Source organism: Amycolatopsis sp. FU40 (assembly GCF_021903635.1).
GTDB classification, from domain to species: Bacteria; Actinomycetota; Actinomycetes; order Mycobacteriales; family Pseudonocardiaceae; genus Amycolatopsis; species Amycolatopsis dendrobii.
The window spans coordinates 9,660,150-9,880,781 of the sequence record NZ_CP091381.1; the positions used below are offsets into that span (position 1 = coordinate 9,660,150).

A 220,632-nucleotide genomic window follows, 5' to 3' on the forward strand; every position below is an offset into this window, starting at 1 on the left:
CTGGACCGCACCGGCTTGTGGTCCCGGCTGTTTCCGGAATGGGGTGCCGTACGCGATCTGCCGCCGCGGTCGCCAGTGCACCAATGGACCGTCGACCGGCATCTCGTCCAGGCGTGCGTCGAGGCAGCGAAACTGACCACTACCGTGTCGCGGCCGGACCTGCTGCTGATCGGCGCGCTGCTGCACGACATCGGCAAGGGCCGCGAGGCCGACCACTCCGAGCTGGGCGCGAAGATCTCCGCCTCGGTAGCGCAACGCCTGGGCCTGCCGCCCGCGGACATCGCGACGGTCTCCGCGATGGTCCGCCACCACCTGCTGCTCCCGCACACCGCGACCAGACGCGACATCGGCGACCCCGCGACCATCTCGCGTGTGGTGAAAACCCTGGACAGCGACGTCGTCCTGCTGGAACTCCTGCACGCCCTCACCCGCGCCGACTCGCTGGCCACCGGCCCCGGCGTCTGGACCGACTGGAAGGACCGGCTGCTCGCCGAACTGGTCAGCGGCTGCGAGGAAGCCGTGCACGGCAAGGGTTTCACCCCGCCGGAACCCTTGGACGACGACCAGCGCGAGCTAGTCGTCGAAGCCGCCCGCACCGGCGTCGGCCAAATCCGGATCTCCGCGCACGGCAAGGTCGTCACCGTGGTGCTGGCCGTGCCCGCGGACCGTGAACTGCTCGGTCCCGCGGCCGGGGTGCTGGCGCTGAACTCGCTGGAGGTCCACTCGGCGGTTCTGCGCGAGCACGGCGGCCGGGCGGGCGTGTTCACCGCGTCGCCGAAGTTCGGGTCGCTGCCGGATCCCGCGCTGCTGCGGGAACAGTTCGCCCGCGCGGTCGCCGGGACGATGCCGCTCACCCAGCGCCTGGCGGCCAAGGAACGCGACTACGCGACGTCGTCGCCGGTCGTGGTCAAGCCGGTGGTGCGCTGGTTCGACGACGAAACGAGCGGTCCCGACGCCGTGGTGCTGGAACTGCGCGCCGCCGACCGGATCGGCCTGCTCTTCCGCGTGGCGAGCGCCCTGCGCCGCGCCGAGGCCGACGTCCACTGGGCGAAAGCCGCGACGCTGGGCGGCGCCGTCGTCGACTCGTTCGCCCTCTCGCCGCGCTCCGGCCACGTCACCCCGGCGTGGCGCACCGCGATCACCGACGCCGTCCTGGCCGCCGTCGCCTGACGCTCCGTGAAGGACTCCTTGAGGGAATCAGATTCCCTCAAGGAGTCCTTCACGGACGAACGGCCAGGCAGACCCGGCCGGATTGCGCCATCCGGGCTCACCCATCCGGGGTGTCGGAGGCGACAACCCCGATTCCGGTGGCAGGATGGCAGGTCCGAGCAAGGGGGCGAGGTGAACGCGGTGCGAGGGCACGAGAACCTGCCGGAGCTTTCGCTGCCCCCGACAGTCGTGGCCGGGCACCTCCGCACCTGCGCCGAAGAACTCTCCGCCCTGCTCCGCGGCGACGGATCCGCCGCCACCCTCAGCGAACTCTCCGAAGTGGTCACTCAGCTGGTCGCCGGGCAGCACGCGCTCTCCCACGCCCTGGCCGGACTGGCCGGCCGCATGGACGTCCGCAACCCCGCCCTCGCCACGGTCTCGCCGTCCGAGGTCGAGGTCCTCACCGAAGTCCTCCAAGCCGCCGCCTGCGCGGTCAGCTGCTCCGCCGAGGAACTGGCCGACGCCGAACCGCTCTTCGAGTTCACGAGCGACTCCGCGGGACCCGACACCCGCGTTTGAGTAGTCCTACTCAGTCCCGATTGAGGGACTTCACGCTGCCGCGCGCCCGGTCCCGGACGGCAGACTTCTCCCCAACGCCGGGTGGTCGAGGGGGAACCGCTCCGCGTGCCCGCGGCGGAAGGCCTCCTGGGGAGGTGAGCTCTTCCGCCACGGTTCCGGGGACGGCCGTGGGGAGCGGCCGCCCCGGAACTCCCCGGCCTCAGGAATCCGCGATCCGCGTCAGCAGTCCAGCCGCGAGCCGCAGCAGTTCCTGTTCGGTGGGGCTCAGCGTCCGTTCGACGGCCGCGGCCAGCCAGTTCTCCCGCGCGATCGAGTAGCCGCGCAGTTCCCGCAGCCCGGCCGGGGTGATCTCGATCAGCGACCGCCGCCCGTCCGCCGGATCCGGGGTGCGCGTGATCCACTCGCGTTCGGCCAGCGAGGCCAGGATCCGCGTCAGCGACTGCGGATGGATCCGCTCGGCCTCGGCCAGCTCGCCCGGCGTGTGCGTGCCGCCCCGGTACAGCCGCGACAGCACCGCCAGCACCGCCGGTCCCGGGGCGGGCGAGCCCGCCTCGGAGCGCATCCGCCAGTTCAGCCGCCCGACGCCCTCGCGCACCGCACGGGCCAGCGTCGCCAGCTCATCGGCGGATTCGGTCTGCATAAGGCCAGATTAGGCGGTTTCTCCCCGCACCAGCGCGGCGTACCTGCCGCCGGAGGCGAGCAGTTCCGCGTGCGTCCCCCGCTCGACGATCCGTCCCGCGTCCAGCACCGCGATCTGGTCCGCGTGCTCCACTGTGGACAGCCGGTGCGCGATCGCGATCGTCGTGCGGCCCGCGGCGAGCCGGTCCAGTTCCGCCTGCACCGCGCGTTCCGTGCGGTTGTCCAGCGAACTCGTCGCCTCGTCCAGGATCAGCACCGGCGGATTGCGCAGCAGGATCCGCGCGATCGCCATCCGCTGCTTCTCGCCGCCGGAAAACCGGTAGCCGCGTTCCCCGACGACGGTGTCATACCCCTCCGGCAGCGCGGCCAGCGTGTCGTGGATGTGCGCGGCCTTCGCGGCGTTCTCCAGCTCCTCGTCGGTGGCGTCCGGTTTCGCGAACCGCAGGTTCTCGCGCACCGAAGCGTGGAACAGATACGTCTCCTGCGACACCAGACCGACCCCGGCGGCGAGCGACGCGAGCGTGACATCCCGGACGTCCGTCCCGTCCACGCACACCTTTCCCTCAGTCACCTCATACAACCGCGCCACCAGGTAAGCGAGCGTCGTCTTGCCCGAACCCGTCGACCCGACCAACGCCGTCGTCGTCCCCGCGGGCACGTCGAGATCGATGTCGCGCAACGTCCACGGCCCCTCGTCGGCGTAGCGGAACGACACTCCGCGCATCGAAACCGCTCCGCCGCTCGGACGCAGCGTTCGCGCGCCCGGCCGGTCGCCGATCTCCACCGGCAGATCGAGCACCTCGAAGATCCGCCCGAACAGCGCCTTCGCCGACGAGACGTTCTGGCCAACCGTCTGCATCGCGGTCGCAGGAGCGAGCAGCCGGTTCAACATGCTGGTGAACGCGACGACAGTGCCCAGCGAGATCGGCGCCGCGCCGCCGGCGAGTTCCAGTCCGGCTGCCCAGTAGACCAGCGCGGGGATGATCGTCAGGCTCATCGACCGCGCCGCGCGCTGCCACCGCCCGGCCAGCGCGGCACTGCGCTCCAGCGCCGCGACCTCGCGTGATTCCTCGGCGAACCGGTCGCGCATCAGCTTCGCGTTGCCCATCGTCTTCGCCAGCAGCACGCCGGTGACCGACAGCGATTCCTCGACGATCGTGGTCAGCCGCGCCATCCGCCGGGTCCGGCCGCGGGCGAGCTTCCGCTGCTTGCCGCCGAGGCGCAGCGTGAACAGCAGGAACAACGGCACGACGACCAGCGACAACAGCGCCAGCTGCCAGTCCATGACCAGGATCGCCACCGCGATCGCCAGCGCCGTGGTGCCGTTCTGCACGATCGACGCGGCGGTCCCGGTCACGACGTTGTCCACGCCGCCGATGTCGTTGAACACCCGCGACAGCACCTCGCCGGTCTTGGTCCGGGTGTAGAAGCCGAGCGACATCCGCTGCAGATGGCTGTACACCGCGACCCGCAGCTCGTTCATCACGCGCTGGCCGATGGTGTTGGACAGCCCGGTGGTCCGCACGCTCAGCGCGCCGGACCCCGAGCGCGGCGGCGATCATCCCGGCCGCCAGCAGGCTGACCAGCAGGGCGTCGCGGTGCGGCAGCGCGTCGTCCAGCATCTCGCGCAGCAGGAACGGCGAGGTGACGCCCAGCCCGGCCTGCACGACCAGCAGGGCGCACAGCCCGGCCAGCGCCCGCCGGTGCGGCCGGAACAGGCCGGCGATGCGGCGGAACGGGACCTGTTCGTCCTCGTCGCCTGCCGGTTCGGCGAGCGTCGGACGCCGGGCAGTAGCTGATGTCATACGCCTATGTTTACTTAATTTCCGAGCCAGTGCGAGAGGTTTTCGCCTGGTTGACCTGTTGCCGCGCGGTCAATTAATACGCACACGCGTAGTACTCTTCCCGTACCCGTGAAGGCCGGGCGGCCGGGGCGGCTACCCTCGGAAGATGCCGGGGGTGCCGAGCACCGCCCGGCACGCGAACTTTCGACCCAGCTGGAGCGTGCACCCCCGTGTTCGACACCCTCTCCGATCGGCTCACCTCGGCCCTGCAGTCGCTCTCGCGCAAGGGCCGGCTGTCCGACGCCGACATCGACGCCACCGCGCGCGAGATCCGCATCGCGCTGCTGGAAGCGGACGTCGCGCTCCCGGTGGTCAAGGCGTTCATCGCGAAGATCAAGGACCGGGCGAAGGGCGCCGAGGTCTCCCAGGCGCTGAACCCCGCGCAGCAGGTCGTGAAGATCGTCAACGAGGAGCTCGTCGGCATCCTCGGCGGCGAGACGCGGCGGCTGAACCTGGCGAAGAACCCGCCGTCGGTGATCATGCTCGCCGGTCTCCAGGGCGCGGGCAAGACGACGCTGGCAGGCAAGCTGGCGATGTGGCTGAAGAAGCAGGGCCACGCGCCGATGCTGGTCGCCTGCGACCTCCAGCGGCCGAACGCGGTCAACCAGCTGCAGATCGTCGGCGAGCGCGCGGGCGTCACCACGTTCGCGCCCGAGCCGGGCAACGGCGTCGGCGACCCGGTCGACGTCGCCCGCCGCGCGATCGAAGAGGCCAAGCACGCGCAGCACGACATCGTCGTGGTCGACACCGCGGGCCGGCTGGGTGTCGACGAAGAGCTGATGAAGCAGGCCGCGGACATCCGCGAGGCCGTGCAGCCGGACGAAGTCCTGTTCGTGGTCGACGCCATGATCGGTCAGGACGCGGTCACCACGGCCGAGGCGTTCCGCGACGGCGTCGGCTTCACCGGCGTGGTGCTCACGAAGCTCGACGGCGACGCCCGCGGTGGTGCGGCGCTGTCCGTCCGCGAGGTCACCGGCCAGCCGATCCTCTTCGCGTCCAACGGCGAAAAGCTCGAAGACTTCGACACGTTCCACCCGGACCGGATGGCCTCGCGCATCCTGGGCATGGGCGACGTGCTGACCCTGATCGAGCAGGCCGAACAGCACTTCGACCAGGAGCAGGCCGAACAGGCCGCGCAGAAGCTCACCAGCGGGCAGCTCACGCTGGAGGACTTCCTCGAGCAGATGCTCGCCGTGCGCAAGATGGGCCCGATCGGCAACCTGCTCGGCATGCTGCCCGGCGCGGGCCAGATGAAAGACCAGCTCGCCGCGGTCGACGACAAGCAGCTCGACCGGCTCCAGGCGATCATCCGCGGCATGACGCCCGCCGAGCGCGCCGACCCGAAGATCATCAACGGCTCGCGCAGGCTGCGCATCGCGAACGGCTCCGGCGTGACCGTCCGCGAGGTCAACGACCTGGTCAACCGCTTCTTCGAGGCGCGCAAGATGATGGCGCAGATGGCGGGCCGGTTCGGCTTCGGCGGCGGAGGCGGCGGGAGCAAGAACCGCAAGGGCAAGAAGGGGAAGAAGGGCAAGAAGGGCCCCACGCAGCCGAAGATGCGCGGCGGGATGCCCGGCGGCATGCCGATGCTGCCCCCCGGCGGCGGGATGCCCGGCGGGATGCCGGACCTGTCCCAGCTCGGCGGCATGAACGACGTGCCCGGCTTCGACCCGTCCAAGTTCAAGCTGCCGAAGGACCCGAAGAACAATTGAGCCCGCTGCACCTTTCCGGCACCGTCCTGCCCGACGGCGAACCGCGTGACCTCTGGATCCAGGACGGAAAGCTGTCGTTCGAGCCGGTTCCCGGCGCGGAAACGCTGTCCGCCGGCGGATTCGTGGTCCCCGGGCTGGTCGACGCGCATTGCCACCCGGGCCTCGGCCCGCGCGGCGGACTGTCGGTGGAGGAGGCGGCGGACCAGGCCGCGACCGACCGCGACGCGGGCACCCTGCTGATCCGCGACTGCGGCCTGCCGCTCGACGTCCGGCCGCTGCAATCCCGTGCCGACCTGCCCACGATCATCCGCTGCGGACGCCACCTGGCGCTGCCGAAGCGGTACATCCCCGGCTTCGCGATCGAGCTGGACGACCCGGCCCTGCTGCCCGAAGCCGTCGCCGAACAGGCCCGTGACGGCGACGGCTGGGTCAAGCTCGTAGGCGACTGGATCGACCGCGGCCAAGGCGACCTCGCACCGCTGTGGCCGGACGACGTGCTGGCCGAAGCCATCCGCATCGCCCACGACCTCGGCGCACGCGTCACAGCGCACGTGTTCGGCGAAGCGGCGTTGCCGGGCTTGATCGGCGCGGGCATCGACTGTCTCGAGCACGGCACCGCACTGTCGCCAGACCAACTCGCCGAACTCGCGCGCCGCGACGTCGCGCTCGTGCCCACGCTCATCAACATCGAGAACTTCCCGGGCATCGCGGACAAGGCAGGCAAGTACCCGACGTACGCGGCCCACATGCGCGCACTGCACGCCGGGGTGGGCGAGATGGTGTCCTCAGCGGTCGAAGCGGGCGTACGCGTCTTCGCGGGTACGGACGCGGGCGGCATGGTCGCGCACGGCCGTATCGCCGACGAGGTCGAAGCACTCCACCGCGCGGGCATGTCGCGTACGCAGGCTCTCGCGAGTGCTTCCTGGGAAGCGCGCGAATGGCTGGGCCACCCCGGCATCGAGCACGGTGCCCCAGCCGACCTGATCGTTTACGCCGACGACCCGCGCGCCGACCTGGCCGCGCTGCACCACCCGACGCACATCGTCTTGGGCGGCACCGTCTTCCACTGACGACCTCGGACCGCGTTCGGTGCGGGAGACGTCCCCAATGCGGCGTTGGTTGCGCTGAACGCACCCAATGTGGCGTTCGGTGCGTCAGACGCACCCAATGCCACATTGGGGCGCATTCCCGGCAGCGATCGCGAGACGACCCCGCCTCGATGCGCCACAACACAGGCACATAGCGTGAACCCGTGGCCGAAGACGGTGGGGGAAAGCGAATTCTGGGCGCCCATTGGGCATTCGCCGCGTTCTTTTTCGGCGTAGCCGGCTACTACCTCGTCACCCTCCTCACCGCGGCCGCCTTCAACCGGCACGTCGGCGACGACGACCCGGTCGAGGCGTACGCGGGACCGTTGCTGCTGCTGGCGTTCCTGCCGAACCTGATCCTCGGCCTCGGCCCGGCGATCGCCTCGCTGCGGTACGGCTCTGGCCTCGAACGCGACTTCGGACTTCGCACCCGCGGCCGCGATCTCCGCATCGGCCTCGCCTGCGGCCTGCTCGCGCTCGTCGTCGGCTTCGTGCTGAACGCCGCCGAAATAGCGGTCTTCGGCGGCGACGAGGTGTCCGACAGCCCGCTCACCGACCTGCCCGACGTGTCCGGCGGCAGCCCGGTCTGGCTGATCGCGACCGCGCTGGTGCTGGTGATCGCCGTCCCGCTCACCGAGGAACTCCTTTTGCGCGGTGCGCTGTGGAACGCCCTGCTGCACTACAAGATCCCGCCGTGGGTGGTGCTCGTGCTCACCTCGCTGGTGTTCGCGCTGCTGCACGGCGAGACCACGCGCACGATCGCGCTGTTCGGACAGGGTCTTGTCCTCGGGCTGGCGCGGCAGTTTTCCGGCCGGACCTCGGCGAGCGTGCTCGCGCACGCGGCCAACAACCTGCCGCCCGCCGTCCTTCTCTTCACCGGACATTGACGGAAACCGGTGACCGCTCGAGTACTGTGCGAAACCATTTCGGCCGCTAGGCTCGACCGGTGAGCAGAGCGAGCACGGGGAGGCGGGCGTGACCACATCACAGCCCCGTGAACCACTCTCTCGTGCGCTCTCCCCGGAGGACTTCGTGGCCGAACCGACCGCGTTCCCGGCTCATCGCTGGGGATTCGGGGCGTTCCTGCTGGTCGAGGCGGTGCTGCTGGCGTCGGCCGCGTTCATCGGCGCGCTCGCCGGCCCGACGGCTCCGGGCCGGCCCCTGCCGATCGGCACGGTGCTGCTCGGCACGATGCTGCCCACCATGATCGCCGCGGGCGTCGCGGTGCTGATCACCGTCGTGCGCGGCAACGGCCCGAAACTCGACCTGCGGCTCGAATGGCGCTGGGCGGACGTCTGGACCGGGCTCAAATTCGGCATGCTCGGCCTCGTGCTCACCTCGCTGAGCGCCTACGTGTGGACCCAGCTGGTCGGCTCGGCGGACGCGACGTCGGCGATCAGCGCGCTGGTCGACGACCGCAAGATGTCCGTGCCCGCCGCCGCGGTGATGTTCGGCTACCTGTGGCTGCTCGGGCCGATCTGCGAGGAGATCATCTACCGCGGCCTGCTCTGGGGTGCGGTCGAGCGGCTGCAGTGGCGCAGCGAGCGCTGGGGCCGGGTCGCCGCGTTCCTGCTGTCCACCGCGGTCTTCGCGGCCAGCCACCTGGAACCGCTGCGCACCACGCTGCTGCTGGTGATCTCCATCCCGATCGGGCTGGCCCGGCTGTCCACCGGACGGCTGGCGGGCAGCATCGTCGCGCACGCGGTCAACAACTTCCTGCCCGCGGTCGCGATCCTGCTCGGCGCGCTCGGCCTCGCGTCCTTCTGACGCTGGTCACGCACGTCTAACCGGGGCCTTGTGCGGGCACGGCGACGGGCATCTGGCAGAATGTTTGCTTGCCCGCTTCCGCCGGACCCTCTCGCCGTGTGGAAGCTCCTGACCTCCGGGCGCCGCAAGCCTGTCCCCACGGGTTCGGCGCGCGCCCTGCACCACACAGCACTGAGGAGTACCCACACCCGTGGCCGTCAAGATCAAGCTGCAGCGCCTCGGCAAGATCCGTGCGCCGTACTACCGCATCATCATCGCCGACGCGCGGACCCGCCGGGACGGCAAGGCCATCGAGACGATCGGCAAGTACCACCCGAAGGAAGAGCCGAGCTTCATCGAGGTCGACACCGAGCGGGCGCAGTACTGGCTGGGCGTCGGCGCGCAGCCGACCGAGCCGGTCCAGCGCATCCTCGAGATCACCGGCGACTGGCAGAAGTTCAAGGGCCTGCCGGGCGCCGAGGGCACCCTGAAGGTGGCCGAGCCGAAGCCGTCCAAGCAGGACCTGTTCAACGCGGCGCTGGCCGCGGCCGGCGAGGAGCCCTCCACCGAGGCCACCACGCCGAAGAAGAAGTCGGCCCCGAAGAAGGCCGAGGCCGAGAAGGCGGAAGCCGCTGAGGGCGAGAAGTCCGAGTGAGCTTCCTCGCCGACTCCCTCGAGCACCTGGTGCGCGGGATCGTCGACAACCCGGACGAGGTCCGGGTCGAGCTGCTGACCACGCGTCGTGGCCGCACGCTTGAGGTGCACGTCCACCCCGACGATCTCGGCAAGGTGATCGGCCGGGGCGGGCGCACCGCGACCGCTCTGCGCACCGTGATGGGCGGCATCGGCGGCCGAGGCGTCCGCGTGGACGTCGTCGACACCGATCGCTGACCCGAGATTCTCGGAAACGGTCAGGTATGGACGTCGTAGTCGGCCGTATCGCGAAGGCGCACGGCATCCGCGGCGAGCTCGCGGTCGACGTGCGCACGGATTCGCCGCAGCAGCGGTTCGCGATCGGTGCGGTCGTCACGACGAAGCTGCGCGACGGCAGCACGAGAGAACTCACCATCGCAGCCGCCCGCGAACACAGCGGGCGGCTGCTGGTGCGTTTCGAGGAAGTGCTCACGCGCGACGTCGCGGAAACCCTCCGCGGCGCCCTGCTGCTGGCGGACACCGACTCGCTGCCGCCCACCGGCGACCCGGACGAGTTCTACGACCACGAACTGGCCGGGCTTCGTGCCGAACTGGCCGACGGGACGGTCGTGGGCAAGGTCGTCGAAGTGGTCCACTCGCCCGCCGGGGAATTGCTCGAACTCGATCATGACGGACGCTCGGTCTTGGTACCTTTCGTCCGCGCCATCGTTCCGGTGGTGGATGTCGCGGGGGGCCGGGTCGTGCTCGATCCGCCCGAAGGCCTCCTCGACGCTGACTGAGGGGGAGTTCGTGAAGTTCTGGACGAAGGCTGTTTTCGCAGCCGTTCTGGCCACCGCTTTCGCCGCGCCGCCCGCGCAGGCCGCTTCGCCGGTGTACGGCGACTTTTCGCTGATGTTCCAGCGCAGCGCCGGCCAGTACGCGCCGCCGGGGGAGAAGGCGTTCCAGTGGGCCTGGTCGCCGCAGTCGGCCACCGAATCGCAGATCACCTGGGGCGACCCGGTCACCTGGCCGCCCGCGACCGCCGAGCACTTCGTCCGCTCGGGCGACTGGGTGCTGATCGACGGCTGGGACGGCAACGGCACGTACTACACGGAGCGGGTCACCGAAGAATCCGTGTGCACCGGCTCCACCTGCACGCCGATCCCGTCCGACGGCGGCCGCCAGCACTACGTGCGCTGGACCGTGCCGTCCACCGACTACCGGCTCGTCGCGCGCGGGACGATCACCGAGAAGAGCTCGGGCAAGGTCGTCCACTTCGAGCACCTGCAGACGTGGGGCGCGCCGGCTCCGTGCTCGAACGCCCGTTTCGGAGCGCGCACCTGCGTCACGCAGACCGAGACCTGGTCGGACGACAACGGGCTGCCCGCCGGGTCGCCGATCCGCAAGACCCTGCACCGCAGCATCAAGATCGCGAAGGGGCTCGGCATGGCCTTCGCGATCGACCAGGACGTCCCGAGCCCGTGGCACGCCGAGGCCACCGAGTACTGGAACTGGTAACCGCTTGCGCATCGACGTCGTCACCATTTTCCCCGAGTACCTCGACCCGCTGCGCGCCGCGCTGCTGGGCCGGGCGATCGACCGCGGCCTCATCGAGGTCGGCGTGCACGACCTGCGCGACTGGACCCATGACGTGCACCGCGCGGTCGACGACGCGCCGTACGGCGGCGGCCCCGGCATGGTCATGAAGCCGCAGATCTGGGGCCCGGCGCTGGACGACGTGTGCGGCGACGGGACCCGGCTCGTGGTCCCGACCCCGGCGGGCAAGCCATTCACCCAGGAGCTGGCGCACTCCTACGCCGCGGAAAAGCATCTGGTGTTCGCCTGCGGCCGCTACGAGGGCATCGACCAGCGGGTCGTCGACGACGCGGCCCGCCGGATGCCGGTCGACGAGGTCTCGATCGGCGACTATGTGCTGGTCGGCGGCGAGGCCGCGGTGCTGGTGATCGTCGAGGCCGTGGTCCGGCTGCTGCCCGGCGTGCTCGGCAACGCACGGTCGGCTGCCGAGGACTCGTTCTCCGACGGCCTGCTCGAAGGCCCCAGCTACACCCGCCCGGAGGTGTGGCGCGACCTGGCGGTTCCGGACGTGCTGCGCTCGGGCAACCACGCGCTCATCGACCGCTGGCGGCGCGACCAGGCGCTGGAACGCACCGCGCGGCGGCGGCCGGATCTGCTGGCCCAGCTGCCCGAGGGGAGCCTGGACAAACGGGACCGCGAGGTGCTCGACGGGCTGGACGACCAGCCCGGATAGGCCCCGTGCGAGGTCTCCGGGGGCCTCTGCCATAATGAATCAGTTGGTGTGGCGTGCAGTGTTACTTGATATGCGAACGCTTCGATACTCAAGTAAGCCGCGACGCCAACCGTGAATGCCATCAGCCCCGGGCTAGTCGCAGTGAACTCCACTGCGCGCTCAAGCTGTACGTAAGCCACACGAATACGAGGACGGACCACCGATGAACACCCTGGACGCGCTGGACGCGCAGTCACTGCGTTCCGACATCCCGGACTTCCGCCCCGGCGACACGCTCAAGGTGCACGTCCGCGTCATCGAGGGCAACCGCGAGCGCAACCAGGTCTTCCAGGGCGTCGTGATCCGCCGTCAGGGCGGCGGCATCCGGGAGACCTTCACCGTGCGCAAGGTTTCGTTCGGCGTCGGCGTCGAGCGCACCTTCCCGGTGCACTCGCCGAACCTGGCCGAGGTCGAGGTCTTCAAGCGCGGCGACGTCCGCCGGGCGAAGCTGTACTACCTGCGCGAGCTGCGCGGCAAGAAGGCCAAGATCAAGGAGCGCCGCGAGAACCGCGAGACCACCTCCGCCTCCTGAGTGACGAGCCGGTTACCGGTAGCCTGGCGACGTGGTCGAACCTGTGTCGCGGAACGCCGATGAGGACGGCCCCGAACGCCCGGACGAGGACCAGGAACGGTCCGGCGGGCGTCGGGGGTCGCACCGGCGGGGCAAGTCCTCGAAAAAGCGGTCGTTCTGGAAGGAACTGCCGATCCTGATCGTGATCGCCCTGGTGCTCACGATCCTGATCCAGGCGTTCCTCGCCAAGGTCTACATGATCCCGTCGGGGTCCATGGAGTCCACGCTGCACGGCTGCCCGAGCTGCACCGGCGACCGGATCCTGGTCGATCGCGTCACCTACGACTTCACCGACCCCTCCCCGGGGGACGTGATCGTGTTCAAGGGCCCGCCCGCGTGGACCGAGAACGAGATCGCGCCGCAGGAGTCGAGCAACATCGTCGTGCGCGCGCTGCGCGGCCTCGGCTCGCTGGTCGGCTTCGCGCCGCCGGACGAGCGGGACTTCGTCAAGCGCGTCATCGCCACCGGCGGCCAGACCGTCCAGTGCTGCGACGACCGCAACCGGGTGATCGTCGACGGCAAGGCCCTCGACGAGCCCTACATCCACTGGGAAGACGACCACCATCGCGTGCAGGAGCCGTTCGCCCCGGTGAAGGTCCCGCAGGGCGCGCTCTGGGTGATGGGCGACAACCGCAACAACTCCGCCGACTCGCGCTATCAGGGCGGCGGCGGACCGAACGGCGCGGTGCCGGTCGACGACGTCATCGGCAAGGCCCGCGTGATCGTGCTGCCGCCGAGCCGCTGGGGCGGGATCTCGGACCACAATCCGCAGGAGAACGCCCAGCCGGTCGCGCTCGGCGCACCCGCGTGGCAGCAGGGGCTGCCGCTCGGCATCGGTTTCGCCACCGCGGTGCCGACGCTCTTCGTCGGACGCCGGTTGAAGGCAGGCCTCCGCAAGGCGGCCGGCCGGAGACGGTAAGCGGTGCGCTCCGTCGTCCGCGACTCCCGGGTGGTGTTTCGGTGACTCTCCCTCCTCCCCGCACTCCGGCAGAACCGCTGCGCCCGCCGCGTGCTGTGGTGCGCGGCGAGCTGTTCTGGGGTCTGCAAGGCGCACTCGAACGACGCGGCCTCGGCCCGGTCGCCGGCGTGGACGAAGCCGGTGCCGGAGCCTGCGCGGGCCCGCTTGTGGTGGCGTCCTGCGTGCTCCGTCCCGGCGACGGTGCGCGCCTGCCCGAGCTGACCGATTCGAAAATGCTCACCGCGAAGGCCCGGGACCGGGTTTACGACCGGGTTCTGCAACGCGCCCTCGACTACTCGGTGATCGTCATTCCTTCCGAGCAGGTGGACCTGCTCGGCATCCGGGTGATGAACCTGGAAGGCATGCGCCGCGCCGTCGCCGGACTGCGCACCCATCCCGGCTACGTCCTCACCGACGGTTTCCCCGTTCCCGGCATTCCCGCGCCGAATGTCGCGGTGATCAAGGGAGACCGCAGCGTCGCGAGCATCGCGGCGGCGTCGGTCCTGGCGAAGGTGACGAGGGACCGGATCATGGCCGGCCTGCACGAAGAGTTGCCGGCATACGGCTTCGACGTGCACAAGGGCTACAGCACCTCGGACCATCTGGCTGCGCTGAGTGAGCACGGCCCGAGCCCGGTGCACCGCTGGTCCTACACGAATGTCGCCACTGTCGCCCTCGCGCACGGACTCACTGCCCCGCATCCGGTCGTGCTCACCTACGCTGCACTGGAGAATGCCCTGGAAAAAGCGGGCGGGCCGGTCCGTGCCCCGGGCCGCTCGGTGGGTAAGAATGAACGCTCCGCCGCCGGAGCAGGACGAACGCGAGGAGGGGCGCGGATTTCATGAGCGCAGAGGATCTCGAGAAGTACGAGACCGAGATGGAGCTCTCGCTGTACCGCGAGTACCGCGACATAGTGGGCCAGTTCTCGTACGTGGTGGAGACCGAGCGGCGGTTCTACCTGGCCAACGCGGTGGACGTGCAGGTCCGCGACGGCGGCGGCGAGGTGTACTTCGAGGTGCGCATGTCGGACGCCTGGGTGTGGGACATGTACCGCCCCGCCCGGTTCGTGAAGCACGTCCGGGTCATCACCTTCAAGGACGTCAACGTCGAAGAACTCGACAAACCCGACCTGCGGCTCCCCGAGGACGGCCCGTTCTCGGGCTGACCCCACTGCTTGCTTTCGCCACGAGGCCACCCGGCACTTCGCCCGGGTGGCCTTCGTCGTTCTCCGCCCCCCGCACACCACACTGACAATCCACCTGGCTCTCACCTCCTCAGACCAGTTCTGATCCACAACCCCCGGGTTATCCACAGCTGCTCCGGATCCCCCTGGCGCTGGGTTTGATCACGCTGCGATCGTGACAACACACGCACCGTGATCGACGGTGCTCGCGCTGTCCGAGGGGGACACCATGAACGACGGCCCGCACCCTGGCGCGGCCTGGCGCCGGACGTTCGGCCGCTGGGGCGAGGACCTCGCCGCCCGGCATCTCCAGGCCGCCGGCATGGTCCTGCTCAGCCGGAACTGGCACTGCCGCGAGGGCGAACTGGACCTGGTCCTTTCCGAAGGCGACCGGGTGGTGGTAATTTCGCATAGGTGGCGACCGACCTTCCGAGACCCGATGGGGTAACAGACCTCTACCTGCGGATCTCCGATGACAAGACCGGGGAAGAGCTGGGCGTAGAACGCCAGCGGGAGCGGGGGCACCAGCTGAGGGAGGCCCGCGGCTGGCCGATGGGGATGGAGCACGTCGACAACGACAAGAGCGCGGCAGATGCCAGCAAGCCCCGGCCGGGTTTCGAGGCGATGCTGGTTCGGGTCGAGGCCGGGCTGGTGAAGCGGATCATCGCTCACCGTATGGATCGGTTGTTGCGCAATCGCCAGGAACAGGTGCGGCTGTTCGAGGCTGCGGAGAAGCACAAGATTGTTCTCAGCTTCATCGACGGCAGCGACCTCGACATGGGCACAACGATGGGGCAGATGATCGCGGACTTCCTCGCGGGCCAGGCCCGCGCGGAGATCAAGATCAAAGGGCAGCGGCAGAGCGACGCCTACCAGCAGGCTGCCGAGATGGGCAAACCAGCTCCCGGACCTGTCCCGTTCGGCTTCATGCCGGATCGGATCACGCACCATCCGGAACAGGCCGCGGCGATCCGGCTGGGGTACGACATTCTTCTCGCGGGCGGGACTCTGGCTGCGGTCGCTCGGTTGTGGAACTCGTCCGGGCTCCTGTCCGGCCGGATCCGGACGGGTAAGAAGCGCACCGGGGAGCCTTCTGAGTGGAGTGAGCCGTCTGTGCGGGCGCTCCTGCTGAAAGCGCGGAATGCCGGATTGCGACCCGCCGGCGGCAAGCTTGTGGATGCCGTATGGGATGAGATCGTTCCGGAGGAGAAGTGGCGTGCACTTGTGGCGTTGTTGGGCGACCCGGCGCGGAAGCATTCCAAGCCGACGCCCCGTCACATGTTGTCGGGCATTGCCCGGTGCGGGAAGTGTGGTGACCCGGTCTACGCGGGCCCGAGTTACAACGGCGTCCACAGGTACCGCTGTGGCGCGAACGGTATCGGTCATGTTGCGCGGCGCGGAGACCATGCTGACGCATGGATCGGTGCTCTCGTCGTAGCCCGGCTGCAGCGGGATGACGCGGTTGACCTCCTGCAGATGCCGCCTTCGGGCCCCAGCGTCGCGGAGCTGCGCGCCGAGCGTGAACGGGTGGTGAGCCGACGGACGCAGCTGACGCGGATGTTCATGGCTGCCGAGGACGGCGGCGCAGCGGAGGACGCCGAGGTCGAGCTTCGCGAGGGCAGGCGTTGGGCGAAGGAGCGCCTCCAAGAGATCGATGCTCTGCTCGCCGAGGTCGGTCGGGCGGACCTTCTGGCCCCTCTGGTGCTAGCCGATGATGTTGAAGCGGCATGGGAAGAGATGATCACCGAATGTCGTCGACCGATTGTCGACATGCTGATGTCGATCAAGCTGCATTCGCCGGGCAAAGGTGCTCGCCGTTTTGATTCGAATACAGTTGAGGTGAGCCCCAAGGTTTAGCCGGGGTGAGGGGAAAAGAGGCTGAAGAAGCCCCCCCCCCCCCGCAGTTTTACGAGGATAGCGGCGGTTGGCCGGGGGAAGCGGCCCGTAGCTACTCCGCCGCTCTTGGTCACCGATCGTCTTCTTCGAGATATCGAGCGATCTGCTCGAATCGGCGGTCCTCATGCACCGTGGCGACCGCGGCGATCTGGATGTCGCTGCGCCAGCCGAACCCGACGAGCAGAAGCACGAGCACCAGGTGCAGGTTGAACGCCTGAATCGGCCAATCGCCGACGATTCCCAACACGAGGTGCGGGATCAAAGTTGTTCCGACGACGATTGCGGCGGTGTAGAGCCGGTCGGCGGTCAGCACCTGTGGCCGCCTGGTTGACCTCATTGTCACGAAGCCCCTCCATTCGGTAGCCCTTGTTGGGCTATTCGCGCGGCCCGTGTTGGGCCGGTCAGGAGGGATATCCTTCTTGCGTGACATCGCGTTTCACAACGTCACTCGAATAGTCGAACATTAGTTCGGGGAAGATCGTTCCGGGACCTCGATGCCGGCGGCCTCCAGCTTTAGCTGAGCTGCCTCGCGAAGCCAGGTCCAGGCGGCGTCTTCACCGCTGCCGCCGTAGATCTGCTCAGCGAGGTCGAGCGCGTCCTCGAAGCTCATCGCGAGAATCTTCGCGCGTTGCCGCGCGGACCACTCATGGCGCGGCCGTCGCGGTCGATCGGCTGCGGTTCGTTCGGTCGGCAGCCGTGTGGGCTCGCCGCCCTCGGCGACTGTGTCCACGCTGCCGCTCTCCCACAGCAGAGCGCGTTCGATGCCTTTCTTTGAGGTGGACCGCATCCTTTGAGCCGCGCCGGGGTCGCTTGCGATTCGGTAGAGGTTGCCGACAGAGATGCGCGCCGCTGCGGCCACCTCGTCCCATGTCATGTCCAGTTCGCCGCGTCGGTCGTCCATCCACCAACCGAGGGTTCCCGTCGCGTAACCATCCCTGCTCACGCGGTCATGATGACGTGAGTAAACGTGAGTTGTCTAGTTGCGATGAGACGTCGTTCTTGCAGGTGAGAGTGTTACATACTCGCTTTTAGTCGCTCAAAGTCCCGTGAGGTGCGGAATCTGCTGTAGACATGTGAGCATGTGCGAGTTAATGTGAGTCCCGTGAGATCCTCAACTCTTCTCGTAGACGGGGCCAAGCTGAAGGCCGCACGCGAGATGGCTGGGCTGACTCAGGAGCACCTTGCTCGCAAGGTCCACGTGGATCGATCCGCGGTCGCTCACTGGGAAGCCGGTCGTTTCCAGCCGGACGCGCCGAACTTCAAAGCCCTATGCCGGGTCCTCAAGGTAAAGCCGTCCGATCTCCTGGTGGTACCTGATGACCAGGCGGCGTGAGTGCTCCACCTCGCAGGCCCCGGCAAGCCCGGCCCAAAGCCGCCCCGTCGCTACACCTGCGGAATGTGCACCGGCCGCGGAACCGTGCTCATCGATCCACGGGACCCGCGCAAAGGGGAGAAGCCGTGTTCGCAATGCAACGGATTCGGTGAGCTCGGCCGCTGACCAGCTGCGGGCAGAGATGCGGACACGCGCCGGCGCGGTCGTCGCGACGTGGCCCCCGCTCACCGAACACCAGCGCGACCGGCTTGCCGCGCTGCTGACTCCCATGCGCTCCGGGATCGCAAGACAAGCCGCCGCTCGCAGCATCGCCGCCTAACCAGAGGGAGACCACCGTGTCCGAGTTGGACCTGTTCACCGCGGCCGGTGACGGCCTGGCGGTCGAGCACTTCGGGCTCGCCGAGGACGGCACCCCGTTCGTTCAAGCGCCTGCGTTCGCCCGCGCCCTCAAGTACTCCCGGACCAGCGATGCACTCAAGATGCTCGACGACGAAGAGAAGGGTACGGCGATCTGCCGCACCCCTGGTGGCCCGCAGCGAATGACCGTCATCTATGAGGACGGGATCTGGGAGCTGATCTTCCGGTCGACCCTCCCGTCGGCGAAGACGCTGAAGTCCCGGGTGAAGCAGATCCTCCGGGAGCTCAGGGAAACCGGCGTCGTGGACACCCGCGAGAAGCCGATGAGCGAGCTGGAGATGGCGGAGCGGTATGTCGCGGCGTTGAAGCGGAACGCGGAGCTGGAACCGGCCGCGCGGTCGTGGAACGAGCTTGCGTCGGCGGACGGTGATTACTCGGTGCGTGAGGCGGCGCAGATCTTGAACCGGGACCCGTCGATCTCTACCGGCCAGCGGCGGTTGTTCGCGACGTTGCGGCAGATCGGGTGGATTGATCTGACGTCGGGGCTGCCGTATCAGCGGCAGCTCGACCTGGGCCGGTTGTCGGTGCGGGCGGGGAGCTACGTGGACGCCGAGGGCGACCGGGTCCCGACGCGGCAGGCGCGGGTGACGGTGAAGGGCTTGCACGAACTGCACAAGCGGTTGGGCGGCAGCGGCGACCTGCTGCTCGTCGGCTGAGTTTCCCCATCGAAATAAGTCGGCCCGGTGCGGTGAACACCGGGCCCAGATCAAGAGGAGTTGGCCTCATGACCAGGAAGCATTCTGCCAGACGGGGGCGGCATTGCCGGTCGCGTGTGGGTTTGGTGGACGTGTACCGGATTTACCGGCGTGAGCGTGGCTGGTTGTCGACGGTGGCGGTGTTCGGTGTGGTGCGCGCGGTGTGGGGGCTCGTGCGATGAGCATCGGCGCGGTTGTTCACATCGTCGAGGCCAAGGGCGAGGGCGCACAGGTGGCGTTCTGCACTCCAGACGCCGCCCGCGAGTACATCAACGCGTGCGATCACGACTTCCCGGTGGCGGATCTGTCGGTCACGTCGATCGTCGTCGAGGGCGAGCTGTCGGAGCCCGACGAGGTGTTTGTGCTCAGCGGCGAGAAAACGGCCCAGTGGGGCCAGTCGCCGCTGGTGCCGGTCGGAGGGCAGGTCGATCCGGTCCCCACCGTCTACAGCACTCCCACCGCGGTGTGGGTTCAGGAGCTGCGGTTGTCGTTGGAGGAGGCCGAAAAGCTGGCCGATCGGTTGCAGGCTGCGGTCGCTTACGAGCGAGGCAAGGGGTCGACGCGATGAGCACTCAGGCGGAGATGGCTGCCCAGTTGATGGCGGTCGGCGGGCAGGTACCGGTTGCGCAGGCGGAGCAGGTGAAGGGGCAGGCGGCGCAGCTTCACGCCGCGCTGGACGAGGCTGTTGCCGGGGTTGTCGCGGTGCTGGGGGAGTCGTCTCAGCTCAACGAGCGCTTGCGTCAGAACGCGGAGGACGTGCAGGGCGCGATCCGTGCGGCGGTGGAGCAGCTCGGTAACGCGGTGGCGATGCTGGAGGGCTATCGGACGTCGTTGCAGGACGCGGCCGCTGAGGTGATCAACCGGTGAGCGGCGAGGTGACGCAGTTGCTGACCGTTCGGGGTGTGCTCGCGGAGCAGGACTTGCTGGGCGCGATGCTGCGCGCGTGGCGGGATGACGTTGCGACGACGCCGTTCCCGGTGGTGCGCGAGCCGGTGTCGGTGGAGTACATGCCGACGCAGCCGGCGTTCCGGGTTGTGGAGCCGCGGTTTCCGCGTGCTGCTGCGGTGGTGCGGTGGGTGTCGACGGTGGGCGCGGCTGGTGTGGTGGTGGGTTGTTTCGCTGCGGCGGGCGTGCTTGGTGTCGCGGCTGGCGTGGGGGTGTGGCCGTGAACGACTTCGACACCATCCGGGCGGTTCTCGACCATGCGCAGTCGGTCGCGCACAAGCGTGTGGGTGCGATTTCGGTTGCGGGCGCGCCTTCTGTTCGGCTGCGCGACGACGACGTGTCTGGGTTTCAGGCGTGGGTCGCGAGTTTGTCGTCGCGTTCCCCGGTGCACGGGGAGCTTGGCGCGAATCGCGCGGTCCTGTCCGTTGTGGGACTGATCCGATGTGGACGTCGGGTATCGGTCACGGTCGATGTGCGTGCGGACTTGTTGCGGCGCAACGACTTGGTCGGGTTCCTCTCCGCGCACGAGTTGGCGCGTCTGGCTCCGGTGGGGATGGGTGCGTGATGGGCAAGCTGGGTCGGATCTTGCGCCAGGAGTTGGGCGAAGACCGTACGGAGCAGCAGAAGAGGACGTCCGAGTATCAGCGTGCCGAGGGGATGACGACGCCGGGTTCGTCGATCACGCGCCGTGCGGAGCAGCGCAAGGCTGGAAATGGGGAGGACAAGCCGAAATGACTGAGGCGACGATCAAAACGGCCACGCTCACGCTCGCGGATGAGCTGGAGGTGTTGGCGGCTCACTTGCGTGCCTTCCCGCACCTTCCGCGAGTCAACGTAGACAAGGGGCTACCGAACGGACTAGATCTCCAGATCACCGGTAGCGATGGAGCTGGCGGCGTTCTCGTCTGGGCAAAGACCTTGACCGACAAGAAGATCACCATCCAGACGGTGACGGACTGGACCGGCGTGTACGTGTTCGCGCGGATCGCCGACGTCAAAGTTCGCGTCTGGGACAGCGACCACGGCGACATCAGTCGGTGGGTTTCCGGCGATAGCCACTGCGAGATCACGCTCGCGCAGCTGACCGACTACGTGGCGGCTGGCACGGTCGAAGGGCTTGGTGCGCGATGAGCGAGGCTGCCGTGGAGTACAAGGAGAACGGCGTCGTCGTGTTGTCGGCGCATCCGGCGTTCCCGGAACCGCACAACCGGTTGGACCACGGGGTGTGCGGGTGTGGGAAGGAGGTCGGCGACATTGCGGGGTGGGAGGAACACCGCAGGGAGATCGGTCGGGAGAAGCTGCGGTCGAGGCTTCGGCCCACGGACGAGCCGACGCGGGAGCAGAAGCTCGCGCGCGAACTTCGCGAGCGGAACCGTTTGTACGGCAAGGCTTCCGCGACGATCGGAGAGTTGCGCGCGGTCGTGGCGCGGTTGACGTTGGAGCGTGCGCAGGAACGGCAGGCGGTGCCGGGGTTCGTTGACGGGGATCTCCTCGCCGATGTGCTCACGGACAACGCGCCTGCCGAGTGGGCGCGGCCGACGGCGCGGGCGCACGCGGAGAAGACGCTCGCGGCGATCGCGGCGGCTGGGTTCCGGGTGTTGCGTGGGCCGGGCCGGGAACCGTGGCCGCCGGAGCCTGAGCCGGAGTTCGAGCGTTTTCACGCGGACAAGCCGGTGCAGTCGCCGCCTCGTCGGTGGTGGAGTCACACGCCCTGCAGGGGAATGAAGGTTCGTCGTCTGGCAGATCGCGTGATCCGGACGGTCACGTCCGCACGGCCGGACCCGACAGCGCAGTACGGCGTGGCCGTGTTCGTGGACGAGGGACGGGTCACCGCGACCGGGCCGATCAGCCTGGACGAGTGGGAGCCGTGGTCGCCGGGGCCGAAGCCGGGCGGTGCGGTATGAGCGACGCCAGCAAGATCGAGTGGACGGACGCGACGTGGAACCCGGTGACCGGGTGCACGAAGGTCAGCCCGGGTTGCGATCACTGTTACGCGGAGACGCTGCACGAGCGTTTCCACGGCAAGGGGTCGTTCGCGACGGTGACGTTGCATCCGGATCGGTTGGATGTGCCGTTGCGGTGGCGGAAGCCGCGCCGTGTGTTCGTGAACTCGATGTCCGACCTGTTCCACGACGACGTGCCGGACAGTTTCATCGCGCGGATCTTCGGCGTGATGGCGGCGGCGCAGCAGCACACGTTCCAGGTGCTGACGAAGCGGCACGGTCGGATGCGGGCCCTGCTCAACGACGAGCGATTCCGCGAGCAGGTGTTCCTCGCGAACAACATGGACCAGGGCGACGTGCTCGGTGACGGCTGGCCGCTGCGGAACGTGTGGCTGGGTGTGTCCACGGAGGACCAGAAGTGGGCGGACATCCGTATCCCGGCACTGCTCGAAACCCCGGCCGCCGTCCGGTGGATCTCTGCTGAACCGCTGCTCGGACCGATCAACCTGACCAGGATCGCCTACACCGCAGGCGGCGGGACGCACCTCGACGTCGTGCGCGGCCAACACGGTGAGCCCGGTCTCTGGGCGACACCGGCAAAGCGGCTCGACTGGGTGGTCGTCGGCGGCGAGTCCGGCCCGGGTGCACGGCCGATGGATCCCGAGTGGGCGCGTTCCCTCCGAGACCAGTGCGCGACGGTTCGCGTGCCGTTCCTATTCAAACAATGGGGAATGTGGGCACCTCGCGGACACGGCATCGGCCGGTTCCTCCCGCCGGAACAGCTCATCGGCGCGCCGCTCGATGACATGGGACACCGCCAGATCATGCGTCGTGTCGGCAAAGCACGCGCTGGCCGCGAACTCGACGGTCGCACCTGGGACCAGTACCCGGCGGGGGTGGCGTGATGCTGTGGCAGATCGAGCCCATGCCCCGCTGGCCCTACCCGGAAACCGTTTCGCGGCGGTGGAACCCGTTCCGTGCGAAGTTCGACGCCACGCTCGAACTGCTCGCCGACGAACTCGACCACCTGAAGGTCACCGGGGCGGTCGCGGTCCGAGTCGTCGCATCCGAGGCCGACGTCCGACGCGACGGGATGCTCCGCGCCCGCGCCGAAGTCCGACACCCCGGCGTCGCGATCTCCTTCACCTCCGCGAAACTCGGCGCGCTCACATACCCGTGCGACGCGTTCAAAGGCCGGGGCTACGTCGACCCCGACTGGCAAGTCAACTTGCGCGCCATCGCCCTCGGCTTGCAGCACCTGCGGGCGTTGGACCGTTACGGCGTCGCAGCCCGCGGCGAGCAGTACGCCGGCTGGCGCGCGATCGAATCGTCGACCCCGGCAGGGTTCGCGTCGGCGGATGACGCCATCCGGTGGCTCGCCGAGTTCACCGAGCGCAGCAGGCACACCGCGGTCCCGGATCTGCTTCGCCGTGCCGCCCGGCTCGCGCACCCGGATGTCGGCGGCGATCCGGAGACGTGGGCGCGGGTCGACGCGGCACGCCAGCTGTTGAAGCGGGCGGGGGTGATCGCATGACGACCTCCGATCTGATCGACAAGAACGACCCGATCATCCAGGAACGCGCTCGGCGGCTTCTTCGCAACGCCGCGAAGGCCGTGGACGAGTTCGAGGATGCCGTGCGTGAACTGGTCGCGATGCGCGCCTGGATCGCGCTGGGATACAAGGACTTCCGTGAGATGTGGCAGGCGGAGAACGGATTTGAGTGTCCCGACCGCGCCGTTGTCCTGGCCTCTGCTGTCGTCATCGGTGAGGGAATGGATCAGCGCACCGGCGGCGAAGCACGATGGGGTAAACCGAAAACCGGCCACACCACGGCCGACGTGGCGCGCATGGTCGGCCTTCGCATCGAAGGGCGCGGGCATTCGAATCCCGCCAAAACGAAGGGCTCGCGCACGCCAAGCAGCCCGCAGGTGACGCAGATTCGCAAGCAGTTGGACGCGGGCGTTCCGGCGGACAAAGTCTCGATCGGTGCCAGCAACGGAACAGTCAAGAAGGTCATCGAGCGGTTCGGCTCCAGGGCGCGTTCGAAGCCGCAACGCATCGGGAAGTCACCGGACGAGAACGTTCGAGAAGGCTTTGAGATCACGAGACGCTACGCCGATGCCGCGAATGAGCACGCCCGGGAGATGGGCGTCCCAAAGGCTGAGGTCTATCGGAGGGCCGTGATCGAGTACCTGGATCGGCACGGTATCAACGCTTTCTACGGCCAGGCACCCAACGGTGCTGTCTCGGAGGTGCCGTGATGACCGCGCTGCAGCAGGCAATCGGCGGCGTCGGGCTCGTGCTCGTCCTGCTCGCCATCGCCTTGGCGGTCGACAAGCGCCGCCCGCTCCGACACCTCGACGACCAACCCGACCCGCCGCACACCGGCGGCCCATGGCTCGACGGCGACCTCGATCGGCTGACCGACGACCGCATCGCCGCCGAATCCCGGCTCTACAGGAAGGCACGCTGATGAGCGCCCCCACCATCCACGCCGTCACCGTGTCGGCCGACGATTGGCCGAGCTTCGCCGCGCACCTGACGCGGGGCGGGTTCCTGCTCGATACCGTTCCCACCGGTCCGAGCCAGGCCCCGCACCACCGGGTCAGCAAACCTGAACCCGCCAACGGTGGGCTCTCGGAACGTGAACTCCAGGTCCTGCAAGGGATGGCGGGCGGCAAGTCGAACGCAGACATCGCGGCCGGTCTGTTCCTGTCGCCGGACACCGTGAAAACCCACGCGCGCCGCCTGTTCAAGAAGCTGGGTGTCGGGGACCGGGCGGAAGCGGTCGCGATCGGCTACCAGCAAGGAATCCTCGGCGGTGCCGAGTGACCCTCATCGAATACCCGGACGTGATCCAGGGCTCAGACGAATGGCACGACCAGCGCCGTGGGCTCGTCACGGCGTCCGTCGTCGGGCAGCTCATCACCCCGAAGACGCTGAAGCCGGCGGCGAACGACAAGAGCCGCGGCATCACGGTGCAACTGGTCGCCGAGCGGATCACCGGCTACACCGACCCCACCTACATCGGGGACGACATGCTCCGCGGCATCGACGACGAGCCGCGGGCGCGCGAGCTGTACGCCGAGGTGTACAAGCGTCCGGTCCGCGAGGTCGGTTTCCTTCTCCGCAAGGAAGAAACCTGGCAGCTCGGCTACTCGCCGGACGGTCTCGTCGGTGACGACGGCCTTATCGAGGTGAAAGCGCCGCGCGCCAAGGGGCACCTGCGCACGGTCCTCGACGGCGAGGTGCCTGCCGAGTACGTGGCTCAGTGCCAGGCCGGGCTGCTCGTGTCCGGGCGGGAGTGGCTGGACTTCATCTCGTTCTCGGGCGGGATGCCGATGTGGCACAAGCGGGTGTTCCCCGATCCGGCGTGGCAGGAAGCGATCGTCGCTGCGGTGGAGCGGTTCGAGACGACGGCTGCGGAGATGGTCGCGGAGTACGCGGCGAAGACCGAGGGACTGCCCGCCACCGAGCGGATCACCCTGATGGAGATGAGGATCTGATGGACTTGTCGGACACCATCGCCCCGACCAGTGACCAGCTCGACGCGGTCGACCTGCTGGGCGGGCCGCGCACCTTCACGATCGAGAAGGTCAGCAAGGGCAACGCCGAGCAGCCGGTGAACATCAAGCTCGCCGAGTTCCCGCGCGTGTGGCGGCCGGGCAAGAGCATGCGGCGCGTGCTCGTCGCGTGCTGGGGACCGGACGCGGCGACGTACGTCGGGCGCCGCGTCACCCTGTACTGCGACACGTCGGTTCGGTTCGGCGGACAGGAGGTCGGCGGGACGCGGATCTCCCACCTGAGCCACCTGGAGAAGCGGAAGCAGGTTCCTCTGCTGGTGTCGCGCGGGAAGAGTGCGATGTTCGTCGTGCAGCCGCTCGTCGAGACGCCGGAATCCCGTGTCGCGGATCTGCGGAACGAGTGGAAGACGGCGGACCCCGAACGCCGGAAGGTGATCGAGCGCGAGGTCGCTGCCTTGACGGACCAGGCCAAGGCCGAGGCCGGCGAACTCGACGACCCGACGTTGCCGGACGACCCGGACCTGACTGCGGGCGGTGAGGCGTGAACGCGCAGGAGCACGTCGAGGCTGCGGAGGCGTGGCTGGAGACTGGCGAGGAGTTGTGGCGCCGGTTCACCTACGACAAGAAGCCAAAGGATCCGGGCGAGTTGCGCCGCGCGGAGGTCGCGATCGGCTTGTCGCAGGCGCATTCCGCGCTGGCGGCTGCACTTCCTCTTGAGGACTTCCGTGTCGACGTCGACCAGAGCCCAGTGCCGTCCGCTGCGGAAGCGCACACCGGCGTTCGGCACTGACCGTGGCCGGGCGGGGCGGGCTCACCCCTTCCCGCCGAGAAGCCCCGCCCGGCCACCACCCACGACACGCGCCACCGCCGATTCGGTGTCCGCAAAAGATGACAGCCACCCTGCACGACAACTGAAAGGAGGCGAGATGACGCGCCGACCCCCACGCTCGCTGACCGGCGACCGCTACCTTGAGACCCTCGTCCCCTCCGCCGAGAAACTCGTTGCCGCCGTGCGCCGCGACGACATGATGTTCGTCGAGGCGATGCTCGCCGACGCCGAGATGGTGTACGACGACCCGCTGACCGGCGCGCACGCCCTGGTTGTGCTGCTCGCCGCGATGGTCCCCGACGACCAGGCCGCCGCCGACCTGTTGCGGTGGCGCGCAAACCCGCACGAGTACCAGCGGCTCCGCGCCGCAGGCGTTTCCGCGGCTGAGGCGGCGCGGCTGGCCACGCAGGTCTCCCCGATCCGGAAGGAGACCGCAGCTTAATGGCCCGCTCGCACGCCCGTCTGCTGTTCACTGTCTGGCAGGGACTGTCGGATGTGGACAGCGATGCCGCGAAGCTCGTGTACTTCGCGGTGATGACGGAACCGCACACCACCCAGTGCGGCAGCGGACCGGTGAGGTTCGGCCGGTGGCTGAAGAACCTCGGCTGGTCCGAGGAATCAGCGTTGCGGGACGCGCTCGACGAACTCGGCAAGACACGCAAAGTGTTGATCGACTGGGAAACGGATGAGTTCCTGCTCCGATCCTTCATCCGCTCCGATGAGGTGTGGCGGCAACCGCAGGTGCTGCGCGGCGGGTTGAAAGCTGCACGGCAGATCGAGTCGCCGCTGCTGCGGCACGAGCTGGCGGCCGAGTTGCGGCGCATCCACGACGAGCACGTCGGCGAGGTCGACGGGCTCACGTGGGAAGTGCTCGCGAACGAAGTCCCGGCAACAGCGGACGTGCTCGACGGTGGCCGGCTGGACCTGGACGAGGACGTCGCCGGGCGTGCCGCGGTCGCGGAGCCGCGCACGACGGCGGGTCGGCCGCCGGCGCGGTGCCCGAAGCACCTGGAGAAGCCGACGACGCGGGCGTGCCGTGCGTGTGGTGCGGCGCGGGACAAGGCCCGGGAGTGGGACGCCGCGCAGGACCGCGCCAAGGACAAGGCGCGCACTGAGGAGGCGCACGCGAAGGCCGCTGCCCGGCGTGCCGCGATCGACGAGTGCGACCGCTGCGACGCGGACGGCTACGTCGGGACGGCGTTGTGCGACCACAAGCCGCGGACGCTGAGACCTAGGAGGGCGTCGTGACTCTGGATCGGACTGGGGACGAGGTCGTCGAGGACGAGCACGAGTGCGATGACGGTTTCGAGGACCGCGATGCGGATCCGCCGTTGCGTCCGTGCCTGATCTGTCGCCCGAAGCTGGCACCGCACCTGTTGCGGCAGAAGACGTTCGGCTTGTACGAGGACAGCGCTCGCGGAGAACACGAGCGCCACCAACGAAACGAGGAAGCATGAGTAACTTGGTAGAGCACGCCCGTCGTGAGCTGAAACTGCTCGGCGAAGACCCTGTGTACAGCGCATCGCTCGTGGCGGCAGTCGCCGCGTTCGCGTCCTTCGGTCACAGCGGAGCGTCTGCCGAGATGGCCCGCGAGCAGTTGCACACTCTCCTCGGGTTCGGAAACCTGACCCCGCTAACCGATGATCCTGAGGACTGGCACGACCACAGCGAAATGTCCGGCGCGCCGCTGTGGCAGAACCGCCGCAACTCGGCGTGCTTCTCCGGCGACGGCGGCAAGACGTACTGGAACGTCACTGACCAGAAGGAAGACAACGCCGAGTTGCCGCGGCACAAGTCCGCGCCGAAGCCCGAAGGCGCGAGACCGTGACCGCCGCCGGACTGCGCCGGTCGCTGGCGCACGCTGTCGCCGTCGTTCGAGGAGACGCCTGGCGCACCTGCGCCACGTGCGGGACCGGGTTCAGCGGGCGCGCCGAGCCAACGACCACGCACCTCGAAACCATCCCCGGCGGCGAGGACGACCCGCGACTCCTCTGCCCCGGCTGCATCGACGCCGGTGTCGGTTGCCGTGCGCACGCCGCTGCCGGGCAGGGCTGGATGCACAAGGGCTGCGAGGTCGCGCCGCCGACCGAACTGTGGCCGACCGACGACACCGACGCCGCACCCGGCCGATCCGGGCCGTACTACCTCGACCCGCCCACCATCCCGAACATCCCCGCAGTGCCGAAAGTCCCCTTCTCGCCTGGTGGATTCGTGGCTGGCCCGCGTCTACCAGTGGGGCCCGAAGTCGTCGTGCTCCTCGAAACGCCGCGACCGGCCGAGAGGCGTACCCGCGCCGAGGAACGCGAGGCACGGGAAGCCGTCGAACGGCAACTCGTCCTCGACCGGCACGCCGACCTCCTCGCGACCATCCCGGACATCCCGCAGAACAGCGTGCTCCGCGCGTTGATCCGCGACCACGCACCGAAGCTCAACGGCGCGAACCGGCTCGAATGCCGCGGCTGCGCACGGGTCGAGGGCTGGGTCGGCGAAGGCGAGTACGAGCCGTACTGGCCGGACGCGCCCTGCCCGACCTGGTCCACCATCGAACGACTCCACGGGAGCACCACGTGAGCGAGCCCGAAGAAACCGAATACGGGCTGGTGATGCCGTTCGTCACCGTCACCAGCAAAGGCGGCCCGCACGACGACCAGTCGTACGTCGCAGGCTGGGCGATGGGCGCGCTCGACGCCCGCCTCGAAGCCACCTACCCAGACGCGTGGAACGACATGATCCGCGCCGACTGCGCACCTCAAGCCGACCGGATCGCGATGAAACACGGGTACATCGCGGACTTCGGGCCGGAGCAAGACGGCTGGGTCCACATGCAACTGAAGCGCAGCCTCGACGAGGTGATCTCTTGACCGACCAGTTCGACGAGCGGGCCGAGAAGCAGTGGCGCAGCACCAACCAGCGCCGCGACGCCGTCACCGGCCGCATCGTCCCGCTCACCGCATCCGACCGCGTCGAGATCTCTCTGCTCGCCGCCCAGATGCGCGCCGCCGAACCCTCGCCCGAAGTCGAACGCTGCCGCCTCACCGAACTGCCGGTCGACCAGTGCTCGCACTGCCGACCCGGCGGCAACCGACGACCCGCCACCATCGACGGCCGATCCACCATATTCACCGCGTCCTACCCCGGCCACTGCGCGACCTGCGGCGAGAAGTACCACCCCGGCGACACCGTCGAACGCGTCGGCGACAAACAGTACGCCGGACCGTGCTGCGTCGAGACCGTGCCATGACCGTCCGGACGAGACCGCTCATCGGCCCCGGCCCCGCGCCCACCCCGATGCTCCCGTGCCCCGACTGCGGGCACCGCGGCCTCACCGTCCTCCCCGGCCAACCACCCCAATGCCGCTACTGCACGCCCCGCCCCGAACACGAAACGAGCAGCAGCATGACCCGAAACCGTGCCTCAGCCAAGAAAGCTGGCACCCGCTTCGAGACAAGCATCGTCGGCTACCTCGCCGACCAGGTCGACGACCGCATCGAACGGCGCGCCCGCAACGGCGGCAAAGACCGCGGCGACATAGGCGGCGTTCGCGCACCCGGCGGCGGTCGGATCGTCCTCGAGGCCAAGAACGTCACCCGTCTCAACCTCGCCGGTTGGGCGGCCGAGGCGGAAGTCGAGCGAGGAAACGACGACGCGCTAGCGGGCCTGATCGTCCACAAGCGACACGGCAACGCCAACCCGGCCGACCAGTGGGTGACGTGCACGCTCCGCGAACTCGTCGCGCTGCTCACTGGCGAGAGACCGGCGGGGGAAGCATGAGGTCCGGGTCGCTGTTCACCGGCACGGGCGCGCTGGACATGGCGGCAGCCGAGGTGTTCGGCGCGGAGCCAGCGTGGCTCGCCGATCTCGACCCGGCCGCGGCGGCGCTGCTCGCGCACCGGTATCCCGGCGTGCCGAACCTCGGCGATATCACCGCGGTCGATTGGGATCTTGTCGCGTTGCTCGCGCCGGTCGAGCTTGTCTTCGCAGGCTGGCCGTGCCAGCCGTTCTCTCTTGCAGGCAAACAGAAAGGTGCTGATGACGACCGCGCGCTCTGGCCGGAGGTCGATCGATGCCTTCGCGCACTTCGACCCCAATACGTCCTCCTGGAGAACGTCCCAGCAGTCGTTGCCGCTGGGGAACTCGAGCGAGTCGCGACCAGCCTGGCCTCGCTCGGGTATCGCTTCGCGTGGTGTTGCCTCACCGCTGCCGCAGTGGGTGCCCCGCACAAGCGGGATCGGTTCTTCCTCGTCGCTGTTGCTGAAGACGCCGACGGCGCAGCTCGCGGTCAACGGGGGATCGCAGCATCCGACCAAGCGGAAAGCCGGCGGACACGGGCCGACGCTGGCCGACGAGGTCGAGCATCTGCTGCCGACGCCGACAGCGACGCCGTACGGGAACAACCAATCGCCAAGCCCCGGGGCCTCCGTACGGCCGTCGCTGAACAGCCTCGCATCAACGCTGCTCCCCACGCCGAAGGTCGCGGACTCGCGGGGGACACGGAACGCGACAGCGAAACGCAACTCCATCAAGCCGACGACGAACCTCGGCTGGACGCTGACGGACGTGTTCTGGACTGGGCCGGGTACGAGCCAGCCATCCGTCGATGGGAAGCCGTCCTCGGACGACCCGCACCCGTTCCTACCGTTCCCGGAGCCCGCGGCGGACGAGTCCTGAACCCCGAGCTTCCAGAGTGGATGATGGGCCTCCCCGCTGGCTGGATCACCGGTGTTCCCGGGCTCTCCCGCGCACAGCAGCTGAAGCTCGCCGGCAACGGCGTTGTCTGGCAGCAGGCGGTCGAGGCGTACCTCTATCTGCTCGGCGTGCTCGATGCGGACGCGAGGAGTGCGGCATGACGGCCTGGTGCCGCCGGGCGCAGTGCGGCCGGCCTCTCCGGTCGGAGAAGTCGAAGCGGCGCGGCTACGGCCCGGTGTGCTGGCGGCGCATGATCGGGGACCGTCTAAAGGAACGCCGCCTGATGTTCCGCGAGGGCGGCCCGCGGCCCGAGGACCCTGACCAGATCCCGTTGCCGCTGGACGTTTCCACTGTGGACGATGCGAGGAGGAGCCGATGAACACGTGCGCTACCGGCTGTGGCCGTCCGACCGACACGGCGCTGTGCCGCACCTGCATCGACACCCTCACCAAGGCATTGCGGGACGTCGAATGGCTGTACCCCGAGCTGGACGTCACGATCACCCGGCAGGCGAAGACCACGCGAGGTGGTGTGGGGTTCGTGACTGGCGGCAGCGAATCCTCGACACCGGCGAACCTGGGTGCATCTAGGGTCGCGGACGATCTTCGGGATGTTCTTGCTAGCTGGGTGCAGAACCTGTGGACGGACTATTCGGTAGACCACGCCCTTTTGGACATCGTGATCCACCCGTGGCCGTTAGCGAAGTGGCTGCTGCGACACCAATCGTGGATGGCTGGCTGCTCGTATGCCGACGACCTGTTCACGGAGGTGACGGCACGGGTGAGTCGGGCGAGGAGCGCGGTCTTTGGTCCGCGTGATCGCGTGTACCTCGGGATCTGCTCGGCCGACCTCATGGCCGGCGACGACGAGAACGGCGAACCGCTGGAGCGCTGCGACCGGGACCTGTATGGACTGCCGGACCGCGCGTTTGCGGTGTGCTGGGCGTGCCGTGCCGAGTGGGACATGAGTGAACGTCGCGCCTGGATGCTGGAGTCGATGCGGGACCAGCTGTTGACCGCGACGGAACTGTCGCGTGCGTTGCCGACGTATCTGGACAGGCCGGACGACAAACCGGTGACGGCGTCGATGATCCGTGGCTACGCGGCGCGGGGGCGGCTGCTGGCTCATTCGGATGCGGCGTCGGAGGACGCACTGCTCGGCGAGACGTCGCGTGGCCGCCGTGCACCGCGGTACCGGGTGGGTGACGTGCTGGATCTGCTTGCCGCGCAACTGCTTCCGGAAGCTTCGTGACTTACCGGCTCCGTCAGGAGCCCCGAAACCCCGAAGGGACACCAGATGCCTGAAGCACCGTCCGAAGAATGGATGCAGGTGTTCGCGAACCTGCTGCCCGCTCACTACCTGGCCGAGTCGCTCGCCGCGCTGATCGAGCACGACACGAACTACCCCACCCGGTACCCGCTGGTGTTTGCCGCCGCTGACGCCGCACTCCAGTGCGGCTATGCAGCCGGTATCCGGATCGACCCGGCCGAGCCGGACTGGCCGGTCATCTACATCGAACTCCCGACCGGCCAGGTGTCGTGGCACATGCCCGCGCACTCGGTCGTGTTCGACGGCCACACCACACCCGAGAAGCACGACCGGATTCGCGCGTTCCTCGCCGCGAACGCGAAGGAGGGCCCCGTTGCCTGACCAGACCGAGAACGCCAGCGAGCGGCCGAACCAGCCGGGCGAAACGCCCACTCCGCATGAGATGCGGCGCGCGCTGGTGGACGGATTCAACGCCGCCTGCGCTCAGGTAGCGAAAGACCTGCATCGCCAAGGGCAGGAACTCGTTCGCGCCTGGGGAATCGAGCCTGCCAGCGAGCAGCCGAATGCGGGCCAGGAAACGGCGCTGTCGAAGCTCGACCAGATCCAGGATCACGCCGCCGGGTTCCACGCGTTCATGCTCGGCCCGGGCCGCTGCAACCCGGACGAGGTGCGCACCCGCGCGACCGCCGCGTTGGACGGCATCCGGCGCGTGTTCGAGGGTGCCGCGGGGCGCGAGCCCACGAAGGTCGACAAGGTGCAGTGGCAGCGGGACGAGGCCCGGGAGAAACTCGACCAGGTGCGCGGGTTCCACGCTCGACTCGAAACGGTCGACTCGGAGCATGGGACGCCACTCAAGGTGTGCGAGGAATGCGGACAGGACTACCCGTGCAGGACGGTCCGCGCCCTCGCCGTGCCCGTCACGGACCGCGAGGAACCGGCGCAGCCTCGGCAATCCCGCGAACTGCTTGGCCGCTGGGTGCGGCAGATCTGGACGCAGTGGGCCAACGAACAGACCGCCCCGAAACCCTCGTGGTTGGTCCCGTGGGAGCGCCTGGACGACGGGCAGCGCGAGGTCGACATGCGCATCGGCGAAGCCCTGTACGAGATTGGGCAGTGCGCTGCTGATCCGCGTCGGCTGTTCGCCAGCGAGGAACCGGCGCGGGTCAAGGCCACTTCGGTCGAGTTCGATCATGAAGCTGGAGCCGCCTACGTCCAGGTGCTCGATGAGGTGGTGCACCACACCACCGAGGAGACGGTGAACGTCGATCGTTCCGAGGATGGCACCGTGATCGGGATCGAACTGCTCGGGGAGGACCGCAAGGAACCGGCTTACCCGTCGTGCGCGGTTGGCAGCGACGTCGAGCTTCCGCCCATGGCGGAACGTCGAATCCCGAAAGGCCCGGCGAAAGTGACGCGGTATGACCGCAGTGGATCGGCGAGCACCTGGGACGTCGAAGCGGACACGCACCGCATCAGCGAAGACCACGAGGAACCGGCGCCCGTCAACCGTGGCATTGGATGCTGGCCGCCCGTGGCCAGCGAGGAACCGGCCGGCGAGACGAAGCCGCGCACGCTGCTCGGCTGGACCGTGCCGCCGCACATCGAGGTCGATCCGCGTCCCAACGACGGGGTCGGTCTCGACTGCCGACACGGCGGGTGCGTAGCCGGAATGACCGCACCGCTGGAGAACCGGGGCCACATCGAGCAGTTCCTCCACGACCACGCTCACGGCCAGCCTGTCGAGCGCCAGGCGGACAGCGAGGCGCAGTCGGGCAACGAGGAGGCCGGTCGTGGCTGAACAAGGGTGGCTGAGGCCCGCCTACAAGCGTGAGCAGTACGACCGTTTGCGCGCCGTCGTAAACAGCGTCCTGGACGACCTCAAGGGCGCCTGCAGCTTCTGGGCATGTCCCGGCCCGGAGGCGCCCTTCACCCCGATGGCTACGTGCCGAGTCTGCGCCGCGCAGATGGATCTCCGCGCCGCTCTCGATGGCAAGCCACTACCCAGCGAGGCACAGCGATGAGCGCCCCGGAGTTCACGCCTGACCAGATCGAGCACGGCATCGCATGCGCGGTGAAGGAACGCAACTTCGAAGTGATCCCCGGCTTGGTGAAGCTGCTCGCCGTCCAGGACCCGGAGCGGGCGCGGAGGGTGCTCGACGAACTCGAAGGCAAGGCAACGATCTCTATCGATCTCGGAGGTTCGCGATGACCGACGCCGACACCCCGCGCGTGCCAGATTTTCGTTGGATCGCAACGCATGGCCTGTTCATGCCGAGCGACGACGAGTGGATTCAGATCACCGACAGCACTGGCTGGCCGTTGCCGCTGTGGCTCGACTGGCACCGGCTGCCCTCCGACGCCGTGAAGCTCGGGGATGTCGAGAAACTGCGAGCAGATCTCGCCGCTGCGGAACGGTTCATGAACCTGGACCGTGCTCAAGCAGCGCGGGCGACTGCTGATCGCGACAAGCTGCGCGAGCAGCTGCGGGAAGCCGTGGCGCACCACGGGGTAGAGCTGGGCAAGGCATGGCGACGGACCGAGCAGTTGCGCGCGGACATCCGCGCCGTGCTGGTCGACTTCGGACAGCTCGGCGAGCCCGGGAAACCGAACCAGACGACCGCGTTAGAGGCATTGGAACGCATCGAAGCCTGCCTCGACCGCGAGCCGGGCCGCGAGGAGCCGCACCGCGTGATCCTCAACAACGACTGCACCATCACCGAACACCTGCCCGACTGCCCCGCCTGCATCGGGAAAACCCCACCCAAGCCCGCTCCCGCCCCGCGCGAGGAGCCGCACTGCATCTGCTTCGTGACCCCCGAGTCGCAATGGACGACCCACTACGGCGCGACAGAACCGGGAAGTCAGATGGAGCCGAACCCGGACTGCCCCGCTCACGGCCACGTGGTGGAGCACCAGCCGGACACCGAGGAGGCCGACCGGTGAGCCTCGAAGCGCTGATGCCGGAAATGCCCGCGGACTGCGTCAAATGCGGCGGCTGGTTCGAGCTGAACGACATGGACTCGTGTCTTCGGTGCAGCCCGCGCGTGATGTGCCGGGACTGCTACCGACGCCACATGGATGCTCACGAAGCCATCGACAGCGAGAGGGACAACTGTGGCTAGGCAACCCTTGTGCAGCAACACCTCCGACGGTCCCTGCCCGTGCTTCGCGCTCAACGGCACGTCGAACTGCCTGCAGCACACCGAAGAAACCGGGCTCTACGACCCCGTGGACATCGGCTACCGGCCCGGCGGGATCGGCACACCCGGCCCGCCGCCGCCCGTCGACCAGGATGCGCTCACCGCAGCGGTGCGGGAGTACTTCGCGCAGCAGCCGACCATCTCCTCGACGTCGGACTGGGCCGGTCCGCCACCGCCCGTGCGCCGCCGCGGCTGGTTCGCCGGACTCGCCGCGGTGTTCCGGTGAAGCGCGTCGCGCTCGGCCGGGCCGTTGGCGCACGCCTGCGGGACCTCCGCGAGCAGCGCGGCGTGAGCCTCAGCGAGGTCGGCCGCCGGATGAACGTCGATCCGTCGCGGGTCTACACGATCGAACGCAGCGGCAAGGACCCGCAGATCTCGACCGTTGTCCGCTACTGCGACGCCATCGGTGCCCGCGTCTACATCGGATTCCCCACGAAGGAGGCACCGTGACGACCGAACCTGTCGCGCTTGGCAAGTGCCGGGTGTGCCGCCGCGCCGACACGAGCAGTGTCGCCTACTCGTGCAACGACTGCGTGAACAAGCTGATCGAGCTGGTGCGCGGCATCGTCCACTACGCCACCGTCGTCCTCCCGGACTCGGTGGAGCCGGTCCGCGGTCAGACCGGGCGCATGTCGCCCGGGTACGGCTCGACCCCGCCGCTGCGCCTGGACGTGGTGGCCGCGCTCGACCCGCGTTCCCTGCCGGGCGACGTTGACGAGCACGGCGACGCCATCACCCGCCGACCGGACGACTCGGCCAGCTGGGTCCGGTCGATCCCGCGGAGCCTGTCCAGCCTCGCCGACTCGATCGCGGGCGAGCGTGACGAATCCCGCCCCGGCGGGACTATCGCGGCGGACGCGGGCTACATCCGCCGGAACCTGTGGTGGGTGGGGGCGCAGCCGTGGGTGGACGATGTCGCCGCGGATCTCGCCGAGCTGCACCACATGGCCCGCAGCCTCGCCAACGACGCACCGCAGAAGGCGCTCGGCGCGTGCCTGAACGTCACCTGCGACGGCCGCGTGTTCTGGGGCGGAGTCGGACGACCCGCCCAATGCGAGAGATGCCGACGTACGTACGACGGCGGGGACTTGGTGAGGTTGGCCATCGCGAACGATCTGGAGACAGCGTGACAAGGAGCCACAGCGTGACCGACTACAAGATCGACTTTCCCGACCGCAGCATCGCCACCGACGTCTTCATGGTCACCACCGTCACCCCGGTGCCGCGCGAGACCCTGCTGGCCTTCGTCAAGGCGCACGGCATCGACCCGAACGACGTCCCCGTACCGTCCACAGTCACCGTGGCGGACGATCAGATCACGTTCGAGAGGTTCGTCTTCGACGACAACCGCAAGATCCTCTTCGAGGGCGACGAAGGGGTCCGGGAGCACAAGACTGTGCCGCTGCAAGCACCGTGGCCCCCGCAGGCCGCCGAAGTGCGGGAGGATGGCCACCGTGGATGACCTGGTCGAGGCTCGCGGCGTTGTTCTGCGCGCGTCCGGGCTGCTGTCGAAGTGGGGCTTCCGCGACGGCGTCGAGCGAATCGCCGCGGTCGCGGCCCGGCCGCACATGCTGGACCTGTCAGTCGCTGGCCCGACGGTCTGCACCGTCTGCGGGAAGCCGCCGTTCCGAAGCTGCCCAGGCGCGCCACCCAGCGGCGACGACGGTCGTTGACGACCGCTGTCACACTACCTACAGTCGAACACGTGAGCGACTGGCAGCGTGAAGACAACTCGGAATGGCTGTGGCGGATCAGCCCCCGCGACGACCTCCTCGTCGAACGCCTCAGCCCCCGCAGCGAGACATCCGACTTCGCCGCCACCGAGGCCGAGCGTGACTGGTGGCTCAACCAGCTCGCCGGCTACGGCGCACAGCCCGGTGACTACGTCGTCGAACGCGTCCCCGGCCCGCTCCGCCGCGCCATCGCCGACGACCGCGCGCGCCGCAACCGGCTCGTCGACGCCCACTGGGCCCGATGCAAAGCCGAACGCGACGCCCGCCTCGCCGACGAACAGAGCAAGCGGTGACCGGCCGGGCCCGCGCCACCACCTTCCGACAGCGGGCGCGCCGCGGCCACATCACCCGAGGTGACGGCGGCTACAGCCTCGTCGAGGTACTAGCCAGCAAGTGCGGCCGGAAGCCCGCCGGTCCGGGCGGCATCCTCTGCGCCGACTGCTTCAGCAAGATCGACGCGCTCATCGTCAAATAGGGGCGCCGGCCCGCCCATCACAATCCGGACACCCCCGGTAACAAGCCCCGTCACGCGCGCGACTCCACCCCCAGACTCACGCCGAGGGGGAGCACCGCCATGACTGAGACCACCGGCAGACCCGCGGTCACCAAGCCCGTCATCGCGGCGATCGCCGTCGCCGTCCTCGCTGCCGTCGCCGGCGTCATCTGGCTCGTCCGCGCCAACAGTGACCCGGCGTCGGCCGACTACCAGGTCACCGTCCGCGGCAACATCTCCGCCAACTGGAACGACAGCGGAACCGGCGCGGGCAGCATAGACGTCAGCACCGGTGCGGCGACGCAGACCATCCACGCAGGTAGCTTCACGCTCACCGTCGAGTCGACCCTGCCGAACGGCGCATCCTGCGTGGTCAAGGACGCGACCGGCAAGGTCGTCGCCGAAGACGGCGGACTCCCCGCGGACGGGACGACCGGGCTCTCGGCCAGCAGCACGGCGACCTGCACGGTTCGCTAGCCTTCGCCCCGCTCTCGGATCAGCGGAGTTCGCCATAGGCCGCGGCCTGCGTGAGGCTCGGCTCGCGAACACCGGTCTCGAAGTCCCACACGTCCTTCTTCGACGTCACATGCCCCGCGGAAGACAGCGCGGCCGCCACGTCCTCGCGTGACATTCCTGCGTCGTCCCGTGCTTGCCGCCACCGGTTCGGCACTGCGCCGTCGGGCCCGAGCGTCGCGTCCATCTCCTGCTGCATCGCGTCGTACCGCGCTCGCTGCGTCACGTTCGGGTACACCTTCGGCTGCTCCCACGCCGCGACCGTGTCCGCGGGCACACCCATCACGATCCCCATCTGCTGCACTGTCATCCCGGCCCGCTCGCGCAGCATCCGCCACCGTTGCGGCTCGTCGACCTCGTCGCTGCCGTCGCTGATGCTGATCCGGTTCACGGCTTCCCGGAAGCGTTGCAGGGACGGCTGGCTCGGCCGGGACTTGCCGGTCTCCCAGTTCTTGAGCGACTGCTCGCTCACGCCGATGCGGCCGGCCATGGCGGATCTGGTGAGGCGCGCGGTGAGGCGGGCCTGCCGGATCTCGTCGGCGGTGGGGGTGTCGTCGGGGCTCACTGCATACCTCCAGGGCTGTGGACAGGTTGTGGGCAACCGGCCTTCTCTATCCCCTTGAGAGACTACAGAGGAGGGTTAGAGAAGGGTTATAGCTCAAGGTAGTGAAGTGCCCTGATAGGTAAGTATTCGCCTAGGCTCCGGCGAACCCTGAGTGGTAGTGGTAGTGGAAGTGGTTCTGTTACGTCTCGTAGATGGTTGAGTTTGTTGGTTGCGCACGCGCGCGAGGCAGCGAACCCGCCACCCGCCGCGCTCGGCGCTCCACTCCGCCGCTGCCAACCCGGAGCAGAAGATCATCCCCCCGGGTGATTGCGCCGCGACCAGCGCGAACGCAAGGATGGGTCATCATGCGGATTCGTGGGTCGGTTGAGCAGTAGCTCCCACCACCACCGCACCCCCAGCGCACACACCCTGACAGCGGACCGTCCCGGATCCCTGTGCAGCCGGTCGCCCTGCCCGCAAGCGCGGGCTGACGCATGGCGAGCCGGATGGGATCCGGGGCACCGCACCCGCCAGATCGGAGCGCCCCATGCCCCAGTCGATCACCGCCGCCGACGTCGACCGAGTCGCCGACAGCCTCGGCGTCCAGCTCACGCCCTGGCAACGCGACACCCTCGTCAACGCCTACGCCGCCCGCCACCGCACCGGCCGGTTCCCCGTCGTGCTCTGCCCTCGCCGACCCGGCCGCGCCACGATCGCCCGCGTCGCACAGCAGCTGGCCGCCACCGCCTGACCCCTGGCCGATTCCAGGAACCCCCACCCCCTTCCGGACAGGCCCACCACATGCCCACCTGGACCTGCACCCGACCAGGCTGCCCCCAACCATCCGCCACACCCGGACACCGCGGCCCCTGCCAACGCCACACCCGACAAGACCAACGCCACCGCGCACGCACCATCCCGACCAAGCGCACCCGCGACTGGACCGAGATCAACCGCAGGCGCGCAGCTGTCCGAGCCTGGCGCGACGAGCACGGCGACTGGTGCCCCGGCTACGGCGTGCCAGCCCACGCAGCCACCGACCTCACCGCCGACCACGTCACCCCAGTCGCACGAGGCGGACCACCCGACGGCGAGCTCGCCGTCCTCTGCCGATCCTGCAACGGACGCAAAGCAGCACGCTGACCGAGGAGACGACGATGCGCTACACCGTCACCACCCGCATCAACGACCGGCCCGTCAGCTTCCGCACACCCATCGCCGACCCGTTCGTCCATACCACCATCCGCATCAGCAGACGCGACCGCATCCGGTCCCTGCTCCGCCCCTGGATGGACGTCCACGTCATCGTCGACGGCGACAGCGAAGCCATCCGCCACGTCATGGGCCAAGGCAGGGCACAGGCAGGCACCGCCGAGCGCCTTGTCGATCATGAGAAGTCGATCAAGTGAAGATCAACAAGTGATCCACATCGACATGATCCACACCCCGGGGGCAGCCCCCACCCCCCACGCCACACGACTTTCGCCCCGGGCAAGGCCAGATCGCGCGCGGACGAAACTCCGGGGCCGCCGTAACCGGATCATGATCGGGTGCCGGACAGAGCCCGGTACAGCCCTCGGCCCAGGCCCGTCCACGGGCAGGACGCGGAGGGCACCCATGGCAGTCCGGACTGGATGGCTCGTCGCGCCGACCGACACCGGTTCCGAAGTAACACCGATCGACGACGTCGTCGGCCACAACCCGGGCGATGACTGCGCCTGCCTGCCGTACGTCGAATTCGTGCAGGGCGACGACTCGTCGGGCTGGATGGTGGTCCACCACGCCTGGGACGGCCGCGAGTAGCTCGGAGGTGACCGCTGTGGGCACCACTGGCCGGCCGAAGAAGCCGACGAACCTCGCTGTCCTGCACGGCGACCGCAAGGACCGCATCAACACCGCGGAGCCGAAGCCATCCGAGTTGGCCGTTGAGCCGCCGTCGTGGCTCGGCGAGCAGGCCGTCGAGGTCTGGCAGCACCTCGCCCCCGACCTGAAAGCCAAGGGCGTGCTCACCGCCTGGGACTGCGAGGCGTTCGCCGCCTGGTGCGACGCCGTCGTCCGCCGCCGCCATGCCTCGAAGCAGGTGCAGACCCAAGGCGAGGTCATCAAGCTGCCGGTGTTCAACAAGAACGGCGAGCAGACCGGATACCGGCTCGGGAAGAACCCGTGGCAGCAGATCCTCGACGCCGCGGACGCCCAGATGCAGAAGTACGCCGCCCGCTTCGGGCTCACCCCGAGCGACAGGGCCGGCCTGTCCATCGGGGAGGCCAGGCGTGACCCGAACGACGACCTCCTCAGCGGCACCGGATAGCAGCGTCGACCCGTTCGACGTCGAAGCCCGCTGGCGGCCCGACGACCCAACCGGCCCGGAATGCGGCTACACGTTCCGCGGCAAGCAATGCCCGAAGTCCGGCGCGCACTACTGCGAGCCCCGCGCGGACAAGGTCGTCACGTTCTTCGCCGGCCTGCTCGTCCACGTGAAGGGCCCGCTCGTCAGGACCCCGTTCCGGCTCCTGGACTGGCAAGAGTTCGAGATCATCCGGCCGCTTTTCGGGGAAGTGCAGTGGTCGAGCGAGTGGGGCACGTACGCGCGCCGCTACCGCATCGCGTACATCATCGTCGCCCGCAAGAACGGCAAGAGCGAGATCGCGGCGGCGATCCAGTTGTACATGCTCGTCGGCGACGACGAGGAATCCGCCGAGGTGTACTGCGCTGCGTCGGACACCAAGCAGGCCGGGAAAGTGTTCGAGCCCGCGCTGCGGATGGTGCAGCTGTCGCCGGTGTTGTCGAAGCGCGTCAAGCACATCAAGAACGCGCGCCGGCTGGTGTACGAAGCCACGGGCTCGCATTACGAGATCCTCACCGCCGACGCGGAAGGCGAGTTGGGCCACAACCCGCATGCTTTCAACCTCGACGAGGTGCTGTCACAGCCCGACGGGTCGATGTGGGAAGCCATGACCACGGCGGCCGGCGCGCGGCTGCAGGAACTGATGTACGCCACGACGACCGAAACCGACGACGACTCCTCGTTCGGCGCGGACCTGATCGACGAGGCGGAGAAGACCCAGGACGACCCGAGCCGGGCGCCGCACGTATTCAGCTTCGTGCGGAAGCTGCCGCACTCGCAGGACGAACTCGAGCGGCTGTGGGCGCGGTTCCCCGGACACCCGCACCTGCCGGTCAGCACCGACCCGTTCGACGAACGGAACTGGAAGTGGCCGAACCCGGCCCTCGACCAGTTCAAGTCCCGGGATGCGTTGCGGCGGCAAGCGCTCGACGCGAAGAACGACCCGGCGAAGGAAAACGGGTTCAAACAGTTCCAGGTCAACCAACGGGTGCAGCAGAAGTTCCGGTGGATGCCGATGCACCTGTACCGGGCCAGCGGCGGCGACGCCAACGATGTCTGGCTGCGCCCGGACTACCATCGCGACCGGCTCCTCGGTCGGCAGGCGTGGGCCGGAATGGACCTCGCTTCGCACTCCGACCTGACCGCCTGGTGCACGCTGATCCCGGAAGACCAGTGGGTGCACGCGTTGTGGCGGTTCTGGATCCCGGAGCCCGCGCTGAAGGACCTGGACAAGAAGAACGACGGCAAGTTCTCCCGATGGGTCAAGGAGGGCTGGATCGTCGCGACCGAAGGCCCGATCGTCGACTACGAGCGGCTCTACAGCGACGTCGCCGAGGAACTGGCCGACTTCGACTTCGCCGCGGCGGACGCGGACAAATGGTCCGCGCCGCCGGTGATCCAGCGCATCGAGAACGAAACCGGGTTCTGGAACATCGAGTCCTACTCGAACAACTTCCAGTCGATGACGCTCGGCATGAACGAGCTGATGGGGCTCGTGAAGAAGGGCCGTCTGCTGCACCACGGGAACCCGGTCGCTGAGTTCTGCTTCGACAACGTCGAGGTGCGGAAAGCCCCGTACGACCCGGACCTGATCCGACCGGACAAGCCCGCCCGTGACCGGACCGGGCGCCGGATCGATGCGGTGCCGGCGGCGACGATGGCGTGCAACGCGATGCTCCGCGCGCCGGCCGAGGACGAAGAACCGCAGAAAGCCCAGATTGTCGTGTCGAGCCGAGGGAGGTCTGCGTGAAGCTTTCCGACCTCTCCCCGAAGCAGTGGTACGACCGGCTCGCCGCCAAGGCTGGCCGCCAGCGCGAGAAGGCGCTCGGCTGGTGGCAGTACATGGATCTGGAGCAGCCGCTCATCTACGTGGCGCGGATCCTCGCCGAGCAGGATGACCGGTTCCCGCCGCTGCTGCTGCCATGGCCGGAACTGGTTGTCGAGACCGTGGTCGAGCGGATGAAGCTCGAAGACTTCCTCCTCACCAATGAGGAATCGGTCGACGATCTCGGGAAGTGGTGGGCAGCGAACGACATGCCCACGCAGTCGCCGGAGGCGTGGGAGGCGGCCAGTACTGGCGGCGAGCACTTTTTCATGGTCGGTCCGGACGGTCCCGGCGACATGCCGATGCTGACGACCGAGTACGCCGACCAAGTCGCCTGCGAACTCGATCCGCGGACTCGGCAACCAATCGCCGGGCTGAAGCTGTGGCATGAGGAGCTGAGCGACAGTTCGCAAGAGTTGAATGGCGCGCTGTACCTGCCGAAGTGGCCAGGGGTCACCGATCGTCGGTTCGGCCGCGGCATGGTGCACGAGTTCGTGAACGGCGAACTGGTCGCTTCGAGCGACCTCGGCGAGTGGTCGGCGACGATCGCGAACGACAAGAGCTTGCCGTCGGTGCCCTTCGTGCCGATCCTCACGAAACCCCGCCGCGGCGAAGGCCGCTCGGACCTCTTCGCGTTGAAACCGCTCGTGGACGGCGCGAACCAGTTCGCGACCAACATGATGGCAGCCGGCGAGCACCACGCGGTCAGCCGGAAGTATGCAGTCGGCGTGTCGCAAAAGGACTTCGTCGACGAGAACGGGAACCAGATCCCCCTGTGGAAGGTCGCCATGGGCGACGTCTGGGCGGTTCCTCATCCGAAGCGCGACAACCGGAACGACAACCCGCTGCCGGTGCAGATCGGCCAGTTCTCCGCCTCGGACCTGCGCAACTTCCACGAGAGCCTCAAGGTTCTCGCGCAGTTCACGGCCTCGAAGTACGGGATGCCTCCGGCGATGATGGGCTACAGCTCGGACAACCCGCCGAGCGCTGAGTCGATCATGTACTCGCTGGAGCGGCTGATCTTGCGCACAGAGGCGCACCACACCTGGTACGGCGGTTCCGCGCGGCGGGCCGCGCAAATCTCGTGGGCGATCATGGACAACGATCCTCAGGCGATCGCCGGGATGACTCCGAAGTGGAAGTCCGCGGCGATGCCGACGATCGCGTCCGCGATGGACGCGGCCGTGAAGGGCGTGCAGGGCGGCATCTTCGACGCCGAAGAAGCGTGGGACATCCTCAGTTTCTCGCCCCAGCGGCAAAAGCGTCTCCGCGAACGGATGGCCGGTCGGCAGGCCACCTTCCAGCGGACCGCGCTGAACCTGCGGAACATCGACGTCGGCTCCGCCGCCGGTGTCGACCAGGGTGCGGCGAACGGCGTGGGAGTCGGCAATGGCGCTGCCGCCGTCGGCGCGTGACATCGTCCAGCCCTACGCCGACAACCAGACCGCGCTGACGCAGGAAGCGCTCGCCCAACTGCAGAAGGCCAGTGCCGCGGGCGCGACCGACCCGGAACGGTGGCGCAACGCGATCGCCGACGTCGCTGAGACGCTGCTCGCTCTGCAAGTGGCGATGGTCGAGGGTGCTGACGACTATGTGACCGCGCTTCTCGAGGAACAGGGCGCGCGGATCCTGCCCGGCCCGGGTGTGGACGCCGAAGGCTTCGCCGACATGACCGACGGCGGCGGGTCGTGGCTGAAGAACCTGGTCTACGCGCCGATCTCGGTGGCGAAGGCTGCGCCGAACATCGGCGTTGACGAAGCTCGGCGGCACGCGGACCTGGTCGCTCTGTCGATCGTGGCGTCCGGCATGCAAGACGCCGGACGCGCCGCGGTCACCGCCGCCGGCGTCAGTTTCGGTGCCAACCGGTACGTGCGGATGCTCAACGGCAAGACGTGCGCTCGCTGCGCGGTGCTCGCCGGCCGCGTGTACAAGGTGAGCGCGTTCAAGCGGCACGACCGGTGCGACTGCAAGAACGTCCCGACCGTCGAGGACATCGCCGACGACTGGCGCACCGACCCCAAGGCGTATTTCCGGTCGCTGTCCACAGAGGACCAGGACCGGATTTTCGGCGAGGCTGGCGCGCAGGCGATCCGGGACGGCGCGGACATCAGCCAGATCGTCAACGCGTATGAGGGCGTGACCACGGTGACCGCGTACGGCCGCGAAGTCCAGGCAACCACGGTCGGGACGACGAAAAGGGCGCTGTTCGGCGGTTACGAGATCCGTGCGGACGGCTCGCTGCGGAAACGCACGGACGCCGAACTGGAGAAGCGGCCGGGCAAACGGTACCGGTACGCGAAAGCCCCGCGGTTGCTGCCCGACGAGATCTACGCCCTCGCCGAGGAATTCGGTTGGGGACGCGAGGAGATCCTCGGCCAGCTGCGCCGGTTCGCCTACCTGCTGCCCTGGTGAAACTTCCCCGTGCCGCGACGGCGCGGGAGAGCACGACCCCGACCGGCGCGCGATGCGCCGAGCGGGCTTTCCCACCCGGTCCGTCCGCGCGACGCGGCGCGACCAGCCCACCCCGATGGAGGACCGCGCGATGCGGAACACCACCCTGCCCACCCACCCGAGCATCGTCGACCCGCGGACGGGCGATCCGCTGCGTGCTGTCGGCATCGTCGGGGGCCGCCCCGTGTGGCCGATCATGGGAGCGTCCGGCCCGATTACCGGCGGAGGCCAACCCGCCACCCCGCCAGCAGCGTCACCCGCGACGGGGACGCCTGTGCCGCCCGCACCCAACCCGCCTGCTGCTGGAGCTCCGGCCCCGTCGGCGGCTCCTCCCGTCCCCGCTCCGCCGGCCGCTGGTGCGACGCCTCAGCCGAACGACCAGGGAGACCAGCCCCTCGGGCCTGCTGGGATGCGGGCTCTCGAGGCCGAACGCCAGCGCGCCGAGGAGCTCACGCGGCAGCTCGCCGCGGCGAACCAGAAGGTCACCGAGTTCGAGCAGGCCGGGATGAACGACCTGCAGAAGGCTCAGGCCGAACGCGACACCGCAGTCACTGATCGGGACACCGCCCAAAGGGACCTGGCCCGCTACAAAGCGGCCGTCGAGCACGGCGTGCCGAAGGACTACCTGCACATGCTCACTGCGACCGACGACGCCACGCTCAAGCAGCAGGCGGCAACGGTGCAGGAGCTTCTCGCGCAGGTCAACGGAGGGCAGACACCTCCGCCTCCGGCACCGCTGCCCGGGCAGGGCACGCCGCAGACGCCCACCGCACCGACACTCACAGCCGGTGCGGCGCTCTACAAGTCGCCCTACCAGAACAACCAGAACACCTGATCCCGGAAGGGGAATCATGGACCTCAGCATCAAGACTGAGGCGTTCCAGCAGGACGACCAGTCCTGGCTGGGGTCGGCGCACGGCACTCAGTCCGCGCGCACGGTCACCCTCGACGCCTCGGCCTTCACCGCCGGAACCCACTACCCGAACGGATTCATTCCGTCGGGCACCGTGCTCGCGTACATCGCGGGCAGCACCACGAAGCTCGGCCCGTACGACCCGTCGAACTCCACGACCGAGCCGGGCGTCGCCGTCGGGTTCCTCTTCACCGCGGTGAAAGTCCCGGCCGACACCAGCAAGCCCGTCGGCGCGGCGCTGCTGACCCACTGCCGGGTCCGCACCGCCAAGCTTCCGTTCCAGTCCGGCAAGGGATCGCTCGACGCCAACGGCAAGGCCGATCTCAAGCTCGCCGAGTTCGTCTGAGAGGGGTGACGTAAATGCTGATCAACACCGACTACATCACCCCGGTCGAGCTGACGGGGTACGTCCGCGCCGCGTTCGCGGACCTGCAGGTCAACCAGTTCACGCTGAGCCAGTACCTGCCGAACCAGCTGGTCGACGACCTCGACTTCCGGCTCTCCCGCGGCGGTGCCGGGCTCGTCGAGGCCGGCGAGTTCCGGACCTACGACGCCGAGTCGCCGATCGGTTCCCGGCCGGGCATCGCGCGGATCTCCGGCGAACTGCCGCCGCTGTCGCGGAAGATCCGGCAGGGCGAGTACGACCGGCTCCGGCAGCGGAAGCTCAACGACGCGATCCGTCAGGCCATCCTGAACGACGCGCTTTCCATGACGCGTGCGCTGTCGGCCCGGATGGAACTCGCCCGCGGCGACGCGCTCGTCAACGGCTCCGTCACGATCAACGAGAACGGCCTGAACGGGTTCGTCGTCGACTTCGGACGCAAGGCGAGCCACTCCGTCACCGCCGCGACGCTGTGGAGCAACACGGCTTCGGCTACCCCGGTCACGGACATGATGTCCTGGCGCGACACCTACGTCGCGACCAACGGCACGGAGCCGGGCATCGCGGTCACGTCGCGGCGGGTCATCGCGTACCTGATGCAGAACGCCCAATTCCGGAACCTCGTGTTCCCGGGCGCGAACCAGCCGTCGCTGGTGACGCAGCAGATGCTGCAGGACGCGCTCGCCGCGTTCGGTCTCCCGCCGATCCGGGTCTACGACGCGCAGGTGTCGGTGAACAAGACCGCGCAGCGGGTCATCCCGGACGACCGGTTCCTGTTCCTGCCACCGGACTCCGGTGACACCCAGCTCGGCCGCACCATGTGGGGCACGACCGCGGAGTCGCTCGAGGCGGAGTTCGGGCTGTCGGGGAACGAGCCGGGCATGGTCGCCGGCGTGTACACCGAGAAGGACCCGGTGGCGCTGTGGACGAAGGCAGCCGCGATCGGCCTGCCGGTCCTGGCGAACCCGGACCTGTCGTTCGTCGCGGACGTGGCGTAGGAGGCGGCTGGCATGGCTGAGCTGCAGAGCTACGTGCACGTGGCGGACGAGGAGGGACGGCACGGCGTGTTCGGGCCGGGCGACGAGGTTCCGGACTGGGCGGCCGCGCGCGTCACCAACCCGAAGGCGTGGGTCGACGGCGTGCTGCCCGTGGTCGCCGAGCCGGAGCCGTCCGACCCCGGCGAGTCGGACCAGTCCGATGCGGACGGTCTCGTCGAGCCGCCTCGGTCCGGCAAGGGTTCCGGCCTCGACGCGTGGCGCGCCTACGCGGAGAAGCTGGAGTGGTTCGACGAGATCCCCGCGGACGCGACCCGCGAGGACATCATCGCGAGCATCGACGCCGAACGCGCCGAGCGCGAGAAGAAGACCGGGGAGTGATGTCTGGTGGCCACGTCGTCGTACGCCACGGCCGTTGACGTGGCCACCAGTCTCGCCGTCACGTTCACGGCGGCAGAGACCGCTCAGGCGGACAGCCTGCTCCGCTACGTCTCCGCGATCATGCGGAAACGCGTGCCGGGCCTGGAGACGGCGATCTCGTCGGGCGAGATCGAGTCCGACCTCGCCGAGGGTGTGTGCGTCAGCGTCGTGAAGCAGGCGATCACCGTGAAGCCCGGCGTGAAGTCCGAGGCGCATCCCGAGTACACGATCGTTTTCCAGGACGCCGCCGACGCTGCCCTCGACCTGACAGCCGGCCAGATCGAGCTGCTGACTCCGACTGCGGACGACGCGGCGCATCAGCGCGGCAAAGCGTTCTCCGTCCACCCCGGATAGAAGGACCACGCGAATGTCCGACGACACTCTGATCGAGCCGACCACGGTCGAGCTGTACGGCACCGACGGCCGCATCTACCACACGGCGGCCGGGAGCGAGTTCGCCGAGAACGGCCTGAAGGACGGCACGCTCACCGCGGAGCCGCCCGCGCAGGCCGACACCACTGAACCGGCACAGGGCGAGGAGGCGACCCCGAATGCCCCCGAAGTACCCCCAGCTGGTGACGCTGCGAAATCCGGGAAGCGGTCCGGGAACCGTGGACCCGGTGACGGGGGCAACCCGCCCGCCTGACCCGGTCGACACCGTGTCGCCCGCGCGGCTGTCGCAGAAGTCGGTGATGGATCTGGGTTCGCAGACGGAGATCGCCGGGCAGCAGACGACGGTGGTGTCCGCGTGGACGGTCTTGGTGCCGCCGGACAAACCGCTCACCTCGGCGACGATCGTCATCGACGAATCCGGCGCGCAGTACGCGATCGAGGGCGACGTCGCGCGGCGCCCGAACCATCGCCCGCAATTCCTCGCCGCGTCCGCGCGGTTCGTATCCGACATGCAGCAGTAGGAGGGGTGTGGCGATGGCCGCAACCGCGAAAACCGTGTCCTCGGTGGGGTATCAGTCCGTGCTCACGGACCCGACGCCGACCGCGATGGACAACGTCAACGGCAACAGTTTCGTCAACGGCGGGAAGCTGTGGCTCCGCATCACCGCGCCCGCGGGCGGCGGCACGGTGCAGGTCGCGTTCAAGGACAAGGTGGACGGGCAGGTCGTCACGCCGAAGACGTACACGTTCAGCGCGAACCAGGTCGGCGTGATCGGCGGCTGGCCGATCAACCTCTACGGCTCGACCCTGATCGCGACCCCGTCCGCGACCGGGTTCACCGTCGCCGCGTTCAGCCTGTAGGCGATCGTGGCCGCGTCGATCCGCGTCACGGTCTACCCGGACCAGGCGGTCGCCGAGGCGCGCCGCCTGTCCACTCCGGACCGGGTCGAGATCGCGCACCAGATCGCCGGGGACGCGCAGGCCGCGGCACCAGTGCTGACCGGTGCGTACCGGGACGGGATCGGCGTCGAGGTGTCCGGCGACCAAGTGTCCGTTGTGGACAATGACCCGGACAGCTTCTACAAGGAGTACGGCACGTCGGACACCCCGGCACACGCCGTGCTCACCAACGCCGCGAAGGCGTACGGGAAGTACACCGGCTATCAGCCGCGGAGGTGACCGTGACCGCTCCCGTGCTCCCGCACCTCGCCGGACTGGCCCGCGCGCTACTGCTCGCCGACCCCGCGTTCGTCGCGCTCGCTCCGGGCGGGCTGGCGTCGGCCGCGCCCGCCGATGTGACGCGGCCGTTCGCGGTCATGCTGACGTCGGTCACGCCGATCAACGCTGCCGCAGGCGCATACCGCGCGGATCTCGCGATCAACGGGTGCGCGTCGGCTGCGTTCGACGGAAAGCAGCCGCTCACCGCGGCGTGGGACATCGCGGCACGGGCCGCCGCGCTGTTCGCGACCGTCCGGAACGGACAGTACGAGCAGGTGCGGTACTCGGCTCGTGTCACGGACGGTCCGATGGAGATGCCGATCGACAAATCCCGCGGCACCGCCACCCCGGTGTTCGGCGTGCAGGTTCGCGCGGAGCTGACGCTTCACGCCCACTGACCCCCGGCCCGCCGTTGGGGTGGGGCGCCCTGCGCGGCGGGCCGGGCCCTTTTCCGCGAACTGCCCCGGAACCTCTTGCAGGGTGCCCCTTTCCGTAACCAGACCCCGCAGCGTGCGGGACTACAGCAGGAGGACGAATGTCCGACTACGCGAGCCCGTCCAAGACGCGGCTCTGGCTCGACGGCGACGCGTTCCGCGCTCCCGCCGGTACGGCGCTCCCGGCCGACATTTTCGCGAGCGCACTCGCCGGCTGGGACGCGTTCGGTGGCATCAAGGCGGGTTTCTCCCGGGAGACGTCGCAGGACAACACCAACCTCACGATCTGGAACAAGAAGGGCACCTACCGGCAGAAGAAGGGCGAGAAGACCGAGACGATCAAGCTCCGTCCGGTCGACGTCTCGAAGGCCACTGCCCTGACTCTGCTGCAGGGCGGGTCCATCGCCGAAACCTCGACCGGATCCGGGATCTGGGAATGGATCGAGGGCACCGACGAAAACTTCGCGTTCATCTGCCGGGTGCAGGACGGCAGCGAGTGGAAGGCCTTCTACCTCAAGAAGTCCACACTCGCGAACAAGCCGCCGGAAACCATGGACGGCGAAGACCTCGAAGGCTGGGACATCGAAATCATCGACCTCGTCCCCGACGACGGCAGCCTGTCCATCCGCAAGTTCACCTCGAGCAACCCGCTCGCCTGACCCGCACCGAGGAGTAGAGCATGACGCAGGGCGCCCCCCGTACCACTCGCAAGACCGCTTCGAAGGCGGACCAGTCGTTCGACCTCAACAACTGGCTCTCCGCCCGCGGACTCGTCGGCACTCGCACCCTCACTGTCGACGGAGTCGAATTCGAGATCGACCGTGCTGCGACTCCGGAACAGGTCACGGCGCACAGCGAAGCGCGTGCGAAGGGCGACGTCCTCGGCGCGATCGCGGCCCTGCTCGCCGACGAAGGGCGCGAGGACGACTTCCGCGAAGCCTTCAACCGGCAGCGTCAGCCGCTGACCGGTGACGACGAGAGTGCTTACCTCACCGCGATTCTCGACTTCGTTCTGACGGGCGACCCGGAGTACACGCCGAAGTTGCGCGCGAAGCAGGCCGAGGAAGGTGCGGACGCCGAGGATGCTGCGGGGGAATCCTCGGCGTCCTGACCGCGGTCGCCGGACCGTGGTGGGACGCCGTGCTCACCGACTTCCACCAGTACTTCCAGCAAGATCTCCGCACTGCATGGCGAACGATGCCCGCAGCCGATTTGGCCGCGCATGTGCGCCGCCTCGTCCGGATCCCGCAGTCCGCGCTCGCTGACTTCCTCAGCGACGGCGAGGCTGCTTGGGGACCGCACGAGGAGAACACGGCGCGACTCCTCGAAGCCCAGGAGTACGCGCTGCAGCTGAAGTGGAACGACCGCACCATCGACCCGGATGATCCGGAACTGCGCAAGGAACGCGCGATCGCGAAACGGGAGGGGCGCAAGCCGCCGCCGTTCCCGATGATCCCGCCGAGCGCGCTCCGGCCGCCGAAGCTCGCGCAGGCCCGCGTCGACGCGTATCTCGCCGAAGTGCAGCGCTACCAGAACCCGCCGAAACCCGAACCGCAAATGATCACACTCGACGAGTTCGAGCGTGCCAGGGGAATCGTCACCGAACACCAGTAGCCACGGGGGTGATCACGTGGCCGGTGGGAAGATCGACATCCTTGTCGAGCCGGACACGCGTGGCTTCCCCGAGAAGCTCGGCGGGAAGCTCCGGTCGGCGGCGGGCCCGCTCGGGACTGTCGCGAAAGGACTGGGGCTCGCGGTCGCCGCGGGCACCGCCGTTGCAGCTGTCGGGCTGAAGAAGGCCATCGACATTGGCATCGAGTACCAGTCGAGCCTGAACGAACTGCAGGCCGTCAGCCACGCGACCGGCGAGCAGATGGCGCTCGTCGGGGACACCGCGAAGCGTCTCGGCGCCGACATGGACCTCCCGGCCACGTCGGCGGCGGACGCCGCGGCGGCGATGACCGAGCTGGCCAAGGGTGGGCTCAGCGTTGACCAGGCGATGACCGCGGCCAAAGGCACGCTGCAGTTGGCGGCCGCGGCTCAGGTCGATGCGGCCAGCGCCGCCGAGATCCAGAGCCAGGCGCTCAATGCGTTCGGGCTCAGCGCGGACCAGGCCGGGCATGTCGCCGACGTGCTCGCCAACTCGGCGAACGCCGCGTCCGGCGAGATCACCGACTTCGCGCAGGCGATGCAGCAAGTCGGCGCGGTGGCGCATCAGTTCGGGCTGTCGATCGACGAAACCTCGACCGCGCTCAGCCTGTTCGCGAACGCGGGCATCAAGGGCTCCGACGCTGGCACGCTGCTGAAGAGCGCACTACTCGCACTGGCGAACCCGTCGAAGCCCGCGCAGAAAGCCATCGAGCAGCTCGGCCTCAAGGTCTACGACGCGCAAGGCAAGTTCGTCGGCCTGAAGTCGCTGTTCGAGCAGCTGCACACGGCATCCGAGAAGATGACGGACGCCCAGTACCAGCAGGCCACCGCGACCGTGTTCGGGTCGGACGCCGTCCGGCTCGCCGGCGTCGCCGCGGGCGTGACCGCGGACCAGTGGGACCAGATGGCCTCCGCGGTCAGCAAATCCGGTGGTGCCGCGGACGTTGCTGCCGCGAAGACCAAGGGCCTCGGCGGCGCCATCGAGGGTTTCAAGAGCCAGCTCGAAACGACGGCGATCGACATTTTCGAGTCGATCGGGCCGCCGCTCGAGTCCGCGGTGCGCATGGGCGCGGACGCGGTCTCGAAGTACGGGCCGGTCGTGTCCGACGGTCTCGCTAGCTTGGTGAAGCAGGCGTCCGACGCGGGCAAGGAATTCGGGCCCGGGATCGCGAAGGGCGTCCAGTCCGGCGCGGGCGAGGTTGCGTCGGCAGCGGACCGGCTGCTGAAGCCGTTCGTCGACCCGGCGAAGGCGCTCGGCGCGCGCGGTCTCGAGGTCGGCAAGACGATCGTCGGCGGGTTCGTCGATGTGGCGCGGCAGGCTGTCGACGTCGCGGAGCCTCTCGCGCGGGGTGCGGCGAAGATCGGTCAGGGTTTCGCGACTGCGGGCGGTCCGATCGGCGCGGCGCGGGAAGCGCTCGAACTCGGCTATGACGCGGCGAAGCTCGTGCTCAAGATCGTGCAGCCGCTGGCTGAGGGTGTCGGCGAACTGGCGCAGTTCTTCGGCGGCCTGCCGGGCCCGATCCAGACTGCCGCGGTCGCGCTGCTCGCGCTGAAGGTCGGTCCGTCGATCATCGGATCGCTCAAGGATCGGTTCTCCAGCCTCGGCGGCGAAGCCGATGGTGCGTCGCGGAAAGTAGGTCTTGTCGGATCCGCGATCGGCACGATCACCGCGCCGGTTCGGGCGGTCGCGTCCGGGCTCGGGTCTGCGGTGTCGACGATCCGGCAGTTCGGTGATGAAGCTGCTGCGCAACGAGCGATCGCGCAGTCCACCAGCGGGTACCTGAGCTTGCAGGCCAAGGGGTTCCGGTCCGTCGCGAGCGAAGCCGCCGCGTCGGGCCAATCGGTCGGGCGACTCGGTTCGTACATGGCGGCGTTCAACAGTTCGACGATCCCGGCCGTCGCAGCGACACGCGGGTTTGTGGAGCAGACCCGCGCTATCCGTGACGGCGCGGCCGCGGCGGGTACACCGATCAGCACGATGGGTGCCGCGATGGGCACGATCGTCGAGCGGTCGTCGGCGCTGTCGGCTGCGCGTGCCGCGTTCGACAATGCCTCGGGTGGCGCGGAGCGGTTCGGAAAGGTCGCTGGCGTCGCGGCGGCGGGCGGGAGCCTTCTCAAGTCCGCGGCGTCCGGGATCATGGGAGTTCTCGGCGGACCGTGGGGCTTGGCGCTTGCGGGCGCGAGTGTGGTGTTGTCGCTGTTCTCGAAGAAGCAGGAGGAGGCGGCGCAGAAGGCTGCGGCGTACAAGCAGAAGGTCGACGAGCTGACCAACGCGTACAAGCAGTCGGGCGGCGCGATTGACCAGTCGGTCATCAGCACGAACAACAAAGCGTTGGCGGACAAGAATGTCGCCGAGAACGCGAAGATCGCCGGGAGCAGTTTCGCGCTGTATGCGGCGGCTGCGAACGGAAACAAGACAGCGCTCGACGAGGTCGCGAAGGCGTCGGACGGTGTGATCGACCGGATCTCGCGGCAGGCTGGCCTGAACGACAAGCAAATCCAGGGCCTGCAAGGCATCAACCATGAACTGCTGAACAACGGTGGTGCGTACGCCGATGTAGAGTCGAAGGTCAAGGCGCTCTCGTCGAGCACCGTCGCGGCAGGCAAGGCCGGTTCGGTCGCGTCGAGCAAGTTTTCCGACGAGCAGCAGGCGCTGATCACGCACATTCTGGACGGCACGGGCGCGCTCGGCGAGCAGATCAAAGCGAACCGGGACGCGCAGGCGACGTTCGAGTTGCTGGCGTCGGCTGAGGCTGGCGTGTCGACGGAGACGGTGAAGCTGTACGAGGCGCAGCAGCGTCAGGCGCAGGCTTCACTGTCGGCGGCCGATGCAAACCTGGCGTACAAGGATGCCCTGGCGCAGTTGAAGTCCGCCCAGCAGGATGCGTCGAACGCGCTCAAGGAACACGGCGCGAACAGCGAGGAGTACTCGGCGGCTGCCCGTGCCGAGGAGCATGCGATCTTGAACGTGATCGCGGCGAAACGACAGGAGGCGACGGCCAACAGCAAGGCCAGCAGCGACATCCTGAAGCAGCAGGACGGGCTCGCCGCGGCGAACGCTGAGGCGGTTCGGCTGGCCGGGACGTATAAGGACCGGATACCGGACGCGCTCCGCACCTACATCGCGGGCTTGGACGCGACGAGCGCGGCAGCGGCGGGGTTGCACGTCAGCTTCAACGATCTCGGTGAGGCGGTGTACAAGCTCCCGGACGGCAAGGAAATCAAGGTCGATGCGAATGTCGTTGCGGCGCAGTCGGCGATCGACAAGCTGCCGGAGTACGCCGCGGGCGTGAAGGGCGTCATGCCGGTCGACGCGAACGTCGATCCGGCGACCGGCAAGGTGAACGCGACGGTTCAGTACGCGGACGGCTCGCTCGGCGTGATGACGGTCGACGCGAACAAGGACCCGGCCACCGGACAGATCATGGTTGCCGTCCAGTACGCCAACGGCGTGCGCGGGTACATGACGGTGGACGCGTTCAACCAAGCCGCGAAGGACAAAACGATCCAGGTCGTCAGGTTCGCGGACGGCAGCGTCGGCGTCATTCAGGTCGACGCGAAAACCGGCGCGGCCGAGGCAGCGATCAACTATGCGGCACGTCCCCGCGAGTCGATCATCCGAGTGAAGACAGTCGGCGGCGGCGTCCAGAACATGCCGGTCGGATACCGGCCCGCGGGCGGCATGGCGATGGAAGCCGCTGGCGGGATTCTGAAGACGTACGCCGCTGGCGGGTTCGAGCGGCTGCGGCCGATGCGCGCTGGTCTCGCGGACATCGTTCCGCCGAACACGTGGCGGGTCATCGGCGACCGGGTGCGGGACGACGAGGCGTACATCCCTATCAACCGATCCAGTCGTTCGCTCGCGCTGCTCGAGGAGACCGCGAGGCGCATGGGATTCGCGTTGCTGCGCCGGTACGCCACGGGCGGGATCGCGGCACAAACCATGGGCAGCAGTGCGTCCACGGCAGGGTTTTCCGGGCCGTTGCAGATTTCCGGATCGCTGAACATCGGCGGCGTGCTGGTGCCGCTTATCGACGCGCGGATCGAGGCGGCGGACCACGCGTCCGGCGCGGAGTTCGCCCGCGGCCGCAGAACTTAGGAGGACAGGTGGCTTTCGAGCAGCGTGCCACGAAGGACTATTTCTCGACTTCGCTCTTGTCCGCGGCGACGGTGTCGAGTTCGACGTTGCAGTCGGTGGATTTCGTCGGTCTGGACACCGACTACGGCACCAACGGCAAGTATTTGCCGCTGGTGCTGCACGACGACACGCTCGGCGCGTACGAGGTCGTGTGGGTGACTGCCCACACTTCGGCGTCGAACACGGTGACGGTGACGCGCGGCATGGAGGGCACGACCGCGCAGGCGTGGGGTGCCGGTACTCGGGTCGAAGCGGCGCCGACGTCGTATGACGCGGTGCTGGCGCGGCTGGCGTCGTCGATGCCCTCGGATTCGCCGATCGGCGGCCGGGTGATGCGCGGCGACAAGAAAGACGTCGCCGAGCGTGCCAACGGCCTGTGGGCGCCGAGCGTCGGGGTCGCGTTCGCGGCGGACGCGGGTCCGCGGCGCAGCGGGACGATCCCGGACGGGTCGGCGGTCCTGCTGCGCGGCGGCCACAAGGTCGGCACGACGACCACGAACGGCCTGATCACCGTCGCGCACCAGACCCCGTTCCCGAACGCGACGATCGCCACGGCTCTCGGCGTGGTGAGCACGGGGGTTCCGGCGGTGGCGGTGGTGTCGTCGGAGACCGCGACCGGGGTGACGATCGGGTTCTACGCGATCTCGGGCGGCGCCAACGTCGGCAGCGGTGTGGCGGTGGCATTCCAGTACATCTCGATGGGGTTCTGACCCATGGCGTGGGCTCGCGGCGCGCGGGCGCGCGAGGCGTGGGCCGCCCGCGGGAGCGGCTCGTCGGTGCCGCCGGGCCAGCAGAGCGCGCCGCCGCCGATCCCGGGCGGAACGCCGACCTGGATCTACACCCCGAACCGCACGCTTGCCCGCGGTATGCGCGGGTGGGCCGGTCGCCTGTCGCCGATCTCGTACCCGGGCGGCGGCATCAGCATCCGGCCGGTACCGGACCGGGGCGTCATGGAGGTCACCGCGTGGTGGCCGGACGCCGATTTCCTGAGCTTGGTGCGGCTGCGCATGGACGGCACGCTCGAACCGGTCCGCGGTGGCAGCCCGATCACCGTCGCCGGTGTGACGCGGAGGAACTACTGCCAAAACCCGTCGTTCGAGGCGGGCCTCAACGGCGTGCTGGCGGATCTCGGCACGCCGACGCTGGCGCAGGTGACCGACGGCACCGCGACCCAAGGGAAGTCGTACCTGCGCGCCACAATCGCATCGGCCGGATCGTGCGGCGTGGTGGTCCCGAACGCCCTTCCGCCCGGGATCGACCTCACGATCGCGTTCGACGTGCGGCTGTCCGCGGTCGCATCCGGGTTCACGGTCCAGGCACAGTGGGTCGACTCCGGCGGGCTGCCGCTCACGACCTCGACAGCGTCGCTCAGCAGCAACGACATCAACCGCAGCGTCGGGCAGTTCGCGCGTCAGGTCGTGCGGTTGACGACACCGGCCGCGGGCGTCTCGGCGACGATCAAACTGGTCGCCGCGGGGCTCCCGGCCAGTGGATCGGTGAGCCTCGACGGCATCACCATCGAACGCCGGGTCACCGACGGCTCCTACTTCGACGGCGCTACCTACGGTGCGACGTGGCTCGGCGTGCCGGACCTGTCGTCGGCAGCGCTCGCTCCGCTGTGCGTCATCCAGGACGGCGAATGCCCGGTCGACGAACCGGTCCGGTACGTGCTAGTGAACCCGTCCCGCAAGGGCGGGTCGATGACGTCGGGCGGCGCGACGCTGGAGTCGCTGGGCCGGGTGTGGCTCACACACCCGAAGACCCCGTCCGCGCCAATGGAAATCTTCTGCTCGAAGCGCCCGCTGCGCGGCAAGAAGGCCGGGCGGACGGTGTTCCAGGCGATCGACGATCCGCTCGCGATCACCGTGTCGCAGCGGCGGCGCTCCGGATGGGTGTCCACTGAGGACATTCAGATGTGGACGTTCGACGAGCAGTCGACCGCCGCCTTGTGGGCCTTCCTCGACGACAACTGGCCGCTCTTCCTTCGGGCGCCGGCCGACCACAACTGGGGGCCGGGTGTCTGGTTGTCCCTGGACGACGCCAACGAGGATCCGGATGGCGCGGCGGACTGGCAAAAGTACCTGAAGATCAGTGCGTCGTGGGTGCAGGTCGCGGCCCCGGCGGTGTGAAAGGCGGTCGCGGTGTGGGATCTGAGTGACCGGGCGAGGGACATCCTCGGCACGAGCCACACTGTGGACGTTAAAGCCGTCGTGCAGTCCCCGTATTTCGGGACGCGCACGGTTCCGGTGCTCGACGGCGAAGTGAACGTCGACTCGGGCAGCCAAGTCCGGCGCACAGCGACGCTCGTCACCGACCCGGGACTGTGGCCGGTCTCCCCGAGGGAACTGCTCACGCCGTTCGGATCGACCTGCGCGCTCTGGCGCGGCATCGTCATCCCGGAACAGCCCGAACCGGAATGGATCCCGCTGGGCGTCTTCTACCTCAACAAGACGAAACGCGCCCGGTCGTCCGACAGCCGCAGCGCGGCGACCATCGACCTGGTCGACCCTTCGCAGTGGGTCGCGGACGACCGGTTCGCCGCACCGACGCAAACTGCTGCGGGCGCGACATACATTGCCGGGATCAAACAGCTGATCTGGGGAACGCTCGGCCAGGACTACCCGGTCATCGACTACACCGGCAACACCGACATTGCGCCGGTGATGGACATCGAGAAGGAACGCTGGGGCGACGGGATCGAGAAGCTCGCCGACGCCATCGGCGCGGAGGTGTTCTTCGACCAGATCGGGCAGGTCATCGTCCGTCCGCTGCCGACACTCGGCGACGCCCCGGTCTGGTACGCGCGCACTGGGTCCGGCGGGAACGTTCTCACCACCGACGAGGAATGGGACCGCGACAACGTCTGGAACCGGTGGGTGATCAACGGCGAGCGATCCGACGGATCCTTGCCCGTCCGCGAAATCGTCTCCGATGACGACGAGAACAGCCCGACCTATGTCGGCGGGCCGTTCGGGGCCAGAACCCGGTTCTACAGTTCACCGGCGATCACCTCGACCGGGCAGGCGATCGCCGCGGGCCGGGCGTTCCTCGCCAGAACCACTGGTCTTGCCTGCAAAGTCGACTTCAGCATCGTGGTGAACCCGGCGCTCACGGCGGGCGACGTCATCGAACTCGACGACGCGGAACTCGGGCGCGCGAACCACATCATCGACAAGCTCACGATCCCGCTCACCGCCTCGGGAGCGTTGACCTGCTCGACGCGGTCCGACCTCCTGCTGCCCGCCGAATCCTAGGAGGCCCCGTGCGGATGATAGACGTCCTGTGGCAACGGCTGGAGGAACTCGTTGCCTCCCAGAGGAAACAAGGCATAGTCGCAGGGATCTCCGGCACGAAAGTCATCGTCGCCGTCGATGACGCGATCATGACGCTCCCGCGGTACAAGCACTACACCCCGACGGTCAACGACGTCGTCGACATTGACGCCAGCCGCCGAGGGGCATGGATAGTGATCGGCACGCCTGCGTGACACGGCAGCCAGATCGAGGTGATGCCGAGTACGAGGGGGTCACGTGCTGTTCGCTGCCGACGAGGTCGACCCGAGCGCCGGGCCGCCGTGGCTCGCAATCCTGCTCGGCGTTCTCACCCTGATCGGTGTTCTGGTCACCGCCTATTCGCCGGTTCTGGTCGAACGGATCAAGCAGCGACGCGCCAAAGAACCGGCAACACCCGATTCAGCGGCCACGCTTCCGGCTGCGCCGGCGGCAGTGCGCCGGACCGACCAGGCGCTCGATCTCGTCAGCGACGCGATGGCGGATGCGCGGCGCGAGCGCGACGAGGCGCAGGACGACAACCGCCGCCTGCTGAAGGCGAACGCGAAGCTCGTGCAGGAGAACGCAGCCCTGAAGGGGCTGGTCTACCGGCTCGATCCGATGTGGAACGGGGAGATCCGTGGACGATCACCGCACTGACGATGCGCTCGGCCAGGTCCGGGAGGGCGTGCACCAGCTCGCCGAGACGGCGCCGACCGTCGCGCGCGCCGAGGCTCGTGCCGAGGTGCGGCGATGGTTCCCGCGGATCGTGATCGCCGCGGCGGTCGTCGCCGCGCTGGTCGTCGCCGGTGTCGGGTACGCGATCACCGACCTGTATTTCCGCAGCGCAGCGACGGACGCGGCGGTAACCACGCTTCGCCAGCAGGCTGACGCGGCGAAGAAAGCCGGGGACAAGGCGAACGGGGAGCTGCAGGCGCGCGGGCAGGAGCCGGTGCCGATCCCGACGCCCGGCACGGTGCCGGACACGAACGTGATCGCGCAGTCCGCGACGGCGCAGGTGCTGGCGTCGCTGGCCGGCCAGTACGTGCCGTACACCGCGCTGGGTCCAGCGATCGCCCGGTACTTCGCGGCGAACCCGGTCACCGCGGCGGGCCCGACACCAGAGGAAATGTTCACCTCGCTTGCCGCGTATCTGGCAGCGAATCCGCTGCCGTCCGGTCCGGAGGGGAAGGCGGGCGCAGACGGGGCGAACGGCAAGGACGGCGCGGCGGGCAAGGACGGCGCGCCGGGGAAAGACGGTCACACGCCGACAGCCGACGAGATCCAAGCGATCTTCTCCGACTACTTGCACCAGCATCCGGAAGCGTTGTGCCCCAACGGCGGGAGCTTCGCGCAGATCCGGGTTCAGCTGGCGGACGGCGGCGCGGCCGACACCTGGCAGTGCGTTGTCGCGACCTACCCCGCGCCCAGCAAGACACCGACCACAACGCCCACCCCGCCCGGAGGATGACCATGTACCTGACTTCGCTCGCCACGATCGCCCGCTCCGCCGGGCTCAAGGTCGTCGAGCAGCCCGGCTGGCAAACCCGCGGCCACGGCCAGATGGCGGGCGTGCAGTGCATCGTCTGCCACCACACCGCCACCCCAGCCACAGCACCCGGGAACTACCCGAGCCTCGGCATCGTGACCAACGGGCGCAGCGACCTTCCCGGGCCGTTGTGCAACTACGGTCTCGGCCGCGACGGCACCGTGTACGTAGTCGCCGCGGGCGTCGCCTGGCACGCCGGCGCGGTGCTGCAGTCGTGGCAGCAGAACCAGAACTCGATCGGCATCGAGGCCGAGAGCGACGGCGGGAGCGCGTGGCCGGAGGTTCAGCTCGACGCCTACGCCCGCCTGTGTCGCGCTCTGTGCGCCGCGTTCGGGCTGCCGGTCTCGAGGGTGCTCGGCCACAAAGAGGTCTGCTCCCCGCACGGCCGCAAGAACGACCCGAACTTCGACATGAGCCAGTTCCGCGCCCGTGTCGCCGTCAGCAACGACAACACCACCACGACCGGAGGTTTCCTCATGGCACTGTCCGAAGCGGACCAGAAGTTCATCCTGGACAAGGTCCATGACATCGACGCGACCCTCGGCGCGGTCTACGTGGCCACGGGCGGGAAGCAGACATTCGGCCCGGCATTCGTCGAGCTGAAGCAGCGCGTCGACTGGCTGTACTCGGTGCTGGCGAACACGCCGGACCTCAACAAGGACGGCAAGCAGGGCGACGTGTCGCTGGTGAACTGGCGGCAGTGGCAGGCCGACCAGGAAGCCAAGCAGACGGCCGCGCTCGACGAGATCCGCGCGCAGCTCGCGGATCTGACCAAGAAGCTCGGCGCATGATCGGCCAGCACGCCGACGCGGGCGGCAGCACCGAACCGGTCGCGATCGCCGAGGCTGTGCGGGCGCTGCTCGTCGCGGTCGTCGCCACCGGCTGGGTCGTCATCCCCGACAGCACGGTCAACATCGTCGTGTCTGTGATCGGGTTCGCGGGCTCGATCGTCTCGACGATCCTGGCCCGCCGCAAGGTCGTGCCGGTCTCGAAACTCGACCCGATCTACGCCGAGGACGTGCCCCGCACGCCGCCCGCGGCCGACGCCCCGAAGGAGGGCTGACCATGGTCGACCGCACCTGCCCGGGTTGCGCCATCAACGACGACCACCCGCGCCACCAGGCTGTCACCGAAGCCGGTGACATCGCTGCGTGGCACACCGATTGCCACGCGGCCAAGGGCTGCCCCGAGTGCACCATCGCTCGCCAGGGCGCGGAGAACCTGACCGGCGACGAGTACCGCGAACACCTCGTCGCCAACGGTGCCGCGATCAACGCAGCCATCCAGGAACTGCCGGAGAACGTTCGCAACGAAGTGTTCGGGAAGGTGAGCTGAGATGCCCAGCGGACTCAAAACGGCCGAGGCCGCACGCCTGATCAACGCCTCGATTCGTGGCACCGCCTACGTCGCGCCGACCGGTGCGTCCAAAGTGGAGCTGACTACGACCGCGCCGAGCGCCACCGCGAACGGAACGCCCGTCTCCGGCGGCTCGTACGCCGACCAGACGTACCCGACGTCCGGCGACACCGCGACCGGCTCGATCTCGAACAACTCTGCGATCAGCTTCGGTCCGATGCCGGCCGCGACGGTCGTCGGCGCGAACCTGAAGGACTCCGGCGGCACGCCGCGGTACAGCTGGTGGGGGACGCTCGGCACCAGCATCACCACGCTCGCCGGCGATCTGGTGACGTTCGCGCCCGGCGCGCTCACCTTCTCGCTGAACAACACGCCGTAGGCCATGGCGGCGCGTTCGGACGCGGCAACCGACCGCGTCAGCCTCAGCTCCGCGCCGTCGCCGACCGCATGGACCATCGGCGGCTGGGCACAGATCGTCAGCGCGGCGGCGTCGAGCTTCAACCCCAGCATCCGGCTCCACAGCGGATCAGGCGGCAACACCGCCTGGATCCTCGGATTCAAAGGCAGCAACGGCCGCAACGTCGCTGTCTACAGCGCCAGCAACCCGTCCGGTCTCATCGGCGCCGAGATCGCCCTCAACACCTGGGTGTACATCGCCGCGACCCTCGGAGCAGCGGGGGCGTGCAGCTTCTACTACGGCACGACACCCGGGTCGCTGACGAAGATCACCGGCACCGTAGCGTCCGGCGTGACACCGGACGGGCTCACGTTCTTCGGCCGGTCGCCGTCCGACGGCTCCGAGTGGCTGAACGGGGCGCTGGCCTACTGGCGGATCTGGACGGCGGTGCTCACCGACGCCGAGATCGCGGCGGAAAGCCAGAGCGCCACCCCCGTCCGGACCGGTGCGTGGGCGTCCTGGGACTTCGCGGCGGCCGCGCTCACCGACGGATCCGGCAACAGCAGGACGCTGGCCGCGGGCACCACTCCGCTGGCCGCCGATACCGACCCGCCGCTCGGCGGCACCCAGAACGCCACCCTCACGGCCACGGCGACCGCACAGGCATCCGTCGGAGCGTTCACCACACGCCCCGCGGCGCTGACTGCGGCCGCCGTCGCGCAAACCAGCCTAACCCCGGCCAGCCAACGGCAAGCCAGCATGACCGTCGCCGCCACCTCGCGCGCCGACCTCAGCCCATTCGCCAACCGGGCACCCGCGCTCGACGTCGCCGCGATGGCGCAAGTCGGCGCGTCCGCGTACCGGACCACCGCCAGCACCCTCAACGCGGTCGCCCTCGCCGAGGTCGACGCGATCGCCGCCGCCGATCGGACAACCCTGCTCGACGTCGCCGCCGCCGCGGCGGCGGACCTGGCACCACACACCGACCGGGCCGCGGCGCTCGACGCCGCGGCCACCGCCGGGTTCACTGCCGCACCCGAACACGACGTGCAGGCGCTGCTCGCCGCGGCCGCCACAGCCGCGATGACCGCGCAGACACAATCCGGCCGCGACCGCGACATCACCGTCGCCGCCGCGCTCGTCGGCAGCCGCATCACCGTCGAACTGCTCACCACGAGCTGGATCACCGTCACCGAACCGCCGCCGGCGTGGCACGTCCAGGAGGTCGGATGAAAAGGCAGGACCGGCTCAGCCGCGAGTACGTCCGCGCGAAAGTCGCCGCCACGCTGGAGGACGGCACGCCCGTCGACCCCGCGACATTGCAGATCGAACTCGCGGTCGTCCTCGAGGGGACGCGGCCCGCGGCGGGGGATTGGCGGTCCGCTGTCTCGCTCGGCAGCGGGGTCTTCGGTGTGCTCGTCGGCCCCGGCGCCGTCGAGCTCGCGCCGGCGGATTACGAGACCTGGCATCGCATCACTGACACCACCGAACAGCCCGTCGCGCCGTTCGGGAAGCTGCGCATCACCTGACCTGGGAGGAACCGTGACCGCTCTCGGCGACCACGCCGCCTACGAACTCGACTACCAGGGCATCGTCGACCCCGACCGGGCCCGCATCATCGCGATCGTCGGAAACTTCGCGGACTACACCGATCCGGCCGCGCGCGCCGCGGCGCTTCAGCAGGTGCAGACGCTGCTGCAGTTCAAGCCGCTGAGCCCGCTCACCAGCGAACCGGCTCAGTGGATTGACCAGTCCTCGCTTTCGGGCGAGCGCCAGCTGTGGCAGTCCAAGCGTGACCCGGATGCCTGGTCGCACGACGGCGGCGCGACGTACTACATGCAGTCGCAGAGCAACGCGATCTACCAGTCGGAAACCGTCCCATAACCCCGCCTGCCCGGTCCTCCGGCCGGGCGACGAGAAAGCCCCCGCGCTCCCGCCTCACGGCGGTCGAGCGCGGGGGCTTTTCGCGTGCCGTCACTTCCGCGAACAGACGTTGCGCTCCATCGAGTCGACGATCCGGTCTGCCTTGTTGCGATCCCCGACATTCACCATGGTGTAGCTGACAACCTCGTCGCGCGTCATGTGCTTGAGGTTGTCGCACGCGGCGTCGGTAGCACGCTTCGAGGAAGGCAGCAGTTGCTGGATGTCTTCCTTGGACGCAGTCGACCCGGGGAAGATGATCGATGCTGTGTCCCGCGCGACGGCCTCGTAATCGGGGGCGGCTTTCGCTGCCGGCTGGCTGGGCTCTTTGCTGGACGTCAGCAGGAGAGCAACGAGCGTCCCGACGAGGGCTAGCACCCCGAGCGTGATGCCGATGATCCAGATGGTTCCGGTGGAGGTGCTGACCGTGCTGGTTGCCATCGGGGTGTCTCCTGTGGGCCGCGCCGCTATCCGTGTCCGGTTTGTACTCGCAACGATCACCTCTGGTGTTACAAGGCGACGGGTCACCGATAAACGCAGGTGTCTCGACCGAGGTGCTCGCCGCCCGGCCCGCAGTCCGGCCAGGGTTCGCGGAAGACGGTCAGCGCCAAGACCAGGATCCCCGCAATGATCAGTAGGACGGGGACGCCCCATCGCAAGGCCCACCGCCGCATGCAGGCTGGGTCTTCGCACTGAGGGCTCGCGCCCTCCCATTCGGTCGACCCGTGCGGACACGTCGGCCTGAACCAGCCCGTGTGACGGGTCTCTCCGAGGTACAGCGACGGCGGCATGTCCGCCTCGCGTCGATGGGTGGTCACAGGCCGCAATGGCAGGGTGCGCCGCAGGTGCGGCAGACCGTACGGCGGCCGTTCTTCTCGATGCAGGTGCACGGGTGATCAAAGCTGGGCGCAGCACCGAGCAACCTCTTAAGCATGCGGGTCATCGTAGCTGTTCCTCTCTGTGCGATTGGATCAGATAACTCCGGCGGCAGTCTTGGCGCTACCGCCAGTAGCGCGACCTTTGGTACCTGGTCGCCTCGCAACGTCGGGGGAAGCGAGGCGACCAGGTGCTAGGTGGGCCGGTGACCGAGGAGTGCGGTCACCGGCCCTTCCCCGCGGATCCATTCGCGGGGCTCACCAGTCGGCGTCGCGCCGCCCTTTGCCCTAAGCGGCACCGCGACTGGGAGATGGATGGACGGCGGCCCTCCCGGAAAGAAGGGAAAAGAGGAGGGCCGCCGCCCGCGCGCCCCGTCCCGTGGGGCGCACCCGGATACCGCAGCGGTGTCGGGGGAGCCGTCGCAGCTACCGGGGTGATCCGGGTGGCCGGTGGCCGCTCCGCGCTTGAGCAGCCACCGGCCTGCGCGCTCTCGGGAAAGAGCGCACCCCAGCACGACGACGGCCCAGGAACAGACCAAGGTGGGAGGCCGGTGTCGTGCTGGGAGTTCATCGACGGCCCATGTGCGAGCCGGGAGCAGTGACCCCGTGGCGCGGATACTTTTGGTTGATGTAGTGGACCCACGCGTCCACGCTCGCGTCCGGACCCGGTTCGACGGGTTCGGGTTTCTGCTCCGTCGTCTCGGGAGCGACGGTCTCGGGTGTTTCGTCCATCGCGATCACCAGGCCCGCTTCCGCGGTGCCGGGGGTCCGTCGGAGAAGCAGGGCCGGCAGTCGTTGGTCCGGTCGCGGTCGTCGCCGAGTTCAGGTGACAGTTCGTCGAGGAAGCACGTGCGCTGCGGTATCGCGACACCCCTCGTGCACTTCGGCCAGGCCGCAGCCTGCCCCGACGTGAACTGGCCGCGCTCGAACCGGTGGTTCCGGCCGTCCTTCTCCCACCGGTGCACGGCATCGGTCACTGCGGCAACGTCCTCGGCGGGCAGCTCGCCGCACATCATGCCCATCACGACGGCCTCCGGCCTGTTTTCCTGGCCTGGTCGTCGAACGACGCGTGCAAGTTGTTGATCAAACGCATTCTGTCCGCAACAGGGATAATCGCGCTGGGCCCGGCGGCAACCTGGCTGTCGATCGCGATCGCCACAACGAGATCGCCTTGGACGGTCGTGGTGAGTCCGGTGGTGATCCTGACGGTCCTGCCCGTCGAGTCAACCGTCTTGACGCTGCGCTCCTTGTTCCATCCCCGCATGCCGGGAGACGCTAGAAGCCGCTGGTCAAGGCTTGTGCACTAGAAGTGCACAAGGCCCGTTCGTCACCCGACCGGTGCAATGCCCATGCGCCAGGCAAGCCCGCGTAGCTCCCGGCCACCCGCGTCTCGCCGCGCGCGCCGTAGCTGGTTGGACACGGCTTCGCGCACGAACACGTCGTTGCGGATCCGCTGCGGAGCGAGCTTCTCCGCGTTGAGCAGCGCGGTCATACCCTTGTCCCGGGTGCCTGGGTCGTCCAACAGGGACCTGCCGAGATCGGCCCAGAACTCTGCCTTGCGGCTCGGCGAGGGAATCAACTCCGGGTGTACGCCGCGCGCCAGTTCGGCCACCTTCGGGCCGTCGCCGAACTCTGTCGCCAGGGAGACTCGCCAGATCCCGACGTTGGCACGGCCGAACCAGAGCCGCGCGAAGCTTCCCACCTCGTCGTCGAGCCGTTGCGCGACCGCATTCGCCTCGTCCAGGTGGGTGGCGGCGGTGTCGCGGTCGGACTGCGCGGCCGACGCGAGCGCGGCGGACAGCTGCAACATGCCGTACGCCTGGATCACGTCGGGTTCATCGAGGTGCGGCACAAGCGAGTCTGCGGTCCGGACGCTGCGGTTGTACTGCTGCTTGCGACTCAGCTGGCCTGTGGCGTCGCCGCGCAGCCACGCTGCGAACCCGGTCCAGGCTGGCTCGCCGAGTTCATCGGCCGCCTCCTGGGCGAGTCTCGCGGCGATGGCAGGCAGCCCGCGCCCCCCGAGCCGCTTCGTCGTCCAGGTCGCCGACGCGTACGCCCGCACCAGCGCGCGCAAAATGTGCACCCGGTTGCTGGGGTCACGCACGTACGCGGCGTGCAGCTCCGGCAGCAGCAACGGCAGCAGGTTGCCTTGCCCGGCGTAGTCGGAGTGGACGTGCATCAGGTCGATCAGTTGGGTGACGTCCGAGGCGATCTCCGGCCAAGGGCGCATCTCGACACCGGGGTCGTGGCCGAGTTCGTACGCTTCCAGGGCTGTCTCAACCTCGTGCAGCGAGGCATGCGCGTCGCTGCTGACCGGATCGACCGGCGCCCAAGGCTGCCCGGTCAGCTCTGTGGGCGAGACCCGCAACGCCATCGCCAGAGCCTCGAGGACACGGCGGTTGTTGACCGGCTTGTCGCCGCGCTCCAGTTGCCCCAGGTAGCTGAACGAAATCCCGGCCAAGTCGGCGGCGGTGCGCAAGTCCATCTGCCGCCACGAGCGGATCTCCCGGATCCGACGGCCGAGGTCACTGGAATCGGACATGGTGAACCTCGCTTCGCGGAGTAGCCCCTTCGCGTGGCCCCGGGAGCTACCCGGGGCCGTCCCTCCGCGAAGAGGTGCAGTCGTCAGCGTACCGTCTACTTTCCCCTCGGGCGGCGGCCGAGACCCAGTTGCGCAACATATGCAGTTCGCCAACCGAACGGGACCGGGTGATCTTCTGCGAAGTCAAAACCCGCTCCAGCACCGAGTACGGCACCCCGGCCGAATCCGTCACGCCAGACAAGATCGACCGCGTCCACCGAGCCGCCATGCGCTGGCTCAAGGAACACCGGGTCGGCTGGTGCCGCATCCGCTATGACGTCGTGACTGTCTACGCTCCCGACGGCGAAGAGCCCGTCGTCCGGCACCTGATAGGTGCTTTCTGATGCCGCACGCCAAAACCTGGTCCGTCGCATTGCTCGGCATCGAAGGCCGGGTAGTGGAAATCGAAGCCGACCTAGGCGGCGGCCTGAGCCGAGTAACCCTGGTCGGCCTGCCCGACGCCGGCCTCCGCGAGGCGAAAGACCGAGTCCGCTCCGCAGTCCGCAACTCCGGCCAATCCTGGCCGGACGGCAAGATCACGCTGGCCCTCTCCCCAGCCAACCTGCCCAAAATGGGCTCGGGCTACGACCTGGGCATCGCCGCCGCCGTCCTGGCGGCCATCGGCGCCGTTCCAGCCAGGAAACTCCTGCACACGATCCTCCTTGGCGAACTGGCCTTGGACGGCCGAATCCGCCCGGTACGCGGCGTCCTTCCCGGCCTGCTGGCCGCCAAAGCCGCAGGCCACGAACGCGCCGTAGTGCCCACTGAGTCGTTGGTCGAAGCCGCTCTGGTGGACGGCCTGGAAGTCTCCGGAGTAACCCGTCTGGCCGAACTGATCGCCTGGCTCAAAGACGAAGCCGACCTGGAACTCCCCACCGCTCCGATGGGTGCCGCCCCCGCGGAAGTCCCCGACCTGGCCGACGTAGTAGGCCAGCCAGAAGCCAGATGGGCCCTGGAAGTCGCCGCAGCAGGCGGCCACCACCTCCTGCTCGCCGGCCCGCCCGGCGTCGGCAAAAGCATGCTGGCCAGACGCCTCCCCGGCCTGCTGCCGGATCTCTCTCCAGCCGAGTCCCTGGAAGTAACCGCCATCCACTCGGTAGACGGCTCCCTGTCCAAGTCGTCGCCCCTGGTGACAGTCCCGCCTTTCGTCGCCCCACACCACTCGATCAGCCCCCCGGCCCTCATCGGCGGCGGCACCGGCCTGGCCGCTCCCGGCGCCATCAGCCGGGCCCACCGAGGTGTGCTTTTCCTGGACGAGGCCTGCGAATTCGGCAACCAACGCCTCGACTCGCTCCGCACCGTCATGGAGGAAGGCGAAGTCCGCATCGCCCGCGCGAAGGGCGTCGTCCGCTATCCCGCCCAGTTCCAACTGGTCCTGGCCACCAACCCCTGTCCCTGCGCGCCACCCCGGGAAACCGACTGCACCTGCTCAGTAACCACTCGCCGCCGCTACCTGTCGCGCCTCTCCGGCCCTCTCCTGGACCGAGTAGACCTCCGCGTCCGCCTACGCCCCCTGACCGCGATCTCCGCCCACCAATCCACCACCCCCGAACCGTCCTCGACCGTCCGAGCCCGAGTACTAGCCGCCCGCGACCGAGCCAAACACCGCTGGCACGAACACGGCTGGCAATCCAACACCGAAGTCCCTGGCCCCGTCCTGCGCCGAGACTTCGCCCTGCCGCCACCCGCCACCGCAGTCCTGGACCGAGCCCTCGACCGGGGTTTGCTGACCGCCCGGGGAGCCGACAGATGCCTGCGCATCGCCTGGACTTTGGCCGATCTGGCAGCCCTGCCCCAACCCGACGCCGACCACGTCACCGCAGCCCTGGACTTCCGGGAACGCAAAACCGGCTGACCGACCCCGCGCGCCGAATCCACGGCAACTCCAGCCCCGGACGGACGGACGGTCCGTCCCGACCGGATCAGCTCGAAGCCGTTCGCGATGCCCTCGCCGCCGGAGGCTCACGCCGACGCGGGCGAGCGCATCCTGCCCGGTGCCGTCAGGCCGATGCCCACGTGGCGGACGTCATCGGAACCGCGCCGCTGAGCGTCGCCTCGGCGGACGGCCCGACCGCGGCGGTTCTGATGCCTGCTCAGCCGTGCACCGAGACCGTCAGACCGACGGCCACGCGCGCTGTGCCTGCAGCGAGCCCGAAACCTGCCCGCCCCAGCCCGCTGGAGCCCGACCAGATGTCCCAACCCGGCCAGGCAAACCCGCCCGTCCGGAACCTCCGACGAAAGGAAAGCACCATGTCCGACCGAGCCGTCCCGTCCTCGTCCCAGCGCACCCGGCACCGCAGGCCGAAGACGCCGCAGCACAAGATCGTCCGGCATCTGCATCCGGTCCGGCGCCGGGAAATCCGCCCCGAACACGATCCGGTCCGGGTCCGAGAACGGTTGGCGCTGCACCGCCACCTCGCCGTCGTCCGCTCCGAAAACCCTGGTGGCCGAAGAGGTGCGGCGTGAGCGTGGCCGTCGAGGACACCACAGCGGCGACCGACTCCGAACGGCTCGCCCGCGCGTATCTGCTCGGCGTCGCTGAACCACCGGCGCCGCACCTGCTGGAGTTCGTCGGCGAACACGGCCCGGTCAAGGCCGCGGAACGGGTCCGGGCGGGGGACTGTCCTGAGAAGGTTTTCCGCGAAACGGCCGCACGGCGGGAATCCACGGTCGCGGAACGAGATCTTGAGGAGGCCGCCAAAGCCGGTGCCCGGCTCGTGGTTCCCGAAGACCACGAATGGCCCGCGTGGCCGCTGCTGTCGCTGGCGGTAGCAGCCGGAAACGGCGTGAAGCACGTGGCGGCGCCGCTCGGACTCTGGGTGCGCGGCGACGCGAGCCTGGCCGAAGTCGCGGACCGTGCGGTGGCGGTCGTCGGCGCGCGGATGGCCACGGACTACGGCCTGCACAACGCCCTCGAGATCGGCCACGCCTTGGCGATCCGCCAAGTACCGGTCTTCTCCGGTGCCGCGCTGGGCATCGACGCCGCCGCCCATCGAGGTGCGCTCAGTGGCGGCGGAGTCACTGTCGCGCTGCTCGGTTGCGCAGTTGACTATTCCTATCCCGTGGGGAACAGCGGCTTGTTGGACCGCATCGTCGGCGAGGGCGGCGCGATCGTCAGCGAGTACGCGCCGAAGACGCCGCCCGCGCGCCATCGATTTCTGGTGCGCAACCGCCTTATCGCAGGCCTTACCGACGGCACAGTCGTTGTGGAGGCCGGGATCCGCAGCGGTGCGCGCAACACCGCCACGATCGCGGGCGCGCTCGGCAAGGTCGTGATGGCGTTGCCGGGATCAGTGCATTCGGGCAGTTCAGCCGGTTGCCACGCGCTGATCCGGGACTGCAAGGCCACATTGGTCACGTCAGTTGACGAGGTGCTCGAGACCGTGGGCCGGTTCGGCGCCGCGGCTCCGGCCGTTGAGCCACATCGGCGGCCCACGGACAATCTCGGTCCGGAGGCGTCACGGGTCTACGACGCGCTGCTTCCCCGGGCCGGCCGGGCTCCGGAGGAGGTCGCGGAAAGCGCTGGAGTGCCCGTTTCCCGAGTTCGTGCCTTGTTGCCCGCACTGGAAATCGACGGCTTCGCGGTGCGCGGCGAGACCGGCTGGCGGCAGATCGTCCGAACGGCCAACCGATGATGGGCGTGGCGATGCTTGACCAATGGCGATGGTTCGCGCAGCGTAATCGCCATGCCGTCAGCGAGTGCACGCAAGGACGCGGTCACGCGTCCCGGTGGACACCGGAAACGCCCGCCACGACCCGATCTTCGTGCACTTCGCGCCGAATTGCCGGAGTCCGCCGAGTCGGTGGTCGCCGGTTACGAACGGCATCTGTCGTTGGAGCGTGGGCTGTCGCCGCACACCGTGCGCGCGTACGTCGGCGACGTCGTCTCGCTGTTGGCGTTCGTGACCGCGGGGGAGGGCGACCGTCCCGCGCGGCGCTTTGAGGACTTGGACGTCACGCAGCTGCGGGCGTGGCTCGCGGGGCAGCGCTCGGATGGCGCCGGGCGCACCACCCTCGCGCGCCGCGCCGCGGCCGCGCGCACCTTCACGGCTTGGGCGCACCGCACCGGTTTGCTGAAGTCGGACCCGGGCGGTCGGCTGGCCGCGCCGCGCACGCACCGGACCTTGCCCGGAGTGCTCCGTGCCGAACAGGCCGACGCGCTCATGGACGCCTCCGCGAAAGGGGCAGCCGAACGGGATCCGGTCGCTCTGCGTGACCGCGCGTTGGTCGAATTGCTGTACGCAACCGGCATTCGGGTGTCGGAGTTGTGCGGACTGGACGTCGGCAGTGTGGACTTTTCCCGCCGCGTGGTTTCGGTGGTGGGCAAGGGAGACAAGGAGCGGACAGTTCCGTTCGGCGTCCCGGCGGCCGAGGCGCTGACCGCGTGGCTGGAGGACGGACGGCCCGCGCTGGCTGGGGAAACGCCGTTGACGGCGCTTTTCCTGGGCGTTCGCGGCAAGCGCCTCGACCCGCGCGCGGCGCGCCGCGTGGTGCACGAGGCGGTGGCCGCGGTGCCGGGCGCAACGGACATGGGGCCGCACGGGCTAAGGCATTCCGCCGCGACGCATCTGCTCGAAGGAGGTGCCGATCTCAGGAGCGTTCAGGAACTGCTTGGTCACGCTACGCTGGCCACGACCCAGCTCTACACTCATGTGACCGTCGATCGGCTGAAGGCGATCCATGACCGAGCACACCCGCGGGCCTGAAGAGGCCGGCGGCGGCTCGGCCGGGGACGGCAGGGCCGAACCGCCGGCGCACGCGCATCCGCACGAGCACGGAGACCACACTGAGCAGCACGCCGAGAACGACCGTGCAATGACTTCCACGTCGCAGGTCACGGAAGCCGGGGCGGAACGCCCCGGCGTGCAGGACGCCGTCAACGGGGACGGTCGTCCTGTTCAGGACGTCGACGCGGGGATTCAGGCGCTGTGGCAGCAGTTCGCCGACAAACCGGACCAGACGTCGCGCGACCGGCTGGTGCTGCACTACGCACCGCTGGTGAAGTACGTCGCGGGCCGGGTCGGCACCGGTCTGCCGACACACGTAGACGTCGGCGACCTTGTGCAGTCAGGCATTTTCGGGCTGGTCGACGCGATCGAGAAGTTCGATCCGGAACGCGGCCTGCGCTTCGAGACGTACGCGATGCAACGCATCCGGGGCGCCATCCTGGACGACCTCCGCTCCCAGGACTGGGTACCGCGCGCGGTGCGCAGCAAGGCGAAGGAAACGGCCCGCGCGCTGGAGCGCCTCGGCGCCCGCCTGCACCGAACCCCGACCGACGCCGAACTCGCCGGCGAAATGGGCATCAGCCTCGACGATCTGCGCGACTTTTACGGCCAGCTCCGCCTCACCAGCGTGGTGGCGCTGGAAGACCTGGTCGCCGCGGGCAAAGACGCCGGCTCGCTGGTCGACACCCTCCCCGACGACGGCGCGGTCGACCCGGTGGCCGTCCTCGTGGACCAGGACAACCGCCGTCAGCTCGCCGAAGCCATCGCGCAGCTGACCGACCGGGACAAGATCGTCGTCAGCCTCTACTACTTCGAAAGCCTGACCCTGGCGGAAATCGGCAAGGTCCTCGGCGTCACGGAATCCCGCGTGAGCCAGTTGCACACCCGCGCGGTGATGCGGCTGCGCGCCAAGCTGATGGAGCAACCCAGCGGCTGAACCCCGGATCCGCACCCGGCGCAATGGCGACTGCCTTTGCCGCAACGCTGTCCGGTGCTCGCGTGCGTTCGGCGCGGGCCACGGTCGACGTGGCGGTGGTTTGAGCCTGGTGACCTCCTTCGGATCGATCGGCCGGCGAGAGGCGGGGCCTCCTTGGTGTCACGGGCCTTCTGCCCACGGCTTGAGGCGTACCCGGCTAGGGGTGCCGACCAAGGCGAGCGGGTCGATGTATTCCGTGCCGCGGCGGGCTCCCCAGTGCAGGCAGACGGCGGTCGGGCAGCCGGGATGGCCTGGGGCCGCGGTTCCCAGCGGCTGTCCGCGGTAGACCTGGTCTCCGGCGGCGACTGCCGGGGCGATCGGGAGGTAGGTCGTGTGGAGGCCGCCGTCGTGGTCTACGGCGACAACTCCCTGGCCTGCGACCTGACCGGCGAAGACCACCACTCCCCTGTCCGCGGCCAGTACTTGCTGTCCGGCGGCGGCTTCCAGGTCTACGCCTCGATGGCCTGGGCCGAACGGGGTCGCGGGCGGTTCGAAGTTGCGGGTGACGTGCGGGCGGGGCGTCAGAGGCCAGGCGAGGCGGCCGGGTTCTTCCGGAACGGGCTGGAGGGGCGCGGCGTCGGCTCGGGAGTGGAAGAGGGCGGCTGAGCCCGCCGACAGGGTCAAGACCGTCGCCAGGATCAGCCACGTTCGGGTGGTGCTTTTGCGGCTGAACGGCGGGAGATCGCCGCCTGCCCCGGCCAAGCGCAGGGGTGGATGCCCCCAGCTGAAATCGCAGGGCAGGGAGATCCGGATGCTCGGCAAGAGGGCCGCGGGTCTGGGGCGGGCAGGACGGAGGAGCCGACGGGAGACGAAGAGGGCGTAACGGTTGGCGGTGCCGGCGGCGGACGTCGCGCGGGCCCAGACGCGGCGGAGCGCGGTGCGGATTCTGGGCGGTCTGGCGGGTGGTCTGCGGTGACGGCCGCTTCGAGGGAGAGAACCCGTCCAGGTACCGGGCGGGACCGCGTCGTCCGGGCTCAGCAGGGCTGCGGCCGCAGGTGGGTGCTGGGTGAGCAGGGCGGCGGTCGCCAGGACTACTGGGTGAGCCGAATCCGGGGGAGACGGGACCGGCGAGGGACCGGCGTGGCTGCTCGCTTCTCTGTCCGGGCGAGGAACAGGGGAGGGCGTTGAACTGGCCCGGCTCGGTGTCGAGGGCGTGCGCAGCGGGGATGCGGTGCGGGAGCCGGTGGGGCCGGCCGCAGCGGCGACGATGGGCGAAGTGCCCGGTGTCGAGGGCGAATGCAGCGGGCGAGCCGCACGGGAATCGGCGGGGGAACCGGCAGCGGGCGAAGAACTCGGCGCCGAAGGCGCGCGCAACAAGGATGTCGCAGGAGAATCGGCAGTCCGGGAAGCAGCAGCGGCAACGGGAAAAGATCGCGTAGTGGTCATGTCCCCATCCTCGGCCACCGCCCGACCGGAACCCGCTGTTCAGCGGCAGTTGTCCACAGGCGGACGGGGTTGTGGACAACCCCGGGCCGGGCGAAGGCCGCCCGCAGGGGCGGGCCTGGTGGCAGGGGGTAGAATCAATTCCGCAGTCCACTCGCTGGGCTGACTTCGCGTGCACGTGCGCGCGTCCCCGGACGGGCCGCTTCGGCGGGAACCCGGACGGAGGGGCGCACGGTGTCCGGCGGTCCCTGGGGTTTCGCTCTGCCGAACCTGCGGGTCCGGGCATCGGCTGCTGCACCAGGGCCCACGACCTCCCGGTCGGGGGCGACTAACCGGAACAGCGCCTCCGCGGGCGGGTCGAACACCGACAGCGGGAGCGCGCGACTACAGAGAAGGTGTGATTCCGGCAATGGCCGTCGTCACCATGAAGCAGCTGCTCGACAGCGGCGTGCACTTCGGGCACCAGACCCGTCGGTGGAACCCGAAGATGAAGCGCTACATCTTCACCGAGCGCAACGGCATCTACATCATCGACCTGCAGCAGACGCTGACGTACATCGACCGTGCGTACGAGTTCATCAAGGAAACCGTCGCGCACGGCGGCACGATCATGTTCGTCGGCACGAAGAAGCAGGCTCAGGAAGCGATCGCCAACGAGGCCGCGCGCGTGGGCATGCCCTACGTGAACCAGCGCTGGCTCGGCGGCATGCTGACCAACTTCCAGACCGTCCACAAGCGCCTTCTGCGCCTGAAGGAGCTCGAGGCCCAGGAGCAGACCGGCGGCTTCACCGGGCTGACCAAGCGCGAGATCCTCACGCTGACCCGCGAGAAGGACAAGCTCGAGAAGACCCTGGGCGGCATCCGGGACATGGCCAAGGTGCCGTCCGCGGTGTGGATCGTCGACACCAAGAAGGAGCACATCGCCGTCGGCGAGGCTCGCAAGCTCAACATCCCGGTCGTCGCGATCCTCGACACCAACTGCGACCCGGACGAGGTCGACTACCCGATCCCGGGCAACGACGACGCGATCCGTTCCGCCGCGCTGCTGACGAAGGTCGTCGCCGAGGCCGCCGCGGCCGGGCTGATGGCCCGTTCCGGCCGCAACGGCGCCTCGGCCGACGCGAAGCCGGAGACCGGTGCTTCGGACGAGCCGCTGGCCGAGTGGGAGAAGGAGCTCCTCGCGGGCTCGGAGACCGCCGCCGCCGACGCGACCGAGGCCGCCGCCGCGACCGAGACCGCCGCGACCGAAACCGCGGAAGCGACCGGCGAGCAGGCTCCGGCCAACTCCTGATCCACCCCGTCCGGGCGGTCCGCGCAGGGCCGCCCGGACGGCGCTCACCGCACACGTACCTGAAACGGACGGATTCAACACGATGGCGAACTACACCGCCGCTGACGTGAAGCGCCTGCGCGAGATGACCGGCGCGGGCATGATGGACTGCAAGAAGGCCCTCGAGGAGAACGACGGCGACTTCGAGAAGGCTGTCGAGTTCCTGCGCATCAAGGGCGCCAAGGACGTCGGCAAGCGCGCCGAGCGCGCCACCGCCGAGGGCCTGGTCGCCGGCGACGGCGGCGTCATGATCGAGCTCGACTCGGAGACCGACTTCGTCGCCAAGAACGACGACTTCCAGCAGCTCGCGGCGAAGATCGTCGAGACCGCGAAGGCCCTGAAGTCCAGCGACGTCGAGGCGCTGAAGGCCGCCGACCTCGACGGCAAGCCGGTCAACGAGGTCGTGCAGGAGCTGTCGGCCCGCATCGGCGAGAAGCTCGAGCTGCGCCGCGTGGTGTCGTTCGAGGGCAAGACCGCGACCTACCTGCACCGCCGCGGCTCCGACCTCCCGCCCGCCGTCGGCGTGCTGGTCGAGTTCACCGGCGACGACACCGACGCCGCCCGCGGCGCCGCGATGCAGGTCGCCGCGCTGCGCGCGAAGTACCTGACCCGCGAGGAGGTGCCGGCCGAGATCATCGAGAACGAGCGCCGCATCGCCGAGCAGACCGCCCGCGAGGAAGGCAAGCCGGAGCAGGCGCTGCCGAAGATCATCGAGGGCAAGGTCAACGCGTACTACAAGGACAACGTGCTGCTCGAGCAGCCGTCGGTCAAGGACAACAAGAAGACCGTCAAGGCCCTGCTCGACGAGGCCGGCGTGACCCTGACCCGGTTCGCCCGGTTCGAGGTCGGCCAGGCCTGAGCGAGGCACTGGGACTAGGTTCTGGCACTGTGCCCCGTCTCCGCGCATCGGGGACGGGGCACAGTCGGGTCTACCGAGGGGCAGGAGGCGACAGACATGGGTGAGGACCGGGTCGAGGGCGGGTACCGCCGGGTGCTGCTGAAACTGGGCGGCGAGATGTTCGGCGGCGGCGCGGTGGGCGTCGACCCCGACGTCGTGCACTCCGTCGCCCAGCAGATCGCCGACGTCGCGCGCACCGGGGTGCAGATCGCGGTGGTGATCGGCGGCGGCAACTATTTCCGCGGCGCGGAGCTCTCCCAGCGCGGCATGGACCGCGACCGCGCCGACTACATGGCGATGCTCGGCACCGTGATGAACTGCCTCGCGCTGCAGGACTTCCTCGAAAAGGAAGGCCTTCCGACCCGCGTGCAGACCGCGATCACGATGGGCCAGGTCGCCGAGCCCTACATCCCGCGCCGTGCGGAACGGCACCTGGAGAAGGGCCGCGTCGTCATCTTCGGCGCCGGCGTCGGCATGCCGTACTTCTCCACCGACACCGCCGCCGCGCAGCGCGCGCTCGAACTCGGCTGCGAAGCCGTGCTGATGGCGAAGGCCGTGGACGGCGTCTACACCGCGGACCCGAAGACCGATCCGGACGCGAAGATGTTCACCGAGATCAGCCACCGCGAGGTGCTCGAGCGCGGCCTCAAGGTCGCCGACGCCACCGCGTTCAGCCTCTGCATGGACAACAAGATGCCGATCATCGTGTTCAACCTGCTCACCGAGGGCAACATCGCCCGCGCGGTGGGCGGTGAGAGGATCGGCACGCTGGTCTCGACCCCCGCCGACGAGGCGTCCGCCTAGACCTGCTGGGATCAAGCTCAGGTCCGACAACACAACACCGGGAGTAGCCGTGATCGACGAGACCCTCCTCGACGCCGAGGAGAAGATGGAAAAAGCGGTGTCCGTCGCGAAGGAAGACCTCACGTCGGTGCGCACCGGGCGGGCCCACCCGTCGATGTTCTCCCGCATCGTCGTCGAGTACTACGGTGCGCCGACCCCGTTGAACCAGCTGGCCAGCGTCAACGTGCCGGAGGCCCGGATGGCGTTGATCAAGCCTTACGACCAGACGCAGCTGAACGCCATCGAGAAGGCGATCCGCGAGTCCGACCTCGGCGTCAACCCGAGCAACGACGGCAACGTCATCCGCATCGTCATCCCGCAGCTCACCGAGGAGCGGCGCAAGGAGATGGTGAAGGTCGCGAAGGGCAAGGGCGAGGACGCCCGCGTCTCGATCCGCAGTGTCCGCCGCAAGGCCAAGGAAGAACTCGACCGCATCGCCAAGGACGGCGAAGCGGGCGAGGACGAGGTCGCGCGCGCCGAGAAGGAGCTGCAGAACCTCACCGACACCTACGTGCACCAGGTCGACGAGCTGGTGAAACACAAGGAAGCCGAGCTGCTCGAGGTCTGATGAGCCAGGTGAGCGAGGAACGCGACGAGCGGGTGAGCGACACCCCGCCACCGGGCCCGGCCGCCGAGCCGGACCCGGTTTCGCGGCTGGAACCGGCTCCGGAAAACCCTGCTGGGCAGCGGAACTCGGATTCCGTGACGAACGCGCGCGCGGAATCCGGTGCTGCGGCAGGGAATCACGCGGAATCCGAGGGCGAGTCGGCGAAGGGCGTTCCCGCGTACGGGCCGGGCCAGGGCGGGAAAGCCGCGGGCGAGCCGGGCAAGGGCGCACAAGCCGAAGACGGCTCCGTGAAAGGCGTTCCGGCCGGCGGGCCGGCCAAGGGCGAACCCGGGGACGGCGCGAAAGCCGAACCGGAGAAGAAGGCGTCCCGGGCCGGGCGCAACCTTCCCGCGGCGATCGGCGTCGGGCTGCTGCTCGGGGCCGCGATCATCGTTTCCCTGCTCACCGTCCGGTTCCTCTTCATCGGGGTCATCGCCGCCGCGATCGCGGTCGGCACGTTCGAGTTCTCCGGCGTCCTGCGCCGGGTCGCGGACACCAAGGTCGCGCTGATCCCGGTGCTCGTCGGCGGGCAGGCGATGATCTGGCTTGCCTGGCCGTTCGGCCGGGAAGGCGCGCTCACCGCGTTCGTGCTCACCGTGCTCGCCTGCCTGCTGTGGCGGTTGCCCGGCGGCGCGAAGGGCTACGTGCGCGACGTCAGCGCTTCCGTTTTCGCCGCCGCGTACCTGCCGTTGTTCGGCGCGTTCGCGGCCATGCTCGTGCCGCCGCACGACGGCGTCGGGCGCGTGCTCACCTTCCTGATCGCCGTGGTCGCCTCCGACACCGGCGGCTACATCGCCGGCGTGCTCGGCGGCAAGCACCCGATGGCTCCCACGATCAGCCCGAAGAAGTCCTGGGAAGGCTTCGCTGGTTCGATGATCGCGGGCATCGTCGCGGGCGTGCTCACGATCAGCCTGATGCTGGACGGCCACGCCTGGCAGGGCGTCATCTTCGGCGCGGCGATCGTGCTCACCGCGACGCTCGGCGACCTCGTCGAATCGCTCATCAAACGCGACCTCGGCATCAAGGACATGGGCACGCTGCTGCCCGGCCACGGCGGCATCATGGACCGCCTCGACTCGCTGCTGCCTTCGGCCGTCGTGTCGTGGCTGCTGCTGTCGGCCTTCGTCCCGGCCTGAGTCCTCAGTCGTCGTACGGGTCGTCGACCTCGGCGCGGCCCACGTCTTCCAGCACCCGCGAGTGGTCGATCACCGCGAACACCGCGCCGTCCGGATCGGCGAGGATCGCGGTGCGGCCGAACGGGGTGTCATACGGTTCGATCACCACCGAACCGCCCAGCATCAGCGCCTCGCCCGCCGCCGCGTCCGTGCCGCGCGCGGGGTCGATCTCGAAGTACACGAGCCAGTGCGGGGGAGTGTCCCGGCGGTATTCGGGCCCCATCACGTAGCGGTACAGCACCGCCGTGTGCTCAATGGAATATTCGGCATAGTCAACGCTTTCGCCGTCGCCGACCTGACGGCTCGAGTAGTTGAACAGCTTGGTGTAGAAGTGATCCGCGGCCACGCCGTCGTGCGTGTTGAGGTCCGCGCCGCTGAACGTGTTGGGCACGCCGCCCGCGAACTGCCAGTCCGGCGGGGCTTCCCAGAACACCACCGGCGCGCCGCACGCGTCGATCGCGTGCAGGATGCTGCCGCGCTCGGGGATCGCGATCGGCCCGAGCGTCACCTGCCCGCCGAGGTGTTCCACCCATTCGGCGGCGCTCGCCGTGTGCGGCACCGCGAGCTGCAGCGTCCAGCCGGGCGCGCTGCGGGCCCCGGCTTGGTACAGACCGCCGGCGGCCACTCCGTCGCACGAGGCGATGGAGTACCGGCCGGTCGGCGCCGCGGGATCGCGCCGGGTTTCGTATTCCCAGCCGAAAAGGCGGGAGTAGAAGTCCTGGGTCCGGGCTTCGTCGTGGCACGCCACCTCGACCCAGCAGGGCAGGCCTGCCGGGAGCGTGCGGGCGAGTTGCCAGTCGGTCGACATGCGTTCTCCTCCCCGAGAGGGTGAAGTCTATTCGGCGGAGCGGCGTTCTACGCTCTGAGCGGGAAAGCTGCCGCGCCGGTCGGAGCCCCGGGACCGGAAAGGAGTGCCGTGCGCTGGTTGTTCCGCGGTCCGGCGGCGTCCGAGGAAGTCGTTCCCAGCCCGAACATCTGGTACTACCAGCACGTTTACGACGTGGAGAACCGGGCGCAGGACGCGGACGGCGAGATCTGGCGCGTACTGCGCGAAGAGCGCGACTGGACCGGTCTCGACGTGCTCGATCTCGGCTGCGGTGACGGATACCACCTGCCGCTCTTCGCCGAGGACGCGCGTTCGGTGCTCGGAATCGAACCGCACCCGCCGCTCGCGCGGGACGCGGAGCGACGGGTGCGGGATCTGGAGAACGTGCGGGTCCGCTTGGGACGGGCGCAGCGGCTGCCCGCGGACGACGCCAGTGTGGACATCGTGCACGCGCGCACCGCGTATTTCTTCGGCCCTGGATGCGAACCGGGGTTGCGCGAAGCGGAACGGGTGCTGCGGCCCGGAGGATCGATCATGATCGTCGACCTCGACGTGACCAGCGAGCCGTACGGCGGGTGGATGCGCGCGGACTTGCCGCACTACGACCCGCCTGCGGTGGAACGGTTCTTCGCCGCGCACGGCTTCAACTGCCGGCGCGTACGCACGCGTTGGCGCTTCGCGGACTTCGCCGCGGCGGAATCAGTGTTGAAGATCGAGTTCAGCGCGAAGGTCGCGAAGCGGGCAATCGCTGACACGCGCCGCTTGAACCCGGGATCGGGCGAGGTGACGCTGCCGGTGGGTTATCGCGTGCATTGCCGCGTCAAACCCACCGGCCTCGTCCTGCCCGGTCACTCGGCTGCCTCTCCGGACTCGGCCGAATCTTCGGACTCCTCGACCTCGCCAAGGATCGAGTAGATCGACCGGCGTGCCTCGTTGAGCACGTCCACCGCACGGGCCTGCTGGTTCTCGCTGCCGGCACGCATCACCTGCACGACTGCCGCGGCGAGCGTCGCGCCCGCCTTGCGCAGGTCGTGCTCGACCGGTTCGACGTCGTCGGTGAAGTGCTCCCACGGCGGGGTGCCGGTCTGCTGTTCGGCGGTGCTGCGGCCCTCGTCGGTGAGCTCGAAGAGCTTCTTGCCGCTCTCGTCTCGGCTCACGACCAGGCCTTCGTCGGCCAGCATCTGCAGGGTCGGGTAGATCGAGCCGGGGCTGGGCTTCCAGAGCCCGCCGCTGCGCTCGCCGATCTCGCGGATGATCTCGTACCCGTGCCGCGGCTGTTCCGCGAGCAGGGTGAGGATCGCCGCCCGCACGTCGCCGCGCCTGCCGCGCCGGGAGCCGCGGCGTCCGCCCGGACCGTGGCCGCGGCGTCCGCGACCGCCAGGCCCGAAGGCGAACTCGCCGAATTCCCGGCCCCACGGGCCGAACGAGGAGCGTCCGCGCTCGTCGTGTTCTCCGTGTTCGTGATGTCCGCCGGGGAACGAGCGTCCGCCGGGGAAGGGGTGTCGTCGTCGGTTCATGGTCTTGGTTTCCTTTCTCGAACTGTTGCGACACGTTCACGATATATCGGAAACGGTCGGTTGGCAACCGTGCCGACAACCACAGCGGCGACCCGGGGACCTGACCGACCGGGGAAGACGGCGGTCGGCGATACTCGAAGCACTAGCGAAAACACCCGAACGACCTGGGAGACCCGACCTCCGATGCTGGACCGTGCGGTCATCGACGCCCTGTTCCCCGCGGATCTGCCCGAGCCTGAGCACTGGGAACAGCGCTATCCGGCCCGGCAGCTGCCCGACGGCGCGAAGGTGACCCGGTTCGGCCCGTCGCCGACCGGCTTCGTGCACATCGGCGGCATCTACGTCGCGACGATCGACCAGGACGTCGCGCGTCGTTCCGAGGGGCGCTACCTGGTACGCGTCGAAGACACCGACCAGTCGCGCGAGGTCGAGGGCGCGCTGGAGCAGTTCGAACGCGGCTTCGCGTACTTCGGGCTGCAGGCCGACGAGGACGCGGTGCGCGGCGGCGAGTACGGGCCGTACCGGCAGTCCGAGCGCGAGCAGATCTACCTCACCTACGTACGGCACCTTCTGCGCGAAGGCCGCGCGTACATCGACTTCGCGACGAAGGACGAACTGGCGTCCATCACTGCGCGACAGCAGGCGACGAAGCTTCCGACGGGCTACTACGGCTCGTGGGCGATCTGGCGCGACGCCGACCCGGCCGACGTGCAGGCGAAGCTCGACGCGGGCGAGCCGTGGGTGGTCCGCTTCCGCGCGCCCGACGACACCGGTCAGCGCGTGCGCTTCACCGACGCCATCCGCGGCACCATCGAGGCCGAGGCCAACCGCAACGACGTGGTGATCCTCAAGAGCTCCGACCAGAGCCCGCGGCTGCCGACCTACCACTTCGCGCACGCGGTCGACGACCACCTGATGCGGGTGAACCTCGTGATCCGCGGCGACGAGTGGATCTCCTCGGTGCCGACGCACCAGCAGCTCTTCGAGGCGCTCGGCTTCGAGCCGATCCAGTACGCGCACATCGCGCCGCTGATGAAGCAGGAGGGCGGCAGCAAGCGGAAGCTGTCCAAGCGCAAGGACCCGGAAGCCTCCGTCGACTTCTACCTCGAAGCCGGCTACCCGGTCCCGGCGGTGCTGTACTACCTGCGCGGCCTGGCGAACGGACGGCTCGCCGAGATGCCGCTGCCCGAAGCGCTCGACGCGCCGATCAACCTCGACGAGTGCGGCGTCGCCGGCCCGCTCGTGGACCTGGTGAAGCTGGACGACCTCGCCGCCGACTATGTCGCGACGCTGTCCGGCGAGGAGATCCTCGCGTCGGTGCTGGAGTGGGCCGAGCGGTTCGACCCGGAGCTGAAGGCGGTCCTCGAGTCCTCGCGCGAGCTGGCGCTGCGCGCGCTGGCGGTGGAGCGCGAGGGCGTCGAGAACCCGCGCAAGGACCTGAAGAAGTGGAGCGAGTTCCGCGCCGTCTACGGGTTCTTCTTCCCGCAGCTGCACCAGGCGGCGACCGGTCCCGACGACGAGCGGATCGCGGCGCTGGGCGTTCCGGCGGACGTCGTGCGCGCGGTGGCGTCGGACTTCGTGTCGGCGTACCAGCAGCTCGACGACGGCCAGGAGTGGTTCCAGCAGATCCGCGAGGTCGCGGCGAAGCACGGATTCGCCAAGAACGCCAAGGAATACAAGAAGGACCCGGACGCCTACCCGGGTTCGATCCGCGAGGCGTCGCAGATCATCCGGATCGCGATCACCGGGTCGACCCGCAGCCCGGACCTGCACTCGATTACCCAGGCACTGGGCGCGGAAGAGACGCTGCGGCGCTTCGGCGATCTGGTCAACTGACCCCGTCGTGAGTGCTGATCGCGGTTCTCACCGTGATCAGCACTCACGAGTTGAGGTACGTCAGCACCGCCAGGACGCGCCGGTTTCCGGTGTCGTCGTCGGTGATGCCGAGTTTGCCGAACAGCGACGTCGTGTACTTGCTGATCGCGCTTTCGCTCAGGAACAGCCGCCGGGCGATCTCCGCGTTCGACAGGCCTTCCGCCATCAGCTCCAGCACCGAACGTTCGCGCTCGGTCAGCGAGCCGAGGCGCTGGTCCGGCGCCCCGCTGGTGAGCAGCTTCGAGATCACCGCCGGGTCCATCGCCGTGCCGCCCGCCGCGACGCGTTCGAGCGCGTCGATGAACTGCTCGGCCTCGAAAACGCTGTCCTTCAACAGATATCCGACGCCGCTGGCCCCGTCGACCAGCAGTTCGCGGGCGTAGAGCTGCTCGACGTGCTGCGACAGGATCAGCACCGGCAGCCCGGGCGTCTCGCGGCGCGCGGCGAGAACCGCACGCAGGCCCTCGTCGGTTTGCGTCGGCGGCATGCGGACGTCGACCACGGCGACGTCCGGCCGGTGCTCCCGCAGGACGGCGACGGTTTCCGGGCCGGTCGTCGCGGTCGCCATCACCTCGTGGCCGTAGGCCTGGAGGAGCCGGACCAATCCGTCTCGCAGCAGGTAGAGGTCTTCGGCTACGACGATGCGCATGGCACCATCATCCACGCTCGCGTCGGACCGCCTTCCGGGCTGGTGACCTCCAGCGTGCCGTCGAAGACCGCGAGACGGCGGCGCAATCCGCCGAGTCCGCCGTCCGGGTGGATTTCGGCCCCGCCGAGGCCGTCGTCCTCGACCGCGGCGCACAGCCGATTCCCCTCCTGTAAAAGGGAAACCTGCACGTGCGACGCATGCGCGTGCTTCACCGTGTTGGCGAGCAACTCCGCGATTCCGAAGTACAGCGCGGATTCGATCGGCGGATCGAGCGGCTGCGGCAAATCTGCTTCGACCGTCACGTCGAGCGGCAGATCCATCGCCATCGCGCGGACCGCGTCGGCAAGACCGCGTTCGTTCAGCACCGGCGGGCTGATGCCGCGGACCAGCTCGCGCAATTCGGTGAGCGACGTGGCCGCACCGGCGCGGGCGTCGCGCAGCAATTCCTTGGCCTGCTCGGGATTCGTCTCCATCAGCTTCTCCGCCGTCGCCAGCGCGAGGCCGAGCGCGACGAGCCGGGCTTGTGCCCCGTCGTGCAGATCCCGTTCGATGCGGCGGATTTCCGCGGCTTGCGCGATGGTGGTGTCCGCGCGCAACGCGGTCAGCGTGTCGACCCGGTCGGCCAGTTCCATCGTGGCGGACGCGCCCAGGAACCGCGTGGCCACCGGGATGACGCTCCGCCAGGCGTACGGCGCGGTCGCGATCGTGACCAGCAGGCCGGCGAGGTATCCGCCCGGAAGGTTCACCATGGTCAGCACCGCCGCGACGACACCGAGCAGCGGCACGAGCGCGACCAGGCCGAACGAGACCGGCGCGATCAGGGCGAACCGCAGGTCCCGCCAGGTCGCCGGGTCGTAGCGCCAGTTCTTCAAGCGCTGCTCGCGCCGGGCCTCTTCCCTGGTGCGCGAGTAGGAGTGGCCGTTCCACCAGTATCCGGTCGAGAGCTGGGTGATCGGCGGCAGCTTGCGGTATCCGGGCGGCAGGGCGATGCCGGTCCAGTTCGCGACCATGGTCCGCGTCATCCGGCAGACCGGCTTCGCCAGCGCCAGCGTCCCGATCCCCGCCCAGATGAACGGCGCGATCCATGACCACGGGCTGCCGCCCCACAGCTGCCACAAGCCGACCGCGGCCGCCCACACGGCCGGGATCAGCAGGGCCACGCCCGCTGCTTGGGCGGCGCGGACGAATCCCACCCCGCAGTCGCGCACCCAGGATCGTAGCTGTCGCATCGTTTCTTCCCCCCTGTCCATCCGGCTTCGCGGTCCACTGTGCACCACGAAACGCCGGATTCCCGCCGCCGCGGGACAGGAGTGGGTCCAGCCCCACCCCCTTGTGCGGCCAGACCCATACCGGGTCCGGCCGCGGCTTCCTAGCGTTGCTGGCACAACGGGAAACCACAAGGGAGAACAGCGATGCAGACCATCGAACGCACCACCGGAACCGCCGCCCAGCGTCCGTTCGGCCTCGTGAAGGGGTTCGTCGTGGCCTACGGGGCGATGGGCGCGGCCGTCTTCGGCACGATCGTCGCGCTGGCTGCCGCCGACGGCCCGGCGTCCGGCTTCATGTGGACGCGGTCCGCACTGGTGCCGGTCAGCGCAGCGATCATGTACTGGCTGGTCACGCTCGCGGCGCGGGGCTCGCGCCGCGCTTACGAGCGGGCCCGGCTCATCTCGGTGGTCGCGCCGATCGCGCTCGTCGGCGTCGATCTGATCCCGGGCGCGTGCCCGCTCTGGTTCCTGCTGCTGCAGTCCGCCTGCGCCGTGCTGCTGGCTTGCGCGGCGTTCCCGCTCGTCCGGATGCGGGCTACGTTCCCGAAGTGAACCTCGGGACCAGCCGGATCCGGGTGTCGAGGTTGCGTTCGACGGCCGAGCGGCTCGACAGCAGGGGGAACGAGCCGCCGGACGCCCACAGGTCGTTCAGGTCGCGGTAGTGCGGGCTGCGCGGATCGCCGGACTGGCCGGGTGCGTTGATCGCCCGCGACGCGTCCCAGTCGCCGACGTCGAGCGCCATCTTGAAGGTCGCACCGATGATCTGCTGGTAGGTGAGCGGGTGGAAGAACGACGGGTGGACGGTCTGGTAGTCGCCGCCGACCGGGGTCGGGCCGACGTTCGGGCCCCCAGCCGGGTGCACGAACTCCTGGTACTGCAGCGAGCCCCAGCGCCACTTCCCCGGGTCGCCGCCGAGTTTTCCGGCGACGTCGCGGAAAGCGAGCGGGAGGGTGTCGAGGATCAGCTTGTCGCGCTTGGCCGCGCCGCCGGGGCCGAACCACGCGTCCGGGTCGGCGAAGGAGGCGAGCACGAGGCTGAAATCCGGATTGATGGTGCGGGACAGGACATCCGCGGCGGCTTGCGGGAGCATCGCGTGCGCCCAGCCGCCGTGGAGGTACTTCAGCAGCCACGTTTCGTACAGCGCGGCGGGTGCGGAATCGACTGAGGCGACGCCGTCGAAACCGCGCAGCAGATCGAGTGCCTTCGCGGTGTCCGGATCGGTGGCGGAGAGGTTTCGCAGGAACGGGACGAGCCGGGTGGCCAGCAGAGACTTCTCGTCGCGCTGGATGGCGAGCGAATCGGCGACGCGGGCGCGCGGCGCGGACTTGATCAGCTCGTCGATCCGCTCCTTGCGGTACGGCAGCTGCCATTCGTAGTTCGACACCACGGGGAAGCCCGGCGGGAGGTTGTAGTCGTTGGCGGAGGCGAAGAATCCGGCGGGCGGATTGTGCTGCCAGGGGAGTTCGGAGTTGGCGTAGAAGCCGCTCCACTCGTAGCGCCCGTCACCGGGGACGGGCAGCAGGCCGTCGTATCCGGCCCCGGTGCGGCGCGGGGTCAGCGCGCCGGGGACGTAGCCGATGTCGCCGTGGACGTCGGCGTAGACGAGGTTCGATCCGGGCGCGCCCCACTTGCGCATCCCGGCGGTGAACTCGGTGAAGTTGCGGGCCCGCTGGTAGTTCAGGCTGCCGAGGTAGGCCGCGCTGCCCGGTTCGGTCCACGCGGTGCGCACGGCGAACGCCCGGTTGGCTGCTTCGTCGACCTTCACGATCGGGCCGTGCCGGGTGAAGGACAGTTCGCGGGTCGCCACGTGACTTAGCGAGCACCGGGATCGTTTCGGTGACCTTGGTGATCGGCTCCCAGCCGCCGCGGTAGCGGTACCGGCTGTGGTCGGCGGGGTCGAGATCGTAGACGTAGAGGTCGGTCTGGTCGACCGGCAGGTTCGTCAGCCCGAACGCGACGGAATCGTTGTGCCCGATGGCGATGCCCGGGTTCCACGGCTCGCCCGCGCCGGTGAGGTTCAGGCCGGGCGCGGAAAGCTGGGCGACATAGCGGCCGGACGGCAACGCGTCGGCGCCGCGGTGCGGGTCGTTGGCGAGGATCGGCCGTCCGGTGGCGGTGCGGCCCGGGCCGATCGCCCACGAGTTGCTGCCGCTCGTGGCGTCGGCGATGTCCTTCGGCCCGGCGACGCCCTTCGGGAACGTGACGGCCGCGGTTGCCTTGTTGTACACGGAAAGCACGTCGCCGGGGACGGAACAGGGGTCGAGGCCTTCGGGTGCCGCGGCCTCGTGGTCGGGGTGCAGGCTGCGGAGGTATCTGCTCGCGTCCGGCCCGGCCTGGCACACCATTTGCGCGCGGGCGACCTCCCACATGAGGTTCTCGCCGATCGCGTGCGTGCGGATGCGGACCACGTCCTCGGGCTGCCACCGCGACGGCTGGTAGCCGAGCTTGCCGAACTCCGGCGGGGCGGCTTCGGGGTGTTTGGCGAGCCAGTCGATGTAGGAGTTGATCCCCTCGGCGAAGCGGGTGGCGGCGAGTTTGGCTTCGGGACCGTAGGAAGCCCATTCTTTCTGCATGTCGCCGCGGTAGAGGAAAAGCCGGGCGGCGCGGTCTTGGTCCACATAGGACTCGCCGAGGACTTCGCTGAGCAACCCGAGTCCCCGGCGGCGCCAGGTGTCGAGCTGGAAGAGCCGGTCGCGGGCGACGGTGAATCCCTGTGCGTAGAACAGGTCCGCGGTGTTGGCTGCGTAGATGTGCGGGACGCCCCACTTGTCGACGAGCAGGTCGACCGGGCGGGAAAGGCCGTCCAGCGCGACGGTCCTGGCCCCCGCTGCGGCCGGTGTGGTGCCGAGCAGCGTCAGAACGAGTATCAGGACGGTCGCTTTGGATCGCATTTCCCCACCCCCGGCAGCAGCGTTGACCCCGCGCACGCTAATCGCGGCGATCGGCGGGACCCACCCCTGAACCGGGACGAGTAGGGGGAACCGGACTCCGGGTGCCGTACTGTCCCTGCTCAGACCGAACTCCTGGGGGAATCGATGCGCCGGACGGCAAGACCGGCGCCCCGCTCGCGAACACCGACCCGGGGGCCAGGACCTGCGCAGTCGTCCTCGCGGTGACCACCCACGAGCTGGTGACCGTGGCCGTGGACACCTGCGACATCGCCAAGAAGGCGGCGACCGCCATCGCGGGCCGCATTCCGCGCTGAGCTACGAGACGTCCCCGATCGCCTCGTCCAGAATGGACAGTCCGAGGTCGATCTCGCTGCCGGAGGCGGTCAGCGGCGGCGCGATCCGGAACACCCCGCCCATGCCGGGCAGTTGCACGATGTTCATGTGCAGCCCGAGTTCGAGGCACCGCTGCGTCACGCGCGCGCCGAGTTTGTCCGTGTCCGGGCCGCCGCCGCTCAGTTCCAGTCCGGCGAGCAGTCCCCGGCCGCGGATCTCGCCGACCGCCTCGTGCCGCGTCGCGATTTCGTCCAGTCCGGTGCGCAGCCGGGCGCCGAGGTCGCGGGCGCGTTCGTCGAGGCGGTCGCGGATCAGCACGTCCAGCACGGTGTTCCCGACCGCGGCGGGAAGCGGGTCCGAGACGTGCGTGGTGAAGAACAGGTACCCGCGTTCGTGGGCTTCCTGCTCGATTTCCGCGCTCGTCAGCACGGCGGCGAGCGGCAGTCCGGCACCGAGCGTTTTGGACACCGTGAGGATGTCCGGTACCACGCCGTCGTGCTCGAAGGCGTACCAGGTTCCGGTGCGGCACAACCCGGTCTGTGCTTCGTCGAGGATCAGCAGCATGCCGCGTTCCCGGCATTTCCGTTGCAGGGCCTGGAAATAGCCCGGCGGGGGCACGAGGATTCCGCCGGAGCTGAGGATCGGCTCCACCAGGCACGCGGCGAGGCTGCCGACCGACTGCGCGTCGATCAGGTCGAATGCGAGATCCAGCTGGTGTTCCCAGTCCGCGCCGGGCACCGGGATGGCGAAGTTGCCGGGTGCGCCGGGGCCGTAGCCCTTGCGGCCCGCGCTGTAGGTGGCGCTCGCCGCGGCCTGCGTCATCCCGTGCCAGGACCGGGCGAACGAGACGATCTCGTGCTTGCCCGTCACCAGCTTGGCCATCCGCAGCGCGGCCTCGTTGGACTCGGCGCCGGTGGTGAGCAGCAGCGCTTTTTCCAGCGGGTCCGGCAGCGTTTCGGCGAGCCGCCGCGCGAGGTCGACCACGGGACGGCTCAGCATCCCGCTGAACAGATGGTCGAGCTTCGCGGCCTGTTTCCGGACGGTCTCGACGATTTCCGGATGCGCGTGCCCGAGGATCGCGCTCATCTGCCCGGACGTGAAGTCGAGGATCCGCCGCCCGTCCTCGGTGAAGACGAAACTGCCCTCGGCGCGGTCGATGATCTCGCCGGTGAACGAGCCGGGGCCGGCGTAGCGGACGAGGTGCCGGTCGACGTCGGACCAGAAGGTGTCGGTGGCCATGGCTTCGACGGTAAGGCCGGGCCGAGCGCCGCGTCCATCTCACAGTTTCCGCTTGCCTGTGCGATGGCATCGAACAACGATGGGGGCATGCTGAACCCCTGGCGGCTGCGGCTGCTGAGCCGGCTCGCGGTGCTGGGCACGGTGCGCGCGGTGGCGCAGGACGTGAATCTCAGCGCTTCCACGGTGTCGCATCAGCTCGCGTTGCTGGAGACCGAAACCCGCACCCGGCTGCTGGAACGCACCGGTCGCCGCGTCCGGCTGACTCCGGCCGGGGAGAAACTGGCCCGGCAGGCACGCGCGATCCTCGATCATCTCGACGCGGTCGAGGCCGAACTGCGCGGCGGCGAACCGGCCGGGCTCGTGCGGATCGGCGCGTTCCAGAGCGCGATCCACACCTTCGCCGTACCCGCCGCGACCCGTCTCGCGCAGACCTATCCGCGGCTGGAAACCGAACTGGCGGAACGGGAACCGCACGAGAGCGTCCCGGCGCTGCGGGCGGGCGACAGCGACGTCGTCATCACCACGACCGACTTCGCCGACCTGCCGCTCGGCCCCGACCTCGAGATCATCCGGCTGGCGACCGACCCGATCGTGCTGGTCACCGCGCTCGACCGGCCGGAGCCGCCCGGGCCCGCGGTGCTCGCGGACTACGCGGGCGAACCGTGGGCGCTCGACATTCCCCCGTCCTACATGGCGAATCTGACGCTGCGGCTTTGCCGCGAATCGGGATTCGAACCGCGCGTGGTGTGCCGGTTCAGCAACTACCTGATGACGTTGCAGCACGTCGAAGCCGGGCTGTCGATCGCGTTGCTGCCCGGGCTGGCGGTGGACCCGCGGTACCGGGTCGCGACGAAAGCGCTGGCAACGCCGGTGACGCGCACGATCGTCGCGGTCACCCGGTGCGGATCGCCGCGGCGCGCGGCGGTGAACGCGGTGCTCGACGCGCTGCGGCAGCCGGTCGAGCTTCCGGCGGACGTGGAGCAGGCTCAGCCGACGAGGTCCGCGACGATTTCGGCTGCTGGAGCGATGTTTCGGAGCAACCCCGCGGATTGACCGGCGTAGTGCGCCAAAGCTTCGAGGTCTCCGGTCATCCCCGGCACCGGGATCATGTCGTCGTAGCGATGCCACGGATTCCCGGCCGCGTCCGTTGCCACGACGTCGCCTTCGCCAGGGCGTTCCGCGCGTGGTTCGCCCGCTGCTTCCCATCGCGTCAGTGTCGAATTGCGCAGGGCGCGGTGCGGCGCATCGGGCCAACCGCCGTCGAAACAGCGGGTGTGGACGGCGTCCTCGAGGTCCGCGGCGAGGACGGCTTCGCGGTAGGAATCGTGGGTCGCTGCTTCGGTCGCGGTCAGGAAACGGGTGCCCAGCCAGCCGCCTTGCGCGCCGAGAGCGAGCACCGCGGCGAGCCCGCGGCGGTCGGCGATTCCGCCTGCGGCGAGCACGGGAATCGGAGCGACCGCATCCACGACGGCGGGCACCAGCACGAGCGTCGACGCCTGGCCGCGGACGTGTCCGCCCGCTTCCCAGCCTTGCGCGACCACGACGTCGACGCCTGCCTCCGCCGCTTGTCGCGCTTCGGCGACCGAGCCCGCGGTGTGGATCAGCTGCGCGTCCTTGACGCGTGCGGCGACCTTGGCGGGGTCGCCCCAGAACGTCGAGACGATCGGGACTTCCTCGGCGAGGCAGGCGTCGAGCACGTCGTCGATCGGGAAGTCGAGCACGAGGTTGACCGCGAACGGACGGTCGGTGCGGCGGCGCACCTCGCGGATCCGGCGGACTGCCTCGTCCGGGTCGGTCCAGGTGAGCGCGAGCGTCCCCAGACCGCCCGCGTTCGAGACCGCGGCGGCGAGCGCCGGGGTCGCCGCGGAGCCGATCGGGGCCTGCGCGACGGGCACGTCGATGCCGAGCGCGGTGCAGACCTGCTTCGGAAATCGAATCATGGCGGCCGATGTTAGTGTTTCGAAAATCGAAGCACAAGGAGGCGCGGATGGCGACGCCGAAGCCGGGACAGCCGGTCCGGGGCTCCACGACCGGCCGTCCGCTGATGGCCGCGCTCGACCTCTTCGGGCGGCGGTGGTGCCTGCGGATCGTGTGGGAACTACAGGTCGGCACCCTCGGGTTTCGTGCATTGCAGCAACGGTGCGACGGGATGTCTTCGAGTGTCCTGCGGCAACGCTTGGTCGAACTCGGCGAGGCCGGCCTGGTGCACCAGACCGGCGAATCGCACTACGCGTTGACGACGCTGGGCCGCGAGGCGTTCGACGCGCTGCGGCCGCTCGTGTCGTGGGCGGATCGATGGGCCGCGTCTCTCGACCGCGGCCAGTGATCGGCGGCAGGGGCGGACCCCTGCCGCCGAGGGATCACTTGCTGTGCTGGGAGCGGCGGCGCAGGAGGAACGCGCCGCCCGCGGCAGCCGCGGCCGCCCCGCCGATGGCGAGTGCGGTGGCCGGGCTTCCGTCCCCGTCGGTGTTCGGGACCGCGACTGCGTAGCCGCCGCCCGCGCCGGTCTTGTCGTAGGTCGAGCCGGGCAGCTTGTCGCCGTAGCGTTTCTGCAGTTCGGCCCGGTAGGCCGCCAAGGTGACGCGGGTGCCCGCCGGCACGCCGGAGACCGCGCCGTCCAGGACGGTCACGGTGTCGCCGTTGACCGAGTACCACGCGTTGACCTGCGGTTCGTGCAGCAGGTAGCCGCCGTGCGCGGCCGCCGCGTGGGCCTGTTCGTCGTTGCCGGACGCGACGTTGATGACCTGCCACCCGGCCTTGCTCGGCTGTGCCCACACGGTCGCGACGCGGCCGTCGGCGAGGTGGGCCGGGGACGCGACGTAGGCCAGGGCGGCCGGCACGTCGGATTCGCCGTTGATGAAGGCCGCGGTCGGTTCGTAGACCGGGATCTGCGTGCTGGCGTCAGCCGCGGCGCGGGTGGCGTGCGCGGCCGCGGGCGCCGCACCGGGGAACTTCGTGTGCGCGAGGCGGGAGGCGGTGTCCGGGCTGGCGAGCAGGCCGGAGATCGCGGCGGTGTCCGAGGCGGACGGCCCGGTCGGCGACTGCGCGGCCGACGCCGGGTTCGCGGCGAACACGGCAGCGGCGATGGCTCCCGATGCGACGGTGGTGCGGAGGATGGTTCGCAGCATGAGTCAGCCCACCATTCCGTAGACGGTGTGGGTCCAGGCGAATTGGTTGTTGGAGACGTAGGTGCTGTAGTTCATCGAGTTGTAGCGGTTGTTCGAGGGCCACGGGTCGCCGTATTCGACGATGCTGCGGCCGTTGGAGTCGTCGTAGCCGTAGAGGACGTGCATGTGGCCGCCGCCGGACGTCCAGCCGATCCGGGTGCCGATGGGCTGCCCGGCGTCGATCTGGTTCTTGATGCCGGAGAAGGAGAGCCGGTAGCCGTTGGAATTGTAGGTGCCGACGCTGCGGAACCCGAGGTAGCGGAAAACTCTTTGCTGATCGCTGAGATAGCCCTGGTTGTTCGCGCAGTCGCTGCCGGACTCGTTGTGCGCGATCTGGCAGAACCGGGTCTGGGTCAGGGAATAGCCCCAGAACGCGGCGATGGTGTTGCCGCTGGCGTCCCAGCACCACTGGTCTTTCTGCTGGGCCTGCATGGAGATGTTCGTTTCGCCCGCGTCCGCGGCGGCGGGAACGGCGAGCGCGGCGGCCGCGGCGGTCGCGACCGCCGCTATTGCGCGCAGAATCGAAGAACGCACTTTCACGGGATCCTCCAACGGGGAAGCCCGGCCGGCCCGGGGAATTCCCGGGCCGGTGGGGAAGGGGGAGATGCGCCGGGAACGCTACGCGCGCGAAGTTTGCGGCGACTACCGACTAACGGCGGTATTCCGCCGCCGAAGTGCCGCGGCGGATGTTTCTACGCCGGTCGATTATTTGTGCGCCCGGCGTCGACTATAAGGGAATTCACTCCGGAAAGCAGCAGGCAATCCGACTTTCGTAGGGTGTTTTTCCGTTGAAACGCGCCCGTCCTTCGTCGCCCGCCGTTCCGGCGACCCGCCCGCCGGATCGCGCCGATGCCTGCCGCTGACCCGGTTCGCCCGCCCGCTCCCGAGGGGGAGGAGCGGCGGGTTCGCGCGTATGAGACACTTGATCGGTCATGACTGCCCTCCCTCTTGTTTTCGACGCGCCCAAGCGCGGCCTGCCGCCGCGCCATCTCGCCGACCTCACGGTGGCCGAGCGAGCCGAGGCCGTCGTCGAACTGGGGGAGAAGGCGTTCCGCGCCAAGCAGCTGTCGAACCACTACTTTTCGCGGCTCACCGTCGACCCGGCGGAAATGACCGACATCCCGGCCGCCTCGCGCGAGAAGCTCGTCGCCGACCTGATGCCGCCGCTGCTCACCGAGGTGCGCGCACTGGCCGCGGACGGCGGCGCGACCCGCAAGACCCTGTGGCGCGCGCACGACGGGACGCTGCTGGAAAGCGTCCTCATGCGCTACCCGGACCGCGCGACGCTGTGCATCTCCAGCCAGGCCGGCTGCGGCATGGCGTGCCCGTTCTGCGCGACCGGCCAGGGCGGTCTCGACCGCAACCTCTCGACCGCGGAGATCGTGGACCAGGTCCGCGACGCCGCCGCGGTCATGCGCGACGGCTCCATGCCCGGCGGCCCGGGCCGGCTGTCGAACATCGTCTTCATGGGCATGGGCGAACCTCTTGCGAATTTTCGTCGCGTTATATCGGCGATACATCGTATTGTGGATCCGTCTCCTGCTGGGCTTGGTATCGGTCAGCGTTCGGTGACGGTGTCGACGGTGGGCCTTGCTCCGGCGATCCGGAAGCTGGCGGACGAGAAGATGCAGGTCCGGCTAGCGGTGTCGCTGCATACGCCGGATGATGAGCTGCGGGACACGCTGGTGCCGGTGAACAATCGTTGGTCGATCGACGAAGTGCTTTCCGCTGCGCGGTATTACGCCGACACCTCGGGTCGGCGGGTGTCGATCGAGTATGCGTTGATCCGCGATATCAACGACCAGCCGTGGCGGGCGGAGTTGCTGGCGAAGCGGCTGCGGAAGCACCTTGGTCAGTTGGTGCATGTGAACGTGATTCCGTTGAATCCGACGCCGGGCAGCAAGTGGGATGCGTCGCCGAAGCCGGTGGAGCGTGAGTTCGTGCGGCTGGTGAATGCCGGTGGGGTTGCGTGCACGGTGCGGGACACGCGTGGTCAGGATATTGCGGCGGCGTGTGGGCAGTTGGCTGCTGAAGGCTGAGTTTGTTCATTCGATGATGGAGTGTTTGTCGTGATGTATGCCCCCAGCCTGTTGGAGCCGGCTGCGGAGGAGCTGCGGCTCGCCGATGTGGTGGGCCGTGGCGCTACTGAGGTGGCGCGTGAGGCGCGGACTCTGTTGGGCGAGCGGTTCAGTTCGGTGACGTTCATGTACGTGCTGATGCGGGCGTTCGAGGTGGACTACACGGCGGCGCGGGACGCTTCGCGGTGGCATGAGTTTCATGGCGGTCCGCGGGCGTTGTCGGATGCTGATCTGGAGAAGCTGCTCGCTCCGTGGCTCGCCCGCTGACCACTCCGCATGCGTGCGGCTGACCGACGAAGGCTGGACGTACGAGACGCGTGACTGCGCCGCTCGGGCCGTCCCGCAGCGCGCGAGTGTCTTCGTCGCGTACGCCCGCAATCTCAGCGGCCGGGGTGCCGCAATGTGCTGCTGACTGGCCAGCAGTTGTCGGCACGAGAAGTGCTTTTCACCGCGTCTGGCGAAATGCCGCCGGTGTAGACCTCGCGGACGACCTGAGTATGCGGTTCCACGGCACGTTCATCGGAGTCGATTGTTTGGGGCTCGAACCCAGGGCTGCGGATTAAAGTTGAGTTTCGGTCAATTCGAAATTGTTTCTAACTGTATCAATTATGCAGGTCGAGCGCGGTTTTGGGGATGCGCGAATGACCATTGATGACGTTCTGTACCGGGCTCTGCGTCGGCTCCGGAGCATATTCCGGGCACATCGCCGGGTCGGGGGTTCTGTGTAGCTGGGGCAGCCGGAGATGTTGCGGAATGTCGCTGGCAGCCCCTTGTACCGGGGTTCAAAGCTGGTCGGCTGTGTCGGTGCGATGGCGGACCGTCTGCCCGAGCCGCGGCTTGTTCCTGGGGCTGACCGTGTGGCCGGTGCTCATACGACGCCGAGGTTTCGGCGGCCCTGGCTGCTTCTGCTCCCGGCCGCAGTGACTATCAGAGCGCGCCGAATCGATCACGCGGATGGCCGGTGCCCGTTCTGCCCGGCGGTGTCTGGTTGCCCGACGGCCCTGGTGAACAGTGCACCACCGCCGAGCCGCAGCCGGTGGGTGTTGCCGTAGTGCCGGGGTGACCCCGGTCACGACAGTGAACGGCGACAGAAGGTCTGGGTGCAGAGCGAGGAATTCATGGAACGCGAGAACGCTACGGTCGACGTCATCGTGGTCGGGGCCGGTCTGTCCGGGCTCGTCGCGGCGCGTCGTCTCAGCCAGGCGGGCGTCACGTCCCTTCGAGTGCTCGAAGCTCGTGACCGGGTCGGCGGGCGCACCAAGGTCCACCAGCTCGGGAACGGGCGGTTCGCCGAGGAAGGCGGACAGCTGGTCGGGCCTGAGTACACGAGGCTCATCGCGCTGGGAGAAGAACTCGGCGTGCCGACTTGGCCGCACAACGAGCGCGGCAAAGCGGTGTTCGAGCGCCGCGGTCGCGTGCTCAAGTTCGACGGATCGATGCCGTGGATCGCCGACCCGCTTGGATCAGCGGACTTCGCGCAGTCCCTGGTCCGGCTGGGCCGGCTGTGCAAACGCGCTCCCCGCGCCGACGCGCTGGCGACGCCAGAGGCAGAGAAGCTGGACGCGCTCACTTTCGAGTCCTGGGTCCGGCGCAGCACCAAGACGGCGACAGCGCGCACGCTCTGGGCGATCATCGGCGCGTTGACGTTGGGATCGCGTCCGGGCGACCTGTCCTTGCTGTTCGTCGTCCGTCACTTGAACCTGATCGGCGGGGTGGAGACGCTTCTCGCGTCGTTGTCCGGCGGTGCCGAGCGTTCGTTCGCCGGCGGGTCGGCCGAGCTGAGCCACCGGATGGCCGCGGACCTCGGCGACCGGGTCGCCTTGGGTTCCCCGATCCTGGCGATCCGCCAGTACGACGACGGGGTGGAGGTCGACACGCCGGCCGGCACCCATCGCGCACGCCGCGTAGTCCTCGCGATGAGCCCTCCGGACCGGGCCGGCATCCAGATCGATCCGCAGTTGCCGCTTCCCCAGCGGACCATCGGCGAGCGGATGTCGATGGCGCACGCCTACAAGGTCCATGTGACCTATCCGGAACCGTTCTGGCGTCGTCAGGGACTGAGCGGCGCGAGCATGAGCGACGCCGGACCGTTGATGCTGACCTGGGACGACACTCCGCCGGAGGAACGGCAGGGCGCACTCGTCGGCTTCGCGCGCGCCGACGGCGGGATCAGCGCGGATCTGCCCGATCCCATGCCCGGCGACCCCGAGCAGCGTCGCGAGGCAGTTCTAGCCGGCCTGGCCCGTGCTTTCGGCGACCAGGCGCTGCGCCCCGACGAGTACCACGAGATGAACTGGACCGAGGAGCGCTGGACGTCCGGCTGCATCCCGATCTGGTCGCCCGGGCTGCTCACCGCCTGCGGGCCGGGCTACGCCGCACCGGCCGGGCGGTTGCACTTCGCCGGTTCGGAGGCGTCTCCGGCGTGGCCCGGCTCGATGGAGGGCGCGGTCGTCGCCGGGGAAAGGGCGGCGGCTGACATCGCTGCCCTGATCGACGCGGAGGGAGCCGATCGGCAGGCCTCCGGGAAGCAGCCAGGCGGTGCGCAGCCTCGCCAACCACGCGAGAACGCGGCCCGCTCGCACCGCCGAGCGCAGGAAGTGCGTGCGGCTCGGTCCGACAACTGACTACGGGAGAAACGGATGACAGACCTCAACGATGCGGTCGGAACGCCGGCGAGAATCGGCACCGGAAGGGAGCCGGCCCGCTGGTTGCTCATTGCCGTGGCGGGATTCCTCGGGACCGTGACAAATGCGATCGCGTTCATGCTGCCGCCCTTGCTGCCGGACATGCAGGCGCAGTATCACCTCAGCGTCGCCTCTGGGGCCTGGGTTTTCACCGCGATGACGCTGGCCTCCGGCGCGGGTTTCGTGCTGATCCCGCGCCTGTCGGATTTGCGCGGGGACCGCACGACGGCGCTGGCTTCGGGTGTCGTGATGACTGTCGGCGCGCTGGTCGCCGCGGTCGGCCATGCCTACCCGGCGTTGGTCGCCGGGGCAGCGCTGATGGGCTTGGGCAGCGGTTCGATGCTGCTCCCGCTTGTTTTCCTGCGGCGGCTGCTGCCGGGGAGCGCGATCGGCGTCGCGGTGCGCGTGTCCATCATCGCGAGCGGAATCGGCGTGGTCCTGGGTTTGACCGGCGGCGGAGTGCTGGTCAAGTACTTCTCCGTCGACACGTTCTTCTACGCGATGGCGGCGGTGCTGGCGCTGACGACTGTTGCGCTCGTGGCTGTCCTCCCGGCGGAACGGGCGACGTCCCGCGGCCGCATGGGGGTGCTCGGAACTGCGTGGATGATCGGGTGGCTCGGCCTGGTTCTCCTCGCCCTCTCACAGGGCACGGTCTGGACCGGGAGCCTGCCCTACATTCTGCTGGCGGCGGGCGTCGTCGCCGGCGTGGTCTGGGCAGTGGCGGAACGCCGGTCCTCGACGTCGGTCTTCGACGTCAGCCTGCTGAAGAAGCCTTACGTTTCCGCCTCGTGCCTGGCGGTCGGGCTTTTCGGCGCGACGGACGGCGCGTTGCTGCTGCTGGTGACCTACTACACGCAAACCCCGGCCGCGGCGGGATACGGGCTCGGATACGACGCGTTGAAATCGAGCCTGTTGATGCTGCCGTTCGCGTTGTCGATGTTCGCCAGCGGGGCCGCTGCCGAGAAGTTCGTCGCGAAGGGACGGCCCGGAGTGGTTCTCGTGTTCGGCGGTCTCGTCTCGGCGGCGGGTTTCCTGTGGCTCGCTGTGGCGCACGGCCAGCCGTGGCACTACCTCGTCGGTTCCGCGATCATCGGGCTCGGCAGCCGGGCCGGATACAGCGGCGGTTTCGCGGTCCCGCAGTACGCCGTCCCGGAGGACAAGGCGGGAATGGCCTCGGGCATGGGAGGCACCGCGATGGCCATCGGGTTCGCATTCGGCTCGGCGGTGATCTCCGCCGTGCTCGGTTCCGGCACCGACGCCGCGACCGGTTTGCCGAAGGAATCCCTCTACACCACCGGCTATGTGGCAGCCGTCGGGATGTCGCTGGTGGTTCTTCTTGCCACGGGCGTGTCGCGGCTGCGCCATCCGCGCGGGATCGAGATGCGCCCCGCGGCGGCCTGAACGCCGTGACAGTGTTCGAAGGAGGTGCACCTCGGCCCGGCCGAGGTGCACCTCCTTGCTTACCTGGCGGCGATTTCCTCGACGACGACCTCGACGACGTCGGCAGGGCGTTCGTCTCCGGGTGCCTGGCGCGCGTGCTGAGCCAGGTCTGCGAAGAACGTGCGCGCGTCGAGGACCTCCGGCCCGTGGACGCCCGGTCGGCCGCACTGGCCTCGCGCTGTCATGAGCGTCGCCACGGCCAGCGGGATGCCGGTCATCGTGCCCATGCTGTCGTCGGGGACGACGAGGGGGCGGGCGCCGACGCGGATTCGCTTGCCGTCCTTCGTCCCCTCCGCGACGGCGAAGAGCACCGGCAGCGACGGCGCGGGACCCGCGGCGGAGCCCATCGTGCCCGGCTCGAGAACCAGGGCTCGGCTCGCCGCCGCCACGTCGAGTTCGCCGGAGCGGACCCGGTTCGCCGTGCGGATCACCGCCTCCATCAACCGCGGCCTGGACGTCATGAGATTCAGGGATTCCCTTACACCGCTTCGGGAGCGGGGGAGGGTCAGTGGTTCGGGATGGCCGCACACCCAGACCGTCGCTTCGCCCCGTCCCGGATAGCTGAGCGTGCGCTCCTCGAGCGGTTGGGTGTCGGCGAGACCGCCGTCGCGCCACGCTTTGATCGTCGCGGTGCAGTTGTGCAACCAGTGTTCGACCGCCGCGGACGACCGCACGCTGTCGTCGACCTCGGCGCGCTGGAAACCCGATGCACGCCAAGAGGTGTAGACGGTTTCCACCGCGTCGCACTCGCTCATCGCCAGCACGCCGAGCAGGTTGCTGATGCCGGGACTCGCGCCGACCCCGATCACCGCGGTGATGCCGGCTTCCCGCGCGGCGGCATCGAGACCGAGCATCTCGAGCGTCGGCTCGAAGTCGTCGCAGATGTCGAGGTAGTGCGTTCCGGCGGCGATCGCGGCGCGCAGGACGAGCGGGCCGAACCGGTAGAACGGCCCCGTCGTGTTGAGCACGATGTCGATGCCGGACAGCGCGCCGGCGAGCGCGGCCGCGTCGGAGATGTCCAGCGCGAGCGGCTTCGCCCGCGGGCCGAGTACATCCGCGAGTGCGGTGGCAGCCGCCTCGTTCCGGTCGGCGACAAGTACTTCGGCGATCTCCTCGGCACCGGCCAGGACACGACAGGCGTGCGCGCCCATCTCGCCCGCGCCGCCCGTGACGAGGACACGTTTTCCAGTGCGGCGTTCAGCAGTCATAGTGATGTTCAACCTCCTGTTTGGACAGCGGGAATCCGGTGCTCACGCGGTGATGTCCGCGCTGAGGGCGTCGCGTTCGCCCGCGGTGAGCGGCCTCGGGCGGCGCGTCTCGAGGTCCCAGGCCACGAGCGTCGCATCGGAGCGGTTGCACACGGCGCCTTCGGCATCGCACAGCAGTCCCGCGAGATCGAAGCTCGAGCGGCCCACCCGTACCGGCCGGAGCGCGACCTTGAGCGGGCCGTCCGCCTCGAGGACCTCCTTGAGGTACTGCATCCGTTGCGCGGCAACCACATAGGCCGGTGCGCGGGTCCGCCACCGGTCGCGCAGGTAGTCCACCCGCGCCTGCTCGAACGCCTTCGGGTAGACGGCCGCGGTCAGGTGTCCGAGGTAGTCGAAGTCGGACGACCACGGGTGCACTGTCGTCGTCCAGGTCATGGCGGGCTCCCAGTCATCGCGACCTCCACGGGGGTTGACAGCGGATGGACGAGAACTGTTCTATATCAAACGTCTGAAATAAGAAACCCCGAGGACCGAAGGGATCTCTTCGTGAACGACGTCAGCAGGTCCAGGTCCCGCCCGCGGTCGGCCGGTCGCGTGAGCCCCGTGGACGACCTGCTGCGCGCGGTCGCCCGGGACGCGGGCCGCCCGCTGCTCCGCACGCGCGGCCAGGTTCTCTCCACCGGGGAGCTGGCGGAGCGGGCGCGTCGCGTGGCGGCGGCGCTGCGCGGCCGCGGGGTGTCCGCAGGGGACCGCGTCGCGCTGGTGAGCGGAAATTCGATCGACCGGGTCGTGTGGATGTTCGGCATCTGGTGGCTCGGCGCGGTCGAGGTGTCGGTCAACGTCGAACTCCGCGGCCCGATGCTGGCGCACGTCCTGGCCGACTCGGATCCGTGCCTGATCGCCTGCCAGGACGAATGCCTGGGGCCGGTGCGCGAGGCGGCGTCCGGCGATGTCCTGCCGATGAGCGAGCTGACCGCGGATCCGGTCGACGACACGGCGCGGGACGGACTCGATGCGGCGCAGCGGGGATTCGGTCCCGGCGACCTCGCGACCATCCTCTACACGTCAGGAACGACGGGGCCGGCCAAAGGCGTGATGCTCCCGCGTGCGTACTTCTCGAATCTCGCCGAGATCTGGGCCGACCGGCTCCGTCTCGACGCCGACGACGTCGGGTACTTCCCGTTGCCGTTCTTCCACGTCGACGGGCACGTCAAGCTCGCCGCGTGCGTGCAGTCGGGCGGCTCGATGGCCTTCCGCGAACGGTTTTCCGCCAGTGAGTACTTCGCCGATGTCCGCGAGTTCGGGGCGACGTGGGCCGCGGGGGTGGGAGCGATGCTGTCGATTCTGGCGCAGGGCGAGCTGCCCGAACCGGGGTCGCACCGGCTGAGCAGGATGATCGGGGCGCCGATTCCGCGGATCGCTTACGAGACGTTCGAGGACCGGCTCGGCATCCCCGTCCTGACCCTGTTCGGCCAGACCGAATGCGACGGCATCGCGATGGACAGTGTCGAGCAGCGCCGCCGCGGCGCGGCGGGACATCCGCACGACGCGATCGAGGTGCGGGTGGTGGACGAGAACGACCGCCCGCTGCCCGCGGGCGAAACAGGCGAGATCGTCTACCGCCCGCGCCGTCCGCATCTCACGGCCCTCGGCTACTGGCGCCGACCCGAGGCGACCGTCGAGGCCTGGCGCAATCTGTGGTTCCACACCGGTGATTCCGGCCATCTCGACGGAGACGGCTTCCTTCACTTCGACGGCCGGCGGACGGACAGCTTCCGCCGGCGCGGCGAGAACATCTCGGTCTGGGAGCTGGAGCACAGCCTGAACACGGCTGACGGAGTCCGGGAGTGCGTCGCCATCGCGGTGGGCGACGAGCACGGCGGCGAGGACGAGATCAAAGTCTTCGTGGTCCCGGACGGCGACGACCTGGTGCCCGACGAGTTCGTGGCGCACTGCCGCAAGGTGCTTCCCCGGTTCGCGATGCCGAGATACCTCACGGTCACCGACGGCTCCGAGTTCGTGCGCAGCGCCGGGACCGGCGTGGTCCAGAAACATCTGCTCTCCCGCGACATCACGTCGCCCGACGTCATGGAGGTGCCGCGATGAGCACATCCGGCGGATTCAGCTGGGCGGACGCCCTGGACGCATTCGAGGTCCGCCGCGCGCAGGCCCGCAAGCTCGGCGGCGAACGGCGAGTGGCCCGGCAGAAGGACCAGGGCCGGTACACGATCCGCGAACGCATCGCCGCGATCTCCGAGAGCTTCAGCGAGATCGGCGAATTCGCGGTCTTCGAGGAGCGCGACGCACTCGGCAACCGGCTCGGCACGCTGCCGTCGAGCTACGTGTGCGGACTGGCCAAAGTGGACGGTCGCCCGGTCGCGCTCGGCGGGGAGGACTTCACCGTGCGCGCGGGCGCCCCGCAGAGTTACCTCGACCGGATGAAGGGCGGGATGGGCGGCTTCGTCGAGGATCTCGCCCACGAGTACAAGATCCCGCTCCTGATGTTCGTGGAGGGCATCGGCGGGGACGTCGCGGCCCAGGAGGACAAAGGGCACACCTATCTCACCAGTTCCGTGAGCTGGACGCGTTCCTTCGAGCTTCTCGACGAGGTCCCGGTCCTCACGATGGTGAGCGGCGCCGCGGTCGGCGGCAGCGCGGCGCGGGCGGTGGCCAGCCACTTTTCGGTGATGACCAAGGATTCCGTGCTCTTCGCCGGCGGCCCGCCGCTCGTGCGGCGCGCGCTGGGCATCGACATCGACAAGCACGAGCTGGGCGGCGGTCCCGTCGCGACCGCGAGCGGCGCGGTCGACAACCTGGCGCGGGACGAGGACGACGCGATCGCCCAGCTGCGGGCGGTGCTGAGCTATCTGCCGCAGAATGTCTGGCAGCTCCCGGAACGCACGTCCTGCGACGATCCGGTCGACCGCCGCGCACCGGAACTGCTCGAGATCATCCCGGAGAACCGGCGGCAGGCCTATCGCGCGGCCAAGGTGATCAAGGCCGTCGTCGACCGGGAGTCGTTCTTCGAGATCGGTTCCCGGTGGGGCAAGAGCCTGGTCACCGGTCTCGCCCGGATCGACGGGATGCCGATCGGCGTCCTCGCGAGCAATCCGCAGCATCTCGGCGGAGCGATGGACGCCGCCGCGGCGGAGAAACAGGTGCGGCTGATGAATCTCTGCACCACTTTTCACCTCCCGGTCCTCTACTTCGTCGACGTCCCCGGATTCATGGTCGGCCCGCAGGCGGAGCGGGCGAACGTCATGCGCTGGGGAGTGCGCGCGATCCAGTCGGTGGTCGAGGCGACGGTCCCCATCGTCACCGTGCAAGTGCGCAAGGCCTACGGCCTCGCCGTCTCCGCGACCTCGAACCCGGACCGGCTCGGGCTGCGCCTGGCGTGGCCGAGCGGCGAATGGGGCGACCTTCCGATCGAAGGCGGAGTGGAAGCCGCGTACCGGCGCGAAATCGAGGCGTCGGACGACCCCGTCGCGATGCGGGCACAGATCGAGGACCGCATGCGCTCGCTCGTCGATCCGTGGCGGACCGTCGAAGCGTTCGGCGTGGAGCACATGATCGATCCGCGCGAGACCCGCGAGGTCGTGGCCTCGTTCCTCGAAGCCAGCCAAGGTGCGCTCGCCGTGCAGACAAGGAAGAAACCATGAACGAAATCGTCGCCGACTGTGCGGCTGCAGTGTGGAAAATCGTTGTGACGACCGGAGACCAGGTCAGCGAGGGGGACGTGCTGCTCGTCCTCGAGTCGATGAAGATGGAGATCCCGGTCGAGGCCGAGGACGACGGCGTCGTGGCCAAGATCCACGTCGCCGAGGGAGCCGTCGTCTCCGACGGCGACGTGCTCGTGACCCTGGAGGACTGACTCGTGTTCGGCAAAGTCCTCGTCGCGAACAGGGGCGAGATCGCGGTACGCGTCATGAAAACGTTGCGGCGAATGGGAATCGCCAGCGTCGCCGTCCATTCCGACGTCGACGCGGGCAGCCTGCACGTCCGGACGGCCGACGAAAGCGTGCCGATCGGCGCGGACCCGGTGGCCGAAAGCTATCTGAGGATCGATCGCATCGTCGAGGCCGCGCTGTCCACCGGGGCCCAGGCGATCCATCCGGGCTACGGCCTGCTGTCGGAGAATCCGGAGTTCGCCCGTGCGTGCGCGGCGGCCGGGCTGGTCTTCATCGGCCCGAGCCCGGATTCGATGGAGATGATGTCGTCGAAAATCCGGGCGCGGGAGACAGTTTCGGCAGCCGGCGTCCCGGTCGTTCCCGGGTGCACCGAACCGGTTCACCCCGGGCCGAAAGCGTTCGCGACGGCGGCGGCGATCGGTTACCCCGTCGCCGCCAAGGCGGCGAGCGGTGGTGGCGGGAAGGGGTTTCGCGTGGCCGGCGGTCCCGACGAACTCGCCGCCGCGGTCGAAGGCGCAGCGGGGGAGGGCGAGCGCTTCTTCGGCGACGCCACGGTCTACCTGGAGCGCTATCTCGAAGACCCGCGCCATGTCGAGGTGCAGATCATCGGCGACACGCACGGCAACATGGTCCACCTGTTCGAACGGGACTGTTCGGTCCAGCGGCGGCACCAGAAACTCGTCGAGGAAGCACCCTGCCCGCTGCTGACCGACGCTCAGCGCACCCGGCTGGGCGAGATCGCGATGCGAGCGGCGCGAGCGGCGGACTACTTCTCGCTCGGCACCGTCGAAGGACTGCTCGCCGGCGACGACTTCTACTTCCTCGAAATGAACACCCGCGTCCAGGTCGAGCACCCGGTCACCGAACTCGTCACAGGCCTCGATCTGGTCGAGGAGCAGATCCGCGTCGCCGCGGGCGAACCGCTCGGCTTCGCCCAGCCCGGCGTGCGGATCACCGGCCACGCGATCGAATGCCGGATCAACGCCGAATCCGCCGCCAAAGGGTTCCGGCCGGGCCCTGGCCGGATCGAGCGGTTCGCCGCGCCGTCGGGAGACCGGGTACGGGTCGACACCGGCGTGGCCGAGGGGGACGCCGTGCCGCCCTACTACGACCCGCTGATCGCCAAGGTGATCACCTGGGGCGAGGACCGCGCCGCCGCCGCCGCGGCGATGCGCAAGGCCCTCGACGAGACCGTCGTCGAGGGCATTCCGACGCTGCTCCCGTTCCATCGCGCGTTGCTGGCGAGCGAGGAGTGGGAGCGGGCGGGTACGTGCCGCGATCTGGTCGCGGACCGGGCGTGGCTGAAGTCCACCGACGACTGGGCGGACCGGCGCGAATGAAGGGTGCAATGTGCACCCCCGTGCGTTCGCGGACACCCCAGATGTGTGTGGCGCGCGCCGACGGCCATGTCGAACCATGGGCACCGCGCCGGGTGAGCGGCCCGGCGGACGGAGTTCGGGAGTGCACCCATGACAGGCAACGGAGCCTTCAGCGCCGCCGGACCGCGGCGGCCGGGCGGTCCGGGTTCAGCGCCGCGCCGAGCCCGCGGCGCTCATCGCGAGCGCCGACTCGACCCAGTCCCGGACCGGGGGAGCGACGGTGCGATCGCCGCCGTTCCACAGGTTCGAGCCGAGCACCTCGTAACTGGCGTAGCCGTCGATGACCGCCACGAGGTGGTCGCCGATCTCCCGCGCCCGGGACGTCGGCAGGCCACGCGAATCCAGCGCCGCGCGCACGTGGTCCTCGACCGTCGAACGCCACGAGGTGAGGTAGTTGAGCATGTCTTCGCCGAGCTTGTCCGGGGAGCTGGCCGCTTCGGCGTAGAAGAACAGCGTGATCCGGGCGAAAGCCACCGACGGCCCGTCGAGCGGCAGGTGCGCGGTGAGGATGCGGACCAGTCGCTCGGCCGGCTCCAGTCCGGTCTCCTCGGCGATGGCCGCCAGCCGCTGTCCGGAGAGCCAGAACGTGTGCCGGAAGGCCAGCCGCAGAAGGTCGTCCCGGCCGCCGACGTAGTGGTTCAGCACGCCGGTTGACCAGCCGCTGCGGTCCGCGACATCGCGCAGGGTGACGGCGCCAACGCCGTCCTCGGCGACGATCGCCAGCACGGCGTCGGCGATCTCGGCACGCCGCTGGCGGTGGTCGACGATCTTCGGCATGCCCGTATTTAAACACAACCGTCTGACTTAAATACCGAGCAAGAGGGAGCGCCCATGACCGTGCCTGGCCCGTCTTCGAGAGACGGCGACGTCGACGCGCTGATCATCGGCGCGGGGCCGTCCGGAGCCACCGCCGCGCGGCTGCTGGCCGAGAGCGGGTTCCGCGTGACTGTCCTGGAACAGGGCGACTGGCCTGCCGCCGCCGACTATCCCAGCGACAAGCCCGAACGCGATCTGCTGGTCGCCGGTCCGTGGAATCCGAACCCCAACCACCGCGGCCGGCCGAGCGACTATCCGGTCAACGACTCCGATTCGGACGTGCATCCGCTCATGTTCAACGGGGTCGGCGGCAGCAGCGTCCTGTTCTGGGCGGAGTGGCCGCGGATGATCCCGTCCGACTTCCGGGTGCGCACCCTCGACGGCGTCGCCGACGACTGGCCGCTCACGTACGAGGAACTGGAGCCGTATTACGACGCTGTCGACGAGATGATCGGCGTCTCCGGGCTGGGCGGCAACATCGCCTATCCGCCCGGCTACGTGCCTCCCCAGCCGCCGCTGCCCATCGGCCGCATCGGCCGGATCGCGGCCGAGGGCATGAACAAGCTGGGTATCGGCTGGTGGCCGGGCACGTCGGCGATCCTGTCGAAGGGCGTCGGTTCCCGCGGGCCGTGCGCCCGCTGGGGGACTTGTGGCAGCGGCTGTCCCGAGGGGGCGAAGGCGTCCTTCGACGTCGCGATGTGGCCCGGCGCGCTGGCGGCAGGAGTCAACCTGGTGACCGGGGCGCGGGTCCGCGAGATCACCGTCTCCGGTCAGGGCCTCGCGACCGGTGCGACGTGGATCGACCGCGCGGGAATCGAACAGCACACGGCCGCGCCGGTGGTGATCTTGTGCGCCAACGGGGTCGGCACTCCTCGGCTGCTGCAGCTGTCCGCGTCGTCGCGGTTCCCGGACGGGCTCGCGAATTCCTCCGGCTACGTCGGGCGCAACCTGATGATGCACCCGGTGGCGACCGTGCTGGGCGAGTATGAAAAGGACGTCGAGCCCTGGCTCGGTCCGGAGAGCCATCCGATCTGGTCGATGCACTTCGCGGAGACCGATGCCAGCCGGGGCTTCCGCCGCGGGGCCAAGTGGACGGCTGTCGTGCTCCAAGGCCCGGTGGGGCTGCTCCAGCGGTTCGCGGAGCTGCCGCTCGCCGAGCGCAGCGGCACGGCCGGGCATGAACTCGTCGAGCGGCTCTACGGCCGGGCGTTCGAGATTTCGGCGTCCATTGAGGATCTGCCCGCCTTCGACAACCGGGTCGTCCTCGACGCGGATCTCGTCGACAGCGACGGCATTCCGGCGCCGAAGATCCGCTACACGATGTCAGACGAGAGCAAACGCGCGCTCGACTGGCATCTGGACCGGATCACCGAGGTCCACGAAGCGGCCGGGGCCGTCTCCACCAAACGTGTGGACTTCGGGGGCGAGACCGGCTGGCACCTGCTCGGCACCGCCCGGTGCGGCACCGATCCGGCGACCTCGGTGGTCGACGGATACGGGCGGTCGCACGACGTCCCCAACCTTTACGTCTTCGACGGCAGCGTTTTCGTCACGTCGTCCTCGGTCAATCCGACGCCGACGATCACCGCCTTCGCGCTGCGCGCTGCCGAGCACCTCGTCGAAACCGCCGCCGGCCAAAGGATTCCGCTGTGATCGATTTCCCCGACGACCAAGCCCGCGCCGGCGCCGCGCGCCTCGCCGACCTGTGGTTTCCCGGCACCGGACGGTCGCCCAGGCTGACCGCGCTGCCCGGCTACGCCGCTCTCGTACACCGCGCGCTCCAGGCCAATCCCGACCTCGCAGCAGCCTTCATCCAAGCCGCCGAGCTGGCCGCCGCGGCCGGCGAACTCTCGGCCGAGGCAGTCGCGGACTGGCCGGCCGAACTCGCCGAAGCGGCCTTCTACTTCCTGGCCAGCACCTACTACATGGCGCCCGAGGCACGCCGCGCGGTCGGCTATCCCGGCCAGGTCCGCAGGCCCTCGGCTGAGGCCACGCCCGACCAGTTGCTCGACGACGACCTGCTCGCCCCCGTGCTCGCGCTCGGCCCGACCTACCTCCCCACCCCGACCGAAGGATCCTGAGATGACCCCCGAGAAGATCCTGGCCGACGCGCAGCGGCGCATCGACGATCTGGCTCCGGCCCTGTACATCGGCGGCGGCTTCGCCCCGAGCACGAGCGCCGAAACGATCGAGGTGACCAATCCCGGCACCGGCACGCGGCTGGGGGTCGCCGCGAACGGCACCGCGGCCGACGTCGACGCCGCGGTGTCGGCAGCGCGCACCGCACTGCCTGCGTGGGCGCGGACGACGCCCGGAGCCCGCGCCGAGGCGCTGTTCCGCTTCGCGGACGTCGTCGACGAACACGCCGAACTGCTTGCCGCGCTCGAAGCGCTCAACGTCGGCAAGTCCTATGCGTACGCCACCTACGAGATTCCCCTGATCTCCGACTGCTTCCGCTTCATGGCCGGAGCCGCGCGAACCGCTCAGGCCCCGGCGCCCGGCCAGTACGTCGAGGGCCAACTGTCCTATATCCGGCGCGAACCCGTCGGCGTGATCGGCGCGATCACGCCGTGGAACTTCCCGTTGCTCATGGCGGCCTGGAAGATAGCGCCGGCGCTGGCAGCGGGGAACACGATGGTGCTCAAGCCGTCCGTGCTCACCCCGCTCAGCACCCTCGTCCTGGCCGGCCTCGCCACCGGGGTCCTGCCGGACGGCGTGCTCAATGTCGTGACCGGCGCCGGCGCGACTGTCGGCCGTGCGATGAGCCACCACGACGGCATCGACATGATGGCGCTGACCGGCGGCGTCGGTTCGGGCCGGCAGGTCGCGGCGGGCGCCGCGACCACGGTCAAGCGGGTCCATCTCGAACTCGGCGGCAAAGCGCCCGTGGTGGTGTTCCCGGACGCCGACCTCGACCTCCTCGTGCAGACGCTGATCGCCGTCGGCTACGGCAACGCCGGCCAGGACTGCGGCGCCGCGACGAGGGTGATCTGCCACGAGGACGTTCGGGACCGGCTCCTGGAAGCGCTCACCGCGGCCGCCCGGCAGCTGCGCAGCGGAAACGCCGCGGCGGGCGAGGAGTTCGAACTCGGACCGTTGATCAGCGAGGCCCATCGCTCCCGCGTCGCGGCGATGGTGGACCAGGCGCGTCAGGACGGTGCCAGGGTCGTCCTCGGCGGCGAAATGCCCGGAGGCCCCGGCTTCTTCTACCCGGCGACGATCCTCGCCGACGTCGCTCCCGGGACGGAGATGGCGCGCGAGGAGGTGTTCGGCCCGGTGATCTCGGTGGAGACGTTCGCCGCCGAAGCGGAGGCGCTGAGCAAGGCGAACGACGTCGAATACGGTCTCGCGGCATCGGTGTGGACCCGCGACCAGGCCCGCGCGCTCCGGTTCACCGAGGAACTGGCGTTCGGCTCGGTCTGGGTCAACTCGCACCTCAGCTTCGCCAGCGAAATGCCGTGGAACGGCTTCGGGAAATCGGGCTACGGCCGCGACAACTCCGCCTACGCCCTCGACGACTACACGCGCACCAAGCACGTGATGCTCCCGATCGGAACGCCGGGCGGCTCCTGACCGCCGGGCCCGGTGCACTCTGCACCAGGCCTCTCCCCACGACGCCACTGATGTGCGTGGCATCGGCCATATCCCTTGGCGCAGCATGACTTCCTGGCCGGACGACCGGCCTGAGCAGATCGAGACGAGGAGTCACCATGGCCGGCAACGACGCCCGCCCCGAGGCCGCCGACATCGTCATCATCGGAGCAGGGGTCTCCGGCGTGGGATCGGCGTGTTACCTCAGGGACGCCTTTCCCGGCAAGAAGATCGTCGTGCTCGAAGGGCGCGGCCGGATCGGCGGCACGTGGGACCTCTTCCGGTATCCCGGCGTCCGCTCCGACTCCGAGCTGCACACTTACGGCTACCAGTTCAAACCGTGGAGCCACGAGCACGCGATCGCGGACGGGCACCTGATCCGCGAGTACCTCGAAGAAACCGCCGCCGAGCACGGTGTCGACGAGCTGATCCGCTACCACCACCAGGTCGTGTCGGCGGACTGGTCCAGCGCCGAGGGCGTCTGGACGTTGCAGGTCCGGGTCGCGGTTCCCGGCCAGAAGCCGAAAACTGTGCCGCTGAAGACCAAATGGGTCTACGGCGCCACCGGCTACTACCGGTACGACGAAGGTTTCACGCCCGGCTTCGAAGGCCGCGAAGACTTCGAAGGCGACATCCTGCACCCGCAGTTCTGGCCCGAAGACTACGACTACGCGGGCAAGAAGGTCGTCGTGATCGGCAGCGGCGCGACCGCCATCACCATGGTTCCGGCGATGACGACCGGCCCCGGCGCGGCCGACCACGTCACGATGCTGCAGCGCACCCCGACCTACGTCATGACGCTGCCGCGCATCGACAAGACTTCCCAGGCCCTGTACCGAATTCTCGGGCTGCGGCGCGGATACGCGGCCACCCGGTTCAAGAATGTGTGGCGGGACTTCTTCTTCGTCGGGTACCTGCTCAAATTCCCGAACTCCGGGCGGAAACTGATGCGCAACCTGACCAAGAAGGCATTGCCGAAGGGCTACGCCGTCGACACGCACTTCAACCCGCCGTACAAACCCTGGGAACAGCGCCTGTGCATGACTCCCGACGGAGACTTCTTCAAGGCGATCTCCGCGGGCAAGGCGTCCATCGCGACGGACACGATCGAACGCTTCACCAAATCCGGCGTCCTGCTCGCCTCGGGAGAGGAGATCCCCGCGGACGTGATCGTCACTGCCACCGGGCTCAACATGCGCATGTTCGGCGGGATCCCGCAGACGGTCGACGGGCGGAAACTGGACGTCGGTTCCTGCGTGACCTATCGCGGGATGCTGTTGTCCGGCCTGCCGAACTGGTCTTTCGCCTTCGGGTACACGAAATACTCGTCGTGGACGCTCAAGGTCGGCCTGACCGCGCAGTACGTCATCCGGCTGATCCGGTACCTGGACGCGCACGGCTACACCAAAGCCATGCCGGTGGCCGAGCCCGGAATGGCCACCGAACCGCTGCTCGACCTGAACGCGGGCTACGTGACCCGCAACGCGGACAGCATGCCCAAGCAGGGCACCAGGCTGCCGTGGCGGATGCTCACGTCGTACCAGGCCGACAAACGACTGCTCAACGGCCCGCTCTACGACGAGCACCTGCAGTTCAGCTCCGCCGGCGACCAGCAGGCGGCCCGCGCCGCCTCCTCGAGCAAGGAGCAGGTGCGATGAACACCGCGACCACCACCCGGATCTCGGCCGGGGACTGGGTACAGCGACAGCTCGGGATCGGTATGGGCAAACTCCCCCCGTCGCTGGTGAAGCGACTGGTCAAGGTGCCCGTGAACGCGGACGGCGAGCAGATGGCCCCCGAGATCGCGATGCTCATGTCCGTCGTCGCGAAAGGCCCCGATTTCAGCGACCTCAGCCCCGTCGAGGCGCGCGCCGCCGAACTGAAGGACGCGGCGATCTACGGCGAGCGCCCGCTCCCGATGAACGTCGTGGAGGAACTGCGGCTGCGCGGCGGCCTCGCAGCGACCCGGTACCGCGCACGTGCCTCCTCCGCCGGGCTCATCGTGTTCTTCCACGGCGGCGGGTTCGTGCTGGGCAGCCGGGCGGTTTACGACGGCCCGGTGCGCTTGATCGCCCATCACACGGGTATGGACATCCTGTCCGTCGAATACCGCCTCGCGCCGGAAAACCCTTATCCCGCACCGCACAACGACGCGATGGCAGCCTGGGAGTTCGCCGTCGCGCACGCCGCCGAGTGGGGCGTCCCGGACGGTCGCATCGTCGTCGCGGGCGACAGCGCGGGAGGGAACCTCGCGGCGGTTCTTGCTCAGAAGCTGCGCGATTCCCGGGTGAAGCCGGCACTGCAGGCGCTGATCTATCCCGTTACCGACCTGGCCGGTTCCCGGCCCTCGAACCGCGAGTTCGCCGATTCGCCCGCGCTGACCGCCAAGCAGATCGCGTGGTTCACCGATCACTACCTGCCGCCGTCGGTCGAACGCGCCGACCCTCGTGTGTCGCCGCTGTTCGCCGAAGACTTGACCGGACTGCCGCCCGCTCTGGTGACTGTCGCCGGTTTCGATCCGCTGCGCGACGACGGCCTCGCGTTCGCCGCCAAGCTGACCGAAAGCGGCGTCCCGACGCAGCTGGTCAGGGAACCGGGCCTGGTGCACGGCTACCTCTCCTACACCGCGCTCAGCGCGACCAGCCGGGACGCGGTCAGGCGCGTCGCGTCCGCCATCACGTCGGCCATGGCCTGAACGCACCCCGATGAACCCCGGGCCGGGCGCCGGGACCGCACCCGCCGCCCGGCCCGGACACCACGCCGCCGACTGGAGCCGCCATGCTGAACCTTTCCGTCCTCCTGGAGGACTCCGCCCGCAACCATCCCGACAGAACCGCGCTGGTGCTGGACGAGAAGCGCATGACCTACCGCGAGGTCGACGCCGCGGCGAGCCAAGTGGCGAACCTCTTGGCCGAGCGCGGCGTCGCATCGGGGGACAAAGTCGCTCTCAGCTGCCCGAACCAGCCGGAGTTCGCGATCGTCTACTACGGAATCCTCAAGGCGGGCGCGATCGTCGTGCCGCTGAACGTCCTGCTCAAGCGGCGCGAGATCGCCTACCACCTCGCGGACGCCGGTGCCGTCGCGTACTTCTGCTTCGAGGGCAGCGCGGAACTCCCCATCGGTCAAGAGGGGCGTCAAGCATTCGACGACGTCGCCGCCGTCGAGCATTTCTTCCTGATCGCCGCCGTCCCGGAGACGAGCACAGCCGCGGAAACGTTGCACGAGGCTCTCGCCGGGCAACCGGAAACGTTCGAATCCGCCGTCACCGAAGCGACCGACACCGCGGTCATCCTCTACACCTCCGGCACGACGGGCCAGCCGAAAGGCGCCGAGCTGTCGCACGGAAACACGATGCTCAACGTGCTCACCCTGAACCGGATCCTCCGGAACCGGCCGGCCGGCGACAGCCATGTGGTGTGCTTGCCGCTTTTCCACACCTTCGGCGCCACCGCCCAACTGCACGCCGGCTTCTCGACCGCGGCGACGCTCCACCTGGTGCCCCGTTTCGACGCCGGCCGCGTCGTCCGCCTGATGTCCGAAGAGGACATCACCTTCTTCGCCGGCGTCCCCACGATGTGGTGGGGGCTGCTGCGGGAGCTGGGCCCTGACGTCGACGCCGCCCGCATCGTCAAGAACCTGCGCATCGGAATGTCCGGCGGCGCACCCCTGCCGGTCGAGCTGATCAAGGAGATCGACGCCCGGCTCGGCGTGCGGGTCATCGAGGCCTACGGGCTGTCCGAGACCTCGCCGCTCGCGACGATCGGCGATCCCGGCGCCCCGCCCCGCCCCGGCTCCATCGGCAAGCCGGTCTGGGGCGTTCAGCTGAAACTGATCAAGCCCGACTGGACCGAGGTGACCGGTCCGGGCGAGGTCGGCGAGATCGCGGTCCGCGGGCACAACGTGATGAAGGGCTATCACGGCAGGCCCGAAGCGACCGCCGACGCGATCCGCGACGGCTGGTTTCGCACCGGCGATCTCGCCCGCCGCGACGACGACGGCTGGTACTACATCGTCGACCGCGCCAAAGACATGATCATCCGGGGCGGGTACAACGTGTACCCGCGGGAGATCGAGGAAGTGCTGCTGACCCATCCGGCGGTGTCCCTCGTGGCTGTCGTGGGCGTCCCGCACGACAGCCACGGCGAAGAGGTCAAGGCGTTCGTGATCCCGCGCGACGGCGCCGAGGTGACGCCGCGCGAGCTAGTGGAATGGAGCAAAGAACAGATGGCCGGCTACAAATACCCGCGGCTCGTCGAGATCGTCGACTCCCTGCCGACGACCGCCACGGGCAAGATCCTCAAACGGCGGCTGCGATGACTCGCCCGCCCCGGCACGATGTGGCCGTGCTCGGCTGCGGATTGATGGGATCGGCACTGGCGCGGAGGTTCGCGTCCGGCGGCCTCGCGGTGACGGCGTGGAACCGCACGTCGCGCCGGGCCGAGGCGCTCGCCGCCGACGGCGTCCGGCCGGCCGCGTCCGTCGAAGACGCGGTGGGGAGCACCGGACTGGCTGTCGTCTGCATGTCGGATGTCGACGCGTCCCGGGCCGTGCTCGCTGCGGCTTCCAGCCTCGCCGGGCGCACAGTGGTCAATCTCAGCGACGGAACCAACGACGACGTCGAAACGCTGGCGCGCTGGGTAGGAGAGCAAGGGGCTTCATTCCTGGACGGGTCGACCTTGTGCTACCCCGACCAGATCGGCGAACCGGGCGCGATGGTGGCATTCTCCGGCCCCTCCCCGGTATGGGCGCGGCACGAGCCTGTCCTGATGCTGCTCGGCGGGCGTTCGCGGCACGTGTCGGACGAGATCGCCGGCGCGAAGGAGCTGTACCTGGGCTGCGGCGCCTTCTTCGTGACCGCGATGAGCGGGTTCGTCGAATCGGCGGCGTGCCTGCTGCGGCGGGGCCGAACGCTCGAGGAAGTCCGGTACGCCACGCAGCACGGCATCGAGGTGCTGCGCCATGCCGCCGAGGAGGCGGCCGCCGCGATCGAGTCCGGGCGACACGACACGGACCAGGCGACGATCCATGTCTTCGCCGAGGGCGCCCGGAGGGCGCTGGGAGAGCTGGAGAGCGCGGGCGTCGACTTGTCGGTGACGACCGCGGTGTCGAAGAAGCTCGACGCCGCGGAGCGCGCCGGGATGGGGCGCCTCGGGTTCTCCGCGCAGGCGTTGCTCTAGGCCCGCTGCTCGCCGCTCTGCAGCTCCACCAGGGCCAGTGCGGTGTCGACAGCGGCCGGGTTCCGCGCGAGCGGGCGCGGGAGCAGTTCGTCCACCCGGACCAGACGGCGGTCGATCGTGTTGCGGTGCGCGAACAACCGGTCGGCCGCCTTCGAGATGTTGAACTGTTCGGCGATGAAGACCCTGACCGTGTCGCGCAGCACCCGGTCGGCGGTCGCCAGCTCGCCGAGAGTGTCCGCGACGAACTGACGCGCCTCGGCGAGATCGTTGGTCAGCAAGGAGACGAGCTGCACGTCCTCGAAATGGACGGCACGGCATCCGGACCGAAGGCGCGTCAGCAGCGACTGCGCCGCGTCGGCGTCGAGGTGGCTGCGCCGGAAGCCGTGCACGTCCGGCGCCGGCCGTCCCAGGGCGATCCGCACGTGGGGGACATCCGCCACGATCTGGTCGAGGTCTGTTCGGGAGGGCGCGGAACTCCCCGGAATCCACATCCACAGCGTCGTCGTCCCCGCGACGAGCGTCAGGCGGCGCGCGGCGCCCGCGGCGCGCATGACCCGCTCGGCCGCGTCCTCGAGGAAGGCGAGCTGATCGGGGGAGTCGCCCCAGAGGATCGCCGCCACATGATGTCCGGTGAGCGCGTAGCCGAGCTGGGCTTCCGCCCGGGGCCGGGTGATCGGGGCGCCGCGGAGCAGTAGTTGCACAGTCGCCAATCGCTCGCTTTCCGGCCCCTCGGCAAGCTCCGCCCGCGCCTCGTCGATGTACGCCGCGACCGCGGCCATCGAGTCGTCCACGTACGTCACCAGGGAATCGCCGGATATCTCGACCAGCTCGCGAAGCTCGTCCTTGTCGTCGGTCGTGTCGAAGCAGAACCGCAGCCATGCGGACCAGTTGACTCGCTGCGACGCCCGCCATGCCTCGACGTCGTTCGTGTCCATTCCGCGGAGCGCGAGGTCGCGCGCGTAGTGCCGGGTGTCGGGGATCATCGCCGTCTCGACCCGGCAGCCGGGATCGTCAATGTTCGCGATCAGCCAATGGGCCAAAGTGGACGCACAGTAAACACGGTCCATTTCGGACAGAATCGGGTCTTGTGCGAGGGCGCGCTCGCGCAGGCTCCGCTGGCCCGCGGCCCACATCTCGTGCGCGATCTCGGCCTGGTGCACCTGCATCTTGGCCGCGGCGGCGCGAAAAAGCTCGCGCGTCCGCTGGCTCCGTTCGTCCTCCGCGTCCACGGTTGCCTCCAAACCCGAGCCGGACGAACAGCCTAGGCGCAGAGGCGGCGGCCGTCACGAGTGCAGAGTGCACCGAACCGTCGGCCAGTGCGGTGTTCCTTGGTGTAGGTCGCTGCCCTTGACGCGAGCAAGGTGGTGTGGCCAGCCGGCCGCTTCCCGAGGAGGAGAACCCGTGTCCAGTGCCAAGCTCGCCCGCTACGTCCAGAGGATGAACGAGATCTGCGCCGCCGTCTCTGCCCACGACCTCGACAAGGTGCTCGAGTACTTCGACGACGAGTGCGTCGTCGTCAACGGCGCAGGCGGGACAGTCGGCGACAAATCGGCCTTGGCTCCGGGATTCGAGGAAATGTTCGCGACCTTCCCTGACTGGACCCCGCGAGTGGCGGCGTCCTTCCTGGAGGGCGACACCATCGGTGTTCTTTTCGAAGTGACGGGAACAGCCGGTGGCACCGGCCCGAAAGTGACCTGGATCGGCACCGGCTACTCCACCTTCGACCCGGAAACCCTGAAGATCGTCCGCGACGTCTACTTCATGGACGAGGCGGCGCTGGAGCAGAAGATCAACGACGCCGCACTGACCGGCTGACCGCGGGCAGGCCCAGCAACCCCGCCAGCTCTATCGCACACCGCTGCGGACCAGCAGCTGGGATACCTGACGAACCGCCGCAGCACGGCAGGTCCGCAACGTGTGATCGTCGACCGCGAACGCGATTTCGAAGCTGAGGCACCATGGATTCCTGCCCCGCGGTCTCACCGCCGGGCGGGAGGATCGGAGGGGCACGGGCGGCCAGTTCGCCTGTGCGTAGGCGGTGGTCTCCATGAGTGCGGAAACGGGCGTTTTCAAACGCTGCGGTTGCCGAGGCGCCGACGGCCGGATCCTGGGCAGCTGATGTCGTCGATTGCGGGCGCGGGGTCACGGGAGCTGGTATTTCCGGGTGGGGAAGCCGCCGCGTCCGGACGGGCGGAGGCGGAATGTTCGCCGGGGCGGGTTCTCGTCGCAGTGCGCGGCGCGGCAAGCACGGGCCTGCTTGTGCGATGCCGGCGGGAGAGCGTTGTCGGCCGCGACTAGCACGGGCGGACAGGGGCAGCAGTTGTGGCTGGACGCGCGGGTCGGGCCGGGCGCGCCGACGTTGCGCAGCTACCGCCGGCACGTCCGTAGGTACCCCTTTCCGTATGCGGGGCGACCAGCTGCTCGGGGGAGTTGGGCAGCTGTGACTCGCTGCACATCGACGAGAATTTTGTGTGCTTTGAGCTGGGTGAACGCTGGCTGTTTCGATGTTGTAAACGGGTGGGGATGGGCGAACCTCTAGCAAACTATCGGAGGGTAGTCAACGCGGTACGGAGGATCACCGAGCCTGCGCCGTCGGGTTTGGGGATTGGTCAGCGTTCGGTGACGGTGTCGACGGTGGGTTTGGCTCCGGCGATTCGGAAGCTGGCGGACGAGCGGATGCAGGTTCGTCTCGCGGTTTCCTTGCATACGCCGGACGATGAGCTGCGGGACACGCTGGTGCCGGTGAACAACCGCTGGTCGATCGACGAAGTGCTTTCCGCTGCGCGGTATTACGCCGACACCTCGGGTCGGCGGGTGTCGATCGAGTATGCGTTGATCCGGGACATCAACGATCAGCCGTGGCGCGCCGAGTTGCTCGCGAAGCGGCTGCGGAAGCACTTGGGCCAGCTGGTGCACGTCAATGTCATTCCGCTGAACCCGACGCCGGGCAGCAAGTGGGACGCGAGCCCGAAGCCGGTGGAGCGCGAATTCGTGCGGCTGGTGAACGCGGGTGGTGTTGCGTGCACGGTGCGGGACACGCGTGGTCAGGACATTGCGGCGGCGTGTGGACAGCTCGCTGCCGAAGGTTGAGTTGTTGGTTTCGATGTTGGAGTGTCTGTCGTGATGTATGCCCCCAGCCTGTTGGAGCCGGCTGCGGAGGAGTTGCGGCTCGCGGATGTGTGCGGCCGTGGTGCCACGGAGGTGGCGCGTGAGGCGCGGTCGTTGTTGGGTGAGCGGTTCAGTTCGGTGACGTTCATGTATGTGCTGATGCGGGCGTTCGAGGTCGAGTACACCGCAGCGCGGGACGCGGCGCTGTGGCATGAGTTCCACAGTGGGACGCGAGCCCTGTCGGATGATGACCTGGAGAAGCTGCTCGCTCCCTGGCTCAGCCGCTGATCTTGGCGGTGCTCGCTGTAGCTCGTCTTCGGCGACGCTTGCCAAGTTAGCTTGCCCGGCATGTATGAACAGCACGGGCCGGTCGGTCTGCCTCGAGAACGTGGATGCTATTCGGTCACCTGAGTCGGTTCCAGAGCGTGTGTTTGGCGAGCGCGGAGAGTATCTCCTTCTCAAGCGTTCGTGCTGTCGGGCCATCGGCGGAGACGGCCCACGAGACGTGCAGATTGGCTCGTTCGAAGGCGAGCACGCCCCATTGCAATGCGCGACGGGCGTGGCCGCCGTCGACTTCGCGGATGCGGTCGTGCAGCCATTGCGAGTCTGCGAGTGCGCGGTCGAGGACGACTTAGCCGAGGCCGCTTGCGAGGGCTTTGCCACGTGCGTAGACCGTTAGGCGCCCGCGAATGCCTTTACCATGGCGTTCGCCGGCCATGCCGACGTAGACCAGCTCGCCGTCGGCCCCTTCACGTGCTAGGTAGACGCCAGGCACAAGCGGTGCCAACTCGTGAGCTGCGGAGAAGGGTGCCCAGTCCGACCAGTCAGCGAGCCGGTGGACGATCTCGAGCGCGGTCGACTTCACTTCCGCAGTATGACGGTTGCGCACGGCTCCAACGGGTCAGCAAAAGTCGACGTGTCTTACGTGCCAGATGACCAACCTGCGGCCACCCTGGGGCGATGGTTGCTGCGACCTTCGAGGAGAAGACCTACGAAACCGCGTATAACGCGGATCTCATCGCGGGTGCGGGCGGCAACTGGCGGGTCTTCTCGCCTGGACAAGTCCTGGAGAAAGTGACTGGCTTCGACGTCGCCGCGGATCCTGGTCCCGAGCATCTGATTTGGCGAGTACTTCGGGTGCCTCGTCCTCGAGGTCTGTCGCTCATGCCGTCGCATTGGGCATCATCGCGATCCGGCGTGCCGAAGGCGCGGGAACTGCCAAGTATGCCCCTGAGCCTGATTCTCCAGTTCAAACGGCCGGAATACCTCTATGGTTCGCGAGCTGCCCAGCGACGGCTGTGGCACGGTCCTTACTACCGGTTTTCTCGCAGCACAGAGCAGCACTCTGTCTTGAAGAGGCTGGAGTCGAAGCTCGCTGACGACGCCATCGTGCGATACGCATCGCCAGCTTTTCATACGTTGGGGGAGTTAGAGGAGGCGCAAATGAAACGAAAAGTAATTGCGCTATCCGGACACGTGGCTCCCAGTGTTTTTGGGCGACATCGGGTGTGGACGTATAACGCGGCCGGCACGTATGGGCGCGGAAACCCGGCAGGCAGGGCGCGGCCTGTTGAAGCATTCGACGATCTGTTCGCGTCGTTGATCGGCGTTTCAAGCGGGCGTGGATAGATGGTCAAGTATGACGACATAATCGAGCATGTCGCGGTACTTGCGGATGCATGTCGACATCGAAATCGGCAGTTGCGTGGCGTGGTGGCCGAATGGGCTGCAAGCTTACGCAGGGTGGACATCCCGTTGAGTTTGATACCCCAGTTGTCGGACTATGCAACTGTGCAGACATTGACAACGTGGTATGGTGCCGGATGGTGGATCTTTGATCGGCGTGACGTCAGTGTTGGGGCGGGTTGAATAGTCGACGCGCTTGAGTGAGTTCTTCGGGTGTGAGGCAAGGGTCGCCAATGACTGATAGAAGAGATGTATCCCAATCGCGCAGGCCGTCGCGGCGTGGGGTAAGTAATACTCCGACGGATAAAAGGTTCGCAGGTCTATCTAGGCCCTCCCAGAGTTCGTGATGCCGGAGCAGCATCCAATACTTGAAGTTGTTTGACGTAGCCTCGTCGTATTTCGAACACACGGCGAAGCCGAGTTGTGGGCCGTCTGCTGCGCGGAAGATGCGTGATCGCCACGCGACGGTGCCCTCGTCGGCGTCAGCCACTGCCGACAAGCCGCCGAGTAGATGCCTGCCGAGGTCGGTTCGGTGGCCGACGGGAAGGCTGTCGATGGCGGCGAGGACGGTGACTCTGTCCTTCTCAGGTCTGTTGTTCAGGGGGCTGTGAGCGATGTCTTCGCAGATGATGCGGACGAGGCCGTGGGCTTCGTTGTCGTCGCTGCCGGCGGGTGCGGTAGGCAGGAGTGGGGCTGACACTTGGGAGCCGGTTGGGCCTAATTGCGGAACAGGAGGACCGGGTGTCGCGGCGGCATCTTCCACGGCAAGTTCGTAGTACCGTGCGGGCTCGTCGCCAAGACGTGCCGTGGAGGTCTCTACCCGATCCAGGTACCCGAGGACGGCGGCGGTGGAGCGCAGTTGCTGGAACAAGAACTCCCAGTCGCGTCGAAGCAGTACGACGACCGGAATCCGCTCCGCTGGTGGGGTGATCGGGCAGTCGTCGGGTGGTGCAGGGTGGTCGATGATGACGACGCCGGTCCAAGTGATACGCGGCCCGTCGATGTCGATGGCGCGTCCGCGTCCGTTGGTCATGATCGTGGTGATCGCGGACAGCTGGCGGGCTGTTCCTCCGACTTGCCGTGCAGCTTCAGCGATCTTCTTGCCGAGCCAAGATCGTTCTTTATCGGGCGTGCCGGGTTCGGCATCGCGACTCTTGACCTGCGTTATGAGACCGCGGTCGCCAACGACGATAAGGCCATCGCTGATCTCACGCACGCCGCCGCGGCCCTTGCGCATGCTCATGGGTGATAAGACGAAGTCCGGAAGGCCCCAGGTCGCGGCCGCGTTCCGGGTGGCGCGTTCGGCGGCGTAGCCGCGCGGTGCATACGGACTGAGCGTCGTGGCTTCGGGGATCGATCGCTCGAAGACGCCTTGCTGGGTTTTGACGAGGAATGTTGACGTCCGGTCGTCGGTGACGATGCCGATCCCGGAGTCCGACTGGGCGAGGTCCCGGAGTTCCTCCTCGGTCCATGCGCGTGCCGATCGGACGGCTTCGATCCAGGGGGAGGGGCTGTCGCTATCCGGCGTGATGGCCTGGGCGACTGGGAGATCGCCGGTCACCTCTTCGAACGCGGCGATGAACATCGTCACCGTCCGGACGACTTCGTTGAGTCCCTCGTCCAACGCGCTCGGGCTTTGGTCGGCGCCCGATGGAGTGTCGGCGAACGAGATGTCTATGAAGCTGTTGGGCATGACGGAGATTTCTGCGTCTTGGGAATAGCCTGCCAGCGTGTAGCGCGCGAGTACCTTGTCGGGGGCAGCGGGACCAGGTGCGCAGGTCTCGACGTGTTCGATTGTGACAGGTGCGTCCACGAAGAACTCCGGCTCACCCGGGGTCACCCAGGCGCCGACTTGGTTACCGTCGTAAAGGAGGTCCGTCCACAGCATCAGCTTCGTGAGGCCGGCACGCAAGGTGAGGACGAAGGGAGAGTCTTCGTCTTCCCAGAATGGCTGAGACCGAACCACGAGGCTCGCCAAGTCGTTCGGTATACCGTCGAGGCAGCTCTCGTGTAGTAGGAGGTTGAGACCCTCGGCTGACGCGGCGATAGGGAAGAATCGGGGATTCTCTGGCCTGCGGATGCGTCGGATGGCCGAGTATATCTCCAGCGCTCGAGATATGAGCGAGTCGAGTGCGGCCCAGAGTTCGTCGACGCAGAGTTGAAGCTTGGCGGTCAGGGCTGCCTGTGCACCATCCGGCCACTCGGCTGTGACGCTGACGACGCCTGTGCCATTGTCGTTGGTTGACACAGACAGATCGAAGAGGTCATCGTCGAGGAGTTGTGCCCACGAGTCGGTCATGGACTTGCGCGCGTTCTTCGCGCTTTCCACATGGTCGCGCGCTTCGGGGTAGTGTTCGCCAATCATCGCTTCAGTCTCAGTCGGGGCGTTTTCTAGGAGTTAGCTAAGATTGTCAATTTGCGTGGGCGGTAACTCTTTTGATCGGCTTGTAAAAGTAAAATGCCACGTCGGGGTGTACGCCGAAGGGGAGCCAGTTCTTTCCCAGGAGGTCGGGGAGAGGCTGCCTGTCTTCAAGCACGGTGAAACCGTGTGTCCTGTAGAACTTCCGGAGCGCTTCGGTGTTCAGGTCGGTCGTCACATTGCCGAACCACACGCGGGTGCCGCGTTCGCGAAGTACTGTCTCCATGTGGGCCAGCATGGTGCCGCCGATGCCTTGACCGCGCATCTCGGGTTCGACGGCCATCAAGTCAAGCTCGCTATGCTTGTCCAGCACACTGCGATAGTCGCGGTCTTCGGGCAGTGGGAACTTCGAGGAAGCCTCAGGTCGGAGCATGCTTACGCCGGCTGCCAGCTGGGTCCTGCAGCTTGACGCGGCACCGAGGAGCTTGCCGGATTCCGGGGAGCGGTACTGCACGACGAGCGGGGCGTACATCCCGTCGGCATCGGTCATTGGAACCGCCGTCGGAGCGATGTCGTCGAACACGCGGTGGAACAGGGCCAGCACGTCCGCGCGTTCTTCGTCGGTGTCGGCGTGCGTAATCATGAATGAGTCGTCGCCGCGGCTGTCGGCGTCGTTACGGGGAGCGAGAGCCGTTACCTGGTCGTGTCGTGATCGTGGCGGTTGGACGGCAGCGGTCTTCGGGCGCAGGCAATGAGGCTAGCCTGTTGAGCAAGCCTTACGGAGCCGTACCTGTATTTCTTGGTGCGTCGTGGCCAGGCTTGGAATGGCCACGACGCACCTGTTCGCATTTTTGGCGCGATGACGTGCTATCTGCCGATGAGGTGGGCAATCGCGTCATAGCCCGCAGCGGCGACCAGCCCAGCAGTTCCTGAGGCCAGCCAACGGAATCGCTCGAGGGATCGTAAGCGGGCCTCATGGTCAGCTCGCTCAGCAGCGAGGAAGTCAGACGTAGCTTCCATCTTGGCGAGGCGGCGCAGGTTCTTTCGGCCGAGTGTCACGTGAGTGGTGTTTGCGGCGCACGATGGGCACCCTTGTGTGGGCTTGGGCATGAGGAATCTACCCTTTCGGGTTATTCCTGGTACCCATCTCCAGGCGACCGCGTGCGTGGGACGTGCCCAACTCACACCGATGCGGTGCGGGTGCTTGCGTCCGACTTTAGCACTGCGGGCCTGCGCGGGGGATCCATCGGTCATGTGGCGGGAGGTAGATTTTCGCGCGCCACGCGAGGCGGTACTCGTCGGGGACGGTCTCGCTCTCCGGAGCCAAGCTCTCCGCAGGCCCTGCGGGCACTCGTTCTGGCGACATATCGAGAAATTCCGACGACGGCAGAGCCGGAGGAACCGCAAGATCCACGAGATCGGCCGAGTCGAGTCTGGTATGGCCGTGTTTGCATCCGACCTGCCACCATCGGGTGAGCCCGTCAAAGCTGTCGGCAAAAGCCCAGTTACACACGCCATGTTTAGGCTTGCCGCTCGATGTTCTGCCGACGAAGTATATCCGGCTGCCGCCACCGTGAAGTGCGAAGCAGTACACCCGGGCGAGTAGGCAGCCCTTCTCGCGGCAACGCACGGCCACCTGGGGAACGGACGTGCGTCGACGTGGGCTCATGGCCTGTAGCTGTGACGCGTACCAGTCGTTCACCTTCTGCCATAGCGCGAGTTCGGCTGGCCATCTCACCGACTTCGTCCATTGCTTGAATTCCTCGAAGGCAGCTGGGTCTTTCGAGCGAAACCATCGTTCGTTGAGCTCCTGGCGTCGTTCGTAGCCTGCCGTTGCTTCCAGTTCGGCCTGCCACACCTCACGTGGTTCGTGGATCATCGGTCCAGCTCCCGGGTCAAGCCATCGCAGTCGTGCTCAGGCGAGTGCCAGGTCGGAAGGTACGCCGAGGGCGTAGCGGCAGGCAACGAGGTGTCTGTGTGAGCGGCTGCGGTCGCCGGCACCTGGCGAGGGCGATCTTCGAGGTCCGGAGCCGCACTGGTCGCTATGTCGAGCCTGTTAGAGGATGCCAGACAGGCCCGGTACTCGATTCCGCGCAGCTAGTGCGCAGACGTCAGAGTTCACCTTGCTCAGGCCCCCAGTGACGTCGAGATTTACGAGCGCCTGACGTCGAAGAGCACCGACACGGCCACGCAGGCTCACGGTTGCATCGAACGCAGCTACCGTGCAGGTCTGATTGCGGTCGACGAGGGTGAGCGCGTGAACTCTTTTAGTCAAACTTGCTGGTCAGAGTGTTGTAAGAGGGTAGGCATGGGCGAACCGCTGGCGAACTACAAGCGTGTGGTGGCCGCGGTGCGTCGGATCACTGATCCGGCTCCGGGCGGACTCGGCATCGGTCAGCGTTCGGTGACGGTGTCGACGGTGGGTTTGGCTCCGGCGATCCGGAAGCTGGCGGACGAGAAGATGCAGGTCCGGCTGGCGGTGTCATTGCATACGCCGGACGATGAGCTGCGGGACACTCTGGTGCCGGTGAACAACCGGTGGTCGGTGGACGAGGTGCTGTCCGCAGCCCGGTATTACGCGGACACTTCTGGTCGTAGGGTGTCGATCGAGTACGCGTTGATCCGGGACATCAATGACCAGCCGTGGCGAGCGGAGTTGCTGGCGAAGCGGCTGCGGAAGCATTTGGGCCAGTTGGTGCATGTGAACGTGATCCCGCTGAACCCGACGCCGGGTTCGAAGTGGGATGCGTCGCCGAAGCCGGTGGAGCGCGAGTTCGTGCGACTGGTGAATGCCGGTGGTGTCGCGTGCACCGTGCGGGACACGCGCGGTCAGGACATCGCGGCGGCTTGCGGGCAGCTCGCCGCCGAAGGTTGAGCGAATAGTTCAGAGTGGAGTAGCTGTCTTGTTGTGTGCGCCGAGCCTGCTCGATCCGGCGGCTGAGGAACTGAAGCTGGCTGACGTCAACGGTCCCCAGACTGCGGTGGACGTGGCTCGCACTGCCCGCGCCCTGCTGGGCGAGCGGTTCGACTCGGGAAGCTTCATGTACGTCCTGATGCGCGCCTTCGAGGTCGACTACCACGCGGCCCGAGAGGCCTCCCGGTGGCACGAATTCCACGGCGGCTCGGCAGCGCTGTCGGACGACGCGCTGGAGAAGCTGCTTGCTCCCTGGCTCACGGCTCGCTGAATTCGCGTTAGTTTGCGTTGACAGGTACGAAGCATTTCTCTTCTCCTTCGTGCTTTGTGCCGCTCGGGGGCGGGATGAGGTCGCGTACCGTCAACGCTCTGGACAGCCGCAGGCGACGTTCAGGTTGCGTCGCAGCCCCGGACGACTTCCAAGTGGTGACTTCGCTCATGCGGTGCTCAGCCTGTCTGGCAGTTCCAAGCGTCCGCTCGAGGTGCACGCGGGCGTCGCCGTAATCAGCAAGAGCAAGGTGGCCCACGAAGCAGATGTACCGGTGCTTCCCGAAGGCATCGCATCGAGGTGCCGCATGCTCGGCATCGATCCCCGCAGCCACCAAGCAGTCCTTGTGGCAGAGGGAAAGTACTACAGCTCACCACTGACGCTTGGAATGGGAAGGCAATTCCGCGGGCTGGATGCCGATCTCTCGGCGGACTAAACAATCATGGCTGCGACCGTGGTCCGTCAGTCGGTCTCGCATCTCTTGCAGGGGCGAAAACAGTACTACGAGTTTGGAGTGCTGCCGGGTCGCAAGGCGGAACTTGACCGCAAGGAGCGTTTCGCTACCGCTCTTCGCGGCTATCGCAATCGTCGGTGACGCACTGCGCACGGTGACTTGACTAGCCGACCTCGTGGTCGCGGGGATCCGGGAGCGATCGGCGAAGGTGTCCGAAGAACAGCGAGAAGACGAGAGATCTCCGCGAGGGCCGGAAGCCGAACGTCTTGCTCGGTTTGTCTGCCCTGTGCGGTGCTGCCCGGGATCGGTCCGTGCTGGGGTGCCGAATGGTGCGCATCGACCAGTGCGGGGCGTCTGAGTGCGTGTGCAGATGTGTGCAGATGTGTTACATTTTGCTATGACCATCGGGCTGTGGTGGGAGGAAGCTGGTGGTGAGTACATCCGCACACGATCGGCTCGATATCCCGGTGCCAGTGACATCGAGCCGGCTTGGACCTTGGAGGCGGCAGCCGATCCTCGTCGGATCACCCGTGATCCCGACCCGAAGAGCCATTGGGGAGACATCCGCGTGATCGGCTACTCGCCCGCGGCGGGATTCGTGATCACGGTGATCGTCGATCACGTGGATCATTCGGGCATCAATGCCTGGAAGACCAGCGGAGCCGACCTGCGTGCGTACCGAGCGGCACTGGGAAGAGAGGATGATGCGTCATGACTGAGCCCATGAGTCGCGAACAGGTGCTGGCCGGGATTCAAGGAGAGATCGCCGAGCAGGAAGCCGCGGCGCGACAGGAAGCCGATCCGGCCAAGCGGGAGCGCATGCTGCGGCACGCACGGGCCCGGCACGACTACGTCGAAGAGGAAGCGGACGCGGTCGCCGCTGACATCGCCGAGAACGAGCAGTCCGCGCTGTCCTTACGAGTGCCGGCATCGCTCGCGGCCGCACTGAAGGCTCGAGCTGCGGCCGAGCACATTCCCACCTCCGCCTTGGTGCGGCGGATCCTCACTCAAGCGGTGCAGCGATCGGACGCGCCGGTGCTCACCGTCGAACAGGTCGAGCAGATCGCCCGGCGGGTCTATCGCGAATCGCTCTGATTTCGGCGGAGCGCCGTGCGCCGAGCAGTGTCTGACGACTGGCTCTGGCTGGCATGAGTGCTCGCTAGACCGCGACGGACGGGTTCCGGCCCATCAAGCGCAGCAACCGATCCTGCCGAGACGCCGACCCGCGGGCCGCCCCCGGCGCGGCGAAGAACCGGTGCGTCGTCTCAGTTGCGACAGGGGATTCCGCCAACCCGGCGTAAATCTCCCCGAGCCCATCGCTGATCCACGCGACCAGGGCGGGGTCGAGCCGGTCGTCCACTCCCAGCGCCCGGGCCAGATCCCAGGCGTGAACGGCGGAATCCGCCGCACGCACGGCCAGCGCCTGCCGTCCGGTCACCTGGCCCAACGGGTAGTCCAGCACCTGATCCAGTGCGCCGGGACGGGCGAAAGCGTCGGCGACCAATTGCACCGACGCGGTGTAGGCGGCAAGCGGGTCGTTGCCCAAGGCGTCCACATCGCGCATCCGCAGGAAGTTCTCCCGGGTGCCGCCGGCCAGGAGGTCGGTGTAGTTGAGATTGCCTCGGACCATGTGGTTGACGAGCTGGCGCACGTTCCATTCCGCGCAGGGCGTCGGGGCCGTCCACTGTTCCGGACGGATCGCGGAAAGCCGCTGGTCGAATTCGGCGCTGGCGGCGAGGAAACGGCCGAGGATCATGGTCGCCAGTGTTTCGCCGCGAAGACGCTCTCGCTGGCGCAAATCCGACGTGGCATTACCCCGCGATGAACGTGGTCAAGGCCGCCACGACCGCGTCGGGTTGTTCGTCGGGGATGAAGTGGCCGGCGTCAGGGATGACGACGCCGGTCACGTTGTTCGCCCAGGGGCTCAGGGAAGCGGCCATGTCGGGGATCGAGCCGTGGGAGCTGGAGATTCCCAGGACGGGGACGGTCAGGGGCCGTCGGGCGACAGAGTCGCGGTTCTTGCGGGCTGATTCCTCGGCATCGCGGTAGTAGGCGAGCGACGCGCGGAGACCTCCCTCGGCGGCGAGCGAGGCGGCGTAATGGTCGGTCTCCGCGTTGTCGAACGGGGACAGGGATTTGGCCTTCAGGAACCAGTCGACGTACTCGCGTTCGCGGCCGGCCAGCAGGGTTTCGGGGAGGTCGGGCACTTGGTGGAACGCGAAGTGCCAGGTCTTCCAGGCTCGGTGATCCGTGGGGATGGAGCCGGGGAGGGTGATTCCGGGGATGCCAGCATCCAGCAAAGCGACCCCGTGCAGGCGTTCTTCGTGCTGAAGGGCCAGCGAGAAGGCGACCCAGGCTCCGATGTCGTGGGCGGCGAGCCAGTACTTCGGCACGTCGAGCGCGGTCACTGCGGCGTGGACGCGCGAGGCGACGGTGTGCGTGTCGTAGCTGTCGTGCGGACGGTCGGAGTGGCCTTGTCCGGGCAGGTCGATCGCGAGGACGCGGAATCGGCCGGCGAGGGCGGGCATCGCTTTGCGCCAGGCCCACCAGGTCTGCGGGAATCCGGCGAGCAGGACGACAGCGGGTCCGGTCGGCTGGCCGCCTTCCACGGCATGGATTCCGTCGACCCAGCGGTGGGTGAAACCGGTCAGGTCGGGCAGCGGCAACGTGGGGAGCGGGTTCATGGCTCGAGCCTAACTCATCTTGAACCGAACAGTTCAAGATGAGTTAGGATGGCATGCGTGATGGCAGGCAAGAAGCAGTTCGAGATGGACGTCGTGCTCGACGCGGCGATGGTCCAGTTCTGGCGGGCCGGGTACGCGGACACTTCTCTGGACGACCTCTCCAAGGCGACCGGGTTGAACCGCAGTTCGATCTACTCTTCGCTCGGGGACAAGGACGCGCTGTATTTGCGCTGCTTGGACCGTTATGCCGCGCGTTATGGGGACCAGTATGACCAGGCGCTCGCAGGCGCGGCTGAGGATCCGCTGCGGGCTATCCAAGCTTTCTTCGAAGTCACCCTGCAGCGCATTGCTGACCCTGAGTTGCCGGACGGATGTCTCGTCGCGCAGACCGCGATGGCGATCCCGGTGTTGAGCCCGGAGGTCGCGGCGCGGGCGACCGAAGTGCTGAGCCGTCAGCATGCGCGGTTGCGGACGGCTTTGCGTGCCGCGAAATTGGCCGACGCGGACGACTTCGCCATTCACCTCGCGGCGGTCAACCAGTCGTTGGCGGTGATGAGCCGGGCCGGGGCGAGTCCGGAGCAGCTTCGCGCGATCGTCGACATCAGTCTGGAGGCGCTTTCGCGATCTCGCAAAGGGAAGCGCGCAACGGCGAACTGCCGCTGATCGGGTCGCTCGGGCCCTGGCTCAGCACGAGATTGAGGTTCGCGCTGCCGTCGCCGAAGGGCGGATAGCCGGGCTGGCCGAGTTCGCCCGCGGGCTGCCACCAGCCATGCTGTCCGCACACGACGTTCGGGCGCAGGTTGACGTTGAACTTCGCCTTCGCGCGCACACTCCCCAGCGGCGTCTCCAGCCGAACCCAGTCCCCGGCCGAGATTCCGCGGGCCGCGGCGGTTTCAGGATGGATTTCTACGGCGGGCTCAGGGGCGGATTTGCGCAGGCTGGTGATTTCCCGATGCTGGGTTTCGCAGAAGAACAACGACTTCGCACAGGTGAGAATCAACGGATACCGCGTCGCCAGATCTGGTCGGGACAGCGGGCTGATCGACGGTTCGGTGAAGGTCGGCAGTGGCGGGTATCCGTGTTCCAGCAACGGCTCCGAGTACAGTTCGATCAAACCGGACGGGGTCCGGAAGCCGCGTTGTTCGTACTTGCGGTGCACCGTTTCCAGCGGCAGCTGGATTCCTTCTGGGGCGGCGCGCAACTGGTCGAGGGTGAGACCGCTGGGTGCGAGTTGATATTTCCAGGCCGACTCGATATCTCCCTGGAAGAACTGGTGGCCCAGCCCGAGTGCGAGGGCGAGGTCGAAGATGATTCGCAGATCCGGCCGAACCTCGCCGCGTGCGGCGACCAGTGGCTGTCGCAATTGGACAGTCGACTGCGCGGCCTGGCTGGTCTCGAAACCGATCCGCAGCGCTTCGGCCTCCCACGCGCTCGCCGCGGGCAGCACGAGGTCCGCTTGCTCCGCGGTCGGATTGAGGAACAAATCCGTGTGGACAAAGAAATCCAGTGCGCGCAGAGCGTCCCGGCCGCGTGCGCTGTCGCCGTGGGCCATCACCAGGTTGCCGCCGAAGTTGACCAGCGCCCGGGCTCGGTAGGGCACGCCGTCGAGCGCCGCGCGGTAGAAGTCCTCGCCGGTGACGAACTCGAACCGGGCGGGTCCGAGCGGACGTGTCCGCACGCCGATGGTTTTGGCGCGTTGCTCGGGTGCCAGCAGTTCCCGGCCGTCGATCGGATTGGTCGGCACGGGAGTGAACAGCACGTTCCCGCCGGGCGCGTCGATGCATCCGGTGAGCGCGTAGAGCTGGCCGATGGCGCGTACGGTCTGGGTCGCGTTGCTGTGCTGCTCCAGTCCGCTCCAGGTGTAGAACGCGACCGGGCGTTGCTCCCACAGCAGCCGGGCGGTGGCGACGATCTGCTCCGCGGGCACGCCGGTGATCTTTTCAGCGACCTCGGGCGGGTACTTCGCGCACTCCTCGACGATCAGGTCCCACACCCGGCCCGACGCATTGACCGGCTTCGGCGCGTTGGTCCACCGTTCGACGAATTCCTTGTCGTACCAACCGTTGTCGATCATCACGTGCGTGAGCGACAACGCCAGCGCAGCGTCCGTTCCGGGGCGGACGCGCAGCCACTGGTCGGCCTTGCCGGCCAGCCCGGCGCGCCGGGGATCGACCACGACGAGCTTGGCTCCTCGCCGCAGCGCGGCGGTGGTCGCGGTGGCGTGCGCGAGCCGCGAGACCGACGGGTTGTAGCCCCAGTAGAGGACGCACTGGGCGTTCTCGAGATCGGGCAGGTAAGCGCCGGGGACCGGCTCGCCCCAGGTGCAGAGCGTGCCGAGGTGCCGGCCCCAGCCGCAGAGTTCCATGTAGACGGCGAAGTTGGGGCTGCCGAAGGCGCGCCGGAGCCGGGTCAGCCATTCGATGGTGTCCGACATCGCCGACGTCGACGGCGAGGCGCTGCCGAACACCACCGCTTCCGGGCCCGATTCCTCGGCGATCGCGGTCAGCCGGGACGCGATCGTGGCCAGTGCTTCGTCCCAGCTGATCCGCTCCCAGCCCGGGTCGGCGGCGCTTTTCGGAGCGGTGCGGCGGAGGGGATGCAGCAGCCGGTCCGGATGCGCGACGATCTCCGGCGCGGCCTTGCCCTTGACGCAGATCGCGGCTCCGGTCGGATGGCCGGGCAGCGGGCGGAGCGCGAGCAGCCGCCCGTCCTCGACCGTCGCGGTGGCTCCGCACTTCGACACGCACAGCGGGCAGAACGTCGGCACTTCGGTCGCCATCGCGCACCTCCGGACTTTGCCTGGAAGTCGGGGCTGCGCCGTCCGATGTAACAGCCGGTCACGTTCTCGTGAGTGTTCATGCCGGTTCTAACCGGCATGAACACTCACGAGACCGCGGCCTCATCCGGCGAGAACCGAGGTCTCCCAGGCGAATCCGTCCGGGTCCGTGATCCGCCCGGCGTCCCCGCCGATCGTCAGCAGATGCGAACCCGAACCCTCCTCCGGCACCCCGGCGTCCTTCGCCAACGCCTTCCGCCCGTAGAGCGCCAGCTTGATCGGGCTGGTCTCGAATTCCACGTACTTGCGCCCGTAGCTCTTGCCGACCGCGAGCCCGTGCGAGACGTAAAACTGCTTGGTCGCAGCCACATCCGACGCGCCCAGCAGCAACACCATCTGGTCGTATTCGCGGACTCCCGCGCCGGAGTCCTTCTTCGTGGAGGTCGCGACCTTCCAGATCGCACCGTCCGGAGCCTGCACCACGCCGCCGAAACCCCACAGCGACTTGGCCGCCGGCTTCAGCGAAGCAGCGCCCGCGGCGAGAGCGGCGTCCAGGTAAGCGACGGCGTTGGCGGGCTGGGAAACGGTGAGCGACAAGGTAAATCCGCGGAAACCGGTGCTCGGCGCGGCGGCCTGCCGGAAGCGCAGACGGTCGCCCAGATCGAACGCGGCGGTGTAGAAGCGTTCGGCGGCGGCGACATCGGGAACGTCCAGGGTGACAAAGTCGAAGGAAGTCATGCCGTAAACGCTAAGTCCGGCACCGACCCGGATGCTTCTTGATTCCTGATCGCTTACCGGGCCCGCGTTCCGGACAGCCACGCTTCGCGCCGGCGCGGTGACGCACGGGAGAGCCAGGCGTCCTCGACGACCTCGGCCAGTTCCTGCCGCGTCAACGAGCCCAGATGAGCGGCGCGGATCAGCACCGACAGGTGGCCGTCGAAGTGCGGAGTGGTGAAAAACGGGCTGTCCGGATCCTGGACCAGCGCCTGCTTGTCCGATTCGGACGGCACCCAGAACACGATCACGTCCGGATACCGCTGCCCTGTCTCCGGGTCGAAGGCGTCCGGCCGAGGCGTCCGGAAGAACACGAACGACTTGCCGCCGACCTGGTAGACGGGGTTTTCGCGGGAGCCGCGCACCACCGTGACGTGGGGCATCCCCAGCGCCAGTTCGTGCACGTCTTCGACCCGCGCCCGCATGATGTGCACGATACGACTCCCACGGCGCCGCGTCAGGTATGAACGGGGCATGGTCACGCTGGATCGGCTCGTCAACGTCCTCGGTGGGTACGGCGCGCGGTTGTGCTGCTGTCCCGTCGCGCGCGAAGTGGCCTTGCGGGACGTGGTGATGGAAGACCCCGCCGACCCGCGCGGGTTGCGCGGCGACGTCTACCTCGCGGTCGGTGCCGATTCGGTGCTGGAAGCCGTCGAACGGGCCGCGGAAGCACGGGCGTCGGTCGTGCTGGTGCGCGGATCGACGCCGCCGGGGCCGGACGCGGCGGCCAAAGCGGAGGAGGGCCGGGTCGCGGTGCTGCTCGTGGACCCGGAAGTGTCGTGGGGCCAGCTCGCGGGCGTCGTCTACGGCTTGGTGCTCGAAGGCCGCGAGACGGAGTCCGGCCGCGGTCCGACCGACCTGTTCGCGCTGGCCGACAGCCTCGCCGACGCACTCGGCAGCGCGGTCACCATCGAGGACCAGCTGTCGCGCGTGCTCGCTTACTCCAGCCGTCAGCAGGGCGCGGACCGCGTGCGGCTGGAGACGATCCTCGGACGGCGAGTGCCGGATCAGGTGCGCGAGCTGTTCGAGCGCCGCGGCGTGTTCGCGCATCTCGCCGTTTCGGACGAGCCGTTGTTCGTCGAAGCCGATCCCGAGCACGGGCTCACCGGACGCATGGTGGTCGCGGTCCGGGCCGGGCGCGAAACGCTCGGGTCGATCTGGGTGGAGTGCGAGAGGCCGCTGTCCGACGTACGGCGCACTGTCTTGCACGACAGTTCCCGCACGGTCGGGCTGCATTTGCTGCGGTCGCGAGCGAGCGCCGACCTCGAACGGCAGGTCGAATCGGACCTGGTGATCCGCCTGCTGGAAGGCACCCCGGACGCGGCTGCGGTGCTGAGCAGGCTCGGCCTGCCGCCCGGCCGGTTCCGCGTGGTCGCGCTCCAAGCGCACATCGCCGACGAACGGCATGCCGCGCTGCTGCTCGCGTTCGAGCGCGCGACCACCGGGTTCGGCTGGTCGCGACCGGGCCGGAGCACGCTGTTCAGCAATACCGTCTACACCGTTCTGCCCGGCGAGGACGTCGAAACCGCTCGCGCGTGGATCGACGGGATCCGCGACGCGCTGCCCGCGCAGGTCACGGTCGCGGCGGGGATCGGCGCGCCTGCCTCCACCGCGGATCTGCCCGCGAGCAGGCGGGAATCCGACGAGTGCCTCGCACTGCACGACGTCCGCCCGGAGCCCGGCGCGACCGTCGCGTACGACGAGTCCTGGGACGACATCCTGATCCTCCGCCTGCGTGCCGCGGCGGCAGCGGGACGAGCCCCGGCACGCGGCCCGATCGCCGATCTGGCCCGGCACGACGCGGCCAACTCGACCAGCTACGTCGCGACTCTGCGCGCGTGGCTCGAGACCCAGGGCGACCTCACCGAGGCCGCCGAACGGCTCGGCGTGCACCCCAACACCATCCGCTACCGGCTGCGCAAGATGGCCGACGTGACGCCGCTGCGGCTCGATCTGCCCGCGAAACGGCTGGCGATGATCATCGAACTCGCCGTCGCCGATCCGCAGGATTGACCGATCCGGACAAACCGGCTTGATCCGTTTGGCCGAACTCGACAAAGCCTGTCCGCCGGATCCGGGTCATCCTGGCCGCACCAGCACAACCAGCGGCACAGTTCGGCGGAGGAACACATGGGCGATCTCGACCGGAAGGACGGCGGGCCGCGTTCGGCGATCGTGGTCGGCGCGGGCATCGTCGGGTTGTCCACCGCCTGGTTCTTGCAGGAACGCGGCGTACGGGTGACCGTCGTCGACCGCGAGGGCATCGCGGCGGGCTCGTCCTGGGGCAACGCGGGCTGGCTCTCGCCGGGGCTGTCGATCCCGCTCAACGAACCCGCGGTCCTCCGCTACGGCCTGCGCACCCTGCTCGATCGGCAGGCTCCGCTGCACGTCCCGGCCACCCCGGACCCGCGGCTGTGGCAGTTCCTCGCCCGCTTCGCGGCGAACTGCACCCACCGGTCCTGGAACCGGGCCGTGCGCGCGAACCTGCCGTTCAACGAACAATGCCTCGAAGCGTTCGACATCCTGACCTCGAACGGCGTGGACGCGCCGACCATCGACGCGCCCATCACCGCGCTGTTCGAGACGTCCGCGAAGGCGCAGACGCTGGTCAAGGAACTGGACCGGCTCGGCGACGCCGGGCAGAAGGTGTCCTGGACCCAGCTCGCCGGACCGGAGCTGCGCGAGCACTTCCCGCAGGTCGCCGACCGGATCGGGGCCGGCATCCGGATCGACGGCCAGCGGTACGTCGATCCCGGCCGGTTCGTCGAATCGCTCGCCCGCGCCGTGGTCAGCCGCGGCGGCACGATCCGGCACCGGTTCGAGGTCGCCGCGATCCGCAGGCACGAGTACGCGTACACCGTGCTGTCGGCGAACGGGCAGACCGTCAACGCCAACGCCGTGGTGCTCGCGACCGGCGCTTGGCTGGGCGAACTGGCGCACAAGTGGGGCGTGCGCGTCCCGGTGCGCGCCGGCCGCGGGTACTCCTTCACCGTGCCGACCGACGACCCGGTGCCGAGCCCGATGTACCTGCCCGACATCCGGGTCGCGTGCACGCCGTACCAAGGCGGGCTGCGGGTGGCCGGGACGATGGAGTTCCGCAAGCCGGACGACCCGTTGTACCCGGCGCGCGTCGACGCGATCATCGCTTCGGCCCGGCCGCTGCTCAAGGGCCTGCGCTGGGACCAGCGCACCGACGTCTGGGTCGGCTCGCGCCCGGTCAGCGCCGACGGGCGGCCGGTGATCGGCCAGACCGGCGCGCCCGGGATGTACGTCGCGGGCGGGCACGGCATGTGGGGCCTGTCCCATGGCGCGGTCACCGGGAAGCTGCTCGCCGAGCAGATGGTCACCGGCAGGCAGCCCGAAGCGCTGCGGCCCTTCGACCCGCTGCGGTGACCCGCGCGTGTCCGCCGAACCCGTCCCGCTGACCGGGGACGAGCACGCCGAACTGCTCTTCCTCCGCGCGGAGAACGCCTTGCTGCGCACCGAAAGAGACATCCTGGTGAAGGCCGCGGGCTGGTTCGCCGCCGACGCCGGCGTGCTCGACCGCCGCACCGAGCCCGAGCCCCGCTGACCGCCGCGGGACTCCTCGAAAGTCCGTGGGGGCTGGACGCCTCCTGCTAGCCCGGCCCCCACGGACGACATCCGAAAGGCACCTCTCATGTCGACCGCTTCTTCGCGTCCCTGGCTGACCGCCGACGCGCACGCCCGCCTCGCCGCGGAACTCGCCGCCCTGCAGCGCGAACCCGACCTCGACGAGGGCGCGGGCGAGCACGACCGGCTCGACCGCAGGCAGCACCGCCAGGCACGGATCCGGCAGCTCCAGGACCTGCTGCAGAACGCCGTCGTCGGCGAGGACCCGCCGGACGACGGGATCGCCGAGCCCGGGATGGTCCTGACCGTCCGCTACGACGACGGCGGGGCCGAAACCTTCCTGCTGGCCGCGCGCGACGAGGTCGGCGGCGGGCTCGAGGTCTACTCGCCGGACTCGCCGCTCGGACGGGCGCTGCACGGGGCCAAACCGGGGGAGCAGCGCGAGTACGAGGTGCCCAGCGGCGCCCTCGTGCGCGTCACCCTGGTCGAGGCTTATCCCTACGGCCGCTATCGGAACGACGGCTGAACCCCGTTTTGTGATTACCCTGACAGATGTGACCGACGAAGAGCTCATCATCGAGTTCGCCCTCGCCCGGCTCGACAACCCGAGCCTCGACCTCGAGGAGGTCGCGGCGCTGCTCGTCCGCCGCGCCGGACCGGACCGCATGCTCGACTTCGCCGCGCGCAACCTCGAGACGCGCGGCGAACTGCGCGCCGCGATGTTCGAGTCGGCGGTCGAACACGTCTTACGCGTCGTCCTGACACTGCGCGGCCCGGCTGACTGAGCCGTGGACAATTCGCTGACCTGCGTGGACAACCCCGGTCATTGACCGTGGACGGCGAGCGGTTGAGGACAAAACGGGCGGCGCGCTGGGATGAGTGCACCGGGATTTCCCGGCTGTACTCCATTCCGATTCGTCCGAGGGGACACCCATGAAGATCGGCAAGACGCTGATGGCCGCCTCCGCGCTGGGGATCGCACTCGCCGGGATCGCCGCGCCCGCCGCGTCGGCGGACACCGCGGCTCCGGCGAGCGCGCAGAGCAAGCACACCGCGAGCATCAAGTGCACGAAGCCGTCCGGGAAGAAGGCCAACTACTCCTGGGGCGACGGGTTGACGAACGTCACCGTCTACTTCAACAACCACTGTTCGCACAAGGTGTCCGCGGGCATCGTGCTGAAGGACATGGACGGCGCGCTGAGCGTCCAGTGCATGACCACCAACGGCGGCACCAGCGGCAAGAAGAAGTTCCACATCGGCGCGGACCACACGGTCGCGCGCATCCAGAAGGGCTGCAAGCTCTGAGCGCCGGTCGCTGAACCGGCGGGCGGGCCCGGGGCTGCGCCGCCCCGGGCCGCCTGGCAACCTCCAAGGGTCGATGTCGATCATTGGAGGTGTCATGAGCGAGCCCACGGCCGGGCAGCCCGGGGCCCGCCGGGGTCGCAAGCACATCGTGCCCGACGCCGGCGCGGGCCCGGTGGCCCGTTTCGCTTGCGCCCTGCTGGACCTGAAGCGGGAAGCGGGCGACCCGTCCTACGACCGCATGCGCACGGAACTCGGCGCTGCGGCGTCGAAGTCCGCTCTTTCGGCGGCCACCCGCGGCCGCGGCGCACCGTCCTGGCCGACGACCTGGGAGTTCGTCCGCAGCCTCGCCGTGACCGGCCTCGGCCGCGACGAGGAGACGGTGCGCCGCGAGTGGCTGGCGCGCTGGGAAGAGGCGGCAGGCGAGGCGACGGATTCGATCGATCGGCCCGGCGCGGGGGAGCGGACGTCGTCGGCGGACGGACCTTCTCCCGCTCCGGAACCGCTTGCTGCTGACCCGGCGATCTCCGCGCCGGAAGCGCCGCCTGCTGCACATCCGACGTCGCCCGTGCCGGAACCGGTGCCTGCTGCCGATCCGGCGATCTCCGCTCCGGCCTTCGCCGCCGAACCGGCCGCGGGCAAGACCCGCCGCTGGGGTTCGATCGCGGTCGCCGCGACGGTGCTGGTCGTCCTCGGACTCGTGGCCGCCGTCGTGGTCCTCGCCACTCCGTCCTCGCGCGACAAGGAAGCCGCCGCCCCGCACTACCCGCTGCCCGGCGACTCGTCCGGCTTCGGCGGCGACGGCCTTCCCGGCGACGTCACCTTCCCGGACGGCGCGAAAGCCCGCTACGGCCAGACGTTCACGAAGATCTGGCGGCTGAAGAACACCGGCTCGGTGCCGTGGCGCAGCCGCTACTTGCAGGTCGCCGGCGGCACCACCGTGCTGTGCCCGTCGCCGCCGCGCGTCCCGGTCCCGGACGCCGAGCCGGGGCAGCTGGTCGAGGTGAGCGTCCCGGTGACGCCGACCGGAACCGGCGTCTGCCACGTCCTGTGGAAGATGGTCGACGAACGGGGCGCGCTCGTGTTTCCGGACCGGACCGGGATTTTCTATCAGGTCACCGTCTCCGTCGAGTAGCCGAGAGCGCGGAATATTCCCCAACCGGGTTTCGGCTCGCTGTCGGGCAAGCCGCCTGACTAGGGGGTTTCCCGTTTCCCGTCGAGCAGGCGCTGGGAAACCCCTGCTTCACGCTCGTGCCGCGCTGTCGTGATCTGCAAAATCGTCGCTGTGGACGATGTCATTCAACGCACGCGAGCCGAGGATGTTTCGTGCGCTCTGAGTCGCGAAATGCGGAAAACCGCCGGAAAGCACGAGGACGACGGGACAGCTGACTGTTCCACGCCGGTGAGCGCGAGTTCGTGCGGTTTCGCGCTGACCGGCTGCCAATTCATGACTCCATCCGTTGTAAATCGCCGAGTTCGTCTGCCCATGCGGGGCTTCGCTGTGCTGGACTGTGCGAAGTGCCGCGGTGCCAGCACCGCGCGGAGGCATTTGACCAGTCCTCCGCCACGGGCATCAGGCAACGGGGAGGGACCGGTGGCGGACAGCCGCGCACAGTTCGGAGCCGAACTTCGGCGGTGGCGGACCGGAGCTGGAGTATCGCTCGCAGACCTTGCGGTCGTGGTGCACTACAGCAAGGGCTATCTGAGCAAAATCGAGAACGGGCTGAAACAAGCGCATCCCGATCTCGCGCGCCGGTGCGATGCCGAATTGGGGGCAGGAGGCCGGCTTGCTTCCTTGGCCAAAACCGGGGAGCACCGAACCGAACGGGCCGACGAGGCCGACGACGGAGAGGCCTGGATAGTGAATCTCGACGGCAGGGACGGCAGCTGGTTCCGTCCGATGGGAAGACGCGAGGCGATCGCGCTGGGCGCTGGGCTGGGGTTCAGCGTCGGGGCGCCGGCTTTGGCGCGTTCGGCAGGGGGAACGGCGCTGTCCGTGTTCCGCCTCCAGTTCGACCAGATGCGGGCTCTGGGGCAGGCCGCGAGTCCCGGCGCGGTCATCCCCACGGTCATCGCGCAGACGCACACTCTTCGCGAGCTGGCCAGGCAGGCGGTCGGCCGCGACCACTCGGAGCTTTTCCTGCTCGCTTCCCGGTTCGCGGAGTACGCGGGCTGGATGGCGCAGGAAAACGGAGACGAGCGGGCATCGCTTTGGTGGACCGATCAGGCAGTCCGCATGGCAGAATCCGGCGGAGACCGTCATCTGGCCCGCTACGCTCTCGTGCGGAAGGCAGTCGTCGCCTTGTACCAGGAGGATGCCGGGAAGACGATCGCCCTGAGCCGCGAGGCACAGGCGGGGCCGACGCCGGCGCGAATCCAAGGCCTGGCCGCGCAGTTGGAGGCGCAAGGGCATGCGCTGGCCGGCGACTACGAATCGTGCATGCGAGTACTCGACCGCGCGCGTTCGCTGCTGGTGATGCCGGACGACCGAGGCGATTCCGCTCTGCCGGTGCTGGGCGCCATGCACATCGAGGACCCGGTGGCCATGGCGGCAGGGTGGTGCTTGCTCGATCTTGGCCGCCCTCGGGAAGCCGCCGCGGTGCTCGACCGGCAACTCCCAACGGTGCCGGAGCATGCGCTGCGGACCAGAGCCCGCTACGGCGTCCGCAGAGCACTCGCATATGCGATGCAGAACGAGGTCGAACGCGCCTGTGAAATCACCGCCGAGTTGCAGGGCCCGTTGCAAGCGATCGGCTCGGCGACCGTGGCGCAGGATCTTCGCCGGTTGCGGCGGACGCTTGCCCGCTTTCACGGAAATAAATCGGTCCGAAACATCTATCCGCTGCTGACCGGGCAACTGGACTAGCCGCACCGAGTCTGTCCTTTTTGATTTCTTTGTGTATGGAGGTTTATTAGTCATGCCTGAAGTATTTGTGAACTACCGCACCGGGGACGGTGAGCAATTGGCGACGATCATCGACCAGGATTTGCGCCGTCGCTTCGGAGACGCAGCCGTTTTCAAGGATCATCGGTCGATTCAGGCAGGCGTGGTGTTCCAGAAAGCGCTGGAGAACGGCGTCTGGGGCAGCAAAGTCTTGTTGTGCGTCATCGGGCCTGCCTGGCTGACCGCCGCCGACGGGACCGGACGGCGCAAGATCGACAATCCTGAAGACTGGATCCACCGCGAGTTGGTGATGGCCTTCGATCACGGGGCGCGGGTGATCCCCGTGATCGACGAACGGGCGCAGCCGCCGCTGCCGGCCAAAGAGTTGCCCCAGCGGCTCAAGCGGCTGGCGGATCTGCAGTACCAGGTTTACCACCACCGGGATCCTGACACTGTGCTGGACCGGATCGCTCAGGATGTGCTCGATTCCGTACCTGGGCTCAAAGATCTTACTCAGCCTGTGAAGCAGGCAGGCGAATCTGCCGCACAGAACGAAGTCCATGGCGGAGGTGTAGGCGGGGTTTGGCGCGACCCGTCGATCGGGACGATCATCAGCGGCCCGGGCAACCAGTACAACGGCGACGTTTTCGGCGGTTCTCAGTTCAATGGCCCGACCCATGCCGGAACGGGCACGTTCAACAACGCACGTACCATCAACGTCGGGAAAGACGACGGCTCGGCGGAGGGCGAGGGGCGGCCTTGACCGCGAGCGAGCGCGAGTCGCCCGGCCCGTTTCCCTGGCCAGGCGCAGGCGCACCGGTCACTCAATACACCCAGATCAACAACATTGGCGCTTCCGGCCCGCACCACCGGCGCCGGCCGTTCGGCCTGCTCCACGAGTCGGATCTCGGCTGGCTCTATCGAAGGTTCGAGCCGCCGGAAGGTTTTCCGCACGCTCAGCACAAGCTGGAGAAGTGCGGGCTGGTCCTCGTCTCCGGGCCGTCCGGGGCTGGGACGCGTACCGCGGCGAAGATGCTCCTGCGCACTTACGCTGATTCCAGTCATCTGTTTCGGGTTTTGCCGACAGAGGTCGAGGAAGACGCGTTCGACCCGGAAAGCGTTGCCGACGGAGACCTGCTTCTCCTTGATCTTTCCTCGGTCGAGAGCGAGCACTATGCGAAGCTGAAGGAGAAGGCGCTTTACCTCCGGGCGCACACGAAAGCCCGATCGACCAGATTGGTGATCATCGTCGATCGAGCGGTGGAGGAGCAGTTCGAATTCGACGAGAGCCGCCAGTTCCTGGTTCCGCTGGGGCGGCCGGACCCGGCGGTGGTGCTGCGGCGGCATCTCGCCGCGGACGGGCTGTCCGGCGACCTCGATCCGGCGGAGTACCGGGCCTTCTGCGCTTCGCTGGTTTCGTCGAGCATGAACGACCTGGCACGTCTTGCCGAGAGAGCGCGGCTGCTGGCGCGAGGCGGCGAACGGCTGCTGGATCTGCTCAGGGAAGCGCAGCAGGCGGTTGCCGACCGGACTGAAGAAGCGCGGACACTCCTCGACGGCAAGAAGGACGGCGTGGTCCGCGCGCTCGCGTTGGCCGTGGCGATGCTGGAGGGCGAGCATCGCAGGGTGGTCTTCGCGGCTGCCGCCAAGCTGCTGACGCAGGTGGGGCATCCGGAGAGCGAGGTTCCGTTGCTGGAACGCAACTCGTTGTCCGGAGACCTGGGCGAGGTTGCCGCGGTGCCCGCGGACGAGCATGGCGGGATCCGGTTTCGGGAAGCCGGATACGGCGCTGCGGTCGCCGCCTACTTCTGGCGGGAATACCCGCGGTTGCACAATGTTTTCCGCGACTGGAGCGCCAGCCTCGTAGGCATGGAGGAATTGAGCAGGCGGTCCCGGCTTCGGCTGGCTGACCGGGTTGCGATCCAACTGCTCGACGCGGATCTGCACGACGACCTGGCGAAACTGGTCAGGAACTGGCCGCGGGCGCGGGATTGGCCGGACCAGGTGCAGACCGTCCTGTCGAGAAGCCTGGCACATCCGCGGCACGGCCGATTCTTCCGGCAGCAGTTCTACACGTGGGCGCGGGCGCGCGACCTGCCGGACCAGTTTGCCGCGGTGCTGGCCGATCTGTGTGCGGCGGAGATGGCGGCGGAGTACCCGGAAGAGGCGCTCACCAGGCTCAACCACTTGGTCAAGCGAAATCGGGACAGGACCGACAGCTATGCGCTGGAGCGGTTGCTCGAACTGGTCGCGAGCGATCTCCGGCTCTACCGCCGTCTCGCCTGGCGGTTGCGGCAGCATCCTCCCCGGCCGGCACGCGGGCGATCCGAGACCGAGCTGGCGCTGCGAGTGCTCAGTCCGAAGCTGGTGCTGAGCACTGACGTCCGAGGCCGCCGCTTCGGGGCCGATCCCACTGTGCGCAGGTGCGTCGAGGCGGTCTGGCGCGCGCTCATGACCAGCCTGCCCGAACGGGAATGGCAGGAGCATCTGCGTGCTTGGCTGACCGAATGCGTTGATGCGGAAGCTCCGGACTCGGCCATGCTCGTTCGCGAGGTGCTCGCCGGAGCAGGCGGCGACCCCCGGACCCTCGCCGCCGTCTATGTGACTGCCAGAGATTGGGCGCGGAGCGGTGATCGCGTTTCACACGCCCGCCTCGCGCTCCTTGTCATCCAGCTGATCAACGAAGCGCAGGGTGTGGTCGATCCGGATGCCACGCTCCGCGAGAAGAAAGGCCGATCATGACTTCATCGGACAAGGCCACGCTCTCCATCGCACTGCTTGTCTGCGCCGGTGTTCCGATCGGTATCACGGTCGCACTGGACTCTTTTCTCTGGCTTCTGCTCGTGCTTCCGCTGGCGATCATCCCGGTAGCTTTCTACAAGCGGATCAGGGCCCGGATCGCCTACGAGTCCGAGGTCGACCGGCGCATGACGGCGCATCTGGCCGCTGTGCAACCGCCCGCGCCGGAGCCGGTGCCGGAGCCGGCTCCGATTCCGTTCGAGCGGGCTGAAGTGACCGCGACAGCGTTGCCGAGCCGGTCCGAGGACTACCGGTTCCTGTTCTCGGCGACGGTGTGGTGGCGGTTGTGCCCAGAGGTGCGCGGGCCGGTGCACGCGAGTCCAGGCGCGGTAGCGATCAACGAAGTCGTGGAACGAGCGAAGGCGATCACCTCGGGTGAACTGCCTCTTGACCACGAACAGGTCCGCCATCGGCTGAACAGCGTGTTGGGCAAGGTCCAGCCGGACAGCTCCGGATTCGTCGAGGTTTCGGCTGCCGACGTGCGCCTCGATCTTGAGACTGCCGACCGGGAGCGGCTTGAGCTGTTCGCGAAGACGCGCAAGGACGCGCTGGTGTGGGAGTACGAGCGCAAGCATGAGGAAGACCGGCGGCGTTATCTCGGAGAAGATGTGCTCAGCGACACTGGCAGTGCGGTCGTCTGGTGGCTGGTGAAGCAGAACAACGACGTGGCGAATGTAGTGAAGGACATCGACACTCTCGCCGAGCTGACGGCGGCCGCCAACAACGTGCGGGCGGTGGCGGGCCGGGAGCTGGGCCACGGGCAGATGGCGTTTCCGGAGGACCTGAACGTACCCGAACGCACGCCCTCGGTCCCTGAGCCATCCCCACGGGACAGTGTGGTCGATCTCGTCGAAGCTCTGATGAACGGGATTGGCCTTGACGCAGAAGCACCCGAACGGGAGCTGCTGGCTGAACGGCTGGCCAGTTCTTTTGCCGCGGCGGGCAAACCGGACCCGGCCGACCAGGTTCGCGCGGCCTTCGGCGCGTTGGACCCGGACCCGTCGCCGTCCGGACCGGTTCAGGAGGAGCTGGCACAGGACGGCTCGGCCCAAGGAAGCTCGGCTTCCCCGGCTTACGACGATCACGCTCAGCAGGCTCAAGAAGGTGGGGCTGCGCGGGCATGGTTTGACGGGGACGAAGAAGGTGCCGACGCTGATTCTAGGTCGCCGGACGACGTCGCGGCTGTCCGAGTTCCGGACGGCAAGGCGGAGTTCGGTCGGGGCGATACGCCTGATCCGGTTTCGGACAGCGGGGGCGACGGCGCACAGCCAGGGGTTCCGGATGCGGGGCACGACAACTCGGACGGGCGGCCGGGCTCCGGCTCGCCGCACGACGGCGCGGAACCGGCTTTGCTCTGGCCGGATCCTGGTGCGCCGGGAGAGCGGACCGACCGCGTCGCCCACCCCGGGAGCTCGAGCTCGGATCAGGAGTGAGCCGCAGAGAAGAGAAGAAGGCTGGGACTGGCCGGGCCGTGTTCGCCGCGGCAGGACTGCTGGGCGAACTGGTACGGCCGGTGCGGAGCGTCGCCGCTGGTCACCGCCCCGGGCAAGAACACCGTACCCTTTTTCCCGTTCGCTCGTTCCGTTCCGCCCGATTCCATTGTGGACAATTTCCGCCCGGCCGGACCCCGGTCGCGGGACGAATTGGCGAACCGCGAATGGCGACTCGGGGAACGGTAGCGGTCACATCACGGCGAGTGTCCAATCAGTACCCTCCGCAGGATCACCCCTCCGGGTGGAGTACGGGGCAATCCGCCATCGGGGCCCCGGTTCCGGTAGCTCAGCGTGAGAAAACCCCGTCGGCGGAGCCGCGTTACATCACTCTTTAGTGGTGAAATTGCGATAATTGTGGTCACGGGAACCGGCGGGCGGGCGCGGTGCGCGACGGATCTTGCTTTGCGTTTCCAGGGCGTCTTGATAATGTCGCGCCCTGCCAGGGACCGACAGTTGTGCTCGGTCACGCGTGGATTCGGGGATCCGTGCGACGGCTCCATTCTTGATGTTCGGAAGGACAATTCATGCGTTCTGCCCTGCTGCGCGGACGGACCGTCGCGGTCGCCGTTCCCGCGCTGGCTTTGCTCGCCGCCGCCGTCGCCCCGCCGGCGCTCGCCGCCGAGGCGCCCGCCGGTTCGGCCTACGGCGCGTCCGCCTCGGTCTCGCTGCTGCCCGGCGTGCTCGGCGACAAGGGGATCACGGTCGACACCGGCAAGATCGCGCCCTCCTCGACCGAGGGCCCGGAGTCCGCGCAGGTGGTGAACGTGCCGTTGAAGGGCCTGGTCACGGCCAAGGTGATCAGCAGCTCGGCGAAGCAGGACGGCAGCAACGGCCCGGTCGACGCCAAGGCCTCGATCGTCGACGCCGCGCTCCCGGTGCTCGCCCCGCTCGCCGGTTCCACCCCCAAGGCCCGGGTGATCAGCTCCGAGTGCAAGTCCACCCCGGACGGCATCACCGCCTCGTCCGAGCTGGCCGGCCTCGACCTCGGCAAGATCGGCAAGATCCCGGTGTCGACCAAGCCGAACCAGAAGCTCGGCATCGACGGTGTGCTGCAGGTGATCGTCAACGAGCAGATCAAGCACTCCGACGGCAGCCTCACCGTGAACGCGCTGCACATCAAGCTCCTCGGCGGCGACGTCACCGGCGCGCTCGGCAAGGGCGACATCGTCCTCGCCTCGGCCACCTGCGCCAAGGTCGCGGGCAACCCGAGCACCCCGCCCACCACGCCGCCGACCACCCAGCCGAGCAAGCCGGGCACCCCGCCCGCCGAAGGCCCCGGCCAGGTCAAGGTCGTGCCGGTCGGCGCGCCGGAGACCGGCGACGGCACGCTGGCCGCGGTGACCGCCCGGTGACGCGTTCCCGGTTCGGGCTTTTCGCGCTCCTGCTGGCTTTCGTCGCGAACTTCGCCCTGCTGGGCTGCGGTTCGGCGGATACTCCGCCCGCGGCAGGCCCGGCGAGTTCCGCGGCGGCCGCGCAGCAGGTCGCGGACCCGGTCTCGCTCGACGTTCCCAGCATCTCCGCGCATTCGTCGCTGGTGCCGCTCGGCCTCAACGACGACAAGACCGTCCAGGTGCCGCCGGTGGACCAGCCGCTGCAGGCGGGCTGGTACCACTTCGGACCCAAGCCGGGCCAGGTCGGACCGGCGGTCGTCCTCGGGCACATCGACGGCAACCACCAGAAGGGCATTTTCTGGCGGCTGCACGAGATGAAGAAGGGCGACAAGGTCATCATCGGGCGCAAGGACGGATCGACGGCCTCGTTCACCGTGACCAAGGTGGACCAGATCGCGAAGAAGACGTTCCCCACCGAAGCCGTGTACGGCAACACGTCTGACTCGCAGATCCGCCTGATCACGTGCGGCGGCGCGTTCGACGCCGAGAAGAAGAGCTATCTCGACAACATCATCGTGTACGGCACGCTCGACAGCTGAGCAGTGCCGACGGATACCGGGGCCTCGTCGTTTCGCGCTCGGGCGAAGCGGCGGGGCCCTGCCGTCATTCCCCGGAAAGTTCGTGGGTCGCGGCCCGGCCCGCTTCGGCGGTGCGGCGCAGGAATCCGGCGATCAGCATGAGTTCTTCTTCGGTGTACCCGGCGCACAGGTCGTCCATCGCCGAGTTCATCCCGCCGTACACGCGAAACAGTTCCTGCGTGCGTCCCGGCACCGCCCGCACGGTGACCGCGCGCCGGTCGGCGGCGTCGGGATCCCGTTCGCGCACCACCCAGCCGCCGCGCTGCAGGCGGTCGAGGATGCCGGTCACGGTCGCCGGGTGCAGGCCGGCGCGGCGGGCGAGCGCGCTCGGGCTCAGCGGTCCGGCGGAGGAGATCAGTTCGAGGCAGTCGAGGTCGACGTCCTTGAGCTTCAGCCGTCCGCCGACCTGGTGGTTCAGCAGCGACAGCTGATTGCGCAGTTCCCGCAGCGACTCCTTGAGGGCCACTGTGGTGCGCCGCCTGCGCCGCGCCGTCTCCGTTCCGGATGCTCCGGACGCCATCTGCTCCGCCCTCCCGTTTCTCGCTGGTCAGCGTAGCCGGGTCAAGCGGCGGCGAGCAGCGCTTCCCCGGCCGGCGTCAGCACGGCGGGCACCGGCTGCCCGAACAGCCCGGGTTCCTTCGCGCGCAGCAGACCGGCGTGCGCCAGCGCGTGCGCGGTGAACTGGTCGCTGCACGGCAGGCCGTCCACGAACAGGTCCGGTTCGCAGCTGCAGGTCAGCCGTCCGCGCCCGGCGGCGACGGCACGCAGCATCGAGATCCCGCGGCGAGTGACGGTGGTGTTCATGGCTGCCTCCTCGAAGCTCGCTCTCACCGATACGTCGAACGAGCCGCGCGGATTTCGACCTAACCTGACGGGGAAAGCCGACCGGAAGAACGCGGGAGCCCCCATGCTGATCGACGACCTGCACACCGTCCTGCCGGACGACCGGATCGTGCGGGACCCCGATGTGCTGCGCAGCTTCGCGCACGACGAGGCGGAGTGGGCCCCGTACGGCGAACCGGCGGTCCTGGTCCGCCCGCGCACCGCGGACGAGGTGCAGGCGATCGTGCGGCAGTGCATCAACCACGGCACACCGGTGGTGCCGCGCGGCGCGGGAACCGGGCTGTCCGGCGGGGCGAACGCGCTCGCCGGATGCGTGGTGCTGGCGACCGACCGGATGACCGCGATCAAGGAGATCGATCCGGTGGAGCGGCTCGCCGTCGTCGAACCCGGGGTGGTCAACGACGATCTGCGGGCGGCTTGTGCGGAACACGGGCTGTGGTATCCGCCGGACCCGGCCAGTTCGCCGTGGTCGACGATCGGCGGCAACGTCGCGACCAACGCGGGCGGCGTGTGCTGCGTGAAGTACGGCGTGACCCGCGACTACGTGCTCGGGTTGCAGGTCGTCACCGGCACCGGCGAGCTCGTGCGGCTCGGCCGCCGGACTGCGAAGGGCGTGGCTGGGTACGACCTCGCCGGGCTGATGGTCGGTTCGGAGGGAACGCTTGGCGTCATCACCGAAATCACCGTGCGGCTGCGGGCGAAACGCGCGCCGGAGGCGACCGTCGCGGGCTACTTCGACTCGACGGTCGCGGCGGGGGAGGCGGCAGCGGCGATCCGCGCGGCGGGGATCGTCCCGTCGGCGCTGGAGCTGGTGGACCGGCATTGCCTGGCCGCGGTCGACGCGTGGAAGAACATGGGCTTGTCCGCCGACGCGAACGTGGTGCTGCTCGGCCGCAGCGACGTGCCGGGCGGGCACGAGGCCGCGGTGATGGTGGAGTGCTTCGAGAAGGCGGGCGCGACCTGGGCCGCGCAGTCGACCGACGAGGCCGAAGCGGACGCGTTGTTCGCGGCCCGGCGGCTGGCGTACCCGGCGCTCGAACGGCTCGGCCCGGTGCTCACCGAGGACGTCTGCGTGCCGACGCATCTGGTGCCGGAAATGCTCGCCCGGATCGATTCGGCGGCGCAGCGGCACAATACGCAAATCGCCAATATCGCGCATATCGGCGACGGGAATCTGCATCCGCTGCTGATTACGCCGACCGGGGACGACGCCGCGCAGCGCCGCGCGCAGGCCGCGTTCGACGACATCGTCGCCGACGCGCTCGAACTCGGCGGGACGGTGACCGGCGAGCACGGGGTCGGCCTGCTGAAGCGCCCCGGCCTGGAAAAAGAGCTGGGACCAGCGGTTCTCGACCTGCACCACGCCGTCAAGAACGCCCTCGACCCGCACGGGATCCTCAATCCCGGAAAGGTTGTCGGAGGTCCTGCTCAGCGGTAACTCGACCGAGTGAAAGTAAATAGTCCACAAAGGATAGTCATCCGTTTGTGACCCTTGTCTCCCAGTCGTTTTCTTTTGTTGGTTGCCTGCCGCAACCAACTTGCTTAGCCTAGCTAAGGGAACGGCTGGGAGAGGGGTTTTCGACTGTGGCGGAGCGCAGGACGTATTCGATCGCGGAACTCGGTCCGCGGTACAAGTGGATCGCGCTGTCCAACACGACGCTCGGGATGCTGATCGCGACGATCAACTCGTCGATCGTGCTGATCGCGCTGCCCGACATCTTCAAGGGCATCGGCATCAACCCGCTGGAGCCGTCGAACACGAGCTACCTGCTGTGGATGATCATGGGATTCCTCGTGGTCACCGCGGTGCTGGTGGTGGCGTTCGGCAGGCTCGGCGACATGTACGGCCGGGCCAGGATGTACAACCTCGGCTTCGCCGTCTTCACCGTTTCCTCGATCATGCTGGCGATCACCTGGTTCGACGGCGACGCGGCCGCGTTGTGGCTGATCGGCTGGCGGATCGTGCAGGGCGTCGGCGGCGCGTTCCTGATGGCGAACTCGTCGGCCATCCTCACCGACGCCTTCCCGGCCAACCAGCGCGGGCTCGCGCTCGGCATGAACGGCGTCGCGGCCATCGCGGGCTCGTTCCTCGGCCTCGTCGTCGGCGGCGTGCTCGCGCCGGTGAACTGGAACCTGATTTTCCTGGTGTCGGTGCCCTTCGGCGTGATCGGCACGGTGTGGGCCTACGTCAAACTGCACGACACCGGTGTCCGCCAGCACGCGAAAATGGACTGGTGGGGCAACATCACCTTCGCGGTCGGCCTCATCGCGGTCCTGGTCGGGATCACTTACGGAATCCAGCCGTACGGCACGTCGCAGACCGGCTGGGGCAGCCCGATGGTGCTGTCCTGCCTGATCGGCGGGGTCGCGGTGCTGATCGCGTTCGTGGTGATCGAGACGAAGGTGCCCAACCCGCTGTTCCGGCTGTCGCTGTTCCGGATCCGCTCGTTCAGCTGGGGCAACCTGGCGAACCTGACCGCGTCCCTCGGCCGCGGCGGGCTGCAGTTCGTGCTGATCATCTGGCTGCAGGGAATCTGGTTGCCGCAGCACGGTTTCACCTTCGAGCAGACGCCGCTGTGGGCCGGGATCTACATGCTGCCGCTGACCATCGGCTTCCTGGTGGCCGCTCCGACGTCCGGCATCCTGTCCGACCGCATCGGCAGCCGCGCGCTCGCCTCCGGCGGCCTGGTCATCACCGCGCTCACGTTCCTGTTGCTGACGCTGCTGCCGGTGAACTTCGACTACTGGGCGTTCGCCGGGATCCTGCTGCTCAACGGCATCGGCATGGGAATGTTCTCCTCGCCGAACCGGGCCGAGGTGATGAACAGCCTTCCCGCCGACGCGCGAGGTTCCGGCGCGGGCATGATGACGACCTTCCAGAACGCGGCGATGGTGCTGTCGATCGGCTTCTTCTTCAGCCTGATCATCGCGGGTCTCTCGGACCACCTGCCGATCGCGATGTCGCAGGGCCTGACCGAACACGGCGTTCCCGCGGCGGCCGCACAGCAGGTCGCCCACCTGCCCGCGGTCGCGGTGCTGTTCGCGGCGTTCCTCGGGTACAACCCGATCCAGCAGCTGCTGGGCGGCCAACTGGGAAGTCTGCCCGCGGACCAGGCGAGCTTCCTGACCGGACGCAGTTTCTTCCCGAACCTGATCTCGGGCCCGTTCCAGGACGGCCTCGCGGTGGCGTTCGGCTTCGCGATCGTGGTGTGCCTGATCGGCGCGGTGGCGTCGCTGCTGACGAAGGACACGAAGAAGTCGCCGGAGTCGGTCGGCGAGGAACTGGCCGCGGTGGCCGGGGAATCCGGGGGCGGGCCTAGCGAGCTGGTTTCTCCCCGGAGCGACCGCTAGCGACTTCCGGCTTCCGGCCACAGCACGGCTTGGGCGACGATCACGTTCTCGCCGTTGAAGGTCAACGCGGGGCCCTCGTGCAGGCGATAGCCGAGCGCGAGGGCCTCGCTGACCCGGCGGCAGAAGGCGGCGTCGTCGGGACCGGTGAGGACTCGGTAGACGGGAAGACCGTCTGGAGGTTGGCTCATGCGGTCATGATGTCGTGAGTGGCGGCGCCGGTTCTAACCGGCGCCGCCACTCACGAGGCCCTCCGCACCGACAACGCCGTCGCCAACGACCCCACCGCCCCCACGCTGATCGCCGCGAACCCCATCCGGAACGCCGTGTCGAGGTCTGGCAACCGTCCGGCGATCAGCACCGCGAACACCGCACCCCCGAGCGATCCGCCCACTCGCAGCAGGATCGTCACCTGCGCAGCAGCATCCGGAAGCCGCGACGGTTCCACAGTCTTATACGCCGCGATCCCCATCGGCATGCTCACCAACGCTACCGAGGCCCCATACCCCGCAAGCAAAACCTGCACCACCACGCCAGGCGCATCCACCGGCAGAAACGCGAACGGCACCGTGCTCACCACCGCCAGCACCGCGCCCGCCAACGCGACTGGCGCGGCACCGTAACGATCCACCGCCCTCCCCGTCACCGGAGCGATCGCCGCCGTGGCACCGGCGAAGCCGAGCAAACTCAGCCCAGTGTCAACGAAATCCAGATGCCGACCCAGCTGAAAGTACAGCGTCACGACAATCCCGCTGCCGAAGATCAGTGCACCGTTGAACGCGGCGGCCAGGCTTGCCGCCCGGTAAAGCCGGTTGCGGTAGAGGGAAAAGTCCAGCAGCGGGCGCGGATGCCGACGGCACCGCAGCACGAACCAAACCAGCAAAACGAGACCAGGCGCCAAAATCGGCCATTCGAGCCGTCCAGTGTCGCCCCACGTCGTGACGGTGTACAGGACCAGCGGCAGTCCGGCGGCGATCAGGGCCAGGCCGGCGAAATCGATCCCGCCGGTGGTCTCCCGGGAGCCGCGGGGCACGTAGCGGAGACCGAGAAACAGGCCGGCCGCCCCGATCGGCAGGTTGATCAGGAACAGCCACGGCCACGAAAGCCCGTGCAGGATCAGGCCTCCGGCGAGCGGGCCGAGCGCGGGTGCGACGCTCACCGCGATCCCGAGCGTCGCCATGACCCGACCGAGCCGCGCGGCGCCGACCTGTTGTCCCAGAACGGTTTGCCCGGCCGGGATCAGAACGCCCCCGGCCAAGCCTTGCAGGAACCGGAACGCGATGAGCGCCACGACATCCGGGGCGACAGCGCACAGTCCGGACGCGACGGTGAACGCGGCGAGGGAGAAAAGCCAAACCCGGCCGGCGCCGAAGCGCCGGGCGAGCCAGCCGGTCAACGGAAGCGACAGGGCGAGCGCGAGCAGGTAACCGCTCGCGACCCATTGCGTCACTGAGAGATCCGCGCCGAGGTCGCTGCTGATCGAGTCGAGGCCGATCGTCACCACGGACGCGTCGAGTCCGCTGGCGAACGCGCCGAACACGATGATCCAGCAGATCCGCCAGGTCGCGCGGTCAATCGGGGCGGCGACGGTGGTGGTCACTGCGATACCCGCAGGGTGCGCAGTGCGGTCGACCAGTCGACAAGTTCCCCCAGCATCCGCGTCAGGATGCCTTCGTGGTGGTCGGCGGGCGCGAAGGTGCCGGGCTCGGCCATGTCGGGGATGACGAAATCGGTGAACAGCCCCAGCGCGACCTGCGAGCGCACGCAGGCGACCTTCACCTCGGCGAGCGTCAGCCGCAGGTGTTCCACCGCGCGCGTGCCGCCGTTGGTTCCGTAGCTGACGAAACCGGCGGCTTTGTCGGCCCACTCGGAAAACAGGAAGTCGATGGCGTTCTTGAGCGCCGCGGGCATGGAGTGGTTGTACTCGGGGGTCACGAAAACGAAGCCGTCGAAGCTGCCGACGAGCCGCGCCCAGCGCTGGGTGTGGTCGTTGCGGTAGCCGCCGATCGCGGCGGGCATCGGTTCGTCCAGGAACGGCAGGTCGATTTCGGCGAGGTCGAGCACCCGCACCTCGGCCCGGTCGCCGAGGAAGGCGGCGGCGCGGGCGCGGGTCCATTCCGCGACCTGCGTGGCCCGGCGGCCCGGGCGGGTGCTTCCGGAGACGACGGCGATGCGCAGCGGAGAAGTCATGCCCCGAAGGTACAACGCTCGTTGTAGTTTTTGCAACGACCGTTGTACTTCGGCATACTGAGCCGGTGCGGACGGACAAACAACGTGCTCTGCTCGACGGCGCCCTGCGGGTGTTCGCGCGGGACGGCTACTCGCGCGCCAGCATCGACGTGCTCGCGGCCGAGGCGGGCGTGTCGTCACGGACGATTTACAACCACTACGGCGACAAGGCCGGGCTCTTCCGAGCGGTGATCCTGGACAGTTCGGACCGGGTCGCGGAGCGGCAGATCGGGGTCGCGGACAAACTGCTCGGCCGGATCGCCGACCTGGAGGCCGACCTCGTCGAGTTCGGCCTCCAGTGGGCGAAACGCGATCCGGAAACCGAACCGCACTGGGCGCTGGTGCGCCAGATCCAGGCCGACCTGGACCACATCGACCCGGAGACGGTCGCGGCGTGGAAGGAGCGCGGCCCGACCCGCGTGCGGCGGGCGCTGGCCGGGCATCTCCGCGGGCTCGCCGCGGAAGGCCACCTCGAATTGGAAGACCCGTCGCTGGCCGCGGTGCACCTCGTGCAGCTCACCGCGGGCAGCGCCGCCGCGGCCGAACCGGGGGAGGACTGGGAAACGGTGATCCGGTCCGGCGTCGGCGTTTTCCTGCGCGCTTACGCGCCGGGCGGGACCAGCCGAAGCCGGCCGAGCGGCCGCCGGTCGTGAGCGGCGATGCCGGCATCGCCACGCACGAGACGGTCACCCGCCGAAGCCGACGGAGCGGATCTTCACCGGATGCTTGGGCGCGCCGTCGAGCGGACCGTTCGGGTCGGTCGGGATGATGCCGTCGGCGACCATCCGGTCGAGGACCTCCATGCCGCGCACCACCTTGCCGAGCACCGAGTAGTTCGCCGGGATGTGCGCGAACGAGTGCACGATGAAGAACTCCGACCCGTTGGTCCCCGGACCCTGGTTCCCCATCGCGAGGGTGCCGCGCTCGTAGGTCTCCGCTCCGGTGACCTCGTCCGGGAATTTGTAGCCCGGGCCGCCCTTTTCGACCTCGTAGATGTCGCCGCACTGCAGGACGCCGAGGCGTGCGGAGTTCGTCAGCCGCCAGCACTGCGAGCGGTCGTAGAAGTGCTGCAGCACCAGGCTGGTCATGTTCGCGACGGCGCACGGGGCCGCCCCGGCGCGGTCGAGGCGCACGGTGACCGGGCCGTAGTTGTAGCGGAAGGTGACGTCGACCGTTCCGCGGGTGAACGCGAACGGCAGCGGGCGCAGCACGGGACGCGCCGCCGGGTTGTCCGGCGTCGGCGTGAAGGTGCAGCTCACCACTGGCGGCTTCACCGAGGGGGCAGCGCTGGCCGGGGCCGCGGTGCACAGGGAAAGACCGGCGATGACGGCGGCCGCGAGCGCGGCCCAGCGTGGCTTCATGGGCCCGGAAACTAGCGAATCCCGGGCCGTCGGCGCCAGCGCTTACTTGCGCCAGGCGGTGCGGCTCTTGCGCAGGTCGAGCAGCAGGAGCAGGACGATGAACGCGGCCAGGCCGACGAGCCACACGTTCTCGGTGTTGTTCTCGTGGTTGCCCTTGATCATCACCAGCAGGATGGCCGCGGACACCCAGCCCGCGATGCGGGTGGCCTTCGGGAACGAGCCGTGCCAGCCCCATTCCGCCGACGGCTCGTCGCGCGGGTCGACCTCGGGGCGCTTCTCGACCGCCTTGCCTGCCACGACCACTCCTTCAAACCGCCTGACGTTGTGCCTTCGCATGATCCCACACCGCTGGCCGCCGCGCGGACACGACCCGGGCCATAATGCTTGCTGATGACTACTTCGCGAAGCGTCCTCGTGCTGGGCTCCACCGGGTCCATCGGGACCCAGGCGCTCGACGTCGCCGCACGTAATCCGCATTTGTTCACGATCGCCGGCCTCGCCGCCGGCGGTTCCGACCCGGCGGCGCTCGCCGAGCAGGCGATCGCGCACGAAGTAGCGGCCATCGCCGTGACGAAGCCCACGGCGGTCGAAGACGTGCAGCTCGCGCTGTACGCCGAGGCCCAGCGCCGGGGGTATGCGAAAGGCGAATTCCGCCTCCCGCGCATTCTCGCCGGCGCCGACGCGGTGGCGGAGCTGATCGACTCGGTGCCAGTGGACGTCGTGCTCAACGGGCTGCCCGGTTCCCAAGGCCTCGACCCGACGCTGCGCGCGCTCGCCACCGGCGCGACGCTCGCGCTGGCCAACAAGGAATCCCTCATCGCGGGCGGTCCGCTGGTGCTCGCCGCGGCGAAGCCGGGACAGCTGGTGCCGGTCGACTCCGAGCATTCGGCGATGGCGCAGGCGCTGCGGTCCGGCGAGGACAACGAGGTCGCGCGCCTCGTGCTCACCGCGTCCGGCGGCCCGTTCCGCGGAAAGAAGCGCGCGGACCTCGGCGAGGTCACCGTCGAACAGGCGATGGCGCACCCGACGTGGTCGATGGGACCGCTGATCACCATCAACTCCGCCACCCTGGTGAACAAGGGCCTGGAGCTGATCGAGGCGTCGCTGCTGTTCGGCATCGAACCCGCGCGGATCGACGTGACCGTGCACCCGCAGTCGATCGTGCACTCGATGGCCACCTTCGCCGACGGCTCCACAATCGCCCAGGCCAGCCCGCCGGACATGCGGCTGCCGATCGCGCTGGCGCTGAACTGGCCGCATCGCGTGCCCGGCGCGGCCGCCGCGTGCGCTTGGGACACCGCAGCGAGCTGGACCTTCGAACCGGTCGACAACGAGGCGTTCCCGGCCGTCGAGCTGGCTCGCGCGGCGGGTACCGCGGGCGGCTGCCTCCCCGCGGTGTACAACGCGGCGAACGAGGAATCGGTGGCCGCGTTCCTGGCGGGCAAGGCCAAGTTCCTGTCGATTGTGGACACGGTGTCGCAGGTGGTGTCCGACGCGGACGAATGGCGGCGCGAACCCCGCGACGTCGCGGACGTGCTGGCTGCGGAGCAGTGGGCGCGCACCCGGGCCGCCGAGCTGCTGGGATGAGCGCGACCGGTGCGCGAAGCCGCGCCGGTCGATGCAACACTGGTTTCACGCTGGCGGCGGATACTTGAACCCGGAACTTTCTCGGGTGGTCTCACCGCCTGGAGCCGTGGAAGACGACGAACCTGCCGCCACCGCATCGCGGGCCGCGGCTGAGGGGTGAGGTGCAGGGCCCGTGCTTGCCTATGTGATCGGCGTGGTGCTCTTCGCGCTCGCGATCTGTGTCTCGGTCGCGTTGCACGAAGCGGGCCACATGGTCACCGCCCGGATGTTCGGGATGCGGGTCCGCCGGTACTTCGTCGGCTTCGGGCCGACGGTGTTCTCCTTCCGGCGCGGCGAGACCGAATACGGCCTCAAGGCGATCCCGCTCGGCGGCTTCTGCGACATCGCGGGCATGACCGCGCTCGACGAGGTCACCCCTGAAGAGGCCCCGCGCGCGATGTGGCGGTTCAAGGCCTGGAAGCGGACCGTCGTGATGTCGGCCGGGTCCATCACGCACTTCCTGCTCGGCTTCATCGTGCTGTTCGTCATGGCCGCGACCATGGGCCTGCCGAACGTGGACCAGAAGCCGATCGTCTCGACCATCTCCGACTGCGTGCGCGGCGGCACCACGGTCGAGCAGGTCAACAACCCGGTCTGCCAGCCCGGCGACCCGGCCCCGGCGAAGAAGGCGGGCCTGCTGCCCGGCGACGTCGTGGTCTCGGTGGCCGGCAAGCCGACGCCGACCTGGGACGCGATGGTGACCCAGGTCAAGGCGGTCTCCGGACCGGTCCCGGTGGTCGTGGACCGCGGCGGGAAGCAAGAGACGTTCGTCGTGGACGTGCCGAAGGTGACCCGCCCGGCCGCGAACGGCGGCACCGAATCGGTCGGCGCGGTCGGCGTCGGGGTCGCGCGGAGCATCCAGTACAGCGTGGGCGGTGCGCTCGGCGGCGCGGCGTCGTTCACCGGCGACATGTTCGCCCGCACGTGGGACGGGCTGATGGCCTTCCCGAAGCGCATCCCGGCGGTCTTCAACTCGATCTTCGGCGGCGAGCGCGACCCGGACACCCCGGTCAGCGTCGTCGGCGCGAGCAGGCTCGGCGGCGAGGCGGTCGAGGCCGGGCTGTGGCAGGTCTTCCTGCTGCTGCTGGCCAGCCTGAACTTCTTCATCGGCGTGTTCAACCTGCTGCCGCTGCTGCCGATGGACGGCGGGCACATCGCGATCGTCTGGTACGAGCGGGTGCGCGACTGGCTGCGCGGCCTGCGCGGCAAACCCGCGGGCGGCCCGGTCGACTACACGAAGCTGTCCGCGATCACGATGGTCCTGGTGGTGATCGGCGGCGGCGTCACGCTGCTCACGGTGACAGCCGACATCGTCAACCCGATCCGCCTGCAGTAACCGCGCGCACCGGCCGGGTCACGCCCGCGTCCCCGGCCGCCCGACCGGGGGTAACGCTGCTCACCGCGTCGGCTGACTTCGTTGAAACGCGCCCGGGTGGGGTGGGTACGCTGGAAGCGTGACCGTCGCGTTAGGTATGCCCGCTCTGCCCCCGCCCGTTCTCGCCGAGCGTCGCAAGACCCGCCAGCTGATGGTGGGGTCGGTGGGAGTCGGCAGCGACCACCCGATCTCGGTGCAGTCGATGACCACGACGCTGACCTCCGACGTCAACGCCACCCTGCAGCAGATCGCCGAATTGACCGCGGCGGGCTGCGACATCGTGCGCGTCGCGTGCCCGTCGGCCGACGACGCCGAGGCGCTGCCCGCGATCGCGAAGAAATCGCAGATCCCGGTGATCGCCGACATCCACTTCCAGCCCAAATACGTGTTCGCCGCGATCGAGGCCGGCTGCGCCGCGGTGCGGGTGAACCCGGGCAACATCCGCAAGTTCGACGACCAGGTCAAGGAAATCGCCCAGGCGGCGAAGGACCACGGCACCCCGATCCGGATCGGCGTCAACGCCGGGTCGCTGGACAAGCGGCTGCTGGAGAAATACGGCAAGGCCACCCCGGAAGCGCTCGCCGAATCGGCGATGTGGGAGGCGTCGCTGTTCGCCGAGCACGACTTCCACGACATCAAGATCTCGGTCAAGCACAACGACCCGGTCGTGATGGTCCGGGCCTACGAGATCCTCGCGCAGCAGTGCGACTACCCGCTGCACCTCGGCGTCACCGAGGCCGGGCCCGCGTTCCAGGGCACCATCAAATCCGCCGTCGCGTTCGGCGCGCTGCTGCGCCAGGGCATCGGCGACACCATCCGCGTGTCCCTGTCCGCGCCGCCGGTGGAAGAAGTCAAGGTCGGCACCCAGATCCTGCAGTCGCTCAACCTGCGGCCCCGCAAACTCGAGATCGTGTCCTGCCCCTCCTGCGGACGCGCGCAGGTGGACGTCTACACCCTCGCCGACCAGGTCACCGCCGGCCTGGAAGGCATGGAAATCCCGCTCCGCGTCGCGGTCATGGGCTGCGTCGTCAACGGCCCCGGCGAAGCCCGCGAAGCCGACCTCGGCGTCGCGTCCGGCAACGGCAAGGGCCAGATCTTCGTCAAGGGCGAAGTCATCAAAACCGTGCCCGAGCACGCGATCGTGGAGACCCTGATCGAAGAGGCCATGCGCATCGCCGAGGAATCCGGCGAGTCGATCGGCGAGGGCGCGCCGAGCGTCACCGTCGGCTGAGTTTTCTCCGCGAAAGGGCTCCCCGGTCTCGGCCGGGGAGCCTTTTCCTGTTCAGCGGCGTTCCAGCAGGACGACCGGGACCTGCCGCCCGGAAGCGGCCTCGAATTCGGCGAATGCCGGGACCTGCGCGATCTGGTCTGCCCAGATCCTGGCGCGTTCCTCCCCGGCGGCCAGTCGCGCTTCAACCGGGATTTCTCCCGCGCCAGCCTCGACGACGGTCCGTGGATTCGCCATGAGATTGCGGTACCACGCCGGGTCGCGCGGGCTGCCGCCGTGCGTCCCGAACACAGCCCAGTTCTCGCCGACCGGCTGGTAGAACAGCGGGCTGATCCGGGCTTTCCCGGTTTTCGCCCCGACGTGGTGCACGAGGATCAGCGGCATCCCCTTATCCGGAAACCCCGGCATACGCGGCGGTATCGGACGGCCCGCCGCGGCTTCCTCCGGACTGCTCCAGGCGACGTATCCCGCGTTCTCCCGGAATTCGGCGAGGATCCGGACATTCCAGTCGGCAAGAGTGGGCACGGGATCTCCTTCACTAGGCGGAGCACTTGCTCCGCAAAGTAGCACACTAGGCGGAGCATGTGCTCCGGTTAAGCGAGTATGCTCGGCGCATGGCCGTGGCTGAACCGCACACCCCCGTCCGCCGTCGCGCCCCGCGCGCGGACGCGATCCGCAACCGGGAGGCGATCGTCGAAGCCGCCGCCGAGGTGATGGCGGAGCAGGGAGCCGCGGTCGACGTACGCGAGATCGCCCGGCGCAGCGGGGTCGGCATGGGGACGCTGTACCGGCATTTCCCGAAGAAGGAAGACCTCGTCCGGACGGTCCTGGACCAGGACTTCTCCCGGTGGGCCGAGTCCGCGCGCCAGGCGGCGGTCGAGGCGGAGGACCCGTGGGCGGCGCTGACGGATTTCTACCGGCAGGCGTTGTCCGGCTGTGCCCGGCACCGCGCGCTCATGGAGAGCTTCGCGCTGACCTGGACGGACCCCGATCCGACGGGAATCCCGCAGCTCCGTGCGGTTCTCGAGGAACTGCGGGTCCGTGCGGCGGAGTCATTGCGGCCTGGGGTCACGACGGACGATCTGGTGCTGCTGCTGATTTCGCTGGGGTACGCGGCGCAGTGCACCGATGAGCGCCGTCCGCACATGTGGAACCGGTTGCTGCTGATCTCGCTGGACGGGTTGCGGGCGGAGCATCGGGAGCCGTTGCCGGAAAGCTAATCGCCACCGCCTGGAGTGACGGAGAGCCCGTGGCGCGGGTCCGGCACGGCTTCGAGCGCTGCCTTCACTGGGGGCTGGCCGCAGAACTCGTCGCGAATGGCCTCAGTCCTGAACGCGATCTCGAAGACGACGCCGCGTTCGTGCGGCCGCCAGGACCATCGCACGGCGCGGTCGGTGATCGCGGCTGTGAGCAACGCGTCGGAGTAGGTGCGCCGCCAATCGCTCGCCGGGGTTTCTCCGTCGAGCACTTCGATGAGCAGCCAGGGGTCCGACACTATTCGGCGTCGCTCAGCAGAAGAAGCGCGTAGTAGGCCAGGAAATGCTCCACCGCATACGGCCCCTCGGTCACCTGCGTCAACGAGGCATCCGCATGCTCCCGCGAAGCCGCCTCGATAACCGCGCCCCGGTCGTCCCCCTCCGGCAATGCCGCCGCGATCCGCTGCCAGCACCACGCGCGATGGAGGTTGAGCCCGTGCAAATGGGCGATCAACCCGTCGGAAGCGTCGGTCACCACCGCCGGGGTGAACAGCGCCGCCGGGTTCCGATCGGCGATTCCGGGCAGGAAAGCCTCCAGCCAAGCCCCGAAATCGGCGGCGGGCATCAGACGGCTCATCAGCTCGGCTTCGGCGAGGGCGGGGGTGAGGAAGTCAGCTCCGGACGGCTCCCAGGCACCGGGGTAATCGCGGTCTGAGCCGAACCAGCGCCACGCCGTCTCGGTGATCACCTCTCGCAGCTGCGGCTCGCCGCGGGACACCAGGTAGTCGGCGTAGGGCAGCGTGCGAGAAAGCCCGAAGGCCCCGTTCTCGTGGAGGCCGTATCGGATCGGGTAGCCGACCTTCGGCAGCCAGTCGAGGAAGCGGGTCACGAAAAGCCTGCTCAACGGTTGCAGCGCAGCGGACCAGCGCGCGGCGTCCGGGTCGTCCCAGGTGGCGGTCTCGAAGGTCAACGCCAGCAGGATCGACCAGCCGTACGGCCGCTGGGTCGTGCGGTGATGCTCCGGCGCGAAGTACGCGGCTTCGGCGGCCAGCGCAGGCTCAGTCAGATGCGCGTTCAGCACAGCGCGGATCTCGCCGGCCGGGACGAGCGACGGGTACCGGCGCAGCAAATGGGCCAGCACCCAGAACATTTCCACGCACGAATGCCAGTCGAAGCTGCCGTAGAAGCACGGATGCAGCTCGCGGATCGCCGGGACGGGAGTTTCGTCGACGCGCCAGTGGCTCTCGTAGTGCGGATACTCGCGCACGACGTTGGTCAGCGCGACCTCCGCGAACTCGCCGGCGTGCGCGGCCAGCAGCCCGGCCACGTCAGCCGCGCAGGTGATGCTGGGCGGCTTCGCGGATCTGGATCCGGACGTTCTCCAGCGAGGCCGCGACCTCGTCGATCTGCCGGATCGCGATCTGCACCGAACCCTGGATCGCGGTCGCGGAGCCGGTTTCGCCGAGCAGGCCGAGCACCTGGGCCTGCAGATCTTCCAATTCGCCCTTGGTGGCCAGGGCGATTCCGGTCGGCACCTGGTCGGCGAGCAGTTCGAGCTGCTGCGCCTGTTCCTGGATCGTCATCGGGCTTCTCCTCATCGTGGGGACCGCCCTCCCGTGGTAGCAGAATTCGCCCGGGTCCGGGGCTAGCCTGGTCGCGTGAGTCACAGCTGGGCCGCCCGTCCGCCGCATCCGGTGCTGCGGGGCCTGGTCACGCGCTACGTCGGATACGCGCAGGAGAACGTCACCCTCGAAGTGCACCGCGGCTTGCCCTCTCGGCACATCACGCTCGTGATCAGCCTCGAAGACCCGATCCGGTACGCCGGGCCGGCCGGGTCGGGAGCACTGCAGAGCGCGGTCGGCGGCCTGCACACCGAACCCGCGCTGATCACCCAGGACCGGGTGCAGCGCGGCGTGCAACTGGAGCTGGATCCGCTGGGGGCGCGAACGCTGCTCGGCGTCACCGCCGCGGAACTGACCGGCCGGGTAACCGACCTCGCCGACTTCGGCGGCGACCTGGCCCGTTTGCCGGAGCGGCTGGCCGCCGCGAAGGATTGGCGCACCCGGTTCGCGATCCTCGACGAGGTGCTGGCCGCGCGTGCGGTCGAGCGCGCCGAACCACCACCGGAGCTGGACCGCGCGTGGCACGCGTTGCGCCGCAGCGGCGGTTTGCTGCGGGTCGGCGAACTGGCTGACGAGGTCGGCTGGAGCCGCCGGCATCTGGGGGAGCGGTTCCGCGCCGAGCTGGGATTGGGCCCGAAGCAGGCGGCCCGCGTGCTGCGGTTCGAGCGGGCGGTTCGGTTGTTGCGTACCGGGCATCGCGATCTGGCCGGGATCGCTTATGCCGCAGGGTATTACGACCAGGCGCACTTCTCGAACGAGTGGCGCGCCTTGGCGGGGTGTTCGCCGCGGACTTGGATGGCTGAGGAACTCCCGTTTCTCCAAGACGAGACGGGGCTCGTGCGCGGCAATGCCGGTTAGAACCGGCATTGCCGCGCACGGACTACCCCTCGGGATAAAAGACGAACAACGTGCAGCCGCTCTCCGTCGCCGGAACATGCCACGATCCCGCCGGCGCATGAATGAACGTGCCTGCCGGGTAGTCGCGGGCACCGTCGTTGAAAGTCCCGGACACGACGAAGACCTCTTCGGGACCGGGCTCGTGCACGTCGCGTTCGGGCCACGTGCTGCCGGGATCGAATTCCACCACGTTGGCGTGCGCGCCGTTTTCGCCCTTCCACAGCGGGCGGAGGCGGATGCCGGGGAACAGGTCCTTCACCGGGGCTTCGTCGACCGGGACCGAGGTGTAGCCCGGCTGGGCAAGGATTTCCGAGTGCATGGACCCCAGCTTGGCTGCCCCGGCGCAGGCAGGACAGTGTCAGGAAAGACGTCATCGGGTACTTTCTTGCCATGCATCGCGTGGTGGCTCTCGTCCAGCCGGTGCAGTCGACGTTCGAACTCGGCTGCGGCGTGGAGGTGTTCGGCACGTCCAGAGGCGGCGTGCCGCAGCACTACGAATTCGAGGTGTGCACGGAAAATCCCGGCCCGGTGCCGACCACGGCCGGATACGAGATCCACGTCTCCAGCGGGCTGCCGGCGCTCTCGAAGGCGGACACGGTGCTGATCCCGGGGTGGACGCCGGTCGAGACGCCGCTCTCGCCGAAGGTGCGCCGGGCGTTGCTGCGCGCGCACGAACGAGGGGCGCGGCTGGTCACGATCTGCTCGGGTTCCTTCGCGCTGGCCCAGACGGGGCTGCTGAACGGAAGGACGGCGACGACGCACTGGGCTCGGCTCGAGCAGTTGCAGCGGGATTTCCCGGAAGTGCGGGTGGAACCGGACGTGCTTTACGTGGACCACGGCGACGTCGCCACCAGCGCGGGTGCGGGAGCGGGCATCGACCTGTGCCTGCACCTGGTCCGGCGCGATCACGGGGCGGCGCACGCGGCGCTCATCTCGCGGCACATGGTGATGCCGACGCATCGCGAGGGCGGCCAGGTGCAGTACGTGCCGCGGCAGGTCTCGGCGGATGCCTCGTTGGACGGGCTGCTCGACTGGGCGGGGGAGCGGCTGGGCACGCCGCTGTCGGTCGAGGATTTGGCTGCCCGCTTGAGGATTTCGCCGCGGACGCTGGCTCGCCGGTTCGCTGATCAGCTCGGGACGAGCCCGGGTGCGTGGCTGCTGTCGAGGCGGGTGGCGGAGGCGCGGAGGCTGCTGGAGGAGACGGATCTGCCGGTGGACGCGATCGCGGTGCGGGTCGGGCTGGTGTCGGCGGTGAACTTGCGACGTCGGTTCCGGGCGCAGGTGGGGACGACGCCGGGGGCGTATCGAAGGGCCTTCCGAATAGGGTGATCGGCGCGCACCGGCAGGGAGGTCCGGTACGCGCCGATCACCGGTTATGCGGTGGTGGTTTGCACCGTCACCGCGGGGCCGACGCCGTTTCCGGTGACGGCGGCGATGGTGAACGTGTACGCGGTCCCGGGCTTCAGCCCGTCCACGACGCGGGTCAGGCCTTTCTGCGTGGGCTGGCTGACGATCGTGTCGCGGCCGACGACCTCGATGGTGCGGCCGTCGGACACGGTGATCCGGTAGCCGATCACCGGGGTCGACCCGGTTTCCTTCGGCGGCGTCCAGCGGATGCTCGCCGCGTCGGTGCTCGGCAGCGCCTTCGCCCCGGTCGGGACGGCAGCGAGTTGGGTACCCGGCTGCGCGACGGTGACCGGTGCCGACGGCAGCGACGGCAGGCCAACCCCGTACCGGTTGCGCGCGGCGACGGTGACCGTGTACGTCTGGCCATCAGTCAGTTTCGGGATCACCGTGTATCCAGTGCGTGCGAAGTCCTTGGCAGACACCGAACTCGTGACACTGTGTTTGCCGTCCGAAGCGGTCAGCAGGTAATCCTGCACTGGCGCACCGTTTTCCGCGACAGTCGGGTTCCAGGTCGCGTACAGCTGGCCGGACACCGAGAAGGTGCCGATCCGCGTCGGAGCCTGCGGGGCGGACGCGCCGTCGATCCGGCGGTTGAGCACCGAACGGTGGCCCGGTTCGATTCCCGCGTTGTCCACAATGGACTTAGGTGCGGCGGCCGGATTGTTCAGCAGGTGGTTGCCCGACGTGATGACGCCCTTCTTGTTGCCGTCCGGATCGCCCTGTTCCCAGTAGTTCCCGGAGATGACGGTCGGGTCGTTGTTGCCGAGCGAGTCGCGGTAGTCGACGTGCGTGGAGGCGACGTTGGCGTACGCAGCGTGGTAGAGCACGTTGCCGGAAACGGTTTCGTAGGTGCAGCCGTTGTCGGTGTAAACCGACTTGCCGAGGCCCCACTGGTCGTAGATGACGTTCCCGGTCACCTTCTCGCCCTCGGCCTGCGACGGGCCGGTGATGCCTTGGGTGTAGACGCCGCCGCCGTCGTCCAGCGAAAGCATGTAGTCGTGGATCAGGTTGTTGGACACCACGTTGTTGCGCGAGACGTTCGGCGTCGCGGCCTGCTTGATCTTGTCCGGCCAGCCGCCCCAGCCCATCGAGATGCCGGAGTACGCGACATGGTCGATCTGGTTGTGCGACACGACATTGTCCTGCGAGTACCCGTTGACGATCGGCACTCCGCCGGTGAATTCACGCGGCATGCCGTACAGGTGGTTGTTGGTCACCTTGACCCGCGCGGTCAGGTCCGCGCCAGCGGCGGTGGGTTTGCTGACCCCGCCGATTTCGACGCCGTTGCCGGAGATGTCGGTGAACACGCTGTCGGACACGCTGCTGTCCTGCGCGCCTTCGCCGAGATCGAGCCCGGCGGCGCCGAGGTGTGCGAACACGGTGTCCTGGAACTCGATCCGGTGCCCGTGCGACATCGAGACGTTGCCGGGTTCCTTCGTCCAGTCCGCGTACGGGCAGGTGCCGCCGGGCGTGAACTGGCACAGGCCTTGCGTGGCCCAGCCGCGTTCGCCGGTGATCCGGTAGCCGGCCTGGATTTCGGAAAAGCCTTCCGGCGACGACGGTTCGAGCCAGGTCGCGTAGGAGAACTGGATGCCGCGGAACGAGATGTCGTGGATCGGCGCTTCGGCGGTGCCGCGGCCGTCCACGAGCTTCTCCAGCGCGGGCATCTCGACGTCGGCCCAGTGCAGGTTTTCGCCCTTGCGCGGCAGGTAATAGACGGTGTGCGCGGAGCGGTCGAGGTACCACTCGCCGGGAGTGTCCAGCAGCTCGAACGCATTCTCCGCATAGGACGGCTGCCGCCCGTTGGTGAGATCGCCGGGGCCGACCATGTTGACCGAACGGCCGGGGATGTCGGCGAACATCACGCGCCGGGTCGAGTTGTCCCAGCACGGCTGGGCCATGGTGATCGTCGTGCCCTGCGCCGAGGCGATCGGGCAGCGCGGCTCGGTCCACTGGCCGAGGCCGTTGCGCTCGACGTTCCACAGCTCCTCGCCGCTGGTGTACACCAGTTCGAGGTCGCTCGGATTCCGCCAGTGCGCCATCGTGTCCGCGGACGCGGTATACCCGGTGTCGGTCGCCTTCACCGTCACCGGAAGCCGTCCGGACGCTCGCTGCGCGCGGACGCCGTCGACGTACAGCTGGCGAGTGTTGTCCAGTCCGGCGGGCGCGGGAGCGGAGTAGAGACCGGGGCGTCCGGCGACCGGACGCCAGCCGGTGACCTGCTTGCCGCCGCTGACCACGGTGCCCGGCGAGCCCTGCCAGACGACCCGGTGGCCGTTCGTGCCGGAATCCGCCGCGTCGAGTTCCAGCGGTTTGTCGAGCCGGTAGGTGCCGGCGGCGACGTGCACGGTCAAGTCGGAATTCAGGTGCCCGGCGCGCTGCCGGACCAGCTGCTGGGCGCGCGGGAGCGTGCGCACTGGCGACCAGACGGCCCCGGACCCGGAATCGTTGCCCCACGGCGAGACGTAGACGTCCTGGCTGCCCGGCCACGCCGCGGCCGCACCGGCGGGCAGCAGCGCGGTCGCGGTCAACGCCGCTACGGCGAGCCCGAGGGTGCGCGCTGGTCTGAACTTCATCCGGGACCTCCGTGTTCGCCAGTGAACGACGCTGGGGCGCGCCGCAAGAAAGATAGGATCTATTCGCCACCGTGTCGAGAGGTCTTCGCGGGATATTCCCAGCATTCACAGTGGTGAACGAGGTTGATCCGGTCGGCGGGTGTTGTCCCGGTTAGCGGTCAGTGATCCGATGAATCATTGCTGTCCTCGGTTCGGCGCGCGTACAACGAAGCGATCCCCGGGAGAGGTGGTCGCGATGAAGCGAAGTCGGATCGGTGTGCTGGCCGCGGCGGTAGCGGTGCTCTTCGGATCGCTGGCCGGAACAGCGGCGGCGGACAGTCAGCCGATCGAGTCCTGGACAGCGGTGGCGAGAACGCCGCCGATGGGCTGGAGCAGCTGGAGCGCGCTGCGCCGGAAGTTCACCGAGGAAACGATCAAGGCGCAGGCCGACGTCATGCACGATCGGCTCGCCGCGTACGGCTACCGCTATATCAACATCGACGCCGGCTGGAACGACCACGTCGACGAGTTCGGCCGGGTCGCGCCGGACCCGAACAAGTTCCCGAACGGCATCGCCTCGCTGGCCCGGTACCTGCACCAGCGCGGTCTGAAATTCGGCATCTACCTGGTGCCCGGCGTCCCGGCGCAAGCGGTCGCGGCCGATTCGCCGATCGAGGGCACGCCGTACCGGGTGCACGACATCGTCATGGCGGGCGCGGGAAACACCGCGGACGACAAATCCGCGAAACTCGACTTCAGCAAGCCCGGCGCGGCCGAGTACGTCCGTTCGCAGGCTCGGCAGCTGGCGTCGTGGGGCGTCGACTACATCAAAATGGACTTCGTCGGACCCGGCGGAGGCAAGATCCCCGCGGACAACCGCGAGGACATCCGGCAATGGCACGCGGCGATCCAGGCCGCCAGCCGTCCGATCCACTTGGAACTGTCGAACTCGCTCAGCATCGCCGAGGCCGCGACCTGGCAGCGCTACAGCAACGGCTGGCGGATCGAAGGCGACATCGAGTGCTACTCGCACTGCGTCGGCCTCACCAACTGGGACGTGCGGGTCAAACTGCGCTTCGCCGACGCTCCCAAGTGGACTGGCTTCGCGGGTCCCGGCCACTGGAACGACCTGGACTCGATCGAGATCGGCAACGGCGACGCGAACGGCATCACCCCGGACGAGCGGCAGAGCGTCATGACGCTGTGGGCGATCGAAGCCTCGCCGCTGCTGCTCGGCACCGACCTGACCAAACTCGACCCGGACGACCTCAAGCTGCTCACCAACCGCGAGGTGCTCGCCGTTGACCAGGCAGGACGGCCGGCGCGTCCGGTTTCGCAGGCGACCCAGCAACAGGTGTGGTTCAGCCCGGACGGCCACGGCGGGATGACGGTCGCGCTGTTCAACCTGGGCTCGACGGAGGCCCCGGTGACCGCGTCCTGGTCGGACCTGGGACTGCGCGGCCCGGCGGCGGTGCGGGATCTGTGGACGCACCGGAACCTGGGAGTGAGCCGCGACAGTTTCACCGCGACGCTGGCGCCGCACGCTTCCCGGCTGCTGCACCTGGTTCCGCGCCATCACTGAGCCGTCCGTGCCCCAATGCCACATTGGGTGCGTCAGACGCACCCAATGTGGCGTTCGGTGCGTGGGACGCACCCAATGCCACATTGGGGCGCGTCCCGCACCGCCCGGCGGGCAGGCTCGGAGGTGCGGCGCGGGTTCGAGCACTGTCGGCGCCAGAGCCCGCCGGGGCGCCGCCGTTCGGGTGCGAGGGCCGTTCATCTCAGCGTGTCGGCCGGCTCGCGTTCCGTTCACCCGGTTCATCTGGCACTCTGGACCCCGTGTTGCGGCTTGCAGGTGCACGGCTGCTCGATGATCGGGACTATCCGGCGGTGCGCGCTGCACTCGCCGCCGACCCGGTGGGCAGCTGCATGGTCAGCGCCCGGGTCGAGGCGGCCGGTCTCGACCCGTGGCGTCTTGGTGGCGAGCTGTGGGCGGCCGACTCCCGTCCGGTGCGCGCCGGACGGCTCACCGGTTTGTGCTTCGCCGGACCCAACCTGATCCCCTTGCGCGGCAACGCTTCGGCGCTGCGGTCCTTCGCCGACCGCGCTCTGCGCCGCCAGCGCACCTGCTCCTCGCTCGTCGGACCCGCGCCGCAGGTGCTCGGGCTCTGGGACGAGCTGTCGTCGGAATGGGGGCCGGCCCGCGAGGTGCGGGGCGACCAGCCGCTGATGGCGCTCGAAGGCGATCCGCTGGTGCCCGCCGATCCGCAGGTCCGCACCGTCCGCCCGCACGAATTGGACCGCTACCTGCCCGCGGCGGTGGCGATGTTCATCGAGGAGGTCGGCGTCGATCCGCGCGCGGGCGACGGCGGAGCCAGCTACCGCGCCCGGGTCAGCGAGCTGATCTCCACCGGCCGCGCGTTCGCCCGGTTCGAGGACGGCGAGGTCGTGTTCAAGGCCGAGATCGGCGCGATGTCCGCGCGGGTCGGCCAGATCCAGGGCGTGTGGGTGCATCCGGACCGGCGCGGCGGCGGGCTCGGCACCGCGGGCACCGCGGCGGTGGTGAACCGCCTGGTCCACGGCCTCGGCCGGACCGCGAGCCTGTACGTGAACGGGTTCAACGCGCCCGCGCTCGCGGCGTACCGCCGGATCGGGTTCCAGCAGGTCGGGCAGTACGCGACGGTGCTGTTCTGAGCTGGCTGCGCCGCGGCCGGACGAGGTCGTAGGCTGGGGACATGTCCGTTCGCGCCCCGTTGAAGCCCGGTGTCCAGACGCCGCGCCGTGCCGTCCCCGCCGACATCGCCCGCCCCGAGTACGTGGACCGGCCGGCGCCGAAACGGGACACCGGCAACGGAGTGCGCACGCCCGAGGTCATCGAGGCGATGCGGGTCGCGTCGAAGATCGCCGCGCAGGCGCTCGAGGAGGGCGGCAAGGCGGTCAAACCGGGCGCGACCACCGACGACATCGACAAGGTCGTGCACGAGTTCCTGCTCGACCACCACGCGTACCCGTCGACGCTCGGCTACCGCGGCTACCCGAAGTCGTGCTGCACCTCGTTGAACGAGGTGATCTGCCACGGCATCCCGGACTCGACCGTGATCGAGGACGGCGACATCTGCAACATCGACGTCACGGCCTTCATCGGCGGCGTGCACGGCGACACCAACGCGACCTTCCTCGCCGGCGACGTCTCCGAGGAGGTGCGGCTCCTGGTCGAGCGCACCCGCGAGGCGACCGCGCGCGCGATCAAGGCGGTCCGCCCCGGCCGGCAGTTGAACGTGATCGGCCGCGTGATCGAGGCGTACGCGAAGCGGTTCGGCTACGGCGTGGTCCGCGACTTCACCGGCCACGGCGTCGGCCCGGCGTTCCACACCGCGCCGACGGTGCTGCACTACGAAGAGCCCTCGGTGCAGACGCTGATCGAAGAAGGCATGACCTTCACGATCGAGCCGATGATCACGCTCGGCACCATCGACTACGACGTGTGGGCCGACGACTGGACGGTCACCACGAAGGACAAGAAGTGGACTGCGCAGTTCGAGCACACCCTCGTGGTGACGGCTGACGGCGCGGAAATCCTCACACTGCCGTAGGGCATTCCCGGCTGGGAAAACTCGATAGGCGGCGCGCTCCGGCCGAGGCAGAATGCGGCGGTGAACAACGAGGCGAGGCGCGCCGCGGTGGCGGCCCTGATCCCGCTAGCGGAAAGCCCCGACTATCGCGATCGAACGGACGCGGGCCGCAGCCTCGCCGTCTTTGCCGAGATGGCCGAGGCCAAGGGGCCGCTGCTGGGACTCGTGCTGGACACCGGGGACACGTTCGTCACCCGCATGACGGCGGAGGCATTGCTCCGCCGTCACGACTCGGCGGGGCTGGCTGTGGTCGCCGCCGCTCTTGCCGACGCCGACCCCAACCACGCTGACTGGATCTACACCGCAGTGCGCGACGTGTTCATCGTGTACGCCACCGAACGGGACGCCGCTGTGCGGGAGTGCCAGGCGCTGAGCAGAGACGCGGACGAGCGGACCCGCCGAGGCGCGGACCTCCTGGCCGCCGATCTCGCCAGCTTCACTCCGGTCCTCAGCCCGCCGCGGAACGACTGATCACAAGTCCTCGGCCCGCGCGATCAACTCGTCCAGGAACCCAGCCGCCTCATCGGCAGCCCGCCCGGCATCGCGCGCATCGATCGCTTCCACCAGCTCCCGGTGCCGGATCATCTCCGCGTGCTCCGGATTGTCCGAAGTGGACGCCACGCTCGCGGTGATCGCCTCCATCAGGCCGCGGTACAGCTCCAGCAGCAGCCCGTTGTGCCCGCACCGGACCACGACCTGGTGGAATTCCGCGTCGCTGCGGGCGAAATCGTCGAGGCGGCCCTCGTCCCAGTCGGTGTCGCGCCGGTTGAGCAGGACGCGCAGTTCGGCCAGGTCTTCCTCGGTGCGCGCGGTCGCGGCCAGCCGGGCGCCCTCGACCTCCAGCAGCCGCCGGACGTGCAGCACCTCGCGCAGTTCCGTCCCGCACAGGCGGCGGATCGCGCCGGACACCTCGCTCGTCGCGCGCACGTACGTGCCGTCACCCTGGCGGACTTCCAAGATCCCGGTGTGCGCCAGCGCGCGCACGGCCTCGCGCACCGTGTTGCGCCCGACGCCCAGCTGCGCGGACAACTCCGGCTCGGTCGGGATCCGGTGCCCGATCGGCCATTCTCCGGCGGTGACCGCCTCGCGCAGCTGATCGATGACCTGGTCGACGAGTCCGGCGCGGCGGGTGGTGGCCAACGGCACAGCCTGATCCCTTCATCCAATCATCCTACGTATGCGATAGTAGCGCACATGTCCGCCGATTCCCGAGACTCTGCAGCCGTGTCCACCGCCACCTACTCCGACCGGCTCGAACTCGAACTGGAAGGCAGCCTTGAGGAAGAGGTGCCCGCCGGTCGCCGTCCGGGCGTGGTGGCGGGCGGCGTGCTGCTGGCGATCGCGGTGGTGCTGACGGCGATGAACCTGCGGCCGGCGATCACGAGCGTCGGCCCGCTGCTCGCGGAAATGCGCGGCAGCCTCGGCGCGTCCGCGGTGTGGGCGAGCATCCTCACGACTCTGCCCGGCCTCTGTTTCGCCGGAGCCGGCCTGGCCGCGCCGGTGCTGTCGCGCCGCCTGGGCATCGGCCCGGCGATCGGCCTGGCGCTGGCGGTGCTGACCGCGGGCCTGGCGGTGCGGGTGCTCGACGGACCGTACGTGGTGCTCGGCGGCACGCTCGTCGCCACCGCCGGAATCGCGCTGGTCAACGTACTGATCCCGGTGGTCATCAAGGATTCGTTCCCGGCTCGCGTCGGGCTCATGACCGGCGTCTACACCGCGGCGCTGCAGGGCGGCGGCGCGGCGGGTTCCGCGCTGAGCCCGCCGCTGGAATCCGCCCTCGGCGGCTGGCGCGCCGCGCTCGGTTCGTGGGGTGTGCTGTCGGCGATCGCTTTGGTCGCGTGGCTGATCGCCTCGCGCGGCACGGGCCGTCCGCCGCGCCCGGCCGCGGGCTCCGCTCCCGCCCGGTCGCTGATGCGCAGCCCGCTGGCGTGGATCGTCACGATCTTCTTCGGCCTGCAGTCGTTCATCGCCTACGTCGTGATGGGCTGGCTGCCGCAGGTGTTCATCGACGCGGGCGTCAGCAAGGCCGACGCCGGTCTGCTGCTCGGCCTGATCTCGGTGATCGCGGTGCCGATCAGCCTGGTGATCCCGCCGATCGCGGCGCGGCAGAAGAGCCAGAGCCCGTGGATCGTCGGGATGGGCATCTTCGGCGCGGCAGGCATGCTCGGCCTCGTCATCGCGCCCGGGTTCTCGCCGCTGCTGTGGAGCATCCTGCTCGGCATCGGGATGAGCGTGTTCTCGCTGGCCCTGACGGTGATCGCGCTGCGAGCCCGTACCGGAGCCGAAACGGCGCGGCTTTCGGGAATGGCGCAGGGCTTCGGCTACCTGCTGGCAGCGGTGGGGCCGTTCGTGTTCGGCCTGCTGCACGACGCGACGGGCAACTGGACGGTGTCGTTGATCGTGCTGCTCGTGGTGATGGTGACGCAGATGGTGTTCGGGGCGCTGTCCGGGCGGCGGCGCTTCGTGTGAGACCTCGTGAGTGGCGGTGCCGGCGAGAACCGGCACCGCCACTCACGAGCTAACTGGCCAGCGCTGACTCGGGAAGCTGGCCGGTGCGCCGCACATCGTCGAGCGCGGCCACCGCCACCGCGAGGCATTCCGCGGTCCACTCGGACGGCTTCGCCCGGAGCTCCTCCAGCAACGCGAGCGTCGCGGCTGTCGTCCCGAGTTCGGCCCGCCGCACGGCGAACACCAGCTCGAGATCCGTCACGTCGGTCCAGCGAGCGGCCAGATTCTCCGCGGCCGCAACGATTTCCCCGGCGATCATGTCGGTCATGTCAGTCCCCGCACCTCCGCGGGGAACCCTAACAACGCGAGATCCTTGTTACCCGATTCGGGAATCGATCAACTCTCGGTATCCCCGGGGTCAGTCCAGCGGCAGATTCAGCAGCGCGTTCTCCACCAGTTCCGGCATGGCCGGGTGGATCCAGTACTGTCCGCGCGCCATCGACCGCGCGTCGAGGCCGAAGCTCATCGCCTGGATCAGCGGCTGGATCACTGTCGAGGCCTGCGGGCCGATGATGTGCGCGCCCAGCAGCTGCCCGGTCGCCGGATCGGCCAGCAGCTTCGCGAAACCGGTGGTGTCCTCCATCGCCCAGCCGTAGGCGATGCCCGCGTAGTCCTGCTTCGAGACCACAAAGGACAGTCCGCGTTCCGTCGCCTCCGCCTCGGTCAGCCCGACCGACGCCACCTGCGGGGAGGTGAACACCGCGTGCGGCACGAACCGGTGGTCGGCCTTGATGCGGTCGTCCGGATGCGCGAGATTGTGTTGCACCACACGGGCTTCGTGGTTCGCGACGTGCTTCAGCTCCAGCGGCGACGAGATGTCGCCGAGCGCGTAGATGCCTTCGACGGACGTCTGCTGGTAGTCGTCCACCACGACGTGCCCGCGTTCGGTGGTGGCGACGCCGGTGGCGGCCACGTCGAGCAGGTCCGAGTTCGGCTTGCGGCCGGTGGCGACCAGGATCAGGTCGGCCTCGACGGTCTCCGCGCCCTGCGGGCCTTCGAGATCCAGTGCGACCCCGTTGTCCGTGGTGCGCGCGCGAACCGTCTTGCGGTCCAGCCGGACGTCGAACCGCTGCGAAGCCAGCTCGGTGAACCGCGCGCTGATGTCCGCGTCCTCTTGCCGCAGCAGTGCGCCGGAACGGTTCACCATCGTGACCGCGACGCCGAACGACGCGAAGACGTGCGCGAACTCCGCCGCGATGTATCCGCCGCCGAGGATGACGATCCGCTCCGGCAGTGCGTCGAGCCGCATGATCGTGTCGGAGGTGTAGTAGCCGGTTTCGGCCAGCCCCGGCACATCCGGGAGCACCGGCCGCCCGCCCGCGGCAAGCACGAACCGGTCCGCGGTGACGACCTCGTCCGGACGGCCGTCGGAGAAGCGGACGCGCAGCTCCTTCATGCCGGTGAACCGGCCTTCGCCGCGGTAGACGTCGACGTTGCGGTTGTCCTCGTGGTTCTCGCGGTACTCCGCGCCGCCCTCGGCGATCGGGTCGATCCGGCCGAAGATCCGGTCGCGGATGTCCGGCCAGCGCACCGCGGTGAGCTCTTCGTCCACGCCGAAGCGCGAGCTGCCCGCGGGCGTCGCGGCGACGTCGGCGGCGTAGACGAACATCTTCGTCGGAATGCAGCCGACGTTCAGGCAGGTCCCGCCGAACACGCCCTTCTCGACGATGGCCGTCCGGAGGTCGGCGAACTCCGGCCCGAGGATCGAGTTTCCCGATCCGGTCCCGATGATCACCAGGTCGTAGTGCGGCACGGCGGTCCTTCCCGAAAAGCGGTCTGCTGCCAGCCTAGTCAACCCCGCAGGCCCGTCCCGGTGTTCCCGGATCACTCGCCGTTGGCTGTGAAATGCATCCGGTCGACCGGCGACTTCCACGCCCCGCCCCACTGCCAGCCCGCCCCGGCGAACGCGCGCACGACCGGGCCGCCGGCGGTGACCATCCCCGGCCGCACGTTCGCGCGGTCGACGTAGGCGGACGCCAGTTCGGGGAGGACGAGGTCGTCCTTGGTGTACGGGTTGCAGAACGGGTTGACGTCCACGGCGAGCCCGTACGCGTGCGCGGACCAGTTCTTCTGCCCGCGCACCGGACGGCAGACGAACGCGCTGGTGTCGTTGCCGTCGCCGGTCGGCGGAGCGTCGAGTTCGGCGGGGGAGGTGATGCGCATTTCCTCGATGGGGAACTGCTGCGCGTACAACTCGCCGAACGCCTTGACCACCGCTGGAGCCGCGTCCTTGTGCACGAGCAGTTCGCCGGTGTGCGCGCGATGATCGAAGCCCCGGAAGGAAAGCGTGACGTAACGGAGGTCGGCCGACGGCACCGGACAGGCGGCCTGCCAAGTGCTGCGCTTGAGCACGGTGTCCGGGACGTCGGCGATCTTGGCGGTGTACGTCGTGCTCGCTGGCGGCGGGAGGAAGTCCTGGGTCGGCAGCGAACGGTTCACCAGTTCGGGTGGAGTCGGCAGGATCTGGCCGAAGCCGTCCGGGCGCAGCGGCAGCGGACGGGCACCCACCTGCCAGGTGACGGCGGGCGCGCTCGTCGCTGTCCGAGTTGCCGGAAGTGTCGGGCTGGCAGGTGCCGACGGCGCGGTGAACGGGCTCGGCGGGGGAGCCGCGGGGGTTCCGGTGGCACATCCGGCCAGCAGAAAGGCCGTCAGCGCGCCGGCCGTCGCGGCTGTTTTCCGTCGCATGACTCCAGCTAAGCGAATGCGCTCGGTGTATAGAGAGTCCACCCGTTCCAGTGACACCGTTTTGGGCTTGGCCCGTTTAGGGTAATCGCGGCCGTGTGTGCACGCGCCGGAGTCGGCCGATTCCCGTGCGCGTCCAGGCTGTGCTGTCGTAGTGCCGATGAAGGGAAAGCCCATGCCCGCGAAGCTCCGTCGTCCGGTCCTGCTCGCGGCGGGCTCGCTGCTCGCCGCCGCGATCGCGGTCCCGGTCGGCTCGGCCTGGGCGGCGGCGCCGTCCGACCCGGGCTCGCACGCGCAGCCCCGGATCGTCGGCGGCAGCGAAGCTTCGCTCGCCGACCACCCGTACGCGGTGTATCTCACCGACCAGAGCGGCTCGCAGTTCTGCGGCGCGGTGATCGTGAGCCCGTCCGCGGTGGCGACCGCCGCGCACTGCGCGAAAGCCCTGCCGAAGTCGTCGGTCCACGTGGTCGCGGGCCGCCAGGACAAGCGCGGCGACGACGGCGTGGAACTCGGCGTCTCGCGGGTCTGGGTCAACCCGGACTACAGCGATCCGACGAAGGGCGACGACATCGCGGTCCTCACCGTGCGCGGACGGCTGCCGTACCGCGCCGCGAAGGTCGCGGACAAGAGCGACCAGTCGCTGTACGCGGAAGGCACGCAGGCGACCGTGCTCGGCTGGGGACGGCTTTCCGAAGGCGGGCAGCGGTCGGACGTGCTGCGCAGCGCCCAGGTGCCGCTGGTCAGCGACTCCACGTGCAAAACGGCCTACGACACCTACGACCCGGCGAGCATGGTGTGCGCCGGCTACCCGCAGGGCGGCCAGGACGCCTGCCAAGGCGACTCCGGCGGCCCGCTCGTCGAAGGCGACACCCTGATCGGCATCGTGTCCTTCGGCGACGGCTGCGGGAAACCGGGCAAGCCCGGGGTGTACACGCGGGTTTCGCAGTTCTCCGACGACATCGCGGCGCAGTCCCAGGCGCGGCTGTTCGGCTGAGCTGTGTTAAGCAAGGCGATGTGACGACTCTGCACCGCGCCGCCGGGCCCGACCTCGCCGCTGCCGACCTGTACGCGATCCTCCGGCTGCGGTCGGACGTGTTCGTGGTGGAACAAGACTGCGTGTATGCCGACATCGACGGGCTCGATCTGCTTCCGGAGACGGAGCATTTGTGGCTGGCTTCCGGCACCGAGGTCCTCGCGTGCCTGCGCGTCCTGGCCGAGCCGAGCGGCGGACGGCGGATCGGCCGGGTGGTGACGGCGAAGTCCGCGCGCGGCCAGGGTTTGGCAGCGCAGCTGATGGCGGCCGCGCTGGATGGTGCCACCGGCGAATTCGTGCTGGACGCGCAAACCTATGCGCAGAAGCTCTACGCGCAGTTCGGTTTCGTGGCTGAGGGCGAGGAATACCTCGAGGACGGAATCCCGCACATCACCATGCGCCGCCCGGCTTAACCGCGGGGCGCGGTCGCCGCGATCACCTTCACCGCACGGTCGACGTCCGCCTCGGACAAGTCCGCGCGGACGGTGAGCCGCAGCCGGGAAACGCCGTCCGGCACGGCGGGCGGCCGGAAGCAGCCGACCTGGATCCCTTGCTCCGCACAGGCTTCCGTCCACGCAGTCGCCGCCTGCGGCGACTGCGTCCGCACCGCGACCACGGCAGCCTCCGGGAGATCGACCGGCAGCCCGGCGTTCTTCAGTCCCATCGCGAGGTTCCCGGCGTTCTCGATGACCTTCGCCGGCAGCTCCGGTTCAGACTTGAGCACCTGCAACGCCGTCAGCGCGGCAGCGGCGCTGGCCGGGGCGAGGGCCGTGTCGAAGATGAAGCTGCGCGCCGTGTCGACGAGGTGCCGGATCACACGGCGTGGACCGACCACCGCGCCGCCTTGTGCGCCGAGGGCGTTGGAAAGCGTGAGCGTAGTGACGACGTCCGGCGCAGACGACAATCCCGCGGCGTGCACCGCACCCCGGCCGCCTTCGCCGAGGACACCGAAACCGTGCGCGTCGTTGACGACCAGCGCAGCGCTGTGCGCACGGCAAATTTCGGCGAGTTCGCCCAACGGCGCGAGTTCGCCGTCAGCGGAGAACACCGAATCAGTGACCACGATCGCGCGCGGTTTGCGCCGGGTATCCAACGCGTGTTTGATCGCCGACGGCGTCGAGTGCTCGACGGCCGCGATGTCCGCGCGCGACAGCCGGCAGCCTTCGACCAGCGACGTGTGAACGTACTTGTCGGTGACGATCGCCGACTCGGACCCGGAGAGCGCGGTCACCGCGCCGAGGTTGGCGGTGAACCCGGAAGAGAAAACGAGCGCGGCCTGGGCTCCGCAGAAGCGGGCAAGCTCGTGTTCGAGTTCCGCGTGGAGCTCGGTGGACCCGGTGAGCAGCCGCGATCCGGTAGCCCCAGCTCCCCACCGCAACGCGGCCGCGGCGGCTGCCCCGGCGACGCGCTTGTCGCGGGCGAGGCCGAGGTAGTCGTTGCCCGCGAGGTCGAGCGTCGAGTGCTGCGCGGGCCGCGGGTTCATCCGCCGGGAGAGACCGGCCTCCGCGCGCCGCTGGCCTTCGGCTTCAAGCCAGTCGAAGACGTTCTCAGGCGGCAGCGGCGGAGTGTCAGTCACGGAGGCAGTGTCGCATCCGGCCGGGTGCCGCGTTTCCCACCCCCGCCTCGGCAGGACCGGGAAGCGGGGCGGGGCAACGGAAAGAGGCTGGTGCGGCGGGCTCGGGCCTGGCTGGGGCGGCCTCTTGGCGGGCACGGCCGGGGTGTGGCTCGGGTGCGGGGCGCGTGCTCGGCGATGGTCGCTGTGCCGGGTGCGGGCTGGCGGAGCGTGGTCCGGCACGCGACGACTCGTGGTCGGCGGCTGCTTTGTCTGGGCGTGGGCTGGCTGCCGCGCGAGGCACCTGCTCGGTGACGATCTCTGCGCCTGGACGCTCCACTCAGGGTGGGCTGGGGAGCGCGGTCCGGTGAGCGAGATCTGCCCCCCGGCGGCTGCTGTGCCGGGGCGCGGCCTTCGGGGCGCGGGGCCAGCTGGCACGCGAGGCATCTGTTCGGTTGCGGCCGCTGTGCTGGGGTGGGGCTGGCGGGAGGTGGTGCGGTGGACGAGATCGTCGGCGAGGGCCGCTGTGCTGGGGTGGGGCTGGCAGGAGGTGGTGCGGTGGACGAGATCGTCGGCGACGGCCGCAGTGTCGGGGCGCGGGCTGGTGTGTGAGGCTCCTGCTCGGCGGTGGTCGCTGCGTCGGGTCCCCGACCGTTGGGCTGTCGAGGTGCGGCGACGCCGCGGCTCGAGGGCGAACCCAGGTCCGGCTGCTGCGGTGCGCGACCCGGCTCAGCAGGCGAAACCTGCCCGGAAACGAAGAACGGCCCCGCCGAAGCGGGGCCGTTCTCCAGGGATCGATCAGGCGTCGTGGCCGCGGCGCGGGCCGCGGCTCGGGCGCTGCGGGCGGCCGAAGCCGCCGCTGCCGGAGCGGGACTGCTGGCGGCTGCGGCTGTAACCGCCACCGCCGCGGTTCTCGCGGGAGCCGTAGCCACCTTCGCGGGCGTAGCCGCCTTCGCGGGAGCCACGGCCTTCGTACGAGCCGCGGTTGTAGCCGCCTTCGCGGGGACCGCGGTCCTCGCGCGAGCCGTAACCGCCGCGGTCTTCGCGAGAGCCGCCATAGCCGCCGCGGCCGCCTTCGCGTCCGCCGCGGTAGCCGCCGCCCTCGCGCGAGCCTCGGAAGCCGCCGCGGTCGCCGCCGAAGCCGCGGCCGCCGGAGCGGCGCGGGGATTCCCGGCGACGCTCCACGACCGGCTCGCCGCTCGGCTCGCGGGCGCCGGTGATGCGCGACAGGTCCTCGTCGTGCGCGCGGATCATCGTGGTCTCGGCGCGCACGCCGGCCCGGTCGGTCATCCGGCGGACGGTGCGCCGCTGGTCGTGCGTCACCAGGGTGACGACGATGCCGGACGCGCCCGCCCGCGCGGTGCGGCCCGCGCGGTGCAGGTAGTCCTTGTGGTCCGCGGCCGGGTCGACGTGCAGCACCAGGGAGATGTCGTCGACGTGGATGCCGCGCGCGGCGACATCGGTGGCCACCAGGACCGCCGCGTGGCCTTCCTTGAAGTCGGCGAGGACGCGGTTGCGCTGCCCCTGGGTCTTGCCGCCGTGCAGGGCGACCGCGTGCACGCCGCTCTCGCGCAGCCGCTCGGTGAGCCGGTCCACGTGGTGCTTGGTGCGCACGAACATGATCGTGCGGCCCTCGCGGGCGCCGATCCGGGTGACGATCTCCTGCTTGTCGGAGTGCGAAACCTGGAACAGGTGGTGGTCCATGGTGGTGACGCTCGCGGTCGACGGCGCGACCGAGTGCGTGACCGGGTCGGCCAGGTACTGCCGGACCAGCTTGTCGACGTCGCCGTCGAGCGTCGCGGAGAACAGCAGCCGCTGCCCGCCGGGAGGGGTGAGGTCCATGATCTCGCGGACCTGCGGCATGAAGCCCATGTCGGCCATCTGGTCGGCCTCGTCGAGCGCGATGAAGTTGCAGTCGCCGAGCGAGGCGGTGCCCTGGCGGACGTGGTCCGACAGCCGTCCCGGGGTGGCGATCAGCAGGTCGACGCCGCGGGCGAGCGATTCCGCCTGGCGGCCGAAGGACATGCCGCCGACCGCGGTGCGGCACCACAGGCCGAGGGACTTGGCGAGCGGGGTCAGCGAGTCGGCCACCTGCATGGCCAGCTCGCGGGTCGGCACCAGCACGAGCGCGCGGGGGCGCTTCGGGCGGGCCTTGCCGCCGTCGAGCCGGGCCAGGATCGCCAGGCCGAAGGCCAGCGTCTTGCCGGAGCCGGTCTGGGCGCGGCCCAGCACGTCGCGGCCGGCCAGCGCGTCCGGGATGGTCGCGGACTGGATGGGGAACGGAGCGTCGATGCCCGCCTCGGCGAGCGCCCGCAGCAGCGGCTCGGGCAGGCCCAGCTGGGCGAAGGTCTTCACGGCGGGGGTTTCCACCGTGTCGTCGTGGAGAACGTCTCCACCGGCCGGCCGGTGCCTCGGCTTGCGCTCGGGGCGGTCCCCGCGGGAGCGGGAGGACTGGCCGGGTTCGTACGTGACTGTCACAAATGCCTCTCGGACGTGGCACGTCGCAAGGGAGGCCCGGGCTGCCCGCGCGCAGGCAGGGCAAGATGGTGTGGCGATGGGCGTTCACAGGGACGGACCCGGTGCGCCGAGCCATGGCGTGGCACACCGACGGAAATTGCTTCGGATGGCCGCGAGTCCTTCTGCGGACTGTGGAGGCGACGGACACCAACTCATCCACGCCGCCGTTGCGGTCTTGACACACTCTACCTGAGAGATCGCGGTTGCCCCGCACCCAGGTGCGCGGTTGTGGGCGGGGTCGCAGGTGTGGCCTGTCGCACACCCGCGGCCCCGCTGCGAGCCTCAGCCGAGACCGGCCGCGTTTTCCAGTTCCCGCACCAGGTCATCGGTGCCGGTGACCTGTTCGGACAGGCCGCGGCTGTGGAACCAGCCGGCGAGATTCGCGACGTCGCGGGCGAGGAATTCCCGGCCGCGCGGGTTCGCGATCACGTCGACCGCCTGGGGCAGGTCGATCACCATCAGGTGGCCTTCGTGCACCAGGAGGTTGTACGCGGAAAGGTCGCCGTGCGCGAGTCCTTGCCCCGCCAGGAGTTCCAGCGCCGACACGGCCTGCTCCCACAGGTCGGCCAACTCGTCCGGCCCGGGCCGCAGCTGCGCCAGCCGCGGCGCGGCGGTGCCATCGGATTCGCCGAGGAACTCCAGCAGGATCTCGGTGCCGTGCCGCTGCACCGGATACGGCACCGGCGCGCCGATCGTCCACAAGCGACTGAGGACGGCGAACTCCGCCACCGCCCACTGTTCGGCGATCAGGTTGCGGCCGAACGAGGTCCGTCCGGCCATCGCCCGCATTTCGCGGGACCGGCGCATCCGCCTGCCCTCGAGATAGCCCGCGTCGCGGTGGAACAGTTTGTGCTCGTCTGAGCGGTATCGCTTGGCTGCCAGCAGAACTCCGTCGTCTCCGGGAAGGTTGCGGCGCAGCAGATGCACGTCCGCTTCCTTGCCGGTCTTGAGCACGCCGAGGTCGGTGTCGACCGCGGCGAGTTCGGTGACCACCCAATCGGGCCGCGGATGCGGACCTTGGTCGGCGTCGTCCCAGTTGGTCCATCGGTCGGCGCCGTCGGGCAGTGCGGTTTCGGTGTAGGCGTCTTCGCGAAGCTGGGCGAGGCGGACTCGCTCGGCTTCGGTGAGCCGTCCCCGGCGAGCGGGGGCGGGCCCGTCGTCGTAGCGGGGGCGGCGGCGCATCCGGCGGTCGGTGTAATCGGAGGCGTCGGAAAATTCGTCGAAATCGTGCTCGCGCACTGGTGGGTTCTCCTAGATCAGGGTGCCCACCGGGCGAGCGCGTGCTCTAGCCGAGGCGGGCGGGCGGAAGAGGGCAGGACAGCGCCCGGACAAACTCCACGACGCACCTCCCTTGCTTCCGGCAGCCGACGGCAACCCGCCGGACGCCGACCACCTTGCCGCCTGCCTCGGACCCGCGCAACTGATTTAATTCGTGCCCGTCCACCGCGCGGGTGTGGTGCCGGGGAGCGTGCGGACCTTGCCTGTGCGGTCGCTCCGTCTGGGTGGACCGGTCGGCCTGACCGCGTGACTGATCTATCTCGTACCTGCCCATCGTGTGAGTGCGGTGTTGGGGAGCTTCTGGTCGTCTTCCCGGACTCGTCTGCGCGATCACGCGATCCGGGGCGGACAAGGGGTTTGGTTCGTCGGCTGTCGGGTGCATCCCGCCTGGCGTGCGAGCACGGAGTTACGGGCTTCTGGTTGTCGCTTCCGGAACCTGTCCACGCGATCGCTCCGTCTGGACGGACGGTCGGCCGGACCGCGTGGCTAATCTTTCGCGCGCCCGTCTGCCATGTGAGTGTGGTGTCGAGCAGCTTCGGGTCGTCGGTCCTGCGACTCGTACCCGCGGTCCGGGCGGGCGAAGGGCCTGGCTCGTCGGCCGGACCGCCTGACTGATCTTTTCGCCCGGTCCAGCGTGCGCGGATGGTGTCGCGGGACTTCTGGTTGTCGCATCCGGAACTGGCCCGCGTGATTGCTTCGGCCAGGCGGGCCAGGGGGCTCAGCTTGCCGGCCGGGCCGCGTGACTGGTCATTTCGCGCCTGCCCAGCGTGCGAGCGCGGCGTCGAGGAGCTTCTGGTCGTCGCATCCGGAACTGGCCCACACGATCACGCCGTCCGGGCGGACGAGGAGGCTCGGTTCGTCGGCTGGATCGGCCACGTATGCGAGCCGGTCGTCCAAGCCGGACACGGTGAACCGGCTGTCGGGGGAGCGGTCGATGAGTACGAAGCGGCCGTCGTGGGCGTGGTCGGCCAGGCGGGTTCCGGAGGTCAGGTCGACGTCTCCGGCGATCGAGCCGACCGGGGCGGTGGCGTCGTCGGCGACGTCGTAGTGCTGCAGGATTCCGGACGACAGCGCGACGATGCGGTTCATCGCTGCGGGCACCCGGAGCAGTTCGCCGCCGACGATGGTGCGGAGTTGTTCGGTGCGTTCGTCGCCGCGCAGGAGGGCGACTTGGGCACGGGTCCAGTCGAGCACTGCTGCGCCGATCGGGCGGCGTTCGGTTTCGTAGGTGTCGAGCAGTCCTGCCGGCGCCCAGCCCTGAACGGTGGCGGCGAGTTTCCAGCCGAGGTTCGCCGCGTCGCCGAGGCCGAGGTTGAGGCCTTGGCCGCCGAGCGGGGAGTGGACGTGTGCCGCGTCGCCGGCCAGGAAGACGCGGCCGTGCCGGTAGTGCCGAGCCTGGCGTGCGTTGTCGGTGAAGCGCGTTGCCCGGCCCTGGATTCCGGTGATGGCGACCGGGACGCCGGTGACGTCGCGGACGGCTTCTTGCAGCTCTTCGACTGACACCGGGGCGTCGCGGTCTTCCGGCGGCTGGCGGAAGCGGCTGAGGAAGATGCGGCCGGGGACCGGGCCGTACGCGTAGACCCCGCGCGGGGTCCAGGTCCAGCCTGGGCGCAGGCCGCTCGCGTCTTCGAAATCGGCGATGGCCTGGTAGCCGGTCATTTCCGGATCTGTGCCGTCGAACTCGATGCCGAGTCGCTTGCGGATGACGCTCCGCCCGCCGTCGGCCGCGACGAGCCAGCCCGCGGTGAACTCGCCCGCGCTCGTTTCGACCGTCACGGACTCGTCGGTGGCCCGCACGCCTTGTACTTCGACGCCGCGCCGGAGGTCGACGCCGAGCGTGGCGCAGTGTTCGCCGAGTATCCGCTCGACTTCCTGCTGCGGCACGCCGAGGCCGTTCGACACTGCTCGGTGCGCGGCGAGCACAGGGTCGCTCTGGTCGATCAGGTCGTTGTCGAACAGGAAGCCGGCGAAGTGCCCGGCGGCGAGGAACCGGCGGCCGCCTCGTTTGGCGGCCTCGACTGTCGGGCCGAATTTGCCGACCGACGCGAGGAACCGCCGCTGCGCCGCCTCCGCCGCGGGCAGCAGACCGCGCCGGTCGAGCAGCTCGGCGCTGGCGACGTTGACCGATCCGGCCTTGATGGTCGGATCCGGCTCCGCCAACCGGTCCAGCACTGTCACCGCCACGCCGCGCAGCGCCAGCTCCCCGGCGAGGAACAGCCCGGTGGGCCCGGCCCCCGCGACGATCACCTCAGTCCGCTCCATGTCGTTCTCCCCTCTACCCTTGTCCGACGGCTTAACCAAGTGTGCTTACCGAGTAAGCTTACCAGGTAAACCTAACACGGAAGGGTGGACTCATGCCCAATCGCGGCGATCGAGGCGGGGCCAAGACGCGGGCGCGGATCGCCGAGGTCGCGACCGGGCTGTTCCTGGAACGCGGGTTCGACGAGGTCACGATCGCCGAGGTCGCCGCCGCGGCCGGGGTGTCCAAGGTGACGGTGTTTTCGCACTTCGAGCGCAAGGAGGACCTGCTACTGGACCGGCTGCCGGAGGCGATCGAACTGGTGCGGTCGGCGGTCCGCGAACGGACTGGCGAGGTGGTGGACGCGCTCCGGCAGCTCGCGTTGACGCTGCAGGAAGAGGGGCATGTGCTGTCCGGCGTGGGCGGCGACATCGAGCCGCTGATGCGGACGGTCGCGGAGTCGCCCGCGCTGATCGCGCGGCTGCGGGCGTTCGGGTACGAGATGGAAGCCGAACTGGCTGCGGAACTCAGCGCGGACGCCCGGTTTTCCGGGGACGCGGCGCTGGTCGCGGCGTTGGTGGTGGCGGCTTACCGGACCGTGGCGGTGGAGACGATCCGGCGGCGGCTGGAGGGGGAGGATCTGGCTGAGCTGGGGGTGTCGCACCGGGAGCGGTTGACGCGCGCGTTCGATGTGGTGGACCGGTTGGCCAGCGGCTGAGACCAGGTCTCGCCTCGGCGGGGGATCCGGCTGCGGGCAGGTTCGGACGGGAGAAGCCGGTGCGGGAGACGGCCCCGGTCGCACCGGCTCGGAGACAACACGGAAGAGCGCGGTTCGCCGTACGCGTTCGATCGCTCGGCGAGCACCTGAGGCGACGCTAGCTCTCCGGAGTCCAGCGCCGCCTCAGAGACTCAGCCGTTGACGAACGCGAGGTGTGCCGCGTCGTAGCGCTCGCCCGCGAAGTTCTCCGGTGCGGCTACGGCTTCGATCGCGGCGAGATCGTCGGTGGTGAGGTCTACGCTCAAGGCTGCGAGGTTTTCCTCCAGGTACTGCTTCCGCCGCGTGCCCGGGATCGGCACCACGTCCTCGCCGCGCGCCTGCACCCACGCGAGTGCCAGCTGGCCGGTCGTGACCTCCTTCACGGCGGCCAGTTCCTCCAGTTTCGCCACGATCGCGAGGTTCCGGTCGAGGTTGCCGTCGGCGAAGCGGGGCTGGTAGCGGCGCACGTCGTTGTCCGCCATCGTTTCGGTGGTGCGGTAGCGGCCGGTCAGGAAGCCGCGGCCGAGCGGGGAGAACGGGACGATGCCGATGCCCAGTTCGCGGCAGGCCGGCACGATTTCGGCTTCCAGACCGCGGGTCCACAGGGACCATTCGCTCTCCAGCGCCGCGATCGGATGGACCGCGTGCGCGCGCCGGACGGTCTGCGCGCTCGCCTCGGAAAGACCGAGGTGGCGGACTTTTCCGGCTTGAACCAGCTCCGCCATCGCGCCGACGGTTTCCTCGATCGGCACGTCCGGATCGACTCGGTGCAGGTAGTACAGGTCGATGTGGTCGATGCCGAGCCGGCGGAGCGAGGCGTCGCAGGACTGGTGCACGTAGGCGGCGTCGCCGCGGACCTGGGTCGGTTCGCCGAGGCGGTTCGCGATGCCGAATTTCGTGGCGAGCACGACCTCGTCGCGGCGGTCGGCGATCGCGCGGCCGATCAGTTCCTCGTTGTGGCCGGAGCCGTAGAAGTCAGAGGTGTCAAGGAAATTCACCCCGAGGTCGATGGCGTGGCGCAGCGTCCCGATCGACTGCGCGTCGTCGGTCGCGCCGTAGCCGTGGCTCATTCCCATGCAGCCCAAGCCCTGTGCGGAAACCGCCAGTCCGCCGAGGTTCCGGGTCGGGACGTCGGTCATGGTCGCTCCTTCTGCGCTGGATCCTGTCTGCGGCGACGCTAAAGCCTGGAGCGCGCTCCGGGTCAAGCATTAGGCTCGCGGCGGTGGACTACGACGCGGTGATCGTCGGCGGCGGGCACAACGGGCTCGTCGCCGCTGCCTATCTGGCCCGGGCAGGCCAGTCGGTGCTGGTGCTGGAACGGCGTGCGGAGATCGGCGGCGCGGCGGTTTCGTTCCGCGCTTTCCCTGGCGTGGACGTCCGGCTCTCGCGCTACTCGTACCTGGTCAGCTTGCTGCCCCAGCGGATCGCGGCCGAGCTGGGTTTGGCCGTCCAGCTGCGGAGGCGGCGGATGTCGTCCTACACCCCGGCCGGCGAGACAGGTCTCCTTGTCGACACGGGCGACGACGAGCGGACCGGCGCGTCGTTCCGCGCGGTCACCGGGTCCACAAAGGACTACGCGGCCTGGCGACAGTTCTACGCCTCGGCGGCACGGGTTGCGGAGGCGACCTTCGATTCGCTGACCGAGCCGTTGCCGACGCGTGCCGAGTTGCGTCGGCGGATCGGCGACGACGAGGCGTGGACGACGTTTTTCGAGCGTCCGGCGGGGGAAACGCTGCGCGAGTTGTTCGAGGACGACGTGGTGCGCGGGGTCGTGCTCACTGACGCGTTGATCGGAACCTTCGCCGCTGCGGACGACGAACAGCTTCGGCAGAACCGTTGCCTGCTCTATCACCTCATCGGCAACGGGACTGGCGACTGGGACGTTCCCGTCGGCGGAATGGGCGCGGTCACCGGTGCGCTCGCCGACGCCGCCCATCGTGCTGGGGCGACGCTGGTCACCGGCGCCGAGGTGTTGTCGGTGACGCCGGACGGAGAAGTTCGTTACCGCGAAGGCGATACCGAACGCGTCGTGGTTGGCGGGCACGTGCTGGCGAATGTCGCGCCGCGCACGCTCGCCCGGTTGCTCGGCGAGGACCCCGCGGAGTCGCCGGAAGGCGCGCAGCTGAAGGTGAACATGGTGCTGCGCCGACTGCCTCGGTTGCGGGACGAGGCAGTTGATCCGCGCGACGCGTTCGGCGGGACTTTCCATGTCAACGAATCGTTCGCCCAGCTCGAAACTGCTTACCGGGAGGCCGCGGCGGGCCGGATCCCGACGATGCCTCCGTGCGAGATCTATTGCCATTCGCTGACTGATCCGTCGATCCTCGGCCCGGCCGAGCGAGCCGCGGGGGTGCAGACGCTGACGTTGTTCGGCCTGCACATGCCTGCCCGGCTGTTCGAGGCGGACAACGACGGGGCGCGGGCGGAGGCGTTGCGGGCCACGGTGGCGTCGCTGGACAGCGTGCTCGCGGAGCCGATCGAGGGCTGTCTGCTGCCGGACGGCGACGGAAAACCGTGCATCGAAGCCAAAACGCCGCTGGATCTGGAGACGGAACTGGGGTTGCCACGCGGGCACATCTTCCACCGCGACCTGTCGTGGCCGTACGGCGATGACGAGACGGCGGGGACCTGGGGCGTCGAGACCGCGCACGAGAGGGTGTTGCTGTGCGGGGCTGGCGCGGTCCGCGGCGGCGGGGTCAGCGGGATTCCCGGGCACAACGCGGCGATGGCGGTGCTCGGTCGACGTTTCGACGGCGGACAGGCAGGGTGAAGGCATGCGCGTGATCGTGATCGGCAGCGGAATCGGCGGGGCTTCGACGGCTTACCATCTGGCGCTGCGCGGAGCGGACGTCGTCGTGGCGGACGCGGATCGGGCCGGGGTGGCGACCGACGCGGGCGCCGGGATTGTCAGCCCTTGGACGTCTTCCTGGGACGACGCCGTCTATCCGCTCGCGGCTGCTGCTGGACGGTATTACCCGGCTTTGGCGGCGGAACTGAGCGAAGCTGGGCACGAATCGTCGTACGAGGTCGTCGGCGGGATGGTGGTGTCGGCTTCCGCGGACGAGCTGACTGAGGCTTACGACCGGCTTGCCGGGCGGGTGGCGGACGCGCCGGAGGCCGGGGTTCTTGAGCGGCTTGACGAGGGACAGGCTCGGGAGCTTTTTCCGCCGTTGGCTCCGGAGTTGGCTGCGGTCCATCTGTCGGGGGCCGGGCGGGTGGACGGGCAGGTGCTGCGTCGTGCGCTGATCTCCGCGGCGATTGACCGGGGCGTTGAGTTCGTGACCGCGGAGGCTTCGCTGGAGCCTGGGTTGCGAGTGCGGGCTGGTACGGAGGAATTGGCGGGGGACGCGGTGGTGCTTGCTGCCGGGGCCTGGTCGGGGGAGGTGGCCGAGGCGCTGGGGGTGCCGGTGCCGGTGGTGCCGCAGCGGGGGCAGATCAGTCATTTCGATCTGCCTGGGGTGGAGACTGCCGGCTGGCCGGTGGTGTTGCCTCGGAGCAGTCATTACCTGCTGGCGTTTCCCGGGGGCCGGGTGGTCGCGGGGGCTACGCGGGAGAGCGGGGCCGGGTTTGATCACCGGGTGACCGCGGCTGGGCAGCGGGAGGTTCTGGAGCAGGCGTTGGCTGTCGCGCCGGGGCTGGGGCATGCCGGGCTGGTGGAGACCCGGGTGGGGTTTCGGCCGTTGTCTCCGGATGGGCTGCCGTTGCTGGGGCAGGTGGCGCCCGGGCTGTATTTGGCGACCGGGTTTGGGCCGGCGGGGCTTACGTTGGGGCCGTTTGCGGGGAAGTTGGTGGCGGAGCTGGTACTGGGGGCGGATGTTCCTGGGGAACTGCTGGCCGGGTTTGGGGTGGGGAGGTTTTCTTGAGTTCTCCCGGTCGGCTCGTCGCCCCCGCCACCCCGAAGCCACGATTGTGCTGACAGGCGGCGGGTGTGTCGGCGGCTGTTGGGGGCGTGGTCAGTCAGTGAGCAGCTCTAGGGCGTGGTCGCCGGTTTGTTCTACGGCCAGGCCCGCTTTGGCGATTACGCGTACTAGTTGGTCCACAGTGGACGGTTCGGTGCGCGAGGTCGCCAGCACTGCGGCCAGTTTTCCCTTGTATGCCTTGTTGAAGTGGCTCACTGTGGTGCGGTTGCCGTCGGCGTCTTCGGTTACTACCCGGACGGTTACCGCGTCTGCGCGCAGCTTCGCGAAGGCGGCGTACGTGCCGGAGCGGAGGTCTACTAGCAGGCCTTCGACGTTCTGCAGTACTGGTTCCAGGACTGGCTTCCACAGGCCTCGTACGGTGCCCAGCGCGGGGACCGTGTTGCCGCCGGAGAGGCGGTAGGCGGGGATGGGGTCGGTGGCCGCTACGACGCCGAACAGGGACGACGTCACGGCCAGCCGCTGTTGTGCTTTCGCCAGTCCGGCGCGGGTGAAGCTCTTGATGTCGAGCGCGTCGTAGAGAACGCCCGTGTAGCGGCGCAGGGCGGGCATCGTCGGGGAGGTCCAGAGCTGGGCGTTGCGGGTGACCTCGTCCGCTTGGCGCGCGGAGATGCCCAGCGCGGCGAGGCTCGCCGGGACGTCGGCCGCGAGTTCCACGAGGGCGTCGGCCAGTTTGGCGCGCACCGGGTTCAGCTCGGGGAACGACAGGGCGTCCAGGTCCAGCGGCGCGCCTTTGCCGCCGTCGGCCTTGGTTTCTGAAGGGGGGAGGAGCACCAGCACCCCCGGAGCGTAACCGCCGGGTAATCCAGGTGCGGCGGCCGTGTGCCGCTCCTTACTCTGGCTCGCATGGAACTCACCTGGCGCCCGCTCACGCTCGCCGACGTCGAGGCCGTCACCCGGCTCTGCACGGTCGCGGAGGAAACCGACCGGACCGGTGAGCATTGGGACGAGGGCGACGTGCGCCAGGAGATGTCGGGCCCGTCGGTCGATCTGCCTGGCGCGAGCGTCGGAGCGTGGGACGGTTCGCGCCTGGTGAGCTACGCACTGGTCATCCCGCGTGACGCCGCCGAGCCGGTGCACCAGCCGCACGTGGCGTCGCTGACCGACCCGGAGTACCGGACGGACGAGGTCGCCTCGATGCTGACCGAGTGGCTCGTGCGCACGGCCCGCAGCGTCCACGCCCGGCACTTCCCGGACGCGGAGCTCGAACTCCACGCCGGCGCGCACGAGAACGAGCAGTGGTACCTCTCGCTGCTTGAACGCGGCGGGTTCAAGCAGGAGCGCACCTTCGTGGAGATGCGTGCGGACCTGACCTCGCTGCCTGCCGCCCCGCCGCTCCCGGACGACCTTCCGCTGGCCGCCTGCGAGGAGCGCTACGACGCCTTGGTTCTCGACGCGCGCAACGCCGCGTTCGCTGGTCACTGGGGCAGCACGTGGCTCTCGGCCGACGAGTGGAAGCACCGGTTCCGCGGCAACAAGGACTTCCGGCCGGACTTGTCGTTCCTCCTCCTTTCTCCGGAACGCGACCGGGTGGTGGCGTTCGTGATGTCGTCGTTCTACGAGGCGGACGCACTGGCGACGGGCGTGCGGGAGCTGCACGTCAACTACGTCGGGACCGTGGCGGAGGCCCGCGGGCGAGGACTGGCGTCCGCCCTGCTCGACCACACCCTCGAAGCCGGTCGCGCCGCCGGCTTCGAGAGGTCGTCGCTGTCGGTGGACGTGGACAACACCCATCGCGCGCTCGCGGTGTACGAGCGGTGCGGATATCGGACGGCTGAGCGGAATTACGGGTACGTTCTGCCGCTCACCTGACCCGGCTCACCTGACCCGCTCGGCTGACCCCGCTCGGCCGAGTCCAGCGGGGTACGTCGCCGTCCGCCCCACCCGCGCTCCGCGCGCCCTCAGCCCGAGCCAGCCGCAGTCACCCAGCCCGGGCACGTCTCATCACGTCCTCAATGCGCCCCCTTCTCCGACACGCAGAACACGTTCCCCTCCGGATCCTCCAGCACCGTCCACTCCAGCCCGGGCGCCGAATGCTTCCCCAGCTCCACCGCGCCCAGCCCCACGAGCCGCCGGACCTCCGCCTCCCGGTCGTCCGCTCCGAAGTCCACGTGGACGCGGTTCTTCCCGGACCGGGGCTCCGGCACCCGCTGCAACCCCAGCCGGGGCCCGCCCGGCGCCGGGCCCTCCAGCATCACGAACTCGCCGTAGTCCGCGGCCACCGAAACGCCCAGCGCCGCCGTCCAGAACTCCGCCAGGCGCTGCGGCTCGGCGCAGTCGACGGTGATCATGCCCATCTCCAAACCCATGCCCGCACGCTAACCGCGACCACCGACAAAAACGGCGGCCGCCGATAACCCGCATGCGTCGCGGCCAGGGGGTTGACTACTCTGTGCGAAACGTCTAAAGCCCGCTCAGCGCAGGGAGTCCCCAGTGATCACCAGGATGTCGTCGTTGTTCCTCCGCACGCTGCGCGAGGATCCGGCGGACGCCGAAGTGCCCAGCCACCGGCTGCTGGTGCGCGCCGGCTACGTCCGCCGGGTCGCCCCGGGTGGTTACTCGTGGCTGCCGCTCGGGCTGCGCGTGCTGCGCCGCGTCGAGGAGACCGTGCGCCAGGAGATGAACGCGATCGGCGCGCAGGAGATCCAGTTCCCCGCGCTGCTGCCCCGCGAACCCTACGAGGCCACGAACCGCTGGACCGAGTACGGCGACAACCTCTTCCGCCTCAAGGACCGCAAGGGGGCCGACTACCTCCTCGGCCCGACCCACGAGGAGCTGTTCGCGCTCACCGTGAAGGGGGAGTACAGCTCCTACAAGGACTTCCCGGTCACGCTCTACCAAATCCAGACCAAGTACCGCGACGAGGCGCGTCCCCGGGCGGGCATCCTGCGCGGGCGCGAGTTCGTCATGAAGGACTCGTACTCCTTCGACCTCGACGACGAGGGCCTCGAGCGCTCCTACCAGGCCCACCGCGACGCCTACATCAAGCTGTTCGACCGTCTCGGCCTCGAGTACGTCATCGTGGCCGCCACGTCCGGCGCGATGGGCGGTTCGGCGTCCGAGGAATTCCTCGCGGTCGCGGAGAACGGCGAGGACACCTTCGTCCGCAGCACCGAATCGGGTTACGCGGCGAACGTCGAAGCCGTCGTCACGCCGATGCCCGCCGCCCGTCCGCTCGAGGGGTTGCCCGAGGCGCAGGTCCACCACACGCCGGACACGCCGACCATCGAGACCCTCGTCGCGTTCTTCAACGCCGCCGGGCTCGGCCGCGAGTTCACCGCGGCGGACACGCTGAAGAACGTCCTGGTCAAGACGCGTCAGCCGGGCACGAAGGAGTGGGAGCTGCTCGGCATCGGCGTCCCGGGCGACCGCGAGGTGGACTTCAAGCGGCTCGAAGCGGCACTCGAACCCGCCGAGGTGGAACTGCTCGAAGAAGCCGACTTCGCGAAGAACCCGTTCCTCGTCAAGGGGTACATCGGCCCGAAGGCGTTGCAGGAGAACGGGGTCCGCTACCTCGTCGACCCGCGCGTGGTCGAGGGCACGGCCTGGCTGACCGGCGCCGACCAGCGCGACCACCACGTGCTCGACCTGGTCGTCGGCCGCGACTTCACCCCGGACGGCACGATCGAGGCCGCCGAGGTTCGCGAGGGCGACGCGTCGCCGGACGGGCACGGCACGCTCGTCGCCGCGCGCGGCATCGAGATCGGGCACATCTTCCAGCTCGGCCGCAAGTACACCGACGCCTTCGAGGTCGACGCGCTCGGCCCGGACTCCAAGCCGGTCCGGATCACCATGGGCTCCTACGGCGTCGGCGTCTCCCGCCTGGTCGCCGTGCTCGCCGAGCAGAACCACGATGAGCAGGGCCTCGTGTGGCCGCGCGAGGTGTCGCCGTTCGACGTGCACGTGGTCATCGCGGGCAAGGACGAGACGGTGCGCGAGGGCGCGGAGAAGATCGCCGCCGAACTCGACGCCGCCGGTCTCGAAATCATCCTCGACGACCGCAAGGCGACTCCTGGCGTGAAGTTCGCCGATGCGGAGCTGGTCGGCGTCCCGACGATCCTCGTCGTCGGCCGCGGCCTCGCGAACGGGCTGGTCGAGGTCAAGGACCGGCGCACTGGCGAACGCGAGGAAATCGCCGTCGACTCGGTCGTCGACCACCTCGCGAAGCTCGTCCGCGGCTGAAGCCGGTGGGCTGGTTCGGACGCAACCGCCGCGACGACGGCGGGTACCGGGACAACGCCGCGCTGAGCGGCTTCGGCGGGTACGAGCCGTCCGACGCGCCGAAGTTCCCCAGCGCCGGGTACGGGAAAACCGACCCGGCGCCGGGGCCGTCCGAACCAGCCCCGCAGCCGCGGGAAACTCCGGCTGAACCGGACCCCATGCGGCAGACGCTCACCCCGGCACAGCTCCGGCGATCCACGCCCCGCAAGGTCAACCTCCGCCTGGTCAAGGCGGTCCCGATCGTCATCTTGATCGGGGTGTTCGGCTACAACGTCTTCTCCGGCAAGAGCCACCATTCCGCCAGCACGGACGACACTCCGCGCGCCCCGTACACCTATCAGCCCGACCCCCGGGTCGTCGTGCCGCCGGTGGTCGCGGGATGGCAGTCAGTGGCGAGCAAAGACGGCAGCTACGCGTACGACGTGCCGCGGTCCTGGGAACCGGCTCCGACCACGCTGCACGGCTGGGACCCGGCCGCTGGATCGCCCGGCATCAACCTGTCCACCAGCGCGTTCCTCGGCAAGGGCAGCTGCAAGGAAGACCCGGTCGGCCAGGTCGGCGGCGCTGGCTTCACCACCGAGAAGACCAGCGACGCCGCTGAAGCCGCCCGCAAGGCCGTCGCTGACCTGGGCGTCAGCGCGTACACCGGCGAAGGCGCTCCGGCCGCGAAGGTGACGCCTGGTGCGCCGGAGAAGGCCGAAGTCAAGATCGAGAACGAAAGCCGCGAAGGCACGCTCGTGGTCGCCGACGTGGTGCCGAGCAACGCGCCGTGCCAGCCGCGGAGTGTGCTGGTCGGGGCGCTCGCGCTCGGCGCCGGCGAAAAGTCGGCTGTGCTGGTCGCGTATTCCGAACAAGGCCGCCCGGGCTCCGCGTCCCGGGACGACCTCGTCCGGATCCTGCACAGTTACCGCGGCGTTCCGGCCGCGGACCGGTCCACGACCACGCCGCCGCCGACCACGCGCTGACGCCGCAGCGCCAGCTTCGCGAAGTCCATCAGCCCGGCGTTCGGCAGATACGCGCGGCCGAGCGCGATCCCGATCCGCGGCAGATCGGCCTCGTCTCGGTAAGCGAGGTACAACGGCTCGTGCCGCGGCTGGAACTTCGCCTTGAACGCGTGCAGGGAACGGAATCCGTAGTACGGCTCCATCATCGAGCCCAGCGCGTCCAGCATCCGGTCGACCATCTGCCGCGGCGTGCTGTCGTTGCTGCGGACCAGCGGCGCGCCCGAGAGCGACACGAACTTCGCGCCCTCCTCACGGAACGCCAGGCACGTCGAGGCGATCAGGAATTCCATCACCGGCCGGAAACCGCCCGCGCGGCGGCGCATCACGTCGAGCGTCCAGCCGCCGACCTCGCCGTCGCCGGTGTGCACCGGCAGCCACGACGTCACGCCGTGCACCGTGCCGTCCGCGTCGACCGCGAGGCCGACCCGCGTCGCCGGGTCCATCGCCTGGTCCACGCCGCCGAGCGTGAAGCCCATTTCCGGAAGGCCCTTGTCGCAGATCCATTCCTCGGACAGCGCCCGCACCTGTTCGCGAATCGACCACGGCTGTTCGGCCAGCCGCACCAGCCGGAACTCGATCCCGTCCTTCTTCGCGCGGTTCAGCGCGGTCCGCACGTCCTGCCAGGCCTTGCCGCGGAACTGGAGGTTTTCCAAGTCCACCAACGTGTCTTCGGCGACCTGCACGTGCTTCCAGCCCAGCTTCTCGGTCTGCGCGACGGTCCCCGCTGTCGCGGAGAAGACGCACGGCACGAGCCCGGTGTTCTCGCACATCGCGGAGAACTCCCGCAGCGTGCGGTCGCTCGTCCCGTCGGGGGCGACCGGGTCGCCGAGCGCCACCGCGACGCCGGCGTGCCGCTGGTACGCCAGGTACGACGTGCCGTCGGAGGCGACGAAGTAGGTGTTCTGCGGCCAGGTCGTCATCCACGAGATGGTGCTGCCGCCGTTGCGGCCCAGCAGAAGCCGGGCGAAAGCCGGGTCCGGCCCGCCGCGGAAGAGTTTGCGCCGCCTGCGCCGCGAGGGCACGCGGAACGCGCGCCGGGCCGAGATCAGCAACACGAGTTCGACTGTCCACAGCAGATTGTCCACGATGAACAGCGGCGGGCTGCTGAGGTCGTAGTCCTCGCGGATCAGCTGCGTGATCGCGACGAGCCCGGCCAGCACCGCCATCTGCGACGCGGCGAGCACGCACAGCGCGATCGCGCACCGCCAGGCGAACCGCGAACCGCGGCGCAGCCCGTTGAGGATCGGCACCGCGACGATGCACAGCGGGAGAAGTTCGTTGCCGGACAACGAGATCGAATCCGACGATCCGAACGGCCCGTCGCCGGGGACCAGCCACATCACCACTTCGGCGACGACCAGCAGCACCAAACCGGCCGACGCGAGCAGCCGCCATTCGCGCAGCGACGGCTTGTTGGCGTTGCGTGCGGCGGGCCCGGCGAGCCGCCGGCCCAGCGGCAGCGCGAGAACGAGCGCGAAGAAGTGCACGAGATCGGCGAGCGTGCCGACATAGACGATCGCTACCCCGGCGTACACGCAGAGCCCGGCTCGCAGGCGCAGCCGCCATGGCGTGCGCAAGGTCGCGCTGGTGATGGCGATCGCGGCGAGCGCGCCGCCGGAGAAGCCGACGTCGAGCGTGCCGGAGATCCGGTCGGCCCACGCCCAGCCGGAATTGCGGGAAAGCTCGAGGAACTGCACCGCCACGACCGTCGACACCAATTGCCCGCCGATGGTCACCGCCATCGCCCGCCGGGTGCCGAGGTGCCATTCGGCGAATCCGGCCATGAGCGCGAAGCTGCCCGCCATCGGCAGGTAGAACCACGGGCGCAGAGCGTAGAACGGCCCGGTGAACAGCGTCCACCAGCGGCCGTGTTCGAGCGAGGGAAGGCCGTAGGCGTAATAGTGGAAAGCGTGCTGGTGCTCGGCGGCGTGCCACAGCGAACCAGTCGCGACCCCCACGATCAAGATGGCGAGCACGACGGTCGTCGTGAACGGAATCCGGTGCCACAGCACTGCTAGCCGTCCGCGTGCCTCTCCGGCCGTGAGGCCGGTTCCCCCCTGTGCGATCGTCATGGGGAAAGTTTGGCGCGGCGATCTTAAGCGGTCATCGGCCGTCGGACCTACTTCTCCCCCTAAGGGACTGCTACCCCAGGGGGACCCGACCCTGGTCCCAAGGCTGACCCCCGGCGTACGGCAGCACGCTCACCAGCGGAAATGGGCTGGCATTCGGCTAATTGGCGGCGTATCCGACCCGGAACAGGGGTTGACGCCCAATGCGCTCGAACGAGTGATCCCGGTCGCTTGCCTCAGGGTGTTCCGAGCACCGCCGCGCGGACCGCGGAGAGGTCGGCGAGGTCCGGCAAAACCAGGTTCGCTCCGGCGGCGGCCAGTTGCCCGGCGGAAAACCGGCCAGTAGCAACGCCGATCGCCACCGCGCCGTACTCGAGCGCGGCCTCGATGTCGTGGGGCGTGTCCCCGAGAATCACTACGGATTCAGCGGGGAATTCCGTGTCATGCTTCGTTTCCGCCGCTTTGACGGCGTGCGGAACGAGATCCGCGCGGCGAGCCGAAAGCGAACCGTAGCCGCCGATCTCCAGGTCGAGATGTTCGTCGAGACCGAGCGCGGCGAGCTTGTGCAGCGAGATCTCCGGCAGGTTTCCGGTGACGAGGCTCTGCACGACGCCGTCGGTCTCGGCGAAGTCGGCCAGCACGGCCGCCGCGCCGTCGAGTGCCCGGCCTTCCTCGGGCAAGGTTTCCCTGGCGCGTTCGACGGCCGCGATCAGCTCCCGCCACATCCGCTGGATGGTGTCCTCGTCCGGTTCGATCCCGTGCAGGGTCAGCACGTCGGCGGTGATCGCGCGTTCGGTCCGGCCGCCGAAGTCCGGGGGCGTGCGGAACTCCGCGCCGGTCGCGGCGGAGAGCGCGGCGCCGTACCAGCCGATCCCGAGCCCGGTGTAGTCGACGAGCGTGTGGTCGATGTCCCAGAGCACCAGCCGGTGCGCGCGAATGGCCGTCACGGCAGCGATGCTACGGCGGGATCAGCCGGTGAGGTAGCTGAAGCGGACCCGGCGGACGGGGTTGTCGACGTTCGTGTCCACCAGGCACACCGACTGCCAGGTGCCGAGCAGCAGCACGCCGCCGAGCACCGGCACGGTGGCATACGGCGGCAGGAACGCCGGAAGCACGTGGTCGCGGCCGTGACCGCCAGTGCCGTGCTGGTGGCGCCAGCGGCTGTCTCGGGGGAGCAGGTCGTCGAGCGCGGCGAGGAGGTCGTCGTCGCTGCCCGCGCCGGTTTCCAGCACGGCGAGCCCGGCCGTCGCGTGCGGCACCCACACGTGCAGCAGGCCGTCGGTGGCGTCGGCGTCGCGCAGGAACCTCTCGGCCTCCCGGGTCAGGTTGTGCACGACCGCGGTGTTGCCGGTGTGCACCTCGATCTCGGTGGAGTACATACCGCCAGGGTAGGCGTCAGGAATCGAGATAGCGGAGCACGGCGAGGACGCGCCGGTTGTGCCCGTCCGACGGAGGCAGGCCCAGCTTGCCGAAGATGCTCGTCACGTACTTCTCGACCGAGCCCGCGGACAGGAACGCCTCCGCCGCGATCGCCGAGTTCGACCGGCCCTGCGCCATCAGGCCGAGGATCTCGCGTTCGCGCGGCGTCAGCTCGGCGAGCGGACCGGCCTGGCCGGTGGTCGCGAACAGCTGGCGGACGACTTCCGGATCGAGCACCGTCTCGCCGGCGGCGACACGTTCCAGCGCGGTGAGGAAGTCCGACACCTCGGCGACGCGGTCCTTCAGCAGGTAGCCGACCGCGCCCGCTTCCCCGGCGAGGAGTTGCTTGGCGTAATTGGTCTCGACGTACTGTGAGAAGACGAGAATCGCGCAGCCGGGCCGTTCGGCGCGGAGGTCGATTGCCGCGCGCAAGCCTTCGTCGGTGTGGGTCGGCGGCATTCTGATGTCCACAATGGACACATCGGGCTGATGCTCGCGGACGGCGGTGCGGAGGTCGTCGGCGTTCTTCACTGCCGCTGCTACCTCGTGGCCGCGCAGGCCCAGCAATTCGACGAGACCCTGGCGCAGGATGGCCGAGTCCTCCGCGATCACGATCCGCACGATTTCCCCCTCATTTCACCGAGCTTAGCGGGGCAGCGGGAGCGTGGCGGTGACAACGGTCGGGCCGCCTGCCGGGCTTGAGACGGACAGTTCGCCGTCGGCCGGGCGGAGGCGTTCGGCGATGCCGGCCAGTCCGCCGCCGGGGATGACCGCGGCACCGCCTGCGCCGTGGTCGATTACGGTCAGCCGCAGGACGTCTTCGCGGTCTTCGACCAGGACTGTGCAGCGTCCGGCGCCGTGTTTGGACGTGTTGGTCATGAGCTCGGCGGCGGCGAAGTAGACGATCGTTTCCAGCGACGGCGGCGGGCGGCGGCTCAGTTCCACGGTGACTGTCGCGGAGAAATCGGCAGAGCTGGCCAATGTGGACAGTGCGAGGCTCAAGCCCTTGTCCAGTGCCGCGGGGTGGATGCCGCGGGCCAGGTCGCGTAGTTCGGTGAGGGCTTGTTTGGCGTTGCTGTGGGCCGCGTCGACCAAGGTGCGGATCTGGTCGAGGTCGACGACGTCGGTGGCCAGTTCTTCTTTTGCCAGGCCCAGTTTCATGGCCATGGCGACCAGTTGGGCTTGGGCGCCGTCGTGGAGGTCGCGTTCGATGCGGCGGAGTTGTTCCGCTGCTTCGTCCAGTGCGGTGGCGCGGGTTTCTTCGAGGAAGCGGACTCGTTCGCGCAGGCCCGGGTCGGCGACCAGGGTGCGGAGGAGGAGGCGGTCTACGCCGGTGACGAGGTGCACTACGGCGGGCCAGACCGCCAGGATCAGGATGCCGGAGATGCACCAGGCCAGGGAACCGATCCAGTTGTCGCTCTGGATGTTGAAGACCGGGAGGCCGTGGCCGGGTCTGGTCTCGAGGAGCCAGGTGAAGGGGTAGGTGAAGGAGGCCAGGCCGTAGAAGCCGAGGGTGCCGGTGCCCAGGAGAGACAGCAGCGCGGTGGGGAGGCGGACCAGGAGGTACGCGACGGATCGCCAGGCTGTGCGGTCGGAGAGGCGGGCGGTCAGCCAGTTCCAGAGGCCTGGTTTGAGGTCGGTTCTCGGCGGGGGCGGGAGCGGGAGGTTCAGGAGTTTCGCGGCCAGGCGGCGGTGGAGGCCGCCGAAGAGCTTGGCGGTTTTGAGGACCGTGGTGAGGATGAGGAGGCCTAGGAAGATCGGAGTCAAGGCCAGGCCGAGGGTGGTTCCCGCCAGGAGGATGATTACGGAGAGCAGGGGGATGAGGCCGGTGGCGGCTGTCCAGGCGGCTTCGGTGAGGGCCTGGCGAGGGGTTGGGGGCCAGAGGCGGCGGAGGTCGGTGAGGTTTATCTGGTGACCTGGGGTCCGCGCGGGGCGGGGCGGGGTGGTGGTCACTGGGGTGAGTGTGCCGGGTTGTGCCGTGCGGGGGTAGCGGGGTGGCTGGTGGGTTGGGGTGGGGGATAGCCCTACCTCGTCGCCTGGCGGCGACATTGGCTCGGGCTTGCGTGGGGCACCCCGAAGCTTGATTGTGCTGACGGGCGGCGGGTGCTTGTCAAGGCGGGAAAGATGCCTTGACAAGCACCCGCCGCCCGCAGGGAGGCTTCGTATCGGGGTGCGGGGGAGGGGCTGGGTGCCTCGATGGGTGGGTGCGTCGGCTGCGGTTAGTGGCTGGGGCGGGCTTGCGCCCCAATGTGGCATTGGGTGCGTCGGATGCACCCAATGTGGCGTTCGGTGCGTGGGATGCACCCAATGCCGCATTGGGGCGCATCCGGCTGGCGGGCGGCGGTCCGGGAAGGGGCCCCTCACTGCCGGTGGAGTGTCGTGAGGGCAACCCTGACGGAATCAGAGTTCCGCAGGGTTCCCCTCACGCACTTGCTGCGGGTCAGTCTGTTTCGTGGGATTGGTCTAGGCGGGCGTCGTCTTCTTTGGCGCGTTGGGCTGCTTCGCGCATTTCGATGACGTCGGTGAACCAGTCACCGGTTTCGCGGGCTATGTCGCGGACCGCGCCCGTAATTATCGTGGCGATGTTGCCGATGTGGGTGGCCGCGGACTCCGTCAGCTCCTGCACGGTGTCCTTGCCACTTTCGAATGGGCCGACCATGGGCTTCCTCAGGCTGCTCGGAGTTGCCGTTCGGGGTCCACGGTAGCGGGCGGGGCCGGGGTTCCGGGGAGGGCCAGCCGCGCGATCTTCTTGGCCACCGACCACAACTGCTTGTGCAGAGGGCCGGTGTTGTAGGGCAGGCCGTAGCGTTCGCAGATTTCCCGCACCTCGCCCGCGATCTGCGGGTAGCGGCGCGCGGGCAGGTCCGGGAACAGGTGGTGCTCGATCTGGTGCGAGAGGTTTCCGGACAGAATGTGGAACAGCGGGCCGCCGGTGATGTTCGCGGAGCCCAGGATCTGGCGCAGGTACCACTGGCCGCGCGTTTCGTTCTCGGTCTCTTCCTCGGTGAAGCTCTCGACGTCCGCCGGGAAGTGGCCGCAGAAGATGATCGAGAACGCCCACAGGTTGCGGACCAGGTTGGCGCTCGCGTTGCCCAGCAGCGTCAGCGGCGCGAGCGGGCCGGTGAGCAGCGGGAACAGGACGTAGTCCTTGCCGATTTGGCGCGAGGCCTTGCGGACGATCCGGCGCAGCACCGGGACGTTTTCCGCCCAGGTTCGCTCGCCCTTCACCACCCGGTCGACCTCCAGGTCGTGCAGCATGACGCCCCACTGGAACAGCAGCGCGAGCAGCGTCGCGTACACCGGGTTGCCCAGGTAGTACGGATGCCACTTCTGCGCCGGGTCCATCCGCAGGATTCCGTAGCCGACGTCGCGGTCCTTGTCGACGATGTTGGTGTACGTGTGGTGGATGTAGTTGTGCGAATGCCGCCAGTTCTCCGACGGCGCGACGGTGTCCCATTCGAACCGCTGCGAGCTCAGCTCCGGGATGCGCGTCCAGTCGTACTGGCCGTGCATCACGTTGTGGCCGATCTCCATGTTGTCCAGGATTTTCGCCGCCGACAGCGCCGCGACGCCCGCCAGCCACGCGGGCGGCAGGAAGCCGGCGAACAGCAGGCCCCGGCCGGTCACCTCCAGCGCGCGCTGGGTCTTGATGATCTTGCGGATGTACTCGAGGTCTTCCTCGCCGAGGTCGTCGACGATCCGCTGGCGCAGCGCGTCGAGTTCGCGGCCGAATTCCTCGACCTGTTCGGGGGTCAGGCGGTCCTGCAGACCGGTCATGATGCTTCCTCCGGTGGTCAGGCGTCGATTTCGACGTCCCCGACGGGGACGCTGACGCAGAGCTGGATTTCTTCGTTCTCCTCGCCGGAGACCTCGCCGGTGCGGGCGTTGCGGACGCGTCCGGCGGTTTTGAGCTGCGTGCAGGAGAAGCAGATGCCCATCCGGCACCCGTGTTCCGGCGTCAGGCCCGCGTCCTCGGCCTGTTCGAGCAGCGGCTTGCCGGAGTTGTCGCACTCCCGGCCGCTGCGGGCGAAGCGCACCCGGCCTTCGGCGGCCTCCGCGGCGAAGGTCAACGGTGCTGCCGTGAACTCTTCGGTGTGCAGTTGTGCACTCAACCCCTCGTTCCCGAAGAGTTCACGGGCGGCGGCCATCAGCGGAGCGGGGCCGCAGAGGAACGTCTCGGCCTCGCGGAACCACGGCGCGGCCTTCTCCAGGTGCTCGACGGAGAACAGGCCGTGCAGGTCGCCGCCGCGGCGGGCGTGGGTGTGGGCGTGGACCACGCGGAACGCCGGGTGCCGGGCAGCGAGTTCGGCGAGTTCTGCCCGGTAGAGCGCGTCCGCGGGGGTGTTCGAGTAGTGCAGGAACACGATCTCGCCGGGGTGTCCCTCGGCGACGAGCGTCCGGGCCATCGCGAGCACCGGCGTGATCCCGCTGCCGCCGCTCATCAGCACGATCCGGTCCGGCCGCGGCGACGGCAGGGTGAACTCGCCATCTGCGGGCGAAAGACCGACCACCGCGCCGACCTCGGTGTTCTGCAGATGCCGCGACACCAGGCCCTTCGGGTCGGCTTTCACGGTGAACTCCAGGTCGCCGCTGCCTTGCGCGCCGCACGGCGAGTAGCAGCGGGTCCGGCGCACGCCGTCGATCTCCACCTGCATCCGCACGTACTGGCCGGCGCGGAAGCCCTGCCACGCCCGGCTCGGCCGCACCGTGAAGGTGACGGTGTCCGGCGTTTGATGCCGCACGGCGGTGACGCGGCCGCGGATCTCGCGCCGCACCAGCATCGGGTCGACCAGTTCGAGGTACCGGTCCGCGCCGTGCGGGGTGAGCAGCGCCTCGGCGAGCGAGACGAGTCCGCGCACGCGGCGCGGGAGCAGTGCGGTCATCACCCCTCCAGAAGTTTGAGTGCACAGTCGTACACTGACTAGTGTGGGGTCAAGGCCCCGGGGCCTGTCAACGCGGAAGCGAGGTGATGTGACGTGGGCCATGCGGCGATCGCCAGTACGCTGCTCGACGTGTCCGCAGCCGAGGAGCCGGCCGGCCCGGTGAGCCGGCAGGAGCGCAAACAGCGCACCCGTCAGGCGCTGCTCGACGCGGCGCTCGACCTGCTCGCCGACCGGAGTTTCGCCAGCCTTTCGCTGCGCGAGGTCGCGAAAGGCGCGGGCATCGTGCCGACGGCGTTCTACCGGCATTTCTCGTCGATGGAGGAGCTGGGCGTCGCGCTGGTCGAGGAGACCACGCGCACGCTGCGCGGCCTCCTTCGCGGCGCGCGCACCGAGCAGAGCGGCTACGGCGGGATGATCCGGGCTTCGGTGCACACGCTGCACCGGCACGTCCGCGAGCACGAGGACCACTTCCGGTTCGTCACGCGCGAGCGCTACGCCGGGCCCGGCGCGGTGTCCCGGGCGATCGCGGTCGAGATGCGGATGTTCTCCAGCGATCTGGCGCTGGACCTGGCGCGCTTCGATCCGCTGCGCACCTGGCCCACCGAGGACCTGCACCTGCTGGCCGACCTCATCGTCACCGCGATGCTCGGCACGGTCGCCGAACTGCTGGAAATCCGCCCCGGGGACACCGCGGCCGACGAGCGCACGTTGGTCGCGGCCGAAAAACGGCTCCGGATGATCCTGCTCGGCGTGCCGCACTGGCAGCCTTAGCGGCATGGCCTTCCTGCAGCTGACCGCGATCATCGTCGACGACTACGACGAGGCGATCGACTTCTTCACCCGCGCGCTGGGCTTCGACCTGGCCGAGGACTCGCCGTCGCTCACCAACGACGGCCGCCCCAAACGGTGGGTGGTCGTCCGCCCGCCCGGCGGCGAAACCGGCATCCTCCTGGCTCAGGCCGACGGCGAACGGCAGTCCCGCGCGGTCGGCGACCAGCACGCCGGCCGGGTCGGGTTTTTCCTGCGGGTGGACGACTTCGCGGCCAGCTACGAGCGGATGCGGGACGCCGGGGTGGAGTTCCTCGGCGAACCGCGGACCGAGCCCTACGGCCGGGTCGTCGTGTTCCGCGACATCGCCGGCAACCGCTGGGACCTGCTCGGACCGGCCGCTTTCTGAGCCTGTTCTACGATCCCGGGGTCCAGCAGATCGTGGAGGAACGCTATGCCGAGCGGGTCGGAAGTCCGAGCCGAATTCACCGACCCAGCCGAAAACCTGGCGTTCGACGAAGCACTGCTGCGCGAGGGCCCGACGGGCCCGGTGGTGTGGCTGTGGCGGAATCCAGTGTGCGTCGTGGTCGGCCGTGGCCAGCGAATCGCGCGCGAAGTTCGCGTGGCCGAATGCGCTCGTGACGGGGTTCCCGTGCTGCGGCGAGCCAGTGGCGGCGGCACGGTGTTCCACGACCCGGGCAATCTCAACGTGACGCTCGTGCTGCCCGGCCCGGCGCCGCGTCCGTTGGAAATGCTCGGCCTCGTGATGTCCGCCGCGGTGGAGAAACTCGGTCTCCCGGCCAGGATCGGCGACCGAGGGATCTTCGTCGGCGACGCGAAACTGTGCGGGTTCGCGGTGTTCCGGACCAAAGACGTGTTGCTGGCGCATTCGACGCTGCTGGTCGACACCGATGCCGCTCGCGTCGGCGCTTATCTCACCGGTCCGCCGCCGGACCCGAAGCCGCTGGATTCGCACCGGAGCAAGGTCGCGTCCCTGCTTGAGCACGGGGTACGGCTGCCGCTGGCGGAAGTGGAAGACACCGTCCGCGCGGCCGCGGCGGGACTGCTCGGTCCGCTCCCGCCGCGCGAACCGACGGCGGGAGAGCTGGAACGGCAGCGGGCATTGCTGTGGAGCCGTTACGAGTACCCGGAGTGGCATGCCGAGGGACGGCAGCGTTCGTAATCGCCTTGCCCTGGCCGAAAGTCCGTGCGGGGAACCCTGCGGAATCAGAGTCCCGCAGGGTTCCCCGCACGGACGGATCAGTTGCCGGAGGAGGAGAACAGCACCTGCGGCACCGCGCCGGCCGCACGGCGGCGCGGCTTGGCGGCGGACTTGGCCGTTGCCGGAGCGGCGGTCTTCGCGGCTGCGGAGGTCTTGGCGGTCGCGGTCTTCGCGGGTGCGGGCGCCTTGGCAGTCGCGGTCTTCGCGGCGGGAGCCTTGACCGCAGCGGCCTTTGCCGACTTGGCGGCGGTCTTGGTTGCCGCGGCGCTCGTCGACTTCGCCGTGGTCTTGGTCGCGGCGGGCTTGGCTGCCGCGGACTTCGCCGGGGCCTTGCGGGCGGTCCCGGTCGCGCCACCCGTTCGGGCAGTCTTCGCCGCGGTCTTCGCGGTACCGGCGGCAGCGGTCTTCTTGCCGGCAACGGCTTTCCCGGCCTTGCCCGCCGCGGCGGCCTTTTCCGCCACCGGCTTCGCCTCGGCCTTCTTCGCGCCGGCGACCAGCCGCGGCCGCAGCTTCCGCCCGCCCGTCCGGCGGCCCGCCTTGGCGTACCGCTCCAGCAGTCGCCGGAGCGCGGCCGCGTTGCGGGCGCCGAGGTCGATGTCGTACTCGACGCCGTCCAGCGCGAACGCGACGGTCTCGGCCGCGCGTCCTCCGGTCAGGTCGTCCTGAGTGCGGACAGCAGTGTTCCTCGCCATGGGAGCCTCCCGTGCTCGATCGTGGTCGTGCGTGCAACCGGCACGGCGACGACCCGGATTCCGCGGTGCCGCCGGTTTCTTGCAGCTCTCGTACGAGAATACCGGCAGGCTTGCGCGAACCTGCGCGGTGGTGTGCGCTGTGCCCATGGCAGCAGAGACTTTCGACGTCGTGGTCATCGGGGCGGGTCCGGTCGGGGAAGTGGCGGCGGAACGGGCCGCCAAGGGCGGGCTCAAGGTGGCGCTCCTCGAACACGAACGGTTCGGCGGGGAGTGTTCGTACTGGGCGTGCATCCCGAGCAAGGCGTTGCTGCGCCCGGGAAACCTGCTCGCCGCGGCCAAGCGGATGCCCGGCGTGCCGATCGGCGACGGGCTCGACGCGGAGAAGGTGCTCGCGCGCCGCGACTGGTTCACCGGCAAGGGCGACGACTCCGGACAGGTCGAATGGGCGCGCGGCGCGGGCATCGAACCCGTGCGCGGCTACGGCCGGATCACCGGCGAGCGCGAGGTCACACTCGACGACGGCCGCGTTTTCTCCGCCCGGCACGCGGTGATCGTGTGCACTGGCAGCGTCCCGCGCACGCCGCGGATTCCGGGGCTGGACACCATCAAGCCGTGGGGCTCGCGGGAAGCGACGTCGGCGACCGAGGTGCCCGGACGGCTCGGCGTGCTCGGCGGCGGCGTGGTCGGCGTCGAAATGGCGCAGGCGTGGGCCCGGCTCGGCGCGCAGGTCGACCTCGTGATCACCGGCGAACGCCCGCTGCCTCGGCTGCCGGAGTTCGCCGGAGACCTGGTCCTGGACGGATTGCGCGAGGCAGGCGTCCGCGTGCACCCGAACTCGGGCTTGAGCGAAGTGTCCAGTGTGGACGGTGGAACTCGGCTGAAACTGTCCGGCGGCGGCGAGATCGTCGTCGACGAGCTCCTGGTCGCCACTGGTCGCGCGCCCGCGACCGGCACAATCGGGCTGGACGTCCTCGGCCTGCCCGCCGACGGTCCGCTCCAGGTCGACGAAAGCGGCCGAGTGTCTGCTGTGGAGGGTGGCTGGCTGTACGGCGCGGGTGACGTCACCGGTCGTGCTTTGCTGACCCACCAGGGAAAATACGCCGCTCGCGTCGTCGGGGACTCGGTCGCCGCCCGCGCCCGCGGCGAGGAGATCTCCACCGAACCGTGGAGCCGCTACAGCGCGACCGCCGACCACCACGCGGTGCCGCAGGTGGTGTTCACCGACCCGGAAGTGACGTCAGTCGGCCTCACCGAGGCGCGCGACGGATCCGCGGACCGGGTGGTGGACATCGACATCGCGGTCGCCGGTTCCTCCCTGCACGCTGATGGGTACCAGGGCAAAGCGCGCATGGTCGTCGACACCGAACGCGGCGTCGTGCTGGGTGTCACGTTCGTCGGCCAGGACGTGGCGGAACTGCTGCACTCGGCGACGATCGCGGTCGTCGGCGAGGTGCCGCTGGACCGGTTGTGGCACGCGGTCCCCGCGTTCCCGACGATCAGCGAGGTGTGGCTGCGGCTGCTGGAGGCTTACGGGCTCTGAACGGCGGTGCCGGTCCGGTAACGTCGGGGCATGACCAGCGCCCCCGTTCCCGGCCGTCGTGAACGCAAAAAGGCGGCGACCCGCCAGGCGCTGGCCGACGCTGCCCTGCGGATGTTCCTCGAGCGCGGCTACGACCAGGTGACCGTGCGCGAGATCGCCGACGCCGCCGACGTGTCCACCACCACGCTGATGAAGCACTTCCCGACGAAGGAAGCGCTCGTTTTCGACCGGGAGCCCGAGGTGGACGAGGCGCTGGTCTCGGCCGTCCGCGACCGGCCGGAGGGCACGTCGGTGCTGGAGGCGCTCCGCGCGCACATCCACGTGCGGGCGACCTCCGGCATCCGCGCGGAAGCCGCGCCGCTGCTGCGGTTGGTGCGGGAGACGCCCGCGCTAGCCGAGTACTGGCACAAGATGTGGATGGGCCACGAGCACACGCTGAGCCGCGTGATCGCGGAGGAAACCGGCGCGCCGGAGGGGGATTCGCGGTGTGCGGTGCTGGCCCATTTCGCGCTGGAGACGGCTGTGCTGGCCGATCGGTCGGACGATCCGCCGCGGGTTGTGGACGTGGCGTTCGACCTGTTGGAGAACGGGTGGCAGTGAGGCGTTCGCTCGGCAAGGCAGCGGCGAGCTGAACGCGGTCTCGGCCGGTGGGCCGTTCCCTCAGGACGGCAGCTGCAAGTCGAGCGCGCCTTTCGCCGCGCGGGCGAGGCCGGGATCGTCCGCAGTGGACGGTCCGGGTTGCCAGACCGCTTGCACGATCCGGACGCCGTTCCCGTCGATCTTGCTGGCGTAGGCGGCGCCGTCGAACTGCGGCGGCCCCGAAGGCCACTTGCCGGTTTCCGTGGCGACGTCCAGGATTCCGCCGCCGCCCGGGTTGTCGGCGATCTGCTTCAGGTGATCGGCCTGCCCGGCATCGGGAAACTCGACCACCGCGACAGTGACCGCGGCCGGCCGCCCGTCCACGAGCGCCGTGTAGCTCGCGCGGCGGACCGCGGAGCAACTGGTTTGCTGGAGGCTCGCCTGGACGTCCCCGAAAGCGTGCGAGGCGCACTTCTGGTCGGCGCTGCTCGCGCGGGGTTCGAAGGTGAGAGTCGGGGCCGGCGGGGCGCTCGACTTCGCGCTGCTCGGCACCGGGCTCGGAACGCTGCTCGGCGGCGCACTGCTGGCGGGCGGTGCCGCCGTTGTCTCGTCGCCGCCGCTGGTCGCCACGACGATCGCCGACACCACCAGGACGACCAGCAAGACGATCGCCGCGATCGGCACCCACTTGACCGTCCGGGAGGCCGGTTTTCCAGGCCCGGCCGGGGAGTTCGGGCCCGCTCCGGCGCCGGTTCCTGCTCCGCCTGCCCCGGTGCTGGGTCCTGCCGCGGCGGCTCCGGCTCCGGTTCCCGCACCCGCGGTTGCCCCTGTTCCGGCTGTCCTGGTGCCAGGTCCTGCAGCGGTGTTTGCCCCTGCTCCAGCTCCGGGACTGACTGTCCTCGATCCGGCTCCCGCGCCCGCGGCAGGAGCCGGTCGCGCAGGCTGAGGCGCACCTCGCGGGGGGCTGCTCGGCCCGGGAACATGCCCGGGCACGACCGGCGGAACGGCTCCGTGCGGACGTCCGGCAGGCTGCGGCTTAGCCGGAGACGGCATCTTCTCGGTCGGAGCCTCGGGCGGGTCAGCCGACTCGGTAGGCGCTTCGGAAAGCGACTCCAGTTCGATCGACGGAATCTCCGGCCGAGGCGGCCGCACCGCGATGATCTTCGGCCGCGGCACCGGGGAAGCGGCGGATTTCGGTGCGGGGGAAGGGTTGCTGGGGGAAGCAGCGGCCTTCGGCGCCGTGGTGCCGTTGCTGGCGCCGGGGAAGACGGGAAGCCCTCGGGTATCCGCGGTGCCGGCTGGGGTTTGCGGCCCCGCGGCGCCGGGGACGGCATCCCCAGCGGATCGTCCAGGCGCGGCATCGGCTCCGGCGCTGGGGAAACCGGCCGGACCCGGCCCAGCAGCGCCGGGCTCGGCCGAACCGGAACCGGCGACGTTCACCCCGACGGCGCCTGGAGCGACGGCGCCCGGTCCAGTGGCAGCGGAGGGAGCCGCGGCGTTCGCCTCGATGGCTCCGGAGGTGGCTGCGCCCGATCCGGCGGCACCGGAGGAAGCGGTGCCGGACTCGGCCGCGTTCGATCCGGCCGCGCCGGAGGAGGTTGTGCCGGAACTGGCGGTGCCCGGCCCGGCGGCATTGGCCTTGGCCGAGGCTGGAGCGGAGTTTCCCGGACCAGGCGAGTCCGAACCCGTGGCAGCGGTTCCGGCGGGGCCGGACATCGCCGCGGCGGCGCTGGCGGCTCCTGCGGAGACCCCGGCCGTTCCCAGGCCGACGGCTGTGCTCGACCCGGCGTTGCCTCCGGAAGCAGGGCCCGTCGGGGAACCGGAGTTCGCGACTGGAGCGCTATTGCTCGCCGGGCCACTGCCGCCTTGGCTCGCTGCCGCACCAGAACCAGCCCCAGCGGACCGAGGCCCAGGAGGAACCGGAACGTCGTCCGCGAACCGCACGAACCCTTCCCCGCGCAAAACCTCGTCCGAAAGCTCCGGCGCGTCCGGTGCCAGCGCCGCGATCAACGCGCGTGCCTGGTCCACCGACCGCGGATGCCGCGCCGTGGCCAGAGACACCGTCGCGGCCAGCATGGTCGTCGGTGTCGGGTGCAGCACCCGGACCGGGCCCGCGAGGTCGCCCGGCGGCTGGTCGACAGTCTCCACGTACGGGCCGACCGCCACGATCGTGCCGACCGGGCCGCCGCCGAGTTCCGCGATGCGGCGTTCGCATTCCTGGGACAGGTCGAGCGCTTCGGTGGCGGGGTTGACGTCGTCGCCGTGGACCAGCGGCCAGCCGTCCGCTTTCCACGGGCCGCTCAGCGGGGCTTCGAGGCGCAGGGCCGGGTCGGGCAGGTCCACGCCGATCACGACCAGCACACCCGCGGGCAGCACGACCACCGCCTCGACCGGACGGTCTCCGGTCGGGCGGGCGCCGACGAGCGCTACGCCGCCGATCACCGTGCTCCCCCGGCCGAGGGAGGCCAGTGCGGCCCGCACGTCTTCCGCGACGCGCGAGGGCTGCTGCCCGAGACGGACCAGTCGCACCGAAATTCTCCTGTCGAATCCGCAGCGTTTCCGGTGCACCACGCTAGCGTGCCGGGCCGCCGGAACCGTGCTCCGCGCCCTCGCGTCGGCGTGGCTCACCACAATGGGTCGTCCGCTGCGACTTGTGGTGTTCATGTGGCCAAACGGCACGGTTGGGGTGCAGAATGTGCTACACAGGTCGGGAACTGCCGTGGAGGCTACGCAACCTGCGCAAGGTTCGAGAGGTCGTAGGGGAAGACGTCCCTCGTCGAACAAGCGGAGGTCAGCAGTGAGCACCCGTGGCAGCACCCGAGGCGTGGTGTACGTCCACTCGTCGCCGTCTGCGGTATGTCCGCACGTCGAGTGGGCTATTTCGGGCACCCTTGGTGCCCGTGTCGAGCTGAAGTGGACGGCCCAGCCGGCCAGTCCGGGACAGCTCCGGGCCGAATGCAGCTGGAGCGCGCCCGCGGGAACCGCGGGCAAACTCGCCGGTGCCCTCAAGGCGTGGCCGATGGTGCGCTTCGAGATCACCGAGGAACCCAGCGCGGGCGTCGACGGCGAGCGGTTCTGCTTCGCGCCCGGACTCGGGCTCTGGCACGGCCGGACCAGCGCCAACGGCGACATCGTCGTGGGCGAGGACCAGCTGCGCGCGCTCGTCAGCATGACCCGCGGCGGCGAAACCCTCGCGCACAAACTCGACGAACTCCTCGCCGCGGCCTGGGACGAGGCACTCGAGCCGTACCGGCACGCGGGCGATGGCGCCCCGGTCACCTGGCTGCACCAGGTCGGGTGAACGAGGGCGGTACCCTCACCCGGGTGAGCGTTCACCCGGCCCCGCCGTCCCGTCAGCGGTGGTTGATCCCCGTGCTCGTGGTGGTGCTGTCCATCACCGTCGCCGGGGGTCTGCTCGCCCGCGAGCTGTACCGCCGCCCCGATTCCCCTCGCGCGGCCGACGGCGAAGCCATGGCGCCGTCCGCCACGACCAGCGGCGGTGCGGCCGACAAGTCCGGTGCGATCGAGGTCGGGGTCACCCCGGACGCCCAGAACCACCCGCAGGACGAGGCCGTCCGCACGGTGCTGAAGGCGTATTTCACCGCGGTGAACCAGAAGGACTACGACGCCTGGGCGGAGACCGTCAGCGACGCGCGCCGCAGCAAGATGCCGGAGTACGACTTCCACCGGAGCTTCCAGTCCACGAAGGACGTCGACGTCATGCTGTACCGGATCGAACCGGGTGCGCAGGGAACGCTGCGGGCGCTGGTCGGGTTCACCAGCACGCAGTCGCTCAACGAGGCCCCGGTCGACTTCCAGGAGAAGTGCATCCACTGGCGGCTGGTGCTGCCGATGAAGTACGAGCACGGTTCGTACCGGATCGACACCGTCGACGGCACGGCCACCGAACACGACAAGTGCTGAAAACTCCGCTGAAACGCTGAAGGGCCCCGCGGGAAATTCCCGCGGGGCCCTTCAGCGTGAAAAGGAAACTCAGTTCGCCGGCGTGAACAGCAGCGCGGTGTTGTGCCCGCCGAAACCGAACGAGTTGGACAGCGCCGCGGCGAGTTCGACCTTGCGGTTCTCCCCGGCCACGACGTCGAGCTGCACCTTCGGGTCCAGTTCGGTGAGGTTCAGCGTCGCGGGCACGACGCCCTCGTACAGCGCGAGAATCGTCGCGATGCCCTCGACCGCGCCCGCCCCGCCGACGAGGTGGCCGAGCGCGCCCTTCGGCGCGGTGACCACCGGGTGCTCGCCGATCGCCGACCGGATCGCGGCCGCCTCGCCGATGTCGCCGACCACAGTGGACGTCGCGTGCGCGTTCACGTGGCCGATGTCCGAAGGGGACAGTCCGGCCATCGTCATCGCCGCGCGCATCGCCGCGATCTGCCCGATGCCCTCCGGGTGGTTGCCCGTGATGTGGTAGGCGTCGGACGTCAGGCCGTAGCCGGCCAGCTTCGCGTAGATCCGCGCGCCGCGGGCCTTCGCGCGGTCGGCCCGCTCGAGCACGACGACGCCGGAGCCCTCGCCGAGCACGAAGCCGTCGCGGCTCACGTCGAACGGACGCGACGCCGCGGCCGGGTCGTCGTTGCGGGTCGACACCGTGCGCGCCTGGGCGAACCCGGCGACGGTGATCGGGTGGATGCAGGCCTCGGAACCGCCCGCGACCACCACGTCGGCCCGTCCGGACCGGATCATCTCGAAGCCGTTCGCGATGCCCTCGGCCCCGGACGCGCACGCCGACGCGGGCGAGTGCACCCCGGCCCGCGCCTTCAGGTCGATGCCCACGTGCGCGGCGGGCCCGTTCGGCATCAGCATCGGCACGGTCAGCGGCGACACCTTGCGAAGACCCTGCTGGTGCAACAGATCGTTCTGGGTCAGCAGGGTCACCGGCCCGCCGACCCCGGTGCCGATCGAGACGCCGAGGCGTTCCGGTTCGACGTCGGCGTGCTCGTCGGTCTGCTCGGCGAACCCGGCGTCGGCCCAGGCCTGGCGGGCGGCGATGATCGCCACCTGCTCGCACCGGTCGAGCCGGCGGGCCTGCACGCGGGGCAGGATGTCGGTCGGCTCGACGGCGAGCTGCGCCGCGATCCGCACCGGCAGGTCCAGCTCCTCCGCCCAGTCCGCCTCGATCGTGCGGATCCCGCTGCGGCCGGCCAGCAGACCGTCCCAGGTGGACGCGACGTCCCCGCCCAGCGGCGTGGTCGCGCCCATGCCGGTGATCACGACGTCGATGTTGCTCATGGGTGTCTCCCCAAGGTCGGCTCCGGACCGGGGCCCGGGTACGAAGAGGACTTACTTCGAGTTGGCGGACACGTAGTTCACCGCGTCGCCGACGGTCTTCAGGTTGGCCAGCTCGTCGTCCGGGATCTTGACGCCGAACTTGTCCTCGGCCTGCACGGCGATCTCGACCATCGACAGCGAGTCGATGTCCAGGTCGTCCACGAACGACTTCTCCTCGGTGACGTCGTCCTGAGCCACGCCGGCGACCTCTTCGACGATCTCGGCGAGGCCGGCGAGAATCTCAGTGTTGTCAGCCATCGGTGTTGTTCCCTTCTCGGTTCTTCTGGAGGTCCGCTCGCGGGCACGGCGCCCGCGGGGGAAGTATCGCTCAGGGCAGGACGAACGCCTGCGCGGCATAGGAAAGCCCGGCTCCGAAGCCGACCGCCAGCACCACGTCGCCGCTTTTCGCCGTCCCGGCCTTGCGCATGTGGTCCAGCGCCATGGGGATCGAGGCGGACGAGGTGTTGCCCGAGTACTTGATGTCGTCGGCCACCACGATGTCCTCGCGCGCCCCCTTGGCGCGCAGCTTCTTGGCGATCGACTCGACGATCCGGAGGTTCGCCTGGTGCGGGGCCAGCACGTCCACATCGGACGGTTGCAGCCCGGCGGCTTCCAGCGCGCGCAGCGCGATCGGCGCGATCTGCGTGGTCGCCCAGCGGAAGACCGACTGGCCCTCCTGGTAGATCCACTGGTGGTCGCGCATGTAGATGAGGTCGACGAGGTCGCCCGCGCTGCCCCAGACGACCGGGCCGATGCCCGGCTCGTCGGATCCGCCGACCACCGCGGCTCCCGCGCCGTCGGCGAAGATGATCGCGTTCGCGCGGTCGGTCGGGTCCACGACGTCGGTGAGTTTCTCCGCGCCGATCACGAGGACCTTCTTCGCCGAGCCCGCGCGCACGAGGTCGGAGGCGACGCCGAGGCCGTAGCAGAATCCGGCGCACGCGGCGTTGAGGTCGAACGCGCCGGGGCTCGGGACGCCGATCCGCGCGGCGACCTGCCCGGCCGCGTTCGGGATCGGGGACGGCATGGTGCAGTTGGGCACGATGACGGTGTCCACTTCGGACGCGTCGATGCCCGCGTCGGCGAGCGCTTCGGACCCGGCGGCGACGGCGTAGTCGACCAGCACGTCGTCCTTCTCGCCGAACCGCCGCTCGATGATGCCGACGCGGTCGCGGATCCACTGGTCGCTGGTGTCCATGACCTGCGACAGGTCGTCGTTCGTGACGATCCGGTCCGGCTGGTAGCTGCCGAAGCCGAGGATGCGGGCGGCGGGGGCGCCCTGGGCGAGGCGAAGGGTGGGGCGGGCGGTCACTGGGCGTCCTCCTCGCGCAGCTTCGCCAGCTCGGCGGGCGACTTCAGCGCGGTGGTAGTGGTGACGACGCCCTTGAGCTGCCGCTTGACCAGTCCGGTCAGGGTGCCCGCGGGCGCCAGTTCGACGGTGCGGTCCACGCCGAGCGAGACGAGCCCGTCCATGGTGAGGTCCCAGCGGACCGGGCGGGTCACCTGGGCGACGAGCCTGCGCAGGTACTCCGCGCCGCTGGTGACGACCTGACCGTCGGCATTGGACAGCAGCGGGCGCGTCGGGTCGGCCGGGGAGAGACCGGCGGCGTGCTCGCGGAGGGCGTCTTCCGCGGGGGCCATGTAGGGCGTGTGGAAGGCGCCGGCGACCTTGAGCGCACGGATCTTCGTGCCCTCCATCGGCTCGGCGATGATCCGCTCGATCGCGGCGGCGGACCCGGAGGCGACGATCTGCCCGGCCCCGTTGCGGTTCGCGGCGGCGAGGCCCTGGCTTTCCAGCCACGCGGCGACTTCCTCGGGGTCGCCGAGCATCACCGCGGCCATCGACGTCGGCTCGAGCGCGCACGCCTTGGCCATCTCCGCGCCGCGGACCGCGGCGAGCGCGACGGCGTCGGCCGGGCTGAGCACGCCGGCGATCGCGGCCGCGGCCAGTTCGCCGACGGAGTGGCCGGCGACCGGCGCGTCGTCGGCGACCGGCAGGTGCTCGAAGGACAGCAGGGACAGCGCGACGATCAGCGGCTGCGCGACAGCGGTGTCCTGGATCTCCTCGGCTCCGGCCTCCGTGCCGAGCCGGATCAGGTCGAGCCCGGAACGGGCGGACCACTCTTCGACGCGCGCGCGGGCGCCGTCGAGTTCGAGCCACGGAGCGAGCATGCCGGGGGCTTGGGAACCCTGGCCGGGGGAGAGGACTGCAACTGTCACGCTGTCTATGAGACCACGGGACCCCTCGCGCTTCGGCTGCGGGCGGTCACCAAGTCCGCGCGGCGTTATTGGAGGAAACCTCCAAAGACCCGCCGGAGAACCCGGTCCTTAACCCATCCGCCTTGTGGGATTCAACCAGCGCTTGCCGTGAAGTCTGTCACCCGCCACGCGCTCGCCACGCCCCTGTCACGCCGTGCTCGCGCCTCGGCTCGGAGGATGGCGGAGCAGGCCCGGGTGTGGGCCGGAGGTCGGCAGCGCCTCCGCCGGACGCGGGAGCGGATTCGGGCAGGGACGCACTCAACGCGGCGTCGGGGTTTCTCCGCAGCGGACGCCGTGTCCGAGGGCGCGTGCAGTTGTCCTCGACTGGTGTCGCGCCGCGGACGGTTGCCGGAGCAGGGAGCCAAGCGGCCCGGCCAGGCGATCACCACAGCCCGCGGGCGCGGGCTAGCCGACCGACCGTGAGCGCGACCCGCAGCACCAGCGCGTCGCGGGCGTCGGTCGGGTTGCGGCCGGTCAGTTCGGCGGCTTTGCGCAGCCGGTACCGGACCGTGTTCGGGTGCACGAACAGCGTTTGCGCGCAGCGTTCCAGCACCCCGCCAGTGTCCAGATAGGTCTCGACCGTCCGCTGCAACGCCGCCCCGGCTTCTTCCAGCGGCCGGGCCACCAGGTCGACCAGCAGCCGCTCCGCGCCGGGGTCGCCGGACAAAGCGCGTTCGGGGAGCAAATCGTCAGACCGCACCGGGCGGGGTGCGGCGGGCCAGCCGACCACCGCGCGCAGGCCGGACAACGCCTCGGCCGCGCTGTGGTGCGCCTCGGCCAGCGTCGGCACCGTCGGACCGGCCACGACCGGGCCGTCGGCGAACACCGTCGACATCCGGGCGAGGATTTCGCGTTCCTTCGGCCCGCCCTCGGTGGGGCCGCCGATCACGATCACCAGCCGCGAGCCCTGAACCGACAGCAGTACCGCGCGGCCGACCCGTGCGGCGCGGGCGCGGACGTCGAAAACCACCGTCGGCGGGTCGTCGGAGGGCGGATTCCCCACCAGCACAGTCGCTGCCGCCGCCGGATCCCAACCGAGCGCCGCGGCCCGCGAAAGGACGGATTCTTCGGCGTCGCCGCGGACGATTCCGTCGACCACGAGCGCTTCGAGCCGGGCGTCCCACGCGCCGCGCGCTTCCGCCGCCGCGGCATAGGAATTGGCCGCGGCGAAAGCGATTTCCCTGCCGTAGCGCAGAATTCCTTCGATCAACGCGGCACGTTCGGCTTCCGAGGCGGCGAATTCGGGGAGTTGCTCTTCGAATACTTCGATCGCGAGCCGCACCATCGCGACGGCCTGGCGCAGGCTGATCCAGCGCGACACTTCGGTCGGCGCGTCGCGGAAGGCCTCGGTGGTGAGCTTCAGCGCTTCCTTCGAATCCCGCAGCCACGCGACGAATCCGCTGGCCCCGGTCTGCGTGATCAGCAGGACGCTGGCGCGCTGGTCGGCGGGCAGCCGCGCGAACCACACCAGGCGGCGTTCCATTTCCGCGACGCTCGCGCTCGCCAGCCGCCCGGAGGCGTGCTCCAGGCTGCGCAGGGTTTTCGCGGACAGCCCGTGGTGCTTGCGCGCTGGGCGTCCCGTGGTGTCGGCCATGTCGGATCCGATCCTACGTGCCGCGCGGCGCCCGCAACTTTAGGCGGACGCGACAGCGACCTCAGGTGGTGGGCGCGGCTCGGCCGAAGTGCCTAGGATCCCTGGTGGGGTGGTAGGGGATCACCCCGGGCGAAAAGAGAACAGGGGGACGGGCCATGCCAGAGCCCGGACTGGAGATCGACGGGATCTCCAAACGGTACGGCGCCGTCGTGGCGCTCGAGAAAATGACGTTCGACGTGCGGCCGGGGGAGCTTTTCGGATTCGTCGGAAGCAACGGGGCGGGCAAAACGACCACCATGCGGATCGCGCTCGGCGTGCTGAGCGCCGACGCGGGCCAGGTGCGCTACGCGGGCGAGCCGATCACGCACGAGACCCGCAGGCAGATCGGCTACATGCCCGAGGAACGCGGTCTGTACCCGAAAATGAAGGTCGGCGAACAGCTCACGTATCTCGCCCGGTTGCACGGAATGCCCGCCGCCGCGGCGAAGGCGTCGAGCGAGCGGTGGACCGAACGCCTCGGCGTGGCCGCGCGCCGCGACGACGAGGTGCAGAAGCTCAGCCTCGGCAACCAGCAGCGTGTGCAGCTGGCCGCCGCGCTGGTGCACGAACCGCGGATTCTCGTGCTGGACGAACCGTTTTCCGGACTGGACCCGGTGGCCGTCGACGTGATGAGCGACGTGCTGAAGGAGAAGGCGGCCGAAGGCGTTCCGGTCGTGTTTTCCAGCCACCAGCTGGATTTGGTGGAACGGCTGTGCGACCGGATCGGGATTGTCCGGAGTGGACGGATGGAAGCGTCCGGCACGGTGGCGGAACTGCGCGCGGGCGGGACGACCCGGCTGCTCGTCGATGCGCCCGAGGCTCCCGAAAACTGGGCGGCCGGGCTGTCCGGGGTGACCGTGATCGGCCGCAGGGGAGCGGTGACCGAGCTGGAACTGGCCGACGGCGCGGACGACCAGGCGGTGCTGCGCGCCGCGCTGGCGACCGGTCCGGTGCGGGAATTCGCCCGGAAACTGCCGTCGCTGACCGAGTTGTTCCGTTCCGTCGTGTCCGAGCACCAGGAGGCCGCGGCATGACCGGGTCCGATGTCCAGATGAGCCCGATGTCAGCGGTCGGCCTTGTCGCCGGGCGGGAAATCACCACGCGCGTCAATTCGAAGGCCTACCGCATCACCACGCTCGTGATGGTGCTGATCGTCGTCGCGCTGGCGCTGATCTTCAAGTTCTTCAACGGCGGCGGGAGCGCCGACGCGACGGTCGGCTACGTGCCCGCTGCCTCGCAGCTGGCGCAGCCGCTGTCCGCGACGGCGAAGTCGATCGGCCAGACCGTCGCGACGCAGCAGGTAGCCGACGAGAAGGCCGGCCAGGAGAAGCTGCGGGACGGTTCGATCGACGCGCTGCTGGTGCAGGACGCGAAGCGAGTGCACGTCCAGGTGAAGAAGGACCTGGACGCGAAGCTGAAGAACACGTTCACCGTGCTCGAAGGGCAGCTGGCGCTCAACCAGCAGATCGAATCCCTCGGCGGCGATCCGGCGAAGGTGCGCCAGGCGACCGCCGAGGCGACGATCGACGAACTGCCGCCGCTCGAGAAACCGTACGACTACAACGGGCAGCAGCTCGTGCTCGGCATCATCGCGGGCATCCTGATCTACCTCTCGCTGATGCTCAACGGGCAGAGCGTGGCGCAGGGCGTCGTCGAGGAGAAGACCTCGCGGGTGGTCGAACTGCTGCTGTCGACGATCAAACCGTGGCAGCTGATGGCCGGGAAGGTGCTCGGCATCGGCGTCGTCGGGCTGATCCAGATGCTGGCGATCGGCGTGGCCGGGGTCGCGGCCGGGCTCGGGTTCGGGGTGCTGACGATCTCGGTGAACGCGGCGGTCGGCACCGTGATCTGGCTGATCGTCTGGTACCTGCTCGGGTTCTTCATGTATTCGATCGTGTTCGCCGCCCTCGGCGCGCTGGTGTCGCGGCAGGAGGACGTGGGCGGCGCGACCATGCCCGCGCTGATGTTCGTGATCGCCGGGTACGTGGTGGGGATTTCGATCCTGCCGTCGAATCCGGGGAGCCCGCTGGCCGAGGTGCTTTCGGTGATCCCGGTGTTCGCGCCGACGCTGATGCCGATGCGGCTGGCGATGGGCGGTGTGCCGGTGTGGGAGGCGGTGCTGTCGGTCGGCCTGGTCGTCGCGCTCATCCCGGCGCTGATCTGGCTGGCCGCGCGGATCTACCGCAACGCGGTGATGCGCACCGGCGCGAAGGTGAAGCTGCGCGACGCGCTGCGCGCCGCCTGACAGCGGAGGTCTCACACAGCGGGCCGCGGCGGACTGCCGCGGCCCGCTTTTCTGTCGAAAGCCTCTACTCTCGGTGGACACGGTGGTCCAGTGAGGGACCTGGGCAGCGGAGGCGCTAACCCACGTGGGTTAGCGGCATCGGGTGAGTTGCGTGAACGCCGCCCCCGCGAGCCCTCTGTTCCGGTTGCCGGCCGCGCGCCGGTTAATGACCTTCGCGCGGCATCTTGCCCGCGCGCTATTGCCGCCGTGCGGTTATCCGGCACGCGCGCGGAAGGCCCGCGCAATTCGCCGCCGCGGGCTGCCCGGCAACGCGAATTCGCACCGCACAGACGAGGCCTCTCCGGGATTCCCGTCCGGACATCTCCGCCGCCGCGCCCAGGTCGGCGCGCAAATCCGTCGGCGGCCCGCCAATCGACCGAACATGAAGACCAGATGAACGGCGGAGAAAACCCGAACCGCATTCGTCTCGGAAGCGCCGTCGCACGGCAATAAAGAGCGGGAAATGTTCGAGGCCGCTCGGCGCTTGCGGTTTTCGCTGCGCCGAGCGGCCTCGTCTCCCCGGTCCCCACCGGTAGGACAAGTATGGCGGCGATTGATCTTCCCGCGCCAGTCGTCTCACTCGATCGTGGTGCACAGCACTCGGGTGCAGTGGGTACCTGTCCTGCGACCCGGTGCGACAGGACGGTGCCGGAATCCACGTCGAACCGCGGCGAAGGGAGCCAGCGTGGGTGAACAACTCAAGGACGGACTCGGACAGGCCTGGAATCTGGTGGCCACGTTCGTCCCGAAACTCGTGGGTTTTCTGATCATCCTCTTGATCGGCTGGCTGATCGCGAAAGCCGTGTCCAAAGCCGTCGGGCTTGTTCTCGGAAAGCTCGGTTTCACGCGGATGGTGGAGAAGACCGGGCTGACCGGAATGGTGAAGGGCGCGAATCTCGACGCCACCGCCGTGCTCGTGAAACTCGTCTACTACTTCATTCTGCTGATCGCGCTGCAGCTGGCGTTCGGGGTGTTCGGGCAGTCGAACCCGGTGAGCCAGCTGCTGAACGACATCATCGCGTTCCTGCCGAGGATCCTGGTCGCGGTGGTGCTGATCATCGTCGCGGCGGCGATCGCGAAGGTCGTGCGCGACGTCGTCGCGGGCGCGCTGTCGGGCCGCCCGGCCGGACGGCTGCTCAGCACGATCGCGTACTGGCTGGTGATGGCCTTCGGCATCATCGCGGCGCTGGGCCAGGTCAACATCGCGACGGCGGTGACCGGCCCGATCCTGATCGCGGTGCTGGCGACCGCGGGCGGTGTGATCGTGGTCGGCTTCGGCGGCGGCCTGATCAAGCCGGCCCAGGAACGGTGGGGCGGCTGGCTGGCGAACCTGCAGGGCCAGGTCGGCTCGGGCGCCGGCGGCTCGCGGGAGCCGGGCCAGGTGAGCGGGCAGCACGCGCAGGCAGGCCAGACCCGGACGCAGGGCTACCCGCAGTCGCAGTCGGGCAGCCTTCCGCAGCCGAGCGAGCAGACCCGCCAGATGCCCGCGGACGGCGGCCGTCCGCCGGAGCCGCCGACCCCGCCCGCCGGGTTCGGGCGCGTGGACCGCTGAGCCGGTACCAGGTGCGCCGGGGATTCCGCGGACAGCGAGCTGATCCGCGGGCCCGCACCGGCGTCGGGCCGTGCTGCTGACCGGATTCGAGCCCGGTCGGCCGCTTCGCTGACGGCCTCCACCGATCCGCGGATCGGTGGCCAGGGGCCGCGTTGCTTCGGCAGCGCGGCCCCTGCGCTCTGCCCCGTGTTCGCGGGGCTCGCTCGGGCGATCGAGGCCCGGCACCGCCTCGGTGCCGGGCCTTCGCCGTGTCCGGCCCCGGCGTCCACTCAGCGGGACTGTCTTCAGTCTCACATCGGCACGGGAATGGAGGCTTCGTGCTGCATGTTGGGAGGCGTAGATCGGAAGGGGTGCCGACGTGGACTTCCTGTTGCACCACGGCGTGACTGTGTTCGGCCAGTGGATCTCGATCGCCGAGCTGGCCGGGCAGGTGTTCGCGCTCGCGGTCGTGTTCCTCGCGCAGCGGCGGACGCTGTGGACCTGGCCGGTGCAGGTCGGCGCGACCGTCCTGCTCTTCTCCGTTTATGCGTCCGCCCATCTCGGCGGTCTCGCCGGGCGGCAGGTGGCCATCCTGCTCATCTCGCTCTACGGCTGGTGGGCCTGGAACCGCCGGACCGACCCGGTGTACGGCGTCGTCGTGCGCAAGGGCCGCTGGACCGAGCGGGCCGTGATGCTCGGCGCGTTCGGGCTGGGCACGGTCGCGATGGCGCTGACGCTCCAGGCGCTCGACGCGTCGTGGGCACCGTGGCCGGACGCCGCGATTTTCGTCGGGACCCTCGTCGCGTTCGCCGCCCAAGGCGTCGGGCTCGTGGAGTTCTGGGGCGTGTGGCTGGTGG

At 69.1% G+C, this 220,632-nt stretch carries 248 protein-coding genes and 4 pseudogenes (2 of these 252 running past the window's edge); 180 read left to right on the forward strand and 72 right to left on the reverse strand.

Annotation, left to right across the window (positions count from 1 at the left end):
* Both L3Q65_RS45750 and L3Q65_RS45755 read left to right on the forward strand, forming a co-directional pair.
* Positions 1–1,170, forward strand: the 3' portion of a protein-coding gene (locus L3Q65_RS45750; protein ID WP_237598425.1) for a [protein-PII] uridylyltransferase. 1,134 nt of this gene lie to the left of the window's left edge; 1,170 of the gene's 2,304 nt are visible here — the last part of the coding sequence; its start codon lies beyond the left edge, outside the window; the stop codon is at positions 1,168–1,170.
* A gap of 171 nt (positions 1,171–1,341) precedes the next feature.
* On the forward strand, positions 1,342–1,728 hold the full coding sequence (locus L3Q65_RS45755) for a hypothetical protein (protein WP_182895639.1): 387 nt from the start codon (positions 1,342–1,344) through the stop codon (positions 1,726–1,728).
* A gap of 199 nt (positions 1,729–1,927) precedes the next feature.
* Here L3Q65_RS45755 and L3Q65_RS45760 read toward each other — a convergent pair whose 3' ends face one another.
* Positions 1,928–2,368, reverse strand: a complete 441-nt coding sequence (locus tag L3Q65_RS45760; protein ID WP_182895640.1) for a MarR family winged helix-turn-helix transcriptional regulator — start codon at positions 2,366–2,368, stop codon at positions 1,928–1,930.
* A gap of 9 nt (positions 2,369–2,377) precedes the next feature.
* Positions 2,378–4,172 (reverse strand): annotated as a pseudogene (locus L3Q65_RS45765) (ABC transporter ATP-binding protein).
* A 209-nt stretch (positions 4,173–4,381) separates the two neighbouring features.
* On the opposite strand from L3Q65_RS45765, the gene ffh reads away from it, so the two are divergent.
* The 15 genes from ffh to L3Q65_RS45840 all read left to right on the forward strand — a co-directional run bounded on the left by ffh (position 4,382) and on the right by L3Q65_RS45840 (position 16,267).
* Positions 4,382–5,923 (forward strand): signal recognition particle protein, encoded by a 1,542-nt coding sequence (gene ffh, locus L3Q65_RS45770; protein ID WP_182895642.1) that lies wholly within the window; start codon positions 4,382–4,384, stop codon positions 5,921–5,923.
* Positions 5,920–6,993 carry an amidohydrolase family protein gene (locus L3Q65_RS45775; RefSeq protein ID WP_182895643.1) on the forward strand — a complete coding sequence of 358 codons (1,074 nt, stop codon included), beginning with the start codon at positions 5,920–5,922 and terminating at the stop codon, positions 6,991–6,993. Before ffh ends, L3Q65_RS45775 begins: the two co-directional genes overlap by 4 nt.
* A 182-nt stretch (positions 6,994–7,175) precedes the next feature.
* Positions 7,176–7,898: a CPBP family intramembrane glutamic endopeptidase gene (locus L3Q65_RS45780; protein ID WP_182895644.1), complete on the forward strand. Its 723-nt coding sequence runs from the start codon at positions 7,176–7,178 to the stop codon at positions 7,896–7,898.
* An 88-nt stretch (positions 7,899–7,986) separates the two neighbouring features.
* The gene (locus L3Q65_RS45785; RefSeq protein ID WP_182895645.1) at positions 7,987–8,778 is read left to right on the forward strand and encodes a CPBP family intramembrane glutamic endopeptidase; all 792 of its coding nucleotides are present in this window, start codon (positions 7,987–7,989) and stop codon (positions 8,776–8,778) included.
* Positions 8,779–8,968: 190 nt separating this feature from the next.
* A complete protein-coding gene (gene rpsP, locus L3Q65_RS45790; RefSeq protein WP_116205654.1) occupies positions 8,969–9,412 on the forward strand; it encodes a 30S ribosomal protein S16 in 444 nt (147 codons plus the stop codon).
* Complete coding sequence (locus L3Q65_RS45795) at positions 9,409–9,648, forward strand: RNA-binding protein (RefSeq protein ID WP_003103110.1); 240 nt, start codon at positions 9,409–9,411, stop codon at positions 9,646–9,648. Before rpsP ends, L3Q65_RS45795 begins: the two co-directional genes overlap by 4 nt.
* 26 nt (positions 9,649–9,674) lie before the next feature.
* A complete protein-coding gene (gene rimM / locus L3Q65_RS45800) occupies positions 9,675–10,190 on the forward strand; it encodes a ribosome maturation factor RimM (protein WP_237598426.1) in 516 nt (171 codons plus the stop codon).
* 10 nt (positions 10,191–10,200) lie between these two features.
* Positions 10,201–10,908 carry a hypothetical protein gene (locus L3Q65_RS45805; RefSeq protein ID WP_237598427.1) on the forward strand — a complete coding sequence of 236 codons (708 nt, stop codon included), beginning with the start codon at positions 10,201–10,203 and terminating at the stop codon, positions 10,906–10,908.
* Between the two features lie 4 nt (positions 10,909–10,912).
* Complete coding sequence (gene trmD / locus L3Q65_RS45810; RefSeq protein WP_182895648.1) at positions 10,913–11,659, forward strand: tRNA (guanosine(37)-N1)-methyltransferase TrmD; 747 nt, start codon at positions 10,913–10,915, stop codon at positions 11,657–11,659.
* Between the two features lie 202 nt (positions 11,660–11,861).
* Complete coding sequence (rplS, locus tag L3Q65_RS45815; protein ID WP_009074470.1) at positions 11,862–12,230, forward strand: 50S ribosomal protein L19; 369 nt, start codon at positions 11,862–11,864, stop codon at positions 12,228–12,230.
* Between the two features lie 31 nt (positions 12,231–12,261).
* Positions 12,262–13,188 (forward strand): signal peptidase I, encoded by a 927-nt coding sequence (gene lepB, locus L3Q65_RS45820; protein WP_182895649.1) that lies wholly within the window; start codon positions 12,262–12,264, stop codon positions 13,186–13,188.
* A 95-nt stretch (positions 13,189–13,283) separates the two neighbouring features.
* Entirely contained in the window at positions 13,284–14,072 is a 789-nt protein-coding gene (locus tag L3Q65_RS45825; protein WP_182895714.1) for a ribonuclease HII, read from the forward strand.
* Positions 14,069–14,392 carry a DUF2469 domain-containing protein gene (locus tag L3Q65_RS45830; protein ID WP_003096226.1) on the forward strand — a complete coding sequence of 108 codons (324 nt, stop codon included), beginning with the start codon at positions 14,069–14,071 and terminating at the stop codon, positions 14,390–14,392. The genes L3Q65_RS45825 and L3Q65_RS45830 overlap by 4 nt, the downstream gene beginning before the upstream one ends.
* Before the next feature lie 247 nt (positions 14,393–14,639).
* Complete coding sequence (locus tag L3Q65_RS45835; protein ID WP_370648160.1) at positions 14,640–14,858, forward strand: YraN family protein; 219 nt, start codon at positions 14,640–14,642, stop codon at positions 14,856–14,858.
* Positions 14,825–16,267: a recombinase family protein gene (locus L3Q65_RS45840; protein WP_237598428.1), complete on the forward strand. Its 1,443-nt coding sequence runs from the start codon at positions 14,825–14,827 to the stop codon at positions 16,265–16,267. Before L3Q65_RS45835 ends, L3Q65_RS45840 begins: the two co-directional genes overlap by 34 nt.
* 109 nt (positions 16,268–16,376) lie before the next feature.
* Here L3Q65_RS45840 and L3Q65_RS45845 read toward each other — a convergent pair whose 3' ends face one another.
* Both L3Q65_RS45845 and L3Q65_RS45850 read right to left on the reverse strand, forming a co-directional pair.
* Positions 16,377–16,619: a hypothetical protein gene (locus L3Q65_RS45845; RefSeq protein ID WP_237598429.1), complete on the reverse strand. Its 243-nt coding sequence runs from the start codon at positions 16,617–16,619 to the stop codon at positions 16,377–16,379.
* 150 nt (positions 16,620–16,769) lie between these two features.
* Positions 16,770–17,207 carry a hypothetical protein gene (locus L3Q65_RS45850; RefSeq protein ID WP_237598430.1) on the reverse strand — a complete coding sequence of 146 codons (438 nt, stop codon included), beginning with the start codon at positions 17,205–17,207 and terminating at the stop codon, positions 16,770–16,772.
* Between the two features lie 255 nt (positions 17,208–17,462).
* Between L3Q65_RS45850 and L3Q65_RS47730 the strand changes: the two genes are divergently transcribed.
* From L3Q65_RS47730 to L3Q65_RS46050, 41 genes are all read left to right on the forward strand, one after another.
* Positions 17,463–17,639: a helix-turn-helix transcriptional regulator gene (locus tag L3Q65_RS47730; protein ID WP_370648245.1), complete on the forward strand. Its 177-nt coding sequence runs from the start codon at positions 17,463–17,465 to the stop codon at positions 17,637–17,639.
* A gap of 181 nt (positions 17,640–17,820) precedes the next feature.
* Complete coding sequence (locus tag L3Q65_RS45855; protein WP_237598431.1) at positions 17,821–17,958, forward strand: hypothetical protein; 138 nt, start codon at positions 17,821–17,823, stop codon at positions 17,956–17,958.
* Between the two features lie 16 nt (positions 17,959–17,974).
* A complete protein-coding gene (locus L3Q65_RS45860; RefSeq protein ID WP_237598432.1) occupies positions 17,975–18,712 on the forward strand; it encodes a phage antirepressor KilAC domain-containing protein in 738 nt (245 codons plus the stop codon).
* Positions 18,713–18,929: 217 nt separating this feature from the next.
* Positions 18,930–19,319, forward strand: coding sequence for a hypothetical protein (locus L3Q65_RS45865; RefSeq protein WP_237598433.1), 390 nt, complete (start codon positions 18,930–18,932; stop codon positions 19,317–19,319).
* Positions 19,316–19,618, forward strand: coding sequence for a hypothetical protein (locus L3Q65_RS45870; RefSeq protein WP_237598434.1), 303 nt, complete (start codon positions 19,316–19,318; stop codon positions 19,616–19,618). Before L3Q65_RS45865 ends, L3Q65_RS45870 begins: the two co-directional genes overlap by 4 nt.
* Complete coding sequence (locus L3Q65_RS45875) at positions 19,615–19,920, forward strand: hypothetical protein (protein WP_237598435.1); 306 nt, start codon at positions 19,615–19,617, stop codon at positions 19,918–19,920. The genes L3Q65_RS45870 and L3Q65_RS45875 overlap by 4 nt, the downstream gene beginning before the upstream one ends.
* Positions 19,917–20,261, forward strand: a complete 345-nt coding sequence (locus tag L3Q65_RS45880) for a hypothetical protein (protein WP_237598436.1) — start codon at positions 19,917–19,919, stop codon at positions 20,259–20,261. The genes L3Q65_RS45875 and L3Q65_RS45880 overlap by 4 nt, the downstream gene beginning before the upstream one ends.
* Positions 20,258–20,431: a hypothetical protein gene (locus tag L3Q65_RS45885; protein ID WP_237598437.1), complete on the forward strand. Its 174-nt coding sequence runs from the start codon at positions 20,258–20,260 to the stop codon at positions 20,429–20,431. Before L3Q65_RS45880 ends, L3Q65_RS45885 begins: the two co-directional genes overlap by 4 nt.
* On the forward strand, positions 20,428–20,826 hold the full coding sequence (locus L3Q65_RS45890; protein ID WP_237598438.1) for a hypothetical protein: 399 nt from the start codon (positions 20,428–20,430) through the stop codon (positions 20,824–20,826). Before L3Q65_RS45885 ends, L3Q65_RS45890 begins: the two co-directional genes overlap by 4 nt.
* Positions 20,823–21,599: a hypothetical protein gene (locus L3Q65_RS45895; RefSeq protein ID WP_237598439.1), complete on the forward strand. Its 777-nt coding sequence runs from the start codon at positions 20,823–20,825 to the stop codon at positions 21,597–21,599. The genes L3Q65_RS45890 and L3Q65_RS45895 overlap by 4 nt, the downstream gene beginning before the upstream one ends.
* Complete coding sequence (locus L3Q65_RS45900; protein ID WP_237598440.1) at positions 21,596–22,543, forward strand: DUF5131 family protein; 948 nt, start codon at positions 21,596–21,598, stop codon at positions 22,541–22,543. The genes L3Q65_RS45895 and L3Q65_RS45900 overlap by 4 nt, the downstream gene beginning before the upstream one ends.
* Positions 22,543–23,172, forward strand: a complete 630-nt coding sequence (locus tag L3Q65_RS45905; RefSeq protein ID WP_237598441.1) for a hypothetical protein — start codon at positions 22,543–22,545, stop codon at positions 23,170–23,172. The genes L3Q65_RS45900 and L3Q65_RS45905 overlap by 1 nt, the downstream gene beginning before the upstream one ends.
* Positions 23,169–23,900 carry a hypothetical protein gene (locus tag L3Q65_RS45910; protein ID WP_237598442.1) on the forward strand — a complete coding sequence of 244 codons (732 nt, stop codon included), beginning with the start codon at positions 23,169–23,171 and terminating at the stop codon, positions 23,898–23,900. Before L3Q65_RS45905 ends, L3Q65_RS45910 begins: the two co-directional genes overlap by 4 nt.
* Positions 23,900–24,112 (forward strand): hypothetical protein, encoded by a 213-nt coding sequence (locus L3Q65_RS45915; RefSeq protein WP_237598443.1) that lies wholly within the window; start codon positions 23,900–23,902, stop codon positions 24,110–24,112. Before L3Q65_RS45910 ends, L3Q65_RS45915 begins: the two co-directional genes overlap by 1 nt.
* The gene (locus tag L3Q65_RS47735; RefSeq protein ID WP_370648161.1) at positions 24,112–24,471 is read left to right on the forward strand and encodes a response regulator transcription factor; all 360 of its coding nucleotides are present in this window, start codon (positions 24,112–24,114) and stop codon (positions 24,469–24,471) included. Before L3Q65_RS45915 ends, L3Q65_RS47735 begins: the two co-directional genes overlap by 1 nt.
* Complete coding sequence (locus tag L3Q65_RS45925) at positions 24,468–25,145, forward strand: lambda exonuclease family protein (RefSeq protein ID WP_237598444.1); 678 nt, start codon at positions 24,468–24,470, stop codon at positions 25,143–25,145. The genes L3Q65_RS47735 and L3Q65_RS45925 overlap by 4 nt, the downstream gene beginning before the upstream one ends.
* Positions 25,145–25,708, forward strand: coding sequence for a hypothetical protein (locus L3Q65_RS45930; protein WP_237598445.1), 564 nt, complete (start codon positions 25,145–25,147; stop codon positions 25,706–25,708). Before L3Q65_RS45925 ends, L3Q65_RS45930 begins: the two co-directional genes overlap by 1 nt.
* Complete coding sequence (locus L3Q65_RS45935; RefSeq protein WP_237598446.1) at positions 25,705–25,953, forward strand: hypothetical protein; 249 nt, start codon at positions 25,705–25,707, stop codon at positions 25,951–25,953. The genes L3Q65_RS45930 and L3Q65_RS45935 overlap by 4 nt, the downstream gene beginning before the upstream one ends.
* Before the next feature lie 136 nt (positions 25,954–26,089).
* Positions 26,090–26,434, forward strand: coding sequence for a hypothetical protein (locus L3Q65_RS45940; RefSeq protein ID WP_237598447.1), 345 nt, complete (start codon positions 26,090–26,092; stop codon positions 26,432–26,434).
* Positions 26,434–27,240, forward strand: a complete 807-nt coding sequence (locus tag L3Q65_RS45945) for a hypothetical protein (protein ID WP_237598448.1) — start codon at positions 26,434–26,436, stop codon at positions 27,238–27,240. The genes L3Q65_RS45940 and L3Q65_RS45945 overlap by 1 nt, the downstream gene beginning before the upstream one ends.
* Complete coding sequence (locus L3Q65_RS45950) at positions 27,237–27,449, forward strand: hypothetical protein (RefSeq protein ID WP_237598449.1); 213 nt, start codon at positions 27,237–27,239, stop codon at positions 27,447–27,449. The genes L3Q65_RS45945 and L3Q65_RS45950 overlap by 4 nt, the downstream gene beginning before the upstream one ends.
* Positions 27,446–27,820: a hypothetical protein gene (locus L3Q65_RS45955; RefSeq protein ID WP_237598450.1), complete on the forward strand. Its 375-nt coding sequence runs from the start codon at positions 27,446–27,448 to the stop codon at positions 27,818–27,820. Before L3Q65_RS45950 ends, L3Q65_RS45955 begins: the two co-directional genes overlap by 4 nt.
* Complete coding sequence (locus L3Q65_RS45960) at positions 27,817–28,563, forward strand: hypothetical protein (RefSeq protein WP_237598451.1); 747 nt, start codon at positions 27,817–27,819, stop codon at positions 28,561–28,563. The genes L3Q65_RS45955 and L3Q65_RS45960 overlap by 4 nt, the downstream gene beginning before the upstream one ends.
* Positions 28,560–28,853, forward strand: a complete 294-nt coding sequence (locus L3Q65_RS45965; protein ID WP_237598452.1) for a hypothetical protein — start codon at positions 28,560–28,562, stop codon at positions 28,851–28,853. Before L3Q65_RS45960 ends, L3Q65_RS45965 begins: the two co-directional genes overlap by 4 nt.
* Positions 28,850–29,233: a hypothetical protein gene (locus tag L3Q65_RS45970; RefSeq protein ID WP_237598453.1), complete on the forward strand. Its 384-nt coding sequence runs from the start codon at positions 28,850–28,852 to the stop codon at positions 29,231–29,233. Before L3Q65_RS45965 ends, L3Q65_RS45970 begins: the two co-directional genes overlap by 4 nt.
* Positions 29,234–29,388: 155 nt before the next feature.
* The gene (locus L3Q65_RS45975) at positions 29,389–29,763 is read left to right on the forward strand and encodes a hypothetical protein (RefSeq protein WP_237598454.1); all 375 of its coding nucleotides are present in this window, start codon (positions 29,389–29,391) and stop codon (positions 29,761–29,763) included.
* A gap of 38 nt (positions 29,764–29,801) precedes the next feature.
* A complete protein-coding gene (locus L3Q65_RS45980) occupies positions 29,802–30,839 on the forward strand; it encodes a DNA cytosine methyltransferase (protein WP_237598455.1) in 1,038 nt (345 codons plus the stop codon).
* A complete protein-coding gene (locus L3Q65_RS45985) occupies positions 30,836–31,057 on the forward strand; it encodes a DUF6011 domain-containing protein (RefSeq protein ID WP_237598456.1) in 222 nt (73 codons plus the stop codon). Before L3Q65_RS45980 ends, L3Q65_RS45985 begins: the two co-directional genes overlap by 4 nt.
* Positions 31,054–31,929 carry a hypothetical protein gene (locus L3Q65_RS45990; RefSeq protein ID WP_237598457.1) on the forward strand — a complete coding sequence of 292 codons (876 nt, stop codon included), beginning with the start codon at positions 31,054–31,056 and terminating at the stop codon, positions 31,927–31,929. Before L3Q65_RS45985 ends, L3Q65_RS45990 begins: the two co-directional genes overlap by 4 nt.
* 45 nt (positions 31,930–31,974) lie before the next feature.
* Entirely contained in the window at positions 31,975–32,328 is a 354-nt protein-coding gene (locus L3Q65_RS45995; RefSeq protein ID WP_237598458.1) for a hypothetical protein, read from the forward strand.
* A complete protein-coding gene (locus L3Q65_RS46000; protein WP_237598459.1) occupies positions 32,321–33,745 on the forward strand; it encodes a DUF2283 domain-containing protein in 1,425 nt (474 codons plus the stop codon). The genes L3Q65_RS45995 and L3Q65_RS46000 overlap by 8 nt, the downstream gene beginning before the upstream one ends.
* A 219-nt stretch (positions 33,746–33,964) precedes the next feature.
* On the forward strand, positions 33,965–34,156 hold the full coding sequence (locus tag L3Q65_RS46005; RefSeq protein ID WP_237598460.1) for a hypothetical protein: 192 nt from the start codon (positions 33,965–33,967) through the stop codon (positions 34,154–34,156).
* Positions 34,153–34,890, forward strand: coding sequence for a hypothetical protein (locus L3Q65_RS46010; RefSeq protein ID WP_237598461.1), 738 nt, complete (start codon positions 34,153–34,155; stop codon positions 34,888–34,890). Before L3Q65_RS46005 ends, L3Q65_RS46010 begins: the two co-directional genes overlap by 4 nt.
* Positions 34,891–35,061: 171 nt before the next feature.
* Entirely contained in the window at positions 35,062–35,373 is a 312-nt protein-coding gene (locus tag L3Q65_RS46015; RefSeq protein WP_237598462.1) for a hypothetical protein, read from the forward strand.
* Positions 35,370–35,597 (forward strand): helix-turn-helix domain-containing protein, encoded by a 228-nt coding sequence (locus tag L3Q65_RS46020; RefSeq protein ID WP_237598463.1) that lies wholly within the window; start codon positions 35,370–35,372, stop codon positions 35,595–35,597. Before L3Q65_RS46015 ends, L3Q65_RS46020 begins: the two co-directional genes overlap by 4 nt.
* Positions 35,594–36,277, forward strand: coding sequence for a hypothetical protein (locus tag L3Q65_RS46025; RefSeq protein WP_237598464.1), 684 nt, complete (start codon positions 35,594–35,596; stop codon positions 36,275–36,277). Before L3Q65_RS46020 ends, L3Q65_RS46025 begins: the two co-directional genes overlap by 4 nt.
* Before the next feature lie 14 nt (positions 36,278–36,291).
* Positions 36,292–36,609: a hypothetical protein gene (locus tag L3Q65_RS46030; protein ID WP_237598465.1), complete on the forward strand. Its 318-nt coding sequence runs from the start codon at positions 36,292–36,294 to the stop codon at positions 36,607–36,609.
* Positions 36,593–36,820, forward strand: coding sequence for a hypothetical protein (locus tag L3Q65_RS46035; protein ID WP_237598466.1), 228 nt, complete (start codon positions 36,593–36,595; stop codon positions 36,818–36,820). Before L3Q65_RS46030 ends, L3Q65_RS46035 begins: the two co-directional genes overlap by 17 nt.
* A 32-nt stretch (positions 36,821–36,852) precedes the next feature.
* A complete protein-coding gene (locus tag L3Q65_RS46040) occupies positions 36,853–37,173 on the forward strand; it encodes a hypothetical protein (protein ID WP_237598467.1) in 321 nt (106 codons plus the stop codon).
* Positions 37,170–37,355 (forward strand): hypothetical protein, encoded by a 186-nt coding sequence (locus tag L3Q65_RS46045; protein WP_237598468.1) that lies wholly within the window; start codon positions 37,170–37,172, stop codon positions 37,353–37,355. The genes L3Q65_RS46040 and L3Q65_RS46045 overlap by 4 nt, the downstream gene beginning before the upstream one ends.
* Before the next feature lie 99 nt (positions 37,356–37,454).
* Positions 37,455–37,850 carry a hypothetical protein gene (locus tag L3Q65_RS46050; protein WP_237598469.1) on the forward strand — a complete coding sequence of 132 codons (396 nt, stop codon included), beginning with the start codon at positions 37,455–37,457 and terminating at the stop codon, positions 37,848–37,850.
* A 19-nt stretch (positions 37,851–37,869) separates the two neighbouring features.
* Here the strand turns inward: L3Q65_RS46050 and L3Q65_RS46055 are convergent, their stop codons facing one another.
* Positions 37,870–38,451, reverse strand: coding sequence for a helix-turn-helix transcriptional regulator (locus L3Q65_RS46055; protein WP_237598470.1), 582 nt, complete (start codon positions 38,449–38,451; stop codon positions 37,870–37,872).
* A gap of 526 nt (positions 38,452–38,977) precedes the next feature.
* Between L3Q65_RS46055 and L3Q65_RS46060 the strand changes: the two genes are divergently transcribed.
* The 35 genes from L3Q65_RS46060 (at position 38,978) to L3Q65_RS46225 (ending at position 64,048) form a co-directional block, all read left to right on the forward strand.
* The gene (locus L3Q65_RS46060) at positions 38,978–39,181 is read left to right on the forward strand and encodes a hypothetical protein (protein ID WP_237598471.1); all 204 of its coding nucleotides are present in this window, start codon (positions 38,978–38,980) and stop codon (positions 39,179–39,181) included.
* Positions 39,182–39,231: 50 nt separating this feature from the next.
* On the forward strand, positions 39,232–39,573 hold the full coding sequence (locus L3Q65_RS47740) for an HNH endonuclease (RefSeq protein ID WP_370648162.1): 342 nt from the start codon (positions 39,232–39,234) through the stop codon (positions 39,571–39,573).
* A gap of 14 nt (positions 39,574–39,587) precedes the next feature.
* Entirely contained in the window at positions 39,588–39,839 is a 252-nt protein-coding gene (locus L3Q65_RS46065; RefSeq protein ID WP_237598472.1) for a hypothetical protein, read from the forward strand.
* Positions 39,840–40,047: 208 nt separating this feature from the next.
* Positions 40,048–40,233 carry a hypothetical protein gene (locus L3Q65_RS46070; protein WP_237598473.1) on the forward strand — a complete coding sequence of 62 codons (186 nt, stop codon included), beginning with the start codon at positions 40,048–40,050 and terminating at the stop codon, positions 40,231–40,233.
* A 16-nt stretch (positions 40,234–40,249) separates the two neighbouring features.
* Complete coding sequence (locus L3Q65_RS46075; RefSeq protein WP_237598474.1) at positions 40,250–40,738, forward strand: phage terminase small subunit P27 family; 489 nt, start codon at positions 40,250–40,252, stop codon at positions 40,736–40,738.
* On the forward strand, positions 40,701–42,524 hold the full coding sequence (locus L3Q65_RS46080; RefSeq protein WP_237598475.1) for a terminase large subunit: 1,824 nt from the start codon (positions 40,701–40,703) through the stop codon (positions 42,522–42,524). Before L3Q65_RS46075 ends, L3Q65_RS46080 begins: the two co-directional genes overlap by 38 nt.
* On the forward strand, positions 42,521–44,014 hold the full coding sequence (locus L3Q65_RS46085) for a phage portal protein (protein ID WP_237598476.1): 1,494 nt from the start codon (positions 42,521–42,523) through the stop codon (positions 44,012–44,014). Before L3Q65_RS46080 ends, L3Q65_RS46085 begins: the two co-directional genes overlap by 4 nt.
* On the forward strand, positions 43,989–45,011 hold the full coding sequence (locus L3Q65_RS46090; protein WP_237598477.1) for a hypothetical protein: 1,023 nt from the start codon (positions 43,989–43,991) through the stop codon (positions 45,009–45,011). The genes L3Q65_RS46085 and L3Q65_RS46090 overlap by 26 nt, the downstream gene beginning before the upstream one ends.
* Before the next feature lie 448 nt (positions 45,012–45,459).
* Positions 45,460–45,885: a hypothetical protein gene (locus L3Q65_RS46095; RefSeq protein WP_237598478.1), complete on the forward strand. Its 426-nt coding sequence runs from the start codon at positions 45,460–45,462 to the stop codon at positions 45,883–45,885.
* Between the two features lie 16 nt (positions 45,886–45,901).
* Positions 45,902–46,309 (forward strand): head decoration protein, encoded by a 408-nt coding sequence (locus L3Q65_RS46100; RefSeq protein WP_237598479.1) that lies wholly within the window; start codon positions 45,902–45,904, stop codon positions 46,307–46,309.
* Between the two features lie 14 nt (positions 46,310–46,323).
* Positions 46,324–47,343 carry a major capsid protein gene (locus L3Q65_RS46105; protein WP_237598480.1) on the forward strand — a complete coding sequence of 340 codons (1,020 nt, stop codon included), beginning with the start codon at positions 46,324–46,326 and terminating at the stop codon, positions 47,341–47,343.
* A 12-nt stretch (positions 47,344–47,355) separates the two neighbouring features.
* Positions 47,356–47,721, forward strand: a complete 366-nt coding sequence (locus L3Q65_RS46110) for a hypothetical protein (RefSeq protein ID WP_237598481.1) — start codon at positions 47,356–47,358, stop codon at positions 47,719–47,721.
* A 6-nt stretch (positions 47,722–47,727) separates the two neighbouring features.
* A complete protein-coding gene (locus L3Q65_RS46115) occupies positions 47,728–48,114 on the forward strand; it encodes a hypothetical protein (RefSeq protein ID WP_237598482.1) in 387 nt (128 codons plus the stop codon).
* 13 nt (positions 48,115–48,127) lie between these two features.
* Entirely contained in the window at positions 48,128–48,406 is a 279-nt protein-coding gene (locus L3Q65_RS46120) for a hypothetical protein (protein ID WP_237598483.1), read from the forward strand.
* Entirely contained in the window at positions 48,381–48,674 is a 294-nt protein-coding gene (locus L3Q65_RS46125; RefSeq protein ID WP_237598484.1) for a hypothetical protein, read from the forward strand. The genes L3Q65_RS46120 and L3Q65_RS46125 overlap by 26 nt, the downstream gene beginning before the upstream one ends.
* A 13-nt stretch (positions 48,675–48,687) precedes the next feature.
* Positions 48,688–49,014: a hypothetical protein gene (locus L3Q65_RS46130; RefSeq protein ID WP_237598485.1), complete on the forward strand. Its 327-nt coding sequence runs from the start codon at positions 48,688–48,690 to the stop codon at positions 49,012–49,014.
* A 6-nt stretch (positions 49,015–49,020) separates the two neighbouring features.
* Positions 49,021–49,332: an HK97 gp10 family phage protein gene (locus tag L3Q65_RS46135; protein WP_237598486.1), complete on the forward strand. Its 312-nt coding sequence runs from the start codon at positions 49,021–49,023 to the stop codon at positions 49,330–49,332.
* A 2-nt stretch (positions 49,333–49,334) separates the two neighbouring features.
* Complete coding sequence (locus L3Q65_RS46140; protein ID WP_237598487.1) at positions 49,335–49,769, forward strand: hypothetical protein; 435 nt, start codon at positions 49,335–49,337, stop codon at positions 49,767–49,769.
* Between the two features lie 137 nt (positions 49,770–49,906).
* The gene (locus L3Q65_RS46145) at positions 49,907–50,464 is read left to right on the forward strand and encodes a hypothetical protein (RefSeq protein WP_237598488.1); all 558 of its coding nucleotides are present in this window, start codon (positions 49,907–49,909) and stop codon (positions 50,462–50,464) included.
* Between the two features lie 20 nt (positions 50,465–50,484).
* Positions 50,485–50,916 carry a hypothetical protein gene (locus tag L3Q65_RS46150; RefSeq protein WP_237598489.1) on the forward strand — a complete coding sequence of 144 codons (432 nt, stop codon included), beginning with the start codon at positions 50,485–50,487 and terminating at the stop codon, positions 50,914–50,916.
* A gap of 29 nt (positions 50,917–50,945) precedes the next feature.
* A complete protein-coding gene (locus L3Q65_RS46155) occupies positions 50,946–51,419 on the forward strand; it encodes a hypothetical protein (RefSeq protein WP_237598490.1) in 474 nt (157 codons plus the stop codon).
* 16 nt (positions 51,420–51,435) lie between these two features.
* Entirely contained in the window at positions 51,436–55,554 is a 4,119-nt protein-coding gene (locus tag L3Q65_RS46160; RefSeq protein ID WP_237598491.1) for a phage tail tape measure protein, read from the forward strand.
* Positions 55,555–55,562: 8 nt separating this feature from the next.
* A complete protein-coding gene (locus tag L3Q65_RS46165) occupies positions 55,563–56,303 on the forward strand; it encodes a hypothetical protein (RefSeq protein ID WP_237598492.1) in 741 nt (246 codons plus the stop codon).
* A 3-nt stretch (positions 56,304–56,306) separates the two neighbouring features.
* On the forward strand, positions 56,307–57,722 hold the full coding sequence (locus L3Q65_RS46170) for a hypothetical protein (RefSeq protein WP_237598493.1): 1,416 nt from the start codon (positions 56,307–56,309) through the stop codon (positions 57,720–57,722).
* Between the two features lie 12 nt (positions 57,723–57,734).
* The gene (locus L3Q65_RS46175; protein WP_237598494.1) at positions 57,735–58,847 is read left to right on the forward strand and encodes a DUF5047 domain-containing protein; all 1,113 of its coding nucleotides are present in this window, start codon (positions 57,735–57,737) and stop codon (positions 58,845–58,847) included.
* Between the two features lie 8 nt (positions 58,848–58,855).
* The gene (locus L3Q65_RS46180) at positions 58,856–59,080 is read left to right on the forward strand and encodes a hypothetical protein (protein ID WP_237598495.1); all 225 of its coding nucleotides are present in this window, start codon (positions 58,856–58,858) and stop codon (positions 59,078–59,080) included.
* A gap of 43 nt (positions 59,081–59,123) precedes the next feature.
* The gene (locus tag L3Q65_RS46185; protein ID WP_237598496.1) at positions 59,124–59,522 is read left to right on the forward strand and encodes a hypothetical protein; all 399 of its coding nucleotides are present in this window, start codon (positions 59,124–59,126) and stop codon (positions 59,520–59,522) included.
* Positions 59,503–60,333, forward strand: a complete 831-nt coding sequence (locus tag L3Q65_RS46190) for a hypothetical protein (RefSeq protein WP_237598497.1) — start codon at positions 59,503–59,505, stop codon at positions 60,331–60,333. The genes L3Q65_RS46185 and L3Q65_RS46190 overlap by 20 nt, the downstream gene beginning before the upstream one ends.
* A 2-nt stretch (positions 60,334–60,335) precedes the next feature.
* Positions 60,336–61,202, forward strand: a complete 867-nt coding sequence (locus L3Q65_RS46195) for an N-acetylmuramoyl-L-alanine amidase (protein ID WP_237598498.1) — start codon at positions 60,336–60,338, stop codon at positions 61,200–61,202.
* On the forward strand, positions 61,199–61,474 hold the full coding sequence (locus L3Q65_RS46200) for a hypothetical protein (protein ID WP_237598499.1): 276 nt from the start codon (positions 61,199–61,201) through the stop codon (positions 61,472–61,474). Before L3Q65_RS46195 ends, L3Q65_RS46200 begins: the two co-directional genes overlap by 4 nt.
* Positions 61,475–61,476: 2 nt before the next feature.
* Positions 61,477–61,746: a hypothetical protein gene (locus L3Q65_RS46205; protein WP_237598500.1), complete on the forward strand. Its 270-nt coding sequence runs from the start codon at positions 61,477–61,479 to the stop codon at positions 61,744–61,746.
* Between the two features lies 1 nt (position 61,747).
* A complete protein-coding gene (locus tag L3Q65_RS46210) occupies positions 61,748–62,146 on the forward strand; it encodes a hypothetical protein (RefSeq protein ID WP_237598501.1) in 399 nt (132 codons plus the stop codon).
* Positions 62,147–62,149: 3 nt separating this feature from the next.
* Complete coding sequence (locus tag L3Q65_RS46215; protein ID WP_237598502.1) at positions 62,150–63,397, forward strand: LamG domain-containing protein; 1,248 nt, start codon at positions 62,150–62,152, stop codon at positions 63,395–63,397.
* On the forward strand, positions 63,394–63,693 hold the full coding sequence (locus L3Q65_RS46220) for a hypothetical protein (protein ID WP_237598503.1): 300 nt from the start codon (positions 63,394–63,396) through the stop codon (positions 63,691–63,693). The genes L3Q65_RS46215 and L3Q65_RS46220 overlap by 4 nt, the downstream gene beginning before the upstream one ends.
* 13 nt (positions 63,694–63,706) lie before the next feature.
* Positions 63,707–64,048, forward strand: coding sequence for a hypothetical protein (locus L3Q65_RS46225; RefSeq protein ID WP_237598504.1), 342 nt, complete (start codon positions 63,707–63,709; stop codon positions 64,046–64,048).
* A gap of 90 nt (positions 64,049–64,138) precedes the next feature.
* Here the strand turns inward: L3Q65_RS46225 and L3Q65_RS46230 are convergent, their stop codons facing one another.
* The 5 genes from L3Q65_RS46230 to L3Q65_RS46250 all read right to left on the reverse strand — a co-directional run bounded on the left by L3Q65_RS46230 (position 64,139) and on the right by L3Q65_RS46250 (position 67,444).
* Positions 64,139–64,525, reverse strand: a complete 387-nt coding sequence (locus L3Q65_RS46230; RefSeq protein WP_237598505.1) for a hypothetical protein — start codon at positions 64,523–64,525, stop codon at positions 64,139–64,141.
* 1,001 nt (positions 64,526–65,526) lie between these two features.
* Positions 65,527–65,691 (reverse strand): hypothetical protein, encoded by a 165-nt coding sequence (locus tag L3Q65_RS46235; protein WP_182891104.1) that lies wholly within the window; start codon positions 65,689–65,691, stop codon positions 65,527–65,529.
* A 5-nt stretch (positions 65,692–65,696) separates the two neighbouring features.
* Entirely contained in the window at positions 65,697–65,984 is a 288-nt protein-coding gene (locus tag L3Q65_RS46240) for a hypothetical protein (RefSeq protein WP_237598506.1), read from the reverse strand.
* Positions 65,981–66,223 carry a hypothetical protein gene (locus L3Q65_RS46245; RefSeq protein WP_237598507.1) on the reverse strand — a complete coding sequence of 81 codons (243 nt, stop codon included), beginning with the start codon at positions 66,221–66,223 and terminating at the stop codon, positions 65,981–65,983. The genes L3Q65_RS46240 and L3Q65_RS46245 overlap by 4 nt, the downstream gene beginning before the upstream one ends.
* Before the next feature lie 63 nt (positions 66,224–66,286).
* Complete coding sequence (locus L3Q65_RS46250; protein ID WP_237598508.1) at positions 66,287–67,444, reverse strand: helix-turn-helix domain-containing protein; 1,158 nt, start codon at positions 67,442–67,444, stop codon at positions 66,287–66,289.
* Between the two features lie 224 nt (positions 67,445–67,668).
* Here L3Q65_RS46250 and L3Q65_RS46255 point away from each other — a divergent pair, with 224 nt between their 5' ends.
* From L3Q65_RS46255 to L3Q65_RS46280, 6 genes are all read left to right on the forward strand, one after another.
* On the forward strand, positions 67,669–67,884 hold the full coding sequence (locus L3Q65_RS46255) for a YraN family protein (protein ID WP_237598509.1): 216 nt from the start codon (positions 67,669–67,671) through the stop codon (positions 67,882–67,884).
* On the forward strand, positions 67,884–69,395 hold the full coding sequence (locus L3Q65_RS46260) for a YifB family Mg chelatase-like AAA ATPase (RefSeq protein ID WP_237598510.1): 1,512 nt from the start codon (positions 67,884–67,886) through the stop codon (positions 69,393–69,395). The genes L3Q65_RS46255 and L3Q65_RS46260 overlap by 1 nt, the downstream gene beginning before the upstream one ends.
* A gap of 395 nt (positions 69,396–69,790) precedes the next feature.
* On the forward strand, positions 69,791–70,006 hold the full coding sequence (locus L3Q65_RS46265) for a hypothetical protein (protein WP_182895652.1): 216 nt from the start codon (positions 69,791–69,793) through the stop codon (positions 70,004–70,006).
* Positions 70,003–71,175: a DNA-processing protein DprA gene (dprA, locus tag L3Q65_RS46270; RefSeq protein ID WP_182895653.1), complete on the forward strand. Its 1,173-nt coding sequence runs from the start codon at positions 70,003–70,005 to the stop codon at positions 71,173–71,175. The genes L3Q65_RS46265 and dprA overlap by 4 nt, the downstream gene beginning before the upstream one ends.
* Positions 71,176–71,226: 51 nt before the next feature.
* A complete protein-coding gene (locus tag L3Q65_RS46275; protein ID WP_237598511.1) occupies positions 71,227–72,246 on the forward strand; it encodes a tyrosine recombinase XerC in 1,020 nt (339 codons plus the stop codon).
* Positions 72,221–73,204, forward strand: coding sequence for a FliA/WhiG family RNA polymerase sigma factor (locus L3Q65_RS46280; protein ID WP_182895654.1), 984 nt, complete (start codon positions 72,221–72,223; stop codon positions 73,202–73,204). Before L3Q65_RS46275 ends, L3Q65_RS46280 begins: the two co-directional genes overlap by 26 nt.
* Before the next feature lie 159 nt (positions 73,205–73,363).
* Here L3Q65_RS46280 and L3Q65_RS46285 read toward each other — a convergent pair whose 3' ends face one another.
* Positions 73,364–73,879: a murein hydrolase activator EnvC gene (locus tag L3Q65_RS46285; RefSeq protein WP_370648246.1), complete on the reverse strand. Its 516-nt coding sequence runs from the start codon at positions 73,877–73,879 to the stop codon at positions 73,364–73,366.
* Between the two features lie 1,156 nt (positions 73,880–75,035).
* Between L3Q65_RS46285 and rpsB the strand changes: the two genes are divergently transcribed.
* From rpsB to L3Q65_RS46310, 5 genes are all read left to right on the forward strand, one after another.
* Positions 75,036–75,917, forward strand: coding sequence for a 30S ribosomal protein S2 (gene rpsB / locus L3Q65_RS46290; RefSeq protein ID WP_182895655.1), 882 nt, complete (start codon positions 75,036–75,038; stop codon positions 75,915–75,917).
* Between the two features lie 82 nt (positions 75,918–75,999).
* On the forward strand, positions 76,000–76,815 hold the full coding sequence (tsf, locus tag L3Q65_RS46295) for a translation elongation factor Ts (protein ID WP_067589176.1): 816 nt from the start codon (positions 76,000–76,002) through the stop codon (positions 76,813–76,815).
* A 96-nt stretch (positions 76,816–76,911) separates the two neighbouring features.
* On the forward strand, positions 76,912–77,658 hold the full coding sequence (pyrH, locus tag L3Q65_RS46300) for a UMP kinase (protein WP_037366649.1): 747 nt from the start codon (positions 76,912–76,914) through the stop codon (positions 77,656–77,658).
* A 49-nt stretch (positions 77,659–77,707) separates the two neighbouring features.
* Positions 77,708–78,265 carry a ribosome recycling factor gene (frr, locus tag L3Q65_RS46305; RefSeq protein ID WP_037810317.1) on the forward strand — a complete coding sequence of 186 codons (558 nt, stop codon included), beginning with the start codon at positions 77,708–77,710 and terminating at the stop codon, positions 78,263–78,265.
* A 287-nt stretch (positions 78,266–78,552) separates the two neighbouring features.
* A complete protein-coding gene (locus L3Q65_RS46310) occupies positions 78,553–79,440 on the forward strand; it encodes a phosphatidate cytidylyltransferase (protein WP_237601018.1) in 888 nt (295 codons plus the stop codon).
* 4 nt (positions 79,441–79,444) lie between these two features.
* Here L3Q65_RS46310 and L3Q65_RS46315 read toward each other — a convergent pair whose 3' ends face one another.
* Positions 79,445–80,287, reverse strand: coding sequence for a VOC family protein (locus L3Q65_RS46315; RefSeq protein WP_237598513.1), 843 nt, complete (start codon positions 80,285–80,287; stop codon positions 79,445–79,447).
* A gap of 108 nt (positions 80,288–80,395) precedes the next feature.
* Between L3Q65_RS46315 and L3Q65_RS46320 the strand changes: the two genes are divergently transcribed.
* Complete coding sequence (locus tag L3Q65_RS46320) at positions 80,396–81,220, forward strand: class I SAM-dependent methyltransferase (protein WP_237598514.1); 825 nt, start codon at positions 80,396–80,398, stop codon at positions 81,218–81,220.
* On the opposite strand, the gene L3Q65_RS46325 is transcribed toward L3Q65_RS46320, so the two are convergent.
* Positions 81,154–81,822: a PadR family transcriptional regulator gene (locus L3Q65_RS46325; protein WP_182895658.1), complete on the reverse strand. Its 669-nt coding sequence runs from the start codon at positions 81,820–81,822 to the stop codon at positions 81,154–81,156. The genes L3Q65_RS46320 and L3Q65_RS46325 overlap by 67 nt on opposite strands.
* A gap of 183 nt (positions 81,823–82,005) precedes the next feature.
* Here L3Q65_RS46325 and L3Q65_RS46330 point away from each other — a divergent pair, with 183 nt between their 5' ends.
* Positions 82,006–83,658 (forward strand): glutamate--tRNA ligase, encoded by a 1,653-nt coding sequence (locus L3Q65_RS46330; protein ID WP_182895659.1) that lies wholly within the window; start codon positions 82,006–82,008, stop codon positions 83,656–83,658.
* 43 nt (positions 83,659–83,701) lie between these two features.
* On the opposite strand, the gene L3Q65_RS46335 is transcribed toward L3Q65_RS46330, so the two are convergent.
* Positions 83,702–84,346 (reverse strand): response regulator transcription factor, encoded by a 645-nt coding sequence (locus L3Q65_RS46335; RefSeq protein WP_237598515.1) that lies wholly within the window; start codon positions 84,344–84,346, stop codon positions 83,702–83,704.
* Positions 84,331–85,575, reverse strand: coding sequence for a sensor histidine kinase (locus L3Q65_RS46340; RefSeq protein ID WP_182895661.1), 1,245 nt, complete (start codon positions 85,573–85,575; stop codon positions 84,331–84,333). Before L3Q65_RS46340 ends, L3Q65_RS46335 begins: the two co-directional genes overlap by 16 nt.
* A gap of 183 nt (positions 85,576–85,758) precedes the next feature.
* Here L3Q65_RS46340 and L3Q65_RS46345 point away from each other — a divergent pair, with 183 nt between their 5' ends.
* Complete coding sequence (locus tag L3Q65_RS46345) at positions 85,759–86,166, forward strand: hypothetical protein (protein WP_182895662.1); 408 nt, start codon at positions 85,759–85,761, stop codon at positions 86,164–86,166.
* Here the strand turns inward: L3Q65_RS46345 and L3Q65_RS46350 are convergent.
* Both L3Q65_RS46350 and L3Q65_RS46355 read right to left on the reverse strand, forming a co-directional pair.
* Positions 86,150–88,505, reverse strand: a pseudogene (locus tag L3Q65_RS46350) (penicillin acylase family protein). The gene L3Q65_RS46345 and the pseudogene L3Q65_RS46350 overlap by 17 nt on opposite strands.
* A 315-nt stretch (positions 88,506–88,820) precedes the next feature.
* A complete protein-coding gene (locus L3Q65_RS46355; RefSeq protein WP_182895664.1) occupies positions 88,821–90,077 on the reverse strand; it encodes an aspartate aminotransferase family protein in 1,257 nt (418 codons plus the stop codon).
* 87 nt (positions 90,078–90,164) lie between these two features.
* Here L3Q65_RS46355 and L3Q65_RS46360 point away from each other — a divergent pair, with 87 nt between their 5' ends.
* On the forward strand, positions 90,165–91,130 hold the full coding sequence (locus tag L3Q65_RS46360; RefSeq protein WP_182895665.1) for a LysR family transcriptional regulator: 966 nt from the start codon (positions 90,165–90,167) through the stop codon (positions 91,128–91,130).
* Here L3Q65_RS46360 and L3Q65_RS46365 read toward each other — a convergent pair.
* Complete coding sequence (locus tag L3Q65_RS46365; RefSeq protein ID WP_182895666.1) at positions 91,064–92,017, reverse strand: nitronate monooxygenase family protein; 954 nt, start codon at positions 92,015–92,017, stop codon at positions 91,064–91,066. The two genes, L3Q65_RS46360 and L3Q65_RS46365, sit on opposite strands and share 67 nt — an antisense overlap.
* Before the next feature lie 47 nt (positions 92,018–92,064).
* Here L3Q65_RS46365 and L3Q65_RS46370 point away from each other — a divergent pair, with 47 nt between their 5' ends.
* Positions 92,065–92,403: a helix-turn-helix domain-containing protein gene (locus L3Q65_RS46370; RefSeq protein ID WP_237598516.1), complete on the forward strand. Its 339-nt coding sequence runs from the start codon at positions 92,065–92,067 to the stop codon at positions 92,401–92,403.
* A gap of 34 nt (positions 92,404–92,437) precedes the next feature.
* On the opposite strand, the gene L3Q65_RS46375 is transcribed toward L3Q65_RS46370, so the two are convergent.
* Positions 92,438–93,205 carry a hypothetical protein gene (locus L3Q65_RS46375; protein WP_182895668.1) on the reverse strand — a complete coding sequence of 256 codons (768 nt, stop codon included), beginning with the start codon at positions 93,203–93,205 and terminating at the stop codon, positions 92,438–92,440.
* A gap of 3 nt (positions 93,206–93,208) precedes the next feature.
* On the reverse strand, positions 93,209–93,784 hold the full coding sequence (locus L3Q65_RS46380) for a papain-like cysteine protease family protein (RefSeq protein ID WP_182895669.1): 576 nt from the start codon (positions 93,782–93,784) through the stop codon (positions 93,209–93,211).
* 392 nt (positions 93,785–94,176) lie between these two features.
* Between L3Q65_RS46380 and rlmN the strand changes: the two genes are divergently transcribed.
* The 4 genes from rlmN to L3Q65_RS46400 all read left to right on the forward strand — a co-directional run bounded on the left by rlmN (position 94,177) and on the right by L3Q65_RS46400 (position 99,407).
* Positions 94,177–95,283 carry a 23S rRNA (adenine(2503)-C(2))-methyltransferase RlmN gene (gene rlmN, locus L3Q65_RS46385; RefSeq protein ID WP_237598517.1) on the forward strand — a complete coding sequence of 369 codons (1,107 nt, stop codon included), beginning with the start codon at positions 94,177–94,179 and terminating at the stop codon, positions 95,281–95,283.
* 30 nt (positions 95,284–95,313) lie between these two features.
* Positions 95,314–95,589, forward strand: a complete 276-nt coding sequence (locus L3Q65_RS46390) for a hypothetical protein (RefSeq protein WP_312872254.1) — start codon at positions 95,314–95,316, stop codon at positions 95,587–95,589.
* 833 nt (positions 95,590–96,422) lie between these two features.
* A complete protein-coding gene (locus tag L3Q65_RS46395; protein WP_237598518.1) occupies positions 96,423–97,946 on the forward strand; it encodes an FAD-dependent oxidoreductase in 1,524 nt (507 codons plus the stop codon).
* A gap of 117 nt (positions 97,947–98,063) precedes the next feature.
* Complete coding sequence (locus L3Q65_RS46400) at positions 98,064–99,407, forward strand: MFS transporter (RefSeq protein ID WP_237598519.1); 1,344 nt, start codon at positions 98,064–98,066, stop codon at positions 99,405–99,407.
* A gap of 59 nt (positions 99,408–99,466) precedes the next feature.
* Here the strand turns inward: L3Q65_RS46400 and L3Q65_RS46405 are convergent, their stop codons facing one another.
* Together L3Q65_RS46405 and L3Q65_RS46410 are read right to left on the reverse strand one after the other, a co-directional pair.
* Positions 99,467–100,654, reverse strand: coding sequence for a saccharopine dehydrogenase family protein (locus L3Q65_RS46405; protein ID WP_237598520.1), 1,188 nt, complete (start codon positions 100,652–100,654; stop codon positions 99,467–99,469).
* 42 nt (positions 100,655–100,696) lie between these two features.
* Entirely contained in the window at positions 100,697–101,089 is a 393-nt protein-coding gene (locus tag L3Q65_RS46410; protein WP_237598521.1) for a thioesterase family protein, read from the reverse strand.
* A 168-nt stretch (positions 101,090–101,257) separates the two neighbouring features.
* Here L3Q65_RS46410 and L3Q65_RS46415 point away from each other — a divergent pair, with 168 nt between their 5' ends.
* From L3Q65_RS46415 to L3Q65_RS46430, 4 genes are read left to right on the forward strand one after another with little or no spacing between them, the layout of a single operon-like run.
* Positions 101,258–102,760: an AMP-binding protein gene (locus L3Q65_RS46415; protein ID WP_237598522.1), complete on the forward strand. Its 1,503-nt coding sequence runs from the start codon at positions 101,258–101,260 to the stop codon at positions 102,758–102,760.
* Entirely contained in the window at positions 102,757–104,313 is a 1,557-nt protein-coding gene (locus tag L3Q65_RS46420; RefSeq protein WP_237598523.1) for an acyl-CoA carboxylase subunit beta, read from the forward strand. Before L3Q65_RS46415 ends, L3Q65_RS46420 begins: the two co-directional genes overlap by 4 nt.
* Positions 104,310–104,525, forward strand: coding sequence for a biotin/lipoyl-binding carrier protein (locus L3Q65_RS46425; protein ID WP_182895677.1), 216 nt, complete (start codon positions 104,310–104,312; stop codon positions 104,523–104,525). Before L3Q65_RS46420 ends, L3Q65_RS46425 begins: the two co-directional genes overlap by 4 nt.
* A 3-nt stretch (positions 104,526–104,528) precedes the next feature.
* Positions 104,529–105,902, forward strand: a complete 1,374-nt coding sequence (locus L3Q65_RS46430) for an acetyl/propionyl/methylcrotonyl-CoA carboxylase subunit alpha (RefSeq protein WP_237598524.1) — start codon at positions 104,529–104,531, stop codon at positions 105,900–105,902.
* Between the two features lie 186 nt (positions 105,903–106,088).
* Here L3Q65_RS46430 and L3Q65_RS46435 read toward each other — a convergent pair whose 3' ends face one another.
* The gene (locus L3Q65_RS46435; RefSeq protein ID WP_182895679.1) at positions 106,089–106,718 is read right to left on the reverse strand and encodes a TetR/AcrR family transcriptional regulator; all 630 of its coding nucleotides are present in this window, start codon (positions 106,716–106,718) and stop codon (positions 106,089–106,091) included.
* Positions 106,719–106,772: 54 nt separating this feature from the next.
* Here L3Q65_RS46435 and L3Q65_RS46440 point away from each other — a divergent pair, with 54 nt between their 5' ends.
* From L3Q65_RS46440 to L3Q65_RS46470, 7 genes are all read left to right on the forward strand, one after another.
* A complete protein-coding gene (locus L3Q65_RS46440) occupies positions 106,773–108,410 on the forward strand; it encodes a GMC family oxidoreductase (RefSeq protein WP_237598525.1) in 1,638 nt (545 codons plus the stop codon).
* Positions 108,407–108,838 carry a hypothetical protein gene (locus L3Q65_RS46445; RefSeq protein WP_182895681.1) on the forward strand — a complete coding sequence of 144 codons (432 nt, stop codon included), beginning with the start codon at positions 108,407–108,409 and terminating at the stop codon, positions 108,836–108,838. Before L3Q65_RS46440 ends, L3Q65_RS46445 begins: the two co-directional genes overlap by 4 nt.
* A gap of 1 nt (position 108,839) precedes the next feature.
* A complete protein-coding gene (locus tag L3Q65_RS46450) occupies positions 108,840–110,330 on the forward strand; it encodes an aminobutyraldehyde dehydrogenase (RefSeq protein WP_237598526.1) in 1,491 nt (496 codons plus the stop codon).
* Positions 110,331–110,467: 137 nt separating this feature from the next.
* A complete protein-coding gene (locus tag L3Q65_RS46455; protein ID WP_237598527.1) occupies positions 110,468–112,006 on the forward strand; it encodes an NAD(P)/FAD-dependent oxidoreductase in 1,539 nt (512 codons plus the stop codon).
* Positions 112,003–113,043 carry an alpha/beta hydrolase gene (locus tag L3Q65_RS46460; protein WP_237598528.1) on the forward strand — a complete coding sequence of 347 codons (1,041 nt, stop codon included), beginning with the start codon at positions 112,003–112,005 and terminating at the stop codon, positions 113,041–113,043. The genes L3Q65_RS46455 and L3Q65_RS46460 overlap by 4 nt, the downstream gene beginning before the upstream one ends.
* Positions 113,044–113,126: 83 nt before the next feature.
* A complete protein-coding gene (locus tag L3Q65_RS46465; RefSeq protein ID WP_237598529.1) occupies positions 113,127–114,665 on the forward strand; it encodes a long-chain fatty acid--CoA ligase in 1,539 nt (512 codons plus the stop codon).
* Entirely contained in the window at positions 114,662–115,525 is an 864-nt protein-coding gene (locus L3Q65_RS46470) for an NAD(P)-binding domain-containing protein (protein ID WP_237598530.1), read from the forward strand. Before L3Q65_RS46465 ends, L3Q65_RS46470 begins: the two co-directional genes overlap by 4 nt.
* On the opposite strand, the gene L3Q65_RS46475 is transcribed toward L3Q65_RS46470, so the two are convergent.
* Entirely contained in the window at positions 115,522–116,754 is a 1,233-nt protein-coding gene (locus L3Q65_RS46475; RefSeq protein ID WP_237598531.1) for a CdaR family transcriptional regulator, read from the reverse strand. The two genes, L3Q65_RS46470 and L3Q65_RS46475, sit on opposite strands and share 4 nt — an antisense overlap.
* Before the next feature lie 172 nt (positions 116,755–116,926).
* Between L3Q65_RS46475 and L3Q65_RS46480 the strand changes: the two genes are divergently transcribed.
* The 3 genes and pseudogenes from L3Q65_RS46480 to L3Q65_RS46490 all read left to right on the forward strand — a co-directional run bounded on the left by L3Q65_RS46480 (position 116,927) and on the right by L3Q65_RS46490 (position 118,921).
* Complete coding sequence (locus L3Q65_RS46480) at positions 116,927–117,340, forward strand: nuclear transport factor 2 family protein (RefSeq protein WP_237598532.1); 414 nt, start codon at positions 116,927–116,929, stop codon at positions 117,338–117,340.
* 702 nt (positions 117,341–118,042) lie between these two features.
* Positions 118,043–118,615, forward strand: a pseudogene (locus L3Q65_RS46485) (radical SAM protein); the annotation flags it as partial.
* Positions 118,616–118,648: 33 nt separating this feature from the next.
* The gene (locus tag L3Q65_RS46490) at positions 118,649–118,921 is read left to right on the forward strand and encodes a hypothetical protein (protein ID WP_182895718.1); all 273 of its coding nucleotides are present in this window, start codon (positions 118,649–118,651) and stop codon (positions 118,919–118,921) included.
* Between the two features lie 343 nt (positions 118,922–119,264).
* Here the strand turns inward: L3Q65_RS46490 and L3Q65_RS46495 are convergent, their stop codons facing one another.
* Positions 119,265–119,498 (reverse strand): hypothetical protein, encoded by a 234-nt coding sequence (locus L3Q65_RS46495; RefSeq protein WP_182895689.1) that lies wholly within the window; start codon positions 119,496–119,498, stop codon positions 119,265–119,267.
* 95 nt (positions 119,499–119,593) lie between these two features.
* Between L3Q65_RS46495 and L3Q65_RS46500 the strand changes: the two genes are divergently transcribed.
* A complete protein-coding gene (locus L3Q65_RS46500) occupies positions 119,594–120,262 on the forward strand; it encodes a hypothetical protein (RefSeq protein ID WP_182895690.1) in 669 nt (222 codons plus the stop codon).
* Between the two features lie 220 nt (positions 120,263–120,482).
* Here L3Q65_RS46500 and L3Q65_RS46505 read toward each other — a convergent pair whose 3' ends face one another.
* The 3 genes from L3Q65_RS46505 to L3Q65_RS46515 form a co-directional block, all read right to left on the reverse strand.
* Positions 120,483–122,684, reverse strand: coding sequence for a hypothetical protein (locus L3Q65_RS46505; RefSeq protein WP_237598533.1), 2,202 nt, complete (start codon positions 122,682–122,684; stop codon positions 120,483–120,485).
* A 46-nt stretch (positions 122,685–122,730) separates the two neighbouring features.
* Positions 122,731–123,321 (reverse strand): GNAT family N-acetyltransferase, encoded by a 591-nt coding sequence (locus tag L3Q65_RS46510; RefSeq protein ID WP_237598534.1) that lies wholly within the window; start codon positions 123,319–123,321, stop codon positions 122,731–122,733.
* Between the two features lie 573 nt (positions 123,322–123,894).
* Positions 123,895–124,557: a hypothetical protein gene (locus L3Q65_RS46515; protein ID WP_237598535.1), complete on the reverse strand. Its 663-nt coding sequence runs from the start codon at positions 124,555–124,557 to the stop codon at positions 123,895–123,897.
* 423 nt (positions 124,558–124,980) lie between these two features.
* Here L3Q65_RS46515 and L3Q65_RS46520 point away from each other — a divergent pair.
* From L3Q65_RS46520 to L3Q65_RS46540, 5 genes and pseudogenes are all read left to right on the forward strand, one after another.
* Positions 124,981–125,553 (forward strand): annotated as a pseudogene (locus L3Q65_RS46520) (radical SAM protein); the annotation flags it as partial.
* A 28-nt stretch (positions 125,554–125,581) separates the two neighbouring features.
* Positions 125,582–125,863 (forward strand): hypothetical protein, encoded by a 282-nt coding sequence (locus tag L3Q65_RS46525; RefSeq protein ID WP_237598536.1) that lies wholly within the window; start codon positions 125,582–125,584, stop codon positions 125,861–125,863.
* Positions 125,864–126,035: 172 nt separating this feature from the next.
* On the forward strand, positions 126,036–126,296 hold the full coding sequence (locus L3Q65_RS46530; RefSeq protein WP_237598537.1) for a hypothetical protein: 261 nt from the start codon (positions 126,036–126,038) through the stop codon (positions 126,294–126,296).
* 415 nt (positions 126,297–126,711) lie between these two features.
* Positions 126,712–127,029 (forward strand): hypothetical protein, encoded by a 318-nt coding sequence (locus L3Q65_RS46535; protein WP_237598538.1) that lies wholly within the window; start codon positions 126,712–126,714, stop codon positions 127,027–127,029.
* Complete coding sequence (locus L3Q65_RS46540; RefSeq protein ID WP_237598539.1) at positions 127,026–127,409, forward strand: ribbon-helix-helix protein, CopG family; 384 nt, start codon at positions 127,026–127,028, stop codon at positions 127,407–127,409. Before L3Q65_RS46535 ends, L3Q65_RS46540 begins: the two co-directional genes overlap by 4 nt.
* Before the next feature lie 64 nt (positions 127,410–127,473).
* Here the strand turns inward: L3Q65_RS46540 and L3Q65_RS46545 are convergent, their stop codons facing one another.
* Positions 127,474–128,070 carry a TIGR03086 family metal-binding protein gene (locus L3Q65_RS46545; protein WP_237598540.1) on the reverse strand — a complete coding sequence of 199 codons (597 nt, stop codon included), beginning with the start codon at positions 128,068–128,070 and terminating at the stop codon, positions 127,474–127,476.
* A 55-nt stretch (positions 128,071–128,125) separates the two neighbouring features.
* Positions 128,126–128,998, reverse strand: coding sequence for an alpha/beta fold hydrolase (locus tag L3Q65_RS46550; protein ID WP_182895696.1), 873 nt, complete (start codon positions 128,996–128,998; stop codon positions 128,126–128,128).
* A gap of 60 nt (positions 128,999–129,058) precedes the next feature.
* On the opposite strand from L3Q65_RS46550, the gene L3Q65_RS46555 reads away from it, so the two are divergent.
* Complete coding sequence (locus L3Q65_RS46555; RefSeq protein ID WP_182895719.1) at positions 129,059–129,661, forward strand: TetR/AcrR family transcriptional regulator; 603 nt, start codon at positions 129,059–129,061, stop codon at positions 129,659–129,661.
* Here the strand turns inward: L3Q65_RS46555 and L3Q65_RS46560 are convergent.
* The 3 genes from L3Q65_RS46560 to L3Q65_RS46570 all read right to left on the reverse strand — a co-directional run bounded on the left by L3Q65_RS46560 (position 129,600) and on the right by L3Q65_RS46570 (position 132,973).
* The gene (locus L3Q65_RS46560) at positions 129,600–131,777 is read right to left on the reverse strand and encodes a molybdopterin-dependent oxidoreductase (protein ID WP_237598541.1); all 2,178 of its coding nucleotides are present in this window, start codon (positions 131,775–131,777) and stop codon (positions 129,600–129,602) included. The two genes, L3Q65_RS46555 and L3Q65_RS46560, sit on opposite strands and share 62 nt — an antisense overlap.
* A gap of 120 nt (positions 131,778–131,897) precedes the next feature.
* Entirely contained in the window at positions 131,898–132,512 is a 615-nt protein-coding gene (locus L3Q65_RS46565; RefSeq protein WP_182895698.1) for a glyoxalase, read from the reverse strand.
* A 53-nt stretch (positions 132,513–132,565) separates the two neighbouring features.
* On the reverse strand, positions 132,566–132,973 hold the full coding sequence (locus L3Q65_RS46570) for an MmcQ/YjbR family DNA-binding protein (protein ID WP_182895699.1): 408 nt from the start codon (positions 132,971–132,973) through the stop codon (positions 132,566–132,568).
* A gap of 49 nt (positions 132,974–133,022) precedes the next feature.
* Here L3Q65_RS46570 and L3Q65_RS46575 point away from each other — a divergent pair, with 49 nt between their 5' ends.
* The 13 genes from L3Q65_RS46575 to L3Q65_RS46635 all read left to right on the forward strand — a co-directional run bounded on the left by L3Q65_RS46575 (position 133,023) and on the right by L3Q65_RS46635 (position 146,547).
* Positions 133,023–134,561, forward strand: coding sequence for a CdaR family transcriptional regulator (locus tag L3Q65_RS46575; RefSeq protein WP_182895700.1), 1,539 nt, complete (start codon positions 133,023–133,025; stop codon positions 134,559–134,561).
* Between the two features lie 117 nt (positions 134,562–134,678).
* On the forward strand, positions 134,679–135,941 hold the full coding sequence (locus L3Q65_RS46580) for an FAD-binding oxidoreductase (RefSeq protein ID WP_182895701.1): 1,263 nt from the start codon (positions 134,679–134,681) through the stop codon (positions 135,939–135,941).
* A gap of 7 nt (positions 135,942–135,948) precedes the next feature.
* Complete coding sequence (locus tag L3Q65_RS46585; protein WP_037810387.1) at positions 135,949–136,119, forward strand: hypothetical protein; 171 nt, start codon at positions 135,949–135,951, stop codon at positions 136,117–136,119.
* Positions 136,120–136,206: 87 nt separating this feature from the next.
* Positions 136,207–136,665, forward strand: coding sequence for a GreA/GreB family elongation factor (locus L3Q65_RS46590; protein WP_182895702.1), 459 nt, complete (start codon positions 136,207–136,209; stop codon positions 136,663–136,665).
* A 28-nt stretch (positions 136,666–136,693) separates the two neighbouring features.
* Positions 136,694–136,924 (forward strand): hypothetical protein, encoded by a 231-nt coding sequence (locus L3Q65_RS46595; protein WP_067590978.1) that lies wholly within the window; start codon positions 136,694–136,696, stop codon positions 136,922–136,924.
* 148 nt (positions 136,925–137,072) lie between these two features.
* A complete protein-coding gene (locus L3Q65_RS46600; RefSeq protein WP_051728743.1) occupies positions 137,073–137,444 on the forward strand; it encodes a hypothetical protein in 372 nt (123 codons plus the stop codon).
* A gap of 94 nt (positions 137,445–137,538) precedes the next feature.
* The gene (locus L3Q65_RS46605) at positions 137,539–138,576 is read left to right on the forward strand and encodes an NBR1-Ig-like domain-containing protein (RefSeq protein ID WP_237598542.1); all 1,038 of its coding nucleotides are present in this window, start codon (positions 137,539–137,541) and stop codon (positions 138,574–138,576) included.
* 150 nt (positions 138,577–138,726) lie between these two features.
* Positions 138,727–140,307, forward strand: a complete 1,581-nt coding sequence (locus L3Q65_RS46610; RefSeq protein WP_237598543.1) for a helix-turn-helix domain-containing protein — start codon at positions 138,727–138,729, stop codon at positions 140,305–140,307.
* A 52-nt stretch (positions 140,308–140,359) separates the two neighbouring features.
* Positions 140,360–141,088: a TIR domain-containing protein gene (locus L3Q65_RS46615; protein ID WP_237598544.1), complete on the forward strand. Its 729-nt coding sequence runs from the start codon at positions 140,360–140,362 to the stop codon at positions 141,086–141,088.
* Positions 141,085–143,067, forward strand: coding sequence for a hypothetical protein (locus tag L3Q65_RS46620; RefSeq protein WP_237598545.1), 1,983 nt, complete (start codon positions 141,085–141,087; stop codon positions 143,065–143,067). Before L3Q65_RS46615 ends, L3Q65_RS46620 begins: the two co-directional genes overlap by 4 nt.
* Entirely contained in the window at positions 143,064–144,557 is a 1,494-nt protein-coding gene (locus tag L3Q65_RS46625) for a hypothetical protein (RefSeq protein WP_237598546.1), read from the forward strand. Before L3Q65_RS46620 ends, L3Q65_RS46625 begins: the two co-directional genes overlap by 4 nt.
* A 584-nt stretch (positions 144,558–145,141) precedes the next feature.
* Positions 145,142–145,969: a choice-of-anchor P family protein gene (locus L3Q65_RS46630; protein ID WP_237598547.1), complete on the forward strand. Its 828-nt coding sequence runs from the start codon at positions 145,142–145,144 to the stop codon at positions 145,967–145,969.
* Complete coding sequence (locus tag L3Q65_RS46635) at positions 145,966–146,547, forward strand: class F sortase (RefSeq protein ID WP_182896925.1); 582 nt, start codon at positions 145,966–145,968, stop codon at positions 146,545–146,547. Before L3Q65_RS46630 ends, L3Q65_RS46635 begins: the two co-directional genes overlap by 4 nt.
* A gap of 64 nt (positions 146,548–146,611) precedes the next feature.
* On the opposite strand, the gene L3Q65_RS46640 is transcribed toward L3Q65_RS46635, so the two are convergent.
* Positions 146,612–147,106 (reverse strand): MarR family transcriptional regulator, encoded by a 495-nt coding sequence (locus L3Q65_RS46640; protein ID WP_182896926.1) that lies wholly within the window; start codon positions 147,104–147,106, stop codon positions 146,612–146,614.
* A 41-nt stretch (positions 147,107–147,147) separates the two neighbouring features.
* A complete protein-coding gene (locus L3Q65_RS46645; protein ID WP_182896927.1) occupies positions 147,148–147,390 on the reverse strand; it encodes a hypothetical protein in 243 nt (80 codons plus the stop codon).
* Between the two features lie 103 nt (positions 147,391–147,493).
* On the opposite strand from L3Q65_RS46645, the gene L3Q65_RS46650 reads away from it, so the two are divergent.
* Together L3Q65_RS46650 and L3Q65_RS46655 are read left to right on the forward strand one after the other, a co-directional pair.
* Complete coding sequence (locus L3Q65_RS46650) at positions 147,494–148,867, forward strand: FAD-binding oxidoreductase (protein ID WP_182896928.1); 1,374 nt, start codon at positions 147,494–147,496, stop codon at positions 148,865–148,867.
* Between the two features lie 146 nt (positions 148,868–149,013).
* Positions 149,014–150,780 (forward strand): MFS transporter, encoded by a 1,767-nt coding sequence (locus L3Q65_RS46655; RefSeq protein ID WP_182896929.1) that lies wholly within the window; start codon positions 149,014–149,016, stop codon positions 150,778–150,780.
* Here L3Q65_RS46655 and L3Q65_RS46660 read toward each other — a convergent pair.
* From L3Q65_RS46660 to L3Q65_RS46670, 3 genes are read right to left on the reverse strand one after another with little or no spacing between them, the layout of a single operon-like run.
* Positions 150,777–150,968 carry a DUF1737 domain-containing protein gene (locus L3Q65_RS46660; RefSeq protein WP_182896930.1) on the reverse strand — a complete coding sequence of 64 codons (192 nt, stop codon included), beginning with the start codon at positions 150,966–150,968 and terminating at the stop codon, positions 150,777–150,779. The two genes, L3Q65_RS46655 and L3Q65_RS46660, sit on opposite strands and share 4 nt — an antisense overlap.
* Positions 150,969–151,018: 50 nt before the next feature.
* Positions 151,019–152,377, reverse strand: coding sequence for a DHA2 family efflux MFS transporter permease subunit (locus L3Q65_RS46665; protein ID WP_182896931.1), 1,359 nt, complete (start codon positions 152,375–152,377; stop codon positions 151,019–151,021).
* Positions 152,374–152,967: an NADPH-dependent FMN reductase gene (locus L3Q65_RS46670; RefSeq protein WP_182896932.1), complete on the reverse strand. Its 594-nt coding sequence runs from the start codon at positions 152,965–152,967 to the stop codon at positions 152,374–152,376. Before L3Q65_RS46670 ends, L3Q65_RS46665 begins: the two co-directional genes overlap by 4 nt.
* A gap of 65 nt (positions 152,968–153,032) precedes the next feature.
* Between L3Q65_RS46670 and L3Q65_RS46675 the strand changes: the two genes are divergently transcribed.
* Positions 153,033–153,659: a TetR/AcrR family transcriptional regulator gene (locus tag L3Q65_RS46675; protein WP_182896933.1), complete on the forward strand. Its 627-nt coding sequence runs from the start codon at positions 153,033–153,035 to the stop codon at positions 153,657–153,659.
* 33 nt (positions 153,660–153,692) lie between these two features.
* Here the strand turns inward: L3Q65_RS46675 and L3Q65_RS46680 are convergent, their stop codons facing one another.
* Together L3Q65_RS46680 and L3Q65_RS46685 are read right to left on the reverse strand one after the other, a co-directional pair.
* Positions 153,693–154,367: a peptidylprolyl isomerase gene (locus L3Q65_RS46680; RefSeq protein WP_237598548.1), complete on the reverse strand. Its 675-nt coding sequence runs from the start codon at positions 154,365–154,367 to the stop codon at positions 153,693–153,695.
* 42 nt (positions 154,368–154,409) lie between these two features.
* A complete protein-coding gene (locus L3Q65_RS46685) occupies positions 154,410–154,664 on the reverse strand; it encodes a DUF2631 domain-containing protein (RefSeq protein WP_237598549.1) in 255 nt (84 codons plus the stop codon).
* A 93-nt stretch (positions 154,665–154,757) separates the two neighbouring features.
* Here L3Q65_RS46685 and dxr point away from each other — a divergent pair, with 93 nt between their 5' ends.
* The 3 genes from dxr (at position 154,758) to ispG (ending at position 158,599) form a co-directional block, all read left to right on the forward strand.
* The gene (dxr, locus tag L3Q65_RS46690; RefSeq protein WP_182896936.1) at positions 154,758–155,954 is read left to right on the forward strand and encodes a 1-deoxy-D-xylulose-5-phosphate reductoisomerase; all 1,197 of its coding nucleotides are present in this window, start codon (positions 154,758–154,760) and stop codon (positions 155,952–155,954) included.
* 172 nt (positions 155,955–156,126) lie between these two features.
* The gene (locus tag L3Q65_RS46695; protein ID WP_182896937.1) at positions 156,127–157,329 is read left to right on the forward strand and encodes an RIP metalloprotease; all 1,203 of its coding nucleotides are present in this window, start codon (positions 156,127–156,129) and stop codon (positions 157,327–157,329) included.
* 118 nt (positions 157,330–157,447) lie between these two features.
* Positions 157,448–158,599, forward strand: a complete 1,152-nt coding sequence (ispG, locus tag L3Q65_RS46700; protein ID WP_237598550.1) for a flavodoxin-dependent (E)-4-hydroxy-3-methylbut-2-enyl-diphosphate synthase — start codon at positions 157,448–157,450, stop codon at positions 158,597–158,599.
* Between the two features lie 51 nt (positions 158,600–158,650).
* On the opposite strand, the gene L3Q65_RS46705 is transcribed toward ispG, so the two are convergent.
* Positions 158,651–159,121, reverse strand: coding sequence for a nitroreductase/quinone reductase family protein (locus L3Q65_RS46705; protein WP_237598551.1), 471 nt, complete (start codon positions 159,119–159,121; stop codon positions 158,651–158,653).
* An 89-nt stretch (positions 159,122–159,210) separates the two neighbouring features.
* On the opposite strand from L3Q65_RS46705, the gene L3Q65_RS46710 reads away from it, so the two are divergent.
* Positions 159,211–159,816, forward strand: coding sequence for a TetR/AcrR family transcriptional regulator (locus L3Q65_RS46710; protein ID WP_182896633.1), 606 nt, complete (start codon positions 159,211–159,213; stop codon positions 159,814–159,816).
* Here the strand turns inward: L3Q65_RS46710 and L3Q65_RS46715 are convergent.
* Genes L3Q65_RS46715 through L3Q65_RS46725 form a run of 3 tightly spaced genes read right to left on the reverse strand, consistent with a single transcriptional unit; the run spans position 159,813 to position 161,375 of the window.
* Positions 159,813–160,091, reverse strand: coding sequence for a hypothetical protein (locus L3Q65_RS46715; protein ID WP_182896634.1), 279 nt, complete (start codon positions 160,089–160,091; stop codon positions 159,813–159,815). The genes L3Q65_RS46710 and L3Q65_RS46715 overlap by 4 nt on opposite strands.
* On the reverse strand, positions 160,091–161,119 hold the full coding sequence (locus L3Q65_RS46720) for a DUF2891 domain-containing protein (protein WP_237598552.1): 1,029 nt from the start codon (positions 161,117–161,119) through the stop codon (positions 160,091–160,093). The genes L3Q65_RS46715 and L3Q65_RS46720 overlap by 1 nt, the downstream gene beginning before the upstream one ends.
* 1 nt (position 161,120) lies before the next feature.
* Positions 161,121–161,375 (reverse strand): hypothetical protein, encoded by a 255-nt coding sequence (locus L3Q65_RS46725; protein ID WP_037820327.1) that lies wholly within the window; start codon positions 161,373–161,375, stop codon positions 161,121–161,123.
* A 75-nt stretch (positions 161,376–161,450) separates the two neighbouring features.
* On the opposite strand from L3Q65_RS46725, the gene L3Q65_RS46730 reads away from it, so the two are divergent.
* Positions 161,451–162,272, forward strand: a complete 822-nt coding sequence (locus tag L3Q65_RS46730) for an AraC family transcriptional regulator (RefSeq protein ID WP_237598553.1) — start codon at positions 161,451–161,453, stop codon at positions 162,270–162,272.
* A gap of 22 nt (positions 162,273–162,294) precedes the next feature.
* On the opposite strand, the gene L3Q65_RS46735 is transcribed toward L3Q65_RS46730, so the two are convergent.
* Positions 162,295–162,630, reverse strand: a complete 336-nt coding sequence (locus L3Q65_RS46735) for a cupin domain-containing protein (RefSeq protein ID WP_182896636.1) — start codon at positions 162,628–162,630, stop codon at positions 162,295–162,297.
* 71 nt (positions 162,631–162,701) lie between these two features.
* Here L3Q65_RS46735 and L3Q65_RS46740 point away from each other — a divergent pair, with 71 nt between their 5' ends.
* Entirely contained in the window at positions 162,702–163,640 is a 939-nt protein-coding gene (locus L3Q65_RS46740; protein ID WP_237598554.1) for a GlxA family transcriptional regulator, read from the forward strand.
* Positions 163,641–163,684: 44 nt separating this feature from the next.
* On the opposite strand, the gene L3Q65_RS46745 is transcribed toward L3Q65_RS46740, so the two are convergent.
* Positions 163,685–166,294 carry a fibronectin type III domain-containing protein gene (locus L3Q65_RS46745; RefSeq protein ID WP_237598555.1) on the reverse strand — a complete coding sequence of 870 codons (2,610 nt, stop codon included), beginning with the start codon at positions 166,292–166,294 and terminating at the stop codon, positions 163,685–163,687.
* 235 nt (positions 166,295–166,529) lie between these two features.
* Between L3Q65_RS46745 and L3Q65_RS46750 the strand changes: the two genes are divergently transcribed.
* From L3Q65_RS46750 to L3Q65_RS46765, 4 genes are all read left to right on the forward strand, one after another.
* Positions 166,530–167,855, forward strand: coding sequence for a glycoside hydrolase family 27 protein (locus tag L3Q65_RS46750; RefSeq protein WP_237598556.1), 1,326 nt, complete (start codon positions 166,530–166,532; stop codon positions 167,853–167,855).
* A 257-nt stretch (positions 167,856–168,112) separates the two neighbouring features.
* Positions 168,113–168,967, forward strand: coding sequence for a GNAT family N-acetyltransferase (locus tag L3Q65_RS46755; RefSeq protein WP_182896640.1), 855 nt, complete (start codon positions 168,113–168,115; stop codon positions 168,965–168,967).
* 41 nt (positions 168,968–169,008) lie between these two features.
* Entirely contained in the window at positions 169,009–169,866 is an 858-nt protein-coding gene (gene map / locus L3Q65_RS46760) for a type I methionyl aminopeptidase (RefSeq protein ID WP_182896641.1), read from the forward strand.
* A gap of 60 nt (positions 169,867–169,926) precedes the next feature.
* Positions 169,927–170,376: a hypothetical protein gene (locus L3Q65_RS46765; RefSeq protein WP_237598557.1), complete on the forward strand. Its 450-nt coding sequence runs from the start codon at positions 169,927–169,929 to the stop codon at positions 170,374–170,376.
* Here L3Q65_RS46765 and L3Q65_RS46770 read toward each other — a convergent pair whose 3' ends face one another.
* Complete coding sequence (locus L3Q65_RS46770) at positions 170,377–171,051, reverse strand: FadR/GntR family transcriptional regulator (RefSeq protein WP_237598558.1); 675 nt, start codon at positions 171,049–171,051, stop codon at positions 170,377–170,379. It abuts the gene before it with no gap.
* A 48-nt stretch (positions 171,052–171,099) separates the two neighbouring features.
* Here L3Q65_RS46770 and L3Q65_RS46775 point away from each other — a divergent pair, with 48 nt between their 5' ends.
* Positions 171,100–172,374 (forward strand): CynX/NimT family MFS transporter, encoded by a 1,275-nt coding sequence (locus tag L3Q65_RS46775; RefSeq protein WP_370648163.1) that lies wholly within the window; start codon positions 171,100–171,102, stop codon positions 172,372–172,374.
* A gap of 49 nt (positions 172,375–172,423) precedes the next feature.
* Here the strand turns inward: L3Q65_RS46775 and L3Q65_RS46780 are convergent, their stop codons facing one another.
* The 3 genes from L3Q65_RS46780 to L3Q65_RS46790 form a co-directional block, all read right to left on the reverse strand.
* On the reverse strand, positions 172,424–172,681 hold the full coding sequence (locus L3Q65_RS46780) for a hypothetical protein (protein WP_182896644.1): 258 nt from the start codon (positions 172,679–172,681) through the stop codon (positions 172,424–172,426).
* A gap of 90 nt (positions 172,682–172,771) precedes the next feature.
* A complete protein-coding gene (locus L3Q65_RS46785) occupies positions 172,772–174,166 on the reverse strand; it encodes a mycothione reductase (RefSeq protein WP_182896645.1) in 1,395 nt (464 codons plus the stop codon).
* Positions 174,167–174,237: 71 nt separating this feature from the next.
* Positions 174,238–175,098, reverse strand: coding sequence for a M15 family metallopeptidase (locus L3Q65_RS46790; RefSeq protein WP_237598560.1), 861 nt, complete (start codon positions 175,096–175,098; stop codon positions 174,238–174,240).
* 172 nt (positions 175,099–175,270) lie between these two features.
* Between L3Q65_RS46790 and L3Q65_RS46795 the strand changes: the two genes are divergently transcribed.
* The gene (locus L3Q65_RS46795; protein WP_182896646.1) at positions 175,271–176,089 is read left to right on the forward strand and encodes a trypsin-like serine protease; all 819 of its coding nucleotides are present in this window, start codon (positions 175,271–175,273) and stop codon (positions 176,087–176,089) included.
* A 20-nt stretch (positions 176,090–176,109) separates the two neighbouring features.
* Entirely contained in the window at positions 176,110–176,541 is a 432-nt protein-coding gene (locus tag L3Q65_RS46800; protein WP_237598561.1) for a GNAT family N-acetyltransferase, read from the forward strand.
* Here the strand turns inward: L3Q65_RS46800 and L3Q65_RS46805 are convergent.
* The 4 genes from L3Q65_RS46805 to L3Q65_RS46820 form a co-directional block, all read right to left on the reverse strand.
* Positions 176,538–177,704 carry an 8-amino-7-oxononanoate synthase gene (locus L3Q65_RS46805; protein WP_237598562.1) on the reverse strand — a complete coding sequence of 389 codons (1,167 nt, stop codon included), beginning with the start codon at positions 177,702–177,704 and terminating at the stop codon, positions 176,538–176,540. The two genes, L3Q65_RS46800 and L3Q65_RS46805, sit on opposite strands and share 4 nt — an antisense overlap.
* Positions 177,705–178,478: 774 nt before the next feature.
* Entirely contained in the window at positions 178,479–180,158 is a 1,680-nt protein-coding gene (locus tag L3Q65_RS46810) for a DEAD/DEAH box helicase (protein ID WP_370648164.1), read from the reverse strand.
* Between the two features lie 321 nt (positions 180,159–180,479).
* Complete coding sequence (locus tag L3Q65_RS46815; RefSeq protein ID WP_237598564.1) at positions 180,480–181,436, reverse strand: serine protein kinase RIO; 957 nt, start codon at positions 181,434–181,436, stop codon at positions 180,480–180,482.
* Between the two features lie 786 nt (positions 181,437–182,222).
* On the reverse strand, positions 182,223–183,737 hold the full coding sequence (locus L3Q65_RS46820) for an FAD-dependent monooxygenase (RefSeq protein WP_237598565.1): 1,515 nt from the start codon (positions 183,735–183,737) through the stop codon (positions 182,223–182,225).
* A 92-nt stretch (positions 183,738–183,829) separates the two neighbouring features.
* Here L3Q65_RS46820 and L3Q65_RS46825 point away from each other — a divergent pair, with 92 nt between their 5' ends.
* The gene (locus tag L3Q65_RS46825; RefSeq protein ID WP_182896652.1) at positions 183,830–184,432 is read left to right on the forward strand and encodes a TetR/AcrR family transcriptional regulator; all 603 of its coding nucleotides are present in this window, start codon (positions 183,830–183,832) and stop codon (positions 184,430–184,432) included.
* A gap of 191 nt (positions 184,433–184,623) precedes the next feature.
* On the opposite strand, the gene L3Q65_RS46830 is transcribed toward L3Q65_RS46825, so the two are convergent.
* Positions 184,624–185,610: an aldo/keto reductase gene (locus tag L3Q65_RS46830; RefSeq protein ID WP_182896653.1), complete on the reverse strand. Its 987-nt coding sequence runs from the start codon at positions 185,608–185,610 to the stop codon at positions 184,624–184,626.
* Positions 185,611–185,693: 83 nt separating this feature from the next.
* Here L3Q65_RS46830 and L3Q65_RS46835 point away from each other — a divergent pair, with 83 nt between their 5' ends.
* Together L3Q65_RS46835 and L3Q65_RS46840 are read left to right on the forward strand one after the other, a co-directional pair.
* Entirely contained in the window at positions 185,694–187,241 is a 1,548-nt protein-coding gene (locus tag L3Q65_RS46835) for an NAD(P)/FAD-dependent oxidoreductase (RefSeq protein WP_237598566.1), read from the forward strand.
* Between the two features lie 4 nt (positions 187,242–187,245).
* On the forward strand, positions 187,246–188,334 hold the full coding sequence (locus L3Q65_RS46840; RefSeq protein ID WP_237598567.1) for an FAD-binding oxidoreductase: 1,089 nt from the start codon (positions 187,246–187,248) through the stop codon (positions 188,332–188,334).
* A 90-nt stretch (positions 188,335–188,424) separates the two neighbouring features.
* On the opposite strand, the gene yaaA is transcribed toward L3Q65_RS46840, so the two are convergent.
* Positions 188,425–189,168 (reverse strand): peroxide stress protein YaaA, encoded by a 744-nt coding sequence (gene yaaA / locus L3Q65_RS46845; protein WP_237598568.1) that lies wholly within the window; start codon positions 189,166–189,168, stop codon positions 188,425–188,427.
* Positions 189,169–189,234: 66 nt separating this feature from the next.
* Here yaaA and L3Q65_RS46850 point away from each other — a divergent pair, with 66 nt between their 5' ends.
* Entirely contained in the window at positions 189,235–190,200 is a 966-nt protein-coding gene (locus L3Q65_RS46850) for a GNAT family N-acetyltransferase (protein ID WP_237598569.1), read from the forward strand.
* A 140-nt stretch (positions 190,201–190,340) separates the two neighbouring features.
* Here the strand turns inward: L3Q65_RS46850 and L3Q65_RS46855 are convergent, their stop codons facing one another.
* Positions 190,341–190,697 carry a VOC family protein gene (locus L3Q65_RS46855; protein ID WP_182896658.1) on the reverse strand — a complete coding sequence of 119 codons (357 nt, stop codon included), beginning with the start codon at positions 190,695–190,697 and terminating at the stop codon, positions 190,341–190,343.
* 124 nt (positions 190,698–190,821) lie between these two features.
* Between L3Q65_RS46855 and L3Q65_RS46860 the strand changes: the two genes are divergently transcribed.
* Together L3Q65_RS46860 and L3Q65_RS46865 are read left to right on the forward strand one after the other, a co-directional pair.
* On the forward strand, positions 190,822–192,570 hold the full coding sequence (locus tag L3Q65_RS46860) for a proline--tRNA ligase (RefSeq protein ID WP_237598570.1): 1,749 nt from the start codon (positions 190,822–190,824) through the stop codon (positions 192,568–192,570).
* Positions 192,571–192,575: 5 nt separating this feature from the next.
* Positions 192,576–193,574, forward strand: coding sequence for a hypothetical protein (locus L3Q65_RS46865; protein WP_237598571.1), 999 nt, complete (start codon positions 192,576–192,578; stop codon positions 193,572–193,574).
* On the opposite strand, the gene L3Q65_RS46870 is transcribed toward L3Q65_RS46865, so the two are convergent.
* From L3Q65_RS46870 to L3Q65_RS46905, 8 genes are all read right to left on the reverse strand, one after another.
* Positions 193,514–195,685, reverse strand: coding sequence for a bifunctional lysylphosphatidylglycerol flippase/synthetase MprF (locus L3Q65_RS46870; RefSeq protein ID WP_182896661.1), 2,172 nt, complete (start codon positions 195,683–195,685; stop codon positions 193,514–193,516). The genes L3Q65_RS46865 and L3Q65_RS46870 overlap by 61 nt on opposite strands.
* 233 nt (positions 195,686–195,918) lie before the next feature.
* A complete protein-coding gene (locus L3Q65_RS46875) occupies positions 195,919–196,620 on the reverse strand; it encodes a haloacid dehalogenase-like hydrolase (RefSeq protein ID WP_304504594.1) in 702 nt (233 codons plus the stop codon).
* Positions 196,621–196,650: 30 nt separating this feature from the next.
* The gene (locus tag L3Q65_RS46880; protein WP_237598573.1) at positions 196,651–197,061 is read right to left on the reverse strand and encodes a YjbQ family protein; all 411 of its coding nucleotides are present in this window, start codon (positions 197,059–197,061) and stop codon (positions 196,651–196,653) included.
* Between the two features lie 16 nt (positions 197,062–197,077).
* Positions 197,078–197,722, reverse strand: a complete 645-nt coding sequence (locus L3Q65_RS46885; protein ID WP_237598574.1) for a response regulator transcription factor — start codon at positions 197,720–197,722, stop codon at positions 197,078–197,080.
* Positions 197,723–197,746: 24 nt separating this feature from the next.
* Positions 197,747–199,054, reverse strand: a complete 1,308-nt coding sequence (locus L3Q65_RS46890; RefSeq protein ID WP_237598575.1) for a sensor histidine kinase — start codon at positions 199,052–199,054, stop codon at positions 197,747–197,749.
* 487 nt (positions 199,055–199,541) lie between these two features.
* Positions 199,542–199,760, reverse strand: a complete 219-nt coding sequence (locus L3Q65_RS46895; protein WP_182896666.1) for a hypothetical protein — start codon at positions 199,758–199,760, stop codon at positions 199,542–199,544.
* Positions 199,761–199,768: 8 nt separating this feature from the next.
* Positions 199,769–200,878: an acyl-CoA desaturase gene (locus L3Q65_RS46900; RefSeq protein ID WP_182896667.1), complete on the reverse strand. Its 1,110-nt coding sequence runs from the start codon at positions 200,876–200,878 to the stop codon at positions 199,769–199,771.
* Positions 200,879–200,895: 17 nt separating this feature from the next.
* The gene (locus L3Q65_RS46905; RefSeq protein WP_182896668.1) at positions 200,896–201,984 is read right to left on the reverse strand and encodes a ferredoxin reductase; all 1,089 of its coding nucleotides are present in this window, start codon (positions 201,982–201,984) and stop codon (positions 200,896–200,898) included.
* Between the two features lie 93 nt (positions 201,985–202,077).
* Here L3Q65_RS46905 and L3Q65_RS46910 point away from each other — a divergent pair, with 93 nt between their 5' ends.
* The 3 genes from L3Q65_RS46910 to L3Q65_RS46920 are packed head-to-tail and all read left to right on the forward strand — an operon-like array spanning position 202,078 to position 203,935.
* Positions 202,078–202,755: a TetR family transcriptional regulator gene (locus L3Q65_RS46910; RefSeq protein ID WP_370648165.1), complete on the forward strand. Its 678-nt coding sequence runs from the start codon at positions 202,078–202,080 to the stop codon at positions 202,753–202,755.
* A 4-nt stretch (positions 202,756–202,759) separates the two neighbouring features.
* Complete coding sequence (locus tag L3Q65_RS46915) at positions 202,760–203,161, forward strand: VOC family protein (protein WP_237598577.1); 402 nt, start codon at positions 202,760–202,762, stop codon at positions 203,159–203,161.
* A 45-nt stretch (positions 203,162–203,206) separates the two neighbouring features.
* Positions 203,207–203,935 (forward strand): lipoate--protein ligase family protein, encoded by a 729-nt coding sequence (locus L3Q65_RS46920; RefSeq protein WP_237598578.1) that lies wholly within the window; start codon positions 203,207–203,209, stop codon positions 203,933–203,935.
* Positions 203,936–204,012: 77 nt separating this feature from the next.
* Here L3Q65_RS46920 and L3Q65_RS46925 read toward each other — a convergent pair whose 3' ends face one another.
* On the reverse strand, positions 204,013–204,666 hold the full coding sequence (locus L3Q65_RS46925; protein ID WP_237598579.1) for a histone-like nucleoid-structuring protein Lsr2: 654 nt from the start codon (positions 204,664–204,666) through the stop codon (positions 204,013–204,015).
* 145 nt (positions 204,667–204,811) lie between these two features.
* Here L3Q65_RS46925 and L3Q65_RS46930 point away from each other — a divergent pair, with 145 nt between their 5' ends.
* Together L3Q65_RS46930 and L3Q65_RS46935 are read left to right on the forward strand one after the other, a co-directional pair.
* On the forward strand, positions 204,812–206,206 hold the full coding sequence (locus L3Q65_RS46930) for an NAD(P)/FAD-dependent oxidoreductase (RefSeq protein WP_182896673.1): 1,395 nt from the start codon (positions 204,812–204,814) through the stop codon (positions 206,204–206,206).
* Positions 206,207–206,236: 30 nt separating this feature from the next.
* Positions 206,237–206,806, forward strand: coding sequence for a TetR/AcrR family transcriptional regulator (locus tag L3Q65_RS46935; protein WP_182896674.1), 570 nt, complete (start codon positions 206,237–206,239; stop codon positions 206,804–206,806).
* 60 nt (positions 206,807–206,866) lie between these two features.
* Here the strand turns inward: L3Q65_RS46935 and L3Q65_RS46940 are convergent, their stop codons facing one another.
* A complete protein-coding gene (locus L3Q65_RS46940; RefSeq protein ID WP_237598580.1) occupies positions 206,867–209,314 on the reverse strand; it encodes a hypothetical protein in 2,448 nt (815 codons plus the stop codon).
* A gap of 268 nt (positions 209,315–209,582) precedes the next feature.
* Here L3Q65_RS46940 and L3Q65_RS46945 point away from each other — a divergent pair, with 268 nt between their 5' ends.
* Positions 209,583–210,086 (forward strand): DUF3145 domain-containing protein, encoded by a 504-nt coding sequence (locus L3Q65_RS46945; RefSeq protein ID WP_093576929.1) that lies wholly within the window; start codon positions 209,583–209,585, stop codon positions 210,084–210,086.
* A 23-nt stretch (positions 210,087–210,109) separates the two neighbouring features.
* Complete coding sequence (locus L3Q65_RS46950) at positions 210,110–210,709, forward strand: hypothetical protein (protein ID WP_237598581.1); 600 nt, start codon at positions 210,110–210,112, stop codon at positions 210,707–210,709.
* Positions 210,710–210,778: 69 nt separating this feature from the next.
* On the opposite strand, the gene L3Q65_RS46955 is transcribed toward L3Q65_RS46950, so the two are convergent.
* The 5 genes from L3Q65_RS46955 to L3Q65_RS46975 all read right to left on the reverse strand — a co-directional run bounded on the left by L3Q65_RS46955 (position 210,779) and on the right by L3Q65_RS46975 (position 215,921).
* Positions 210,779–212,029 (reverse strand): beta-ketoacyl synthase, encoded by a 1,251-nt coding sequence (locus tag L3Q65_RS46955; RefSeq protein WP_182896675.1) that lies wholly within the window; start codon positions 212,027–212,029, stop codon positions 210,779–210,781.
* 51 nt (positions 212,030–212,080) lie between these two features.
* Positions 212,081–212,326 (reverse strand): acyl carrier protein, encoded by a 246-nt coding sequence (locus tag L3Q65_RS46960; protein ID WP_009074690.1) that lies wholly within the window; start codon positions 212,324–212,326, stop codon positions 212,081–212,083.
* Positions 212,327–212,396: 70 nt separating this feature from the next.
* A complete protein-coding gene (locus L3Q65_RS46965) occupies positions 212,397–213,380 on the reverse strand; it encodes a beta-ketoacyl-ACP synthase III (protein ID WP_182896676.1) in 984 nt (327 codons plus the stop codon).
* Positions 213,377–214,240 carry an ACP S-malonyltransferase gene (locus L3Q65_RS46970; RefSeq protein ID WP_237601019.1) on the reverse strand — a complete coding sequence of 288 codons (864 nt, stop codon included), beginning with the start codon at positions 214,238–214,240 and terminating at the stop codon, positions 213,377–213,379. Before L3Q65_RS46970 ends, L3Q65_RS46965 begins: the two co-directional genes overlap by 4 nt.
* A gap of 469 nt (positions 214,241–214,709) precedes the next feature.
* Positions 214,710–215,921, reverse strand: a complete 1,212-nt coding sequence (locus L3Q65_RS46975) for a CdaR family transcriptional regulator (RefSeq protein WP_037820487.1) — start codon at positions 215,919–215,921, stop codon at positions 214,710–214,712.
* Between the two features lie 155 nt (positions 215,922–216,076).
* Here L3Q65_RS46975 and L3Q65_RS46980 point away from each other — a divergent pair, with 155 nt between their 5' ends.
* From L3Q65_RS46980 to L3Q65_RS46995, 4 genes are all read left to right on the forward strand, one after another.
* Positions 216,077–216,994 (forward strand): ABC transporter ATP-binding protein, encoded by a 918-nt coding sequence (locus L3Q65_RS46980; RefSeq protein WP_182896678.1) that lies wholly within the window; start codon positions 216,077–216,079, stop codon positions 216,992–216,994.
* On the forward strand, positions 216,991–218,205 hold the full coding sequence (locus L3Q65_RS46985) for an ABC transporter permease (RefSeq protein ID WP_182896679.1): 1,215 nt from the start codon (positions 216,991–216,993) through the stop codon (positions 218,203–218,205). Before L3Q65_RS46980 ends, L3Q65_RS46985 begins: the two co-directional genes overlap by 4 nt.
* A gap of 724 nt (positions 218,206–218,929) precedes the next feature.
* Positions 218,930–219,796, forward strand: a complete 867-nt coding sequence (locus tag L3Q65_RS46990; RefSeq protein ID WP_182896680.1) for a hypothetical protein — start codon at positions 218,930–218,932, stop codon at positions 219,794–219,796.
* Positions 219,797–220,154: 358 nt separating this feature from the next.
* Positions 220,155–220,632, forward strand: partial view of a nicotinamide mononucleotide transporter family protein gene (locus L3Q65_RS46995; protein WP_182896681.1) — the 5' portion only. The gene runs 161 nt beyond the window's last position; 478 of the gene's 639 nt are visible here — the first part of the coding sequence; it begins with the start codon at positions 220,155–220,157; its stop codon lies beyond the right edge, outside the window.

Excerpts from the sequence above, each read along its gene's own strand:
- L3Q65_RS46065 (WP_237598472.1), top strand. The coding sequence starts at position 39,588 with ATGCGCTACACCGTCACCACCCGCATCAACGACCGGCCCGTCAGCTTC.
- L3Q65_RS46930 (WP_182896673.1), top strand. The coding sequence starts at position 204,812 with ATGGCAGCAGAGACTTTCGACGTCGTGGTCATCGGGGCGGGTCCGGTC.
- L3Q65_RS45855 (WP_237598431.1), top strand. The coding sequence starts at position 17,821 with ATGCGGACACGCGCCGGCGCGGTCGTCGCGACGTGGCCCCCGCTCACC.
- L3Q65_RS46600 (WP_051728743.1), top strand. The coding sequence starts at position 137,073 with ATGAAGATCGGCAAGACGCTGATGGCCGCCTCCGCGCTGGGGATCGCA.
- L3Q65_RS46540 (WP_237598539.1), top strand. The coding sequence starts at position 127,026 with ATGACTGAGCCCATGAGTCGCGAACAGGTGCTGGCCGGGATTCAAGGA.
- L3Q65_RS46215 (WP_237598502.1), top strand. The coding sequence starts at position 62,150 with ATGGCGGCGCGTTCGGACGCGGCAACCGACCGCGTCAGCCTCAGCTCC.
- L3Q65_RS46545 (WP_237598540.1), bottom strand. The coding sequence starts at position 128,070 with ATGATCCTCGGCCGTTTCCTCGCCGCCAGCGCCGAATTCGACCAGCGG.
- L3Q65_RS46650 (WP_182896928.1), top strand. The coding sequence starts at position 147,494 with ATGCTGATCGACGACCTGCACACCGTCCTGCCGGACGACCGGATCGTG.
- L3Q65_RS46550 (WP_182895696.1), bottom strand. The coding sequence starts at position 128,998 with ATGAACCCGCTCCCCACGTTGCCGCTGCCCGACCTGACCGGTTTCACC.
- L3Q65_RS46850 (WP_237598569.1), top strand. The coding sequence starts at position 189,235 with ATGGAACTCACCTGGCGCCCGCTCACGCTCGCCGACGTCGAGGCCGTC.
- L3Q65_RS46555 (WP_182895719.1), top strand. The coding sequence starts at position 129,059 with ATGGCAGGCAAGAAGCAGTTCGAGATGGACGTCGTGCTCGACGCGGCG.
- L3Q65_RS45850 (WP_237598430.1), bottom strand. The coding sequence starts at position 17,207 with ATGGACGACCGACGCGGCGAACTGGACATGACATGGGACGAGGTGGCC.
- L3Q65_RS46265 (WP_182895652.1), top strand. The coding sequence starts at position 69,791 with ATGTCCGACCGAGCCGTCCCGTCCTCGTCCCAGCGCACCCGGCACCGC.
- rpsB (WP_182895655.1), top strand. The coding sequence starts at position 75,036 with ATGGCCGTCGTCACCATGAAGCAGCTGCTCGACAGCGGCGTGCACTTC.
- L3Q65_RS46915 (WP_237598577.1), top strand. The coding sequence starts at position 202,760 with ATGGCCTTCCTGCAGCTGACCGCGATCATCGTCGACGACTACGACGAG.
- L3Q65_RS45930 (WP_237598445.1), top strand. The coding sequence starts at position 25,145 with ATGGACTTGTCGGACACCATCGCCCCGACCAGTGACCAGCTCGACGCG.
- L3Q65_RS46615 (WP_237598544.1), top strand. The coding sequence starts at position 140,360 with ATGCCTGAAGTATTTGTGAACTACCGCACCGGGGACGGTGAGCAATTG.
- L3Q65_RS45940 (WP_237598447.1), top strand. The coding sequence starts at position 26,090 with ATGACGCGCCGACCCCCACGCTCGCTGACCGGCGACCGCTACCTTGAG.
- L3Q65_RS46575 (WP_182895700.1), top strand. The coding sequence starts at position 133,023 with ATGGTCACGCTGGATCGGCTCGTCAACGTCCTCGGTGGGTACGGCGCG.
- L3Q65_RS45915 (WP_237598443.1), top strand. The coding sequence starts at position 23,900 with ATGACCGCGCTGCAGCAGGCAATCGGCGGCGTCGGGCTCGTGCTCGTC.
- L3Q65_RS46245 (WP_237598507.1), bottom strand. The coding sequence starts at position 66,223 with ATGCGGGGATGGAACAAGGAGCGCAGCGTCAAGACGGTTGACTCGACG.
- L3Q65_RS46515 (WP_237598535.1), bottom strand. The coding sequence starts at position 124,557 with ATGATCCACGAACCACGTGAGGTGTGGCAGGCCGAACTGGAAGCAACG.
- L3Q65_RS46250 (WP_237598508.1), bottom strand. The coding sequence starts at position 67,444 with ATGGACTTGCGCACCGCCGCCGACTTGGCCGGGATTTCGTTCAGCTAC.
- L3Q65_RS46605 (WP_237598542.1), top strand. The coding sequence starts at position 137,539 with ATGAGCGAGCCCACGGCCGGGCAGCCCGGGGCCCGCCGGGGTCGCAAG.
- L3Q65_RS46460 (WP_237598528.1), top strand. The coding sequence starts at position 112,003 with ATGAACACCGCGACCACCACCCGGATCTCGGCCGGGGACTGGGTACAG.
- L3Q65_RS46210 (WP_237598501.1), top strand. The coding sequence starts at position 61,748 with ATGCCCAGCGGACTCAAAACGGCCGAGGCCGCACGCCTGATCAACGCC.
- L3Q65_RS46975 (WP_037820487.1), bottom strand. The coding sequence starts at position 215,921 with ATGGCCGACACCACGGGACGCCCAGCGCGCAAGCACCACGGGCTGTCC.
- L3Q65_RS46640 (WP_182896926.1), bottom strand. The coding sequence starts at position 147,106 with ATGGCGTCCGGAGCATCCGGAACGGAGACGGCGCGGCGCAGGCGGCGC.
- L3Q65_RS46900 (WP_182896667.1), bottom strand. The coding sequence starts at position 200,878 with ATGACCGGTCTGCAGGACCGCCTGACCCCCGAACAGGTCGAGGAATTC.
- L3Q65_RS46145 (WP_237598488.1), top strand. The coding sequence starts at position 49,907 with ATGTCCGACTACGCGAGCCCGTCCAAGACGCGGCTCTGGCTCGACGGC.
- L3Q65_RS45760 (WP_182895640.1), bottom strand. The coding sequence starts at position 2,368 with ATGCAGACCGAATCCGCCGATGAGCTGGCGACGCTGGCCCGTGCGGTG.
- L3Q65_RS46870 (WP_182896661.1), bottom strand. The coding sequence starts at position 195,685 with ATGACGATCGCACAGGGGGGAACCGGCCTCACGGCCGGAGAGGCACGC.
- L3Q65_RS46920 (WP_237598578.1), top strand. The coding sequence starts at position 203,207 with ATGCCGAGCGGGTCGGAAGTCCGAGCCGAATTCACCGACCCAGCCGAA.
- L3Q65_RS46565 (WP_182895698.1), bottom strand. The coding sequence starts at position 132,512 with ATGACTTCCTTCGACTTTGTCACCCTGGACGTTCCCGATGTCGCCGCC.
- L3Q65_RS46150 (WP_237598489.1), top strand. The coding sequence starts at position 50,485 with ATGACGCAGGGCGCCCCCCGTACCACTCGCAAGACCGCTTCGAAGGCG.
- L3Q65_RS46465 (WP_237598529.1), top strand. The coding sequence starts at position 113,127 with ATGCTGAACCTTTCCGTCCTCCTGGAGGACTCCGCCCGCAACCATCCC.
- L3Q65_RS46500 (WP_182895690.1), top strand. The coding sequence starts at position 119,594 with ATGGTTGCTGCGACCTTCGAGGAGAAGACCTACGAAACCGCGTATAAC.
- L3Q65_RS46455 (WP_237598527.1), top strand. The coding sequence starts at position 110,468 with ATGGCCGGCAACGACGCCCGCCCCGAGGCCGCCGACATCGTCATCATC.
- L3Q65_RS46570 (WP_182895699.1), bottom strand. The coding sequence starts at position 132,973 with ATGCGGGCGCGGGTCGAAGACGTGCACGAACTGGCGCTGGGGATGCCC.
- L3Q65_RS46095 (WP_237598478.1), top strand. The coding sequence starts at position 45,460 with ATGCGGGCTCTCGAGGCCGAACGCCAGCGCGCCGAGGAGCTCACGCGG.
- L3Q65_RS45890 (WP_237598438.1), top strand. The coding sequence starts at position 20,428 with ATGACTGAGGCGACGATCAAAACGGCCACGCTCACGCTCGCGGATGAG.
- L3Q65_RS46010 (WP_237598461.1), top strand. The coding sequence starts at position 34,153 with ATGACCGACGCCGACACCCCGCGCGTGCCAGATTTTCGTTGGATCGCA.
- L3Q65_RS46440 (WP_237598525.1), top strand. The coding sequence starts at position 106,773 with ATGACCGTGCCTGGCCCGTCTTCGAGAGACGGCGACGTCGACGCGCTG.
- L3Q65_RS46105 (WP_237598480.1), top strand. The coding sequence starts at position 46,324 with ATGCTGATCAACACCGACTACATCACCCCGGTCGAGCTGACGGGGTAC.
- L3Q65_RS45985 (WP_237598456.1), top strand. The coding sequence starts at position 30,836 with ATGACGGCCTGGTGCCGCCGGGCGCAGTGCGGCCGGCCTCTCCGGTCG.
- L3Q65_RS46985 (WP_182896679.1), top strand. The coding sequence starts at position 216,991 with ATGACCGGGTCCGATGTCCAGATGAGCCCGATGTCAGCGGTCGGCCTT.
- L3Q65_RS46740 (WP_237598554.1), top strand. The coding sequence starts at position 162,702 with ATGCATCGCGTGGTGGCTCTCGTCCAGCCGGTGCAGTCGACGTTCGAA.
- L3Q65_RS46710 (WP_182896633.1), top strand. The coding sequence starts at position 159,211 with ATGGCCGTGGCTGAACCGCACACCCCCGTCCGCCGTCGCGCCCCGCGC.
- L3Q65_RS46980 (WP_182896678.1), top strand. The coding sequence starts at position 216,077 with ATGCCAGAGCCCGGACTGGAGATCGACGGGATCTCCAAACGGTACGGC.
- L3Q65_RS46660 (WP_182896930.1), bottom strand. The coding sequence starts at position 150,968 with ATGAGCCAACCTCCAGACGGTCTTCCCGTCTACCGAGTCCTCACCGGT.
- L3Q65_RS46260 (WP_237598510.1), top strand. The coding sequence starts at position 67,884 with ATGCCGCACGCCAAAACCTGGTCCGTCGCATTGCTCGGCATCGAAGGC.
- rlmN (WP_237598517.1), top strand. The coding sequence starts at position 94,177 with ATGACTGCCCTCCCTCTTGTTTTCGACGCGCCCAAGCGCGGCCTGCCG.
- L3Q65_RS47740 (WP_370648162.1), top strand. The coding sequence starts at position 39,232 with ATGCCCACCTGGACCTGCACCCGACCAGGCTGCCCCCAACCATCCGCC.
- L3Q65_RS46505 (WP_237598533.1), bottom strand. The coding sequence starts at position 122,684 with ATGATTGGCGAACACTACCCCGAAGCGCGCGACCATGTGGAAAGCGCG.
- L3Q65_RS46325 (WP_182895658.1), bottom strand. The coding sequence starts at position 81,822 with ATGAACCGACGACGACACCCCTTCCCCGGCGGACGCTCGTTCCCCGGC.
- L3Q65_RS46935 (WP_182896674.1), top strand. The coding sequence starts at position 206,237 with ATGACCAGCGCCCCCGTTCCCGGCCGTCGTGAACGCAAAAAGGCGGCG.
- L3Q65_RS46420 (WP_237598523.1), top strand. The coding sequence starts at position 102,757 with ATGAGCACATCCGGCGGATTCAGCTGGGCGGACGCCCTGGACGCATTC.
- L3Q65_RS46405 (WP_237598520.1), bottom strand. The coding sequence starts at position 100,654 with ATGACTGCTGAACGCCGCACTGGAAAACGTGTCCTCGTCACGGGCGGC.
- L3Q65_RS46590 (WP_182895702.1), top strand. The coding sequence starts at position 136,207 with ATGTCGACCGCTTCTTCGCGTCCCTGGCTGACCGCCGACGCGCACGCC.
- L3Q65_RS46070 (WP_237598473.1), top strand. The coding sequence starts at position 40,048 with ATGGCAGTCCGGACTGGATGGCTCGTCGCGCCGACCGACACCGGTTCC.
- L3Q65_RS46775 (WP_370648163.1), top strand. The coding sequence starts at position 171,100 with ATGTCCGCCGATTCCCGAGACTCTGCAGCCGTGTCCACCGCCACCTAC.
- L3Q65_RS46280 (WP_182895654.1), top strand. The coding sequence starts at position 72,221 with ATGACCGAGCACACCCGCGGGCCTGAAGAGGCCGGCGGCGGCTCGGCC.
- L3Q65_RS45945 (WP_237598448.1), top strand. The coding sequence starts at position 26,434 with ATGGCCCGCTCGCACGCCCGTCTGCTGTTCACTGTCTGGCAGGGACTG.
- L3Q65_RS46090 (WP_237598477.1), top strand. The coding sequence starts at position 43,989 with ATGGCGCTGCCGCCGTCGGCGCGTGACATCGTCCAGCCCTACGCCGAC.
- L3Q65_RS46340 (WP_182895661.1), bottom strand. The coding sequence starts at position 85,575 with ATGCGACAGCTACGATCCTGGGTGCGCGACTGCGGGGTGGGATTCGTC.
- L3Q65_RS46680 (WP_237598548.1), bottom strand. The coding sequence starts at position 154,367 with ATGAAGCCACGCTGGGCCGCGCTCGCGGCCGCCGTCATCGCCGGTCTT.
- L3Q65_RS46645 (WP_182896927.1), bottom strand. The coding sequence starts at position 147,390 with ATGAACACCACCGTCACTCGCCGCGGGATCTCGATGCTGCGTGCCGTC.
- pyrH (WP_037366649.1), top strand. The coding sequence starts at position 76,912 with ATGGGTGAGGACCGGGTCGAGGGCGGGTACCGCCGGGTGCTGCTGAAA.
- L3Q65_RS46205 (WP_237598500.1), top strand. The coding sequence starts at position 61,477 with ATGGTCGACCGCACCTGCCCGGGTTGCGCCATCAACGACGACCACCCG.
- L3Q65_RS46195 (WP_237598498.1), top strand. The coding sequence starts at position 60,336 with ATGTACCTGACTTCGCTCGCCACGATCGCCCGCTCCGCCGGGCTCAAG.
- L3Q65_RS45905 (WP_237598441.1), top strand. The coding sequence starts at position 22,543 with ATGCTGTGGCAGATCGAGCCCATGCCCCGCTGGCCCTACCCGGAAACC.
- L3Q65_RS46170 (WP_237598493.1), top strand. The coding sequence starts at position 56,307 with ATGGCGTGGGCTCGCGGCGCGCGGGCGCGCGAGGCGTGGGCCGCCCGC.
- L3Q65_RS46895 (WP_182896666.1), bottom strand. The coding sequence starts at position 199,760 with ATGGTCGGCCCATTCGAAAGTGGCAAGGACACCGTGCAGGAGCTGACG.
- L3Q65_RS46745 (WP_237598555.1), bottom strand. The coding sequence starts at position 166,294 with ATGAAGTTCAGACCAGCGCGCACCCTCGGGCTCGCCGTAGCGGCGTTG.
- L3Q65_RS46970 (WP_237601019.1), bottom strand. The coding sequence starts at position 214,240 with ATGCTCGCTCCGTGGCTCGAACTCGACGGCGCCCGCGCGCGCGTCGAA.
- L3Q65_RS46365 (WP_182895666.1), bottom strand. The coding sequence starts at position 92,017 with ATGATTCGATTTCCGAAGCAGGTCTGCACCGCGCTCGGCATCGACGTG.
- tsf (WP_067589176.1), top strand. The coding sequence starts at position 76,000 with ATGGCGAACTACACCGCCGCTGACGTGAAGCGCCTGCGCGAGATGACC.
- L3Q65_RS46905 (WP_182896668.1), bottom strand. The coding sequence starts at position 201,984 with ATGACCGCACTGCTCCCGCGCCGCGTGCGCGGACTCGTCTCGCTCGCC.
- L3Q65_RS46790 (WP_237598560.1), bottom strand. The coding sequence starts at position 175,098 with ATGCGACGGAAAACAGCCGCGACGGCCGGCGCGCTGACGGCCTTTCTG.
- L3Q65_RS45900 (WP_237598440.1), top strand. The coding sequence starts at position 21,596 with ATGAGCGACGCCAGCAAGATCGAGTGGACGGACGCGACGTGGAACCCG.
- L3Q65_RS46580 (WP_182895701.1), top strand. The coding sequence starts at position 134,679 with ATGGGCGATCTCGACCGGAAGGACGGCGGGCCGCGTTCGGCGATCGTG.
- L3Q65_RS46200 (WP_237598499.1), top strand. The coding sequence starts at position 61,199 with ATGATCGGCCAGCACGCCGACGCGGGCGGCAGCACCGAACCGGTCGCG.
- dxr (WP_182896936.1), top strand. The coding sequence starts at position 154,758 with ATGACTACTTCGCGAAGCGTCCTCGTGCTGGGCTCCACCGGGTCCATC.
- L3Q65_RS46425 (WP_182895677.1), top strand. The coding sequence starts at position 104,310 with ATGAACGAAATCGTCGCCGACTGTGCGGCTGCAGTGTGGAAAATCGTT.
- L3Q65_RS46410 (WP_237598521.1), bottom strand. The coding sequence starts at position 101,089 with ATGACCTGGACGACGACAGTGCACCCGTGGTCGTCCGACTTCGACTAC.
- L3Q65_RS46880 (WP_237598573.1), bottom strand. The coding sequence starts at position 197,061 with ATGTACTCCACCGAGATCGAGGTGCACACCGGCAACACCGCGGTCGTG.
- L3Q65_RS46375 (WP_182895668.1), bottom strand. The coding sequence starts at position 93,205 with ATGCTGCGAACCATCCTCCGCACCACCGTCGCATCGGGAGCCATCGCC.
- L3Q65_RS46840 (WP_237598567.1), top strand. The coding sequence starts at position 187,246 with ATGCGCGTGATCGTGATCGGCAGCGGAATCGGCGGGGCTTCGACGGCT.
- L3Q65_RS46360 (WP_182895665.1), top strand. The coding sequence starts at position 90,165 with ATGCTGAACCCCTGGCGGCTGCGGCTGCTGAGCCGGCTCGCGGTGCTG.
- L3Q65_RS45910 (WP_237598442.1), top strand. The coding sequence starts at position 23,169 with ATGACGACCTCCGATCTGATCGACAAGAACGACCCGATCATCCAGGAA.
- L3Q65_RS46925 (WP_237598579.1), bottom strand. The coding sequence starts at position 204,666 with ATGGCGAGGAACACTGCTGTCCGCACTCAGGACGACCTGACCGGAGGA.
- L3Q65_RS46830 (WP_182896653.1), bottom strand. The coding sequence starts at position 185,610 with ATGACCGACGTCCCGACCCGGAACCTCGGCGGACTGGCGGTTTCCGCA.
- L3Q65_RS46435 (WP_182895679.1), bottom strand. The coding sequence starts at position 106,718 with ATGCCGAAGATCGTCGACCACCGCCAGCGGCGTGCCGAGATCGCCGAC.
- L3Q65_RS45980 (WP_237598455.1), top strand. The coding sequence starts at position 29,802 with ATGGCGGCAGCCGAGGTGTTCGGCGCGGAGCCAGCGTGGCTCGCCGAT.
- L3Q65_RS46235 (WP_182891104.1), bottom strand. The coding sequence starts at position 65,691 with ATGGACGAAACACCCGAGACCGTCGCTCCCGAGACGACGGAGCAGAAA.
- L3Q65_RS46960 (WP_009074690.1), bottom strand. The coding sequence starts at position 212,326 with ATGGCTGACAACACTGAGATTCTCGCCGGCCTCGCCGAGATCGTCGAA.
- L3Q65_RS45830 (WP_003096226.1), top strand. The coding sequence starts at position 14,069 with ATGAGCGCAGAGGATCTCGAGAAGTACGAGACCGAGATGGAGCTCTCG.
- L3Q65_RS46735 (WP_182896636.1), bottom strand. The coding sequence starts at position 162,630 with ATGCACTCGGAAATCCTTGCCCAGCCGGGCTACACCTCGGTCCCGGTC.
- rplS (WP_009074470.1), top strand. The coding sequence starts at position 11,862 with ATGAACACCCTGGACGCGCTGGACGCGCAGTCACTGCGTTCCGACATC.
- L3Q65_RS46450 (WP_237598526.1), top strand. The coding sequence starts at position 108,840 with ATGACCCCCGAGAAGATCCTGGCCGACGCGCAGCGGCGCATCGACGAT.
- L3Q65_RS45975 (WP_237598454.1), top strand. The coding sequence starts at position 29,389 with ATGACCCGAAACCGTGCCTCAGCCAAGAAAGCTGGCACCCGCTTCGAG.
- L3Q65_RS45870 (WP_237598434.1), top strand. The coding sequence starts at position 19,316 with ATGAGCACTCAGGCGGAGATGGCTGCCCAGTTGATGGCGGTCGGCGGG.
- L3Q65_RS46625 (WP_237598546.1), top strand. The coding sequence starts at position 143,064 with ATGACTTCATCGGACAAGGCCACGCTCTCCATCGCACTGCTTGTCTGC.
- L3Q65_RS46345 (WP_182895662.1), top strand. The coding sequence starts at position 85,759 with ATGCAGACCATCGAACGCACCACCGGAACCGCCGCCCAGCGTCCGTTC.
- L3Q65_RS47730 (WP_370648245.1), top strand. The coding sequence starts at position 17,463 with ATGGCTGGGCTGACTCAGGAGCACCTTGCTCGCAAGGTCCACGTGGAT.
- L3Q65_RS46005 (WP_237598460.1), top strand. The coding sequence starts at position 33,965 with ATGAGCGCCCCGGAGTTCACGCCTGACCAGATCGAGCACGGCATCGCA.
- L3Q65_RS45895 (WP_237598439.1), top strand. The coding sequence starts at position 20,823 with ATGAGCGAGGCTGCCGTGGAGTACAAGGAGAACGGCGTCGTCGTGTTG.
- L3Q65_RS46795 (WP_182896646.1), top strand. The coding sequence starts at position 175,271 with ATGCCCGCGAAGCTCCGTCGTCCGGTCCTGCTCGCGGCGGGCTCGCTG.
- L3Q65_RS46855 (WP_182896658.1), bottom strand. The coding sequence starts at position 190,697 with ATGGGTTTGGAGATGGGCATGATCACCGTCGACTGCGCCGAGCCGCAG.
- L3Q65_RS46050 (WP_237598469.1), top strand. The coding sequence starts at position 37,455 with ATGACTGAGACCACCGGCAGACCCGCGGTCACCAAGCCCGTCATCGCG.
- L3Q65_RS46275 (WP_237598511.1), top strand. The coding sequence starts at position 71,227 with ATGCCGTCAGCGAGTGCACGCAAGGACGCGGTCACGCGTCCCGGTGGA.
- L3Q65_RS45995 (WP_237598458.1), top strand. The coding sequence starts at position 31,975 with ATGCCTGAAGCACCGTCCGAAGAATGGATGCAGGTGTTCGCGAACCTG.
- L3Q65_RS45955 (WP_237598450.1), top strand. The coding sequence starts at position 27,446 with ATGAGTAACTTGGTAGAGCACGCCCGTCGTGAGCTGAAACTGCTCGGC.
- map (WP_182896641.1), top strand. The coding sequence starts at position 169,009 with ATGTCCGTTCGCGCCCCGTTGAAGCCCGGTGTCCAGACGCCGCGCCGT.
- L3Q65_RS46330 (WP_182895659.1), top strand. The coding sequence starts at position 82,006 with ATGCTGGACCGTGCGGTCATCGACGCCCTGTTCCCCGCGGATCTGCCC.
- L3Q65_RS46725 (WP_037820327.1), bottom strand. The coding sequence starts at position 161,375 with ATGACGATCCAGGAACAGGCGCAGCAGCTCGAACTGCTCGCCGACCAG.
- L3Q65_RS45835 (WP_370648160.1), top strand. The coding sequence starts at position 14,640 with ATGAACGACGGCCCGCACCCTGGCGCGGCCTGGCGCCGGACGTTCGGC.
- L3Q65_RS46470 (WP_237598530.1), top strand. The coding sequence starts at position 114,662 with ATGACTCGCCCGCCCCGGCACGATGTGGCCGTGCTCGGCTGCGGATTG.
- L3Q65_RS46370 (WP_237598516.1), top strand. The coding sequence starts at position 92,065 with ATGGCGACGCCGAAGCCGGGACAGCCGGTCCGGGGCTCCACGACCGGC.
- L3Q65_RS46130 (WP_237598485.1), top strand. The coding sequence starts at position 48,688 with ATGGCCGCAACCGCGAAAACCGTGTCCTCGGTGGGGTATCAGTCCGTG.
- L3Q65_RS46820 (WP_237598565.1), bottom strand. The coding sequence starts at position 183,737 with ATGGAGCGGACTGAGGTGATCGTCGCGGGGGCCGGGCCCACCGGGCTG.
- L3Q65_RS46315 (WP_237598513.1), bottom strand. The coding sequence starts at position 80,287 with ATGTCGACCGACTGGCAACTCGCCCGCACGCTCCCGGCAGGCCTGCCC.
- L3Q65_RS46335 (WP_237598515.1), bottom strand. The coding sequence starts at position 84,346 with ATGCGCATCGTCGTAGCCGAAGACCTCTACCTGCTGCGAGACGGATTG.
- L3Q65_RS46825 (WP_182896652.1), top strand. The coding sequence starts at position 183,830 with ATGCCCAATCGCGGCGATCGAGGCGGGGCCAAGACGCGGGCGCGGATC.
- L3Q65_RS46230 (WP_237598505.1), bottom strand. The coding sequence starts at position 64,525 with ATGGCAACCAGCACGGTCAGCACCTCCACCGGAACCATCTGGATCATC.
- L3Q65_RS46220 (WP_237598503.1), top strand. The coding sequence starts at position 63,394 with ATGAAAAGGCAGGACCGGCTCAGCCGCGAGTACGTCCGCGCGAAAGTC.
- L3Q65_RS46110 (WP_237598481.1), top strand. The coding sequence starts at position 47,356 with ATGGCTGAGCTGCAGAGCTACGTGCACGTGGCGGACGAGGAGGGACGG.
- L3Q65_RS45990 (WP_237598457.1), top strand. The coding sequence starts at position 31,054 with ATGAACACGTGCGCTACCGGCTGTGGCCGTCCGACCGACACGGCGCTG.
- L3Q65_RS46560 (WP_237598541.1), bottom strand. The coding sequence starts at position 131,777 with ATGGCGACCGAAGTGCCGACGTTCTGCCCGCTGTGCGTGTCGAAGTGC.
- L3Q65_RS46510 (WP_237598534.1), bottom strand. The coding sequence starts at position 123,321 with ATGATTACGCACGCCGACACCGACGAAGAACGCGCGGACGTGCTGGCC.
- L3Q65_RS46955 (WP_182896675.1), bottom strand. The coding sequence starts at position 212,029 with ATGAGCAACATCGACGTCGTGATCACCGGCATGGGCGCGACCACGCCG.
- L3Q65_RS46120 (WP_237598483.1), top strand. The coding sequence starts at position 48,128 with ATGTCCGACGACACTCTGATCGAGCCGACCACGGTCGAGCTGTACGGC.
- L3Q65_RS46060 (WP_237598471.1), top strand. The coding sequence starts at position 38,978 with ATGCCCCAGTCGATCACCGCCGCCGACGTCGACCGAGTCGCCGACAGC.
- L3Q65_RS47735 (WP_370648161.1), top strand. The coding sequence starts at position 24,112 with ATGAGCGCCCCCACCATCCACGCCGTCACCGTGTCGGCCGACGATTGG.
- L3Q65_RS46490 (WP_182895718.1), top strand. The coding sequence starts at position 118,649 with ATGTATGCCCCCAGCCTGTTGGAGCCGGCTGCGGAGGAGTTGCGGCTC.
- L3Q65_RS45865 (WP_237598433.1), top strand. The coding sequence starts at position 18,930 with ATGAGCATCGGCGCGGTTGTTCACATCGTCGAGGCCAAGGGCGAGGGC.
- L3Q65_RS46535 (WP_237598538.1), top strand. The coding sequence starts at position 126,712 with ATGACCATCGGGCTGTGGTGGGAGGAAGCTGGTGGTGAGTACATCCGC.
- L3Q65_RS46630 (WP_237598547.1), top strand. The coding sequence starts at position 145,142 with ATGCGTTCTGCCCTGCTGCGCGGACGGACCGTCGCGGTCGCCGTTCCC.
- L3Q65_RS46750 (WP_237598556.1), top strand. The coding sequence starts at position 166,530 with ATGAAGCGAAGTCGGATCGGTGTGCTGGCCGCGGCGGTAGCGGTGCTC.
- L3Q65_RS46780 (WP_182896644.1), bottom strand. The coding sequence starts at position 172,681 with ATGACCGACATGATCGCCGGGGAAATCGTTGCGGCCGCGGAGAATCTG.
- L3Q65_RS46670 (WP_182896932.1), bottom strand. The coding sequence starts at position 152,967 with ATGACTTCTCCGCTGCGCATCGCCGTCGTCTCCGGAAGCACCCGCCCG.
- rimM (WP_237598426.1), top strand. The coding sequence starts at position 9,675 with ATGGACGTCGTAGTCGGCCGTATCGCGAAGGCGCACGGCATCCGCGGC.
- L3Q65_RS46355 (WP_182895664.1), bottom strand. The coding sequence starts at position 90,077 with ATGGCCACCGACACCTTCTGGTCCGACGTCGACCGGCACCTCGTCCGC.
- L3Q65_RS46035 (WP_237598466.1), top strand. The coding sequence starts at position 36,593 with ATGGCCACCGTGGATGACCTGGTCGAGGCTCGCGGCGTTGTTCTGCGC.
- L3Q65_RS46100 (WP_237598479.1), top strand. The coding sequence starts at position 45,902 with ATGGACCTCAGCATCAAGACTGAGGCGTTCCAGCAGGACGACCAGTCC.